220 protein-coding genes, 1 tRNA gene and 1 riboswitch (2 of these 222 cut by a window edge) are annotated in these 226,730 nt (G+C 62.3%); of the genes, 91 read left to right on the forward strand and 130 right to left on the reverse strand.

Annotated features, from left to right (window positions below; genetic code table 11):
- Positions 1-728, reverse strand: partial view of an alpha/beta fold hydrolase gene (locus ACR0NY_RS09435; protein WP_170367946.1) — the 5' portion only. It extends 85 nt beyond the left edge of the window; only the first 728 of its 813 coding nucleotides appear in the window; it begins with the start codon at positions 726-728; its stop codon lies off the left edge, out of view.
- Positions 725-1,327, reverse strand: a complete 603-nt coding sequence (locus tag ACR0NY_RS09440) for a 2-hydroxychromene-2-carboxylate isomerase (protein WP_170340534.1) — start codon at positions 1,325-1,327, stop codon at positions 725-727. Before ACR0NY_RS09440 ends, ACR0NY_RS09435 begins: the two co-directional genes overlap by 4 nt.
- A gap of 107 nt (positions 1,328-1,434) precedes the next feature.
- Between ACR0NY_RS09440 and ACR0NY_RS09445 the strand changes: the two genes are divergently transcribed.
- On the forward strand, positions 1,435-2,454 hold the full coding sequence (locus ACR0NY_RS09445) for a ribose-phosphate pyrophosphokinase (protein ID WP_093964640.1): 1,020 nt from the start codon (positions 1,435-1,437) through the stop codon (positions 2,452-2,454).
- A gap of 21 nt (positions 2,455-2,475) precedes the next feature.
- Positions 2,476-2,916, forward strand: coding sequence for a ribose 5-phosphate isomerase B (gene rpiB, locus ACR0NY_RS09450; protein ID WP_170340531.1), 441 nt, complete (start codon positions 2,476-2,478; stop codon positions 2,914-2,916).
- Between the two features lie 32 nt (positions 2,917-2,948).
- Here rpiB and ACR0NY_RS09455 read toward each other — a convergent pair whose 3' ends face one another.
- The 7 genes from ACR0NY_RS09455 to ACR0NY_RS09485 form a co-directional block, all read right to left on the reverse strand.
- Positions 2,949-3,299 carry an H-type lectin domain-containing protein gene (locus ACR0NY_RS09455; RefSeq protein ID WP_093964638.1) on the reverse strand — a complete coding sequence of 117 codons (351 nt, stop codon included), beginning with the start codon at positions 3,297-3,299 and terminating at the stop codon, positions 2,949-2,951.
- A 115-nt stretch (positions 3,300-3,414) separates the two neighbouring features.
- Positions 3,415-3,825, reverse strand: coding sequence for a F0F1 ATP synthase subunit epsilon (locus ACR0NY_RS09460; protein ID WP_093964637.1), 411 nt, complete (start codon positions 3,823-3,825; stop codon positions 3,415-3,417).
- A 12-nt stretch (positions 3,826-3,837) separates the two neighbouring features.
- Positions 3,838-5,262, reverse strand: coding sequence for a F0F1 ATP synthase subunit beta (gene atpD / locus ACR0NY_RS09465; protein WP_093964636.1), 1,425 nt, complete (start codon positions 5,260-5,262; stop codon positions 3,838-3,840).
- Positions 5,263-5,282: 20 nt separating this feature from the next.
- Positions 5,283-6,158, reverse strand: coding sequence for a F0F1 ATP synthase subunit gamma (locus ACR0NY_RS09470; RefSeq protein ID WP_170339953.1), 876 nt, complete (start codon positions 6,156-6,158; stop codon positions 5,283-5,285).
- Between the two features lie 12 nt (positions 6,159-6,170).
- On the reverse strand, positions 6,171-7,709 hold the full coding sequence (atpA, locus tag ACR0NY_RS09475) for a F0F1 ATP synthase subunit alpha (protein ID WP_170339951.1): 1,539 nt from the start codon (positions 7,707-7,709) through the stop codon (positions 6,171-6,173).
- Positions 7,710-8,270 carry a F0F1 ATP synthase subunit delta gene (locus ACR0NY_RS09480; protein WP_093965027.1) on the reverse strand — a complete coding sequence of 187 codons (561 nt, stop codon included), beginning with the start codon at positions 8,268-8,270 and terminating at the stop codon, positions 7,710-7,712.
- A gap of 312 nt (positions 8,271-8,582) precedes the next feature.
- The gene (locus tag ACR0NY_RS09485) at positions 8,583-9,317 is read right to left on the reverse strand and encodes a class I SAM-dependent methyltransferase (protein ID WP_170339950.1); all 735 of its coding nucleotides are present in this window, start codon (positions 9,315-9,317) and stop codon (positions 8,583-8,585) included.
- 61 nt (positions 9,318-9,378) lie between these two features.
- On the opposite strand from ACR0NY_RS09485, the gene gloB reads away from it, so the two are divergent.
- From gloB to ACR0NY_RS09500, 3 genes are all read left to right on the forward strand, one after another.
- Complete coding sequence (gene gloB / locus ACR0NY_RS09490; RefSeq protein ID WP_170339948.1) at positions 9,379-10,146, forward strand: hydroxyacylglutathione hydrolase; 768 nt, start codon at positions 9,379-9,381, stop codon at positions 10,144-10,146.
- 174 nt (positions 10,147-10,320) lie between these two features.
- Positions 10,321-12,645: an ATP-dependent Clp protease ATP-binding subunit ClpA gene (gene clpA / locus ACR0NY_RS09495; RefSeq protein WP_093964631.1), complete on the forward strand. Its 2,325-nt coding sequence runs from the start codon at positions 10,321-10,323 to the stop codon at positions 12,643-12,645.
- A gap of 169 nt (positions 12,646-12,814) precedes the next feature.
- Positions 12,815-13,705 carry a YHYH protein gene (locus ACR0NY_RS09500; RefSeq protein ID WP_170365415.1) on the forward strand — a complete coding sequence of 297 codons (891 nt, stop codon included), beginning with the start codon at positions 12,815-12,817 and terminating at the stop codon, positions 13,703-13,705.
- A gap of 7 nt (positions 13,706-13,712) precedes the next feature.
- Here ACR0NY_RS09500 and ACR0NY_RS09505 read toward each other — a convergent pair whose 3' ends face one another.
- The 3 genes from ACR0NY_RS09505 to ACR0NY_RS09515 all read right to left on the reverse strand — a co-directional run bounded on the left by ACR0NY_RS09505 (position 13,713) and on the right by ACR0NY_RS09515 (position 17,236).
- On the reverse strand, positions 13,713-15,455 hold the full coding sequence (locus tag ACR0NY_RS09505) for a peptidoglycan -binding protein (protein ID WP_170367944.1): 1,743 nt from the start codon (positions 15,453-15,455) through the stop codon (positions 13,713-13,715).
- Positions 15,456-15,458: 3 nt separating this feature from the next.
- Positions 15,459-16,637, reverse strand: coding sequence for a biopolymer transporter ExbB (locus tag ACR0NY_RS09510; RefSeq protein ID WP_170367942.1), 1,179 nt, complete (start codon positions 16,635-16,637; stop codon positions 15,459-15,461).
- A gap of 68 nt (positions 16,638-16,705) precedes the next feature.
- Complete coding sequence (locus ACR0NY_RS09515) at positions 16,706-17,236, reverse strand: gamma-glutamylcyclotransferase (protein WP_170367940.1); 531 nt, start codon at positions 17,234-17,236, stop codon at positions 16,706-16,708.
- Between the two features lie 67 nt (positions 17,237-17,303).
- Between ACR0NY_RS09515 and ACR0NY_RS09520 the strand changes: the two genes are divergently transcribed.
- Positions 17,304-18,305, forward strand: a complete 1,002-nt coding sequence (locus ACR0NY_RS09520; protein WP_170367938.1) for a DUF2125 domain-containing protein — start codon at positions 17,304-17,306, stop codon at positions 18,303-18,305.
- Here ACR0NY_RS09520 and ACR0NY_RS09525 read toward each other — a convergent pair.
- The 4 genes from ACR0NY_RS09525 to ACR0NY_RS09540 form a co-directional block, all read right to left on the reverse strand.
- Complete coding sequence (locus ACR0NY_RS09525; protein ID WP_170367936.1) at positions 18,302-19,159, reverse strand: extensin-like domain-containing protein; 858 nt, start codon at positions 19,157-19,159, stop codon at positions 18,302-18,304. The two genes, ACR0NY_RS09520 and ACR0NY_RS09525, sit on opposite strands and share 4 nt — an antisense overlap.
- Entirely contained in the window at positions 19,156-20,076 is a 921-nt protein-coding gene (locus ACR0NY_RS09530; protein ID WP_170367934.1) for a prephenate/arogenate dehydrogenase family protein, read from the reverse strand. Before ACR0NY_RS09530 ends, ACR0NY_RS09525 begins: the two co-directional genes overlap by 4 nt.
- Positions 20,073-21,158, reverse strand: coding sequence for a histidinol-phosphate transaminase (gene hisC, locus ACR0NY_RS09535; protein ID WP_170367932.1), 1,086 nt, complete (start codon positions 21,156-21,158; stop codon positions 20,073-20,075). Before hisC ends, ACR0NY_RS09530 begins: the two co-directional genes overlap by 4 nt.
- 64 nt (positions 21,159-21,222) lie before the next feature.
- Complete coding sequence (locus ACR0NY_RS09540) at positions 21,223-22,638, reverse strand: aminotransferase class V-fold PLP-dependent enzyme (RefSeq protein ID WP_170367929.1); 1,416 nt, start codon at positions 22,636-22,638, stop codon at positions 21,223-21,225.
- A 102-nt stretch (positions 22,639-22,740) separates the two neighbouring features.
- Here ACR0NY_RS09540 and ACR0NY_RS09545 point away from each other — a divergent pair, with 102 nt between their 5' ends.
- Entirely contained in the window at positions 22,741-23,202 is a 462-nt protein-coding gene (locus ACR0NY_RS09545) for an Lrp/AsnC family transcriptional regulator (protein WP_170339929.1), read from the forward strand.
- Between the two features lie 67 nt (positions 23,203-23,269).
- Here the strand turns inward: ACR0NY_RS09545 and rpsD are convergent, their stop codons facing one another.
- From rpsD to ACR0NY_RS09560, 3 genes are all read right to left on the reverse strand, one after another.
- Positions 23,270-23,890: a 30S ribosomal protein S4 gene (gene rpsD / locus ACR0NY_RS09550; RefSeq protein WP_093964621.1), complete on the reverse strand. Its 621-nt coding sequence runs from the start codon at positions 23,888-23,890 to the stop codon at positions 23,270-23,272.
- A 196-nt stretch (positions 23,891-24,086) separates the two neighbouring features.
- Complete coding sequence (locus ACR0NY_RS09555) at positions 24,087-24,428, reverse strand: hypothetical protein (protein ID WP_170367927.1); 342 nt, start codon at positions 24,426-24,428, stop codon at positions 24,087-24,089.
- Between the two features lie 331 nt (positions 24,429-24,759).
- Positions 24,760-27,042, reverse strand: coding sequence for an adenosylcobalamin-dependent ribonucleoside-diphosphate reductase (locus tag ACR0NY_RS09560; RefSeq protein ID WP_170367925.1), 2,283 nt, complete (start codon positions 27,040-27,042; stop codon positions 24,760-24,762).
- A gap of 129 nt (positions 27,043-27,171) precedes the next feature.
- Here ACR0NY_RS09560 and ACR0NY_RS09565 point away from each other — a divergent pair, with 129 nt between their 5' ends.
- Positions 27,172-27,603, forward strand: a complete 432-nt coding sequence (locus ACR0NY_RS09565) for a DUF1489 family protein (RefSeq protein ID WP_170367923.1) — start codon at positions 27,172-27,174, stop codon at positions 27,601-27,603.
- 2 nt (positions 27,604-27,605) lie between these two features.
- Here ACR0NY_RS09565 and hisG read toward each other — a convergent pair whose 3' ends face one another.
- Genes hisG through hisS form a run of 3 tightly spaced genes read right to left on the reverse strand, consistent with a single transcriptional unit; the run spans position 27,606 to position 30,871 of the window.
- Entirely contained in the window at positions 27,606-28,295 is a 690-nt protein-coding gene (hisG, locus tag ACR0NY_RS09570) for an ATP phosphoribosyltransferase (RefSeq protein WP_170367921.1), read from the reverse strand.
- Positions 28,292-29,380, reverse strand: coding sequence for an ATP phosphoribosyltransferase regulatory subunit (locus ACR0NY_RS09575; RefSeq protein ID WP_170339923.1), 1,089 nt, complete (start codon positions 29,378-29,380; stop codon positions 28,292-28,294). Before ACR0NY_RS09575 ends, hisG begins: the two co-directional genes overlap by 4 nt.
- Before the next feature lie 3 nt (positions 29,381-29,383).
- Positions 29,384-30,871: a histidine--tRNA ligase gene (gene hisS / locus ACR0NY_RS09580; protein ID WP_170339921.1), complete on the reverse strand. Its 1,488-nt coding sequence runs from the start codon at positions 30,869-30,871 to the stop codon at positions 29,384-29,386.
- 128 nt (positions 30,872-30,999) lie between these two features.
- On the opposite strand from hisS, the gene ACR0NY_RS09585 reads away from it, so the two are divergent.
- Positions 31,000-31,194, forward strand: coding sequence for a SlyX family protein (locus ACR0NY_RS09585; protein ID WP_093964614.1), 195 nt, complete (start codon positions 31,000-31,002; stop codon positions 31,192-31,194).
- 9 nt (positions 31,195-31,203) lie between these two features.
- Here ACR0NY_RS09585 and ACR0NY_RS09590 read toward each other — a convergent pair whose 3' ends face one another.
- The 8 genes from ACR0NY_RS09590 to ychF form a co-directional block, all read right to left on the reverse strand.
- Complete coding sequence (locus ACR0NY_RS09590) at positions 31,204-31,599, reverse strand: hypothetical protein (protein ID WP_254437790.1); 396 nt, start codon at positions 31,597-31,599, stop codon at positions 31,204-31,206.
- Between the two features lie 11 nt (positions 31,600-31,610).
- Positions 31,611-31,826, reverse strand: coding sequence for a YMGG-like glycine zipper-containing protein (locus ACR0NY_RS09595; RefSeq protein WP_170367665.1), 216 nt, complete (start codon positions 31,824-31,826; stop codon positions 31,611-31,613).
- An 85-nt stretch (positions 31,827-31,911) separates the two neighbouring features.
- Positions 31,912-32,433, reverse strand: coding sequence for a thioesterase family protein (locus tag ACR0NY_RS09600; RefSeq protein ID WP_170339919.1), 522 nt, complete (start codon positions 32,431-32,433; stop codon positions 31,912-31,914).
- Positions 32,430-33,218 carry a cyclase family protein gene (locus ACR0NY_RS09605; protein ID WP_170367919.1) on the reverse strand — a complete coding sequence of 263 codons (789 nt, stop codon included), beginning with the start codon at positions 33,216-33,218 and terminating at the stop codon, positions 32,430-32,432. The genes ACR0NY_RS09600 and ACR0NY_RS09605 overlap by 4 nt, the downstream gene beginning before the upstream one ends.
- 117 nt (positions 33,219-33,335) lie before the next feature.
- Positions 33,336-36,119, reverse strand: coding sequence for a formate dehydrogenase subunit alpha (gene fdhF / locus ACR0NY_RS09610; RefSeq protein WP_170367917.1), 2,784 nt, complete (start codon positions 36,117-36,119; stop codon positions 33,336-33,338).
- 11 nt (positions 36,120-36,130) lie between these two features.
- On the reverse strand, positions 36,131-37,834 hold the full coding sequence (locus tag ACR0NY_RS09615; protein WP_170367915.1) for an NAD(P)H-dependent oxidoreductase subunit E: 1,704 nt from the start codon (positions 37,832-37,834) through the stop codon (positions 36,131-36,133).
- 84 nt (positions 37,835-37,918) lie between these two features.
- Entirely contained in the window at positions 37,919-38,800 is an 882-nt protein-coding gene (locus ACR0NY_RS09620) for a LysR family transcriptional regulator (RefSeq protein WP_093964611.1), read from the reverse strand.
- A 73-nt stretch (positions 38,801-38,873) separates the two neighbouring features.
- Complete coding sequence (gene ychF, locus ACR0NY_RS09625; protein WP_170357094.1) at positions 38,874-39,971, reverse strand: redox-regulated ATPase YchF; 1,098 nt, start codon at positions 39,969-39,971, stop codon at positions 38,874-38,876.
- Between the two features lie 196 nt (positions 39,972-40,167).
- Here ychF and ACR0NY_RS09630 point away from each other — a divergent pair, with 196 nt between their 5' ends.
- From ACR0NY_RS09630 to ACR0NY_RS09660, 7 genes are all read left to right on the forward strand, one after another.
- Positions 40,168-40,653 (forward strand): acyloxyacyl hydrolase, encoded by a 486-nt coding sequence (locus tag ACR0NY_RS09630; protein WP_170367913.1) that lies wholly within the window; start codon positions 40,168-40,170, stop codon positions 40,651-40,653.
- Positions 40,654-40,731: 78 nt separating this feature from the next.
- A complete protein-coding gene (gene trpA, locus ACR0NY_RS09635; protein ID WP_170339909.1) occupies positions 40,732-41,523 on the forward strand; it encodes a tryptophan synthase subunit alpha in 792 nt (263 codons plus the stop codon).
- Between the two features lie 157 nt (positions 41,524-41,680).
- Positions 41,681-42,847 (forward strand): alpha-hydroxy acid oxidase, encoded by a 1,167-nt coding sequence (locus ACR0NY_RS09640; protein ID WP_170367911.1) that lies wholly within the window; start codon positions 41,681-41,683, stop codon positions 42,845-42,847.
- Positions 42,848-42,957: 110 nt separating this feature from the next.
- A complete protein-coding gene (locus ACR0NY_RS09645; protein WP_093964607.1) occupies positions 42,958-43,614 on the forward strand; it encodes a 50S ribosomal protein L25/general stress protein Ctc in 657 nt (218 codons plus the stop codon).
- Between the two features lie 132 nt (positions 43,615-43,746).
- Positions 43,747-44,433, forward strand: coding sequence for an aminoacyl-tRNA hydrolase (gene pth / locus ACR0NY_RS09650; RefSeq protein WP_170367909.1), 687 nt, complete (start codon positions 43,747-43,749; stop codon positions 44,431-44,433).
- 78 nt (positions 44,434-44,511) lie between these two features.
- Positions 44,512-45,675, forward strand: coding sequence for a serine hydrolase domain-containing protein (locus tag ACR0NY_RS09655; RefSeq protein WP_170367907.1), 1,164 nt, complete (start codon positions 44,512-44,514; stop codon positions 45,673-45,675).
- A gap of 9 nt (positions 45,676-45,684) precedes the next feature.
- Positions 45,685-46,065 carry a DUF2237 family protein gene (locus tag ACR0NY_RS09660; protein ID WP_093964605.1) on the forward strand — a complete coding sequence of 127 codons (381 nt, stop codon included), beginning with the start codon at positions 45,685-45,687 and terminating at the stop codon, positions 46,063-46,065.
- Positions 46,066-46,125: 60 nt separating this feature from the next.
- Here the strand turns inward: ACR0NY_RS09660 and trpB are convergent, their stop codons facing one another.
- The 9 genes from trpB to ACR0NY_RS09705 form a co-directional block, all read right to left on the reverse strand.
- On the reverse strand, positions 46,126-47,373 hold the full coding sequence (gene trpB, locus ACR0NY_RS09665) for a tryptophan synthase subunit beta (protein WP_170367905.1): 1,248 nt from the start codon (positions 47,371-47,373) through the stop codon (positions 46,126-46,128).
- 67 nt (positions 47,374-47,440) lie between these two features.
- A complete protein-coding gene (locus tag ACR0NY_RS09670) occupies positions 47,441-47,776 on the reverse strand; it encodes a hypothetical protein (RefSeq protein WP_170339900.1) in 336 nt (111 codons plus the stop codon).
- A gap of 48 nt (positions 47,777-47,824) precedes the next feature.
- Entirely contained in the window at positions 47,825-48,469 is a 645-nt protein-coding gene (locus ACR0NY_RS09675) for a phosphoribosylanthranilate isomerase (RefSeq protein ID WP_170367903.1), read from the reverse strand.
- A 6-nt stretch (positions 48,470-48,475) separates the two neighbouring features.
- On the reverse strand, positions 48,476-48,826 hold the full coding sequence (locus ACR0NY_RS09680; RefSeq protein ID WP_170368506.1) for a lipopolysaccharide assembly protein LapA domain-containing protein: 351 nt from the start codon (positions 48,824-48,826) through the stop codon (positions 48,476-48,478).
- Positions 48,827-48,833: 7 nt separating this feature from the next.
- Entirely contained in the window at positions 48,834-49,118 is a 285-nt protein-coding gene (ihfB, locus tag ACR0NY_RS09685) for an integration host factor subunit beta (RefSeq protein WP_050603110.1), read from the reverse strand.
- Between the two features lie 272 nt (positions 49,119-49,390).
- Positions 49,391-51,067 carry a 30S ribosomal protein S1 gene (rpsA, locus tag ACR0NY_RS09690; RefSeq protein WP_093964601.1) on the reverse strand — a complete coding sequence of 559 codons (1,677 nt, stop codon included), beginning with the start codon at positions 51,065-51,067 and terminating at the stop codon, positions 49,391-49,393.
- Between the two features lie 271 nt (positions 51,068-51,338).
- Positions 51,339-51,596 (reverse strand): DUF6525 family protein, encoded by a 258-nt coding sequence (locus ACR0NY_RS09695; RefSeq protein ID WP_254432845.1) that lies wholly within the window; start codon positions 51,594-51,596, stop codon positions 51,339-51,341.
- 204 nt (positions 51,597-51,800) lie between these two features.
- On the reverse strand, positions 51,801-53,486 hold the full coding sequence (locus ACR0NY_RS09700) for a tryptophan halogenase family protein (RefSeq protein ID WP_170339897.1): 1,686 nt from the start codon (positions 53,484-53,486) through the stop codon (positions 51,801-51,803).
- A 239-nt stretch (positions 53,487-53,725) separates the two neighbouring features.
- The gene (locus ACR0NY_RS09705; protein ID WP_170367901.1) at positions 53,726-54,241 is read right to left on the reverse strand and encodes a hypothetical protein; all 516 of its coding nucleotides are present in this window, start codon (positions 54,239-54,241) and stop codon (positions 53,726-53,728) included.
- A 216-nt stretch (positions 54,242-54,457) separates the two neighbouring features.
- On the opposite strand from ACR0NY_RS09705, the gene ACR0NY_RS09710 reads away from it, so the two are divergent.
- Entirely contained in the window at positions 54,458-54,937 is a 480-nt protein-coding gene (locus ACR0NY_RS09710; RefSeq protein ID WP_170339893.1) for a YHS domain-containing (seleno)protein, read from the forward strand.
- A 30-nt stretch (positions 54,938-54,967) separates the two neighbouring features.
- On the opposite strand, the gene ACR0NY_RS09715 is transcribed toward ACR0NY_RS09710, so the two are convergent.
- The 10 genes from ACR0NY_RS09715 to miaB all read right to left on the reverse strand — a co-directional run bounded on the left by ACR0NY_RS09715 (position 54,968) and on the right by miaB (position 65,524).
- A complete protein-coding gene (locus tag ACR0NY_RS09715; RefSeq protein ID WP_170339891.1) occupies positions 54,968-55,585 on the reverse strand; it encodes a (d)CMP kinase in 618 nt (205 codons plus the stop codon).
- Complete coding sequence (gene aroA / locus ACR0NY_RS09720) at positions 55,582-56,928, reverse strand: 3-phosphoshikimate 1-carboxyvinyltransferase (RefSeq protein ID WP_170339889.1); 1,347 nt, start codon at positions 56,926-56,928, stop codon at positions 55,582-55,584. The genes ACR0NY_RS09715 and aroA overlap by 4 nt, the downstream gene beginning before the upstream one ends.
- Positions 56,929-56,996: 68 nt before the next feature.
- A complete protein-coding gene (trmB, locus tag ACR0NY_RS09725; protein ID WP_170367899.1) occupies positions 56,997-57,707 on the reverse strand; it encodes a tRNA (guanosine(46)-N7)-methyltransferase TrmB in 711 nt (236 codons plus the stop codon).
- Positions 57,708-57,833: 126 nt separating this feature from the next.
- Positions 57,834-59,015, reverse strand: a complete 1,182-nt coding sequence (metK, locus tag ACR0NY_RS09730) for a methionine adenosyltransferase (RefSeq protein ID WP_093964594.1) — start codon at positions 59,013-59,015, stop codon at positions 57,834-57,836.
- A 5-nt stretch (positions 59,016-59,020) separates the two neighbouring features.
- A riboswitch (SAM-SAH riboswitch) is annotated at positions 59,021-59,069 on the reverse strand.
- A 42-nt stretch (positions 59,070-59,111) separates the two neighbouring features.
- Positions 59,112-60,617, reverse strand: coding sequence for an apolipoprotein N-acyltransferase (lnt, locus tag ACR0NY_RS09735; protein WP_170367897.1), 1,506 nt, complete (start codon positions 60,615-60,617; stop codon positions 59,112-59,114).
- Positions 60,614-61,498: a hemolysin family protein gene (locus ACR0NY_RS09740; protein ID WP_093964592.1), complete on the reverse strand. Its 885-nt coding sequence runs from the start codon at positions 61,496-61,498 to the stop codon at positions 60,614-60,616. The genes lnt and ACR0NY_RS09740 overlap by 4 nt, the downstream gene beginning before the upstream one ends.
- Before the next feature lie 36 nt (positions 61,499-61,534).
- Positions 61,535-62,029 (reverse strand): rRNA maturation RNase YbeY, encoded by a 495-nt coding sequence (gene ybeY / locus ACR0NY_RS09745; protein ID WP_170339884.1) that lies wholly within the window; start codon positions 62,027-62,029, stop codon positions 61,535-61,537.
- Between the two features lie 40 nt (positions 62,030-62,069).
- Positions 62,070-63,092: a PhoH family protein gene (locus ACR0NY_RS09750; protein ID WP_093964591.1), complete on the reverse strand. Its 1,023-nt coding sequence runs from the start codon at positions 63,090-63,092 to the stop codon at positions 62,070-62,072.
- Positions 63,093-63,256: 164 nt separating this feature from the next.
- Positions 63,257-64,021, reverse strand: a complete 765-nt coding sequence (locus tag ACR0NY_RS09755; protein ID WP_170340437.1) for an outer membrane beta-barrel protein — start codon at positions 64,019-64,021, stop codon at positions 63,257-63,259.
- 183 nt (positions 64,022-64,204) lie between these two features.
- Positions 64,205-65,524 (reverse strand): tRNA (N6-isopentenyl adenosine(37)-C2)-methylthiotransferase MiaB, encoded by a 1,320-nt coding sequence (gene miaB / locus ACR0NY_RS09760; RefSeq protein WP_170367895.1) that lies wholly within the window; start codon positions 65,522-65,524, stop codon positions 64,205-64,207.
- Between the two features lie 122 nt (positions 65,525-65,646).
- On the opposite strand from miaB, the gene ACR0NY_RS09765 reads away from it, so the two are divergent.
- Positions 65,647-66,510 carry a hypothetical protein gene (locus tag ACR0NY_RS09765; protein WP_170367893.1) on the forward strand — a complete coding sequence of 288 codons (864 nt, stop codon included), beginning with the start codon at positions 65,647-65,649 and terminating at the stop codon, positions 66,508-66,510.
- Between the two features lie 15 nt (positions 66,511-66,525).
- Here ACR0NY_RS09765 and ACR0NY_RS09770 read toward each other — a convergent pair whose 3' ends face one another.
- Positions 66,526-67,323, reverse strand: coding sequence for a phytanoyl-CoA dioxygenase family protein (locus tag ACR0NY_RS09770; RefSeq protein ID WP_170367891.1), 798 nt, complete (start codon positions 67,321-67,323; stop codon positions 66,526-66,528).
- Positions 67,324-67,409: 86 nt separating this feature from the next.
- On the opposite strand from ACR0NY_RS09770, the gene ACR0NY_RS09775 reads away from it, so the two are divergent.
- The gene (locus ACR0NY_RS09775; protein ID WP_170367889.1) at positions 67,410-68,306 is read left to right on the forward strand and encodes a LysR family transcriptional regulator; all 897 of its coding nucleotides are present in this window, start codon (positions 67,410-67,412) and stop codon (positions 68,304-68,306) included.
- Here the strand turns inward: ACR0NY_RS09775 and irrA are convergent, their stop codons facing one another.
- On the reverse strand, positions 68,307-68,726 hold the full coding sequence (gene irrA, locus ACR0NY_RS09780; protein WP_170364932.1) for an iron response transcriptional regulator IrrA: 420 nt from the start codon (positions 68,724-68,726) through the stop codon (positions 68,307-68,309).
- A 188-nt stretch (positions 68,727-68,914) separates the two neighbouring features.
- Between irrA and fabA the strand changes: the two genes are divergently transcribed.
- From fabA to ACR0NY_RS09800, 4 genes are read left to right on the forward strand one after another with little or no spacing between them, the layout of a single operon-like run.
- Positions 68,915-69,424: a bifunctional 3-hydroxydecanoyl-ACP dehydratase/trans-2-decenoyl-ACP isomerase gene (fabA, locus tag ACR0NY_RS09785; RefSeq protein ID WP_093964585.1), complete on the forward strand. Its 510-nt coding sequence runs from the start codon at positions 68,915-68,917 to the stop codon at positions 69,422-69,424.
- A 48-nt stretch (positions 69,425-69,472) separates the two neighbouring features.
- The gene (fabB, locus tag ACR0NY_RS09790) at positions 69,473-70,702 is read left to right on the forward strand and encodes a beta-ketoacyl-ACP synthase I (RefSeq protein WP_170357074.1); all 1,230 of its coding nucleotides are present in this window, start codon (positions 69,473-69,475) and stop codon (positions 70,700-70,702) included.
- Positions 70,703-70,707: 5 nt separating this feature from the next.
- Positions 70,708-71,499: an enoyl-ACP reductase FabI gene (locus tag ACR0NY_RS09795; protein ID WP_093965010.1), complete on the forward strand. Its 792-nt coding sequence runs from the start codon at positions 70,708-70,710 to the stop codon at positions 71,497-71,499.
- Positions 71,500-71,557: 58 nt separating this feature from the next.
- On the forward strand, positions 71,558-71,740 hold the full coding sequence (locus tag ACR0NY_RS09800; RefSeq protein ID WP_170357073.1) for a hypothetical protein: 183 nt from the start codon (positions 71,558-71,560) through the stop codon (positions 71,738-71,740).
- 11 nt (positions 71,741-71,751) lie between these two features.
- Here the strand turns inward: ACR0NY_RS09800 and ACR0NY_RS09805 are convergent, their stop codons facing one another.
- Positions 71,752-72,180: an FKBP-type peptidyl-prolyl cis-trans isomerase gene (locus tag ACR0NY_RS09805; protein WP_170367886.1), complete on the reverse strand. Its 429-nt coding sequence runs from the start codon at positions 72,178-72,180 to the stop codon at positions 71,752-71,754.
- Positions 72,181-72,307: 127 nt separating this feature from the next.
- Here ACR0NY_RS09805 and ACR0NY_RS09810 point away from each other — a divergent pair, with 127 nt between their 5' ends.
- From ACR0NY_RS09810 to ACR0NY_RS09850, 9 genes are all read left to right on the forward strand, one after another.
- A complete protein-coding gene (locus ACR0NY_RS09810; RefSeq protein ID WP_170367884.1) occupies positions 72,308-72,994 on the forward strand; it encodes a haloacid dehalogenase type II in 687 nt (228 codons plus the stop codon).
- Complete coding sequence (locus ACR0NY_RS09815; protein WP_170367882.1) at positions 72,994-73,821, forward strand: alpha/beta fold hydrolase; 828 nt, start codon at positions 72,994-72,996, stop codon at positions 73,819-73,821. Before ACR0NY_RS09810 ends, ACR0NY_RS09815 begins: the two co-directional genes overlap by 1 nt.
- Positions 73,818-74,792: a threonine ammonia-lyase gene (locus ACR0NY_RS09820; protein WP_170367880.1), complete on the forward strand. Its 975-nt coding sequence runs from the start codon at positions 73,818-73,820 to the stop codon at positions 74,790-74,792. Before ACR0NY_RS09815 ends, ACR0NY_RS09820 begins: the two co-directional genes overlap by 4 nt.
- Positions 74,793-74,865: 73 nt before the next feature.
- The gene (pcaD, locus tag ACR0NY_RS09825; protein ID WP_170367878.1) at positions 74,866-75,654 is read left to right on the forward strand and encodes a 3-oxoadipate enol-lactonase; all 789 of its coding nucleotides are present in this window, start codon (positions 74,866-74,868) and stop codon (positions 75,652-75,654) included.
- Positions 75,655-75,665: 11 nt separating this feature from the next.
- A complete protein-coding gene (locus ACR0NY_RS09830) occupies positions 75,666-76,379 on the forward strand; it encodes an alpha/beta fold hydrolase (RefSeq protein WP_170339849.1) in 714 nt (237 codons plus the stop codon).
- Between the two features lie 124 nt (positions 76,380-76,503).
- A complete protein-coding gene (locus tag ACR0NY_RS09835) occupies positions 76,504-77,703 on the forward strand; it encodes a TCR/Tet family MFS transporter (protein WP_170339847.1) in 1,200 nt (399 codons plus the stop codon).
- Positions 77,704-77,783: 80 nt separating this feature from the next.
- Positions 77,784-78,878, forward strand: coding sequence for a Zn-dependent alcohol dehydrogenase (locus ACR0NY_RS09840; RefSeq protein ID WP_170367876.1), 1,095 nt, complete (start codon positions 77,784-77,786; stop codon positions 78,876-78,878).
- Positions 78,879-78,909: 31 nt separating this feature from the next.
- On the forward strand, positions 78,910-80,142 hold the full coding sequence (locus ACR0NY_RS09845; protein ID WP_170367873.1) for a mandelate racemase/muconate lactonizing enzyme family protein: 1,233 nt from the start codon (positions 78,910-78,912) through the stop codon (positions 80,140-80,142).
- A 115-nt stretch (positions 80,143-80,257) separates the two neighbouring features.
- Positions 80,258-80,545, forward strand: coding sequence for an ArsR/SmtB family transcription factor (locus ACR0NY_RS09850; RefSeq protein ID WP_170340532.1), 288 nt, complete (start codon positions 80,258-80,260; stop codon positions 80,543-80,545).
- A gap of 5 nt (positions 80,546-80,550) precedes the next feature.
- Here the strand turns inward: ACR0NY_RS09850 and ACR0NY_RS09855 are convergent, their stop codons facing one another.
- The gene (locus ACR0NY_RS09855) at positions 80,551-83,547 is read right to left on the reverse strand and encodes a cyclic nucleotide-binding domain-containing protein (RefSeq protein ID WP_170368504.1); all 2,997 of its coding nucleotides are present in this window, start codon (positions 83,545-83,547) and stop codon (positions 80,551-80,553) included.
- Positions 83,548-83,762: 215 nt separating this feature from the next.
- On the opposite strand from ACR0NY_RS09855, the gene ACR0NY_RS09860 reads away from it, so the two are divergent.
- A complete protein-coding gene (locus ACR0NY_RS09860) occupies positions 83,763-84,155 on the forward strand; it encodes a DUF3307 domain-containing protein (RefSeq protein WP_093964572.1) in 393 nt (130 codons plus the stop codon).
- On the opposite strand, the gene ACR0NY_RS09865 is transcribed toward ACR0NY_RS09860, so the two are convergent.
- Positions 84,156-84,617, reverse strand: a complete 462-nt coding sequence (locus tag ACR0NY_RS09865) for an Lrp/AsnC family transcriptional regulator (protein ID WP_254432876.1) — start codon at positions 84,615-84,617, stop codon at positions 84,156-84,158. It lies immediately after the preceding gene.
- 138 nt (positions 84,618-84,755) lie between these two features.
- Here ACR0NY_RS09865 and ACR0NY_RS09870 point away from each other — a divergent pair, with 138 nt between their 5' ends.
- Positions 84,756-88,184, forward strand: a complete 3,429-nt coding sequence (locus ACR0NY_RS09870; RefSeq protein ID WP_170367871.1) for an indolepyruvate ferredoxin oxidoreductase family protein — start codon at positions 84,756-84,758, stop codon at positions 88,182-88,184.
- Here ACR0NY_RS09870 and ACR0NY_RS09875 read toward each other — a convergent pair.
- From ACR0NY_RS09875 to ACR0NY_RS09905, 7 genes are all read right to left on the reverse strand, one after another.
- Positions 88,172-88,903, reverse strand: a complete 732-nt coding sequence (locus ACR0NY_RS09875; RefSeq protein WP_170367869.1) for a hypothetical protein — start codon at positions 88,901-88,903, stop codon at positions 88,172-88,174. The two genes, ACR0NY_RS09870 and ACR0NY_RS09875, sit on opposite strands and share 13 nt — an antisense overlap.
- Before the next feature lie 54 nt (positions 88,904-88,957).
- Positions 88,958-90,262 carry an NAD(P)/FAD-dependent oxidoreductase gene (locus ACR0NY_RS09880; protein ID WP_170367867.1) on the reverse strand — a complete coding sequence of 435 codons (1,305 nt, stop codon included), beginning with the start codon at positions 90,260-90,262 and terminating at the stop codon, positions 88,958-88,960.
- Positions 90,249-90,935, reverse strand: coding sequence for a TetR/AcrR family transcriptional regulator (locus tag ACR0NY_RS09885; protein ID WP_170339836.1), 687 nt, complete (start codon positions 90,933-90,935; stop codon positions 90,249-90,251). The genes ACR0NY_RS09880 and ACR0NY_RS09885 overlap by 14 nt, the downstream gene beginning before the upstream one ends.
- A gap of 1 nt (position 90,936) precedes the next feature.
- Positions 90,937-92,478 carry a trimethylamine methyltransferase family protein gene (locus tag ACR0NY_RS09890; RefSeq protein WP_170339834.1) on the reverse strand — a complete coding sequence of 514 codons (1,542 nt, stop codon included), beginning with the start codon at positions 92,476-92,478 and terminating at the stop codon, positions 90,937-90,939.
- A 2-nt stretch (positions 92,479-92,480) separates the two neighbouring features.
- Positions 92,481-94,883: a GcvT family protein gene (locus tag ACR0NY_RS09895; protein WP_170339832.1), complete on the reverse strand. Its 2,403-nt coding sequence runs from the start codon at positions 94,881-94,883 to the stop codon at positions 92,481-92,483.
- Positions 94,884-94,961: 78 nt separating this feature from the next.
- Entirely contained in the window at positions 94,962-95,591 is a 630-nt protein-coding gene (locus ACR0NY_RS09900) for a glutathione S-transferase family protein (protein ID WP_170339831.1), read from the reverse strand.
- A 92-nt stretch (positions 95,592-95,683) separates the two neighbouring features.
- Positions 95,684-96,181, reverse strand: coding sequence for a class I SAM-dependent methyltransferase (locus ACR0NY_RS09905; protein WP_170339829.1), 498 nt, complete (start codon positions 96,179-96,181; stop codon positions 95,684-95,686).
- A gap of 230 nt (positions 96,182-96,411) precedes the next feature.
- Between ACR0NY_RS09905 and ACR0NY_RS09910 the strand changes: the two genes are divergently transcribed.
- From ACR0NY_RS09910 to ACR0NY_RS09930, 5 genes are read left to right on the forward strand one after another with little or no spacing between them, the layout of a single operon-like run.
- The gene (locus tag ACR0NY_RS09910) at positions 96,412-98,184 is read left to right on the forward strand and encodes an ABC transporter ATP-binding protein (protein WP_170367865.1); all 1,773 of its coding nucleotides are present in this window, start codon (positions 96,412-96,414) and stop codon (positions 98,182-98,184) included.
- On the forward strand, positions 98,177-100,090 hold the full coding sequence (locus ACR0NY_RS09915) for an ABC transporter substrate-binding protein (protein WP_170339825.1): 1,914 nt from the start codon (positions 98,177-98,179) through the stop codon (positions 100,088-100,090). Before ACR0NY_RS09910 ends, ACR0NY_RS09915 begins: the two co-directional genes overlap by 8 nt.
- A gap of 13 nt (positions 100,091-100,103) precedes the next feature.
- Positions 100,104-101,132 (forward strand): ABC transporter permease, encoded by a 1,029-nt coding sequence (locus ACR0NY_RS09920; protein ID WP_093964561.1) that lies wholly within the window; start codon positions 100,104-100,106, stop codon positions 101,130-101,132.
- Positions 101,129-102,283, forward strand: a complete 1,155-nt coding sequence (locus ACR0NY_RS09925) for an ABC transporter permease (protein WP_170339824.1) — start codon at positions 101,129-101,131, stop codon at positions 102,281-102,283. Before ACR0NY_RS09920 ends, ACR0NY_RS09925 begins: the two co-directional genes overlap by 4 nt.
- Positions 102,280-103,629, forward strand: a complete 1,350-nt coding sequence (locus ACR0NY_RS09930) for a CoA transferase (protein ID WP_170367863.1) — start codon at positions 102,280-102,282, stop codon at positions 103,627-103,629. Before ACR0NY_RS09925 ends, ACR0NY_RS09930 begins: the two co-directional genes overlap by 4 nt.
- Before the next feature lie 93 nt (positions 103,630-103,722).
- Here the strand turns inward: ACR0NY_RS09930 and ACR0NY_RS09935 are convergent, their stop codons facing one another.
- Entirely contained in the window at positions 103,723-106,095 is a 2,373-nt protein-coding gene (locus tag ACR0NY_RS09935) for a mechanosensitive ion channel family protein (RefSeq protein ID WP_093964558.1), read from the reverse strand.
- 373 nt (positions 106,096-106,468) lie between these two features.
- On the opposite strand from ACR0NY_RS09935, the gene ACR0NY_RS09940 reads away from it, so the two are divergent.
- Genes ACR0NY_RS09940 through ACR0NY_RS09970 form a run of 7 tightly spaced genes read left to right on the forward strand, consistent with a single transcriptional unit; the run spans position 106,469 to position 112,967 of the window.
- On the forward strand, positions 106,469-107,683 hold the full coding sequence (locus tag ACR0NY_RS09940) for a glycosyltransferase family protein (protein ID WP_170367861.1): 1,215 nt from the start codon (positions 106,469-106,471) through the stop codon (positions 107,681-107,683).
- Positions 107,680-108,927: a glycosyltransferase family 4 protein gene (locus tag ACR0NY_RS09945; protein ID WP_170367859.1), complete on the forward strand. Its 1,248-nt coding sequence runs from the start codon at positions 107,680-107,682 to the stop codon at positions 108,925-108,927. The genes ACR0NY_RS09940 and ACR0NY_RS09945 overlap by 4 nt, the downstream gene beginning before the upstream one ends.
- Positions 108,927-110,003, forward strand: coding sequence for a glycosyltransferase family 4 protein (locus tag ACR0NY_RS09950; RefSeq protein WP_170367857.1), 1,077 nt, complete (start codon positions 108,927-108,929; stop codon positions 110,001-110,003). Before ACR0NY_RS09945 ends, ACR0NY_RS09950 begins: the two co-directional genes overlap by 1 nt.
- Complete coding sequence (locus tag ACR0NY_RS09955; protein ID WP_170367855.1) at positions 110,000-110,584, forward strand: histidine phosphatase family protein; 585 nt, start codon at positions 110,000-110,002, stop codon at positions 110,582-110,584. The genes ACR0NY_RS09950 and ACR0NY_RS09955 overlap by 4 nt, the downstream gene beginning before the upstream one ends.
- On the forward strand, positions 110,581-111,723 hold the full coding sequence (locus tag ACR0NY_RS09960) for a glycosyltransferase family protein (protein WP_170367853.1): 1,143 nt from the start codon (positions 110,581-110,583) through the stop codon (positions 111,721-111,723). Before ACR0NY_RS09955 ends, ACR0NY_RS09960 begins: the two co-directional genes overlap by 4 nt.
- A complete protein-coding gene (locus ACR0NY_RS09965; protein ID WP_170367852.1) occupies positions 111,720-112,472 on the forward strand; it encodes a polysaccharide deacetylase family protein in 753 nt (250 codons plus the stop codon). The genes ACR0NY_RS09960 and ACR0NY_RS09965 overlap by 4 nt, the downstream gene beginning before the upstream one ends.
- Positions 112,473-112,490: 18 nt before the next feature.
- Complete coding sequence (locus tag ACR0NY_RS09970; RefSeq protein WP_093964551.1) at positions 112,491-112,967, forward strand: class I SAM-dependent methyltransferase; 477 nt, start codon at positions 112,491-112,493, stop codon at positions 112,965-112,967.
- Here ACR0NY_RS09970 and ACR0NY_RS09975 read toward each other — a convergent pair whose 3' ends face one another.
- Entirely contained in the window at positions 112,968-114,110 is a 1,143-nt protein-coding gene (locus ACR0NY_RS09975) for an alpha-D-ribose 1-methylphosphonate 5-triphosphate diphosphatase (RefSeq protein WP_170367850.1), read from the reverse strand. It lies immediately after the preceding gene.
- Positions 114,111-114,162: 52 nt separating this feature from the next.
- On the opposite strand from ACR0NY_RS09975, the gene ACR0NY_RS09980 reads away from it, so the two are divergent.
- Entirely contained in the window at positions 114,163-114,846 is a 684-nt protein-coding gene (locus tag ACR0NY_RS09980) for a DUF1045 domain-containing protein (RefSeq protein WP_170367848.1), read from the forward strand.
- On the opposite strand, the gene phnN is transcribed toward ACR0NY_RS09980, so the two are convergent.
- From phnN to phnG, 7 genes are all read right to left on the reverse strand, one after another.
- On the reverse strand, positions 114,822-115,376 hold the full coding sequence (gene phnN, locus ACR0NY_RS09985; RefSeq protein WP_170367846.1) for a phosphonate metabolism protein/1,5-bisphosphokinase (PRPP-forming) PhnN: 555 nt from the start codon (positions 115,374-115,376) through the stop codon (positions 114,822-114,824). The two genes, ACR0NY_RS09980 and phnN, sit on opposite strands and share 25 nt — an antisense overlap.
- A complete protein-coding gene (phnL, locus tag ACR0NY_RS09990) occupies positions 115,373-116,056 on the reverse strand; it encodes a phosphonate C-P lyase system protein PhnL (RefSeq protein ID WP_170367844.1) in 684 nt (227 codons plus the stop codon). The genes phnN and phnL overlap by 4 nt, the downstream gene beginning before the upstream one ends.
- Positions 116,057-116,080: 24 nt before the next feature.
- A complete protein-coding gene (gene phnK / locus ACR0NY_RS09995; protein ID WP_170367842.1) occupies positions 116,081-116,851 on the reverse strand; it encodes a phosphonate C-P lyase system protein PhnK in 771 nt (256 codons plus the stop codon).
- On the reverse strand, positions 116,848-117,708 hold the full coding sequence (locus ACR0NY_RS10000; protein WP_217354829.1) for an alpha-D-ribose 1-methylphosphonate 5-phosphate C-P-lyase PhnJ: 861 nt from the start codon (positions 117,706-117,708) through the stop codon (positions 116,848-116,850). Before ACR0NY_RS10000 ends, phnK begins: the two co-directional genes overlap by 4 nt.
- Before the next feature lie 238 nt (positions 117,709-117,946).
- Complete coding sequence (locus ACR0NY_RS10005; RefSeq protein WP_170367840.1) at positions 117,947-119,038, reverse strand: carbon-phosphorus lyase complex subunit; 1,092 nt, start codon at positions 119,036-119,038, stop codon at positions 117,947-117,949.
- A 3-nt stretch (positions 119,039-119,041) separates the two neighbouring features.
- Positions 119,042-119,617 (reverse strand): phosphonate C-P lyase system protein PhnH, encoded by a 576-nt coding sequence (gene phnH / locus ACR0NY_RS10010; protein WP_170367838.1) that lies wholly within the window; start codon positions 119,615-119,617, stop codon positions 119,042-119,044.
- A complete protein-coding gene (gene phnG, locus ACR0NY_RS10015) occupies positions 119,614-120,075 on the reverse strand; it encodes a phosphonate C-P lyase system protein PhnG (RefSeq protein WP_170367836.1) in 462 nt (153 codons plus the stop codon). The genes phnH and phnG overlap by 4 nt, the downstream gene beginning before the upstream one ends.
- 102 nt (positions 120,076-120,177) lie before the next feature.
- On the opposite strand from phnG, the gene phnF reads away from it, so the two are divergent.
- On the forward strand, positions 120,178-120,894 hold the full coding sequence (gene phnF, locus ACR0NY_RS10020) for a phosphonate metabolism transcriptional regulator PhnF (RefSeq protein WP_170367834.1): 717 nt from the start codon (positions 120,178-120,180) through the stop codon (positions 120,892-120,894).
- 6 nt (positions 120,895-120,900) lie between these two features.
- Here the strand turns inward: phnF and ACR0NY_RS10025 are convergent, their stop codons facing one another.
- From ACR0NY_RS10025 to phnC, 5 genes are all read right to left on the reverse strand, one after another.
- Positions 120,901-121,518: an LbetaH domain-containing protein gene (locus ACR0NY_RS10025; protein ID WP_170367832.1), complete on the reverse strand. Its 618-nt coding sequence runs from the start codon at positions 121,516-121,518 to the stop codon at positions 120,901-120,903.
- Between the two features lie 24 nt (positions 121,519-121,542).
- Positions 121,543-122,910, reverse strand: a complete 1,368-nt coding sequence (gene phnE, locus ACR0NY_RS10030; RefSeq protein WP_170367830.1) for a phosphonate ABC transporter, permease protein PhnE — start codon at positions 122,908-122,910, stop codon at positions 121,543-121,545.
- Positions 122,907-123,788, reverse strand: coding sequence for a phosphonate ABC transporter, permease protein PhnE (gene phnE, locus ACR0NY_RS10035; RefSeq protein ID WP_170367827.1), 882 nt, complete (start codon positions 123,786-123,788; stop codon positions 122,907-122,909). The genes phnE (ACR0NY_RS10030) and phnE (ACR0NY_RS10035) overlap by 4 nt, the downstream gene beginning before the upstream one ends.
- A gap of 66 nt (positions 123,789-123,854) precedes the next feature.
- Complete coding sequence (gene phnD, locus ACR0NY_RS10040; protein WP_170339782.1) at positions 123,855-124,757, reverse strand: phosphonate ABC transporter substrate-binding protein; 903 nt, start codon at positions 124,755-124,757, stop codon at positions 123,855-123,857.
- A gap of 68 nt (positions 124,758-124,825) precedes the next feature.
- Positions 124,826-125,647 (reverse strand): phosphonate ABC transporter ATP-binding protein, encoded by an 822-nt coding sequence (gene phnC / locus ACR0NY_RS10045; RefSeq protein ID WP_170339781.1) that lies wholly within the window; start codon positions 125,645-125,647, stop codon positions 124,826-124,828.
- Between the two features lie 184 nt (positions 125,648-125,831).
- Here phnC and rpe point away from each other — a divergent pair, with 184 nt between their 5' ends.
- Positions 125,832-126,521: a ribulose-phosphate 3-epimerase gene (rpe, locus tag ACR0NY_RS10050; protein WP_170339779.1), complete on the forward strand. Its 690-nt coding sequence runs from the start codon at positions 125,832-125,834 to the stop codon at positions 126,519-126,521.
- Between the two features lie 152 nt (positions 126,522-126,673).
- Here rpe and ACR0NY_RS10055 read toward each other — a convergent pair whose 3' ends face one another.
- From ACR0NY_RS10055 to ACR0NY_RS10080, 6 genes are all read right to left on the reverse strand, one after another.
- Positions 126,674-128,164, reverse strand: a complete 1,491-nt coding sequence (locus ACR0NY_RS10055) for a class I adenylate-forming enzyme family protein (RefSeq protein ID WP_170367826.1) — start codon at positions 128,162-128,164, stop codon at positions 126,674-126,676.
- Between the two features lie 39 nt (positions 128,165-128,203).
- Positions 128,204-128,623, reverse strand: a complete 420-nt coding sequence (locus ACR0NY_RS10060) for a PaaI family thioesterase (protein ID WP_093964533.1) — start codon at positions 128,621-128,623, stop codon at positions 128,204-128,206.
- On the reverse strand, positions 128,604-129,731 hold the full coding sequence (locus ACR0NY_RS10065; protein ID WP_170367823.1) for an acyl-CoA dehydrogenase family protein: 1,128 nt from the start codon (positions 129,729-129,731) through the stop codon (positions 128,604-128,606). Before ACR0NY_RS10065 ends, ACR0NY_RS10060 begins: the two co-directional genes overlap by 20 nt.
- A gap of 1 nt (position 129,732) precedes the next feature.
- Positions 129,733-130,923 carry an acyl-CoA dehydrogenase family protein gene (locus tag ACR0NY_RS10070; RefSeq protein ID WP_170367821.1) on the reverse strand — a complete coding sequence of 397 codons (1,191 nt, stop codon included), beginning with the start codon at positions 130,921-130,923 and terminating at the stop codon, positions 129,733-129,735.
- A gap of 102 nt (positions 130,924-131,025) precedes the next feature.
- Positions 131,026-132,201, reverse strand: a complete 1,176-nt coding sequence (locus ACR0NY_RS10075) for an acetyl-CoA C-acyltransferase (RefSeq protein WP_170367819.1) — start codon at positions 132,199-132,201, stop codon at positions 131,026-131,028.
- Positions 132,201-134,297 (reverse strand): 3-hydroxyacyl-CoA dehydrogenase NAD-binding domain-containing protein, encoded by a 2,097-nt coding sequence (locus ACR0NY_RS10080; RefSeq protein ID WP_170367817.1) that lies wholly within the window; start codon positions 134,295-134,297, stop codon positions 132,201-132,203. The genes ACR0NY_RS10075 and ACR0NY_RS10080 overlap by 1 nt, the downstream gene beginning before the upstream one ends.
- Before the next feature lie 251 nt (positions 134,298-134,548).
- On the opposite strand from ACR0NY_RS10080, the gene ACR0NY_RS10085 reads away from it, so the two are divergent.
- The 3 genes from ACR0NY_RS10085 to ACR0NY_RS10095 all read left to right on the forward strand — a co-directional run bounded on the left by ACR0NY_RS10085 (position 134,549) and on the right by ACR0NY_RS10095 (position 136,106).
- The gene (locus tag ACR0NY_RS10085; RefSeq protein WP_170357027.1) at positions 134,549-135,367 is read left to right on the forward strand and encodes a cyclase family protein; all 819 of its coding nucleotides are present in this window, start codon (positions 134,549-134,551) and stop codon (positions 135,365-135,367) included.
- Between the two features lie 2 nt (positions 135,368-135,369).
- Entirely contained in the window at positions 135,370-135,765 is a 396-nt protein-coding gene (locus tag ACR0NY_RS10090; protein WP_170367815.1) for a carboxymuconolactone decarboxylase family protein, read from the forward strand.
- A 122-nt stretch (positions 135,766-135,887) separates the two neighbouring features.
- A complete protein-coding gene (locus ACR0NY_RS10095) occupies positions 135,888-136,106 on the forward strand; it encodes a hypothetical protein (protein WP_093964526.1) in 219 nt (72 codons plus the stop codon).
- Here ACR0NY_RS10095 and ACR0NY_RS10100 read toward each other — a convergent pair.
- The 6 genes from ACR0NY_RS10100 to ACR0NY_RS10125 are packed head-to-tail and all read right to left on the reverse strand — an operon-like array spanning position 136,103 to position 143,722.
- Positions 136,103-137,401 (reverse strand): aspartate aminotransferase family protein, encoded by a 1,299-nt coding sequence (locus ACR0NY_RS10100; RefSeq protein ID WP_170367813.1) that lies wholly within the window; start codon positions 137,399-137,401, stop codon positions 136,103-136,105. The genes ACR0NY_RS10095 and ACR0NY_RS10100 overlap by 4 nt on opposite strands.
- Positions 137,402-137,411: 10 nt before the next feature.
- A complete protein-coding gene (locus ACR0NY_RS10105) occupies positions 137,412-138,518 on the reverse strand; it encodes a mandelate racemase/muconate lactonizing enzyme family protein (RefSeq protein ID WP_170367811.1) in 1,107 nt (368 codons plus the stop codon).
- Positions 138,515-139,621 carry a mandelate racemase/muconate lactonizing enzyme family protein gene (locus ACR0NY_RS10110; RefSeq protein WP_170367809.1) on the reverse strand — a complete coding sequence of 369 codons (1,107 nt, stop codon included), beginning with the start codon at positions 139,619-139,621 and terminating at the stop codon, positions 138,515-138,517. The genes ACR0NY_RS10105 and ACR0NY_RS10110 overlap by 4 nt, the downstream gene beginning before the upstream one ends.
- Positions 139,618-140,196 (reverse strand): dimethylsulfonioproprionate lyase family protein, encoded by a 579-nt coding sequence (locus ACR0NY_RS10115; protein WP_170367807.1) that lies wholly within the window; start codon positions 140,194-140,196, stop codon positions 139,618-139,620. The genes ACR0NY_RS10110 and ACR0NY_RS10115 overlap by 4 nt, the downstream gene beginning before the upstream one ends.
- Entirely contained in the window at positions 140,193-141,272 is a 1,080-nt protein-coding gene (locus ACR0NY_RS10120; protein ID WP_217354828.1) for an alcohol dehydrogenase family protein, read from the reverse strand. The genes ACR0NY_RS10115 and ACR0NY_RS10120 overlap by 4 nt, the downstream gene beginning before the upstream one ends.
- Positions 141,269-143,722, reverse strand: coding sequence for an FAD-dependent oxidoreductase (locus ACR0NY_RS10125; RefSeq protein WP_170339757.1), 2,454 nt, complete (start codon positions 143,720-143,722; stop codon positions 141,269-141,271). Before ACR0NY_RS10125 ends, ACR0NY_RS10120 begins: the two co-directional genes overlap by 4 nt.
- 68 nt (positions 143,723-143,790) lie before the next feature.
- On the opposite strand from ACR0NY_RS10125, the gene ACR0NY_RS10130 reads away from it, so the two are divergent.
- The 10 genes from ACR0NY_RS10130 (at position 143,791) to ACR0NY_RS10175 (ending at position 151,971) form a co-directional block, all read left to right on the forward strand.
- Positions 143,791-144,678: a MurR/RpiR family transcriptional regulator gene (locus ACR0NY_RS10130; RefSeq protein ID WP_170367805.1), complete on the forward strand. Its 888-nt coding sequence runs from the start codon at positions 143,791-143,793 to the stop codon at positions 144,676-144,678.
- Positions 144,675-145,799 carry an aromatic ring-hydroxylating oxygenase subunit alpha gene (locus ACR0NY_RS10135; protein ID WP_170339753.1) on the forward strand — a complete coding sequence of 375 codons (1,125 nt, stop codon included), beginning with the start codon at positions 144,675-144,677 and terminating at the stop codon, positions 145,797-145,799. The genes ACR0NY_RS10130 and ACR0NY_RS10135 overlap by 4 nt, the downstream gene beginning before the upstream one ends.
- Complete coding sequence (locus ACR0NY_RS10140; protein ID WP_170339751.1) at positions 145,783-146,175, forward strand: carboxymuconolactone decarboxylase family protein; 393 nt, start codon at positions 145,783-145,785, stop codon at positions 146,173-146,175. Before ACR0NY_RS10135 ends, ACR0NY_RS10140 begins: the two co-directional genes overlap by 17 nt.
- A gap of 192 nt (positions 146,176-146,367) precedes the next feature.
- Entirely contained in the window at positions 146,368-147,570 is a 1,203-nt protein-coding gene (gene pcaF / locus ACR0NY_RS10145) for a 3-oxoadipyl-CoA thiolase (protein ID WP_170367803.1), read from the forward strand.
- Between the two features lie 15 nt (positions 147,571-147,585).
- Positions 147,586-148,578, forward strand: a complete 993-nt coding sequence (gene paaA / locus ACR0NY_RS10150; RefSeq protein ID WP_170339747.1) for a 1,2-phenylacetyl-CoA epoxidase subunit PaaA — start codon at positions 147,586-147,588, stop codon at positions 148,576-148,578.
- A gap of 23 nt (positions 148,579-148,601) precedes the next feature.
- The gene (gene paaB / locus ACR0NY_RS10155; protein WP_005978248.1) at positions 148,602-148,886 is read left to right on the forward strand and encodes a 1,2-phenylacetyl-CoA epoxidase subunit PaaB; all 285 of its coding nucleotides are present in this window, start codon (positions 148,602-148,604) and stop codon (positions 148,884-148,886) included.
- Positions 148,886-149,647, forward strand: coding sequence for a 1,2-phenylacetyl-CoA epoxidase subunit PaaC (paaC, locus tag ACR0NY_RS10160; protein WP_170367801.1), 762 nt, complete (start codon positions 148,886-148,888; stop codon positions 149,645-149,647). The genes paaB and paaC overlap by 1 nt, the downstream gene beginning before the upstream one ends.
- A 6-nt stretch (positions 149,648-149,653) precedes the next feature.
- Entirely contained in the window at positions 149,654-150,115 is a 462-nt protein-coding gene (paaD, locus tag ACR0NY_RS10165; RefSeq protein ID WP_170365046.1) for a 1,2-phenylacetyl-CoA epoxidase subunit PaaD, read from the forward strand.
- 10 nt (positions 150,116-150,125) lie between these two features.
- Positions 150,126-151,199 carry a 2Fe-2S iron-sulfur cluster-binding protein gene (locus ACR0NY_RS10170; protein ID WP_170367799.1) on the forward strand — a complete coding sequence of 358 codons (1,074 nt, stop codon included), beginning with the start codon at positions 150,126-150,128 and terminating at the stop codon, positions 151,197-151,199.
- Between the two features lie 13 nt (positions 151,200-151,212).
- On the forward strand, positions 151,213-151,971 hold the full coding sequence (locus ACR0NY_RS10175) for a Phenylacetic acid catabolic protein (protein ID WP_170367797.1): 759 nt from the start codon (positions 151,213-151,215) through the stop codon (positions 151,969-151,971).
- Here the strand turns inward: ACR0NY_RS10175 and ACR0NY_RS10180 are convergent, their stop codons facing one another.
- The 5 genes from ACR0NY_RS10180 to paaG all read right to left on the reverse strand — a co-directional run bounded on the left by ACR0NY_RS10180 (position 151,972) and on the right by paaG (position 155,401).
- Positions 151,972-152,187: a hypothetical protein gene (locus tag ACR0NY_RS10180; RefSeq protein WP_170367796.1), complete on the reverse strand. Its 216-nt coding sequence runs from the start codon at positions 152,185-152,187 to the stop codon at positions 151,972-151,974.
- Between the two features lie 71 nt (positions 152,188-152,258).
- The gene (locus ACR0NY_RS10185) at positions 152,259-152,855 is read right to left on the reverse strand and encodes a TetR/AcrR family transcriptional regulator (RefSeq protein WP_170340282.1); all 597 of its coding nucleotides are present in this window, start codon (positions 152,853-152,855) and stop codon (positions 152,259-152,261) included.
- Positions 152,856-152,858: 3 nt separating this feature from the next.
- Positions 152,859-154,169, reverse strand: coding sequence for a phenylacetate--CoA ligase PaaK (gene paaK / locus ACR0NY_RS10190; protein ID WP_170367795.1), 1,311 nt, complete (start codon positions 154,167-154,169; stop codon positions 152,859-152,861).
- A 15-nt stretch (positions 154,170-154,184) separates the two neighbouring features.
- The gene (paaI, locus tag ACR0NY_RS10195) at positions 154,185-154,613 is read right to left on the reverse strand and encodes a hydroxyphenylacetyl-CoA thioesterase PaaI (protein ID WP_170367793.1); all 429 of its coding nucleotides are present in this window, start codon (positions 154,611-154,613) and stop codon (positions 154,185-154,187) included.
- A gap of 2 nt (positions 154,614-154,615) precedes the next feature.
- On the reverse strand, positions 154,616-155,401 hold the full coding sequence (gene paaG / locus ACR0NY_RS10200) for a 2-(1,2-epoxy-1,2-dihydrophenyl)acetyl-CoA isomerase PaaG (protein ID WP_170367791.1): 786 nt from the start codon (positions 155,399-155,401) through the stop codon (positions 154,616-154,618).
- A 166-nt stretch (positions 155,402-155,567) separates the two neighbouring features.
- Between paaG and ACR0NY_RS10205 the strand changes: the two genes are divergently transcribed.
- The 12 genes from ACR0NY_RS10205 to ACR0NY_RS10260 all read left to right on the forward strand — a co-directional run bounded on the left by ACR0NY_RS10205 (position 155,568) and on the right by ACR0NY_RS10260 (position 168,996).
- A complete protein-coding gene (locus tag ACR0NY_RS10205) occupies positions 155,568-156,587 on the forward strand; it encodes a TRAP transporter substrate-binding protein (RefSeq protein ID WP_170367789.1) in 1,020 nt (339 codons plus the stop codon).
- 56 nt (positions 156,588-156,643) lie between these two features.
- Complete coding sequence (locus ACR0NY_RS10210; protein WP_170367787.1) at positions 156,644-157,150, forward strand: TRAP transporter small permease; 507 nt, start codon at positions 156,644-156,646, stop codon at positions 157,148-157,150.
- Positions 157,147-158,499 (forward strand): TRAP transporter large permease, encoded by a 1,353-nt coding sequence (locus ACR0NY_RS10215; protein WP_170367785.1) that lies wholly within the window; start codon positions 157,147-157,149, stop codon positions 158,497-158,499. The genes ACR0NY_RS10210 and ACR0NY_RS10215 overlap by 4 nt, the downstream gene beginning before the upstream one ends.
- Positions 158,500-158,542: 43 nt before the next feature.
- Positions 158,543-160,573, forward strand: coding sequence for a phenylacetic acid degradation bifunctional protein PaaZ (gene paaZ, locus ACR0NY_RS10220; RefSeq protein ID WP_170367783.1), 2,031 nt, complete (start codon positions 158,543-158,545; stop codon positions 160,571-160,573).
- A gap of 51 nt (positions 160,574-160,624) precedes the next feature.
- On the forward strand, positions 160,625-161,425 hold the full coding sequence (locus tag ACR0NY_RS10225) for a PaaX family transcriptional regulator C-terminal domain-containing protein (RefSeq protein WP_170367781.1): 801 nt from the start codon (positions 160,625-160,627) through the stop codon (positions 161,423-161,425).
- Between the two features lie 72 nt (positions 161,426-161,497).
- Positions 161,498-162,979: a flavin-containing monooxygenase gene (locus ACR0NY_RS10230; protein WP_170367779.1), complete on the forward strand. Its 1,482-nt coding sequence runs from the start codon at positions 161,498-161,500 to the stop codon at positions 162,977-162,979.
- Complete coding sequence (locus ACR0NY_RS10235) at positions 162,976-163,950, forward strand: alpha/beta fold hydrolase (protein ID WP_170367777.1); 975 nt, start codon at positions 162,976-162,978, stop codon at positions 163,948-163,950. The genes ACR0NY_RS10230 and ACR0NY_RS10235 overlap by 4 nt, the downstream gene beginning before the upstream one ends.
- A gap of 71 nt (positions 163,951-164,021) precedes the next feature.
- A tRNA-Met gene (locus tag ACR0NY_RS10240) sits at positions 164,022-164,098 on the forward strand.
- Between the two features lie 235 nt (positions 164,099-164,333).
- Positions 164,334-165,713 carry an amidohydrolase family protein gene (locus ACR0NY_RS10245; protein WP_170367775.1) on the forward strand — a complete coding sequence of 460 codons (1,380 nt, stop codon included), beginning with the start codon at positions 164,334-164,336 and terminating at the stop codon, positions 165,711-165,713.
- A gap of 7 nt (positions 165,714-165,720) precedes the next feature.
- A complete protein-coding gene (locus tag ACR0NY_RS10250) occupies positions 165,721-166,524 on the forward strand; it encodes a DUF3299 domain-containing protein (RefSeq protein WP_170367773.1) in 804 nt (267 codons plus the stop codon).
- The gene (locus tag ACR0NY_RS10255) at positions 166,521-167,702 is read left to right on the forward strand and encodes a carbohydrate porin (protein WP_170367771.1); all 1,182 of its coding nucleotides are present in this window, start codon (positions 166,521-166,523) and stop codon (positions 167,700-167,702) included. The genes ACR0NY_RS10250 and ACR0NY_RS10255 overlap by 4 nt, the downstream gene beginning before the upstream one ends.
- A 52-nt stretch (positions 167,703-167,754) precedes the next feature.
- Complete coding sequence (locus ACR0NY_RS10260; RefSeq protein ID WP_170367769.1) at positions 167,755-168,996, forward strand: dipeptidase; 1,242 nt, start codon at positions 167,755-167,757, stop codon at positions 168,994-168,996.
- Here ACR0NY_RS10260 and ACR0NY_RS10265 read toward each other — a convergent pair.
- From ACR0NY_RS10265 to ACR0NY_RS10315, 11 genes are all read right to left on the reverse strand, one after another.
- A complete protein-coding gene (locus ACR0NY_RS10265) occupies positions 168,993-170,105 on the reverse strand; it encodes an alpha-hydroxy acid oxidase (protein ID WP_170367767.1) in 1,113 nt (370 codons plus the stop codon). The two genes, ACR0NY_RS10260 and ACR0NY_RS10265, sit on opposite strands and share 4 nt — an antisense overlap.
- Positions 170,105-170,659, reverse strand: a complete 555-nt coding sequence (gene comE, locus ACR0NY_RS10270; RefSeq protein WP_170339641.1) for a sulfopyruvate decarboxylase subunit beta — start codon at positions 170,657-170,659, stop codon at positions 170,105-170,107. Before comE ends, ACR0NY_RS10265 begins: the two co-directional genes overlap by 1 nt.
- Positions 170,656-171,162, reverse strand: a complete 507-nt coding sequence (gene comD, locus ACR0NY_RS10275; RefSeq protein ID WP_170339639.1) for a sulfopyruvate decarboxylase subunit alpha — start codon at positions 171,160-171,162, stop codon at positions 170,656-170,658. The genes comE and comD overlap by 4 nt, the downstream gene beginning before the upstream one ends.
- A gap of 49 nt (positions 171,163-171,211) precedes the next feature.
- Complete coding sequence (locus ACR0NY_RS10280) at positions 171,212-171,622, reverse strand: universal stress protein (RefSeq protein ID WP_093964495.1); 411 nt, start codon at positions 171,620-171,622, stop codon at positions 171,212-171,214.
- A 22-nt stretch (positions 171,623-171,644) separates the two neighbouring features.
- The gene (locus ACR0NY_RS10285) at positions 171,645-172,625 is read right to left on the reverse strand and encodes a zinc-dependent alcohol dehydrogenase (RefSeq protein WP_170367765.1); all 981 of its coding nucleotides are present in this window, start codon (positions 172,623-172,625) and stop codon (positions 171,645-171,647) included.
- On the reverse strand, positions 172,622-173,383 hold the full coding sequence (locus tag ACR0NY_RS10290) for an SDR family NAD(P)-dependent oxidoreductase (protein ID WP_170367762.1): 762 nt from the start codon (positions 173,381-173,383) through the stop codon (positions 172,622-172,624). The genes ACR0NY_RS10285 and ACR0NY_RS10290 overlap by 4 nt, the downstream gene beginning before the upstream one ends.
- A complete protein-coding gene (gene hisD, locus ACR0NY_RS10295; protein ID WP_170367760.1) occupies positions 173,376-174,683 on the reverse strand; it encodes a histidinol dehydrogenase in 1,308 nt (435 codons plus the stop codon). Before hisD ends, ACR0NY_RS10290 begins: the two co-directional genes overlap by 8 nt.
- A gap of 12 nt (positions 174,684-174,695) precedes the next feature.
- The gene (locus tag ACR0NY_RS10300; protein ID WP_170367758.1) at positions 174,696-176,024 is read right to left on the reverse strand and encodes a TRAP transporter large permease; all 1,329 of its coding nucleotides are present in this window, start codon (positions 176,022-176,024) and stop codon (positions 174,696-174,698) included.
- Positions 176,025-176,035: 11 nt separating this feature from the next.
- On the reverse strand, positions 176,036-176,548 hold the full coding sequence (locus ACR0NY_RS10305; protein ID WP_093964490.1) for a TRAP transporter small permease: 513 nt from the start codon (positions 176,546-176,548) through the stop codon (positions 176,036-176,038).
- A gap of 98 nt (positions 176,549-176,646) precedes the next feature.
- Positions 176,647-177,792, reverse strand: coding sequence for a TRAP transporter substrate-binding protein (locus tag ACR0NY_RS10310; RefSeq protein ID WP_170339629.1), 1,146 nt, complete (start codon positions 177,790-177,792; stop codon positions 176,647-176,649).
- Positions 177,793-177,816: 24 nt separating this feature from the next.
- Positions 177,817-177,999: a hypothetical protein gene (locus ACR0NY_RS10315; RefSeq protein WP_170367756.1), complete on the reverse strand. Its 183-nt coding sequence runs from the start codon at positions 177,997-177,999 to the stop codon at positions 177,817-177,819.
- Positions 178,000-178,134: 135 nt separating this feature from the next.
- Between ACR0NY_RS10315 and ACR0NY_RS10320 the strand changes: the two genes are divergently transcribed.
- A complete protein-coding gene (locus tag ACR0NY_RS10320; RefSeq protein ID WP_170367754.1) occupies positions 178,135-179,160 on the forward strand; it encodes a LacI family DNA-binding transcriptional regulator in 1,026 nt (341 codons plus the stop codon).
- Between the two features lie 14 nt (positions 179,161-179,174).
- On the opposite strand, the gene ACR0NY_RS10325 is transcribed toward ACR0NY_RS10320, so the two are convergent.
- Positions 179,175-180,146: a LysR family transcriptional regulator gene (locus tag ACR0NY_RS10325; RefSeq protein WP_170339623.1), complete on the reverse strand. Its 972-nt coding sequence runs from the start codon at positions 180,144-180,146 to the stop codon at positions 179,175-179,177.
- 90 nt (positions 180,147-180,236) lie between these two features.
- The gene (locus ACR0NY_RS10330; protein ID WP_170339621.1) at positions 180,237-182,672 is read right to left on the reverse strand and encodes a GcvT family protein; all 2,436 of its coding nucleotides are present in this window, start codon (positions 182,670-182,672) and stop codon (positions 180,237-180,239) included.
- A gap of 185 nt (positions 182,673-182,857) precedes the next feature.
- Here ACR0NY_RS10330 and ACR0NY_RS10335 point away from each other — a divergent pair, with 185 nt between their 5' ends.
- Positions 182,858-184,375, forward strand: a complete 1,518-nt coding sequence (locus ACR0NY_RS10335; RefSeq protein WP_170367753.1) for a trimethylamine methyltransferase family protein — start codon at positions 182,858-182,860, stop codon at positions 184,373-184,375.
- Between the two features lie 83 nt (positions 184,376-184,458).
- Positions 184,459-185,427 (forward strand): agmatinase, encoded by a 969-nt coding sequence (locus tag ACR0NY_RS10340; protein WP_170367750.1) that lies wholly within the window; start codon positions 184,459-184,461, stop codon positions 185,425-185,427.
- On the opposite strand, the gene ACR0NY_RS10345 is transcribed toward ACR0NY_RS10340, so the two are convergent.
- From ACR0NY_RS10345 to ACR0NY_RS10380, 8 genes are all read right to left on the reverse strand, one after another.
- Complete coding sequence (locus tag ACR0NY_RS10345; RefSeq protein ID WP_170367749.1) at positions 185,424-186,404, reverse strand: arginase family protein; 981 nt, start codon at positions 186,402-186,404, stop codon at positions 185,424-185,426. The two genes, ACR0NY_RS10340 and ACR0NY_RS10345, sit on opposite strands and share 4 nt — an antisense overlap.
- Before the next feature lie 63 nt (positions 186,405-186,467).
- A complete protein-coding gene (locus tag ACR0NY_RS10350; protein WP_170367747.1) occupies positions 186,468-188,057 on the reverse strand; it encodes an ABC transporter permease in 1,590 nt (529 codons plus the stop codon).
- Positions 188,050-189,087, reverse strand: coding sequence for a quaternary amine ABC transporter ATP-binding protein (locus ACR0NY_RS10355; RefSeq protein WP_170367745.1), 1,038 nt, complete (start codon positions 189,085-189,087; stop codon positions 188,050-188,052). The genes ACR0NY_RS10350 and ACR0NY_RS10355 overlap by 8 nt, the downstream gene beginning before the upstream one ends.
- Positions 189,088-189,171: 84 nt before the next feature.
- Positions 189,172-190,122 carry an ABC transporter substrate-binding protein gene (locus ACR0NY_RS10360; RefSeq protein WP_093964480.1) on the reverse strand — a complete coding sequence of 317 codons (951 nt, stop codon included), beginning with the start codon at positions 190,120-190,122 and terminating at the stop codon, positions 189,172-189,174.
- Between the two features lie 347 nt (positions 190,123-190,469).
- A complete protein-coding gene (locus ACR0NY_RS10365) occupies positions 190,470-191,246 on the reverse strand; it encodes a heme ABC transporter ATP-binding protein (RefSeq protein ID WP_170339607.1) in 777 nt (258 codons plus the stop codon).
- Positions 191,247-192,320, reverse strand: coding sequence for a FecCD family ABC transporter permease (locus tag ACR0NY_RS10370; protein ID WP_170367743.1), 1,074 nt, complete (start codon positions 192,318-192,320; stop codon positions 191,247-191,249). It lies immediately after the preceding gene.
- A complete protein-coding gene (locus ACR0NY_RS10375; protein WP_254432844.1) occupies positions 192,317-193,165 on the reverse strand; it encodes a heme/hemin ABC transporter substrate-binding protein in 849 nt (282 codons plus the stop codon). Before ACR0NY_RS10375 ends, ACR0NY_RS10370 begins: the two co-directional genes overlap by 4 nt.
- Positions 193,165-194,217 carry a hemin-degrading factor gene (locus ACR0NY_RS10380; protein ID WP_170367740.1) on the reverse strand — a complete coding sequence of 351 codons (1,053 nt, stop codon included), beginning with the start codon at positions 194,215-194,217 and terminating at the stop codon, positions 193,165-193,167. The genes ACR0NY_RS10375 and ACR0NY_RS10380 overlap by 1 nt, the downstream gene beginning before the upstream one ends.
- A gap of 308 nt (positions 194,218-194,525) precedes the next feature.
- On the opposite strand from ACR0NY_RS10380, the gene ACR0NY_RS10385 reads away from it, so the two are divergent.
- Genes ACR0NY_RS10385 through ACR0NY_RS10410 form a run of 6 tightly spaced genes read left to right on the forward strand, consistent with a single transcriptional unit; the run spans position 194,526 to position 199,120 of the window.
- A complete protein-coding gene (locus ACR0NY_RS10385) occupies positions 194,526-196,490 on the forward strand; it encodes a TonB-dependent receptor domain-containing protein (protein WP_254432843.1) in 1,965 nt (654 codons plus the stop codon).
- Positions 196,491-196,513: 23 nt separating this feature from the next.
- Entirely contained in the window at positions 196,514-196,960 is a 447-nt protein-coding gene (locus ACR0NY_RS10390; RefSeq protein ID WP_217354827.1) for a hypothetical protein, read from the forward strand.
- Positions 196,961-196,964: 4 nt separating this feature from the next.
- Positions 196,965-197,630: a MotA/TolQ/ExbB proton channel family protein gene (locus ACR0NY_RS10395; protein WP_170367736.1), complete on the forward strand. Its 666-nt coding sequence runs from the start codon at positions 196,965-196,967 to the stop codon at positions 197,628-197,630.
- A gap of 31 nt (positions 197,631-197,661) precedes the next feature.
- Complete coding sequence (locus ACR0NY_RS10400; RefSeq protein ID WP_170339593.1) at positions 197,662-197,991, forward strand: biopolymer transporter ExbD; 330 nt, start codon at positions 197,662-197,664, stop codon at positions 197,989-197,991.
- Positions 197,988-198,383 (forward strand): ExbD/TolR family protein, encoded by a 396-nt coding sequence (locus ACR0NY_RS10405; protein ID WP_170340208.1) that lies wholly within the window; start codon positions 197,988-197,990, stop codon positions 198,381-198,383. The genes ACR0NY_RS10400 and ACR0NY_RS10405 overlap by 4 nt, the downstream gene beginning before the upstream one ends.
- A complete protein-coding gene (locus ACR0NY_RS10410; RefSeq protein WP_170367732.1) occupies positions 198,380-199,120 on the forward strand; it encodes an energy transducer TonB in 741 nt (246 codons plus the stop codon). The genes ACR0NY_RS10405 and ACR0NY_RS10410 overlap by 4 nt, the downstream gene beginning before the upstream one ends.
- A 23-nt stretch (positions 199,121-199,143) precedes the next feature.
- Here the strand turns inward: ACR0NY_RS10410 and ACR0NY_RS10415 are convergent, their stop codons facing one another.
- A complete protein-coding gene (locus ACR0NY_RS10415) occupies positions 199,144-200,073 on the reverse strand; it encodes a LysR family transcriptional regulator (protein WP_170367730.1) in 930 nt (309 codons plus the stop codon).
- 111 nt (positions 200,074-200,184) lie between these two features.
- Between ACR0NY_RS10415 and ACR0NY_RS10420 the strand changes: the two genes are divergently transcribed.
- On the forward strand, positions 200,185-200,628 hold the full coding sequence (locus ACR0NY_RS10420; RefSeq protein WP_170367728.1) for a cupin domain-containing protein: 444 nt from the start codon (positions 200,185-200,187) through the stop codon (positions 200,626-200,628).
- A 5-nt stretch (positions 200,629-200,633) separates the two neighbouring features.
- The gene (locus ACR0NY_RS10425) at positions 200,634-201,443 is read left to right on the forward strand and encodes a glutathione S-transferase family protein (protein ID WP_170367726.1); all 810 of its coding nucleotides are present in this window, start codon (positions 200,634-200,636) and stop codon (positions 201,441-201,443) included.
- A gap of 169 nt (positions 201,444-201,612) precedes the next feature.
- Here ACR0NY_RS10425 and xylA read toward each other — a convergent pair whose 3' ends face one another.
- The 4 genes from xylA to xylF form a co-directional block, all read right to left on the reverse strand.
- Positions 201,613-202,920, reverse strand: coding sequence for a xylose isomerase (xylA, locus tag ACR0NY_RS10430; RefSeq protein WP_170367724.1), 1,308 nt, complete (start codon positions 202,918-202,920; stop codon positions 201,613-201,615).
- A 9-nt stretch (positions 202,921-202,929) separates the two neighbouring features.
- Entirely contained in the window at positions 202,930-203,661 is a 732-nt protein-coding gene (locus ACR0NY_RS10435; protein ID WP_093965003.1) for an ATP-binding cassette domain-containing protein, read from the reverse strand.
- A gap of 71 nt (positions 203,662-203,732) precedes the next feature.
- Positions 203,733-205,031, reverse strand: coding sequence for a sugar ABC transporter permease (locus ACR0NY_RS10440; RefSeq protein ID WP_170339578.1), 1,299 nt, complete (start codon positions 205,029-205,031; stop codon positions 203,733-203,735).
- Between the two features lie 63 nt (positions 205,032-205,094).
- A complete protein-coding gene (xylF, locus tag ACR0NY_RS10445; RefSeq protein ID WP_093965002.1) occupies positions 205,095-206,114 on the reverse strand; it encodes a D-xylose ABC transporter substrate-binding protein in 1,020 nt (339 codons plus the stop codon).
- A 151-nt stretch (positions 206,115-206,265) separates the two neighbouring features.
- On the opposite strand from xylF, the gene ACR0NY_RS10450 reads away from it, so the two are divergent.
- Together ACR0NY_RS10450 and ACR0NY_RS10455 are read left to right on the forward strand one after the other, a co-directional pair.
- Complete coding sequence (locus ACR0NY_RS10450) at positions 206,266-207,483, forward strand: ROK family transcriptional regulator (protein WP_170339576.1); 1,218 nt, start codon at positions 206,266-206,268, stop codon at positions 207,481-207,483.
- Positions 207,473-208,984 carry a CRTAC1 family protein gene (locus tag ACR0NY_RS10455; protein ID WP_170339574.1) on the forward strand — a complete coding sequence of 504 codons (1,512 nt, stop codon included), beginning with the start codon at positions 207,473-207,475 and terminating at the stop codon, positions 208,982-208,984. Before ACR0NY_RS10450 ends, ACR0NY_RS10455 begins: the two co-directional genes overlap by 11 nt.
- On the opposite strand, the gene ACR0NY_RS10460 is transcribed toward ACR0NY_RS10455, so the two are convergent.
- From ACR0NY_RS10460 to ACR0NY_RS10475, 4 genes are all read right to left on the reverse strand, one after another.
- On the reverse strand, positions 208,985-210,286 hold the full coding sequence (locus tag ACR0NY_RS10460) for a cytochrome-c peroxidase (RefSeq protein WP_170339572.1): 1,302 nt from the start codon (positions 210,284-210,286) through the stop codon (positions 208,985-208,987). It lies immediately after the preceding gene.
- Complete coding sequence (locus tag ACR0NY_RS10465) at positions 210,283-211,239, reverse strand: aldose epimerase family protein (protein WP_480771283.1); 957 nt, start codon at positions 211,237-211,239, stop codon at positions 210,283-210,285. Before ACR0NY_RS10465 ends, ACR0NY_RS10460 begins: the two co-directional genes overlap by 4 nt.
- On the reverse strand, positions 211,236-212,690 hold the full coding sequence (xylB, locus tag ACR0NY_RS10470; protein ID WP_170367720.1) for a xylulokinase: 1,455 nt from the start codon (positions 212,688-212,690) through the stop codon (positions 211,236-211,238). The genes ACR0NY_RS10465 and xylB overlap by 4 nt, the downstream gene beginning before the upstream one ends.
- Before the next feature lie 474 nt (positions 212,691-213,164).
- Positions 213,165-214,658 carry a BCCT family transporter gene (locus tag ACR0NY_RS10475; protein ID WP_170367718.1) on the reverse strand — a complete coding sequence of 498 codons (1,494 nt, stop codon included), beginning with the start codon at positions 214,656-214,658 and terminating at the stop codon, positions 213,165-213,167.
- A 173-nt stretch (positions 214,659-214,831) separates the two neighbouring features.
- Between ACR0NY_RS10475 and ACR0NY_RS10480 the strand changes: the two genes are divergently transcribed.
- The 3 genes from ACR0NY_RS10480 (at position 214,832) to ACR0NY_RS10490 (ending at position 216,744) form a co-directional block, all read left to right on the forward strand.
- Positions 214,832-215,914, forward strand: coding sequence for an AI-2E family transporter (locus ACR0NY_RS10480; protein WP_170367716.1), 1,083 nt, complete (start codon positions 214,832-214,834; stop codon positions 215,912-215,914).
- 72 nt (positions 215,915-215,986) lie between these two features.
- A complete protein-coding gene (locus ACR0NY_RS10485; RefSeq protein ID WP_170367714.1) occupies positions 215,987-216,262 on the forward strand; it encodes a hypothetical protein in 276 nt (91 codons plus the stop codon).
- Positions 216,263-216,273: 11 nt separating this feature from the next.
- Positions 216,274-216,744: a phage holin family protein gene (locus ACR0NY_RS10490; protein WP_170339560.1), complete on the forward strand. Its 471-nt coding sequence runs from the start codon at positions 216,274-216,276 to the stop codon at positions 216,742-216,744.
- 14 nt (positions 216,745-216,758) lie between these two features.
- On the opposite strand, the gene ACR0NY_RS10495 is transcribed toward ACR0NY_RS10490, so the two are convergent.
- The 8 genes from ACR0NY_RS10495 to napF are packed head-to-tail and all read right to left on the reverse strand — an operon-like array spanning position 216,759 to position 223,256.
- A complete protein-coding gene (locus ACR0NY_RS10495; protein ID WP_093964456.1) occupies positions 216,759-217,016 on the reverse strand; it encodes a hypothetical protein in 258 nt (85 codons plus the stop codon).
- Positions 217,017-217,028: 12 nt separating this feature from the next.
- Entirely contained in the window at positions 217,029-217,724 is a 696-nt protein-coding gene (locus ACR0NY_RS10500) for a NapC/NirT family cytochrome c (protein ID WP_170367712.1), read from the reverse strand.
- A 30-nt stretch (positions 217,725-217,754) separates the two neighbouring features.
- Positions 217,755-218,192: a nitrate reductase cytochrome c-type subunit gene (locus ACR0NY_RS10505; RefSeq protein WP_170339556.1), complete on the reverse strand. Its 438-nt coding sequence runs from the start codon at positions 218,190-218,192 to the stop codon at positions 217,755-217,757.
- Between the two features lie 12 nt (positions 218,193-218,204).
- Entirely contained in the window at positions 218,205-219,122 is a 918-nt protein-coding gene (gene napH, locus ACR0NY_RS10510) for a quinol dehydrogenase ferredoxin subunit NapH (RefSeq protein WP_170367710.1), read from the reverse strand.
- On the reverse strand, positions 219,119-219,937 hold the full coding sequence (napG, locus tag ACR0NY_RS10515; RefSeq protein WP_170339552.1) for a ferredoxin-type protein NapG: 819 nt from the start codon (positions 219,935-219,937) through the stop codon (positions 219,119-219,121). Before napG ends, napH begins: the two co-directional genes overlap by 4 nt.
- Before the next feature lie 27 nt (positions 219,938-219,964).
- A complete protein-coding gene (napA, locus tag ACR0NY_RS10520; protein ID WP_170367708.1) occupies positions 219,965-222,457 on the reverse strand; it encodes a nitrate reductase catalytic subunit NapA in 2,493 nt (830 codons plus the stop codon).
- Positions 222,454-222,747 (reverse strand): chaperone NapD, encoded by a 294-nt coding sequence (locus ACR0NY_RS10525; RefSeq protein ID WP_093964450.1) that lies wholly within the window; start codon positions 222,745-222,747, stop codon positions 222,454-222,456. Before ACR0NY_RS10525 ends, napA begins: the two co-directional genes overlap by 4 nt.
- The gene (napF, locus tag ACR0NY_RS10530) at positions 222,744-223,256 is read right to left on the reverse strand and encodes a ferredoxin-type protein NapF (RefSeq protein WP_170339549.1); all 513 of its coding nucleotides are present in this window, start codon (positions 223,254-223,256) and stop codon (positions 222,744-222,746) included. Before napF ends, ACR0NY_RS10525 begins: the two co-directional genes overlap by 4 nt.
- Before the next feature lie 281 nt (positions 223,257-223,537).
- Between napF and ACR0NY_RS10535 the strand changes: the two genes are divergently transcribed.
- On the forward strand, positions 223,538-226,730 hold the 5' portion of the coding sequence (locus ACR0NY_RS10535) for an adenylate/guanylate cyclase domain-containing protein (RefSeq protein WP_170367706.1). 107 nt of this gene lie beyond the right edge of the window; only the first 3,193 of its 3,300 coding nucleotides appear in the window; it begins with the start codon at positions 223,538-223,540; its stop codon lies beyond the right edge, outside the window.

Here is a 226,730-nt window from a genome sequence, read left to right on the forward strand (position 1 = left end):
CTCTGCCGCGCTTCGGGCAAGCGGGCGCGCAGCCCGGCATTGACCACTGCCATGATCGGGTGCGAGGCCGATCCATGCAGCAGCAGGATCGGCATTTCGGCCCGCGTCATGGCCGTCGGGGCCAGCAGGCCGGTGGTGTCGCGGAACAGCGGCCCCTCGACCGCGCCGACCACGCCAACACCCCGGATCATCGCATTCCGGGTTCGCTCGGGCAGATCCGGCCAGCGCGGGCTGCGGTCGGTCGTGCCCCACATGCGGTTGAACAGACGCGCGGCCCGGGGCGCGTCGCCTTCGGCAAGGGCGACCTTGTAGGGCTGGGATTCGGCCGCGTGCTGCGCCGCAAGCGCTGGCGCGTCTTGGTGGGCGACCGCAAAGAACACCGGCTCGATCAGAACGGCGCTGCGCACAAGGTCCGGGTATTCGATGGCCAGCCGCAGGGCGACCATCGCGCCGAAACTGTGCCCGATCACGTCCATCGGTTCGCTCAACTGCGCCCGCGACAAAGCTGTGGTCAGGTCGAAGAAATCTCCCTGCCCGTCCCATTCCGGGCTGCGTCCGTGCGACAGCATGTCGGGTGCAGTCAGTGTCGCCTGGTCGCCCAAAGCGGCCGCCAGACCGGACCACGCACCAGAATGCGCAATCGTGCAATGCAGCGCCAGCACCTTGCGAGCACCCGCCCCAAGAGTGCGAACGTGTACGGGCGGCAGCACGGCCTTGGCCACGGTCATGCTTTGAGCGTCGCCAGATGCTCGTCCAGATCGTCAAGCCGGTCCTGCCCCCAGAACCGCTGATCGTCCTGCGTGATATAGAAAGGCGCGCCGAACACGCCGCGGTCCACCGCCTCTTCGAGGTTGGCCGCATAGGTCTCGGCCCCGACCAGCAGTCCGCTGTCGGCCAGCGCCGGATCAAAGCCCGCTCCGGCCAGACAGTTACGGATCACGTCGTCCTGTGCGATGTCCTTGTCCTCGGCCCAGCAGGCGCGCAGAAAAGAATGGCAGAGTTTTCCCACATCACCCGACCCATCCTGAATGGCCGCGATGATGGCGTATGAGGACGGCGCCGCGTTGGTCGGCCAATGTGCAGGTTGCAGGTTGAACGGCAGGCCCGTCTTTTTGGCCTGACGCACCAGTTCCTGCGCCCGGTATTCGATGCGCGACGGGTGGCGGTCTTTAGGGGGCACGCCGCCGGTGCGCCCGAACAGCGCAATGATGTCGACCGGCTTGTAGGCGATGGTGGCGCCGTGCTTGGCCGCGATCTCCTCCAGCCGCAGCCCGGCGAGATAGGAATAGGGCGACAGTGTCGCAAAAAAGTAGTCAATGTCGGCCATGTGCACTTTCTCCACCCAGTTACCTTTGCGGAACGGTAAGGCCATGCTAAGCGGTGTCAACATCACGAATCTGTCACATTGCCACTGCTGCCCGGGGACCTCAGCCGATGCCGACACATCACGAACCCAAGCTTATTGCTGGGAACGCAAACCTTCCGCTTGCCGAAACCATCGCGCGCCGCATGAGCCTGCACCGCGGCGTCAACCAGCGTCTGGTCGATGCGCGTGTCGAACGGTTCAACGATGGCGAGATTTTTGTCGAGGTTTTCGAGAACGTCCGGGGCGAGGACATGTTCATCATCCAGCCCACCTCGAACCCGGCCAATGACAACCTGATGGAGCTACTGATCATCGCCGATGCACTGCGCCGATCGTCGGCGGCGCGGATCACCGCGGTTATCCCCTATTTCGGATATGCCCGCCAGGATCGCCGCACCAAGGCACGCACCCCGATCAGCGCCAAGCTGGTGGCCAACATGCTGACCGGTGCCGGGATCGAACGCATCCTGACGATGGACCTGCATGCGGCACAGATCCAAGGGTTCTTCGACATGCCGGTCGACAACCTGTATGCCTCTCCGATCTTTGCGCTGGACGTGAAGGACCAGTTCCGCGACCAGATGGACGACCTGATGGTGGTTTCGCCGGACGTCGGCGGTGTGGCTCGTGCCCGCGAGCTGGCCAAGCGGATCAGCGCTCCTCTGTCGATCGTCGACAAACGGCGTGAAAAAGCCGGGGAAGTGGCCGAGATGACCGTGATCGGCGACGTGAAGGACAAGATCTGCCTGATCGTCGACGACATTTGCGACACGGCCGGTACGCTGTGCAAGGCGGCGCAGGTGCTGATAGACAACGGCGCACGCGAGGTTCACTCGTACATCACCCATGGCGTCATGAGCGGCCCGGCCGTTGAACGCGTCTCGAACTCGGTGATGAAATCGCTTGTTTTGACCGACACGATCATGCCGACCGAAGACATCAAGAAGGCCAAGAATATCCGCACGGTGCCGACGGCCCCGATCTTCACACAGGCCATTCTGAACATCTGGCAGGGCACATCAGTATCGTCGCTGTTCGAAGACAAGACCCTGATCCCGATCTACGAATCCCTGTACCACACCGACTGAAGAAACCGGAAAGCCATTCCCATGACCGCCAACAAACGTCTGGTTCTTTCCAGCGATCACGCTGCCATCGACCTGCGCAAGGAAGTTGCCGCTTTTGCAGCGGCACAAGGCTGGGACGTTCTGGATCTCGGCCCTGACAGCCCCGAAAGCACCGATTACCCCAAGCACGGCAAAGCCGCCGCCGAGGCCGTCGTCTCGGGCGAGTGCCAATTGGGCATTGTCCTGTGCGGCACGGGGCAAGGTATCATGATGGCTGCAAACAAGGTTCCCGGCATCCGCTGCGGCGTCTGTTCGGATACGTTCTCTGCCCGCATGATCCGCCAGCACAATGACGCCAACATGTTGTCGATCGGCGCGCGTGTTGTTGGCACTGGATTGGCGCTGGATATTGTCGATGCCTTTCTGAGCACCGAATTCGAAGGCGGCCGGCACGCGAAACGCGTGGCGATGATCGAACCCTAAATCATTACGGAGCGCCCGCTGGGAACGGCGGGTCAGGAGATATCCCAGTCGTCCTCGTGGGCAACTTCCCCGATCGCGGTCCATGCCACGCGGATCCGGGCGATTCGTGTGTCCGACCATGTCCGGAACACCGCGTCAAAGCCCGTGGTTGTAACATTTTCGGACAGCAGCTCGGCACGCAAGGCCGATGAGGTATCGACATCCCACAAGGACACTCCAATCTGCACGACGGGCGGGGTGCGGAAGGGTTGGCTGAAGGTGACGGGCCGGCGACGTTCCCGCGGCCCCTCGCCCGTCCACATGTCTCCGCCATCTGCGAATTCCGAGAACAGAACCTCTTCACCTCGGTCAATTCCGATGGGGTGGGTCAAAAATTTCTTCATTGCGCATCAATTCCTATGAATTTCCGCAACTTATCCTGACCTTTCGGCGAAATCACGACAAAAAAACGGCCCCGCAGCAGCAGGGCCGTTTCCAATTCTGACAGTGCATCGGCCGTTACAGGCTCATATGCGTTCCCAGCGCTTCCATGTCGGCCAGCAGCTTGGCTGCCTCGTCGACAATGGTCTGTTCGCCGTTTTCCTTCGCCGCCTCGTGCGAGGCGCGGGCCTCGGCAATCAGCTCGTCCAGATGGGAGCGGGTCACTTCGTCAACCGGGATGGCCTTTTCGGCCAGTACCGAAAGGGCATCGCCGTTGATCTGGGCAAACCCGCCGGTGACCAGGTATTCGCTGGACCCTTCGGGCGCTTCGACCTTCAGGATGCCCGGACGCAGCGTGGTGATGGTGGGGGCATGATCGGGCATCGCCGTCATGTCCCCGTCCGCGCCGGGAATCTGGACCGCGCTGGCCTGAAGCGAAGCAAGGCTCCGCTCCGGGCTGACGAGGTCGAATTGCATCGTGTTTGCCATCGGGGATACTCCTTAGGCAGCTGCTGCGGCCATCTTCTCGGCTTTGGCGATCACTTCGTCGATGCCGCCGACCATCAGGAAGGCCGCTTCGGGCAGGTGGTCGAATTCGCCGGCCACGACACGCTCGAACGAGTCGATGGTGACTTCCAGCGGAACCTGAACACCCGGCGAACCGGTGAAGACCTCGGCCACGTCGAACGGCTGCGACAGGAAGCGCTCGATCTTACGGGCACGGGCCACGGTCAGCTTGTCCTCTTCCGACAGTTCGTCCATGCCGAGGATGGCGATGATGTCCTGCAGCGACTTGTAGCGCTGGAGGATCTGCTGAACGTCGGTCGCAACCTTGTAGTGACGCTCGCCGACGATGGCCGGGTCAAGCAGGCGCGAGGTCGAGTCGAGCGGGTCCACGGCCGGATAGATACCCTTTTCCGAGATCGCACGGTTCAGAACGGTGGTTGCGTCGAGGTGCGCGAACGAGGTTGCCGGCGCGGGGTCGGTCAGGTCGTCCGCAGGCACGTAGATCGCCTGCACCGAGGTGATCGAGCCCTTCTTGGTCGAGGTGATGCGTTCCTGCAGAGCGCCCATGTCGGTGGCCAGCGTCGGCTGGTAGCCCACGGCCGAAGGAATACGACCCAGCAGAGCCGACACTTCGGAGCCCGCCTGCGTGAAGCGGAAGATGTTGTCGACGAAGAACAGAACGTCGGTACCGGACTGGTCGCGGAACTGCTCGGCCAGGGTCAGACCGGTCAGAGCAACACGGGCACGCGCCCCCGGAGGTTCGTTCATCTGACCGTAGACCAGGGCCACTTGGCTTTCCGACAGGTTGTCGGGCTTGATGACGTTCGATTCGATCATCTCGTGGTACAGGTCGTTGCCTTCACGGGTCCGTTCACCAACACCGGCGAACACCGAGAAGCCCGAGTGCACTTTCGCGATGTTGTTGATCAGTTCCATGATCAGAACGGTCTTGCCCACGCCGGCGCCGCCGAACAGGCCGATCTTGCCGCCTTTGGCGTAGGGGGCCAGCAGGTCAACCACCTTGATGCCGGTGACCAGGATTTCCGACTCGGTCGACTGTTCGTCGAACTCGGGCGCGGGCTGGTGGATGGCACGGGTTTCAGTCGCTTCGACCGGGCCTTTTTCGTCGATCGGCTCGCCGACAACGTTCAGGATGCGACCCAGGGTGGCGTTGCCAACCGGAACCGAGATCGGTGCGCCGGTGTCGACAACATCCGCGCCACGGACCAGACCTTCGGTCGCGTCCATCGCGATGGTCCGGACGGTGTTTTCACCCAGGTGCTGGGCAACTTCCAGCACCAGGCGCTTGCCGTTGTTTTCAGTTTCAAGTGCGTTCAGAATTTCAGGCAACTGATCTTCGAAGTGCACGTCGACGACGGCCCCGATGATCTGTGTGACTTTGCCTTTTGCATTCGCCATGTTTCGTCTCCGGTTTGTCTCTACAGCGCTTCGGCGCCGGAAATAATTTCAATCAGCTCGTTGGTGATCACGGCCTGACGTGAGCGGTTGAACTGGATCGTCAGCTTGTCGATCATCTCGCCCGCGTTGCGCGTCGCGTTGTCCATCGCGGACATCCGTGCACCCTGTTCCGAGGCCCCGTTTTCAAGCAGAGCCGAGAAGATCGCCGTGGCGACCCCCTTGGGCAGCAATTCGGCCAGGATGGCCTCTTCGCTGGGCTCGTAATCGAACACGGCGCCGCTGTCGTCCCCTTCGGTCTCCTCGAACGAGGCGGGGATGATCTGCTGGGCCGTCGGGATCTGGGTCACGACGTTCTGGAACTTCGCGTAGAAGATCGTTGCAACGTCGAACTCGCCCGCGTCGAAACGCGACAGGATGTCCTTTGCGATGTCCTGCGCGTTGGCATAGCCGATGCGCTTGACCTCGCTCAGGTCGATGTGACCGACGAACAGATCGCCATATTCACGCTTGAGCGCGTCGCGGCCTTTCTTGCCGACGGTCAGGATCTTGACCGTCTTGCCCTTGCCGCGAAGCTCATCCGCCTTGGCGCGAGCCAGCTTGGAGATGTTCGAGTTGAAGCCGCCGCAGAGCCCACGTTCGGCCGTCATGACGACCAGAAGGTGGACATCGTCGCTGCCCGTGCCGCGCAGCAGCTTGGGGGCGCTGTCGCTGCCCCCGACCGATGCTGCCAGCCCTGCCATCACGGCATTGAACCGCTCGGCATAGGGGCGCGAGGCTTCGGCAGATTCTTGGGCGCGGCGCAGTTTTGCAGCCGCGACCATCTGCATGGCCTTGGTGATCTTGCGGGTCGATTTGACCGACTCGATCCTGTTTTTAAGGTCCTTTAGACTTGGCATCGCCGCGTCTCCTTAAGCGAAGGTTGCGGCGTATTCGTCCAGCGCAGCCTTGATCTTGTCGGCAGCCTCGCCCTTGATCTTGGGATCTTCGTCGGTGATCCACTGCAGCAGATCGGCATGCTTGCCGCGCAGATGCGCCAGCAGACCGGCCTCGTAGCGGCCAACGTCCGAAACGTCGATCTTGTCGAGATAGCCGTTGGTGCCGGCGAAGATCACGCATACGATTTCCGCGTTGGTCAGCGGCGAGTACTGCGGCTGCTTCATCAACTCGGTCAGACGCGCACCACGGTTCAGCAGCTGCTGGGTTGCGGCGTCGAGGTCCGAACCGAACTGCGCAAATGCAGCCATTTCACGATACTGGGCCAGTTCCAGTTTCACCGGACCAGCGACCGATTTCATCGCGTTGGTTTGAGCCGACGAGCCCACACGCGAAACCGACAGACCGGTGTTCACGGCGGGGCGGATGCCCTGATAGAACAGCTCGGTTTCCAGAAAGATCTGGCCGTCGGTGATCGAGATCACGTTGGTCGGAATAAAGGCCGACACGTCGCCGCCCTGGGTTTCGATGACCGGCAGAGCGGTCAGCGAACCGGCGCCGAAGTCTTCGTTCAGCTTGGCCGAACGCTCCAGCAGGCGCGAGTGCAGGTAGAAAACGTCACCCGGATAGGCTTCGCGGCCCGGCGGACGGCGCAGCAGCAGCGACATCTGACGATAAGCGACGGCCTGTTTCGACAGGTCATCGTAGATGATCAGAGCGTGGCGGCCGTTGTCGCGGAAGTATTCGGCCATCGCGGTTGCGGCATAGGGTGCCAGGAACTGCATCGGCGCCGGGTCGGACGCGGTTGCGGCTACGACGATCGAGTATTCGATGGCGCCGGATTCTTCCAGTTTCTTCACCAGCTGAGCCACGGTCGAACGCTTCTGGCCGATGGCCACGTAGACGCAGTACAGCTTCTTCGATTCATCGTCGCCAGCGGCTTCGTTGTAGACCTTCTGGTTCAGGATGGTGTCCAGAGCCACGGCGGTCTTGCCGGTCTGACGGTCGCCGATAATCAGCTCACGCTGGCCACGGCCGATCGGGATCATCGCGTCAACCGACTTCAGGCCGGTCGCCATCGGCTCGTGCACCGACTTACGCGGGATGATGCCCGGCGCCTTGACGTCTGCGACGCCGCGCTGCTTGGCATTGATCGGGCCTTTGCCGTCCAGCGGGTTGCCCAGACCGTCAACAACACGGCCCAGCAGTTCGTCACCAACCGGAACGTCCACGATCGAGTTGGTGCGCTTGACGGTGTCACCTTCCTTGATGTCACGGTCCGAGCCGAAGATCACGACACCGACGTTGTCGGCTTCGAGGTTCAGCGCCATGCCCATGATGCCGCCGGGGAACTCGACCATTTCACCCGCCTGCACATTGTCCAGGCCGTAAACACGGGCAATACCGTCACCGACGCTCAGCACGCGGCCGATTTCGGCCACCTCTGCTTCTTGACCAAAATTCTTGATCTGGTCTTTCAGGATTGCAGAAATCTCTGCGGCTTGGATACCCATTTATCCGACCTCTTTCATTGCATTCTGTAGGGAGTTGAGCTTGGAGCGGATCGAACTGTCGATCATCTGCGAGCCCACTTTGACGACAAGACCACCGATGAGGCTTTCATCGACGGTCGCATTGATGGTCACGTCCTTGCCTACGCGCTCGGACAGTGTCTTGGACAGTTTTTCCAGCTGGGTTTTGGTCAGCGCCTTGGCCGAGGCAACTTCGGCAGTCACTTCGCCGCGCTCGTCGGCCAGCATTTCGCGCAGAACCTTGATCAGCTGCGGCAGCACGAACAGACGGCGCTTCTGCGCCATCAGAGCCAGCGTGTTGCGCATGATCGGGTGCAGGCCCATCTTGTCGGCCACGGCGGTGATGGCCGCCTGCTGGTCGGCCCGAGAGATCAGCGGCGAAGAGATCACCTCGCGCAGGTCCGCGCTTTCACTCAATGCAGCCGAAAGGTCATTGATGCCGGTTTCCAGACCTGCAAGGTCCTTGTTCTCTTTTGCGATCTCGAAGATCGCCGTTGCATAGCGCTTGGCTATGCCGGTCGAAATCGAAGCTGGTTCGGACACGTCCACCCTTCCGATATTTTGGGCCCCGATTTCGCGTGCGGCAGCTGAACCGGGGGCGTGAGGAAACCCCGTCCTGAAAGGGCGGGGATCAAAATCACCGGGGATGTAGCAGAGCCTAAGCCACCTAGCAATATGTTATGCCGGGGTCAGCTTTATCCACAAAATCTTTCTTTTCAATTGGTTACGTAAACTGCGACGGTTTGAACCCATTCGCCGGCGTGAAAAATGTTACCAAGTTGCCTGTTTTTGCGATTCCTGTGGCCTTTTTCCCTCATGTTTCCGGGGATCCCGCGCTCGTGGATGCGCGCAGGTTCACGCCGGCTTCAACAATCCGTCCAGCGCTTTGATGGGGCGTTTTTCGGCATCCTTGGTCACGCTGCCGCTTGGTGGCCGCACAAGCTTGCTGGCTTCGACCATCAGAACACCACCGGCCATGATGGTCGGGATCCGTTGCCCTGTCTTTTCGATCAACCCACCCGAGCGCAGCCAGAACCGCCGGAACGAGGGCGGCAGATAAAGCGCGGAACAGTGCATCTCGGGCACGAAATGATGTGCGCGCAGCTGGTTCTCCAATTGCGTTGCCGAATACGGATGTCCGTAGCCAAAGGGTGTTCGGTCCGTTCGGGACCAAAGCCCGGCCCGATTGGGAACGACAAACACCGCCCGACCGCCCGGCCCCAGAACACGCCAGCATTCTTCAAGCAGTTGACTGGGCCGTTCCGAGGTCTCGAGCCCGTGCATGACCACCAGCTTGTCCACATGACCGGTTTCGATCGGCCACCGGGTTTCCTCGGTCAGCACCGATACATTCTGCATACCGGCGGGCCAAGGCATCACCCCTTGCGGTCCGGGCATCAGGCCGATGACACGCCGCGCGTCAGCAAGATAAGGGCGCAACAAAGGCACCGCAAAGCCGAATCCGGCCACCGTCTGGCCCTTGGCCTCGGGCCACAGTTCGATCAGCCGGCCACGAATGGCAGCCTGCGCCGCACGCCCCAGCGTGCTGCGGTAATAGAAGTTCCTAAGATCCTGCACATCAAGATGCATTGCAGATACCCGGTCGATCGGCTTAGCTGAGCGCAGTCTAACAACGAAAGGGCAAAAGGCCATGCCTCTTGAGATCGTCACCATCCCCTGCCTTTCCGACAATTATGCTTTTCTGGCACATGACCCGACAAGCGGACAGACGGCCCTGGTCGACGCCCCGGAGGCCGGGCCCATTCTGGCCGAATTGACCGCACGCGGCTGGCGCCTGAGCCATGTCCTTCTGACCCATCACCACTGGGATCACGTCGATGGCTTGCCGGGCATCCTCGAGCAGCACCCAGCACAGGTGATTGGTGCGGTGGCCGACGCTCACCGACTTCCTCCCCTCGACAAACAGGTGGCTGACGGAGACCAGTTCGAGATTGGGGGCGAACCTGTCGAGGTCCTGGATGTCTCGGGGCATACGGTGGGACATGTGGCCTATTATTTGCCCCAAAGCGCGGTGGTGTTCACGGCCGACAGCCTGATGGCGCTGGGGTGCGGCCGCTTGTTCGAAGGAGACGCGGCACAAATGTGGACCTCGCTTTCGAAACTCGCTGCTTTGCCCGACGAGACGTCGGTCTGCTCGGGTCACGAATATACCCAGTCAAACGCCCGGTTTGCGGTGACCATTGATCCTGACAACACAGCGCTGCTGCAACGAGTGCATGAGATCGATCAGGCACGGGCAGAGGGCCGCGCGACCGTGCCGTCAAATCTGGGCGAGGAAAAGGCGACCAATCCGTTCCTGCGCGCCACTGATCCCAAGATTCAGGCGCAGCTTGGAATGGTGGGGGCTGACCCGGTCGCCGTTTTTGCCGAGATCCGGGGTAGAAAAGACCGGTTCTAATGCCTAATTGGTCTTCTTCACGGCCACGGTCACATTAAATGTGACTGTCAAGTGAAAGAAAACCCTTGAAGCCGCGCCATGATCAACCAAACTCTAAAAGTATGAGGTCATGGTTGGGATGGGGATCCGGCCAATACTCGAACCCCTTCCGGCCCAATACAGAGGAGCACCCGCGTGCCTTCATTCTCGAGCACACTGGAACAAGCCATTCACGCGGCCCTGGCGGCTGCAAACGAACGGCGTCACGAATTCGCAACGCTGGAGCATCTGCTGCTGGCGCTGCTGGAAGAACCCGATGCGGTGCGCGTCATGAAGGCGTGCAGCGTGGATCTGGACGAATTGCGCAGCTCTCTGGTCGAGTTCATCGACGAGGATCTGTCCAATCTGGTGACAGACATCGACGGGTCCGAAGCCGTACCGACAGCCGCGTTCCAGCGTGTTATCCAGCGCGCCGCGATCCATGTGCAAAGCTCGGGCCGGACCGAGGTGACCGGGGCGAATGTTCTGGTGGCCATCTTTGCCGAACGGGAAAGCAACGCGGCATACTTCCTGCAAGAGCAGGACATGACGCGTTATGACGCGGTGAATTTCATCGCCCACGGCGTCGCCAAAGACCCGGCATTTGGTGAAAACCGTCCGGTGACCGGCGCTGATCAGGGTGAAGAGGAAGCGCAGAACGCCTCCGGTGACGCCGACCAGAAGGAAAGCGCGTTGGGCAAGTATTGCGTGGACCTGAACGCCAAGTCCCGCGCCGGCGATGTAGACCCTCTGATCGGTCGCGCCGACGAGGTCGAGCGGTGCATCCAGGTTCTGTGCCGCCGCCGCAAGAACAACCCGCTGCTGGTGGGTGATCCGGGCGTGGGCAAGACGGCGATTGCCGAAGGACTGGCCTACAAGATCGTTCAGGGCGACGCGCCCGAGGTTCTGTCGAACACGACCATCTATTCGCTGGACATGGGCGCATTGCTGGCCGGCACGCGCTATCGCGGCGATTTCGAAGAGCGGCTCAAGGCCGTGGTGACCGAGCTTGAGGATCACCCCGACGCCGTGCTGTTCATCGACGAGATTCACACCGTGATCGGTGCGGGTGCCACTTCGGGCGGCGCCATGGATGCCTCGAACCTGCTGAAACCCGCGTTGCAGGGCGGCAAGCTGCGCACCATGGGCTCGACCACCTACAAGGAGTTCCGCCAGCACTTCGAGAAGGACCGCGCGCTGTCGCGTCGGTTCCAGAAGATCGACGTGAACGAGCCGTCGGTCGAGGACAGCGTGAAGATCCTGCGCGGTCTCAAGCCCTATTTCGAAGAGCATCACGACATCAAATACACCGCCGACGCAATCAAAACCGCGGTCGAGCTGTCTGCGCGTTACATCAACGACCGCAAGCTGCCCGACAAAGCGATCGACGTGATCGACGAGGCCGGTGCCGCACAGCATCTGGTCGCGGAAAGCAAGCGGCGCAAGACCATCGGCGTTAAGGAGATCGAGGCCGTGGTGGCCAAGATCGCGCGCATTCCGCCGAAGAACGTCACCAAGGACGATGCCGAGGTTCTGAAGGACCTTGAGAACTCGTTGAAACGGGTGGTGTTCGGGCAGGACCAGGCAATCGAGGCTCTGTCCAGCGCAATCAAGCTGGCAAGGGCCGGTCTGCGCGAGCCGGAAAAACCGATCGGCAACTACCTGTTCGCCGGCCCGACCGGTGTCGGCAAAACCGAGGTCGCCAAGCAACTGGCCGATACGCTCGGCGTGGAACTGCTGCGCTTCGACATGTCGGAATACATGGAAAAACACGCGGTCAGCCGTCTGATCGGTGCGCCTCCGGGCTATGTCGGGTTTGATCAGGGCGGACTGCTGACCGACGGCGTCGACCAGCACCCGCATTGCGTGCTGCTGCTGGACGAGATCGAGAAGGCCCACCCGGACGTGTTCAACATCCTGCTGCAGGTGATGGACCACGGCGAGCTGACCGATCACAACGGCCGGACGGTGAACTTCCGCAATGTGGTGTTGATCATGACCTCGAACGCAGGCGCGCAAGAACAGGCCAAGGCCGCAATCGGCTTTGCCCGCGACCGGCGTGAGGGTGAAGATACCGCCGCGATCGAACGGATGTTCACGCCTGAATTCCGCAACCGTTTGGACGCAGTAATCTCGTTCGCGCCGCTGCCCAAAGAGGTCATCCTGCAAGTGGTCGAAAAATTCGTCCTGCAGCTTGAGGCGCAACTGCTGGATCGTGGCGTGACCATCGACCTGACTCCGAAAGCCGCCGAGTGGCTGGCCGACAAGGGGTATGACGACAAGATGGGCGCACGGCCGCTGGGCCGGGTCATCCAGGAGCACATCAAGAAACCGTTGGCCGAAGAACTGCTGTTCGGAAAGCTGGCCAAGGGCGGTGTTGTGCGGGTCTCGGTCAAGAAAGGCGATCTGGATCTCGAGATTGTCGGCCCCGACAATCCGCGGATCTCGGGCGACAAGCCGCCGCTGCTGACCGCGGATTAGACCTAGGTCCAATCAAACAAGTCTCGTCGCCCGGCAGCCAGTTCTGCCGGGCGATTTCGTGAGTGGCCGCCCCCCTCTCCTGCCAGTATCCTCCAAAAAGACAGTTCCCAGCGACGGAAACCGCTGCGCGCCACGTTTCAAACCAAAGCCTTTGGAGTGGAGCAGCACAGTGTCCAGAAAAATCGCCGTCATTTGGAGCATCGCCTTCGCGGCCTCGGTCGTCGGCGTAATCGCCTCTGCCCAGCATCGGTTTCGCTTTCATGACGAAACCCGTGCGGAACCGTTGAACCTGGAACCGGCGACCGTCGACCCAGGCGTCAACAGGTCAGAGATCACCGAACAAGGCCGCGCCTTGTCGATTACCGGCAATGGCATCCCCAATCATCTGGTCGGTCGCTTTCCGAACAAAGGCAACCCGCATCAAATCGCCGAGCAGTCGGTCAAGTTGAACCTGCCGGCCGTTCCGAGGGCGAATGCAACCCCGACGCCTCTGCGCATGGGGTGGAATTTTGGCGTGTCCCTGACTGGGGTCGTCTTTGACCCACTGGCCGCTGAATTCTGGCACGGCGATCCCCGATCGGGCTGGTCCTACAATGCCTTGGGCGGCGCGATCGCCCTTGGACTCGATGCCAATTTCGCGCATGTCCAACCAAACGGAAAATATCACTACCACGGGGTTCCGACCGGCCTGATCGAAATGCAGGGCTGGTCACCGAAAAAACACTCTCCGTTGATCGGATATGCAGCGGACGGGTTTCCGATTTACGCCCGAACCGGTTTGGTGGGCGGCAAGGTCACGCAAATGACCTCTTCCTACCGGCTGAAGGCCGGACAGCGCCCGGGCGGCGCCGCTCCTGACGGACGACATGATGGAACGTTCAACGAAGACTACGAGTTCGTGGCGGGGCTTGGAACGCTCGATGAATGCAATGGCGCCATGACCGTTTCGACCGAGTTTCCTTCGGGCACCTACGCGTATTTTCTGACCGATGACTACCCGGTTGTTCCACGCTGTTTTGCGGGCACACCCGATCCCAGCTTCCGCTTCGGGCCGCGCTGACACTGGCTTAGCGTTCGGTCAGCTTCAATTCGATGCGACGGTTCTTTGCCCGCGCTTCCGGAGTGTCCGCCGTATCGACAGGTTGAAACTCTCCAAATCCGTTTGCTGACAGACGTTCCGGCGGAATGCCCAACTGTTCGACCATGTAGCGCACGACCGACAGCGCCCGCCCTTGGCTGAGCTCCCAATTGTCTCGATACCGTCCTGTTCCGTTCAGCGGGATATTGTCCGTGTGACCGTCGACCCGGATGACCCAGTTCAATTCGGGCGGAATGTCCGCCGCAATCCCACTCAGAATGCCCGCCACTTTCGCGACCTCGCGCCGGCCATCCTCGGACAGAACCGCCGAACCGGGTGGGAACAGCACCTCGGACGAGAATACGAAGCGGTCGCCCTCGATCCGAACGCCTTCCTGGTTGCCCAGTACGTCGCGCAGGCGACCAAAGAACTCGGAGCGGTACCGCTGCAGGTCTTCGGCCTGTGCCGTAAGTTCCTGATTCTGGCCGGCCAGTTTCTCGGCCTCGGCCTCCAGGCGGACGCGTTCGGCCTCTTCCAACAAGCGGCGGCGCCGTTCTTCGGAAGCGGCCCGGGCAAGGGCCGCGTTCAGGTCCTGACCAAGGGTCTGAATTTGCACCTCGGCCTCGGCATTCCTGTCCTTGTAGTCATCCAGCAGCGCCTGCAACGACCCCAATTGGCCGCGCAATGCGGCGATCTGCTGGTTCAACAGGGCCGTCTGGCGTTGCGCCTTGGCGGAAAGAGCCTTTTCGGTGGCGATCGTTTCCCGGGCAACGGCAAGCAAGGCGTCACGCTGCTCGGCCAGCGTCCGCTGACTTTCGGCCTCGGCCTCAGCTTCGGTTCGCGCCGCAAGGGCTGCTTCAAGCTGAGCCTTGAGCTCTTCGTCATTCAACTCACCGAATTGCCGCTCAAGCTCGGCTTTGGCCGTCTGAGCGGCGGCCAACAGTGTCAGTGTTTCCTCGGCCTGTTTACGCTGCTCTTCCAGTGCCAGGGTCATGGCCGTCAATTCGGCATCCGCATTCTGCAATCTGTTGCGCAGTGCCTCAGCGGCAGCAGCCTCGGCGACGCGGGCGGCTTCCTCTTCAGTCAGTTGGCTTTGCAATTCCGCGATCTGGGCCGCGCGCGCACTGTCCGCTTGCTCAAGGTCGGCTACCAAGGCCTCCAGCGCTTCGCGGCGTGCAGCCGCCAGCCGTGCGGCCTCGGCCTGGGCATCCACCTCCGCACGGCTTTGTGCCAAGGCAAGGTTCAATGCCTCCTGCTCGGAAAGCAGTTGCTCGCGCTGGGATTCCAGTTCGGCAATATCGCCCTGCGCGCGCGCCTGATCAGCCAAAAGCGCGGCAACTTGCGCTTCGAACCCCGTGATACGAGTCTGCGCCTCTTCCAACTCGGTAGCGCGCTGGTCTCGCTCCGAGGTGAGTGACGAGATCAAGGCCTGCGCCTGGCTCAGATCCTCTTCGGCCTGCGACAGCGTCGTGTTCAGCGCCCCCAACCGGGCCTGCAGACGGCTGTTCTCGCGCTCTTCCAGGCCCAAGGCATCCGCAAGGGCGGCCACTTCGTCCGACAGGGCCGTCAGCTCGTCTTCCTGTCCGGAGATGGTTTCGCGCAGCACGAACTGCACGACCATGAAAATGGTCAGCACAAAGGTCATAACCATCAGCAGCCCCGTGATTGCATCAACGAAGCCGGGCCAAACCGAGCCTTGGAAACGCTGACCGGTTCGACGAGACAGGGCCATGTGTTATTCTCCGCCCGGTGTGTGGCGCGCCGCCCCGCGCGGAAGCGTCAGCGCCTTGACCAGCAGCTCGAAATCCTTGCGCAGTTCGTTCATGCTGTCCTGGCGACCGGCCGAGATTTCTTCGAGAATGCGCAGAAGCTGCACGTCCATCGACCGCAGCCGCATTCGGCTTTCGGCGTCGATCCCCTCGCCCGCACCATGTTCACGCATGTGATCCAGCAGCGCGTCCTGCCCCAACGCGATCCGCTCGAGCGCGGCGGTGACCCCTTCGGTTTCCGCCTGTCGTTGGTTCATGTCCGCGATGACATCGACCAATGCACCCAGCTTGGCCGATACCTCGGCGCGATCCGCCTCCTGGGCCGCGAACAGGTCCTGCAGCGCGTCCATCTGCTCGGACATGGAATCAAGGACCGGGGTCAGCACCGCAAGTTCCGCACCGCCTTCATCTCCGGCGGCAAATCCGACGCGCGTGATCGACGACAGCCATTCCTCAAGCTCACGGTAGAAGCGGTTCTGCCCGTGGCCGGCGAACAATTCGAGCAAACCCACGATAAGCGATCCGGCAAGCCCCAACAGGGAGGACCCGAACGCCACGCCCATGCCTTGCAGCTGGGATTCGAGGCCACTCATCAGACGATTGAATACGGCCAGGCCTTCTTCGCCCTCTTGCGGGTTCAGGCTGCGAATGGTGTCGACAATTGCAGGAACCGTTGTTGCCAAGCCGAAGAACGTACCCAGAAGACCCAGATAGATCAGTACGTTGGTGATGTAGCGGGTGAATTCCCGCTCTTCCTCGACCCGTTCCGCGACCGAATCCAGGATCGACCGGGTCGATGTCGAGCTGATCTGCGATTTCGCCCCGCGTGCGCGAAGCAGCGACGCCAGAGGGGCCAACAGCTGCGGTGTACTAGCGTCTTCGCGCACGACGCCGCCCACGAACGCTTCGATCCAGCGAACCGAACCGATCAACTGGGTCACCTGATAGAAACAGGCCACGACGCCGATGACAAAGACCAGCAGGATGAATCCGTTCAGATAGGGGTTGGCATAAAAAACCGGCAGCACGTAGGGCAGAGCCATGAACACGCCCAGGCCCGACAGCCCGATGGCGATCAGCATCATCACGATTTGACGGATCGGTTGCGAGAAATGCGGTCTCGCGCCCTGCTGTACATGCGCCATGCGCGTCTTTCCCGGTTTTGCCTGCTCTGAGGCGAATCTATCGAAAATCTGGTGGCAAGGCCAAGGGTTTATGCGGTCAGGCTGCGCACCCGTTGCGCCAACCACTCAAGATCCGGGTCGTGCAACCCGATCTCGGACAGGTGTTCAGCGGTATTGTAAAGATACTCGGGGTTGGGGCCGCGGCCGCCCACGGCCTGCGCGATGATTTGCGCCTGCTCCTCCAGCGGCAGACCCCCGCAATACTGCACGTGGTCGGGATCGATCACATAGGTCACTGCCGTCACCGTCTGGCCGCTGTCCAGATGCACATCCAGCATCTTCTCCACGTAGGCGGACGAGATCAGTTCACGCTCGCGCAGTTCCTCGAGGGTGCGGTCCTCATGGCCTGGTTCGACCGCCAGCGCCAAGCCCTTGCAATGGGCATCCGGGTGTTCGTCCAAAGCCAAGACAAGTCCGGGGTTCTCCTCGGTTCCGCGGTGATGGATCGACCGCATGCAGAATGACCGCGCATAGCCGTGAAGTGTAGCCTGCTCGCGCCGGGCCACCGGAAAGCCCGGATTCCACAACAGCGACCCGTATCCGAATACCCACATCGTCATAGTTCTGGTCCTTGCCCGTTTAGGCCTATAAACATCAATTCCAAGGCAGGAAAAAGGGCCATTTGCGATGCGCCGACTGGTACGAGTGTTCATATTTCTGGCCATCCTCTGGGGCGGGTATTGGGCCATAGCCGGGTATGGGCTGCGCAGCGCCATCACCGGTTGGTTCGCGCATCAGCAGGATCTTGGATGGCAGGCCGACTATTCCGACGTGGAAATCGCCGGGTTTCCGCTGCACCACGTGACCCGCTTGAACAGTGTCGCGCTGGCCGATCCGGTGAATGGCACAGCCTGGAGCGCGGATTGGATCGAATTCGAAAGCCCGGCCATCTGGCCCGGACGACAGATCTTGCGCTTTGCGGATACGCCGCAGCGGCTGTCCTATTTCGACCAGACCGCAATCATTCTGGCAGACAGCCTTCAGGCGGAACTGAACCTGCGTCCGGGCGTCGCGTTGGAGTTGGAGAAGATGGCTCTGACATCGGGCAACTGGTCGGTGACCCAGGACGGAACCGACATGGCTGCCGGTCAGTCACTTGCCCTGGTCATGGAACAAGGCACCCAGCCCGAGAGCTATGCGATCGGGGTCAGTTCGGATGCCTTCACGCCCGGTGAAGACCTGCGCGCGCTGATGCGAACGGCTGCTTCGCTGCCCCAAGCCTTCGAGACGCTTGAACTGGACATGAATGTTACCTTCGACAAAACCTGGGACCGCTCCGCGCTGGAAGAACGTCGCCCTCAACCTCGTTTGATCGACTTGCATCTTGCCGAGGTGCAATGGGGCGAATTGCGTCTGTTTGCAACCGGCGAACTGGAGGTTGATGAACAGGGCATTCCGGTTGGAGAGATTGCGGTCAAAGCCGAGAACTGGCGTGACATGATTGCCATGGCCAACGCTGCAGGTGCCTTGTCCGATCAGGCCGTTGATCCGGTCACGCGGGCGTTGAACCTGCTGGCCGGCCTCGGAGGCAACCCCAACGCGCTGGACCTGCAGCTGAATTTCCGCGACGGATTCGTGGCTTTGGGACCGTTGCCGTTGGGGCCGGCCCCGCGTCTGATCCTGCGTTAGCGGCAGTAGGGTCCGCTGCGGTAACGGGCGGTATCAAGGTGGAAATGGTTCTGGTGATAGCGGTCTGAATTCGGGCCCAGCACCGTGCCGAAGGGCCCGCACGCCCCGCGCCAGATCTTGGTCAGCTGCTTCTTCGAGGGGTTTTTACGCCAACCGTCCAGAACAGTCACCACCTCGCCATCGGCCATTTTGAACCCCGAGATATCAATGGCCCGACCCTTGCCGTGTTCCGAGATCCTTGCACCTTTCCGGTTGTTCCGGGTACGGCAAGCGTAATGTGCGGCAACCTGCAGTTCGACTACTGGGCCGCGCCGTTTGAACGTCGGCTTGACGGTCTTGTCGACCCATTTTTTCAAGGCGATCGCCGTACCGCAATCCATCGTGGATGGGCGGCTGAGAACCACGCCCGACACCGATGTGATCTGGACGGCATCCTTGATCCCGCAGGCTTTGATCTTGCCCGGAACCGAGCCCACGGCCTTGCCCTGAATGGCGATATCACCGCACACTGATCCTTTGCGCAGTTTTCGCTTTTTGAACAGGACTTGCTGTTCCAACGCCTCGGGCCGCAGATAGGGTTTGAGCGACGTATCCGGTCCAAGCAGCGGAAGGTCGGCCGGGCGTGCCGCCACGACCAACACCTGAGGAGATACGGGCCGCACCGCGGGTCGCATCTTCGCAGGCACAGCGATCGGCGTCGCCGGACTTGCCGGGACATAAGCGGCCTGCACCAGCTCTGCCGCCGGGGATGGCCGCGCAACCGGAACCAGTGATGTGTCTGGGGCCGATGCAGTGGCTGCGCCGGCCCAAACCATCGCAACCATCGACAGAGCTTTGCCTTTGATCAGTTTCATGACTTGGCCTTCACACGCCCGAAATCAGGAGCGTCGGTGTCCTGACCCGCGTCGATGATGCCGCGCCGGATCGCCCTGGTGTGGGTAAAATAGTCGAACAGGTGCTGACCGTCGCCCGTGCGGATCGCGCGCTGCAGGGCAAACAGCTCTTCGGTGAAACGGCCGAGGATTTCCAGCGTCGCATCCTTGTTGGTCAGGAACACGTCGCGCCACATGGTCGGGTCCGAGGCCGCGATCCGGGTGAAATCGCGGAAACCGGCAGCCGAGTACTTGATGACCTCGGAGTCGGTGACGCGCCGCAGGTCGTCGGCGACGCCCACCATCGTATAGGCGATCAGGTGCGGCGCGTGGCTGGTGACGGCCAGAACCAGATCATGGTGATCGGCATCCATCTCGTCGACATTGGATCCCATCCCTTCCCACAAGGCGCGCAAGCGGACGATGGCCTCGGGATCAGACCCTTCAACCGGAACCAGCAGGCACCAGCGGTTGTCGAACAGCTCGGCAAAACCGGATTCGGGGCCGGAATGCTCGGTCCCGGCCAGCGGGTGGGCGGGCACGAAATGCACGCCTTTAGGAATATGCGGGCCAACGTCTTCAATGACGTGCCGCTTGACCGAACCGACATCCGACACGGTTGCGCCGGGCTTGAGCACCGGCGCGATGTCTTTGGCGACGGCGCCCATTGCGCCCACCGGCACGCAGAGCACGACCAGATCGGCACCCGCGACCGCCTCTTGCGCGGTGTCGCAGACCCGGTCGCACAGACCGATGCGCCGCGCGGTGTCCCGGGTGGCCTCGGACCGGGCATAGCCGGTCACCTCGCCCGCCAGCCCGGCGCGCTTGATCGCCCAGTACATCGACGAGGCGATCAGACCCAACCCGATCAGCGCCACGCGGTCATAGATCTGGCTCATGCGGCGCCCCCTTTGAACGCGGTGATGGCCGCAACCACGCGGCGACAGGCCTTTTCGTCGCCCACGGTGATCCGCAGAGCGTTGGGCAGCTTGTAGCCCGCAACCCGGCGCACGATCAAACCTTTCGATTGCAGATAGGCGTCGCAGGCCTCGGCCTCGGCCTGATCCGCGAACCGCGCGAGGATGAAATTGGTGCAGGACGGATCGGACGGAACGCCGATCTTGGCCAGCTCGGCCGACAGCCATTCGCGCAGGCGCGCGTTTTCAGCCCGGCAGAACTCGACGTATTCCACATCGGCCACGGCGGCCTCGGCCGCGGCGATGGCCGTCAGCGACAGGTTAAAGGGCTGGCGCACGCGGTTCAGCACGTCGATGATTTCGCGATGCGCATAGCCCCAGCCGACCCGCATCCCGCCCAGCCCGTAAATCTTCGAGAAGGTCCGGGTCATGATCACGTTGTCGAACCGGTCCACCAGACCGGCGCCGCCGTCAAAGCCCGCCACGAATTCCGCATAGGCGCCGTCCAGAACCATCAGGCAGGTCTGCGGCAGGCCCTCGGCCAGGCGCGTCAGTTCGGCGTCCGAGATCATGGTAGAGGTCGGATTGCCCGGGTTGGTCACGAAAACGATCCGGGTGCGGTCGGTCACCGCGGCGAGGATCGCATCGACATCGACCTTGCGGTCGCGCTCGGGCACCTCGACCGGGGTCGCGCCGGCCATACGGGCGATGATCGGGTACATCGAGAATCCATGCTCGGTATGGATCACCTCGTCCCCCGGCCCGGCATAGGCCTGGGCCACGAATTGCAGCACTTCGTCACTGCCCACGCCACAAATGATCCGGTCGGGGTCCAGCCCGTGCCGCTCGCCGATCGCGGCGCGCAGGTTGTAGTGATCGGTCACCGGATAGCGATGCAGCAACGTGGCACTGTCGCGCACGGCTTCGATCGCCTTGGGGCTGGGGCCAAAGGGGTTTTCGTTGGAACTCAGCTTGATGACGTTTTCCACGCCCTCGACATGCGACTGACCGCCCTGATACAGCGCGATATCCATGATGCCGGGTTGCGGGGTGATCTTGTTCATGAGGGGCTCCGTTGGTTGCGCCCCTCATACAGGTCTCAAGGCCTTGGGAAAAGCGGCAATTCCGTCACGCCGCCTTGAAGCGGGCGGTTGCCGGATCGGCGGCGTAGAACGGGGCGTATTCCTGCGTGCGGCGCGACAGGTCATTGACGCTGTCGATGATGAACTGAACCGTGTCCTCGGTCATCATGTACGAGAAGTTCAGCCGCACCCAACCCGGTTTCTTCATCTCTTCACCGGCCGACAACGCCGCGTGCAGCGCTTCCGAGGCCGCCTTGTCGATGCCCAGCAGCCGATGCGCATAGGGGCCGGCGCAGGCACACCCGCCGCGCGCCTGAATGCCGTAGATGTCGCTGAGCATCCGGGTGAACAGCTGTTGGTGCACCGGTTGCCCTGCAGTGTCGCGGACCAGGAAGGAAAAGATCGGCAGGCGGTGCGGGTGGTCCACGCCCAGCAGGGTCAGGTGTGGATTGTCACGCCACCCATCCAACGCCATGCGGTTGTACAGCGCCTCGCGCCGGGCGATCTCGTCGGTGCCCACGGCATCCTTGACGATGAAGGCCAGGGCCGCGCGGATGTCGCCGATCACGTTCGGGGTCCCCGCCTCTTCGCGGGTGGCCAGATCAGTACTGTAGTCGTGGCGCCAGGGCGAAACGAAGCTGACCGTGCCCCCGCCCGGCCAGCTGGGACAGGTGCGGCGCACGGCGCTCTGGTTCACGATCAGAACACCCGAAGCCCCCGGCCCGCCCGGAAACTTGTGCGGAGACACGACGATGGCATCCTTGCGCGCATCGTCCGGCCCCATATCCATCGGCAGGTAGGGCCCACCCCCGGCGTAATCCCAGACCGCGCGCGCCCCGTGCCGTTTCAGCAGCCGCGTCACCGGATCGGGGTCAGTGACCACGCCCGTAACGTTCGACGCCGCCGAAAATGACCCAATCACCAGATCCGAGTCCCCATGGTCGATCAGCGTCTGTTTCAACACCGCCATGTCCGGCCCGCCCTCGGGGCCTTCGGGGATCTCGATGACCTGCGCCTTGCTCTCGCGCCAGGGCAGGATGTTCGAATGGTGCTCGTACGGGCCAATCAAGACAACCGGCTGGTCAGCCTCTTGCACTCCCATCAAACTGACCAGCCGGTTGAGTCCCGCAGTGGCACCAGACCCGGTGAAAATCACCGCGTCATCTCCCCTCGCGCCAACGATGCGGGCTATTTCCGCGCGCGCCTCGCGGCGCAGTCGCGTCATGTAGGAACCGCAATAGGAGGCCTCGGTGTGGCTGTTCGCATAGAAAGACAAAACATGCTGGGCCACAAAATCCTCGACCTGCCGCAATGCGCGGCCCGACGCAACGTAGTCCGCGTACACAAGCGGCACGTCCCCATGAAGACCCGGGATCAGAACGTTCTCTCCGATCAGCCCGTCGCGCAGGGTCGAATTGTGAGTGGCGGCTTGGATTTCTGCACGAAAATGGGACAGGGTCATGTCATTGGCTCCATATTGCATTTCCAATATGATCTACTTTAGCCGAGTAATCTTCACCTATCTTTGCTTGATTTGTTAATTTTTTGGGTCATATGATCTGGAATGAATGAAAAGGTAGATCAAATTGACAAGCGCCTTCTGCGCGAACTGCAAAAAGATGCGACCCTTTCCCAGCGCGAACTGGCCGAGCGAGTCGGACTGTCGCAAAACGCCTGCTGGCGGCGGTTGAAGGCGCTGAACGACGCAGGCGTCCTGACAGGGTCGACAGCCCGGATAGCACGCGAAAAACTGGGGTTGAATCTGGTGGTTTTCGTGATGCTGCGGACCCGGCACCACTCGGCCGAGTGGCTGCAGGCCTTTCGCAGCCATGTCCTGACCATTCCAGAAGTCGTGGATTTCCACCGGATCGGCGGCGACTACGACTATCAGCTACGGGTCGTGACGCAGGATATGGCGACCTATGACAAAGTCTATCAGCGCCTGATCGAGAAGGTCGAACTGGACAGCGTGACCTCGTATTTCGCGATGGAGGCCATCGCAGAAGACCGCCCTCTGCCGATCTGAGTGCTGGCCATGAAAAAGGGCCGCACCTTCGCAGGTACGGCCCGTTTTCTGAAACTGTCTGCGAAGATCAGTTCTTCGCGTAGAATTCGACGACCAGGTTCGGTTCCATCATGACCGGGTACGGCACGTCGCCCAGCGACGGGGTGCGCACGAAGGTCGCGGTCATCTTCGAGTGGTCAACTTCCAGGTAATCCGGAACATCACGCTCGGCCAGGCCAACGGCTTCCAGAACGACGGCCAGTTGCTTGGACTTGTCGCGGACCTCGATCACGTCGCCTTCCTTGACGCGGTAGCTGGGGATGTTCACCCGCTTGCCGTTCACCTTGACGTGGCCGTGGTTCACGAACTGACGTGCGGCGAACACGGTCGGCACGAATTTGGCGCGGTAGACAACAGCGTCCAGACGGCGCTCCAGCAGACCGATCAGGTTTTCACCGGTGTCGCCGTTCACACGTACGGCTTCGGCGTAGATGCGGCGGAACTGCTTTTCGGTCAGGTCGCCGTAATAGCCTTTCAGCTTCTGCTTGGCGCGAAGCTGCAGACCGAAGTCCGAAAGTTTGCCTTTGCGGCGCTGACCATGCTGGCCAGGGCCGTATTCACGACGGTTGACCGGGGATTTCGGGCGACCCCAGATGTTTTCGCCCATCCGGCGGTCGATTTTGTGCTTGGCAGACGTGCGTTTGGTCACGGCTGATCTCCTTCTTAAGGTCGAGGCCCTGACAGGCCACTATGAAGGGCGTTGTCCTCTTGAGGTTTCCCCCATGACAGGCATCCCCTTGCGAGGGCCACCAACACCAATGAAGCCGCGCTTATATCTGCGGACAGACCAGAGTCAACACGCTGCGATGCGTGGACGAAGAAATAGTTCCTAGGGAATGGGCCGTTTATTCAGCGGCGGTCGCCGTCATGTGCGGCGCAAGAACCAACGTTTGCTCCGTTGACCTGCGATGCGTGGGGAAGGAAACAACGTTGCCCGCACCCGATTGGCTTGCGTCGGCATATTCTTCGACGGCGCTCACCCAGAAGTCCTGACCCCGCGAGGGGCAGCTATTTTCGAACAGAAGAACCGCGTCCTTCTGACCTTCGACCAACGTCAACTCGGCCTCGTAGGTCTGCGCCCCATTCGTCAATGAGATAACTGCAAGCGTGGCGATCGGCTTCAGCGTTGCGGCTTCGGGGCCATGCCCGGCCAACGCCATCAACGCCTGATCATGTCCAGTCTTCACGGAATATTCCGCGTCACAATCCGGCAAGCGTGTCATGCACCCATGCCACGACCAAGACGCTCCAATGGCCAAATCTGCCACAGGCGCTGCTTCAAGCCCGTCAATTTCCGTCTGGGACCAAAATACTGCTACGCGACCGTTATACCCGGCTGTCATCTGCCCGCCCGACCTTTCAAACTCATCACCCCGTACACTAGCGTGTGTATCAACGATGAATCCGGCGGAAAAGAGACGGAATTGCAGCTTTCACGAGAATGTTGCCGGAGAGTCAAATCAAATTGAGACTCCGGCGAAACACAATACAACTTTAACGACAGTTATGTGGCATTCGTCAACCGCATTTCGAGTGTCCGCAGCTGCGGCAGGTCATGCAGCCCTCGATCATCACCATGTCATACTGGCCGCAAGACGGGCAGGCCTTGCCGCGTGGTGCGTCCATGTTGACCACCTGCGCCTGCGGGTCAGACTTCAGCCCCATGCCTTCGCCTTCGAGAAACCCGATCGCGATCATGTGCTGCTCGATCACGCCTCCGATCGCCGCCAGGATCGAGGGGATGTACTTGCCCTGCACCCAGGCCCCGCCGCGCGGGTCGAATACGGCCTTCAGCTCTTCGACAACAAAGGACACGTCACCACCGCGCCGGAACACGGCCGAGATCATCCGGGTCAGGGCCAGCGTCCAGGCGTAATGCTCCATGTTCTTCGAGTTGATGAACACTTCGAACGGACGCCGCCGACCACCAATGACGATGTCGTTGATCGTCAGATAGATCGCGTGCTCGCTGTCGGGCCATTTCAACTTGTAGGTCGACCCTTCAAGCGATTGCGGACGATCCAGCGGTTCGGACATGTAGATCACGTCACCGCCATCCACCTCGTGCGGGGCATCGGCGCTCTCGCCCGGCACTTTGTCGTCGCTCTCCGAAACGGTCAGGACCGAACCGGTCACGTCGTTCGGGCGATAGGTGGTGCAGCCCTTGCAGCCCATGTCCCAAGCCTGCAAGTACACGTCCTTGAAGGCATCGAATGAGATGTCCTCGGGGCAGTTGATCGTCTTTGAGATCGAGCTGTCGATCCATTTCTGCGCCGCCGCCTGCATCTTGACATGCTCGGCCGGGGTCAGGGTCTGGGCGTTCACGAAATAGTCGGGCAGTTCCACGTCGCCGAACTTGTCGCGCCACATCTGAACGGCATAGTCCACCACCTCTTCCTCGGTGCGCGAGCCGTCCTTCTGCAGCACCTTGCGGGTGTAGGCATAGGCAAAGACCGGCTCGATCCCCGACGACACGTTGCCCGCATAGAGCGAGATCGTCCCAGTGGGTGCGATCGAGGTCAGTAGCGCATTGCGGATCCCATGGTCGCGGATGGCCTGGCGTACATCGTCATCCATCTGCTGCATGGTGCCGCTGGCAAGGTATTTCTCGGCATCGAACAGGGGAAAGGCCCCTTTTTCTTTGGCCAAGTCGACCGACGCCAGATACGCGGCGCGGGCGATCGCGTGCAGCCAGCGCTCGGTCTGACGCGCCGCCTCGTCCGAGCCATAGCGCAGGCCCAGCATCAACAGAGCATCCGCCAACCCGGTCACGCCCAGACCGATGCGGCGCTTGGCCTGCGCCTCGGCAGCCTGCTGTGGCAGCGGGAATTTCGAGGCATCCACCACGTTGTCCATCATGCGAACGGCCGTTGCGACAAGCTCCTGCAACGCGGCCTCGTCCAGTTGGGCCGCGTCTTCGAACGGTGCCGACACCAGCCGTGCCAAGTTGATCGAACCCAACAGACAGGCGCCATAGGGCGGCAGGGGCTGCTCGCCGCACGGGTTGGTGGCGGCGATGGTCTCGGCATAGCTCAGGTTGTTGGCCTGGTTGATCCGGTCGATGAAGATCACGCCCGGCTCGGCATAGTCATAGGTGGCCTGCATGATCTTGTTCCACAGATCACGGGCCTGCACCGTGTGATAGACCTTGCCGTCAAAGACCAGATCCCACGAAGCATCGGCCTTGACCGCCTCCATGAAGGCATCGGTCACCAGCACCGACATGTTGAACATGCGCAGGCGGGCCGGGTCGGATTTCGCGGTGATGAACTGTTCGATGTCCGGGTGGTCACAGCGCATGGTCGCCATCATTGCGCCCCGGCGCGAGCCCGCCGACATGATCGTGCGGCACATGGCGTCCCATACATCCATGAACGACAGCGGCCCCGAGGCATCGGCGGCCACCCCATGCACATCCGCGCCGCGCGGCCGGATGGTCGAGAAATCATAGCCGATCCCCCCACCCTGCTGCATGGTCAGCGCGGCCTCTTTCAGCATGTCGAAGATGCCGCCCATGCTGTCGGGGATCGTGCCCATGACGAAACAGTTGAACAGGGTCACCTGCCGCGCGGTGCCTGCTCCGGCCGTGATGCGCCCGGCGGGCAGGTATTTGAAATCCTCAAGCGCTTCGTAGAACTTCTGCTCCCAATGCGAGGGGTCCTTTTCCACCCGAGCCAGATCGCGCGCAATCCGCCGCCACGTATCTTCAACCGACTTGTCGATCGGCGTGCCATCCGCCTGTTTGAAGCGGTATTTCATGTCCCATATCTGCTCGGCGATGGGGGCGGCAAAGCGGCTCATTGGTGATTCCCTGTCTTGAAAGAGGCATCCAGATTAGACCAAATCCGCGCCGAACCACAACAGCTTGATAGCGCGCAACGGTAAGCTACAATATAAAGATAGTCCGTGGGACGACTCTGTGGGAAAGCTGTGGATAATTACATCAACCTCGTGAAACTCTCGGTCGGGTCCGAGAGCGTGGACAGCCTGATCGCCTGGCAGGACAGCTATCGCCGGCGCTTCGCGGACGGCCTGCCCCGCCACATCACGCGCATGTGGCCCAAGCGCGAGGCCGAGATTCTGAACGGCGGATCGATATTCTGGGTCATCAAGGGTGTCATCCAGTGCCGCCAGCGCATTTTGCGGTTGGACGAGGTGACGGGTGAGGATGGCATCCGCCGCTGCGCCATCGTGCTGGACCCTCAGGTTCACCGCACCCAAGGCGCACAGAAACGACCGTTTCAGGGCTGGCGCTATCTGAAACCCGAGGACAGCCCCGCAGACCTGCCCGAAAGCCGCGCGCAGGACGACGCCCTGCCCGAGGATCTGAACCGCGCGTTGGCCGAGATCGGCGTCCTCTGACCTCAGCCCAGACGGCGCATCACTTCTGCCAGAGCGGCCTTTTCCGCGGCGCCGTACTCCGCAACCCGGCTGCGCCACAGAGTGGCCTGCGATTGCAGGATCAACCCATCTGACAGGATCTTGAGGTGGTTCGCGCGCAGGGTCTCGCCGGTCGTGGTGATGTCGGCAATCGCCTCGGCGGTTTCGTTCATCACCGTGCCCTCGGTCGCTCCCTGGCTGTCGACCAGCGTATAATCGGCAACCCCGGAATCGGTCAGGAACTCGCGCACCAGACGGTGGTACTTCGTGGCGATCCGCAGGCGGTGCCCATGCGTGGCCCGAAAGGCGGCGGCGGCGGCGTCCAGGTCATCCAGCGTCTCGACATCGACCCAGCAGGCCGGAACCGCGATCACCAGATCGGCCTGACCAAAGCCCAGCGGCGCGATTTCTTCGACCTGCTGTTCCCAGCGTGGCAGTTTCTCGTGCACCAGATCGGTGCCGGTCACGCCCAGATGAATACGGCCGGCAGCCAGCTCACGCGGGATCTCTCCGGCCGACAGCAGGATCAGCGAGACATCCTCGATCCCGTCCACCTTGCCCGCATATTCCCGGTCGGACCCGGCCCGCGACAGCTCGATCCCGTGGCGGGCGAACCAGGCAAAGGTTTTCTCCATCAGCCGCCCCTTGGACGGCACGCCCAGCTTCAGGGTCATTGGCCCGCCTCCTCGATTTCCAGCATCAGGTCGGGGCGCAGCACGCCACCCACCGCCGGGATCTCGGCCCCGTTGCCCAGCCGCCGCGTCAGCGCATCATAGCGCCCACCGGTGGCGATGGGCGGCAGGTCGGGGCGGCGCTCGGCGTAGAAGCCGAAAACGAACCCGTCGTAATATTCCATCGAGGTGCGCCCATACGAGGCTTCGAAATCCAGCCTGCCGACATCAACGCCACGCGCCTGCAGGGCGGCGATCCGCGCCTCGAGCCGGTCCAGCGCGGGGATGATCTGAGGTAGATCGACGGCGATATCGCGCAGGTGCTCCAGCGCATAGGGCATGGTCTCGCGCACGCCCAGCAGCGAGTCCAGCCCGGCCATTTCCGTGTCGGAAATCGGCGGCGTGTCGCGGTCGGCGCGCAGGGCGTCGATACGGGCGGCAATCTCGGCCGGTCGGCGCTTACCGATCACCGGCGCGTCGCAGGCCATCGGGTCGGCCGCCGCGAGCAACGCGGCGCGGTGGTCCGGCTCGGGCTTGCGACCCGCGAACCGGTCCAGCAGAGCCCGGAACCGGCGCGGACGCCACAGGTGGCGCATCAGCGCGGCCTTGCGTTGGTCGGAGGTGCGCAGGCCCTGAACGGCTGCGGTCAGAATGCCGATGTCCCCGGTCGCCGCGCGCAACGGCAGACCCCGCAATTGCAGGGCAAATAGCGAGAATACCTCGGCATCGGCCCCTGCCGGATCGTCGCGTTCAAAGACCTCGTAGCCCACCTGGATGTATTCATTGGCGCGGTCGGAGTCATGTTCCTGACGCCGGAAAACCTCGCCCGAATAGGTATAACGCGCCGGTTCGGCCCCGTCGCGCATGTGCATCTGCACCACCGGCAGAGTGAAATCCGGGCGCAGCATCTGTTCGCCGCGCAGCGCGTCCGAGGTGACATAGGCGCGCGCGCGGATATCCTCGCCGTAGAGGTCCAGCAGCGTCTCGGCCGATTGCAGCAGCGGCGGGTCGACGACCTGCGCCCCGGCGGCCTCGAATCGCACGCGCATCATCGCGGCCCGGGCCTGAATCTGGGATCGGTTGGGCATGGCTCAGTCCTGACTGTCCAGAATCTCGCGCACCTTGGCGACCAGATCGCCGCGCGGCACCTCAAACTGGCTGGGGCGTTCCTTCCATTCCTCAAGCGTGGCGCTTTCGGCGATCTTGGCGCCCAGAATCAGGTCCTTGATCTGAACCACGCTGCGGTCCTTCTCGTCCCCGCCCTCGATCACCGCGACGGGCGAGTTGCGCTTGTCTGCGTATTTCAGCTGATTGCCGAAATTCTTGGGGTTACCCAAATAAACCTCGGCGCGGATGCCGGCATTGCGCAACTCGGCCACCATCGCCTGATAGTCGGCCATGCGGTCCCGGTCCATCACGGTCACGACGACCGGCCCGGTGTCATGTGACTTGATCCGACCTTTCTCGCGCAGCGCGGCCAGCAACCGGTCGACCCCGATCGAGATGCCCGTCGCGGGCACTTCCTGCCCGGTGAAGCGCTTGACCAGATCATCATAGCGCCCGCCACCCGAGACCGACCCGAACTGCCGTTTGCGGCCCTTTTCGTCAAAGATCTCGAAGGTCAGCTCGGCCTCGTAAACCGGACCGGTGTAGTATCCCAGCCCACGCACGACCGAGGGGTCGATCTGGATGCGATCGGCACCATAGCCGCCCGCGGCCAGCAGCTCGCCGATCTGTTCCAATTCCGAGATGCCTTCGGCGCCGATCTTGCTGTCGCCCACGGCCGCGCGCAGGTTGGCCAGCGTTCCGGCGGCGTCATCAGCCTTGGATGTCAGGAAGGCGATCACCGGCTCGGCCTGATCGTCGGACAGGCCAACACCCTCGATGAACGCGCCCGAGGCATCCAGCCGGCCCTTGGTCAGCAACTCGCGCACGCCCTGCTCGCCCACTTTGTCGAACTTGTCGATGGTGCGCAGAACGTCATCGCGCGCCGCCGCGTCCGCGCCCAGGCCCATGGCCTCGAGCACGCCGTTGAGGACCTTGCGGTTGTTGACCCGCACCAGATAGTCGCCGCGCGGGATGCCCACGGTTTCCAGCGTATCCGACAGCATGGCGCAGATCTCGGCATCGGCAGCCATGCTGGCCGTGCCCACAGTATCCGCATCACACTGATAGAACTGGCGATACCGCCCCGGCCCCGGCTTTTCGTTGCGCCAGACCGGACCCATCGCATAGCGGCGATAGGGTGTGGGCAGGTCGTTTCGGTGTTGGGCATAGACCCGGGCCAGCGGCGCGGTCAGGTCATAACGCAGCGCCATCCAGTCGCCGTTGCCGCCTTCGTCAAACTCTTGCCAGGCGAACACGCCTTCGTTCGGGCGATCGACATCGGGCAGAAACTTGCCCAGCGCCTCGACCGTTTCCACGGCGCTGCTTTCCAGCGCATCAAACCCATAGCGATGATAGACGTCCGCAATCGTCCGCAGCATCTCGGTGCGCTGCGTGACTTCCTGGCCGAAATAGTCGCGGAACCCTTTCGGCGTGACGGCCTTGGGGCGGGGCTGTTTCTTGGGCTTGGCCATGTGGGGCGTCCTTGGGATTTCATCACTTGCGCGCGCGGTCTATCCCATGGTCTGGGTCGGGGCAAGCCAGCGCTGGCATTGCGCGCGCCACAGCGGTATGACCGCACCAGATCACAGGAGCCCCATCGATGCAGCATCTGGAAGAGAAAATCGCCCACCTGACCCGCACCGTGGATGACCTGAGCATGGTCGTCGCCAAGCAGCAGGACGAGATCGATCGCCTGACCCGCCACGTCGCTATGCTGATGCAGCGCGAAGCCGAACGTGCGCAGGAAGGATCCGGCGGGGTCATTCTGGGCGACGAGCGCCCACCGCACTATTGAGCCCGCCCCCTACAGCCCAAGCGTTGATCTAACGGCATCGTCGACGACACCGCCCAACAGGGCATCCTCATCGCCTGCGCAGCCTTCGGTCAACGCTGAAAGAAAAGCCTCACGTAGCTTGGCCTTTTCTTCGTCCGAGGATGCAAACTCTTCGATATCAACCTGACGGTTGTAGAGCGAAAGAGCGGTCATCTTTCTGACGACGTCGAAAACGTATTCATCATTCCCATCAGCCTCTTCGATGACCGAAGCGCAGGTGTGGTACATCAGCGGAAGCGCGTCTTGCGCCATCTGGTCGGCGGCCTCGTCCGCCGTGCCGATGGACGGGAGAAGGATCAAGCCAGCCAGAACAGGTTTGAAATCAAGCAGTCGCATCAGGGCTCCTTTCTGAAGGCGGTCAGTCATGGACACCCCCGTCACTTGCGGTTTGCCCCAATGATTGCTCCGACAACCGCACCTGCGGCCGCGCCTTTGCCATCTCCGATCAACGCTCCGACGCCGGCGCCGATCAGGGCACCCTTCAGCGCGTCTTCTTCCTTCTTCTCCGCCAAAGCGGCTGACGCAGGCAAGACGATCAGCGATGCCGCCAATATGCAGGCTGGCGCCTGCGCGCATTTCCTTAAGATCCGCATTTGGTTGCCCTCCCGTGACCAAGCCCGAACCGGGTGGTCAGCGTAGCCCGCTCCAGGAATTCTGGCAACAAAGGCCATCCCCGGGCTATTTGCGCCGAATGCCGATTGGTCTGCCGATCTGCGGCTCGGGGGGCAATGTGGCATGGTCGGACACCATTCGCGCCAGCCGCGCCGCGGCCCAGTCCGGATAGGGTTCCGACCGGCCTGTTGTGTGGCTGACATTCATGAACAGGGCCTCTTGGGTGGCACAGACCACGCCATCCTCGGCCGACACCATCTGCGCAAAATAGTGACCACGCTTGTGATCGGCGTCCAGCATCCGAAACCGGAACACCAGCGCCTCACCCTCGCGAACCTCGCGCAGGAAATGCAGATGCGATTGCAGGATGTACGGCCCCTGCCTCAGCGCCGCGACCTGTGGTTCGCCCAGGCCGAGATGATCGACCAGCAGCCGTTCAAAGGCCAGATCGAACACCACGCCGTAATACCCCACATTCATGTGGCTGTTGTAATCGATCCAGTCTGGCCGAACCGTGAAACCGGTGATTTCGACCGGCGCGGGGTACGGTCCGTCATGGCCGCCCAAAGGCTCGGATTGCGGGGTCATTGCGCACTGTCCTCCTCGAAGATCGCCACCGCGCGGACGAACCCGGCCGAGGCGCCCTTAATCTTGAACGGAAAGCAAGAGATCTCGAACCCCGTGGGCGGCAGGCTTTCCAGATTGGTCATCTTCTCCATGTGGCAATAGCCGATCTCCATCGACGCGCGATGCCCCTCCCAGATGATCGAGGGATCATGGGTTTCCGCGTATTCCTGCGCGGTTAGCGGAAAGGGCGCGTCCCAGCTCCAGGCGTCGGTGCCGGTCACCCGTACGCCGCGCTCGGTCAGGTACAGCGTGGCCTCGCGCCCCATTCCGCAGCCTTTCATCAGGTAATCCGGCTGGCCATAGCAGGTGCCGGCGGAGGTGTTGACCACGACGATATCCAGCGGTTGCAGGTCATGCCCGATCCGCTTCAGCTCGGCCTCGACATCGGCGGCGGTGACGACGTAGCCATCCTCGAAATGCCGGAAATCCAACTTCACGCCCGGGTTCATACACCACTCCAGCGGCACCTCGTCGATGGTGATCGCCCGCTCGCCCCGGTTCATGGTCGAGTGGTGGTGGTACGGCGCGTCCAGATGGGTGCCGTTGTGGGTGGCGATCTGCAGCCGTTCGATGGCCCAGCCCTCGCCGCCGGGCAGGTCCTCTTTTTTCAGGCCGGGGAAAAATGCCATCACCTGCTCGGCCGTCTGGTCGTGGCTCATGTATTCGATCTGCGGCAGCATGATCGGTGGGTCCGACACGATGCCGGTTTCCAGCGGGACGGACAGATCGACGAAACGGCGGGCCATGAACTCCTCCGGGATTGCGCGGCTCAAGGGTTGGCTGGCTGCAAGCATCTGTCAAGCCAAGAAAAAGGCGGGCATGTAGGCCCGCCTTTTCAAGGTTTTGGTGAGTGGTGGCAGTCGTTACTCGGCCGCGATGGCGTCCTCGATCTTTTCAACACGGATGGCCGAGAACTTGAACTCGGGGATCTTGCCATAGGGGTCGATGGCCGAGTTCGTCAGGATGTTCGCCGCCGCTTCGACATAGGCGAAGGGGATGAACACCATGTCCTCGGCGATCGCCCGGTCGGCGCGCACCATGATCTCGATCGAGCCGCGCCGGGTGGTCAGACGCACCATCTCGCCGGGTTCGATCCCCATCAGCTTGAGCGTACGCGGATTCATCGAACAGTTCGCCTCGGGCTCGACCGCGTCCAGAACCTTGGCACGACGGGTCATGGACCCGGTGTGCCAGTGTTCCAGCTGCCGTCCTGTGGTGGCAATCATCGGGAATTCCTCGTCCGGGGCCTCATCCGGAGGAATGATGCTGGCAGGGGTGAATTTCGCACGGCCATCCGGGCGCGGGAAGCCGTCTCCGAACACGATCGACTGGCCCGGATCGGTCTCGGACAGCGACGGATAGGTGATGCTCTCGGTCTCGAGCCGCTCCCATGTGATGTTGTCCAGCGAAGCCATGGTCAGCTTCATCTCGTTGAACACCTGCGAAACATCCGTGTAATCCCAGTTCAGCCCGATGCGCTTTGCCAGATCGACGGTGATCGCCCAGTCCTCGCGCGCCTGGCCCGGCGGCGGTACCGCGGGGCGCACGCGCTGCACCTGACGGTTCGTGTTCGATACCGTGCCGTTCTTTTCATACAGCGCCGAGGCCGGCAGGATGATGTCGGCATAGTTCGCCGTCTCGGTCAAAAAGATGTCCTGCACGATCATCAGATCCAGCTTGGCCAGCGCCTCGCGGGCGTGGTGCACGTCGGGGTCGGACATGGCCGGGTTTTCGCCCAGGATGTACATGCCTTTGATCTTGCCCGCATAGGCGTGGTCGATGATCTCGGTCACGGTCAAGCCCTTCTCGTTCGAGAAATCGCCCGAGTTCCAGACCTGGCTGAACTTGGCACGCACGGCGTCGTCGGTGACCGACTGGTAGTCAGGCAGGAACATCGGGATCAGGCCGGCATCCGAGGCCCCCTGCACGTTGTTCTGCCCGCGCAGCGGGTGCAGGCCCGCACCCGGCTTGCCCAAATTGCCCGTCATCAGCGCAAGGCTGATCAGGCAGCGCGAATTGTCGGTGCCGTGGATATGCTGGCTGACGCCCATGCCCCAGAAGATCAGACCCGCATTCGCATTGGCGAAAATCCGGGCCACGCGGCGCAGCTGATCCGGTTCGATGCCGCAGATCGGGGCCATCTTCTCGGGGGTGAACTGGCGCAGGTGCTCCTTCTCGGCCTCCCAGTTCTCGGTCCAGCGGTGGATGTACTGGCTGTCATACAGCTCTTCCTCGACGATCACGTTCATGATCGCGTTCAGCATCGAGACATCGGCACCGGGCCGGAACTGCAGCATCTCGGTCGCGAATTTGCGCATGCCCACGCCGCGCGGGTCCATCACGATCAGCTTGCCGCCGCGCTTGGCGAACTGCTTGAAATAGGTGGCTGCGACGGGGTGGTTCTCGATCGGGTTGGCGCCGATGATGATCGCGACATCGGCGTTCTCGATCTCGTTGAAGGTCGCGGTCACCGCGCCCGAGCCCACGTTCTCGATCAGCGCCGCCACCGACGAGGCGTGGCACAGCCGCGTGCAATGGTCCAAGTTGTTGTGGCCAAAGCCCTGCCGGATGAACTTCTGGAACAGATAGGCCTCTTCGTTGGTGCATTTGGCCGAGCCAAAGCCCGCAACGCTGCGCGGATCCTCACTCCGCAGCTTCATCAGCCCCTTGGCGGCCAGGTCCAGCGCTTCGTCCCAGGTGGCCTCGCGGAAATGGGTGCTCCAGTCGGCAGGATCGACGTTCAACCCCTTGGGCGGCGCATCCTCGCGCCGGATCAGCGGCTTGGTCAGGCGGTGCGGGTGGTGGATGTAGTCGAACCCGAACCGGCCCTTGACGCACAGGCGGCCTTCATTGGCTGGGCCGTTGATGCCCTCGACATATTTGACCTTGCCGTCCTTGACCTTGAGGCTGACCTTGCAGCCCACCCCGCAGAAGGGGCAGACGCTTTCGGTCTCGGAATCGTAATCCTTGCTGTCGCCGCGCTGCTGGTCGTCCAGCACGGTGGCGGGCATCAGCGCGCCGGTGGGGCAAGCCTGAACGCATTCGCCGCAAGCCACGCAGGTTGAGTCACCCATCGGGTCGTTCTGGTCGAACACCACCTGGGCGGTATGCCCGCGGCCGGCCATGCCGATCACGTCATTCACCTGCACGTCGCGGCAGGCACGGACGCAGAGGTTGCAGTTGATGCAGGCATCCAGATTGACCCGCATCGCCACATGGCTGTCATCCAGAAGAGGGATCTTCTCGGGCTCTTTCGCCGGAAAGCGGCTGTCGCTGACATCGTTCAGCTTGGCCATGTCCCAAAAATGGCTCGAGGCATCATGCGGCTGTTCGGGCTGGTCGGCCACCAGCAGTTCCATCACCAGCGCGCGCGATTTCTCGGCGCGGTCGGTGTCGGTTTTCACGACCATTCCTTCAGCCGCCGGACGGATGCACGAGGCGACCAGCGTGCGCTCGCCCTCGACCTCGACCATGCAGGCGCGGCAGTTGCCGTCGGGGCGATAGCCCGGCGCGGGCTTGTGGCACAGATGCGGGATGACCAGACCCTTCCCGTTGGCCGCTTCCCAGATCGTGGTGCCTTCGGGCACGGTCACGTCTTCGCCGTTCAGGTTGAAGGTGACGGTCTTGGTTTCGCTTGCGTCAAGCATGGCTGTCTCCCTCAAATCTCGTCTGCGAAATGTTTCATGACCAGGCGGATCGGGTTCGGGGCCGCCTGCCCCAGACCGCAGATCGAGGCATCGCCCATCACCTGGCACAGGTCCTCCAGCAGGTCGGTGTCCCACTTGTCGGCCTGCATCAGCTTGACTGCCTTCTCGCAGCCCGCCCGGCAGGGCGTACACTGGCCACAGCTTTCGTCTTCGAAGAAGCGCAGCATGTTCAGCGCCGCATCGCGGGCCGTGTCCTGATCGGACAGGACAACCACTGCGGCGGACCCGATGAAGGTGCCGTGCGGTTGCAGAGTGTCGAAGTCCAACGGGATGTCGTCCATCGACGCGGGCAGCAGGCCCGAAGACGGCCCGCCCGGTTGATACGCCTTGAAGACGTGGCCCTCGGCCATGCCCCCGGCGGCATCAATCACGTCCAAAATGGTCGAGCCTGCCGGCAGCAGGTAGACGCCCGGCTTGGCCACCCGGCCCGAAACCGAATAGCTGCGCAGGCCCTTGCGGCCATTCTTTTCGACTGAGCTGAGGATTTCCTGGCCTTCCCGGCAGATCTTCGAGACCCAGTAGAGCGTCTCGACATTGTGCACCAGCGTCGGGCGGCCGAAAACGCCGACCTGCGCCACGAAAGGCGGGCGGTGGCGGGGCAGGCCCTTCTTGCCCTCGATCGACTCGATCATCGCGGATTCTTCACCGCAGATATAGGCACCCGCACCGCGGCGCAGGTCGATATAGCCTTTCTCGACGATCCCGTCCTGTTCCAGCGCCGCGATCTCGCGCCGCAGGATCTCGAGTACCGCCGGGTATTCGTCGCGCATGTAGATGAAGCAGGTCTGTGCCTCGACCGCCCAGGCGGCGATCAGCATGCCTTCGAGGAAAACATGCGGCGTGCGCTCCAGGTAATAGCGGTCCTTGAAGGTGCCGGGCTCGCCCTCATCCCCGTTCACGGCCAGATAGCGCGGGCCGTCATTCATGCGGACAAAACCCCATTTCTTGCCCGACGGGAAACCGGCACCGCCGAGGCCCCGCAGGCCCGAGGCCAGAACCTGTTCCTGAACCTCTTCCCAGTCGCCACCTTCGCGCAGTTCTTTCAGTTTGGCGTAACCGCCGCTTTCGACATAGGTCGCAAAGGTCTCATAGTCGGGCAGATGAGCGTGGGTGTCGCCCGCCGCGACGGCGGCCTGCACCTTTTCGGGGGTCGCGTGGTCGATATGGTTATGCCCGATTTCCAGCACCGGCGCGGTGTCGCAGCGCCCCATGCAGGGCGCGCGCAGAACGCGCACCTCGGACGGGTCCAGCCCATCCTCCAGCGCCTTCTTCAGCTGTTGTGCGCCAGCCATTTCACAGGACAGTGAGTCGCAGACGCGGATCGTCAGAGCCGGGGGAGGAGTTTCACCCTCTTTCACCACGTCGAAATGGGCATAGAAAGTCGCGGTCTCGTAGATCTCGGCCTGACCGATCCGCATCTCGACGGCCAACGCGGCGATGTGGTCGGAACTGATATGGCCGTGCGTGTCCTGGATCAGATGCAGAAACTCGATCAGCAGGTCGCGGCGGCGCGGGCGGTCGCCCAGCAGGCGCTGAATCTCGGCCTGCGCCTCGTCCGTGAACTGACGGCCCTTGGGCGTGTGCCGCCCCTTGCCTTTACCTGACTTCCAGACGCCCTTTGGCGCGCCTGATGGCTTGGTATCCAATGGTGCCATGATGCCCTCCGATCGAGCCTCGTCTCTCATCAGAGTAGCATATCGTCAAATCGCAAAAACCAATCGCACGATAACGACAGTTTATCACCGCAAAGACGTCACGACCTGCCGCAATGCCCCAACGGTGGGCAATTCTGGATCCCGCGCCAGCGTCGCCAGACAGATCGGCTTGCTGACCACAGGATCAACCAGAGGCAGGACACGCGTGCCTTTCAAATCGCCGAGCGCCCGTACCAGAACCCGTGGTACGACCGTCGCCGCCAGCCCCTCACGCGCCATGACCATCGAGGCAGTAAACCCGCTGGTTTCGGCCACCACACGCGGATGCAACCCCTGTTCGGCAAATATCCTGTCGAGGATGCGCCTGTTCTGCATCTGAGGCTCCAGCAAACTGAGCGGAAACTCGGCGACCTGCGCCCACGGGATCGGGCCCTTGCCCTGCGTCATATGCTCGGGGATGAGCAAAACATAGGTTTCCTCGTACAAAGGCTGCACATAGCGCAGGTCAGTGCCGATGCTGTCGCCATAGGTGATGCCGGCATCCAGGCTGCCTTCGTCCAGGCGGTGCTGGATTGCCGTGGCCGACATCGTCTCGATCCGCGACAGGATACGCGGATGCGCCTGCTGCAGCCGCTTAACCAAGCGGCCAGTAAACGCGATGGCGGTCGGGATCACGCCCAGGATCAGTGTACCGGTGATCTCGCCCTTGATCGCCTGCACCTCCTGCTCGAGCGCTTTGGCGTCATCCAGTATGCGGCGAGCGCGGCGGACGATCATCTCGCCCTCTTCGGTCAGGCCCTGAAAGCGGTTCGCACGGCGGACGATGGACACGCCAAGCCGATCCTCGAGGTTGCGGATACGCATCGAGAACGCGGGCTGCGAAATACCGCACTCCTCGGCCGCCTTGGCAAAATGGCGGTGACGCGCCAAGGCGCTGAGCAACTGCAGATCGCGGATTTCGAACACGTGCGGGCCTCGGGCGGACAGGAGCGATACCTCAAGATACCGCCAATGCCGGCCCAGAAAAGCTGTTTCGAGATCAAGTGTTGAAGAGGAAGTGCATCACGTCGCCATCCTTGACGACATAGCTTTTGCCTTCTGCACGCATCTTCCCGGCCTCTTTGGCGCCCTGTTCGCCATTGCACGCCACGAAATCATCATAGGCAATTGTCTCGGCGCGGATGAAGCCCTTTTCAAAGTCGCCGTGGATGACACCGGCCGCCTGAGGTGCCGCAGTGCCCCTGCGAATGGTCCAGGCGCGCGCCTCTTTCGGGCCAACCGTGAAATAGGTTTCCAGCTTGAGCAGGTCGTACCCCGCACGAATCAGTCGATCGAGGCCCGGTTCTTCGAGCCCCATCTCTTCGAGGAACATCTGCGCCTCTTCAGGCTCCAGCAGACTGATCTCTTCTTCGATCTTGGCGCTGATGATGACATGGGCATTGCCCTGCGCCGCGGCCATCTCGGCCACACGCGCGGAATATTCATTGCCTTCGGCCGCGTCTTCTTCCGAGACATTGCAGACATACAAGACCGGCTTGGTAGTCAGCAACTGCAGCATCTTCCAGGCTTTTGCATCCTCGTCGGACACCTCGACCAAACGGGCGGGCTTGCCGCTTTCCAGCATCTCTTGCGCGGTGGCCAGCAACCGGTCTTGCTGCTGCGCCTCCTTGTCGTTGCCCTTGAGCTTGCGTACGAGGTTGGCGCGACGCTTTTCGATGCTTTCCAGATCGGCCAGCATCAGTTCGGTCTCGATGGTCTCGGCATCGGCCACCGGATCGACCTTGCCTTCGACATGGGTCACGTCACCATCTTCGAAACAGCGCAATACATGAGCGATGGCATCGGTTTCGCGAATGTTGGCCAGAAACTGGTTCCCCAGCCCCTCACCTTTCGAAGCGCCTTTGACCAGGCCCGCAATATCCACGAACGTCATACGCGTCGGGATGATCTGCTTCGATTTGGCGATCGCAGCCAACTTGTCCAGACGCGCATCGGGAACGGCCACGTCACCCACATTGGGCTCGATCGTGCAGAACGGGAAATTCGCCGCCTGCGCGGCCGCGGTCTTGGTCAACGCGTTGAACAGGGTCGACTTGCCGACATTCGGCAGACCCACGATACCCATTTTAAAGCCCATGACGGCCTCCTGATGCCATTCGCGGGCTGCTTCTATGCGGGTCCGGTGCGATGCGCAAGGCACCCGTGGCAGCTGGCCCTGAGTCCAATCTGCAACATCACGAAAATGTAGGGAAAACGTGTGCTTGTTGACATTGAACACGAGAGAATAGTGTCAAACTTTAACTTTGTAACGAATATCAACAGCGAACATCCCTATGAAAAACCTCCTTTCAAGCGCCGCTTTTCTGGCCTTTTCAACAGCCGCGCAGGCGCAGTCGGTGATTTTCGGCGCCGGCTACGCCGACTATTCGGACAGCAGCTCGATTGACCAGGCGATCTTTTCCCTCGAATACCAGCACCGGCCATTTCACGACGCCACCCGCTTCAGCGCTGCGCTCGGGGCCGCGCTGTCGGTGGACGAGGATGGAAACACACATATCGGCGCCGGGGTGATCGGGATCTATTCCTTTGCCGACAGATGGTTCGTGGAAGGCAGCGTGATGCCGGGTTTCTACAGCGAAGCCAACGAGTTGAACGACCTGGGCGGGAGCTTCGAAATCCGAAGCCTTTTCGGGCTGGGCTATACGTTGAACAACGGCAATGAAATATCGCTGGCCGTGACCCACAAATCGAACGCCAGCACGCAAGAGGAAAACCCCGGCGTGAACGCGCTGTTGCTGCGGTATCATCTGAACTTCTGACCCCACCGCTCAGGACGGGATTGATTTTCGGCCAAAGTTTCTGCACATCAGGTCCAAATCTGTATGCAAGGATCGTCCATGACCCGTATCGACGCCAAGTTCGCCGCCCTCAAAGCCGAAGGGAAGAAGGCCTTTGTCGCCTATATCATGGCCGGGGATCCCGACTATGACACCTCGCTTGAGATCGTTCGCGGCCTGCCGGGTGCCGGCGTGGACGTGATCGAACTGGGCCTGCCCTTCACCGACCCGATGGCGGACGGCCCCACCATTCAGGCGGCTGGTCAAAGGGCGCTGGACGGTGGCATGACGCTGCAGCGCACGCTGGATCTGGCCAAGGCATTTCGGGCAACCGATGACACCACCCCGATCGTACTAATGGGCTATTACAACCCGATCTACAGCCGCGGTGTGGACAAGTTCCTGGCCGACGCCAAAGAGGCCGGCATCGACGGCCTGATCGTCGTAGACCTGCCGCCCGAGGAAGATGACGAGCTGTGCTTGCCCGCGCAGGCGGCCGGGCTGAACTTCATCCGGCTGGCAACGCCCACCACAGATGACAAGCGCCTGCCGAGAGTGCTGCAGAACACCTCGGGCTTTGTCTATTATGTCTCGATCACCGGCATCACCGGTGCGGCCGAAGCCGAGGCCACCGATGTCGGCCCCGAGGTCGCGCGCATCAAGGCGGCGACCGATCTTCCGGTGATCGTGGGCTTCGGCATCAACACGCCCGAGAAATCACGCGCCATCGCCAGCGTTGCCGACGGGGCGGTGGTCGGCTCAGCCATCGTCAGCCAAATCGCCGCCGGCAAACCCGTGGCCGAGGTTCTGGATTTCGTGAAATCGCTGTCAGACGGCGCCCACAGCGCCTGAAGCCAAAACCCCAATCGGTCTCAACCGCTGCAGGCCGCACGCCTGCGGCGGTTTTTCTTTGCGCCTTCGTCCCACCTGACCACTTGCGCAACTGGCCGTTGCGCCGCGGTGGAAGAATTGGTAAAGAAACCTAACCAATCTGCAGAAAGGCGCGGCCATGCCTGTCATTACCAATATCGACGACCTCAAACGCATCTATGAACGCCGGGTGCCCCGGATGTTTTATGACTATGCCGAAAGCGGCAGCTGGACCGAGCAGACCTTCCGCGACAACAGCTCGGACTTCCACGACATCCGTCTGCGCCAAAAGGTTGCGGTGGACATGTCCGGCCGCTCGACCGCATCGCAGATGATTGGACAGGACGTGGCCATGCCGGTGGCCCTCGCGCCCGTGGGTCTGACCGGGATGCAGCATGCGGATGGTGAAATGAAGGCCGCCAAGGCCGCGCTGGATTTCGGCGTGCCCTTCACGCTGTCGACCATGTCGATCAACTCGATCGAGGATGTGGCCGAACATACCGGCGCGCCGTTCTGGTTCCAGCTGTACACCATGAAGGACGAGGACTATGTCCGCCGCCTGATCCAGCGCGCCAAGGATGCCAAATGCTCGGCCCTGGTTATCACTCTTGATCTGCAAATCCTCGGCCAACGGCACAAGGACCTGAAGAACGGCCTGTCCGCCCCGCCGAAACTGACGGCCAAAACCATCGCAAACCTGATGACGAAATGGGCCTGGGGCATCGAGATGCTGGGCGCCAAGAGGCGCGAGTTCGGCAATATCGTGGGCCATGTTCAGGGCATCTCGGACGCCTCGTCACTGGGCGCGTGGACCGCGGAACAATTCGATCCCAGCCTCGACTGGACGAAGATCGAGAAACTGATGGAGCAATGGGGCGGCAAGGTGATCCTGAAGGGCATCCTTGACCCCGAAGACGCGAAGATGGCGGCCAAGCTGGGCGCCGACGCCATCGTGGTCTCGAACCATGGCGGGCGGCAACTGGACGGCGCGCTCAGCTCGATCCGGATGCTGCCGCGGATCATGGATGCGGTGGGCGGCGAGGTCGAAGTGCATCTCGACAGCGGCATCCGCTCGGGGCAGGACGTGCTCAAGGCGCTGGCGCTGGGGGCCAAGGGCACCTATATCGGGCGCGCTTTCGTCTACGGGCTGGGCGCGATGGGCCAAAAGGGCGTGACCACCGCGCTGGAAGTGATCCAGAAGGAACTGGACACCACCATGGCCCTGTGCGGCGAGCGCAACGTGGCCGATCTGGGGCCGCACAATCTGCTTGTTCCGCAAGATTTCTGCGGCCGCTGGCAGGAATGACGCGGAAATCGTTTTTACCCCTTTCCAAATGGCCGGATTCGGTCTAAGGACGCCGCTTCACGCGGGGTGACAGCCTTGGAGGCACCCCGCCCTAACATTGGAGATTTATCATGGCTGGTGAGATTCCTGATCTCGTAGCTCTGGAACGGACGGGGACGGGCAAGGGCGCCGCTCGTCAGGCACGCCGCGACGGCATGGTTCCGGGCATCGTATTTGGTGGCGAGAAAGACCCGCTGCCGATCCAGATTCCGTTCAACGAACTGTTCAAGCGCCTGAAGGCAGGCCGCTTCAAGTCGACCCTGTGGAACCTGAAGGTCGAAGGCCACGAAGACGTCCGCGTCATCTGCCGCGACGTTCAGCGTGATGTCGTCAAGGACCTGCCGACCCACCTGGACCTGATGCGTCTGCGTCGCACGACCAAGATCGCCCTGTACATCCCCGTCGAGTTCATCAACGAGGAAGAAGCCCCCGGCATCAAGAAGGGCGGCGTTCTGACCGTTGTCCGTCCCGAGGTCGAGCTGGTCTGCACCGCCGGCGACATCCCCGAAAAGATCACCGTCGATCTGACCGGTCTGGAAATCAACGACGTTGTCACCATCTCGTCGGTTGACCTGCCCAACGGCACCAAACCGACCATCGACCGTGATTTCGTGATTGCGAACATCTCGGCACCGACCGGCCTGGCGTCCAGCGACGACGAAGAAGGCGAAGGTGAAGAGGAAGTCGCAGCCGACGAAGTTGAAGTCGTAGGCAAAGACGAAGAATAGTTTCGGATCCTTCGGATTGGAATTTGAAGCGGGGCCTCGTCCAGGGCCCCGTTTTTCTTTGAACGACCGGCTGGCACTGGAAAGGCATCTCGTGCAATTCTGCGCCGGACCGAAACGCACAAGGAATTCGCGATGAAGCTGTTTGTCGGATTGGGCAATCCGGGCGCAAAGTATGCCCGCAACCGGCACAATATCGGTTTCATGGCGGTGGATGCCATCGCCAGGGATCATGGCTTTGGGCCATGGCGTTCGAAATTTCAGGGTGAAATATCCGAAGGAATGCTCGGCCGAGAGAAGGTCCTGCTGCTGAAGCCCATGACCTTCATGAACCGTTCGGGCCAATCGGTCGGCGAGGCCATGCGGTTCTTCAAGCTCGGCTCAACCGATGTGACCGTTTTCCATGACGAATTGGACCTTGCACCCGGGAAGGTTCGCGCCAAGGCAGGTGGCGGCCATGCCGGGCATAACGGCCTGCGGTCGATCCACGACCATATCGGTGCAGCGTATGACCGTGTCCGGCTGGGGATCGGCCATCCCGGACGCAAAGAGCTGGTCTCGCCCCACGTTCTGGGCGATTTCGCCAAGGCCGACACCGACTGGCTGGATGATGTTCTGCAAGGCGTTGCAGACGGAGCGGTTCATCTCGCTGCGGGCGATACGGCCAAGTTCATGAACGCCGTGGCGCTGCGAACAGCGCCGCCGCGCAGTTCCGCCACGACGCCCAAGTCCGAAACCAAGACCTCTCCTGCCCCGAAAGCCGAGACGGCAACGCCCGATGACCGTTCGGCGATGCAGAAGCTGTTGGACAAGTTCCGATAGCGGCAAAGACCTTCCGCAACGTAGCAATTGCGGAATTTCAGTCATCACGATCCAATGCCGCCAAACGGGAGGAATATCATGAAAACAGGTCTGAAATGGCTGCTGCGAATCGTCCTGACGCTGGTCTTGGCCGCTGCAGTTGTCGGTTTCTGGAAGCGCGAGGAAATTCAGCGCCTTCTGGCGGTGAACTCTCTGTTTTCCGAAGAAAAAATCGTTCAGAATTTCTCTCACATGGACGCGGCGTTTCTGACTGTCGACCTCCCTCGCGGGAACGGCCCCTCTTGGGACCTGCCCTATGGCGCTGAATTCGACCTGCCCGCCGAGACGCCGGACTGGATCGAAGAGCGTGCCGTTACATCCCTGCTGGTGATTCAGGACGGGCAGATCCGGTTCGAGGAGTATTTCCTGGGCACATCGCCGGAAGACCGCCGGATCTCGTGGTCGATGGCCAAAAGCTATTTATCCGCTCTGTTCGGCATCCTTCTTGAGGAGGGCGCCATAGCCTCGCTGGATGATCCGGTCATCAAATATGCCCCCAAGTTGCAGGGCAGCGCCTATGAAACAGCAACGATCCGCAACGTGCTGAACATGGCCAGCGGTGTAACCTTTGACGAAGACTATCTGGACCCGAAATCCGACATCAATCGGATGGGTCGGGTCGTCGCCCTTGGGGGCGAGTTGGATGATTTTGCGGCCTCGTTGAAGGACAGTTTCGCGGCACCGGGAGAGACTTGGCAGTATGTTTCCATCGATACCCATGTCATAGGAATGGTGATCCGAGGGGCGACGGGTCAAAGCGTCACCGCGTTGCTGGACGAAAAGATCCTGCAGCACCTCGGTCTTGAGCGGGACGGATACTATATCACCGACGGCGCCGGTGTAGCCTTTGTTCTGGGTGGCTTGAATTTCACGACGCGGGATTACGCCCGCTTTGGCCAAATGATCCTGCAGAACGGCATGCGCGATGGACGCCAGATCGTTCCGGCCGACTGGATCAAGGAATCCACCTTGCCAAGCGCGCCGACCGAGCCCGGCAAGATCGGCTACGGATATCAATGGTGGATCCCCGTCGGTGCCCATGACGGTGAGTTTCTGGCACGCGGCGTTTATGGTCAGTACATGTATTTCGACCAGTCGCGCGGCGTGCTGATCGTAGCCACGGGCGCTGATCGGAAGTTCCGCGAGCCCGGGGTCAATGAGCAGAACATCGAAATGTTCCGCAAGATCGCGCAAAGCCTGTAAGGTAGCTGCATGCAAAAGCAGGACAGCATAAATGTTCTGGGCGGCGTGCTGGCTCCGTGTTCGCGAAAGCCCCTGACCGGCTTTTTCCGCGACGGGGCCTGCAACACCTGCCCTGAGGATCGCGGCAGCCACACGGTCTGCGCGGTGATGACCGCTGAATTTCTGGCCTATTCAAAATATGTCGGCAACGACCTGAGCACGCCACGGCCTGAGTTCGATTTCCCGGGCCTGAAGCCCGGTGACAGCTGGTGCCTGTGTGCCGCGCGGTTCATGCAGGCCCATGACGAGGGCTGTGCGCCAAAGGTTCATCTTGAGGCGACTCACCAGCGCGCATTGGAAATCGTGCCGCTGCACGTTCTGACCAGCCACCGTGCAGACTCTGGACAGTGAACCGGGAATGAAAAACCCGGCACGGTCGAAGCGTGCCGGGTCCGGATCTTTGGGCTGCCCTTAGGTTGCGTCGCGACCCTCGGTATCAGACATGTCGAAGTTCAGATACTTGGCGACCGTTTGAACATCCTTGTCGCCACGTCCGCACATGTTCATGCAGATGATGTGATGCTTTGGCAGCTCCGGCGCGATCTTCATGACATGCGCCAGCGCGTGGCTGGGTTCGAGCGCGGGGATGATGCCCTCGGTCGCGCAGCACAGTTGGAACGCCGCAAGAGCCTCTTTGTCAGTGATCGAGACATATTGCGCGCGCCCGTTATCGTGCAGCCAGGAATGTTCGGGGCCGATGCCCGGATAGTCGAGCCCGGCCGAAATCGAGTACCCCTCGAGGATCTGGCCGTCGTCGTCCTGCAGCAGATAGGTACGGTTGCCATGCAGAACACCAGGCCGGCCGCCCGTGAGCGAGGCGCAATGCTCCATCTTTTCGTTGACGCCCTTGCCGCCCGCTTCGACGCCGATGATGTTGACCGATTTGTCGTCGAGGAAGGGATAGAACAGACCCATGGCGTTCGAGCCGCCACCGATCGCCGCGATGATCGTGTCCGGCAGGCGACCCTCGGCCTTCATCATCTGTTCCTTGGCTTCCTTGCCGATGATCGACTGAAAGTCGCGCACCATCGCCGGGTACGGATGCGGTCCGGCCACAGTACCGATGCAGTAGAACGTGTCGCGCACGTTGGTCACCCAGTCGCGCAGCGCGTCGTTCATCGCGTCCTTCAGGGTGCCGCGGCCCGAGGTCACCGGAATCACCTCGGCCCCCAGCAAGCGCATACGGAACACGTTGGGCGCTTGCCGCTGGACATCATGTGCGCCCATATAGACCACGCATTTCAGGCCGAACTTGGCGCAGACGGTCGCTGTAGCGACGCCGTGCTGCCCGGCCCCGGTTTCGGCGATGATCCGGGTCTTTCCCATGCGGCGCGCCAGGATGATCTGGCCCAGCACGTTGTTGATCTTGTGCGCGCCGGTGTGGTTCAACTCGTCGCGCTTCATATAGATCTTGGCGCCGCCCAGATGCTCGGTCAGGCGCTCGGCGTGATACAGTGGCGACGGACGGCCCACATAGTTGGCCCACAGATCATCCATCTCGGCCCAGAAGCTCGGGTCGGTCTTGGCCTTCTCGTATTCCTCCTCCAGCGACAGGATCAACGGCATCAGAGTCTCGCTGACGAACCGCCCGCCGAAAATACCGAAGCGGCCGTTTTCATCCGGGCCGGACATGAAGGAATTGAACAGATCATTGGCCATGGTGGTCTCCATCGTCGTGCCTGTTGTTATTAGGAGGTGCCGGCGGGATTTGCCATCGCAAATCGCACTATTCCGCCGCGGTACTGCCGTTCATCCAGATAGTCAGCGCCTGATCCCGGGTCGGAATGGCGATGCAGGCAAAGTGACGGAAGTGGTAGGTATTGGCCAAACGGGGGGCGGCTTGCATCACCCCTCGGTGCGGGTTCGACTGGGCAAAGGTCAGCATTGCTTCGACGTCGTGCCAAACGCTCAGCGAGAAATACGCGCCCTCATGCAAAAACACCTCGGCATGGAGGCACAAGGGATCGCCCTTGGCTTGGCGCAAGGCCTTGCCCGCACGCCAGAAAAACTCGGGCCCATGGTACCATCGCTTCAGTGAAACCGCGCCAATTGCAGCCAGCATCCTTCATCCTCCCCTTTGAGAAGGATACGCAAGCGCGTTCTGGTCAGATCACCGTGCCGCTTCAATAAATGAGCGGATCAGGCACGGATCCTTGACTCCCGGGGCGCTTTCCACGCCCGATGCCACATCGACCTGCCTTGCACCGGTCATACGGATCGCCTCGGCTACGTTGCCCGGGTTGAGTCCCCCCGACAGCATCCACGGCGTCCGCCAGTATTTACGACCGGCGAGCAGACGCCAGTCAAAAGGCAATCCGTTGCCGCCGGGCAGCTCAGAGTTCTTCGGCGGCTTGGCGTCAACCAACAACTGATCGGCCACGTCCGAGTAGAGGTCTATTGCGGCCAAATCCTCGGCTTCAGCCACTCCAATCGCCTTGATCACCGGCAAGCCGTAGCGTGATTTGACCTCGGCCACGCGCTCGGGGCTTTCGGCACCATGCAGCTGCAGCATATCCAGTGGAACCCCCGCCACGATCTCATCCAACTGCGCGTCGGTGAAGTTTACCGCCAGGGCCACTTTGGCCACGCCGACCGGCACGTCACTGGCCAGCGCCGCTGCCTGGGCAATCGGTGCATAGCGTGGAGACTTGGGAAAGAAATTGAACCCAATGTATCGCGCACCTGCTTCGACGGCTGCCCGCACATGCTCGGGTGCGGTCAAGCCGCAGATTTTTACGCTGATCTCGGCAGACATCGGCTCTCAGCTGGCCTCGTCCAGAAGGGCAAGCACATCGTCCTGACCTTCGTTCTGCTTCTTCTTGAGCTTCTTGACCTCGCGCTCGAGCTTCTTGACCTCGGTCTTTTTGACTGTGGCGTCCTTGCGGTGCTTGTGCTCGCGCAGCCACTCCCACAGAAAGCCGATGATAAGGCCAGCCACGATCCCGCCAAGAACCACAAGAAACAGCGGCAGCGAGGTGGCCAGATTGAAGCCAAGCAGGTCAGATAAGGCGTCCGGCATCAACTGCAACTGCACCATCTGGCGATTGGCCAGCGAGACCGAGACAAGGACGATCCCCAGGACCGCAAGAAAACCGTATCGAATGTAGCGCATCATGAGATCACGCTTTACCGTTCAAACGATCCCTTAGCAACTTGCCGGTCTTAAAAAACGGCACGCACTTTTCTTCGACCTGAACCGTCTCGCCAGTGCGAGGGTTCCGGCCGACGCGCGCATCACGTTTCTTGACCGAAAAAGCTCCGAAGCCCCGCAGTTCGACACGGTCACCGCGCGCCATCGCGTCTGTGACTTCCTCGAATACGGTATTCACGATCCGCTCGACATCACGTTGGTACAGATGTGGATTTTCGTCGGCGATTTTCTGAATCAGTTCTGAACGGATCATGCGTGCTACCCTCCCAGGTCACCGTGTCATCTCGTCTACTGGTTTGGCCAGTATAGGAAAAAACGGTGCCGGGTGGAATGTAAACTCTGTGTGTCCGGGGTGCATTTTCCAAGAAAGCACCGGAAATTCGCGTGTACAGACGCGAATCCGGCAGTTCATGCCTGCACCTATCGCCGAATAACTCGCAAAACCGGAACACATTGATTCGCAAAAGAAACGGCCCCGCTCGGGATGAGCGGGGCCGTTTGAGTGTTCAAAACTGCAAGTCTGGCTTAGTCGCCGGACTTCAGCGCTGCGCCAAGAATGTCGCCCAGCGATGCGCCCGAGTCCGACGAACCGTACTGTTGAACGGCCTCTTTCTCTTCGGCGATTTCGCGCGCCTTGATCGACAGGCCCAGACGGCGGGTCTTGCTGTCCACGTTGGTGACGCGGACGTCGACCTTGTCACCGACCGAGAAACGCTCGGGGCGCTGTTCGGCACGGTCGCGGCTCAGGTCCGAACGGCGGATGAAGGACTTCATGCCTTCGTACTCCACCTCGATGCCGCCATCTTCGATCGCGGTCACTTCGACGGTGATGACCGAGCCACGCTTCACGCCGCCCACGGCTTCGGCAAACTTGTCACCGCCCAGAGCTTTGATCGACAGCGAAATACGCTCTTTTTCAACATCAACTTCCGAGACGACCGCCTGAACGACGTCGCCCTTGCGGTAGTTCTGGATGGCATCCTCGCCACGCTCGTCCCACGACAGGTCCGACAGGTGAACCATGCCGTCGATGTCGCCTTCCAGACCGATGAACAGACCAAATTCGGTGATGTTCTTGACTTCGCCTTCGACCTGCGTGCCCTCGGGGTGCGTTTCTGCAAACACTTCCCACGGGTTGCGCTGGGTCTGCTTGAGGCCCAGGGACACGCGACGCTTGGCGCCGTCGATTTCCAGAACCATAACGTCGACTTCCTGGCTGGTCGAAACGATCTTGCCGGGGTGGACGTTTTTCTTGGTCCAGGACATCTCGGACACGTGCACCAGACCTTCGACACCGGGCTCCAGCTCGACGAACGCGCCGTAGTCGGTGATGTTGGTGACGCGACCCTTGTGCACCGAACCCAGCGGGTACTTGGCGCCAACCAGATCCCACGGATCTTCCTGCAGCTGCTTCATGCCCAGGCTGATGCGGTGGGTTTCCTTGTTGATCTTGATGACCTGAACCTTGATGGTTTCGCCGATCGTCAGGATCTCGGACGGGTGGTTCACACGGCGCCATGCCATGTCGGTGACGTGCAGCAGGCCGTCAACGCCGCCCAGGTCAACGAATGCACCGTACTCGGTGATGTTCTTGACGACACCCTCGACGGTCTGACCTTCGGACAGGTTGCCGATGACTTCGGCACGCTGTTCGGCACGCGATTCTTCCAGGATTGCACGACGCGAGACAACGATGTTGCCACGGCGGCGGTCCATTTTCAGAATCTGGAACGGCTGCTTCAGACCCATCAGCGGGCCAGCGTCGCGCACGGGACGAACGTCAACCTGGCTGCCGGGCAAGAACGCAACTGCGCCACCCAGATCCACGGTGAAGCCACCTTTGACGCGACCAAAGATAGCACCTTCGACGCGCTGGTCGTCGGCATATGCTTTTTCCAGGCGGTCCCATGCCTCTTCACGGCGGGCCATCTCGCGCGAGATGACTGCTTCGCCACGGGCGTTTTCTGCGGCGCGCAGGTAGACTTCGACCTCGTCGCCAACAGCGATTTCAGGAGCTTCGCCAGGATTTGCGAATTCTTTCAGATCGACACGGCCTTCCATCTTGTAGCCTACGTCGATGATGGCTTGGCCCGCTTCGATCGCGATGACCTTGCCTTTGACAACCGAACCCTCTTCGGGGGTGTCCATTTCGAAGCTTTCGTTCAGGAGGGCTTCGAATTCCTCCATGGATGCGTTAGCCATGTGGCGTTGTTTTCCTTTACATAACGTTTTTGCTGGCCGAGCGGTTGTCTCCGCCGGTCTTGTTTCATGATGTCCTCTGGCGTGACCCGGTGCGCATCTGGCTAAACAAACACAAAGGGCCGAGGAAACCCGGCCCTGCTCAGATACGTCGCCCGGGCGTTGACCGCCCTTGTTCAGACAGCGCGCGTATAGGCGGATTCTAGGCGCAGCGCAAGCAGAAAGGCCCATATTGCAAGCCGACGCAGAATTCCGCTTGCGTTTTCCGGGCCAGCTACTCCTCCCAAATCCGGGCATCCCTCAGCAGCATGGCCTGCTCGATCGCTTTCAAACGCGCCAGAGCGTCGGCCGGGGCCTTTGCCCCACCGGCGGCCTTCCAAATCTTGAGGGCCGAGTTCGGACTCCACGGCAAGCAGGCATTCGCAAGCCACTGACGCAACTCAGGCGGAAGGGTGTCATAGGCCTGCATCGCGGGGCGGTGCCGTCTCCGGCGGTTCAGGCGGCTGCGCAGATTGCGTCTTTGAATGGTCATGGGCATCGACTGTACCAATGCGAATTTTCAGAGCTGGAACTGGACCGAACAGAATGGGTTGGGGAAACGTCCCAACTGGCATGTTATGTTATTACGTAACATACTTTTGTTGCGCAACCCCGGATTGAGGTCAAAAAAGGCAGGGTTCTGCAACCCTGCCCTCAACCATTTCGAAGCTCTCAATATCAGCCGAAGCCGAGAGACCTAGAACAGTTGCAGGTCTTTCTTGCCGCTTTGAATCTCGGCCAGGTTCGGCATGTTCTGGATGACCACCGGTTCGGGCGCGGCACCCGGCATCGGAACGGTCGGCTGTGCCGCCTTGGCCATCGCAAAGGTGGGTTGCTTGAGCTCTCCGCGAATGTCGCGCAGAAGGGTTTTGTGATCCGGCATCGCTTTCAGGATCTGCGCAAGGTCCACTTTCGCGCCCTTCCACCATTGGAACCAAATGTCCTTCCGCAATGGTCGAATGCGATCACGAATTCCAGTGCCATACCCCGTATCATAGACCTGCTTGCCCAGCAGAACCGTCTGATAGACGCGATGGTCAAACAGCGTTGCAAACTCGACATCGTGCTGCATCGGAAGGCGGTTCTTCCAAAGCTCGAGGTTTTCAGCAAGCCTGTCCGGCACCTTCATCTCGGTCCGCGCGTCGATCCAGTATTGATCATCGGTGCGATTGTTCAGCTTGTAATGCAGGCAAATGAAATCCAGCACCTCGTCATAGAGCTTGTTCATCTGACGATTGTACCTGTCCCTCAGTGAGGGTTCGATATCGCGGGTCGGCAAATGCTCGGCGAACCAGCGCACAGCATGGTCGACCATATGGATCGCAGTGCTTTCAAGCGGCTCGATGAACCCACCGGCCAGCCCGATTGCAACGCAGTTCTTCACCCACGCATTGCGAACGCGCCCGATCCGCATGGGGATCACCCGCGGCGTCGCGCCTTTGCCGCTGTCACCCAGCCACTCCAGATATTCGTCCGCCGCTTGATCATCCGTCCGGTGCGCGGATGAATACACGTATCCCGTACCCACACGGTTGTAGAGAGGCACGCGCCATGTCCAACCAGCGCCAAGTGCAGTCGATCGCGTGACGCTTTCGATCTTCCGCGGATTGGGGTGCTCGATCTGCAACGCCATGGCACGGTCGTTCGGCAGATAGTCCGAATAATCCATGAACGGCTCGCCCAGTGCCTGATTGATGATCAGGCCGCGGAAACCGGTGCAGTCCACGACCATTTCAATATCGTGGCGGCCTGCACGCTCAAGCATCAGATGGCTGACATTGCCCTGTTCATTTAACTCGACCGACTGCACCTCGTCGCGGATATGTTCGACGCCACGCTGCGTACAGACCCTTGTCAACATGCCTGCGAATTTTACGGCGTCCAGGTGATAGGCATAGCCAAACCGCTGCTCGAATTCGGGTTGCCCCAGAAGCCGCGCGCCCTTGCACAGCCGAGCCAGGTCATCATGCGGCGAGATGGACTGAGTGAAATCCCGGTCCCCGTTGCCAAACCGAAGGAAGTATTCGGCGGCCTCGAGGCCCTCCAGCATCTGGCCATGGGCAAATGGGTTCACATAGTCGATGCGTTTTCCCTTTGCGTCCTTGTTCCAGTTGCAGAATTTGACGCCCAACTTGAACGACGCATTGGTTTCGCGGAAAAAGTCTCGCTCGGAAATTCCAGCCTGCCGGAGCGTGACCGGCATACGCGGCACGGTCGCTTCACCAACGCCGACCGTGGCGATGTTCGGGCTTTCGATCAGGCAGATCCGCGGACGATCCTTGGGTGCTGAAGTGCGCGAAAACACCATCTCGAGAAGCAGCGCCGTCATCCAGCCGGCCGTACCGCCACCCACGATGGTGATTTTTTGCAAACGATTATTCATGTTGTTCTGTCCCTGTTGGCTGTGAGGATTATGCGGCCGCCTGCCCGTTTTTCCGGGCCTCGGTGGCGACCTCCCCTTATCGCTGAGGGAAACTATAGCAGCTTTCAGGCATCCAGCTAGGGCCAATGGCGGCATCAAGTAGGCCCAAACGGGCGCCTTTGCCAAAGCAACGTATGGTCACGACCTGCTTCCCTTGCACTGAACGGACAGCGATGACGGTTGAGCCTTCCGAGGCAGCCTCAGATGTCCTCGCCTTTCTTCAGAAGATCGTCGATCAGTTCGCGTTGCAGGTCATGGCTGTCGCCACCGCCGAACTCGGCCGCACCCCCGGAATAGAGAGTGCCATAGGTCAGGGCGATATTGACGGTCTGCGCCAGGCCCGAGATCAGTTGATCCTTGTTCAGCCGTGACAGCGGGTGGATGAACACGGCCCACAAGGTACCATTGGCGATCGCATAGCGCGCGTCCAGCGTACTGTCGAAATTGGCCTGCATCATGCGCTGCAAGTCTTCGGCCGAAAGCTCTGAGGTGCCGCTGATCGCAACCATTGCCCGCATCCGGTCGGCATGCACATCACTAACAACCAGCACCGGAACATCCGAAATCGTCATGGTAAAGCCCGGACCCTGCGGCTCGGCATCGGGGTCGAGGGCAAAGATGATCTTGCCCAGTCTCTCGTAGGTCATCGGTGGCTCGGCTTCCTGTGCCAACGCATGGCCGGCCAACAAAATCCAAATCAGGGCAAATCGGATCATCCGTTCTCTCAACCATAGACGCGTTCAGCCTAAGCGGGGACTGATCAACTGGCCAAACACAGCTTGGTGAGCCGGTTTGGCAGACTCCCGGCAAGTGCGAACGATCTGCAAGGTTTTCCGTTCGCCCTGCGATTACGCGTCCGCACGCCCGCATTTATCTGTTCAACACGGGTCGGCGCGCGTGCCGGCCACAACTGAACACGAAAGGAACACACAATGAAATCTGTTGTACTCAGCGCCCTTGTCGCCGTCCTGCCGATGATCGCCGCACCGGCTTTTGCGGCGGATGAGATCAATGTTTCGAACGGGATCTCGGCCGGCGGTGCGCCGCTGGCTGCTCACGGGGTCGATCTGGTTGCGCTGGTCACCGACGGCAACCCGGTCGAAGGGTTCGCCACGCATTCGGCCACCTATGACGGCGCGTCATACTACTTCACCTCGGCCGAGAACCGCGAAGCTTTCGAGGCCAACCCCGAAGCATACCTGCCGCAGCACGGCGGCTTCTGCTCGTATGGTGTTTCCGTGGGCAAGAAGTTCGATGGCGATCCGGATCAGTACCTGCTGGCCGATGGCAAGCTGTTCCTGTTTCTGAACGCGGCAACTCGCGCCAAGTTCCTCGAAGACGTGTCCGGCACCGCCAAGACTGCGGATGACCAGTGGGCGAATATCAAGTCGATTGCGGTCGGCGAACTGTAATCGGACTGTCGCCAAGCGCTGTCCGCGGTCTCACCTTGCCGCGGGCAGCTTTCCTTGAATAACCGCGACCGCCTTTTCCAGCGCGGCCTCGATGCTCAGGTCCGAAGTGTCCAGAATTACGGCATCGTAGGCCGGTTTCATCGGGGCCGTGTTGCGCTCGGCGTCCCGCGCGTCGCGCTCGCGGACATCGGCCAGAACCTGCGCGCGGGTTACATCCGCGCTTTTGTCTGCCAGTTCCAGATAGCGTCGCTCGGCGCGCACTTCGGGGCTGGCGGTGACGAACAGCTTCACCTCGGCCTCGGGGCAGATCACCGTGCCGATGTCCCGCCCGTCCAGCACCGCGCCGCCGGCCCGCCGGGCAAAGCTGCGCTGGAAATCGACCAGAGCTGCGCGCACCTCGGGGATCACCGCCACTTTCGACGCCGCCTGCGCGATTTCGGCGGTGCGCAGGTCGCCCTGCTCCAACTCCTCGGCCGTGAGGGACCGCGCCGCCTCGACCGGGTCGGTGCCGTCCAACGTGCGTCGGCCGACCGCGCGATAGAGAAGCCCCGTATCCAGATGCGCCAGACCGAAATGCGCAGCCACGGCCTTGGAGATCGTGCCCTTGCCCGCAGCGGCCGGGCCGTCGATGGCGACGGTAAAGCTCATGTGCGCTCGACCTTGGCACCCAGGCCCTTCATCAACGGCTCGAAGATCGGGAACGAGGTCGCGATGGGGCTGCCGTCATCGACCGAGACCGCCTGTTGCGCGCCCATGCCCATCACCATGAACGACATGGCGATGCGATGGTCCAGAAAGCTTTCGCAGGTGCCGCCGCCGGGAACGCCGCCGATGCCCAGCCCGTCGACCGACCACCAGTCATCGCCCTCGTCAACCGTGACGCCGTTGGCCCGCAAGCCACGCGCCATGGCGTCGATGCGGTCGCTTTCCTTGACGCGCAGTTCCTTGACGCCGCCCATCATCGTCTTACCGGTGGCGTTGGCCGCAACCACCGACAGCACCGGATATTCGTCGATCATCGAAGCCGCGCGTTCGGGCGGGACGTCGATGCCCTTCATGTCGGGCGAGTAACGCGCGCGCAGGTCGGCGACCGGCTCGCCGCCTTCCTCGCGCATGTTCTCATAGGTCAGATCGGCACCCATCTCACGCAGCGTGGTGAACAGGCCGGCGCGCGTGGGGTTCAGGCCGATGCCCGGCACCAAAACGTCCGATCCCGGCGTGATCAGCGCCGCGCAGACCGGGAAGGCCGCGCTGGAGGGATCGCGCGGCACGGCGATCACCTGCGGTTTCAACTCAGGCCGGCCGGTCAATGTGATGACCCGGCCTTCGTCGGTGTCCTCGACGGTGATTTCGGCGCCGAACCCGGCCAGCATTCGTTCGGAATGGTCACGGGTGGCTTCCTTCTCGATCACCACGGTCTTGCCGGGCGCGTTCAGGCCGGCCAGCAGAACGGCAGATTTCACCTGGGCCGAAGGCACAGGCACTTCGTACCAGACCGGCACCGGATCGGCCGCGCCGACGATGGTCATGGGCAGACGCCCGCCCGAACGGCCCACGGCCTGTGCCCCGAACAGGGCCAACGGATCGGTCACCCGCGCCATCGGGCGTTTGTTCAGGCTGGCGTCGCCGGTGAAGGTCGCGCTGATCGGGCTGGTCGCCATCGCGCCCATGATCAGGCGCACGCCCGTGCCCGAGTTGCCGCAGTCGATCACATGATCCGGCTCGGCAAAACCGCCCACGCCGACGCCATGCACCGTCCATTCGCCATTCCCGTGCGAGATCACCTCGGCCCCGAAGGCGCGCATCGCCTTGGCGGTGTCCAGAACGTCTTCGCCTTCCAGCAGGCCCGAGATCCGGGTCTCGCCCACGGCCATCGCCCCAAGGATCAGAGAGCGGTGCGAAATCGACTTGTCACCCGGCACTTCGGCCGTGCCGGTCAGCGGGCCGCAGGGATGCGAGGTCATCGGGATGGGCGTGCCGTGTCCGGACATGAGGGCTCCTTTTGCGCTATCAGTGCCCCTGCCGATTAGCGAATTGGCGCCGCAGCGTCCAGCCGCAATCACCCGTTGCGGCGGAAGGTCAGGTAGTGCGGCGTGCGGCCTTCACGCAGGGCCTTCTGCTCGTAGCGGGTGGAAATCCAGTCATCCCACGGCTTGCGCCAATCTTCGGGCCCCTCGGCCAGCCATTCGAAACCGGCGCCGGGTACCTCCTCGAGCGTCTGGCGGACGTAGTCCGGGATGTCGGTCGCCACGCGGAAAATCGCGCCGGGTTTCAACACACGTGCCAAGGGTTCCAGGTGCTCGGGCGTCACGAAGCGGCGGCGGTGGTGCCGCTTTTTGGGCCACGGATCGGGATAGAGCAGAAACGCGCGCGAGATGCTGGCATCGGGCAGCACGTCGAACAGGTCGCGCACATCGCCGGGATGCACCGCCAGGTTGGTCACTTCGGCCCGGCGGATCTTGCCCAATAGCATGGCCACGCCGTTGATGAACGGCTCGGCGCCGATGATACCGATATCGGGGTTCTGCTGCGCCTGATGCACCAGATGCTCGCCGCCGCCGAACCCGACCTCGAGCCATACCGGCTTGCCGTCGAACAGCGCGTTCAGGTCGATCGGGGTGCGGTCGGGGTTGCTGTCCCAATCCACCGCGCCGGGCGACAGGGCGGCCAGGTCCTCGGACAGATAGGTCTTTTGGCTGGGCTTCAGGGTCTTGCCCTTGAAGCGGCCATAGAAGTTTCTGCGGGGGCGTTCGGGTGACTGGGTGTTCATGCCGGTGCCCTTACTGCGGCGGCGTTGGCGTTGCAAGGGTCGGGCTGTGTCGGAGAGGCGACCTTCGAAACGGAAAAGGCCCGCCAAATCGGACGCGCCTTGCCGTGTTTGGTTCCCGATGCCGGCTCAGACAGCCTTTTTCAAGGCCTCAACCAGATCGGTCCGCTCCCAACTGAAGCCGCCGTCCGCACCCGGTTCCCGACCGAAATGCCCATAGGCCGCGGTGCGCTGGTAGATCGGCTTGTTCAGTTGCAGGTGTTCGCGGATGCCGCGCGGGGTCAGGTCCATCACCTGTCCGACCGCCTTCTCGATCTCGGCGTCGGCAACCTGTCCTGTGCCATGGGTGTCGGCGTAGATCGACAACGGCTTGGAAACGCCAATCGCATAGCTCAGCTGGATCGTGCAACGCTCGGCCATGCCGGCGGCCACGACGTTCTTGGCCAGATACCGCGCGGCATAGGCCGCCGACCGGTCGACCTTGGTCGGGTCCTTGCCCGAGAACGCCCCGCCGCCGTGCGGAGCCGCGCCGCCATATGTATCGACGATGATCTTGCGCCCGGTCAGGCCAGCATCCCCGTCAGGTCCGCCGATGACGAACTTGCCGGTTGGGTTCACATGCCATTCCGTCTGGTCGCTCAGCCAGCCATCGGGCAGAGACTCGCGGATGTAGGGCTCGACGATCTGGCGAATATCGTCCGAGGTCAGCGCCTCATCCAGATGCTGGGTGGACAGCACGACCGAACTGACACCGACTGGCCGCCCGTCACGGTAGATCACCGACAACTGCGATTTGGCATCGGGACCCAGAGCGGGTTCAGACCCGTTCTTGCGCACTTCCGCCAGACGGCGCAGGATGGCGTGCGCGTATTGGATCGGAGCCGGCATCAGGGCCGGGGTTTCGGTGGTGGCATATCCAAACATGATGCCCTGGTCACCGGCGCCTTCATCCTTGTCAGCAGACGCATCGACCCCTTGGGCGATGTGCGCCGACTGCTCGTGCAGCAGGTTCGTCACCTCGACCGTTTCGTGGTGGAACTTGTCCTGCTCGTAACCGATGTCCTTGATGCAAGCGCGGGCGATCTCTTCGATCTTGCCCATGTAGTCGTGCAGCTTTTCCTGATCCGACAGACCGACCTCGCCGCCGATGACCACCCGATCAGTGGTGGCAAAGGTTTCGCACGCGACGCGCGCTTCGGGCTCTTCATTCAGAAAGGCATCCAGGACCGCATCTGAAATTCGGTCGCACACCTTGTCGGGATGCCCTTCGGAAACGGATTCCGAAGTGAAAATGTAGTTCTGTCGGGACATGAAAGCGCTCCATTAAGATTTCCCCGTCACGCCAGGAAGCCGTTGTGACAGGCATTCGACGGGATACGCCCGAAGAAACAGAGGGTCAATCGGTAATTATGCCCTGCCAAACCGAACGTTGCGCCGAAACAGCAGCAGAAGCATCAACAATAGCCCAAGCGTCAGCCCGTCGCCGGTTCGCGCATACAGTGTTGGCGGCAATGGCGCCGGAAGATGAGCATCCACGAAACCCGCCTGTCCCAAAGGCAGGGACGCGACTACGTTGCCATAAGGATCGACCATCGCCGAAACACCGGTATTTGCCGACCGCGCCAGCGGCAGACCTTGTTCGATGGCCCGCATCCTTGCCTGCGCCAGATGCTGGAATGGTCCTGTACGTGTCCCGAACCAGGCATCATTGGTTATCTGCAGAAGGAAATCCGGACGCTGCGGTGCGGCCGAGACATCCTGCGGAAAGATCGCCTCGTAGCAGATCAGCGGCAGCGCCAGACCCAGCTTGCCGGCGTTCAGCATCGCCGCTCCGGGACCGGCGCTGAAGCCACTTCCGGTGGTCGCGGCCATACCGTGTATTCCGAACTTGCCCATCAGATCGCCAAAGGGGACATACTCGCCAAAGGGCACCAAATGATGCTTGTCGTACAGGCCGGTCTGGCGCCCCTGCTCGTCGAGGTAGATCATCGAGTTGTAGATGCGCGGCCCGTCTCCGCGTTGGATACCGAGGATGACGGGCGTTCCCCGAGCGGCCTCGGCAATCGCTTCCAGATAGGGACCCGCACTGCCCAGCCAAGCCGGAACCGACGTCTCGGGCCATACGATCAAGTCCGGACGCGGATCGGCGGCAGTGAATTCAATCTGTCGAGCAAAAAACAGCGGGGCAAAAGACGGGTCCCATTTCTGCTCTTGCGGCGCGTTGGGTTGGACCAGACGAACGATGTGACCGGTCTCTGCAACCTCTGGGCGGTTGCTGACTTGAACCAGCGCCAAACCGGCAAAGATGACAACTGCCACGACGGGCCAAAGTAACGCCGAACCATTGCGAGGATCGGCGACAGCAGCGCCCAAGGGCAGGGCCAGCAAAAAGGTCGCGGCCCCCAGCCCATAAGGACCAACCCAAGCAAGGAGTTGCCCGGCCGGGGCGTCCACCCAAATCTGCGCCATTCCCGCCCATGGAAATCCGGTCAGAACATAGCCGCGCGCCATTTCAACCAGCGACAGGATCAGGGCCAGAACGATGGCCTGCCGCGGCCCCACCTCTCGGGTTCCGCGCGCGAACCAGAAAGCAAACGCCCAGAACAGGGCCAAGCCAGCAGCCATGAACACCAGCGCAAAAGGGGCCATCCAAGCATAACGCTCAGCGTCGATCTGAAAGGGCTCGATGATCCAGCTCAGGGCATTGGCGAAGTAACCGGTTGCGAAAGCCCAGCCCACCCACGCCGCGCGAGCGCGCGTGGAACTGGCCAGAAACAACGGCGCGACGGATGCAAGCGCAATGCAGGTGATTGTCCAATAGCCAAACGGCGACAAGCCAAAGGCCGCCAGCGCTCCGAACATCGCGGCCAGTACCACGTGCAGCCAATGCGGCCACCGCAAGGCAGGATTCATGCAGCCATATCCGGCAGCATCACCCGCAGGCGCTTGATGCGCCGCGGATCCGCGTCGATAATCTCAAATTCGGGGCCTTCGGGGTGCAAAACCACCTCACCGCGAGCTGGAACCCGCCCCGACAGCATGAAGACCAGCCCGCCCAAGGTCTCGATCTCTTCCTCGTCCACGTCCTCGTGACTGGTCAGCGACCGGCCGATTTCGGCCTCGAATTCTTCAAGTGGGGCCTTGGCCTGAACGATATAGCACCCGGGCTTTTCTTGCACCCACAGCTGATTTTCGTCGGCGTCATGCTCATCGGCGATTTCTCCGACGACCTGTTCGATCAGATCTTCGATCGTGACAAGCCCGTCGACGCCGCCATATTCATCGATCACCAACGCCATGTGGCGGCGCTCGGTCTGCATCTTGGTCAGCAAAACACCGATCGGCATTGAGGGTGGGACGAACAGCAGCGGGCGGAGCATCGAGATCAGATCAAATTCCGCCGACCCACCGTTGAACCCATGCGTCAGCGCAAAATCCTTGAGGTGGACAAAGCCCAGCGGCGTGTCCAGCGTACCCTCATAGACCGGTACTCGCGACAGACCGCTATCCCGGAAGACCTGGGCCAGTTCCTCTTTGGTGATGGTCGAAGGCACAGACACGATATCAGCGGAAGGGATTGCCACATCCTCGACCCGCATGCGCCGCAGATTGATCATGCCGCGTGGCTGAGGGGTCACAACCTCATTCCCGTTCACGACGACTTCGGCGTCATCCTCGGCGGAAGAAAAAGCATCAAGAATACGAGAGAAAAGCCCGCTTTTCTCTTTGGTTTCATCGCTGCTCTGCGAGTGCGCGCTCTGCGCCGCTCCAGAACTGCCGTCAATATCGCCCATTTTCCTGTTCCAATAGATCGGGCACCAAGGCCCACATTACCCATTATATGGGTCATCAATACCCATTTTGCCAAGTATCTCGACCTCGGCACGTTCCATCAAAGTGGCGTCAAGGTCACGAATGTGATCATACCCCAGCAAATGCAACACTCCGTGAACCAGCAAATGGGTCACGTGGTCATCCATGGATTTCCCGGCCTCCTGAGCCTCGCGCCAACAAGTGTCATACGAAATCGCGATGTCACCAAGCGCGATGTCACCCGTGAAATCCGGCTGGGGCACAAGCGGTGTGCCGCCGGGCTGATCCGCAGCAAGGTCCTCAGCTGGCCAGCTCAGCACATTCGTCGGCGAAGGCTTTTCACGAAATTCAGCATTCAACTCGGCAATCCGGTTGTCGTCGCAACCCAGCACGCTGACTTCGCACAAATCGGCATCCACACCGCAATGCGCCAGCGTCGCGGCCACGGCCTTGCGCGCCAATGGCTCAAGACCCTGCCAACGCGGGTCTTCGATCGTGATCTCCAAGTTCATCTCGTGACGCTCCGAGGCCGATTTGCCCAGGTCCGACGGTTCAACCCGTTTCCCGGCCCGAGTCGGCCTCATACGCCTCGATGATCGCTGCGACAAGCGGATGGCGCACCACGTCCTTGGATGTGAAGTAGTTGAAGCTGATATTCGGGATCGTCTTCAGCAACCGCTCGGCATCCGCAAGCCCTGAAGCCACGCCACGCGGCAGATCCACCTGCGACCGGTCGCCGGTGATCACCATCCGGCTACCCTCGCCCAAGCGCGTCAGGAACATCTTCATCTGCATCGTCGTGGCGTTCTGGGCCTCGTCCAATACAACGAAGGCATTGGCCAGAGTCCGCCCGCGCATGAACGCCAGCGGGGCGATTTCGATCCGCTTTTCCTCAATCAGCTTGGCCAGTTGCTTGCCAGGCAGAAAGTCATTCAACGCGTCGTATAGCGGCTGCATATACGGATCGACCTTGTCCTTCATGTCACCGGGCAGGTAACCCAGCTTTTCGCCGGCTTCAACGGCTGGGCGGCTGAGGATGATTCGATCCACATGCCCGCCGATGAACATCGACACACCCACAGCCACGGCAAGGTAGGTCTTGCCCGTTCCCGCCGGGCCGATGCCAAAGGCGAGTTCGTTGTTGAACAGCGACTGCACATAAGCCTTTTGCGCGTCAGTACGGGGTTCAACCAGCTTTTTTCGGGTCTTGATTTCGACAGTTCCGCCCTTGAACATTTCAAGCTGGTCGCCATCACGCGAGCCGGTTCCGGCTTCGGAATTGCCCATCCGCAATTCGCGATCAACGTCGGCAGCTTCGACGTCGCGCCCGCCTTCCAGACGGGTGTAAAGGGCCTGCAAAACCTCGATCGCCTGCTTCTGAAGCTCGTCTTCGCCCATGACGACAAGTTGGTTGCCGCGGCGCACGATCTGAACGGAAAGTTTCCGCTCGATCTCGGCCAGGTTGCGGTCGTATTCGCCGCAAAGATCAATCAACAATCGGTTGTCAGGGAATTCAACAAACGCCTCGTTCGCGGGCATTTCATCTTGCGGTGGGGTAAGGGCACCGATGGCCAATCCGTTCTCCTGTCTTGGCGTTGTCACCCCAAGCGTAGACAACAAGAGTCGGTCGGCGCAAGCCACAGAATCAAAAATCTGAGCAACTGATCGCAAATCGGTCAGGCGGAAGGGAATTCATGGCCTGGCGTGGTGAAATCTCAGGCCGGAATCCGCCGGCGGGATCAGAACTTGTAGTTCAACCCGACGCGAATCCCCTGGTAGCTGGGCGTGGACTTGGTCGAGAAGCCCGAGCCAAAATCGACGACCTTCGACTGGAACTGCACATATTCGAATTCGCCGGTGACGGACCAATTGTCGTTCAACTGATGCTCGGCCCCGATGCTGGCCACGAATCCGTTGCGTCGGTCATCGCTTGCGAAAGACTGAGTGGTGCCGCCGCTGGACAGGCTGTTGGTCGTTTCGATTTCACCCTGAACGAACCCGACGGTAACGAAATACAGAACCGAACCGCTGGGGTTGGTCAGTCCGTTCTTGAACCGCAGCGACAGCACATCCGATATCTCGGAACCTCCCTGAACGGTCGTGGTGCCTATCTGTGTCGTGACACTGTCATCCAGCGAAGCGAAATCGTACCCGATCTCAAACCCGTAGACGTAATCGCGCCCACCACGCGCAGGCAGCACACCGCGCCAACCGCCCCGTATCCCGCCGTAGGCACCACTCAGGTCAAGTTTGCCGATGGGAAAGGTGCCCGCATTGGTAGCCAGCCCGAACTGGTCTGTTCCGCCTGATCCATACCCGGCGCTGAACCCCAGATAGAAGGCGCTGACGTCTTTGGAGTAACGCTCCGGCCCCAACACGACCGGATCGGAAACGGCGCCGTCCAAATCCCCCGCATGAGTGGGAATACCTGCGCTTGCGGCCAGCAATAGGCCGGCCAGAACACGGCCCACCCCTGTTTGTCGAATACCTGCCTGACGTGTCACTCGTACCCTCCATTGCGGTGCCCGGGCGACCCGAAGCCCCGCCGATGTAAAGCCCGAAGGCCACCTGAAACACGGCCCCGAGAATTCTGGCTATTCTCCGACCATAGTTCCAAGCGATAAATCAAGGGTAAATTTTGGAAACAAACGCCACGAGTGCTGCTTGAGCGGTGAAACGCGGCCTTGTCACAGCACCTCGCCGGCCAGTGAATTGGCGCCCGAGGCCGTGATCCGGACGTTGCGAAGATCTCCCGCCGAAAGATCGGCTCCGGAAACGTGGACAGCATGCAGATACTCGGACTTGCCCACCATCTGTCCGGCCAGACGCCCGGGTTTCTCAAACAGAACCTGGACTGTCCGACCAACCATCGCATCCTGGATCTCGCGCTGGTGCCGCGTGATCAGGGCCTGCAAGCGTTGCAGACGGTCGTCCGCCTCCTGCGGATCGACCTGCGGACGCTCGGCCGCAGGCGTGCCCGGCCGGGTCGAATACTTGAACGAATACGCATAGCCATAGCGGACCTGCTCGACCAGATCCAACGTGGCCTGGAAATCCTCTTCGGTTTCTTCGGGGAAGCCCACGATGAAATCGCCCGACATCAGGATATCGGGGCGCGCTTCGCGGATCCGCTCGATCAGACGCAGATAGCTTTCGGCCGTGTGGCTGCGGTTCATCCGCTTGAGGATCTTGTCCGACCCCGACTGCACCGGCAGGTGCAGATAGGGCATCAGTTTTTCGCAGGTGCCGTGCGCCTCGATCAGGTCGTCGGTCATGTCGTTGGGATGCGAGGTGGTGAACCGGATGCGCTCCAGCCCGTCGATCTTGTTCAATTCCCAGATCAGCCCGGACAAAGTCATGTCGCCATCGGGACCGGCCCCGTGATAGGCGTTGACGTTCTGGCCCAGTAGCGTGATCTCACGCACGCCGCGCTCGACCAGGTCCTGCGCCTCGCGCAGGATGCGGTCGGCGGGGCGGCTGACCTCGGCCCCGCGAGTATAGGGCACGACGCAGAAGGCACAGAACTTGTCACAACCTTCCTGCACGGTCAGAAACGCCGTCGGGCCGCGTTTGGCCTTGGGACGGTTCTTGAGTTTCTCGAACTTGTCCTCTTCGGGGAAATCGGTATCCAACGCCTTTTCGCCCGCACGCGCCTTGGCCTCCAACTCGGGCAGGCGGTGGTAGCTTTGCGGGCCGACGACCAGATCGACCAGCGGCTGCCGACGCATGATCTCTTCGCCCTCGGCCTGCGCCACACAACCGGCCACGCCGATCTTCAGATCGGGCTTTTCGGCCTTCAACCCCTTGAACCGGCCCAGTTCGGAATACACCTTCTCGGCCGCCTTTTCGCGGATGTGGCAGGTGTTCAGCAGGATCATGTCCGCATCTTCGGGCGACTGCGTTTCCACATAGCCCTGCCCGCCCAACGCCTCGGACATGCGTTCGCTGTCATAGACGTTCATCTGACAGCCATAGGTCTTGATATACAGCTTTTTCGGTTCGGACATGGGCTGGGCCTTTTGCGTTCGCTGGATCGGCGTCGTCTATACGCATCGAACGCCGCTTGCAATGCTGGCGCAATTACCCGAATTTGACGGGTATTTCCAGCAAGGCAGGCTACAAGCGGGCAATGAAATACGAATCCCTCGACCACTTTCTGAAATCGGGCCGGGCAGCGTTGACCAAGGGGCCGGTCGCATTGGTTTTTGCCGAAGACGATGTCGAGCTTGATGGGACCCTGCGCCATCACTTGGACTTGGGGTTCAAATCCGTGATCGTATTTGCACCGGCCCAGTTTTCGATCCTGCCTGAAATCTTGGACCGGGTGCACCGGGTCACGATGCGCTGTTCGCCCAGAAATTTGGTGTTCGACACCATAAATCGCGTCATTCAGGCGGAGCCAAACATCTGGCTGTACTACTGCTACAACTCGGAATACCTGTTCTTTCCGTTTTGCGAAACGCGCACGGTCGGAGAGATGCTGGCCTTTCACGCCGAGGAGCGGCGCGACGCGATGCTCTGCCACGTGATCGACATCTACGCCGACGACCTGTCGGCCTATCCCAACGGCGTGGCCCCGGATCATGCGATGCTGGACAGCACTGGATACTACGCTCATTCCCGGCACGACCGGTCGGGACAACCGCTGGAGCGTCAGCTGGACATGTCCGGTGGCCTGCGTTGGCGGTTCGAGGATCACATCCCGTACGAACGGCGCCGGATCGATCGGATCGCGCTGTTCAAAAGCTGCAAGGGCCTGACCCTCCAACCCGATCACACCTTTAGTGAGCCCGAGTACAACACCTATGCCTGCCCCTGGCATCACAACCTGACGGCCGCCATCTGTTCGTTCCGTGCCGCCAAAGCTCTGAAAAGCAACGCGGGATCGACCTTTGATATTCCCAGTTTCCGCTGCCCCTCCTCGGTTCCTTTCCAATGGAATTCGCACCAGTTGCTGGACCTTGGCCTGATGGAACCTGGCCAGTGGTTCTGAGCGGGCCGGAACGGCTCAGCGATTGAGCAGAATCGGGAACCAGTCCTCGCGCAGTCGTTGCCCAGCCCGCATTTCATGCCCCGGAAACGGCGGCGACGTCCGGCCCGGACGCTCGACATACCGGGCGTCATCCCCGACCAGCCGCAGCGAGAAGGCGCGGCGCCGGCTGTCCGACTGGTTTCCTCGGGCACCGTGCAGGGTTCGGAAGTTGAAGGCGACCGCATCGCCGGGTTCCATGTCGAACTCAACGATCCGCATCCCTTCGGCCTCGGGGTCTGGCACCGCGATGTACTGGCCCTCGTCAGGAAAGAAATCCTCTTCCGAAACCCAGCGCGTCGGCAACACTTCCTTTTCCCACAGGTGCGACCCGGCCACGCACCGCAGAGTTGCCTGCGTCACCGGGTCGAGCGGCGACCAGAAGCTTATCGTCTGACGCCCTTCCACAAAGTAATAGGGCCCATCCTGATGCCACGGCGTGGCCATCGAGGTGCCGGGCTCCTTTACCAGAACGTGCTCGTGGAACATCTGGACCGAACGGGACTCCATCAGGTCGGCAGCGACCTCGGCAACCGGCGAGGCTTGAATGACCTGCCGAAACTCGGGGATGCGAGACCAGTTGCAGTAGTCGTCAAAGAAACGGCCGGTTTCGCCTTCTTTCTTGTTTTCCGACGCATATGGCCCGGGATCAGCCATGTTGCGTGCCACCCCTTCCCGCAAGGCATCAACGTGATCGGCGAACAGGCCCTTGACCAGAACAACCCCGTCATTGCGATAGGTTTCGATCATCTCCGGGGAAACAAGAGGGTGTGGCATGTTGGTCTCCGTCATTTGCTGAGACCGATTTGCACATGTCCGGCACCCCTGTTCAAATCATATCTTTCAAAATAAGCATTAACTCCATGTTATATATCACCTTGCGCCAATACGAATATGTTTGCGCCATTGGGCGACACGGAAGCCTGTCCGCCGCGGCACAGCACCTGAACGTTTCGCAACCTGCGCTTTCAAACGCGCTGACCCGGGTCGAAGAACACCTGGGCCATCCGCTGTTCTCGCGCCGACGCGGCGCGGCAATGTCGCTGACGCCTCAGGGGCGCAAGTTCATCGACAAGGCCGAAGCCTTGCTGACGAGCGCTGCCCGGATCGAAGAGGCGAAAGCCCCGGTTGCCGGAACAAGCCGTTTGAAGTTGGGCTGCTTTGTGGATCTTGCGCCGTTCCTGCTGGCGCGGGCAATGCAGACGATCAGGGACACTCTTCCCGATATCGTTCTGACCCACGGTGTTGACACTTTCGAAGGCTTGATCAGCGGATTGACCGACGGCCGTTTCGATCTGGCGCTCACCTATGATCTGGGCCTCGATGCCGGTTTCTCACGCCACAAGCTGCTGGACAGTACGCCAAACGCGCTGGTCAGTCCCGCGCACCCTCTGGCCGGGCAAGGCAGCGTTTTACTTGCCGAGCTTGAGCAATACCCGCTCATCCTGTCCAAAGAAGGTCTGTCAGCACAGCATGTCCTGGGTCTGTTCCGACGTCATGGACTGCACCCCAGCGTGTCCTACCGCGCGGAATCGCTCGAGATCCAACGCAGTCTTGCGGCCCATGGTGAAGGGGTGGGCATCAGCTATGCCAGCCCGCAAAACGGCCTCAGCTATGATCGGATGCCGCTGCTGAGCCTGCCGATCACCGACCCCGATGCAACCGAGGCCGTGATTCTGGCTCGTCACGGCATCGGCCCTGCGGACACGACAGTCGCCGCTGCTGAACAGGCTCTGGTTAGGTCGCTTGGGAAACTGTGATCAGCGCTTTTTGCGCAGCCGGATGACAACGTCCACCGACGCGATCTCGACCCCGGCTGGCGCTTCGGGCAGACGCTGGATAACCAGTTGGTCGGACGGCGCATCGCTCAGGCGGCCCTCGTCCTCCCAGAAGAAATGCGGGTGGTCATGGGTGTTGGTGTCGAAATAGCTTTTTGAGCCGTCCACGGTGATTTCCTGCAGAACGCCGGCATCGCAGAAGGCGCGCAGGGTATTGTAGACCGTTGCAAGGGAAACAGCATCGCCCTTGTTCTTGGCCGACTCGAACAGGCTTTCGGCGGTGACATGTCGGTGGCGGCCATCGCCCACCAGCAATTCGGCCAAGGCAACACGCTGGCGCGTCGGGCGCAGCCCGGCGTCAACCAACCAGTTCGTAGCGATGTCCCGGCTTTGAGCTGTCATGAAACCATTACCCAATTTCCCCTGCCCCAATATATAAGTGCCGACCACCACCAATTTCAAATGAAATTCATTCGCAACCAGCGGCTCCGGCGGGCCGGATGTGTTCGGGTGGTCTTGCAGGACCTTGCAAACGGGTGATAGACGAGGCCAGATTGAATAAACAGACCCCTGGCAGGAGACGCGGCAGAATGGCCCAATTCCCAAGCAGCTTTGACAAGGACGACCTGCTGAAATGCGCCCGCGGCGAACTCTTCGGCCCCGGAAATGCTCAGCTTCCGGCTCCCCCGATGCTGATGATGGACCGCATCACCGACATTTCAGGCGACGGCGGCGCGCACGGCAAGGGGCATGTCGTGGCGGAATTCGACATCACACCGGACCTTTGGTTCTTCGATTGCCACTTTCCAGGAAACCCGATCATGCCGGGTTGTCTGGGTCTTGACGGACTGTGGCAGCTGACTGGTTTCAACCTCGGCTGGCGTGGCTGGCAGGGTCGCGGCTATGCGCTGGGTGTGGGCGAAGTGAAACTGACAGGCATGGTGCGCCCCGACCGCAAGATGCTGACCTATTACGTGGACTTCACCAAGGCAGTCCAGACCCGCCGCCTGACCATGGGTGTGGCGGATGGCCGGGTCGAAGCGGATGGCGAAGTCATCTATCAGGTCAAGGACATGAAGGTTGCATTGTCGGAAAGCTGACCCCAGCTGACTGACAGTCAACAGGGAATGGAACACAGGAGAACGCAAATGCGTCGCGTCGTCGTCACCGGTTTGGGGGTTGTCTCTTCCATCGGGAACAATGCCCAAGAGGTTCTGGCCTCGCTCAAGGCGGGTAAGTCCGGCATCGAGGCCAGCGAGCAGATGGTCGAGCACGGCTTCCGCAGCCAGGTTGCAGGGACGCTCAAGATCGATGTGTCGGAACAGGTCGACAAGCGCACTTTGCGGTTCATGGGGCCAGGCGCCGCGTATGCCCATATCGCGATGAGCCAGGCAATCGCTGACGCGGGGCTGAGCGAAGATCAGGTCGTCAATCCGCGTACGGGTCTTGTTGCCGGGTCCGGTGGCCCTTCCACCAGCGCCATGCTGACGGCGCACCAGACCGTTCTGAAAACCGGCGCAACCAAGCGCATCGGACCGTTTGCCGTTCCGAAATGCATGTGCTCGACGATCTCGGCCAACCTTGCGACCGCGTTCAAGATCAAGGGCATCAACTACTCGATCACTTCGGCCTGCTCGACGTCGCTGCATTGCATCGGAAACGCGGCCGAGCAGATCATGCTGGGCAAACAGGACGTGATGTTCGCCGGTGGCGGCGAAGAACTGGACTGGACCCTGTCCTGCCTGTTCGATGCGATGGGCGCGATGTCCTCGAAATACAACGACACGCCCGAAAAAGCCTCGCGCGCGTTTGATCAGAACCGCGACGGGTTCGTGATCTCGGGCGGCGGCGGCATCGTCGTTCTGGAAGAGCTGGAACATGCTCTGGCCCGGGGCGCGAAGATCTATGCCGAGGTGACGGGATATGCCGCAACCTCGGACGGGCACGACATGGTCGCGCCCTCGGGAGAAGGTGGAGAGCGCGCGATGCGCCTCGCCTTGTCCACCCTGCCGGAAGGCCGCAAGGTCGGCTACATCAACGCCCACGGGACCTCGACACCGGTCGGAGATGTGGGCGAAGTCGAAGCCGTCCGCCGGATTTTCGGCGAGGGCAATGTGCCGCCGATCTCCTCGACCAAGTCGATGACCGGCCACGCTCAGGGTGCTGCCGGCGCGCTCGAGGCGATTTTCTGCCTCTTGATGCTGCAGCATGATTTCATTGCGCCGTCGATCAATGTCGACACGCTGGCCGAAGGCATCCAGCCCGGCGAAATCGCAACTGAGGTTGTTGAAAACGCAGGTTTGGACAGTGTCATGACCAATAGCTTCGGCTTTGGTGGCACCAACGGTTCCATGATTCTGTCCAAGTATAACGGGTGATTATGATGTCGGATTCTATGAAGGGTAAGCGCGGGCTGATCATGGGCGTCGCCAATGATCGGTCGATCGCCTGGGGCATTGCCAAGGCCATGCACGAGGCAGGCGCTGAACTGGCATTCACATACCAGGGCGAGGCTTTCGGAAAACGGCTGGAACCGCTTGCACAGAGCCTGGGCAGCGACTTCATGGTCGATGCGGACGTGACCGATGACGCATCGCTGGACCGTGCCTTCGACGAGCTGGCCGCCCGTTGGCCAACGATTGATTTCCTCGTCCACGCCATCGCCTACTCGGACAAGACCGAGCTGACCGGGCGGTTTCTGAACACCACGCGGGCGAATTTCAAGCACTCGCTGGATGTCTCGGCCTATTCATTCATCGAAGTGGCCCGTCGCGCCTATCCGATGATGAAGGAAAACGGCGGGACGCTGCTCACCCTGACCTATCAGGGTTCGAACAAGGTCGTGCCGAACTACAATGTCATGGGTGTTGCAAAGGCTGCACTGGAATCGGCGACGCGCTATCTTGCAAACGATCTGGGCCCCGACGGAATCCGGGTCAACGCCATCTCGCCCGGACCTATGAAAACCCTGGCCGGCGCGGCAATCGGGGGGGCTCGCAAGACCTACAAGTTCTGCGACCAGAACGCCCCGCTGCGATCGAACGCCACGCTCGAAGCGGTTGGCGGCACGGCCGTTTACCTTGCGTCGGACGCGGGGGCCTGCACCACCGGTGAAATCATTCGCGTAGACGGCGGTTTCCACATCTTGGGAATGCCTCAGCCCGACTTCATGTGACGCGATCTTTCCCTGTCGTTGCCAAGATTTTACCAAACTTCCGCGGCAGGGATATCACATGAGCAAACTAGACCGGATAATCGCGACCAATTCGCGTGCATCTCACTCTCGTCGCAAGACCGGAGTGCTCAGCAGCCGCGCGCGAACGCTGCTGCTGACCCTGACGACATTGTTGGTATTGTGGATCTTCTATACCCAACCGCAGCTTCGTGAGGCGGTTGGGTCATTGTTGGGCGGCTGAACGCGCGCTGATCAGTTGATCGAAACGACCTCGATGTCGAAGATCAGATCCTGGCCCGCCAACGGGTGATTTGCGTCCAGGGTCACGGTTTCTTCGTTGGCGTCCACCACCATCACAGGCAGCGCCTGACCATCGGGGGTCTGCATCTGCAGCTGAGTGCCGGGGTCCAGCGGGATGTCGTCCGGGATGCCTTCCCGCGGGACGTCCTGGCGCATAGCGGGATTGATCGGCCCATAGGCGTCCTGACAATCCACTTCGACCCGCTTCTTCTCGCCGATTTCCATACCCGGCAGAGCGGCGTCCAGACCGGGAATGATCTGGCCGGACCCCACGGCGAACTCAAGCGGATCGCGTCCTTCCGAGCTGTCGAAAACGTTGCCGTCCCGCAAAGTTCCAGTGTAGTGAATGCGAACCGTGTCGCCTTGTTTGATTGCGGTCATGACTGTCTCCGACCTGAGTTTGGAATGAGCGGTCCAACCTAGAGACTGACCCGGCAATGTAAACCCTTTTACGCTTTAACCCGCGCATGGCCTGTGCCAACCTGCCCCGGAAGATGGGGAGAGGCAGATGGCGATCACAACCTGCGTTTTCGATGCGTACGGAACCCTTTTCGACGTGGCCGCAGCCGCACGTCAGGCGGCCGCCGAACCGGGCCAGGATGCGCTGCGTGACAAGTGGCCTGAACTGGCCAACCACTGGCGGTTGAAGCAGCTGCAATACACGTGGCTGCGTGCTGTGGCGGACGCACATGCCGATTTCTGGGACGTAACGCAGGATGGCCTGGACTGGGCGCTCGAGGCGACAGGCTTGCAGAGGGACCCAGCGCTGCGGCAGAGACTGCTGGACCTGTATTGGGAACTGCAGGCCTATCCCGAGGTTCCCGCCATGCTGAAGGCGCTCAAGGATGGCGGGATGCAGACCGCGATCCTGTCCAACGGATCGCCGCCCATGCTGGAAGGCGCGGTCAGATCTGCGGGTATCGCCGGCGTATTGGACGACATTCTGTCAGTCGAAAGCGTCGGCGTCTTCAAACCGCATGCACGGGTCTATGATCTTGTGTGCGACCGTTTCGGGTGCGAACGATCGAACGTTCTGTTCGTCAGCTCGAATGGTTGGGACGCCGCCGGAGCCAGCGGGTACGGGTTCGTTACAGCCTGGGTCAACCGCGCCGGCGAACCAATGGACCGATTGCCGTGGACCCCGGCGCATGTCCTGTCCGACCTGACCTCGATTCCGGAACTGGCGGGCGTTTGATGCCGCAATTCACGACGTCTGACGGTCTGCGCCTGACCTACGAAGAAACAGGCAGCGGCAAGCCACTGCTGTGCCTTGCCGGCCTGACCAGAAACAGCCGGGATTTTTCCTTCTTCGCGCCGCACGCCAACGGACTGCGTGTCATTGCGATGGACTATCGGGGGCGCGGCGACTCGGATTTTGATCCGGATTATCGCAACTATTCCGTTCCGCGCGAGGCACAGGACGTGATCGAGTTGCTGGATCACCTCAAGCTAGATCGGGTCAGCATCCTTGGCACCTCGCGTGGCGGGTTGATTGCCATGACCCTCGCCGCAATTCGCCCCGAACGTCTGAGTGCCGTCATTCTGAATGATGTGGGCCCCGAAATCGAACCGTCGGCCATCGGCCGCATTATGGATTATGTCGGCAAGGCTCCTGCCGCAACAACGCTGGAACAGGCCGCTTTTGCGCTGAAACAGGCAATGGACCCGCAGTTTCCGGGCGTATCGATTGAAACCTGGAGAAAGCAGGCCGCATTCCAATACGAAGAAACCGGCACCGGCCTTCGGTTGCGCTATGACCCCGCATTGAGAACCGCGTTGAAAGAACAGATTGCAGCGGGCCCGCCCGCTGATTTGTGGCCATTGTTCGAAGCCCTGAACCCGCTTCCCACCGGAGTGATCCGTGGAGCGAACTCGGACTTGCTGAGCGCCGAGACCCTTACAGAGATGCACCGGCGTCACGCGGGGCTGATTTCGGCTGAAGTGCCCGACCGGGGCCATGTTCCATTTCTGGACGAACCGCAGTCCATTACCGTCATTCGCAAAGTACTGGATTTGATATGAGCACAATTGACCTGATCGAAGCCGCTGCCGTGCGCCTGCAAGGGCACGCGCGCGAAACCCCGATCCTCACATCGCCGTTTCTGGACGACCTTGCCGGGCGGAGCGTTCTGGTCAAGCCCGAGTGTCTTCAACACACTGGAAGCTTCAAGTTTCGCGGCGCGTGGTCTGCGATTTCCGCCCTGGATTCCGAGGCTCGCAAACGCGGGGTGATCGCGTATTCATCAGGCAACCATGCGCAGGGCGTGGCGCATGCCGCTACGCTTCATGGTGTTCAGTCCGTCATCATCATGCCATCCGACGCACCGGCTCTGAAAATCAAAAACACTCGCGCGTTGGGCGCCGAGGTCATCCTATATGATCGCGCCAATGAAAGCCGCGAAGAGATCGGCGAGGCGTTGTCCCGGGAGCGCGGTCTTACGTTGATCCGCCCGTATGACGAACCGCAGGTGATCGCCGGTCAGGGCACCGTCGGCCTCGAGGTGGCGCGGCAGGCGCGCGATCTCGGTGTGACCGACGCCGATGTTCTGGTATGCTGTGGTGGCGGTGGACTGACCTCAGGCGTGGCACTTGCCCTGGAAAAACATGCGCCGGGTCTCAGGGCGCGCCCCTGCGAACCCGAAGGATTCGACGATGTCAAAAGATCCCTGGCCTCGGGGTCCGTTCAGACCAACAACGCAGCCGCAGGCAATATCTGCGACGCGATCCTGACACCGCGGCCCGGTGATATTACCTTTCCGATCCTCCGTCGCCTCTGCGGACCGGGATTGGCGGTATCGGAAGACGAGGCTCTCCGCGCCATGGCCTTTGCGTTCCTGCGCCTCAAGGTCGTTCTGGAACCGGGCGGGGCAGTCTCGTTGGCGTCGGCGTTGTTCCGCAAGGACGATATCCAGGGCGACGCCGTTATCGTCGTGGCATCGGGCGGGAATGTCGATCCACAGGTCTTTGCCCGCGCGTTGGAATTCCTTACCTGACAACGGGTTAGGACAGATGCAATAAATCGCGGCGTAAACTGTCGGAATGATACCAGCAAAAAAGGCTGACCAGATGCACATCGCTGATTTCGGAGATGTTCAGATTCACTATCGCTTGGACGGTGACCCGGATGGCCCACATTTGGTCTTTGCCAATTCGTTGGGCACCGACATGCGCTTGTGGGACCCCGTGCTACCTCTGCTTCCCAAAGGTCTGCGCATCATCCGTTATGACAAGCGCGGGCACGGCCTGTCCTCGCAACCGGATGGCCCCTATTCGATGGGAAGTCTGGTGCGCGATGCCGAGCGGCTTCTGGACTTTCTCGAGGTACGGGATTGCATCTTCGTCGGCCTGTCGATTGGCGGAATGATCGCGCAGGGGCTGGCCGTCAAGCGGATGGATCAGATCCGGGCGATGGTCCTGTCCAACACGGCCGCCAAAATGGGGACGCCCTCTATGTGGGCCGATCGGATGGCAGCCGTTCGTACAGGTGGGATCGAGGCGCTGGCCGAAGCAACCATGGAGCGCTGGTTTTCGAAAGCATTTCGGGAAACCCCCGATGTTGAGCTATGGCGCAATATGATGGTACGCCAACCGGTCCAGGGGTATCTGGGCTGCTGCTCCGCCATCTCGGGCACGGATTTCTATACGCCAACCAGCGGGCTCAGACTGCCGACGTTGGGAATTGCGGGCTCGGAAGATGGCTCGACCCCTCCCGATCTGGTGCGCGAAACCATCGACCTGATCCCCGGCTCCCGGTTCGAGCTGATCCGCAAGGCCGGGCACCTGCCCTGCGTCGAGCGGCCCGAGGTCTACGCAGAGTTGCTGAACGCTTTTCTGCGAGAAACCGGACATATTTGAAGGAGGTCACGGTGGCGGAATTTCTTCTTGTTCACGGGTCTTGCCACGGCGCATGGTGCTGGCGCGATCTGATACCGGTACTTGAGAATCTGGGGCATTCGGTCCGTGCGATCGATCTGCCTAGCCATGGTTCTGACCCGACCCCAGTGTCCGAGGTCACGCTCGAGATGTGCCGAGATGCGGTTTTGAATGCCACGACCCCGCAAACGATCCTTGTCGGCCATTCCTGGGGCGGCTACCCGATCAGTGCGGCCGCTGAATTCGCCCCAGACCGGATGCGGGCCCTGATCTATGTCTGCGCCTACGTGCCGGTCTCCGGGCTGTCGATGATCGAAATGCGCCGGCGTGCACCAAGACAGCTGATTGGCGATGCGGTCGAGAAATCGGCAGACGGACTGTCCTACAGCGTGTTGCCGGACCGGGTGCAATCCCTCTTCTACCACGACTGTCCGGCCGACGTTGTCACCTATGCCCTAGCCCGCCTGTGCCCGCAGGCGATCCGCCCGCAGGACACGCCGTTGGATCTGAGCGAGCGTTTTGACGGAATTCCCAAGGCCTATATCCGCACCATGGATGACCGGACGATTCCAACTGAATACCAGGAAGAGATGAGCCATTGCGCGCCGCCCGAATTGCGCCTGACGATCGACAGCTCCCATTCTCCATTCTTCTCGCATCCCGCGGATCTGGCCCGTCAATTGGACGCAATCGCCACCCGCGTCTGAGATCCGGCCGGGTCAAGGCTGACGTACCGTCGGTCGAGAATTTCGCCTCGATCACAAATGACCGGGTTACAACACGACAGGCGGGCGACTAAGGTCCTGCAAAATAAGTCATTCGTTCGGTTTCATGCGTCTTCCTTTTCTTTTCGTACTGGGCACTGTCATGATCGATGCCATGGGCATCGGACTGGTCATGCCGATCATGCCCCAGCTGATCGTCGAGGTTCAGGGCGGCTCTCTGGCATCGGCAGCCATTTGGGGAGGGATCCTCAGCACGGCCTTTGCCGCGATGCAATTCCTGTTCGGTCCGGTGCTGGGCAACCTGTCGGATGCTTACGGACGCCGCGCGGTCTTGCTGGCTTCTCTGTTTGTCATGAGCTTGGACTACGTGGTCATGGCCATGGCCGGCAGCATCTGGCTGCTGCTGATCGGCCGCATCGTGGGTGGCATCACCGCGGCGACCCACTCTACCGCAGCGGCCTTTATGGCGGACGTTTCGAAACCTCATGAAAAAGCCGCCAATTTCGGTCTCATCGGAGCGGCTTTTGGTGTAGGTTTTGTCCTCGGCCCTTTGATGGGAGGATTGCTGAGCGAATACGGAACCCGCGCCCCGTTCTGGGCGGCCGCCGGATTGTCATTTGCAAATTTCCTGCTGGGCCTCGCGGTCATGCCTGAGACGGTCACGGACAAAAACCGCCGCGGATTCCGCTGGCACCGCGCGCGTCCTGACAGCGCATTGCGTGCCATCGCCGCCCTGCCCGGCATCCGACCGTTGCTGTGGGTATACTTTTTGTACTCGGTATCGATCTACGTCTATCCCGCCATCTGGTCATACTTCACGACCGAGCGTTTCGGTTGGTCGCCGCAGATGATCGGGTTGTCACTTGCGGTCTACGGATTGGGAATGGCTGCGGTTCAGGGCGGCTTGATCCGCCCCGCCACCCGCCACTTGGGAGAGCGGACCACGATCGTTTGGGGCATGATCTTCGAGATCGTCAGCTTTCTGGCTCTGGGTTTTCTCACAAACGGCACGATTGCCTTGATGCTGATTCCGATCACCGCACTGGGCGCCGTCGTGACGCCAGCCCTTCAGGCACAGATGTCACGCGCAACGCCGGATTCGCAGCAGGGAGAGCTTCAGGGGGTTCTGGCCGCTCTCCACGCGCTGTCGATGGTGATCTCCCCGTTGGTTATGACCACCGTTTTCGCCCAATTCGCGCGGGTTGATGCAGCGTTCTACCTTCCAGGGGCCCCGTTCCTGTTGGCATTGCTGCTGATGCTGGCCGGATTCGTCCTGTTTCTGCGCGCACATCGCAGCGAAACGTAACAACGACACGGGAATGACGGTTTCAGCCTTGCGGACCGCAGGTTCCCGCGTCACCGTGGCCCAAACCAAACGAGGGATCCATGCAGACCATCAAAGCCGCCGTATGCCGCGCCTTCAACGAACCGCTTGTCATCGAAGACATCCAGATCGCGCCGCCCGGCATGGGCGAGGTCGAGGTCACGTTGGATGCGGTGGCGATCTGCCATTCCGACATCACCTATGCCAGCGGCGCTTGGGGCGGGTTTCTGCCCGCCGTCTACGGGCACGAGGCTGCCGGTGTGGTCTCGGCCGTCGGAGAAGCCAGCGGAGGGTTCAAGGTTGGCGATGCGGTCGTGGTGACCCTGATCCGCGCTTGCGGATCGTGCCCGTCCTGCGCCAGCGGCAAGCCGGTGATCTGCGAAACGCCCTATGACACCGTCAAGGGTCCGCTGCGCACGGCGGACGGTGGGCCGCTGGAACAGGCGATGGCCTGTGGTGCCTTTGCCGAAAAGGTCGTGGTCAGCCACCGCCAGATCGTCAAGATACCCGACGCGATGCCCAAGGACGTGGCCAGCCTGCTGTCCTGCGGGGTGATCACCGGTGTGGGGGCGGCGGTCAACGCCGCGCAGTTGCGCCCGGGTCAGGATGTCGTGGTCGTCGGCGCCGGCGGTGTGGGCCTGAACGCCATCCAGGGCGCGCGGCTGGCCGGGGCCCGGCGGATCGTGGCCGTCGACATGACCGAGGAAAAGCTGGAAATCGCGAAGGAATTTGGCGCCACGCACGGGGTGCTGGCCACGCTGAAAGAACCGTGGAAAGCAGCCTACAAGGCCCTGGGCGGTCGCGGGGCCGATGCGGTTCTGATCACCGTCGGTGCAATCCCCGCTTATGATCAGGCGCCCCGCTATCTGGGTCGCGGTGGCAAGGCGGTTATGATCGGCATGCCGCATTCCGGTGCGCAATCCAGCTATGAGCCGGTCATTCTGGCGGCCCTCGGTCAGGGCATGGTCGGGTCGAAGATGGGCGACGTGGTGATCCAGCGCGACATTCCGTGGATGATCGATCTGTATGAACAGGGGCGACTGAAGTTGGACGAGCTGATCTCGGGGCGCTGGACGCTGGAACAGATCAACGAGGCCATCGAAGACACCAAGACCGGGTCGGCCAAGCGCAACGTGATCGTATTCGACCGGGGCTGACGGCCCCGGACCACCGGCGGGAGGAGACCGGATGAAACTGCAGGATCTCGACATCATCGTGACCGCCCCGCCCGCGCCGGGCTGGGGTGGGCGCTATTGGATTCTGGTGAAAGTCACCACCGATACCGGCATCACGGGTTGGGGCGAGTGTTATGCCTCCTCGGTCGGTCCCGAGGCGATGAAACACGTCATCCGTGACGTCTTCGACCGCCACATGGCCGGCGAAAACCCCGAGAATATCGAGCTGATGTTCCGCCGCGCCTATTCCAGCGGCTTCACCCAGCGCCCCGACTTGACGGTGATGGGCGCATTCTCGGGGCTGGAAATCGCGTGTTGGGACATTCTGGGCAAGGACCGGGACCGCCCGGTATACGCTTTGATCGGCGGCCGGATGAACGACCGCATCCGCGCCTACACCTATCTGTACCCGCTGCCGCAGCACAATCTGACCGATTTCTGGACCTCGCCCGAACAGGCCGGGGAAAGCGCCGCCGAAATGGTCCGGCGCGGCTTTACCGCAGTCAAGTTCGACCCGGCGGGCCCCTACACGATGCGCGGCGGGCATATGCCGGCCATGTCCGACATCTCGATGTCGGTGGCCTTCTGCAAGGCGATCCGTGACGCCGTAGGCGACAAGGCCGACCTGCTGTTCGGCACCCATGGCCAGTTCAACACTGCCGGCGCCATCCGCCTTGGGCAGGCGATCGAGCCTTTCTCGCCGCTGTGGTTCGAGGAGCCCACCCCCCCGGACATGATCGAGGACATGGCCCGCGTCGCCCGCAATGTCCGCATCCCAGTGGCCACGGGCGAGCGGATGACCACCAAGGCCGAATTCGGCGCGGTTCTGCGCGCCGGCGCGGCCGAAATCCTGCAGCCCGCCTTGGGTCGGGCCGGTGGGATCTGGGAGATGAAGAAGGTCGCCGCCATGGCCGAGGTCTTCAATGCGCAGATGGCGCCGCATCTCTATGCCGGGCCGGTGGAATGGGCCGCCAACATCCATCTCGCGGCCTCGATCCCAAACCTGCTGCTGCTCGAGACCATCGAAACGCCGTTTCATGACCAGCTGATCAAGGGCTCGATCCGGGTCGAGAACGGTTTTGTCGAGCCGCCTTCGGCCCCCGGCCTGGGCATCGAGGTCGACGAGGATCTGGCCCGCGCCCACCCCTTTTCCGGCGACGGTCTGCACCTGCATATGCAGGAAGATCCCTGCGACTATGTCAACGGCAATGCGTTTCAGGGCGGAGCCCCGGCAACCGAGGGATGACAATTTCAGACAAGTTGGTGCATACTGCGTCCACCCCTTATCCCCATCCCCAAGGTTCCACGTGACTTTCACTGACGCCGAATTGACGACCCCACAATCCGAATTGCCCTCGGAAATGGAGGAAAGCGCCGCGCAAGCTGCGGCATTCCTCAAGACGCTGGCGCATCAGGGCCGCTTGATGATCCTGTGCCATCTCGCCGCTGGAGAACGCTCGGTGGGCGAGCTTGAAGCCTTGCTCAAGTTGCGCCAGGCCGCGGTCAGCCAGATGCTGGCGCGCCTGCGAACCGAAGGCCTGGTTTCAACCCGCCGAGAGGGCAAGACGATCTACTATTCGCTGCGCGACGGCAAAGCCAAGCAGGTGATCGAGTTGATGCATTCCCTGTTCTGTAGCCCGCAGGCCTGAACCTGTCAGCGTGATACATAGCCTGCGATCACCTGCAACAGCTTGAACGCGGTCGCAGCATCGTTTTCCACCACGGCCAGGAACTCTTCCTCGCCGATACGCAGGCAGGTCAGATCAGTTTCGGCCACCATGCTGAGTGCACGGGGCTCTTTGCGGATCAGGCCCAGTTCGCCCACCAGGGTGCCGCTGCCGACGCGGGTCACCAGCCGATCCTCCTCGGGCGGCTGCGGCAGGTACAGACCCGCTTCGCCGTCGATGATCATGTAGGCACCATCGGTCGGCTGGTCATCCTTGAGGAACACGACTTCGCCGGCCTTTGCCTCGTACCAGCGCGCACCAAAGGCCAGCAGCCGCAGCTGACGACGATCCAGCCCCGAAAACAGCGGCGTCTGTTCCAAGGCACGCAGCTTTCGCGTGAGGTCCGCCGAGGCTGCACTGTCACCTTCGACATCCGACGGAACCTGATCGGACACTACGCGCCCTTGTCGGATCTCGACGAACATGTCGAAAGCGCCGGGGTTCTTGAACTGTTCGTTCAGGTAGATGATCGTGGCGTCCGGAAGCAGCTCTCGCAGGTTCCTGAACACAGCCACCTGCGTGTCCATGCCATAACTCGCCAGTGCGTTTTCCAGTATCAGGATATCCGGCTTCTTGATCGTCGCGCGGGTAAAGGCCAAAGGCTCGGCCAGCGCGGCCGGCAGGTTCTGCCCGCCCAGCGCGACCGGTACATCGTAGATCAGTTCAACCACCAGCGGACGGGCTCCGTTTTCGGTCAGTACGTCTGCGATCACTTTCCGTACCTCGTCCGACCGCGCGCCCCCGATCTGGCTGACCTTGCCAAAAAGCGCATTCTCCATAACCGTCAATCCCGGCGCAAAGGTGGCCGGGTCCAGCGGCTCGAACACGTCGTTCAGGCGCTCCATCAACTTGTCGGAATGGCTGTGCCGCAGTTCGAGGATGCGGTTCTTGAGCTCTTCGGAAAATGCCGGCCCAATCTGTTCAGCCGAGATCACGAAAGGCACGGCCAGCAGGCTGGCCAACTGGTCATCGTCCACCCCTGACGCGCCGGTTTCCCGGGTCTTTTCCACGAGGTCGACAGCAGCTTCGTAGGTGGCGGCCTCGAGTCCCAGCTTGCGGAACAACGGGTGATCCGTCCCGTCCAGACCAAAGATCTGACGCAGCATTTCGATCACGTCACGAGTCAGGCCGACCAGTGTTTCATCCAGACCCAACTCGCGCAACTGCCCGAGGAAAACGGTCTGCCGGGCCAGCAACTCTTGCGTCACCTGCACGCGTGGCACAGCAAACAGCAGGTTTTCGGCAACGGGCAGTGCAGCGTTGTACGTCATGCGGTCGAAAATCAGGGCTTGCGACTCCAGACCGGCCTTTTTGACGGCGTCCTGCACCAAGGGCCGCAGCTCGATCAGCTTGGCAGCAAGGTCGGGGTGCTTTTCAGGATCGAAACCCAACTCGGCCCCGCGTTGGAACAAGATGGGCCCAGAGCCCAGTCCGTCGATCAGCTTCAACCACCAATCGCGCAGCTGCTCGGCCGTTTCGAACCCGGCCAGTGAAGGGTCCAGCCAAGTGGCCCGGAAGGGATCGGGGCTGTTTCCCGCACGCAGCGTTTCAAGGTGGTCCGCGTCCTCCGGTGGAGCGGTCAGAGGCCTGAGCTGCATCGGCATCATCACATTGCCGCCAACGGTTCCCTGGAACATCACCGGTCGCGATGTGGCATGACCGATCCGGGCCGCCACGACGGCCTGGTGCAGCGAGGACAGGTTAACACCCCCGATTTCGACCCGGCCCGAACTTGGCAGGATCTCCCGGGTCAATAGATCCGCCAGGGCCCGGCGGTCCTCTTCGCTGGGGGCCGCGATCCCTATGGTCTTGCCGGCAGGGAAGGTCAGGTTCAGATCATCCAGAACCTGGTTGCCATCCAGATCACGCACCGAGACCTGCTCCAACTCGATCGGGCCATTCAGGTGCGGTCGGCTGTCGGGCTCGCCTTCGAACAGGCTTTCATCCAGCATGCCGCTTGGGGCGAACCGTTCGATGACCACCTCCCAGCGCAGAGACATGTCCTGTGTCTGGTTGTAATAAGTCAGCAGCTCCTTCCAGGGCGAGCTGAGGTCCTTGTAGGCAGCGAGCGCGGCCACGAGAGCACCGAGTGAAACTGACCCCTGCAAAACCAGCAAACCACCGACCAGGTAGAATAGGAACGGAGTCAATTGAGAGATGAAGTTGTTGATGAACTTCATGAAGAATTTTTTCTGGTAGATCTCGAACCGGATGCTGAACAGCCGGGACAGTTGATCTGAAATCAGCGCTCGGCGATGGCGCCAGCCGCCGTTCTGCCGCAGGGTTGCCGCGCCTGCTGCATTCTCGCCGATCTGAGCCGCCAGTACGCGCACCTCTTGGATCCGGCGCTTGTTCAACAGGTTGATCTGGCGCTGCAATCGCGGGATCAGCCAGGCCTGCAATGGGATCAGCGCGACAGCAGCCAATCCGAACCAGACGCTTTGCAGGAATAGAAAGGACAGGATTGTCAGCATCTGCCCCGCCTGAAGGACAGGCTGGCTGATCGCATCGCCCATCAGCCCGCCCATCGGCTCGCTTTCGGCGGTGATCATCGAGACCAGTTCGCCCTGACTGACGCGCTCGAAATAGGGTTGAGGAAACAACAGTGCGCGATTGATCAACTGGTATCTGAACCGGCGCAGCATTCGTTCGCTGAGAACGCCTTTCATCGTGTTGATGCGCATCTTCATCAAACCATGCGCCAACACCGCCGCCAAAAAGGCGAAGCACAAAATTACCAGAAACGTCGTCTGCGACAGACTGTATCCCCAGACATCCACGATCTCGCTGGAGGCGCCGATTGCGTCGTTGATGATGCGTTTGGGCAATTCAAGCGTCAGGTACAGCAGCGGGAACAAAGTTGCCGTCACGGCCAGCAGAACAAGCTGATCACGCTTGGAATACTTCCAAATAAATCCAAAAATTGAACGTTCTATGGCCCCTGCCCCTACTGGTGACCCGAAACTGTTTTGCAGCGATCCTGCCGCGGTCAAAGCAGCACGACGGTACTGCAATCGCGCTTGGATAGGCAAATGGTTTCCAAGGCGAAAACTATTTCGACTTGTGTGAACTAGTTCATTTGCGATCCTGTCTCATAGCCCTTAGTCTGAAGGTCAGGACGATATCGGGAGGGTAGTTTTTGCCTGCTACACTTGGCACTGTGTTGCTTCTGCTGTGTGCACTGCAGATCAAACACATGTTTGCCGATTTCTACCTCCAAACGCCCAAGATGCTGTCTGGGCGGGGGGAGTACCTGCATGTCGGGCGCGCGCAGCATGCTGCGGTGCATGTTGTGGGTTCAGTCGTGGTTTTCCTGATATTCGGCGCGCCGCTTTCGTTCATTCTGATCATTGGTGCGCTTGAGTGGATTGTGCATTTCAATATCGATTTCGCCAAAGCCAGCTATTCCGACAAGAAACAATTGCAACCTGATCAGGCCGCCTTTTGGCGGGCCGCCGGTTTGGATCAATGCCTGCACAACCTCACTTACATCGCGATGGCCTGGGCCTGGGTTGAATTCGTCGCGCGGTAGTCAGAACTCGACCGAACGATTGCGTTTGACCGCGCGCAGAACCACATTCGTCTGCGCACTTGCCACGGCCGGCAAACGAAACAGAAACCTCTCCAAAAAGACGTTGTAGGCGGCAAGATCGAAACACTGCACTCGCAGGTGATAGTCTGCCTGACCGGTCGTTGCGAAACATTCCTGAACTTCCTTGCAGGTTTCGATTGCCCGGATGAACTCCACGATCTTGTCGGGATCATGCCGCGTCAGATGCACATGTACGATCGCCTCGAACCCCAACCCCAGCGCGACCGAGTTCACAACTGCGCCGTAGCGTTCAATGATGCCGACCTCTTCCAATGCGCGCACCCGTCTCCAAAGGGCCGAGGTCGACATCCCGACCGCATCGGCCAGGTCCGCATTCGACACGCGGCTGTCCCTTTGTAGCAGGGTCAGAATCCGGCGATCCCTGTCGTCCAGCTGCATCATTTGGTAAGCCATTTCGTGTTTTTCGTGTTTTTTGGGTAATTCTATCGGAGTTTTATCAGAACCGCGGATCCATTGGTACAACATTTCGTAAGTACCGAACTACAGTTGTTCATCTCAAAGCCAATCCAGGTCCAAGCCATGAGCCGCCACGACAGCAATCTTCGCACTTATCAACTCGCAGACCGGTACGAACAGACCGAGGGTCGCGTGTTCCTGACCGGGACACAGGCGCTGGCGCGTATCCTGATGGATCAGGCGCGGCGCGATCGCGATGCCGGGCTGAACACGGGCGGGTTCGTCTCGGGCTATCGTGGATCGCCCTTGGGCGGGCTCGACCTGGAGCTGTGGCGCGCGCGCGAACGGCTGAAATCCGACCGCATCACCTTCATGCCCGCCGTGAACGAGGATCTGGGCGCAACCGCCGTTCTGGGCGCGCAGCAGGCGACTCTGGACCCGCAGTGCGAATTCGAGGGCATCTTCTCGATGTGGTACGGCAAGGGGCCGGGCGTCGACCGCTCGGGCGATGCGCTGAAGCACGGCAATGCCTATGGCTCGGCCCCCAAGGGCGGCGTGCTGGTCGTGGCCGGTGACGACCACGGCTGCGTCAGTTCCTCCATGCCGCACCAGTCCGACGTGGCCTTCATGGCATGGTTCATGCCTACGCTGAACCCCGCCTCGGTCGAGGAGTATCTGGAATTCGGCGAATACGGCTTTGCGCTGTCGCGGTTTTCCGGCACCTGGGTCGGGTTCAAGGCGATCTCGGAAACCGTCGAAAGCGCCCGCTCGGTCGAGCTGCGCCCCGACCGACAGTTCATCCTGCCCGAGATCGACCTGCCCCCCGGCGGGTTGCATGTGCGCGCCGCCGACCTGCCCTCGCCCGAGATCGAGACCCGCATCCAGCACAAGCTGCGCGCCGTGCGCGCCTTTGCCGAGGCCAATCCGATCGACCAGCGCATCTATGACATCGACCACGCCAAGTTCGGCTTTGTCACCACCGGAAAGGCGCATCTGGACCTGATGGAGGCGCTGCGCCTGCTGGGACTGGACGAGGCCGCCTGCCGCCGTCTGGGCATCGACATCTACAAGGTCGGCATGGTCTGGCCGCTGGCCCGACGCAACGCGCTGCGCTTCGTGAAGGGCAAAGCCGAGGTTCTGGTGGTCGAGGAAAAGCGCGGCATCATCGAAAGCCAGTTCAAGGAATATTTCTATGACTGGCCCGGCGACAAGCCGCACAAGATGGTGGGCAAATACGACAGCCACGGCGAGCCGCTGATCCCCTGGACGGGTGAACTTAGCCCGCTGATGCTGGTGCCGATCGTGGCCGACCGCCTGCACCGGTTTTTCCCCGAAGAGGACCTGCCCGCCAAGGCCAAGGCGCTGACGGACCAGCCGCCGCAACTGATCAACGTGCCCGGTGCGACCCGCACGCCCTATTTCTGCTCGGGCTGTCCGCACAACACCTCGACCAAGGTGCCCGATGATTCGATCGCGGCCAGTGGCATCGGCTGCCACGTCATGGCCTCGTGGATGGATCGCCACACCGTCGGCTATGCCCAGATGGGCGGCGAAGGCGTGCCGCATGTGGTTGCGTCCAAGTTCAACGGCGGAAAGCACATCTTCCAGAACCTCGGCGAAGGCACCTGGTATCACTCGGGCTCGCTGGCGATCCGACAGGCGGTCGCGGCCGGGACCAACATCACCTACAAGATCCTCTACAACGACGCCGTGGCCATGACCGGCGGCCAGCCGGTGGACGGCCCGGTCAGCGTCGCCGGCATCGCCCAGACCTGCCGCGCCGAGGGCGTGGAGCGGATCGCCATCGTGTCTGACGACATCTCGAAGTTCCACCACGCGGATTTCCCGTCGGAAACCACGTTCCACAACCGGGCGGAGCTGGACACCCTGCAGCGCGAACTGCGCGAGATCCCGGGCGTGACCGTTCTGATCTACGAACAGACCTGCGCCACCGAAAAACGCCGCCGCCGCAAGCGCGGCACGATGGAGGACCCCAAGCGGTTCGTCTGGATCAACGATCTGGTCTGCGAAGGCTGTGGCGACTGCTCGGTCGAATCCAACTGCCTGAGCGTCGAGCCGCGCGAAACCCCGCTGGGCCGCAAGCGCAAGATCAATTTGAGCTCGTGCAACAAGGATTTCTCGTGCCTCAACGGATTCTGCCCCAGCTTCGTGACCATCGAAGGCGGCGAACGCCGCAAACGCATTACAAAGCTGGATCTGGGAACACTCGAGGACGGGCTCCCCGACACTACCCTGCCCCGCCTGGACAAACCGTTCGAGTTGCTGGTAACCGGCGTGGGCGGCACAGGCGTGGTGACGGTTGGTGCGCTGATCACGATGGCGGCCCATCTCGAAGGGAAAGGCGCCTCGGTCCTGGATTTCACAGGCTTTGCTCAGAAATTCGGAACCGTTCTCAGCTATATCCGTTTGGGAGACACTCCAAACGCGCTGAACCAGGTCCGCATTGATCAGGGCGCGGCCGATGCGGTGATTGGTTGCGACGTCGTCGTCAGTTCGGCCCCCAAAGCCTCGGCGCATTACCGCAAGGGTACGCGCGTGGTCCTGAACCGGGCTGAAATGCCGACCGGTGATATCGTTCTGCGCCGCGACGCTCAGTTGCAGGCAAATGCCCGTGAACAGGCCATTCAGAACGTGGTCGGGGCTGAAAACCTGTTCGGTTTCGACGCCAACGCGGTGGCGGAAACCCTGCTGGGTGATGCGGTGTTTGCCAATGTGATAATGCTGGGTTTTGCGTGGCAGCACGGTCTTGTGCCGGTATCGCATGTCGCGCTGGGTCAGGCGATTCTGCTGAATGGCGTCGCTGTCGAGAAGAACCGTCTGGCTTTTGCAATCGGGCGCAACATGGCAGTTCGTCCGGACGTTCTGGCGCTGCCTTCCGACGACGTTGGTTCAGAAGAAACACTGGATCAGATGATTGCGCGCCGTACCGCCTACCTGACCGAGTATCAAAGCGCGAAATACGCGCAGGCCTATGCCGATCGTATCGCCACCTTCCGCTCGGCTCTGCCGCAGGCTGACGAGACCCTGCTGCGCAGCGTCGCTCGCAACCTGTTCCGCTTCATGGCCTACAAGGATGAGTTCGAAGTCGCGCGGCTGATGACTTCGGACCATTTCGCGCAGGATCTGGCCAACCAGTTCGAGGGCGATTTTGCGGTCCGCTTCCATATGGCCCCGCCCCTGCTGAGCCGCAGAACGGACGTCCGGGGCCGACCGCTGAAAAAGGCGTTCGGACCTTGGATGCAGCCGGTTCTGCGGGGCCTGTCAAAGATGCGGGCGCTGCGCGGAACAGCTCTCAATCCGTTCGGCTATCACGCCGAAGCGCGCCTGCACCGCGATCTGCTGAATTGGTACCAAGGGCTATTGGACCTTGTTGCGGCCGAGTACGGCGATCGGGATGCCGAAACGTGGCAAAGCATCCTGGCCTGCGCTGACGAGATCCGCGGTTACGGCCCGGTTCGGATACAAGCGGCCGAGACCGCCAGACGAAAGGTCGATGACTTGTTTCGCGTGCCGCGCGCTCAGGCCGCCTGATCCAGCGCCGAGGCCTTGTAGGCCGCAAGCCAAGCCGCATCCAGCCGGTCGACAACGGCTGGATCGAACCGCTCTTCGACCTCCCAATACCGGCCGGATGGCACCACGTAACCTACCTCACACTCGGCTTGAAGCAGGGCATCGACGTGTTCGGTGCTCGGCAGGGCCTCGGAGGTCATTCCGGTATGCGAGACGGACGGATAGACCAGCCGGCTGGGGCCAGAGGACAACCGCACCATATTGCAATCCTGACGCGCCGCCAGCAGCGCCAGCCGTGCCGATTTCGCCTCGAGCGAGCGCAGGGTGACGTCGGCGCGCAAGGGATCGGCTGTTCCCTGGCCGTAGAAATGTGTGTTGCCCGAGCGCGGATAGACCATGTCGCAGCCAAAGAAGGCCATCACCGATGGTTTGAGAGCACCCAGCGCCCAGTACCCGGCGGTAAAGGCCATGGTGCCACCGGCATAGACGAAGCCGCCATACGCGTTCTGGATCGGAACATAATCCTGCGCCGTCACGATGCGCTGCGTCGCTGTCGAACAGTCGGGGCGGTTCTCAGCCGGAAAATCCTCGGGATGGATCAGGAAATCCCAATCTTCGCGGATGCGCCAGGCGTTGTTGATGGCCACGATATGAGTGAACGACCCACGCGCCCAATCCCGCGCCGCCAGCGCCGCAGGCGCACTTCCCAAGATCAGAACTCTGGTGTCATTCTCCGCCATCGCGCCCGCCCTTTCTCAGTGTTTCCCGAGAGCTAGCGCATTTGTCCGGCATGGCTAGCCAAGGACCGAAAAACTGCTCTCGGCGTTGATCGGGCGCCTGCGGGAGTAAAAGCCCGCGTCGATGGTGCGTTTGATATGGGGCAGCTCGAATTGCAGGGGCTGGGCGTCGTGATCCGCCCCGCCCTCGCAATACTCGACCAACGCGGCCATCATCTTGCCCGCGATCGGCGCGTTCTTGTACTGGTTCCCGCTGGTGCCGCAGGCCATGTAAAACCCTGGCAGGCTGGACTTGTCATAGATCGGGATCCAGTCGGTCGAAGCGTCGTACAGATCGACCACACCTCGCGTTCTGGACGGGATGCCCAGGCTGGGAACGCGCTGCGCGTATCGCATGGCCTGCGTCGTCCACTGGTCGGTGAAGTCGTGGTTGTAGCGGACATCGTCCTCGCACCACTGATGCGGGTCGCAGTCCGGGTCTTCCGAGCCGATCAGGATATGGTTGCCATGTTCCGGCCGGCAGTAGCAGGCGATATCGCCGTCCGATACGATGGTTCCCTGACGCTCGAAATCGAACCCTTCCGGCGCGGGAACGTGGACCACCTCCTGCCGCAGCGGGCGGGTTTCGATGGTCATGTCGTCCAGCACACCCGCCATGCGGTTGATGATCGACGATCCCGGCCCGGCCACGTTGATCACCACCGGCGCGTAAATCTCTTCGCCCGAGGCCAGCCTGACGCCTTTGACTCTGCCACCTTCCTGCAAGATTTCGACGACCTCGGCCCCGGTCCGCACCTGCGCGCCGCGCTGCGTGGCCGCTTGCATCAGGTTCTGCGCCGACAGGGCCGGGTCTGTGACATAGCCGGCCTTGGGCCAGAACACCGCCCCCTGCATCCTGCTGCCATTGGGCTGACCGAAGGCTGGGTCGTCCATCCGTTTGGCCGGGGCAAAACTGTCCAGCGAATAGATCGGCAGGCGGTTGAGTATCTGCTCGGTTGCCCATTCCTCGAACGGGCAATCCAACTCGGCGCTGTATTTCATGTGCTTTGACAGGTGGCCGTTGGCCTCGGTCTTCATGACAAGGCACCCAGTCTCGCGGAACTGCGCCAGATCGGCCCCGTTGGGCAGACCCAGATAGTCGGCCCAGTCGCGCCAGTAATGATAGCCCTCCCAAGCAAAGGCGGTGCCGTCGAAGGTGGAGTAATGCATCCGGATGATCGCGCAGGACCCGGCGGTCGAGCCATGCCCCACCTGCGCGTTGCGGTCCAGCGACAGAGTCTTCCAGCCGGCCTTGACCATCTCGAACGCGATGGCCGCGCCGATCACGCCGGTTCCGATGATGATTGCGTCAGGCTGGCTCATGGTCCGCTCCTCCCTCCCAACAGCGCTTGGCATAGGCGCTGAATTCCTCGATTTCCTCGGGACGCGGTTCGACCCCGGTAAAGACGTACAGGTAATGCGGCACCAGAGACAGGCGCGTGGCCAACGGCTCGTTCAACTGCGCCAGATCATAGCCGATCTGCATGTAGTACAGCACGCGCGCGCGGGTCTCGGCCTCGACCGCCTCATAGCCATGACGGGTGAACATGGCTCGCAGCGCGGCCAGGCGGCGCGCATCGGACTGGTCCAGCATCCGCCGCACCTTGCCCGACCGCCGAGCCCAGTCGCGCACGGCAAAGTCCAGCGCCGTGTCGAACAAGGCGGTGTTGACCACGCAGCGATGCACGTTGCAGACGGCGGCGGTGATGGTCTCGGCCGGCGCTTCGGCCTGCGCGATCAGGGCGGCGGTGTTGGTGGCCTGCCAGCGATCCAGCAGCGCATCCAGCAGGTGCTGCCGGGACTTGAAGTACCAGTAAAACGAGGACCGCGACACCGCCATGCGCTCGGCCAGGTTCAGCACCTTGACCTGCTCGACCCCGTCCGAGATCAGCACGTCCATCGCCACGTTCAGCCAGTCGTCGCGCGTGACCTTGACGTTGCCGACCAGAGGCTCGGCCTTGGGGTCGTCACGATGCAGGATGGGTTTGCTGTTCATCTCAACTCTCCGGCGGCGCGCCGCCCTCAGCGGTTCGAAGGGCGATGAAATCACGCATGGCGTCCAGCCCGGGCTGGCCCTGCGCGGGTGGTTCGAAATTGTTCAGAATGTCCCGCCAGACCGCGGTGGCCCGATGGTTCGCATCGAGCGATCCGCGTTCGGTCCAAGTGCCGAAATTGGCATAGTCATGCAGGTGCGGTTCGTAGAACTCGGTAGTGTAGCGCTCCATCGTCTGGCTGGCGGCGAAGAAATGGCTGCCGGGCTCGACCTCGCGCAACGCAGTGTCAAACCCGATCTCGGCCGAACCCGCCTGAGCCCCTGCGCACAGCTCGGCTACCATGTTCAGCACCTCGGCATCGCAGACCAGCTTTTCGAAGGACACGGTCAGCCCCCCTTCCAGCCACCCGGCCGAATGGATGATCACCGTGGCCCCCGCCATCAGGCAACCCCACAGCCCGAACTGATTTTCATTGGCGGCCTGCACGTCATTGGCGTTCGAGGCCGACCCGGCCGCCGACCGCCACGGCAGGCCCAGATGCCGCGCCAGTTGCCCCGCCGCCAGCGAGGCCTGGAAATGCGAGGGCGTGCCAAAGGCCGGGGCGCCGGATTTCATGTCCACGTTGCTGGTGAAGGTGCCATAGCAGACCGGCGCGCCGGGTTTTGCCAGTTGGGTCAGCGTCAGGGCCGCCAGCGCCTCGGCATGGGAGAGGGTGATCGCGCCCGCGACCGTGATCGGCGCCATCGCCCCCATCAGCGTGAACGGCGTGATGATCGACATCTGCCCGTGACGGGCAAAGTCGATCAGCCCCTGCGCCATCGGAATGTCCAGCGTGCGCGGGCTGTTGGTGTTGATGATCGTGTAGCAATGCGGCCGGGCGCGGAACTCGTTGTCGGACAGGCCTCGCGCGACGGCCAGCATCTGGAAACAGTCCATCACCTGCGGCGTCCCGCGCGAGAAGAAGAACGGGAACTTGTCGGTCAACTCCACCTGCGCCTGCGTGGTGAAATAGTGGCGCAGGTGTGTGGGCACGTCCTGCGGCTCGACCTGCGGCGAGATCATCTGGAACACGTCGAAATGATGGGTGAGCTTCAGGAACTCGAGGTAATCCTGCCCGCTGGCCGGGCGGCGGCCGCGCTCCAGATCGGTGGCATTGGGCGCCCCTGCGCCGGGCTGGAACACAAGACTGCCCAGCTCCAGCGTGAAGTCGCGATGCCGCGCCCCGGCCCGGCAGTCGATGGATTTCGGGGCCGAGGATACCGCGGCCTCGACCAGATCACGACCGATGAACACCATCTCGCTGTTTTCATCCACCCGCGCGCCCGCGGCGGCAAACAGGCGCCGCGCCTCGGGCAGCAGAACGTTGACGCCCAGTTCCTCCAGCGTGCGCATAGCAGTTTCGTGCATGTCGGCGATTTGATCGGCGGGAAAGACCTCCATCACCGGAAACGGGTTGCGCAACTGGCGATAGTTCACATCACGGCTCGCGGGCGCGGCCTCCGCGCCCCGGCCCCGCCGACGGCGATCCCTGCCCCGCGCCGCCATGATCAGCCCCGCATCGCCTTGCCCTCAGGGTCATAGGGCGACGGCGCGATCACCCGCGCGGGCCGCTCCACCCCAACCACGTGCACCGACAGTTCGGTGCCCGGCTGCGCCTTGTCGCGGTCCACCAGCGCCATGGCCAGCGACTTGCCGATGTAATGGCCATACCCGCCCGAGGTCACGAAACCCACGCGCTGGTCGCCCGCCCAGACCGGTTCGTACCCGCTGGAATCCGCATCCAGCGCGTCCACCTCGAGAGTCACCTGAACCTGTGCCGGGCCGTTGCCCTCACGCTCGGCCAGTGCCGCTTCCTTGCCGATGAAATCCTTGCTCCAGTCGATCCAGCGGTCCATGCCGGTCATGCCGGGGGTGTAGGCCTGGGTGAACTCGGCCGACCAGATGCCAAAGCTTTTTTCAAGCCGCGTGGACAGCATCGCGTTGAAGCCGCATTCGCGGATACCTTCGCTGGCCCCGGCCTCGAGCAGCGCGCGGCGCAGGGCGATGTGGTCGCCATAGCGACAGTTGATCTCATAACCTTTCTCGCCGGTGACCGACATGCGGGCCACGCGGGCGCGCACGAGGCCGATGTCATAGTCACCGCAACCCATGAATTTCAGGGTTGAAATGTCCTGCTCGGCCAGCTTCTCGACCACCGCCTGCGATTTCGGGCCGACCACGGCAAAGCCGCAGACCTCCTCGCCCAGGTCGCGTACGGTGACCCCGTCGATCCTGTGATCGTCGAACCAGCGCATGTGCCAGGCCCGCAGGTAATAGCTGCCCATGATCCACCAGGTGCCGTCTCCCCAGTTCAGAACCGTCAGGTCGCCCTTGAGCCGCCCGTTCTCGCCCAGCATCGGCGCCAGTTTCGCGCGGCCCGGTCCCGGCAATTTCGAGGCCATCACCTTGTTAAGCCAGATTTCCGCATTCGGCCCCGAAACTTCGAACCGCGAGAACCCGGTGATGTCCATCAGGCCCACGCCTTCGCGGATGGTGCGGCATTCCTCGGCCACCATGTCGAAGGCGTTCGAGCGTTTCAGGGTCGGCGTTTCCTCGAACCCCTTGGGCGCGAAATAGAGCGGTACCTCGAGATCCCAACTGACGCCCCATTTGCAACCCGCTTCGGTCATCGCGTCATGGGCCGGCGACATTTTCAACGGGCGTCCGGCGGGCAGTTGCTCGTTCGGATAGGTCATCACGAAGCGGCGGGAATAGAACTGGCCGGTGGTTTCGCGGATGTAGCGCTTGTTCCGGGCAAAGTCGCCATAGCGCGCCACGTCCATCGGCCAGGCGTCGGCCTCGGGCTCGCCATGGATCATCCATTCGGCCAGCGTCTTGCCAACGCCGCCGCCTTGCAGAAACCCGGCCATCACCGCGCAGGCGGTCCAATAGCCGAGCTTGCCCGGGACCGGACCGACCAGAGGGTTGCCGTCCGGCGAGAAGGTGAAGGCGCCGTTCACCCATGTCTTGATGCCCACGTTCTGGATCGCCGGATAGCGTTCGAACCCCAGCATCAGTTCGTTCTCGATGCGGTCCAGCTGTTCCTGAAACAGCTCCTCGCCATAGTTCCACGGCGCACCGTCCATGGCCCAGTGCTCGTGATCGACCTCGTAGATGCCGACCAGAACACCTTTCTGGTCCTGCCGCATATAGGTGAAGCCCTCGAGATCCACGGTCATCGGCATCTCGAAATCGGCCGCCGCGACCTCGGGCACCGTGTCGGTGATCAGGTAATGGTGCTTCAGCGGAGAGACCGGCAGTTCGACCCCTGCCATGCGCCCCACCTGCTTGGCCCACAGGCCGGCAGCGTTGACCACATGTTCGCAGGTGATCGTGCCCCGGTCGGTCAACACCTGCCAGCCATCGGCGGTCTGGATCAGTTCCTCAACCTTGGTTTCCTCGTAGTATTCCGCCCCGCGCTTTTTGGCTGCGGTGGCATAAGCCTGCACGGTGCCCGTGGTATCAATATAGCCTTCGCGGTCGGCCCACATCGCGCCCAGAATGCCGTCGGTGGACATGATCGGGCAACGTTTCTGCGCCTCTTCCGGGCTCAGCAATTCGCAATCGTCTATGCCGATGGACTGGAAGATGCGGTAATTCGCCTGCAACCACTCCCACCGTTCGGGGGTTCCGGCCAATGTCAGACCACCGGTCATGTGCAGGCCGATATTCTGACCCGATTCCTTCTCGATCTCGCTCAGAAGGTCGATCGTATAGGCCTGCAGCGCCGCCATGTTCGGATCGGCGTTCAGCGCGTGGATGCCCCCCGCCGCATGCCATGACGACCCCGACGCCAGACGCCGGCGTTCCAGCATGACCACATCCGACCAGCCGAACTTGGCCAGATGATACAGAACCGAGGCGCCGACGACGCCGCCCCCGATGACCACAACGCGATACTGCGACTTCATCCCGACCTCCCCTGGACGATTCCCAAAGGACGCTAGGGGCACTGTTCACTTCTGTCTAGACATTTCTGTACAGTGCTGTCAGGCGCTGGCGCTGGGCCGCGCCTGCACGCTGTCGAACCAGGCTCGGGTTGCCGTGTTGCCCTCGGGGATGCGCATCTTGATGACGCGGGCGAAATCCACGAACACGAAGGTCGAAATATCGGCCAGCGAGAACGCCTCGCCCGCGATGAAGGGGCTGTCTTGCAGGCGCTCTTCGAGCAGGTCGAAAAACGCTCCGACGCGCGCGATGCCACGTTCGGCCAGTTCCGGGATCTGCGCGTGGTTCTGCGGGCCTGGGATGGCGCGGTCCTTGAAGGCCGGATGCGTGTTGCGCAGCGCGTCGGCGATGGGCGCCCCGCCCTGCTGTTCGACGATCGCGTTCCACATCAGCACCAGCCCTTTCTCGTCCGGTGTCCGCCCCATCAACGGGGGCTCGGGGAAGCGCGCCTCGAGATAGGCGGCGATGCCGAGGTTCTCGGTCAGAACGGTCCCCTCGTCGGTGACCAGAACCGGGATGGTGGCGCGGGGGTTCACCTTGCGAAACGCCTCGCTCATTTGCTCGCCCTTGGCTATCGAGATGTCGCGGGTTTCGATCTGCAGCCCCTTTTCGGCGATAAACATGCGGGCGCGGCGCGGGTTCGGGGCGGTCGAGCAATCGTAAAACAGCATGGGCGGTCCTTTGCGTGAGCGTCACGCGAAGGTTAGACCGCCCGCCGTGCCGGGATCGAGTCCCCGCGCAAAGTGACCCTGCGGAACGCCGCTCAGCGCCGATAGATGAAGCAGCGACCCGGAACCGCGTCTTCGGGAAGGGGTTGTTCCGTCAGCATTTCGAAATACATCCGGTCGCTCGAGACCATCAGCCCGCCCTTGGCCAGCAGCGGTTCGATCAGGGGTGACACAAAGCGGGCGAAAGCGTCGTTCTTTTCGCGGTTGTGACCGCCCAGATCGGCATGAATCACGCTGGCAGTTGCGCCGAACCGATCAAGCGCGGCGGGCAGAGTCTCGCGCACGTCGCCCAGGATCAGGCGATCTTCGGGCGGAGTGGAATCGGGGTGCGAGGCCACAGCGCGCTCGAACACATAGACGGGTCGGTTCCGGACCCGGTTCATCATGTGATGATAGGTACGCCCGTTGCCCAGACCCAGTTCGAACACCGGACCGGCCAAGTCTGCCGTGTCGGCGATCGCGAAATCCAGACATGCCCGCTGCGAGACCATGCGATCAATGAACAGATCCAGTCGGCTTTGCGCGTCGGACATTGCGAAATATCTCCCTGATACCTTAACGACCACCAATCATGGTCAATCGCGGCTTTGATGACAAAAACTCAAGACTTTGTGTAGGCACAATGCACTGTTCGTCACGTTTCCGCGACATTTCAGCCCAAGAAGGTATTTGACTAGTCGCCCCCAAGCGCGCGAAACTGCGACAAAAAACCAGGGAGTTCAAAACCAATGTCACGCGGTGGCCACACGGGTGGAAAGCCCGAATGACGGCCTTGTTGTCTGTCCGAGATCTGACCATCGGTTTCGGCGCCGGGGAGCCCGTCGTCAGAGATGTGAATTTCGATGTCGAGGCCGGGCAAACGCTGGCATTGGTCGGGGAATCCGGGTCGGGCAAGACGATCTCTTGCCGGGCGGTGCTGCGCATTCTGCCCAGGACAGCCCAGATCCGCAGCGGCGTAATGCAGCTGAACACTTCCAAGGGCAGCGTCGCGCTGTCCGAAATTTCCGAACGTGAGATGCGTGGCATCCGCGGCAATCGAATTTCGATGATCTTTCAAGAGCCTATGCGGTCGCTTTCTCCGTTGCACAAGATCGGCAACCAAGTCAGCGAGGTTCTGTGGCTCCATCGGGGCGCCTCCGAGTCTGAGGCTCGCAAGGAAGTGCTGTCGCAGTTCGAACGCGTGGGCTTTCCCGATCCGGCTCGTGCCTATGACTCGTATCCCTTCGAACTTTCGGGTGGGATGCGTCAACGCGCGATGATCGCGATGGCGATGGTGTCCAAACCGGAACTGCTGATTGCCGACGAACCAACAACTGCACTGGATGTGACGACCCAGGCTCAGGTGCTGGGCCTTATCAAGGATCTACAGAAAGAAACTGGTATGGCGCTGGTTCTGGTGACGCATGACCTGGGCGTGGTCGCCAATATGGCCGAACAGGTCGTCGTCATGCACAAAGGCCGGGTGATGGAGGCGGGTTCGGCCGAGCTGATCCTGAATGCTCCGGCCCATCCCTATACCCGCCAGCTGTTTGATGCGGCACCCGAGATCCCGGACAAGGAAGCCGTGGGAATCCCGATGCCGAACGAGGATCTGATCCTCGACATGAAGGATGTGTGCAAGACCTACACGATGCGGTCGTCGCGCGGTTGGAAAGCGGACAAGCTGATTTATGCCTGCCGGGGCGTCGACCTGAAACTGGCCCGCGGCAAGACGCTGGCCGTAGTCGGTGAAAGCGGATCGGGCAAAACCACCGCGGCCCGGATTGCGCTGGGGGCCGAGCTGCCAGACCCGGGCGGCGAGGTGCTTTTTCGAGCCGCGCCGGGCGAAAACCCGATCCGCGTCCACCAGATGACCCGCGAGGAGCGCAAGGCGTTTCAGCGCAAGGCTCAGATGGTGTTTCAGGATCCCTACAGTTCTCTGAGCCCGCGCATGCGCATTCAGGATGCGATGACCGAACCGCTGGAGATCCACAATATCGGCACGACGGCCGAACGCCGCGACAAAGCCGCTGAGATGCTTGAACGTGTGGGACTGAACGCCGGGATGCTCAAACGCTACCCGCACGCTTTTTCCGGCGGTCAACGCCAACGCCTGTCAATCGCCCGTGCGATGATGCTGGATCCGTCCCTGATCGTCTGCGACGAGCCGACATCAGCTTTGGATGTTTCGGTCCAGGAACAGATCCTGACCCTTCTGGAGAGACTGCAGGACAGTCTGAACCTTTCCTATCTTTTCATTTCTCACGATCTGGCCGTGGTCGCCCGCATCGCGGACGAGGTCGCGGTCATGCGCCAAGGGCTGGTCGTCGAACAGGCTCCGCCCGAGACCTTGTTCTACAACCCGCGCCACCCCTACACCAAGGCCCTGATTGCCGCACAACCCGAACCCGATATCAATCGTCCCATCGATCTGAAACTGGTCGCCCTTGGCGCCGGCTCCCCGGACAGTTGGGATGACGCCTTTAGATTCTCTGACACCATGATACCTTCACTCGTGGAAATGGAGCCCGGCCATAAGGTACGTTGCCATGTTTAAGACCACTCGATTCAAGTTTCTGGCCGCCGCGCTGACGCTGGGCGCGGCCCTGCCCGCCTGGGCCGACACCCTTCCCGACCTGCAGGAAAGCACCTTCTGGAAAGCCGAGGTGGACATCGGAAACCTGCCCCCGGTGCAAGATCGCATCCCGCAGGAACCGCTGATCGTCGACCTGTCTTCGAAAGGGCGCGAATTCGGCAAACAGGGCGGAACCTTGCGCACGATGGTCACCCGGTCCAAGGATATCCGGCAGATGGTGGTCTATGGCTACGCCCGACTGGTGGGCTTCGATGCCCAGTACAACCTGGTCCCCGATCTGCTGGCGTCTTACGACAACGACGAAAACCGCAAGTACACACTGCACCTGCGCAAGGGGCACAAATGGTCGGACGGCACACCGTTCACCTCGGAAGACTTCCGATACTGGTGGGAAGACGTGGCCAACAACGAGCTTCTCAGCCCGTCCGGCCCCCCTGATTTCCTGCGGGTTGAGGGCAAGCTCCCCACGGTCACGTTCCCGGACGAAACGACGGTGATCTACGAATGGGACGACCCGAACCCAAACTTTCTGGCCTCACTGGCGCAGGCGCGACCGCCATTCATCTACCGCCCTGCTGCGTTCCTGAAGCGTTATCACGAGAAATATGCCGACAAGGAAAAACTGGACTTCGAGGTCAGTGACGCACGTGTCAAAAGCTGGGCTGCCCTGCACAACAAGTTGGACAACCTCTACAAGTACGACAATCACGAACTGCCCACTCTGCAGCCTTGGCTGAACGCCAGCTCGGGCAAGAAGATCCGGCACAATTTCGTCCGCAACCCATATTACCACCGCATCGACTCGAAGGGTTTGCAACTGCCATACATCGACGTAATCGAGATGGAGATCGTGGCTCCCGGCCTGGTGGCGGCCAAGGCCAATGCCGGTGAGACCGACCTGCAGGGTCGTGGGCTTGATTTTCGGGATGCGTCGATCCTGAAAAAGGGCGAAACCAACGGAAATTATAAGACGCTACTCTGGAAAACCGGTGTCGCGTCACAGATCGCGATCTACCCCAACCTGAATTTCGAAGACGAGGTCTGGCGCAATGTGCTGCGCGATGTCCGTGTCCGTCGCGCTCTTTCGCTGGCCATCGACCGGCAGACCATCAACCAGGCGCTGTACTTCAAACTGGCGCATCCGGCCGCCATGTCCGTTCTGCCTGCCTCGCCCTTCTACAGTGAAGAGAACGCGCAGGCCTGGGCGCAATACGACGTCGCACAGGCCAACGCCCTGCTGGACGAGGTCGGGCTGACGCAGCGCGACAAGAACGGCACACGCCTGTTGCCGGACGGCCGCCCCATGGAGCTGGTGATCGAGACGGCCGGGGAACGCCAAGAGGTCGAGAACGCGCTGCAGATCGTGACTGATACCTGGCGGGAAATCGGGGTGAAACTGGTCATGCGACCGCTTGACCGCGACATCCTGCGCAACCGCGTATTCGCCGGCAATACGATGGCTTCGGTCTGGTATGGCTGGGATGATGGCATCCCGCAACTGCATACGTCACCGGTTTACCTGGCCCCGACCGACCAGGTGTTTCTGGCCTGGCCAAAATGGGGGCAGCACTATCAAACCGGCGGCGAAGCCGGCGAGCCGCCCGACCTGCCCGAAGCCCAGCGCTTGCTGGAGTTGAACCACGTCTGGGAACTTGCAAAAACCGAGGATGAACGCCGGGCGGTCTGGGAGGAGATGTTGAAGATACACGCCGACCAGATCTATGGCATCGGAATTCTGAACGGGGCGCCCCAGCCGATCGTGGTTTCAAACCGTCTGCGCAATGTTCCCGAACAGGCCATGTGGGCGTGGGAACCCGGCGCGCATTTCGGAGTGCACCGCCCAGACGAATTCTTTCTCGCCGACTGACAGGAGCGGATAGATGATCATGCTCCGCTACGCGGTGTATCGCTTTTTCACGATGCTGCTGACCCTGTTGGTGGTATCGATGCTGATCTTCGTGATCATCAACCTGCCGCCGGGAGATTATCTCAGCAACCAGATTGCCGAACTGCAAGCTTCGGGGCAGTCGGCCGGTGTGGCCAAGGCGGAATTCCTGCGAAAGGAATACGCTCTGGACCGCCCGATGTGGGAACAATACCTGATCTGGGTCGGCTTCTTTCCCGGCCCTCATGGGTTTGAGGGGTTGCTGCAGGGCAACTACGGCTGGTCCTTTGAATTCGATCGTCCGGTGGCCGACATCGTCGGGGACACGCTGTGGCTGACCGTGGTCGTGAACCTTGCCGCGATCCTGTTCGTCTATGCCGTGGCCTTGCCTCTGGGCGTAATGGCGGCGGCCAAATCGCGGACCTGGGTGGACTATTCGACCGCCTTCGTGGGGTATCTGGGATTGGCGACGCCCAACTTTCTGCTGGCGCTCATCCTGTTCTACTACGGTCACCGTTACCTCGATTTGCCCATCGGCGGGTTGATGGACCCGGTGTACGAGGGGCAACCCATGAGCTGGGACAAGATGAAGTCCATCTTGGTTCATCTGATCGTGCCCACATTCGTGATCGGCACCTCGGGCGCCTCGGCCATGATGCAGCGCCTGCGCGCCAACATGCTGGACGAATTGGGCAAGCCTTATGTTGAAACCGCTATCGCCAAGGGTATGTCGCCGTCGCGGATGCTGACCAAGTACCCGTTGCGTGTGGCCTTCAACCCCTTTGTGGCCGATATTGGCAACCTGCTGCCCTCTATGGTGTCGGGATCGGTTCTGGTTTCGGTGGTGCTGGGTTTGCAGACCATCGGCCCCACGCTGCTGACGGCGCTCAAGACACAGGACCAGTTCCTGTCAGCCTTCATTCTGATGTTCGTGGCACTGCTGACGCTGATCGGCACCATGATCTCCGACATTCTGCTGGTCATGCTTGACCCGCGTATCCGGTACGAGGGGCGCGAAGCATGAGCAAACTTCCCGACGGTCGCTTTGTCGACGACGCTCCCTTCGATCCCGAAGCATCTTTGCAGCAATTGGAGCGCAGGGATCTGGACGCCCCGAATTGGGTTCTGGTCTGGCGCAAGTTCAAGACACACCGGCTGGGTCTGATATCGGGCATTTTCCTGCTGCTGTGCTACCTGATGCTCCCGTTTGCAGGGTTCATCGCGCCTTATGGCCCGAACGAACGAAATGGCGAACATCTCTACGCACCGCCCCAATCGGTGAACTGGTTCCACCAAGGCGAGTTCATCGGGCCGTACGTCTACCCGATCGTGGCCGAGGCCGACCTCGAGACGTTTCAATGGAAATTCGTCCCTGACACCGAGGATCCGCGACCCGTGCGGTTCTTCTGCGAGGCATCCGAGTACAAGCTGGCCGGGCTCATCCGGTCAAACACGCATCTGTTCTGCGCCCCGGAAGGCACGACTCTGTTCCTCTGGGGCTCGGACCGGCTGGGCCGCGATATCTTCAGCCGCATCCTATACGGCGCACAGCTTTCGTTGACCGTTGGCCTGATCGGCATTTCGGTCTCGTTCTTCCTTGGCATCCTCTTCGGGTCGCTGGCCGGCTATTTCGGCGGACGGATCGACTGGGTCATCAACCGCGTGATCGAAATCCTGCGGTCTTTGCCCGAACTCCCCCTGTGGCTGGCACTATCGGCCGCGGTTCCGTCGAACTGGTCGCCTGTTGCGGTGTTCTTCATCATCTCGATCATCCTCGGCATCCTCGACTGGCCCGGGCTGGCCCGATCCGTGCGCGCCAAATTCCTGTCGCTGCGCGAAGAAGAATATGTGCGCGCCGCCGAGATGATGGGTGCCAGTTCCGGCCGGGTAATCCGCAAGCATCTGCTGCCCAACTTCATGTCTCACCTGATTGCCTCGGCCACGCTGTCGATCCCAGCCATGATCCTGGGGGAAACGGCGCTCAGCTTCCTTGGCTTGGGCCTACGGGCACCGGCGGTCAGCTGGGGCGTGATGCTGAACGACGCGCAAAACCTCGCCTCGATCGAGATCTATCCGTGGACGGCCATCCCGATGCTACCGATCATCGTGGTGGTGCTGGCCTTCAATTTCCTGGGTGACGGGCTGCGCGACAGTCTGGACCCTTATCAGCAATGAGCCTGCTGGCTTCGCTTCCACCGTCCGAGGCCTATCAGGTCGCCGGCTCCGGTGCGCTTCCCAGCGCCTTTGCCGTGTCCGAGCTGGCAACAGCCAGCTTTGCAGCCGTGGGCCACGAGCTTGCACGGTTCATGCAGGCCACCAATCTTGTCTCGCTCCCACCAAAGTCATTGGTCGATCACCGCCTCGCGTCGCTGTGGTTCGGGTATTCGTTCAAGCCCGAAGGCTGGGATATGCAAAGCCTCTGGGATCCGATCGCGGGCGACTATCGGGGAGCCGATGGCTGGATCAGGTTGCACACCAACCTCCCCCACCATAGGGAAGCGGCCCTCAAGGTTTTGGCGACCGAGGGGGATCGTGCCGCGGTGACGCAGGCCATCAAGAGCTGGTCGGTCTCGAACCTTGAAACGGATATCGTGGCGCAGGGTGGTGTTGCCGCCGCCATGCGCAGCCGGGCCGAGTGGCTGGACCACCCGCAAGGCCGGGCCGTGACGCGGGATCCGTTGATCGGCTGGCACGGTCCACGCCGGATCACCCTACGCGACAGGCGACAGGCACGCGCGGATCGGCCTTTAGCCGGGCTTCGGGTTCTCGACATGACACGCGTGCTGGCCGGCCCGGTTTCCACCCGAACGCTGGCCGGGTTCGGAGCCGAAGTGCTGCGCATCGACCCACCAGGTTGGGATGAGCCGGGCGTGATCCCCGATATCTCGCTCGGCAAGCGCTGCGCGTATCTGGACCTCAAGACACCCGCCGGCCTGGAAAAGCTGCAAGAGCTGCTGGCGCAAGCGGATGTCTTTGTCCACGGCTACCGTCCCGGTGCGCTGGAGGCCCTGGGCCTGACCAAAGAGGTGCGCGATACGGTCGCTCCAAACCGGGTCGAAGTTACGCTGGATGCCTATGGTTGGCAGGGACCCTGGGCCACCCGTCGCGGATTTGACAGCCTCGTCCAGATGAGCGCAGGAATCGCTGACGCCGGCCGCGTTTGGGCCGGAGCGGACAAGCCCACACCGTTGCCTGTTCAGGCACTTGACCATGCCACCGGCTATTTGATGGCCGCCGCTGTCCTGTCGGCCCTGACAGAAGCGGCTTCGGGGCATTCGATCATGGATGGGCGCCTGTCGCTTGCCCGTACTGCCGAGTTACTGGCCAGCCTCGCGAAATCCGGGACAGGCGACCCGATCACCGCTGCCGAACCCGGGGACTACGCATCCCGATCAGAAGAGTCCGGCTGGGGTCCCGGCAAACGGTTGAACCCCGCGCTCAGCGTCGGTGAGGCAAAGATGCACTGGCCCGTCCCGGCATCCCGGCTCGGCACGTCCGATCCCACGTGGCAAACCACCTGAACAAAGACCAAACCGCCGCGCGGAACGCGCGGCCTTGCCCAACGCTTTGAACGGCGGCGCGGCGGCGCCGCAGGTCAAAGGGGCGGGAGCGCCCTAGCGGTCGTCTCCACCGGGGCCGATATCGTCCAGATACTCCTCGTCAATTGCGGCTTGCACCGCACCGGTGACTGCCTCGCGTTGTTTCGGAGACAGGTCTTCGGGGTCCTTGCCATCGGCCAGTCGTACCGTGACTTCGCGGTGGGCAAACTTGATGCCTTCGCGCGCGAACAACTCGCGGATTTCTTGATACACCTTCTTGCGCACCAGCCACTGGTCGCCCGGCTTGGTCATGAACTTGACCCGGATGATCATCGCGGAATCCTGCATCTCGATAACGCCCTGCGACTTGAGCGGCTGGATGAAGTTGTCCCCGATCACCGGATCCTCCAGCAACTCCTGCCCCAGTTTCTTGATCAGCTTTCGGACCTTCTCGACGTCCGTGTCGTAGGTCACCCGCAGCGGAAGTTTCATGATCACCCAGTCGCGCGAGTAGTTGGTCAGAACCTTGATTTCACCAAACGGGATCGTGTTCAGTGCCCCCAGATGGTGGCGCAGCTGGAAAGACCGGACCGAGATTTTTTCGACCGTACCTTTGACATCTCCGATGTCGATGTATTCCCCCTTGCGGAACGCGTCATCCATCAGGAAGAACGCGCCTGAGAAAATGTCCCGCACCAGTGTTTGCGAGCCAAAGCCCACGGCCAGACCGACAACGCCGGCGCCTGCAAACAGCGGGCTGACATTTATGCCCAGCTCCATCAGAACGATCAGCACGATGGTCACGACCACCACAGCCAGTATGGCGCCCCGAAACAGCGGCAGCAGCGTGGCAAGGCGGCTTTGACCGCCCTCTCCGCCCTCGTCACCCAACTCGGCTTCGGCGGCTCCATCATCGGTTTCTTCAGCGATCTTGGTGTCGATCCAGATCCGGAAGAAGTGGAACAGGATGTAGCCGATGAACAGGATCACCATCACATCCAACGCCCGGCCAATGGGCAAATCCTCGCTCCAGCTGGCTTCGGGATTCCAGATGACGACCAGTGCATAGATGCCGACGACAAAGGCCAGGATACCCGCGACACGCCGCGCAAGATCTTCGTAGGTCACCAATGTGTGCTTGCGCTGCTCCGCCTCAGGCGTCTCCGAGGTGCGAACGGCCTCCTCATCGGAATCGAGTTCGGCATTCAGAGCCTCGATCTGCCGATTGCGATCGAAGTACCGCTCGAGCAGATAGTTCATGGCGCCATAGGCGATGACGACCGACATGAAGATCATGTAGCTGCTTGCGACGATCGGCAGCGAGTCCTCGGTCTCGAGCACCAGATCCACCGCCAGCTTGAACCAGCTGAAGACCAGATAGACGATCAGGGCCGGGGCCCAGCCAAATGACACGAACCGCAGCAGCCAGGACACCTGGTCCGGCTGACGGCCGCCTCGGATCGCGTTCGAAATGGCCCGGGCGTTGAACAGGATCATCAGGATGTTTCCGACCATCCCGATCAGGGTCAGCCCGCCATAAACCATCGCGTAGACGTTGTAGTTCAACCCGAAATCCGCCACCCAGGTGGAAAACAGAACAGCGGTGATGTCATAGGTCGCCAGCGCCGATGCCCAGATGTACAGCCGCTTGGCGTCACGGTCCGAGAATGGCGGCAACCTGTATTGGCTGAGATACGGCGACAGCACCATCCGCCATAAGTCGGATACCGTACGTGACAGAAAAAACGCGGTGAAAATCGCCGTGACGGTGAACTGGATCGAGATATCTTCGGCCTCGCCAAAGAACAGATACCCGACGATCAGAGCCATCAGCATTGCGAACACCGTGGCTCCGATACCCATCAGGAACCGGAACACAAGGAACGGCATCTTTTCCCGATACCCCTGCGGGTTTTCCTTGATCCGGGCGACGACCCACCGTCGGGCAAAGCGCTTGCCGTACAGCTCGATCGACAGCCATCGACCAACCATCAGGAACAGGATGTTCCATCCCAGCACCTCGACATAGGTGAATATCCGGCCATCAGGACTGGTTTGCTCCAGGATGTAGCGCACCTCGAAGATCGAATAGGGCAACGCCTCAAGGCGGGATCGCACGGCTTCGCTGAACTTGGCAAAGCGCTCCTGCGCCTTCATCAACTGCGAACTTTCCGCCATCGGATCGTGGACGACGTCCTCGGGCTGGCCACCAGCCTGCCCAACCGAGGATACGACCTGCCCGGCGCTGTCGATGACGATCACGCTGGCGCCCGCCTCGGTCGCTGCGCGGATCGCGGCCGCAACATCGTTGTCCTGCGGGGCCTCTGTTTCACTGGACGCCCCGGGATACCCCGGGATCAGCGAGGTCTGCGCCGCCGCACCGGTCGCGCAGGCCAGAGCGATTGTCCACGTCAAGAACAGCACACGGACAAGAAAGTTCGGTTTCATAAGGTCTTGCATCCTGATCTCTTGCTGCACGACAGCCTATAGAAGGCACCGGCCTTGATCAAACGATCCACTCGTCGCTTCCCGACATCGTGTAGGACCGTGTTTTTGGCGCAAGCCCAAAGGCAGGATGTTTCCAACCCTCTGGAATTCCTATAAGAGCAGGCAGCATCCGGCAAATCCGGGTTTTGCCAACTTCGGGGAATGTTGCAGGCTTCGCGTTATTGGTGACTTGCGCAATGGCTGTTGCCAAATCGCAATGATTGACGCATTTGCGGCTTTGACACAGACCCTTTGGCAGGCGGCGTCAAAAAATATAAGATAACTGGTGCGAAACGCGCGGAAACTGCACCGTAACAAAGATACGAGCGAGGGCATGAGCCTAGGCATCGACGACAAACAGACCGGTCGCGCTCCGCGCATAATGTTCTACAGTCACGATACGTTCGGACTGGGTCATCTCAGACGCTCCCGAGCGCTGGCTGCGGCAATGACGCGGGCGAACCCGCGGGCCTCGGCCCTGATCCTGACGGGCTCGCCCGTTGCCGGGCGCTTCACTTTTCCGCGGCGCGTGGACCATGTGCGCCTGCCGGGTGTGACCAAGCGGGCTGACGGCTCGTATGCCGCGCGCACGATCGGAATGGGGATTGACGAGGTCACCGAACTGCGTTCGGGACTGATCCAGACCACCATGCGCCAATTCGACCCGGACGTCGTCGTCGTCGACAAGGAGCCAACCGGGTTCCGGGGCGAACTGCTGCCTACCTTGGAACAGCTGCATCAATCCGGGCGCGCCAAACTGGTGCTGGGCCTTCGCGACGTTCTGGACGAACCCGAGGTTCTGGCGGCGGAATGGGCCCGAAAGGATGCCGCCGCCGCGACCGAGAAATACTATCACGAAATCTGGGTCTACGGCCTGCGGTCTGTTTATGACCCGACAGAAGGATTGCCGCTCAGCCCGTCGGCGCAGGCCCGCATTCACTGGACCGGTTATCTGCGCCGCGATCTCGGCCCTGTCGGCGAACCTCCCGAGCAGCCCTATATCCTTATCACGCCCGGAGGCGGTGGCGACGGGAAGGCGATGGTCAACCTTGTCCTGTCTGCATATGAAAAAGACCCTGATCTGTCCCCCCGAGCTGTGCTTGTCTATGGCCCTTTCCTGTCCGGTGAGTTGCGCGAAGAGTTCGAGACCCGCGTGGCGGCCCTGAACGGTCGTGTGACGGCGGTCGGGTTCGAATCCCAGATCGAAACCCTGTTCGCCGGCGCGGCGGGTGTGGTCTGCATGGGCGGATACAACACGTTCTGCGAGGTGCTGTCCTTTGACAAACGCGCGGTGATCGTCCCGCGAACGACCCCGCGGCTGGAACAGTGGATCCGCGCCTCGCGCGCCGAGGAACTGGGCCTTGTGCGGATGCTGGACGAAACCCGCGACGGGTTGACGGCCGATGCGATGATCACGGCCATTCGCAACCTGCCGCAGCAGCCCCTTCCGTCGGAGGCGATCAAGGCAGGTTTGCTGGATGGCTTGGACTATGTCTCTGATCGGGTCGAGGCCCTGCTAAGCGTCGAAAAGGAACGAGCGACCGGATGACCGACGCAGAGCCGAGACTGGCGGTGTTGGTCAAAGGTTGGCCGCGCCTGTCCGAGACGTTCATCGCTCAGGAACTGGTTGCTTTGCAGGATGCCGGCCAGGCTTTCGACATCTGGTCATTGCGCCACCCGACCGACACCAAACGCCACCCCCTGCACAACCGGTTTCAGGGGCGGGTGCATTATCTTCCCGAATATCTGTACCAGGAACCCCAACGCGTATGGGCGGCGAGACGAACCGCACAGGCGCTTCCGGGTTACGCACAGGCCTACCGGGTGTGGCGACAGGATCTGCGTCGTGATCCCACGCACAACCGAATCCGCCGCTTTGGGCAGGCTTGCGTTCTGGCCGCGGAATTGCCCGGCGGTACACGCGCGCTGTATGCCCACTTCCTGCATACCCCGTCCTCGGTTGCCCGTTATGCTGCAATCATGCGCGGCCTGCCGTGGAGCTTTTCGGCTCACGCCAAGGATATCTGGACGTCGCCCGAGTGGGAAAAGCGCGAGAAACTCCATGCCGACACCTTCGGAGCGGCATTTGGCGCAACTTGCACCGATATCGGCGCGCGGCATTTGCGCGATCTGGCCGATGACCCCGCCCGTGTCGATCTGATCTATCACGGGTTGGACCTGACGCGATTTCCTGAGCCGCCCGTACGAAAGCTGCGATCCGTCGATGACCGGTTCCATATGGTGTCCGTCGGACGACTGGTGGAAAAGAAAGGCTTTGATCGCTTGATCCACGCCTTGGCCATGCTCCCCCCAGAGCTTGACTGGCACTGGACCCACATTGGCGGCGGCACCTTGTCGGACAACCTGCGCAGCCTGGCGGAAAACCTGCGCCTACAGGATCGCATCACCTGGAAGGGCGCCTGCGATCAACCCGAGGTCATTGCGGCCATGCGCGAGGCGGATCTGTTCGTGCTTCCCAGCCGCATCGCCGCGGATGGGGACCGGGACGGCCTGCCCAATGTCCTGATGGAAGCCGCGTCGCAAAAACTGCCGATCCTGTCCACTCCGGTCTCGGCCATACCCGAATTCATCCAGACCAACGTGCACGGCATCTTGTCCGATGACGAACCCACAGCGCTTGCAGACGCCATATCCACCCTGTCCGCCGACCCGCAGAAAGCGGCAATCATGGCCGATGCGGCTTATGACCGCTTGCTTGCGAATTTTCGCATGGACCCCGGCATTGCACGCCTGTCCCGCCGCCTGAAAGCCTTGTGCGCGGAGGGTGCCTGATGGTTCGGGTCGCCTTCTATGCGCCGATGAAAGCCCCAGACAGCCCGGTACCATCCGGCGACCGCGAAATGGCTCGTAACCTGATGGCTGCAATCGGGGCCGATGGGCATCGCGTTGATCTGGTCTCGCGGCTGCGCATCTATGACAAGACCGGAGACCTGGACCTCCAGAACCGTCTCTACCGCGAAGCCGCGACCGAGGCCACCCGACTGAGCGCAGAACTACCTGCGGATACAGGCCTCTGGGTGACCTATCACAACTACTACAAAGCTCCGGACCTTTTGGGGCCGGCGGTCTGCCGGGCGCGCGGAATACCCTATGTTCAGCTTGAGAGCACCCGCGCCATGTCGCGCCTTTCCGGGCCCTGGGCCGGCTTTGCCAAAGCTGCGCACGATGCCTGCAACGCCGCACAGATGATCTTCTACCACACAGCAAATGACTTGATCACACTGGAACGCGAGCGGTTCGGTGATCAGTCATTGATTGAACTCCCACCCTTCCTACCCCGATCGGACCTGCCTCGGCCCTCTCGATGCGCCGGGCCGATGCTGACAGTGGGAATGATGCGTTACGGGGACAAGCTGGAGTCCTTCCGCATTCTGGCCGATACACTGGCTTTGCTGAAGGGGGATTGGACGCTGAACATCGCCGGCGACGGGCCAGCCCGCCCGGAAGTCGAGGCTTTGATGTCCTCCTTCGGCACACGTGTCCGTTTTCTGGGCCTGCTGAGCCGCGATGACCTTGAAACGATCTACTCCGATGCTGCTCTGTTGGTTTGGCCGGGCGTCAACGAAGCCTACGGGATGACCTATATCGAGGCGCAGTCCGCGGGCGTCCCTGTTGTCGCCCAGGATCGCCCCGGTGTGCGCGACGTACTGGCGCCTGCCGATCATCCTGCCCCAGAATACGGCGCCGCCGCGCTGGCCGAGCGAGTTGACCGGCTGCTGTCCGATCCCGAACTGCGTCGGAGCGAAGGTCAAAAAGCGCGCGACTACGTGGCCGGCCGTCATTTGATGCCAAACGCAACACGGACGTTCTGGTCGGGTGTTTCTTCGCTGGTAGGGGAAATGTCATGACACGTCTGGCCCTTCTGCGCCACGGTCATACCGCCTGGAACCGCGCAGGACGCATTCAGGGGCGCAGCGACATCAGCCTCGATGATCAGGCAAAGGCCGAACTGGCCGGATATCGCTTGCCCGCCCCTTGGGACCGGGCCGAACTATGGTCAAGCCCCCTGACCCGCGCCAGCGAAACTGCGCAGCTGGTGGCGGGGCGCGAACCCGCAACCTCGGCCGCTTTGGTCGAGATGAATTGGGGCGACTGGGAAGGCCAACGCGGGGAAGACCTGATTGCAGATGCCAACACTGGATACCGGCATATCGAGGATTGGAGCTGGGAATTTCGTCCCCCCAAGGGCGAAAGCCCGGCCGACATTCGCCGCCGCCTTATGCCATGGCTGTCCAGCCTGACTGGTGACAACGTAGCTGTCTGCCATATCGGAATCATGCGGGTCATCCTGGCGCTTGCCTGGGGGTGGGAGTTCACAGGCCCCGCGCCGTTCCGCATCAAACGCAATCGCCTTTATGTGGTCGATTTGGAGCAAATGCGACCGGAGGCAGAGCCCGTCCGGCTTATTCCGCGCGAGGCCGGGTCATGAGGACCATGATCATCGTCACCCATCTGCTGGGGACCGGACATCTCAGCCGCGCATTGACCTTGGGTCGGGCTTTTGCGGATGCCGGGCACGACGTGACCGTCGCATCCGGCGGGATGCCTGCACCACAACTGAACACGGATGGAGTTTCCCTGCTGGCGCTGCCACCGCTGCGTTCGGATGGTACCGATTTCACGCGGTTGCTGACGGCCGACGGAAATATTGCAGACGCGACCTATCTGAACTCCCGCGCTATTGCCCTGACCGAGGCTGTTCGCCGGGTAAACCCCGATGTCCTGATAACGGAACTCTATCCCTTCGGCCGCCGAAGCCTGGCCGACGAATTTCTGGCCTTGTTGTCCACTGTGCGGTCACTGCCGTACAGACCGGTTGTTCTGAGTTCGATCCGGGACATCCTCGCGCCACCGTCGAAACCCGCCAAGGCTGTGCGGACCGAAGAAATCATTACGCGTTTCTATGACGGCGTACTGGTCCATTCCGACCCCGAAATCACGCCGCTGCATTCCAGCTGGCCGGTTACAGACAATTTGGCCGGACGCCTGTTCTATACCGGCTTTGTTGCCCCGCCTGCGACGGGCCCTCATGAACAAGGGGAAGGAGCGAATGAAATCCTGGTTAGCGCTGGCGGCGGATCGGTCGGGCAACCGATCTTTCGCGCGGCCATCGAGGCCGCCCAAAAGATGCCCAACAGGCGCTGGCGCCTGCTGGTCGGCGGTCGGGATTCCGAAGACCGGATTGCCGAACTGAGGCACATGACACATGGCGAAAAAGTCATTCTGGAGCCCGTACGTCCGGATTTCAGACAAATGCTACCGCTGGCCGCGGCCTCGGTCAGCATGTGCGGGTACAACACCGCCATGGACTTGCTGCAATGCGCGACCCCGGCCGTTCTGATCCCATTTGACGATGGCAAGGAAGTGGAACAGACCCTGAGGGCAAACAGCCTGGCGCGCCTGCCTGCCGTCGACGTGCTGCCCAGCGCGAAGCTGACCGGAGAGACATTGGCCCAAGCAGTCGACCGCGTCCTACATCAAGGCCCGCGCAAACCATTGGATGGCGGGTTTGACGGAGCCCGCAAGTCGGTAGAGATTGCCACTTCGCTTTGGGAGGCTCGGCAATGACAACCGATTGGACACCGCTGCGGTCCGAATTGCAGGTGTGGCGAGAGGCTGGGCTTACGCTTCCACTGTGGTGGCGGGACGATGACGCGATCGCGCCCAGCCGGCAATTGGACCGTTTGGTGGACCTGTCATCCCGAACCGGGCTGCCGGTTCATCTGGCCGTCATTCCACGCGATGCCAGTCAGGGTCTGGTCAACCAGGTCGCCGAACAGCCCAGCTTGGTTCCGGTGGTTCACGGCTGGGCGCACCAGAACCACGCACCAAAGGGCGAAAAGAAATCCGAGTTCCGCCTGCATCGTCCGCTCGCCTCAATTGTGTCTGATGCACGCCTTGGCTTCATGAGTCTGCAGGAGTCCTTCGGTGATCGTCTGTGCCCGATGTTCGTCCCCCCTTGGAACCGCATCGCGCCCGAGGTGACGGCAGAGCTTGCGGAAATCGGCTATCAGTTCCTGTCCACGGCCACGCCCAGAACGCGCAGAGACGCCGCACCGGGCCTGACTCAGGTCAATACCCATCTGGATCCGATCGACTGGCGCGGTACGCGTGGGTTGGCCGATCCGAATGCGTTGATCGCCAAAACCGTTTCGATGCTGCAGGGCCGTCGCGAGGGACGTGCCGACCCAACCGAACCTTTTGGCGTGTTGACCCATCATCTTGTCCATGATCAACAGATCTGGGACTTTACCGAGGCGCTGTTGGATTGCCTCATGGCTGGCCCCACACGCGTCTGGTCCGCAGGACCACACTGATTACCCGAGGAGACCTTGATGAGCCGACTGGATTCCATGCTGCGACGCCTGACCGCCCAGCGCGACGGGCTGAACTGGGCTGCGGCGCGGATCAAAGGGCTGAAAGGCGATGTGCTGGACATGGGTTTGGGCAACGGCCGCACCTATGACCACCTACGCGAGATCCTGCCCGACCGGCGTATCTGGGTCATGGACCGGGTTCTGCAATGTCACCCGGACAGCACCCCGCCGGCCGAGGATTTTCTGCAGGGCGAGGCCGAACCGATGCTGAAAAAGCTGGCCGAAGACGGCCCGCGGATCGCATTAGCGCATTATGATTTTGGTCGCGGGATCAAACATGAAGACGTGGCCGAAGCGGCGAGGCTCAGCAAGCTGATTGGCTCGGTCATGGTCCCAGGCGGATTGCTGATTTCCGGCCAACCGCTGGAAGGGTTCGAGCAGATCAACGGCCCGGACTCCATCGCGCCCGACCGCTATCTGTTCTACCTCGCCTGATCAGGCCACGCGCTGTCCGCGCGACCAGACGGCAGTCAGGGCCGGGACGTCACCCCGCATTCGAAAACGGATCAGGTCTGCCCGCAGCCCCGGTTTCAGAGCGCCGCGATCCGCAAGGCCCGCCGCCTGTGCCGGAGCCCGTGTGACAGTGGCGATGCCACGCGCCATGTCATCCCAGATGCGCCCAAGGGTAACGGCTGACAACAGCAAGGCTGACGGCACATAGTCCGACGACAGAATGTCCAAACACCCCAAGTCGGCCAGTTCCCCTGCTGCCACATTCCCAGAATGTGACCCGCCCCGGATCAGGTTTGGCGCGCCCATCATGACCTGAATGTCATGAGCGTGACAGGCCTGTGCGGCCTCGACCGTCGTTGGAAACTCGGCCAGCCGAATGCCATGACGGGCGGATATTGCTACTTGCGCCTCGGTCGTGTCGTCGTGGCTGGCCAGAACCGCTCCGAAGCGACGCGCGGCGTCCACGGCCTCCTGCTCGTGGCGGTCTCCATTGCGGTCCCTCAGCCCCCGCAACTGGTCGACGTGCCGTGCGAACATGTCGTCATCCATTGCGTACTTGCCTTTGAGATAGGCTTCGAACTTGGACAGGTCCCGAAACTGGCGCTGGCCCGGCGTGTGATCCATCAACGAAACGATACCCACCCGGTCTTCTGGACCGAATTCCTGCAGTTCCTCGACCAGCGTCTCAGAACAGACTTCGGCGCGCAGATGCAGAAAGTGGCTGATCTTGAGTGCGTCCTGCTCTCGCAACTCCCACAGCTCGCGCGACAGTCCGCGCGCGTATTTCAGATACCGTCCAGCACCGGACGGGATCGACCCCACGCGCATAGCGTCAAAGACGGTCGTGATCCCGGTGCTGGCCAGTTCCGCGTCATGCGCAAGAATGGCTGCGGCATGGGGCCAGTCCACCCTGGGCCGCGGCTGGATGTGGCGTTCCAGGTTGTCGGTGTGCAACTCGACCAGGCCGGGCGACACATAGTCCCCGTCACAGTCAATCGCGCCTTTCGGAACAGCCGCGCCGGTGTCTATGTCAGCGATCATCTGGCCAACGATACGGACACACCCACGGACAGTCTCATCCGGCAGAACAAGCAACGCATTGGCAAGGGTCAGTTCATCTGTCATCGGAATTTCACGTGGTTTGAGGTAAGGAGAGGCCACGCAACAGGAGGCCATTGTGAATTTTGCGCGATACGCGATCTATTTCGTTCCCCCAGCCCAATCCGACTGGAGCAGGTTTGCAACTTCGTGGCTGGGGTGGGACATCGATGCGGGACGCACCGTCGACCATCCGATCATCGACGGGTTGGACGTCGCCTCGGTAACACAAGTGCCGCGCAAATACGGGCTTCATGCCACGATGAAGCCGCCGTTTCGCCTGCGTGAAGATCAGTCGCTGTCCGCTTTGCAGGATACCTGCGCCCGTCTGGCCGGTAAATTCGCCCCCGTTTTGCTGGACAGGCTCGAAGTTGCCCGCCTTGGTCGGTTTCTTGCTTTGCGGCCCGTGGGCGACACACGGGACCTGAACGCGCTTGCGGCGGCTTGTGTCCGCGACCTGGACCCTTTTCGTGCCCCGGCATCGGAAACCGAGATGAACCGGCGCCGAGCGGCCGGGTTGACCATGGAGCAGGACGCAAATCTGACGAATTGGGGCTACCCATACGTTCTGGAGGCTTTCCGTTTTCACATCACCCTGTCCGGTCGCCTGAGCAAGCCGATGCTGGCAAACGTGCAAACCGTGCTGAACCAACGGCTTGTCCCATTGCTGCCAGCCCCCTTTGACATAAGGGACCTGGCCCTTGTGGGCGAGGCTGAAGACGGGCGGTTCCATATGCTTCAACGGTACGCCCTTTCGGGTTGAAGGCCGGACAAGATGGTTTCAACGGTCGCATCCAGTGACCCGGAATTGTCGACCTCGATCACGTGGTTCAAACCTTCGGGCAGGGCTGCAGTGGCGCGCCCCAAACGCCGGGCTTGATCGGCCGCGCTTTCCCGGTCACGCACTGCCAGACGTTGTGCCAGAACCTTTGGGTCGGCCGTCAGGGATATCACGATCAGCTCACGAAATTCCTTCTGCGCCTCGGGCAACACAGCCCTTGAGAGGTTGACCAGAACGGCGTCGGCCCTTTGGCGTTGTTCCGTGATCGCAACGGGTATGCCGTAGTGCAGCCCGTGCGCGGCCCAGTGCAGAACAAAGCCGCCCTCTTGGACCATTGTTTGAAACGCCCGGTCGGACACGCGGTCAAAATCCTCGCCGCCTTCGCCATGGGGACGGGTGATGACTCTACGCACCCTTTCGAAGTTCGGCGCGCGCGCCAGCAGTGCTTGGATTACGCTGTCTTTTCCAACACCCGAAGGCCCGACAACCGCAATGACCGGGGCCATCTTCATGCCGCGGCCCTTGGCGAAAACTGAGTGACGTCAACCACGCGGTTGCAGACCCGGTCACGGGCCTCTTGGTCGTGGAATATCCCGATGATAGCCGCACCGCGAGCCTTTGCCTCTTGGATCAGGGACAGCACGGTTTCGCGGTTCCGTGCGTCAAGGCTGGCCGTGGGTTCATCTAGCAACAGCGCCGGATAGTCATGCGCAAAACCACGCGCGATATTCACCCGTTGCTGTTCACCGCCCGAAAATGTCGTGGGGCTGAGGCGCCAAAGCGGTTCCGGAATATTCAGGCGCTGAAGGAGGCCCGCTGCCTTGTCCAGTGCGGTCTGCCGCTCGCACCCCTGAACCAGAAGCGGTTCGGCAACGACCTCCAGCGTCGGCACACGCGGTACGACACGGAGAAACTGGCTGACATAGCCCAGAGTTTCCCGGCGCAGTTGCAGTATCTCGCGCGGTTGGGCCCGGGCGACGTCCAGGCCGCCCACCCGCACCTGCCCCGAGGCCGCCAGGTAATTGCCATAGATCACCCGCATCAGCGTGGACTTCCCGGCCCCGCTGGCCCCGGTCAGGGCCACGCATTCTCCGGCCCCGACCTGCAGCGACGCGCCCGCCATCACGGGGATCACGGCGCCGCCCTGATTGTGCAGGGTAAAGCTCTTGCTCACGTCGATCAGTTCAATCATCGGATTTCATCTTTTCTGTAGCATTCAAACCTGCAGCACGCTGGACACGAGCAGTTGCGTATAGGCATGCTGCGGGTCGTCCAGCACCTGATCGGTCAGCCCCGCCTCGACCACCTCGCCATCCTTCATCACCATCAACCGGTCCGCCAACAGCCGCACCACGGCCAGATCATGGGTGACGATGATAGCGCTCAGCCCCATCTCGCGCACAAGGCCGCGCAGCAGGTCCAGCAGCCGCGCCTGCACCGAGACATCCAACCCGCCGGTCGGTTCATCCATGAAGACCAGCCGCGGACCGGTCACCAGGTTGCGCGCGATCTGCAACCGTTGCTGCATGCCGCCCGAAAACGCGCTGGGTCGGTCGTCCACGCGGCTTTCTGCAATCTCGACCCGGCCGAGCCAATCCAGCGCCTGCCCGCGGATCTGACCATAGTCCCGGCTCCCCACGGCCATCAGTCGCTCGCCGATATTGCCGCCGGCGCTGACCGACATGCGCAGCCCGTCGCGGGCATGCTGATGCACAAAGGCCCAGTCGGTGCGCCCCAGCATCCGGCGGGCCGGCTCGGACATCGTGACCGTGTCCACCGGCCCGTCGGCGCGGGTATCAAAGATCACCTGCCCGGCATCCGGCTTAAGATGCCCGGCCAGACAGTTCAGCAGGGTCGACTTGCCCGACCCGCTTTCGCCGACAATCCCCATCACCTCACCGGGGTAGAGGTCGAAACTGACATCCCGGCACCCGATCCGCGCGCCATAGCGTTTCTCGATGCCTTTGACCTGCAACAGCGGGGTCATGCCGCGCCCTCCTGCGTCAAACGCCCTTGGTGTCCGGCGTCGCGGCGGGACCGGCAGTAATCGGTGTCCGAGCACACGAACATCCGGTTGCCTGCATCGTCCGTGATCACCTCGTCCAGATAGCTGTCTTCGGCCCCACACAGATCGCAGGCATGATCGGCCTTGGCGGCCTCGAACGGGTAGTCCTCGAAATCGAGGCTGACCACCCGCGTATGCGGCGGCACCGCATAGATCCGCTGCTCGCGCCCGGCCCCGAACAGCTGGATCGCGTCCATTTCCAGTTTCGGATTGTCGAATTTCGGGATCGGAGACGGGTCCATCACATAGCGCTCAGCCACCCGGACCGGATAGGCATAGGCCGTGGAAATCGCGCCGTGCTGGCTGATGTCTTCGTAGAGTTTCACATGCATCAACCCGTATTCCTGCAGGCTGTGCATCTTGCGTGTCTCGGTTTCGCGCGGTTCCAGAAACCGCAGTGGTTCGGGGATCGGGACCTGATAGACCAGGATCTGATCGGCGCGCAGCCGGGCCTCGGGGATACGGTGGCGGGTCTGGATGATGGTCGCCTTCCCGGTCTCTTCGGTCGTGACCACGCCCGCCGTCTTTTCAAAGAACTTTCGGATCGACACGGCATTGGTCGTGTCATCGGCACCCTGATCGATGACCTTGAACGTATCGTCGGGGGTCAGCGTCGCGGCCGAGACCTGAACCCCGCCCGTGCCCCAGCCATAGGGCATGGGCATCTCGCGGCTTGCAAAAGGCACCTGATAGCCGGGCACCGCCAAAGCCTTGAGAATGGCCCGACGGATCATCCGCTTGGTTTGTTCGTCCAAATATGCGAAGTTATACTCATTCATTTGATGTATCACTTTCGGTTTTTGGTGTTGTTGTGGACGGTTATCTGGTTGCCTCGGCCTTCGCGGTCGTCATGGTGTACTTTCTCTGGCGCAGGATACACTCCCGGCGACGGCGCCGGGCCATGCGACGCGACCAACATGGCGAACGGTCCACGATCGGCTCGGAAACCGCCACTCAGCCATTGGCCGCCGATAAAACAACCCATCAAGCGGACAGGATGCAGGAAGGTCACTGGAGTCATTCAGCCGCCTCCGGTGACGCCAAGCGTCCTTCGGCCTCGCGGCGCAATTTGCGCACCAGTTCCAGTTCGGACTGGAAATCGACGTAATGCGGCAGCTTGATATGCTCCAGAAAGCCGGTCGCCTGAATGTTGTCGGCATGGCTGAGGACGAATTCCTGATCCTGCGCCGGAGCGCCCAGATCGTCTTCGCCCAATTCCTCCCAGCGCAAGGCGCGGTCCACCAGCGCCATCGCGATGGCTTTGCGCTCGGACTGGCCGAAGACCAGCCCATAGCCGCGTGTGAACTGCGGCGGCTCGGTTTTTGATCCCTTGAACTGGTTCACCGTTTCGCATTCGGTCAGGGCGATCTCGCCGATCTCAATCGCGAAACCCAGTTCGGGGATTTCCATCTCGACCCCGACGGTGCCGATGCGCAGCTCACCCACGAAAGCGTGGTTGCGGGCATAGCCGCGCTGGGTCGAATAGGCCATGCCCAGCACGAACCCCTCGTCCCCGCGCGTCAGCGCTTGCAGGCGCAGGGGGCGGTCGGCCGGGAACTCCATCGGTTCGCGCGTCAGGTCACCGGGCGGCTCATCGCTGGCGGGTTCATCCTGGATTAGGCCTTCGTCCTTGAGGAATTCGGTGATGTGTGGGGTCGGCTCGTGACGCGGCGCGGCAGTGGGGGCCGCGGGCACCGCGCCATCGGCCGCCAGTTTGAAATCCAGCAGGCGGTGCGTGTAGTCGAAGGTCGGGCCCAGAACCTGCCCGCCCGGTGCATCCTTGAACGTGGCCGAGATCCGGCGGTCGCAGGTCATGCCGCCGGTATCGACTGGGGACGAACAACCAAACCGCGGCAGGGTGGTGCGGTAGGCGCGGATCAGGAAGATCGCCTCGATCAGATCACCGCGCGCCTGTTTGATCGCAAGTGCGGCCAGATCGGGATCGTACAGAGAGCCCTCGGCCATCACGCGGTTCACCGCAAGGCTGAGTTGTTCGCGGATTTGGGCCAAGGACAATTCAGCCACGCCAAGATCGCCCCGGCGTCCCTCGGCCAGCCAGGCATGGGCGTTTTCGATCGCCTTTTCGCCCCCTTTGACGGCTACGTACATGGCCTAACCCTCAGGCTGGATGCGAGTGCTGCGCGGCAGGGCCGCGACCGTATCCCCGCAGGTGAAGAAGAAATCGCACCCCAACGGGTACAGGTCCGAATTGGCCTGAAGCGCCGCAATGTCGGGCACGGCCAGGCGTGCAGTGTCGCGGATGCCTGGGCCTCGCAGGGTGGCGCCGGATTTGCGCAACACGTCGCACTCCACGATCAGGGTGGCGGATCGGTCGGGATATTCCGGCGTTCCGATCCGGTATTGGTCCAGCGGCACCAGATCCTGCCAGAAACCGACGGCGAAGTCCGCCTGCGCGGCGGGCACGAGGGGCGCACCGGTGTGGAAAGTCAGCCACTGGCGAATGGCCGGGTTGTCGGCCGTGCCCGCCAGATAAACGCCCGTATCCGCGTCACACAGCGTCAGCAGCAGCGTTCCGGCGGCGACCGACAGGCCTTCGGGCGGGGTCGCGCCGACCTGCTGCCGCAACTCGCCCGGCCGCGCCATCACGGTCATGGCCGCACGAAAGGCGTGCGCCGCCTGAACCGGAGCATCGGTGAAACCGCCTGAAAAACGGGTCTGTGGGGTCATTGGTCCTCTCCGCGAACCATCGTGAAAAACTCGACCTTGGTGGCCGCGGCCTTGGCGGCACGGGCCGATCTGGCCGCCTGAACCTGACGGGTCAGCGGCTCCAGGATTTTGGCACGCACCGTGTCCGCATCACCGGTCTGCATCAGCGCGTCGATCAGAGCGGCGGTTTCGGCATGGGTCTTGTCGCGCCCCTGCACATATCCGTGGCCCTCGGTTCCGTCGGCCAAGACCAGAGCGCAGCGCGTGACCGTCATCTCGCCCAGGTTGAACGGTGCGCCGATGCCGCCTGCCCGCCCCCGCACCATGACGCCGCCGATCTCGGGCGTGCGCAACCACTGGAATTCGGGGCGCGCGCCATAGGCGGCCCATAAGGCCGCCAGCGCCTCGGCCGGCGCACGTGCCAGAAGGCCCAACCAGGCCTGTCGATCACCTGTCGCAATTTTTGTCTGATCCGCCATCAAAGCCTCTTGGCCAAGTTGTCTACAACTACTATACAACTAGACAAATCATAGTGGGACAACGGGTGACTCGCAACGAATATGCTGTGAAGTTTTGATGACATGAGCCAAACACGGATCTGGAAGACCATCGCGCTGGCGCTGACCGCCGACATCGCCGAGGGGCGCTTTGCAACCGGCGACCGCCTGCCGACCGAGGCGCAGTTGGCCGCGACCCACGGCGTGAACCGCCACACGGTGCGCCGGGCCCTGGCCGAACTGGCCAGGCAAGGGCTGGTGCATCCCCGCCGCGGGGCAGGCGTGTTTGTTTCGGCGGCTGCAACCGATTACCCGATCGGCAAACGGGTCCGGTACCACCGGAACATCTCGGCCAGCGGCAAGATTCCGGGCAAGCGGGTGCTGTCTCTGATCACCCGCGCCGCCGACAAGACCGAGGCCGAGGCGCTGGCCCTGGCCCCCGGCGACCCGGTGCATGTCTATGACGGGTTGTCGCTGGCCGATGGCCAACCGATCGCGGTGTTCCAAAGCGTCTTTCCCGCCGCGCGCCTGCCCGACCTGCCCGAAGCGCTGGCCCAGAACGGCTCGGTCACGCGGGCGCTGCGGCACTGCGGCGTGGCGGACTATACCCGGATCTCGACCCGCCTGACCGCCCGCGCGGCCGATGCGGTTCAGGCCCGGCACCTGCAACTGATTGAGGGCGCGCCGGTTCTGCATTCGGTCGGCATCAATGCCGATCCGCAGGGGCATCCGGTTGAATACGGCAAGACCGTCTTTGCCGGTGAGCGGGTCACTCTGACGCTGGATGACGATCACGGGTGATGCCGGTCAATCCTCGTATTTCTCCAGAAAGACCTCGGCGGGCAACGCGCGAAAATCCGGCAGCGCCGCGCGCAGGCGGGCATTGTCCCATTCCCACCAGGCCAGAGCCATCATCCGCTCGGCGACCTGCTCGGGGAACCGGCGGCGGATGGGTTGGGCGGTGACACCCCCGACGATTGTATAGGGCGGCACATCCTTGGTCACGATCGCCCCGGAGGCGACGATTGCCCCGTGCCCGATCGTCACCTCGGGCTTGATGATGGCCGCGTGGCCGATCCATGTGTCATGCCCGATATGCGCCAGCCGCCCGGCGCGCCGGGCGAACCAGTCCGCGTCGTCCTCGGCATCGTCCCAATAGTCGGCTGAGCGGTAGTGGAAGTGATGCAGCGACGCTTTCTCGATCGGATGGTCGGTGGCGCCGATCCGGGTGAAACTGGCGATATTGGCGAATTTCCCGATCCGTGCATTGGCGATGTCGCAGGTGCGGTCGCAATAGGTATAGTCCCCAAACACCGAATTCGTCACCCGCGTTCCGGCACCGATTTCGACAAAGGCGCCAAAGCTGCTGCCGGTTATCTGGCAATCCGGGTGAATGAAAGGCTGGTCCGGTCGCAAGCGCGCCATGGTCTGCAAGTCCTCGTATACGGTTCAAGGCAACATCAGGGGCTTGGCCTGCGGGTCGCGCTGTTTGCGCGACTTGGGCGGCCCGCCCTGGATCAGCCGCCTGCGCAGCCAGCCCGAAAACCAGTCCATCAGCATGACCATCAGGATGATCAGCACGATGTAATAGGCGACTTCCTCCCAGTCTTTCTGGGTGATAATCGCCTGTGTCAGCAACAGACCGATCCCGCCCCCGGTTATCGCCCCGATCACGGTTGCGCTGCGGGTGTTGGATTCCAGGAAGTACAGGAGCTGACTGAGCAGAACCGGCGTGATCTGCGGGATCACACCGAAACGATATTTCTGCGGCGCATTGGCCCCGGTAGACTGCACGCCCTCGATTTGCTTCTGATCAACATTTTCCAGCGCCTCGGAGAAGATCTTGCCGAAGGTGCCGGTATCGGTGACCAGGATGGCCAGCGCCCCTGTTAGCGGCCCTGGCCCGAAGGCGCGTGCCAGAACCACCGTCCAGATCAACGCATCAACACCGCGCACGAAGTCAAAGATACGACGAGTGGCAAATCGGACCGTTCTAAACGGATTGAAATTTCGTGTCGCCAGAAATGCGAGGGGCAAAGCGATCATCCCTGCCCCCAATGTGCCCAGAAAAGCCATCAGAAGCGTTTCAAAGATCGCCCACGCAACATCCTGATGGCGCCACATTTTGTTGGTCCAGAAATCGTCAAATATTTCCGCGGCCTCGCCCGATGCGGCACGCCCCATCAACTGGCTGAAAGACTGACCGTGATAGGGGCTGTCCAGTGTGAACCAGAACAGTTCCCACCCGTTGAAATACCGGAACACCTCGGCCCGGTTGCGTGTCACGGTCAGCCGGCCCGCCGGCGTGGTGATCGCCAGGCGGTTCTTTGAAATGTTGATCCAGTCCGGCACCTCGGCAGTCGGCAGCTCGGCCTGCACTCCGGCAGACCGGCTGGGCGTTGCGCGCACGGTTCCGTAACCGGGGATGTCATATTCCACGGTTTCAGGTCCAAAACGAACGATATGGCCATCTTCCAGGTCAATCACCGTGGTTTCGCCCAAAGCGACCCATTCCGGCGCAGTGCCATCCGGGTAAGCACCCTTGCGCTCTCCCCCGATCGCAACGGACACTTCTCCGTTGCGATTGTCCCGGGTCACGTGTGTCTTGTAGCTGTAGCTGTCGGATACAAGCGTCTTGCCGTTTTCCCAGTTGGCCCGCTCGGCCAAGCCGGGCACGTCAAAGGCAAAGAAAACATAGATCAGGTATAGAATGACCAGCCCCGGCAACCCGAAACTCAGCGCCCGTTTGCGCCGAAAGATGTGGTCGGTTTTGGCTTTCAGGTCATTGATCTGCAGATCAGTGGCAAAGGTGCTCATGCTGCGGCTCCTTTGGCGGAACCATGTGTCAGGCGGTCACGCAAAACGCCGGACAGCTGATCCACGGCCACGATGGTGACGAACAGAAGCAGAAAGATGGCCGCCGCCTCGTCGTAACGCCCCTGCCCCCAGGACATGGCGTTGCGCAACTCGTACCCCAAGCCGCCTGCCCCCACGAAACCAAGAATGGCTGAGGCGCGGATGTTGATCTCGAACCGCAGCAGAGCGTAGCTGACGTAGTTTGGCCCGACCTGCGGGATCACGCCCAAATACATCCGCTGCAACCAGTTGGCGCCAACCGACTGCAACCCCTCTACCGGTTTCAGAGAAGCGTTTTCGTTCACTTCGGAAAACAATTTGCCCAGAGCACCGGCAGTGTGAATGGCGATGGCAATCATTGCAGGCACAGGCCCGCCGCCCAGAACAAAGATCAGTACCAACGCGATGACGATTTCCGGAACGGCCCGGCAAATATCAGAAATACGGCGAAAAACGGGGATCAATGACGGCCACAGCGCCATGCCGCGGGTGGACATCAGCGCCATAAAGGTGCCGCCCAGAGTGCCCACCAGCGTGGCCGCGGCGGCGATATTCAGTGTTTCGATCAGCGCGGGAAAGAACTCGACCAAATTTGCGGGCAATTCCCCGATTTTCTCCCAGGCCTCAGTCAGAACCTCGGCAGGGTAATCGAAAATGCGGTTCCACCCATCGGCAAAACTACCGGCGTTTCGCATGTCGGCGGTCCGGAATCCGGCCGCCATAAGAGCCACGAACAGGATCAGGAGTATCCCACCGTAAACCCGTTTGCGACGGGTCATGATGGTGTAATCCTCCCGAATCCGGTCGAGTCCGGCGGTTCCCGCGGTCAGGTCGGTCATGAAAGGCTCCGATGGGGATAGTGGGGTCCGGTTCACCGCCGGACCCCGAACAGAAGTTACGCAGGCTTAGTTTGACTTCAGCTTGCGGGCTTCAATGATGATTTCGTAGGCCTCGTGGGTGATCGGCTCGAATGCTTTGGCTTCACCTGCGGCCACGCCATAGAAACACTCACGGTCTTTGTCGGCCAGCCCGGCCATCAGAGCCGTCATCTTCTCTTTGACATCTGCCGGCAATGCCTTGCGTAGAACCACCGGACCTTCGGGGATCGGCTTCGATTTCCAGATTTCGACCATGTCGTTCATGTCGACCAGTCCGGCATCCACGGCGCGGCGCAGCGCGCCCGAATTGTAGCCGTCTTCCCAGTTGCCCAGACCATCGGCCCAGGTCACGCCACCATCCACGTCACCGTTGTTCACGGCGACGATTGTCTGCTCGTGACCACCGGTGAACTTTACTTCACCGAAGTAGTCACCCGACTCCATCGTCGCACCCGTTGCCTGAGGGATTTCGATCGAGGGGATCAGGTAGCCCGAGGTCGAGTTCGGATCACCAAAGCCAAATACCTTGCCTTTCATGTCATCAAGCGAGGTGATGCCGCTATCCTTGCGGGCGAACCCGACCGAGTAGTAGCCATACCCACCATCTACGTTCACCTTGACCAGAACCGGTTCGACCGCCTCGGGGTCGCTGAGATAGGTCTTGGCATAGGCGGAGGCGCCCAGCCAGGCCATGTCGATCGTGCCGCCCAGCAGGCCCTGGATCACGCCGTTGTAGTCCGCCGGGGCGAACAGCTTGGTTTCGACACCCAGCGCGTCCTCGGTGTATTCACGCAGACATTCGTTGTTGTTCAGACGGTCCTGTGCGTTTTCTCCGCCCAGAATGCCGATACGGAATTCGCTGATCTCCTCTGCCATGGCAGGCGCGCTCAGGGCAGTGGTCGCGACCAGGGCGGCAACAAGTTTCTTCATCTGTCTCTCTCCAGGTTGATTGGCCCACCCCATTCATCGGGCCGGGCGATGAATGAGGTGTTTGGGGCTCAGATCGTGGCCTCGGCTTCCATCAGAGCTTTCCGGTTGGCATCCAGCGTTTCGATCTCGGTCGAGGTCGCGGCCTCGGAGAAGCTGGCATCAGCGCCGTAGATCTCGCGGGCGACGCCGGTGGTCAGCTGCTCGGGCAGGCCGTCGAACACGATGCGACCGTCGCGCATGCCGACCACGCGGTCGCAATAGCGGCGCGCAGTGTCCAAAGTGTGCAGATTGGCGATCACGGTACGGCCGTCCTCTTCGTGGATGCGGCGCAGGGCCTGCATCACGACTTGCGCGTTCATCGGGTCCAGCGAGGCGATGGGTTCATCGGCCAGGATGATCTTGGGGTCCTGCATCAGCGCCCGCGCGATGGCGACACGCTGCTGCTGTCCGCCGGAAAGCGCCTCGGCCCGTTTGGGGGCATGTTCGGCGATGCCAAGACGGTCGAGAATGTCGATGGCGCGATGGATGTCTTCCATCGGGAAAAGGTTGAACATGGTCGCCAGCGTCGAGTGCCGGTTCAGCGTTCCATGCAGCACGTTCGAGACCACGTCCATGCGGGGCACAAGGTTGAATTGCTGGAAGATCATCGCGCAATCGGCCTGCCACGCACGTTTTTCGCGCCCTTTCAACTTGGTCACGTCGCGCCCGTGAAACAGGATCTGCCCTGCGCTGGCATCGGTCAGGCGGTTGATCATACGCAGCAGGGTGGACTTGCCCGCGCCCGACCGCCCGATGATCCCGATCATGCATGGCTTGTCGACGTCCAGCGTTGCGGTATCGACGGCAGTATTGTCGCCGAAGCGCTTGGTCAGTTTTTCGATGCGCAGCACGTGCCACCCCCAATTCGTGATGGAGGTCGTCTACAGCTGGTGCTCAACGGTGATGTGTCGATCCGGTGAAGCTTTTGTAACGGGCTGAAAGCGGATGGCCTATGCAAGGGCTGGGCAATGCCGCTCGTCCCGTCTATACGCGAGCTCAACACCTGAACCGTCAGATCTGTCACATGAGGCCGCCATGAGCTTTGACCGCAAGATCAAGATCGCACCGTCGATCCTGTCCGCCGATTTCGCCAATTTCGGACAGGAAATCCAAGCCATCGAGACCCAGGGCGCCGACTGGGTCCATGTTGACGTGATGGACGGTCATTTCGTGCCAAATCTCACCTTCGGCCCGCCGGCGGTCAAAGCGTTCCGCCCGCATGTCAAGACGGTGATGGATGTGCACCTGATGATCACGCCGGTCGATCCTTACATCCAGGCCTATGCCGATGCCGGCGCGGACTATCTGACGGCCCATGTCGAGGCCGGTCCGCACACGCACCGCACGTTGCAGGCGATCCGCGCGGCCGGAATGAAGGCAGGCGTGGCACTGAACCCGGGTACTCCGGCCGACGCGGTCGAGCACCTGCTGGATCTGGCCGATCTGGTCTGCGTGATGACGGTGAACCCCGGCTTTGGCGGGCAGAAATTCATCGACATGACCACGAAGGTCCGCCGCCTGCGCGAGATGATCGGCGACCGCCCGGTGCATATCCAAATCGACGGGGGAGTCGATCCCTCGACCGCCCCGTTGGTCGCAGCGGCCGGTGCCGACGTTCTTGTTGCCGGTTCAGCGGTCTTCAAGGGCGGGTCGGTTGCGAACCCGGACATCTATGGCCAGAACATCCGTGCCATTCGCGCAGCAGCCGAAGGCCACGCGGTCTGACGGCGGCTCCCGCCCGTCGTCTACGTTTTTGCAAAACGTCTCCTCCTGTTGGGCCCGGCATCGCGCATGGCGCGATGCCGGGCCCAAGGCCGCAAGCGGGATCGGCGCAGCCGATGTCGCGCGGACGCGGGAGCGTTTTGCCGGCCCTGCCCCTAGGCCAGTTGATCCGCGAAATGTGCAAGCAGCCTGTGCTTGAGGATCTTCCCCGTGGGCGCGGCGGGCAGTGACTTGGCCAGCACGATCCGGCTGGGCCGTTTGTAGCCCGCAAGACGTTCCGCCACGAACACCGCCAACTCTGCCTCGGACACAGCGCCGATTTCAGGCACCTGAACAAAGGCCAGCACCTGTTCGTCGCCGCCCACCCGATGCCCGATCACCGCAGACTGGATCACCTGCGGGTGGTCGTTCAGCGCGGCCTCGACCTCGGGCGGATAGACGTTGAAGCCGCCGTGAATGATCAGTTCCTTGGCGCGGCCGACGACGTGCAGATTGCCCTGCGCGTCCAGACGGCCGAGGTCGCCCGTGCGCAACCATCCCTGGGCCAGAACCCGGCCCGTTTCTTCCGCATTGCGATAGTACCCTTTCATCACATGCGGGCCGCGCGTCAGGATCTCGCCCACGCCATCTCCGCCGCCGGGTATGGTTTCGTCAATGCGCAGATCGACCCCCGGCAAGGGCGGGCCGACCGAGATATCCGGATCCCCGATCCGGTTGTGCGAGGCGCAGATCCCCGCCGTGCTTTCGGTCATGCCATAGCCGTTCTGCAGCGCGACGCCATAGAACGCCTCGGCCTTGCGTTTCCACGCCGGATCCAGCGGGGCAGCCCCGGACGAAGTGTAGCGCAGGGCGCCCGAGGGCAACCGCTCCAACCCCTGTTCCTTGGCATATTGCATCAGCAGCGCATGCATCTGCGGCACACCCGAAAACACCGTGACGCCCGCATTCAACGCGGCAAAGGCGCGGTCCGCTGCGAACCGGGCATCCAGCTGGACGAAGGCCCCGGCCAACTCCGACCCAGTGACGATCGAAGCCAGCCCGAAGATGTGCGAAATCGGCAGAACGCCATAGACCACGTCATCCTGCGTCAACCCCCGGAAATTCGCCGAGGTCAGCCCGCCGAACCGCAGGTTTTCGTGGGTCAGCATCACGCCCTTGGGCGTTCCGGTCGTGCCGGTGGTGAAAAGCATCGCCGCGACATCCGCCAGATCGGGGTCGGGCGCGCTCGAGTACGGCGCGGCCAGGTGCATCTGCCCGAAGGCCCCGGAAACGGGCTGGGCCCCGGCCATTCTCGCATGGTCGCGCGCCTCCGGCGACGCCGCCGACGTGAACAGGATTACCGCCGGAGTCACGTGACCCACGATGCGTGCCAATTCAGCCTCGGTCTGGCGGGCGTTCACCGGCACCACGCAAGCGCCGATCCGGGAACAGGCAAACAGCGCGGCTACCGCCGCATTGCAATTCTCAAGCACCAGCATGACCCGATCGCACGGGCGCACCCCCGAGGCCAGCAGGATGTCTGACAGCTCGGCAATCGCGCGGTCGAGGTCAGCAAAGCTCCAATCGGCGCCGAACCCGTCGGCAAAGGCGCGAGCCCGCGGGCGGGCCCGGATCTGGGCATCCGGATAGTCGTGCCATTTGTTCATGTTCCTTCGCCCTCCCCTGCACCGGAACCGGTTTTGCGCTCAGCGTTTCGTGGTGCGCTTGAACACTCCCGCCGCCGTCGCGATCAGGGTTCCGTCGTCGCTGTGCAACTCTCCGGTCACATAGGCCAGCGTGCGCCCGCCACCCGTTGCGCGCCCCGTGGCCGTCACGCGCCCCTGACGCACTGCCGCTACATAGCTTGTGTTCAGCGACAGGGTCAGAACCAGCGGATGGTCGTCCCGGTCGAACCAGGCCGAGGCGGTGTTGCCGCAAGCCACGTCCAGCAGCATGGCGATGATGCCGCCATGCAGGATGCCCTGGCTGTTCAGGTGATCCGCCCGGATGGTCAGATGGCACCGGGCACGGCCGTCGGGGTCGGACAGATCCACCTCGAACCCGATCGCGTTCTGGCAGCCCGACCGCCGGACCTTTGGGTCGTCTTCAGGCCGCGCCGAGTGCAATGAACCGCTCCAAATGATAATCCGCGTCGCCGAACCTGTGATCCGACATGACGATCCGCTTGGCTATATGCGCCAGCTCATATTCCTGCGTCATGGCGATGCCGCCATGCATCTGGATCGTTTCCTCGGCCACCAACCGGCCCACCCGCGACACCAGGTTGCGGGCCGCGGCGATCTGCCGGTCGCGATCGGGTGCTGCAACGTGACCGGCCGCGTTGATCACCGCTGAGCGCGCCTGCTCCAGCTCGATCAGCATGTCCGCGAACCGGTGCTGCAAGGCCTGAAAGGTCCCGATCGGGCGGCCGAACTGCTTGCGCGTCATCAGGTATTGCCGGGTCAGTTCCACCGCGCTTTCCATCGCGCCCAGCACCTCGGCGACCAGCGCGACATTGGCTGCGGCCACAACGTTCATCAGCGGCTCGAACCCCTGCCCCGCGGCACCCAGACGCGCGGTTTCCGGCAGGCGCACATCGTCCAGAGTGACCTCGGCCGCGCGGCCCCCGGCCAGCACCGGATACCCGCGCAAGCCCAGACCCGGTGTGCCAGCAGGCACCAGAAACAGCGAAATGCCGTCCAGATCGAACGGCCCGCCCGTTTCGCGCGCGGATACGATCAACTGCCCGGCGGCCTCGGCATTCACGACCACGGCCTTGCGCCCGTTCAGGATCAGGTCCGTGCCGTCGGTCCGCACGGTGGTCTCGACCCGGCTCAGGTCATACCGGCTGGCAGGCTCACCATGCGCCAGCGCCATATGCAGCTTGCCCGAGATTACCTGATCCAGCAGGGCCCGCTGATCGGGGCTGCCCACCTGCGCGATCAGCCGACCGCCCAGAATGCAGCTGTCCAGAACCGGCTCGACCACCCCGGCCCGGCCCAGTTCCTCGGACACGGTGGCGATGTCAAAGCCCGCCCCGCCGAACCCGCCATCCGCTTCGTCGAACAACGCGCCCAGAACGCCCAGATCGGCCAGTTCGCGCCAGATGTCGGCGCTGAACCCCGCCGCGCTGTCCAGAATGTCGTTGCGCATCGGAGTCGTGTAGCGATCGGCCAGATAGCGCCGCAGCGTGTCCTGCAGCATCTGCCGTTCTTCGATCAGGTTGAAATCCATCTCAGCCCCCCATCTTGACCTTGGCGATGATCCCGCGTTGGATCTCGTTCGACCCGCCGAAGATCGACAGTTTCCGGTTGTTGAAATACTGGGCGGCGACCGGCGCGGCATAGTCCGGCCCGATCGGGTCGTTGTCGCCCGCCACCGCCTCGGAGGCGAAAGGCATCGCATAAGGCCCCACCGCGCGGCGGGCCAGGTCGTTGATCTCCTGGCGGATGATCGTGCCCTTGACCTTCAGCATCGAGCTTTCGACCCCCGGTGCCTGTCCGGCCGCAGCCTTGCTGATGATGCGCATGTTGGTGGTGGCCATGGCCATCAGGTCGATCTCGACCCGCGCCAGCCGGGCGGCGAAATGCGGGTTCTCGATCAGAGGGCGGCCATTCGCGGTTTCGATCCGGGCAATCCGCTTGACCATGTCCAGCCCCGCCTGGCTGAAGCCAACCCCGGCGATGTTGGTGCGTTCATGCGTCAGCAGATACTTGGCATAGGTCCAGCCCTTGTTCTCTTCGCCCACCAGGTTTTCGACCGGGACGCGCACATCGTCAAAGAACACCTCGTTGACCTCGGGCGTTCCGTCCAGCAGGACGATGGGGCGCACCTCGATCCCCGGCGTGTTCATGTCGATCAGCAGGAACGAGATCCCCTCCTGCGCCTTGGCCTCGGGGTCGGTGCGAACCAGGCAGAAGATCCAGTTGGCGTATTGCGCCAGCGTGGTCCAGGTCTTCTGCCCATTGACGACATAGTGGTCGCCGTCCCGCACCGCGCGGGTCTTCAGCGAGGCCAGGTCCGACCCGGCACCCGGCTCGGAATAGCCTTGGCACCACCAGTGTTCACCATTCAGGATGCGCGGCAGGAAATAGTCCTGCTGCGCCTTCGAGCCGAATTTCTGCAGCACCGGGCCCAGCATCGACAGTCCAAACGGCACGATGCGCGGCGCATAGGCGGCGGCGCATTCCTCCTCGAAGATATGGCGCTGAACCGCGTTCCACTCGGCGCCGCCAAACTCCTTCGGCCAGTTGAAATTCAACCAGCCGCGCTCGTTCAGCGTGGCATGCCACCACTCATACCCTTCCTTGCCGATGTTCCGGCCAGCCCGGATCTTGTCCAAGATCTCCTTGGGCAGTTTCTCGGCCAGAAAGGCGCGAACCTCGTCGCGAAAGGCCTTCTCCTCGTCCGTATAATTCAAGTCCACAGCCGCCCTCCTCCTCGACGCGATCGGAACCTTGCCTGCTCGGCCCCACGGGCCGGGCTGCGCCGGGCCGGCCCTCGATGGGCTGGCCCGGCGCCCCTTTCTTCAATAGATCTCGAACAAACCGGCCGCGCCCATGCCGCCGCCGATGCACATGGTCACGACACCCAGCTTGGCCCCGCGCCGCCGCCCTTCGCGCAGCAGATGCCCGACCATCCGCGCGCCGGTCATGCCGAACGGATGCCCGATGGCGATCGATCCGCCGTTCACGTTGCATTTCTCGTCATCGATTCCCAGACGGTTGCGGCAGTACAGCGCTTGCGAGGCGAAGGCCTCGTTCAGTTCCCACAGGTCGATGTCCTCGACCCTCAGACCATGCCGTTCCAGCAGGTGCGGCACCGCAAAGACCGGTCCGATTCCCATCTCGTCGGGCTCGCACCCCGCCACGCAGAATCCCTTGAACGCGCCCATGGGCTCCAGACCCCGACGCTCGGCTTCGGCGCTGTCCATCACGACCACCGCGGCCGCGCCGTCCGACAGCTGGCTGGCATTGCCGGCGGTGATGTAGTTTCCGGGGCCCCGCACCGGCTCCAGCGAGGCCAGACCCTCCAGCGTCGTGTTCGGCCGGTTGCATTCATCCCGGTCCACGGTGACCTGCCGGTGCGAGACCTCGCCGGTCTCTTTGTCCTTGACCGCCATGGTGGTCTGCATCGGTACGATTTCGTCGTCGAACTTGCCCGCCGCCTGCGCCGCCGCGATGCGCTGTTGCGACCGCAGGCCGTAGGCGTCCTGTTCTTCGCGGCTGATGCCATAGCGCTCGGCCACGATGTCGGCGGTCTCGATCATCGGCATGTAGATCGCCGGCTTGTGCTCCTGAATCCACGCCTCGGGCACGGGGCGGGTTTTCGGCTGGACCAGCGAGATGCTTTCGATCCCGCCAGCCACGATGGGGCCCGCGCCGCCCTCGGTGATGGCCTGCGCCGCAAGCGCCACGGTCTGCAGCCCCGACGAGCAGAACCGGTTCACGGTCATCCCCGAAACACTGACCGGCAGACCGGCCCGGATGGCGATCTGGCGGGCGATGTTGCCACCGGTCTCGCCTTCGGGGAAACCACAGCCGATGATGCAATCCTCGATCTCGGCCCCATCCAAGCCCGACCGCGCGACCGCGGCCTGAACCGCGTGGCCGCCCATCGTGGCACCGTGGGTCATGTTGAACGAGCCCCGGAACGACTTGGCCAGCCCGGTGCGCGCGGCGGATACGATTACGGCTTGTTTCATCACTGGGCGTCCTTGTTCAGATCGTCAAAGCTGCGGCCCTCGGCCACCAGTTTTTCCAGCAGCGGCGCGGGCTGCCAGAAATAGTCATCCTCGGCCGACCAGGCGCGGATGTCCTCCAGAATACCCGGCAGGCCCTGCAGATCGGCCCATTTCAGCGGCCCGCCGCGATAACGCGGGAAGCCATAGCCATAGAGCAGCACCACATCCACGTCCAAGGGGCGGCGGGCGATGCCCTCGCCCACCACCTTGGCGGCCTCGTTGACCATCGAGACCATATATCGCCGCACGATCTCGTCATCCGTGAACGTGCGCGGGGTGATGCCCTGCGCCGCGCGGTCGGCCGCGATCAAGTCCAGAACCTCGGGGTTCGGCGTGCCGCCGCGCTTGCCTCTTTCATAGACATAGAAGCCCTTGCCGGTCTTCTGCCCGAAATGCCCGGCCTCGCAGAGTTTGTCGGCATAGCTGCTGTCGCGGGCGCGCGGGTCCAGCCCCTCGGCGCGTTTGCGTTTGCGTACCGCCCAGCCGATATCCAGCCCGGCCAGATCGGACACCGCGAACGGCCCCATGGCAAAGCCGAAATCGGTCAGCGCCTTGTCGATCTGGAACGGGCTTGCCCCGTCCAGAACCATGTGGTCGGCGCAGGTGCGATAGGTACTGAGGATCCGGTTGCCGATGAACCCGTCGCACACCCCTGCGCGCACCGAGACCTTCTTCAGCCGATGCCCCAGCGCAAAGCCGGTTGCGACCACCTCGGGCGCGGTCTTGTCGGCCACCACGATCTCAAGCAGCTTCATCACATGCGCGGGCGAGAAGAAATGCAGCCCGATCACGTCCTGCGGCCGCGTGGTGGTGGCGGCGATCTCGTTGACGTCCAGATACGAGGTGTTGGTCGCCAGAACCGCCCCGGGCTTGCAGACCGCGTCCAGCTGAGAAAAGACCTGCTTCTTGACGTCCATATCCTCGAACACGGCCTCGATCACCAGATCGACGGCGCTCAGCGCGTCATACCCAGTGGCAAGCTGCAATTGGTCCGACAGGATCGCGTCGTGCTGCTGCTGGCTGATCTTGCCGCGCTTCAGGGCCCCTGCCAGGTTTCCGGCGATCCGTTCCTTGGCCGCATGGGCGGCCTCCTGCGTCATCTCCAGCAAAGTCACGGGCAGACCCGCCAACAAGGCGGCGGTGGCGATCCCCGCGCCCATCGTGCCGCCGCCGATGACCCCGATCTGATGCACCGGACGCGGCTCGACACCCTTCAGTTCGGGCAGTTTGCCCACGGCGCGTTCGGCAAAGAAGGCGTGGATCAGGCCCTTGCGCTGATCCGATTCCATCAACTGCATGAACAGTTCCCGCTCGCGCGCCATGCCCTCGGCAAAGCTGGGCGCCTCGCAGGCGGCTTGCACGGCACGCACGGCAACGGCGGGGGACAACTGGCCGCGGCCCTTCTTCAGAACGGCCTCGTAGACCGCATCGAATTCGACGGGGTCCGGCGCAGGCATCTCTCCGACCGCGCGGCGGGGCGCACCCGAGTCAAGCAGCTCCTGCGCATAGGCCAGCCCGATCTCGCGCGGGTCGCCATCCTGCACCTTGTCGATCACGCCCAGCTTCAGCGCCTCGTCGGCGCGGACATGGCGACCGGTTGTGATCATGTCCAGTGCGGCCTCGACCCCGGCCACGCGCGGCAGACGCTGGGTGCCCCCGGCACCGGGCAGGATGCCCAGATTGACCTCGGGCAGGCCGACCTTGGCCGAGGGAACCGCGATGCGGTAGTGGCTGGACAGCGCAACCTCGAGCCCGCCGCCAAGCGCTGTGCCGTGCAGCGCCGAAACCACCAGCAGGGGCGAGGCCTCGATCCGGTCGCACAGGCCCGGCAGCCAGGGCTCTTGCGGGGGTTTGCCGAACTCGCGGATATCGGCCCCCGCGAAATAGGTCCGGCCCTTGCCGTAGATCAGCACCGCCTTTGCGCGCTCGGCCTCGGCCCGTTCGATTCCGGCCAGCAGGCCCCGGCGCACATCCACGCCAAGCGCATTGACCGGCGGGTTGTTCGCCGCCAGCACCGCGATATCGCCAATCCGTTCGTATTCCACCGCCTCGGACATCAGACTTGGTCTCCTCTTGCCAACCCCAGCTTGTTCCGCATTGCGGAACAACATTCCGCAACAGATTGAACCCGTCCGCGCGCGGGTTCAACCCCTTATACCCGACTGCGCCGCCGGGCCGCATTTCTTGCCCGCGAGCAGGCCCCAAACAACTTGTGAACCGGATCGCGGAAAACCGTGCTAGGCTTTGCCCACCCGGCCAATGAATTCGGCCCGGAACGAAAACAGATTGCAGAACAGGGAGTTTTGAAATGTGTGACGTTTGCGTAATGAACGCGGTGAAAGACCGGATGCTGTCGCGTCGATCCTTTTTCAAGGCTGGCGCAGCGATGGCGGCAGGCACGGCGCTTGGGACGGTGGCTGCCCCACCAGCGCTTGCGGCCGGCCATGGCGAGGTGCTGGACATGACCCATGTCTACGATGCCGATTTCCCCACCTATTTCGGCCAGCCGGGGATCGAGGCGACACAGGCCTTCAATTTCAAGGAACATGGCTTCAACCTGTTCAACCTGGCCGTCAACGAACACACCGGCACGCATGTCGATGCCCCGCTGCATTTCTCGGCGGATGGGCAGTCGGTGGACGAAATCCCTGTGTCGAACCTCGTTTGCCCTCTGTGCGTGGTGGACATTGCCGCCCGCGCGGCCGAGGACCCGGATGCGCAGGTGACCCCCGACGATCTGAAGGCGTGGATCGCAGCAAATGGCGACATCCCCGATGGCGCCTGTGTCGCCATGCATTCGGGATGGGCCGGGAAAACCGCGACTCCCGAGTTCCGCAACGCCGACGGCGACGGCAAGATGCATTTCCCTGGCTTCCACGTCGAAGCGGCACAGATGCTGATCGAAGGAACCGGCGCGGTTGCTCTGGCCGTCGACACGCTGTCGCTGGACCACGGGCCATCGGCTGATTTCGTGACGCATTACGCGTGGCTGCCCACCAACCGTTACGGCATCGAGAACCTGGCCAATCTCGACAAGGTGCCCGCCAGCGGAGCGACGCTGGTGGTCGGCGCGCCGGCCCATCGTGGCGGGTCGGGCGGCCCGGCGCGCATCTTTGCGATGGTCTGAGCATGGCAACGGTTCGCCTGTTGACGGACGAAGAGGTCAGCGCCGAGGCGCTGGCCGTCTTCGATGACATCCGCGCCACCCGCAACACCGATTACATCAACAATTTCTGGCGCGCACTGGCCCACGACCCGGCACTGCTGAAAACGACGTGGGAGCGGCTCAAGACCGTCATGGCCCCCGGCGCGCTGGACCCGCTTGTGAAAGAGATGCTTTATGTGGCGGTCTCGGTCGCCAACAATTGCGAATACTGCGTGTACTCCCATTCGGCCGCGGCCCGCGCCAAGGGCATGACCGATCAGATGCAGGCCGAACTGCTGGCGGTGATCGCGATGGCCAGCCAGACCAACGCCCTGGCCACCGCCTTGCAGGTGCCGGTAGACGACCAGTTCAAGGCCTGAGGCTGCGCCTGTCGGGCCAGACTTGCACCAGATGCACAGCGGCTATTCCCTCAAGTGCCTAGCCGCACTGCAGCATCAGGTCTAAATCTCTTTGGTCACATACAGACCAGAGAGGCCCGCTCATGGCACAGACAAGCACGCACCGCCCTGCAATCCTGAACCTGTTCTCGGCCGTCGCCGATGTGTTCAGTGGCATCTATGATGCTTTGATCCGCATGGGCGAAGCAAATGCCAAGGTCATCAAGATCAAGCAACTCAGCGAGTTGACCGACGAAGAACTGGCTGCGCGCGGCCTCAAGCGCGAAGACATCGTGCGCCTGGTGATGGCGGGCGTCTACTAGGACACGCCCGCACTCTGCATTTCGGCCACGGCCTGCGCCGCCTTGGCATAAGCGGCTTTGCACAGGTCAAAGTCCGCTTCGGTCAGCGCCAGGGACGGATAGGTCTTGCCCGGCGACTTGAACATCCCGTTCTGCATCAGAACCGCATTGAACCGGGTTGCCTTGGCCGTGTCCGCGCGGACCACATGGCGATAATCCCGCACCCTTCCTTCCGTGAACACAATTTCGAACAGGGTCGGATCGCCGATGACGCGATGGGCAACCCCCCGCTTGGTCAGCGCGGCCGAGGCCATGTCTATCAGACGCTGACCATTGGCGCGCAGCCGGTCGTACTGACCGGGACGGCGCAGCACCTCCATCGTCTTGAGCCCGGCCACCGCGGCCACCGGATTGCCCGACAGTGTCCCCAGCTGCATCAGCCACTTCTCTGGCCCAACGGCGGATTTGTCGAAATGGGCCATGATCTCGGCCCGCCCGGCGATCGCGGCCAGGGGAAAGCCGCCGCCGATGATCTTGCCCAGCGTGGCGATGTCGGGGGTCACGCCATACAGCTCCTGCGCGCCGCCATAGGCGAAACGAAACCCGGTCACCACCTCGTCGAAGATCAGCACGATGCCGTACTTGTCGGCCTCGTCCCGCAGAAGCTGCAAGAAACCGGGTTCGGGCGGGATGATGCGTTGCAAAGGCTCGACGATGATGCCCGCGACCTGGTTGCCGTGCTCGGCCAGCAGCGAGCGGATGTAGTCCGGGTCATTGAACGGCGCGATTAGCATTTCGGCCTGAACGCTGGCCGGTATGCCCGCGCTGTCGGGAACCGCCTGCGGGAAATTCACCATCCGTGACGGGGCCAGGCTCATCTGCGCCTCGGCGCTCATGCCGTGATAACCGCCTTCGAACTTCACGATCTTGTCGCGGCCGGTAAAGGCGCGGGCCAGCCGGATCGCGTACATGTCAGCCTCACCGCCGGACGAGACATAGCGGATCTGATCGGCGCAGGGCACGGCGGCGCAGATTTCCTCGGCCAGTTCGACTGCGCGCGCGTTGTTGGCGAAGAACGTCATGCCCTTGGGCATCTGTTCGGCGACAGCCTCCAACACCTCGGGGTGGCCGTGGCCCAGCAGCACCGGCCCCGAGCCGATCAGCAGGTCGACATATTCCATCCCGTCTTCGTCCCAGACGCGGCTGCCCCGGCCCTCGCGGATAAAGACCGACGGGTCGAAATTGCCAAAGCCGCTGCCGGGCAGAACCGTGCGGGCGCGTTGGCCCCAATCGGATTGGCTGAGATGTCGCGGCATGGTCGCCTCCCTAATCCAGTATCACGTCCGGCGCGCCCAGGAATTCGCGGTCTGGCGCGATGCCCAGGCCGATCCCGTCGGGCGGCGCGATCCGGCCGCCCTTGCGGGTCGGGCCATCCGGCGCCAGCCGCGGCGCGACATAGCCCGACAGGTCGCACACGTTCATCAGGCGCGCCGGTTCAGTTGCTGCGCCCAGATGCAACAGGGCGGCGGTGGTGATGTCAGACCCCCAGGTGTCTTCGACGCACATCTTCGCCCCCAGATGCAGGCACAGATCACGCGCGCGGCGCGCCGCCGACAGCCCGCCGAATTTCGACAGCTTCACCGCGACCGCATCCATGCAGCCCAGCGCATGCGCAGCCATCAGGTTTGCGGTGTCGTGTGCGCATTCGTCCAGCTTCATCGGCAGGCCGGTGGCGACGCGCACGCGCGCGCAATCCTCGATCGTGGCACAGGGTTGTTCCAGCATCACATCCAGATCCGCGACCGCCCGCCCCACCCGGCTGGCGTCCAACGACGTGGCGCCGCAGTTCCAGTCACCATAGACCAGCGGCCCGTCGCCCACCGCCTCGCGCACCAGACGCAGGCGTTCGACATCGGCCTGCCAATCGGCATCCGCGCCCAGCTTGACCTGGAACTGGGTGATGCCCTGCGCCTGCGCCTCGCGGGCGATGCGGGCCATCTCGGCCGGGGCGATACAGGTGATCGAGTGATAGAGCGGCATCGTCTGCGCCTGCCGCCCCCCCAGCAGCGCGTGCAGGGGCAGCCCTGCCACCTGCCCCGTCAGATCCCACAGCGCGATGTCGATCGCCGATTTGGCATAGACATGCCCCGGCAGGTGCCGGTCCAGCCGCGCCATCAACGCCTCGGGTCCGATCGGGTCGGCGCCCAGCAGAACCGCGGCCATGTCCTGCACCGCCGGGGCCACACCGCGCGCATAGGCGGGCAGGTAATGCGGAATCGGGCAGACCTCGCCCCAGCCGGTCAGATCGTCATCGGTGTCCAGCGCCAGAACCACCGTTTCAACCGTGTCGCAGGCCTTGCCGTCAGCCATGTAATAGGCCTGATGGCTGGTCAGCGGTACATGCCAGAGCGAGATGCGGGTGATGCGGGTCATTGGTACACGGCCTTTGGTTCCCCCAGTGCATCTTCATCCGGGGCTACGCCGAGGCCGGGTGCCTCGGGCAGTTCGAGATGACCCTGACGGTTGCGCGGGCCGCGCCCGCCCGCGACATCCAGCGTCAGCATGTCCTGACAGGCCCAGACGCCCAAACGGTTGTGATCCGGGATGGTGGCGGCCAGATGCAGCGCCTCGGTATCGGCCAGAACCGAGCCGCCGGTGGCCATCACATACATGTCGATACCATGCGCCAGCGCGATGTCCCGCATCCGCGCGGCCTTGGTCAGGCCGCCGACACGGTTGAGCTTGATTCCGAAAACCTCGGCCAGCCCGTCGCGGGCAATGCGCGCGGCGTCCTGCAGGGTGACCAGGCTTTCATCCACGCTGACCGGGGCGGAATGCAGGGTCCGGATGGCGGCGATGTCGTCCAGCGTCTCGCCCGGTTGTTCGAACATCACGCCCAGATCCTCGGTGGCCTTCATCACCCGCAGCGCCTGCTGCCGCGTCCAGGCGCGATTGACGTCATAGAGGATGCGCTCACCCGCCGGGCGGTGCGCCTCGACATCGCGGATGCGTTCTATGTCGCGATCCACGTCGCCACCCACTTTGACCGAATGCACCCAATAGCCGCGGCCGCGATAGCGATCCATCACCGCGCGGGTTTCCTCGACGGTCTTGGCCCCGACCGAGGAGGCGATCGGCGCGGGGCTGCGCGACCCGCCGCCCATCAGATCGGCAATCGGCAACCCCGCCGCCTGTCCGGCAATGTCCCAGCAGGCCATGTCGATCGGCGACTTGGCATAAAGATGCCCGGGCAGCGCGTGGTCCATCGCCCGCTCGACCGCCAAAACCCGACGTGGGTCCAGCCCCAGTACGAAGGGCGCCATGGTCTCGATCCCCGCCCGGATGCCCGGCCCGTGCGCGGGCACATAGGTGTGGCCCCATGGCGTGCCCTCGCCCCAGCCGGTCAGCCCGGCATCGGTTTCGATCTTGACGAAAGTGGCATCCAGCACCTCGAATTTCAGACGTCCGCCGGACAGCCAATAGGGGTGTTCAAGCGGCAGATCGACTTGAAAGACCGAGATGCGGGTGATCTTCATGCGGCGTCCATCCTGGGCAGGTCGTTCAATCCCTCGCCCCGCCACAGTACGAATGTCAGGATCGGCTGATCCCCCGTGGACATGGCATGGCTTTGCCAACTGGCGTGCAACCGCGTGCCCTCAGCGCCAACAAAGGCCCGATCTCCTTCAACCTTGAAGACCGCGCCACCCGCCAGCGTCAGGTAAAGCTCCTCGGCCTGATGGCTGTGCCAGTCATAGTCCAGCCCGGCGCCCCAATAGGCGACATAGCCCCGCAGCTGGGTCGAATGGAAATGACCGGTTGGCCCGAACAGCTCGAAATACCCGTACCGATTGCGGAAATCGGCGCCGACTTCAGCCTCGGTATAGGTGCGTTTCCAATGGGCAAGATGCGCCGCCGACCGGATCGCCTGAACCAACCCCGTTGTCCGGGGCGATCCGGGTTGATCCAGCCCCTGCACCAGTGTCGTGGCGGGGATCGCCCGCGGTTGCAAACCGGTTGCGGTCAGGTCGGTGGGCCAGTTGCCGAATTCGGACAGCGCCGGCATGCTCTGATGCAGGTGCCGCGCGGCTTCGAGAACGTTTTCCAGGGTCATGGGATCACCACGATGTTGCCGGTATGTTGCTTGTCGATGAAGGCCTGCTGGGCCTCTCGCAGCTCAGTCAACGGGTAAGTGGCGGCCAAAGCTGGCTTGATTTGCCCATTTTCTATGTATTTCACGACATCAAAGAAGTTCTTCGGCGTGTTCACGGTCGACCCGGTGAAGGTCAGATCGCGCAGATAGAAGGTGCGCAGGTCGAATTGCACGATCGGACCGGCAATCGCGCCCGAACAGGTATAGCGCCCGCCACGCTCCAGCATGTCGATCAGTTTGGGCCACATCTCTCCGCCCACGACATCAGCGACGACGGTGATCCGTTCGCCTTTCAGCTCGGCCCGCAGGTTCCTGGGGTTGCGCGGCAGGATGCGATCCGGGCCCAGTTTGGCGACCTCCGGGTGCTTGGCCGCGCTGGCCATGGCGATCACGCGTGCGCCGCGCAGCTTGGACAGCTGGATCAGCGCCCCGCCCACACCGCCCGAGGCACCGGGGATCAGAACCGTGTCGCTCTCGCCCACCTGCGCCCTGTCCAACATGCCCTCGGCCGTCACGTAGGAGCAACTGAAGGTCGCCAGCTCGGCATCGCTCAGGTCGGAGTCGATCGCCGCCACGCCGCGGATGTCGGCCTTGGTGTATTCGGCAAAGCCGCCGTCACATTCCGAGCCGAAATATCCCGCCTTGTCGCGGTTCATCGGATCGGACCAGTCGCGCAGCCAGCCCGCCACGATCACCCGCCGGCCGATGATCGCAGGATCGGCCCCCTCGCCCACGGCCACGACCGTGCCGACCGCGTCCGCGCCCTGAATACGCGGGAAGGTCAGGGGCGCGCCGCCCCAGGTGCTGTCGTCGTCGTCCACCTCGGAATAGGCGCCGCCGGTGGTGGCCTCGTCCACCGCCTTGGAATACCAGCCGGTGCGGGTGTTCACATCCGTGTTGTTCAGCCCGCAGGCGCCCACCCTGATCAACACCTCCATCGGGCCGGCTGTGGGGGTGGGCCAGTCCTCGTGCCATTCGTATTTGTCCAGATCGCCATGCCCCGTCAGGACCATGGCCTTCATGGTCTTCGGGATCATTCCGCAGCCTCCATCGCGGCATCGGTGCGGGGCCGGAGGCTTTGCGGGTCATAGGCGGGCGCGCCCAGGATCCGCCCGGGACGCGGCGCGCCGGCGATTACCACCTGCACTTCGGTTCCCGGCACATTGGCCTGCGGTTTGACATAGGCAAAGGCAAGGATCTTGCCGACCGTATGCCCGTAGGCCACCGAGGCGGTGGAACCCACAACCTTGCCGTCCAGCAGGACCGCCTCGCCGCCATGCCCATCGTTCTGGCCATCCGGTTCGATCTCCAGATAAGCGCAGAGCCAGCGCAGATCGGGGTTCAGGGTCCGGTCCTTGCCCAGGTATTCCTTGTCGGTGCGGGCAAAGCGCAGCACGTCGGCCTCGGCCAGGGTGACCTCGTTGGTCAACTCGCCCGCGCCCTTGAAGGCCTTTTCCATCCGCAGCGCGTTCATCGCGAACGACCCGTAATCGGCGATGCCCAGCGGCGCGCCCGCGGCCCAGAGCGTATCGTAGACGGCCAAGGCGCTGTCACGCGGCATGTGCAGTTCCCACCCCAATTCACCGGCATAGGACATGCGGAAAACCCAGAGCCGGTGACCCGCCACGTCGATTTCCTGCGCGGTCAGCCATTTGAAAGCGGCATTGCTCAGGTCGGCATCGGTGCAGGCGGCCAGAACCTCGCGCGCCCTAGGGCCATTGAGGCTGAGCGCGGCCCAGTCGTCGGATCGCAGGATGATATCGACGTTTTCTTCGTCGCGATGCTGGGTCAGGTGATCCAGCATGCGCCGCTCGAAGAAGGCAGCACAGACGAGGTAGTACCGGTCCTCGGCCAGCTTCACGACCGTGGTCTCCAGCTCGATCCGTCCACGGCGGTTGAGCATGTGGGTCAGCGCGATGCCGCCCACCTTTTGCGGCAGGCGGTTGGCGACCAGCCGGTCCAGCAGGACCCGGGCATCCGGGCCGCTTACCTCGACCTTGGTGAAGGCCGAGATATCCATGATGCCGACCGCCTCGCGCACGGCCCTGCATTCGGAGGCGACCATGTCGTGCACCACATTGCGGCGGAAGGAATAATGGTCGCACTGTTCAACGCCATGCTTTGCGAACCAGCGGGGGCGCTCGTGGCCATAGACCTCTTCGAACACCGCCCCCTTGGCTTTCAGCCGGTCATACAGCGGGGACGGCTTGATCGGCCGCCCGGCAAGACGGTTGAAATGCGGAAACGGAATTTCGTGGCGCAGTTTGTAATCCTCATGCGCCTTGGTGACCTGCCAGTCTTTGGTGGCATAGGCCCCGAACCGGCGCGGATCATAGTCGCGCATCGAGATGTCCGCCGCCCCATGCACCATCCACCGCGCCAGTTCGCGCGTCAGCCCCGGGCCCCAGCCGATGCCGATCTGCGTGCCGCAGCAGCACCAATAGTTTCGCACCCCCGGCGCCGGGCCGATCAGCGGATTGCCGTCAGGCGGGTGCGAGATCGCCCCGTGAACCTCGCGCTGGATCCCCAGATCGGCAAAAACCGGCATCCGGTTCAGGCTCTCCTCAAGCCACGGCATAACCCGGTCGTAATCGGCATCGAACAGCCAGTTTTCATAGTCCCACGGGCAATGGTCATGCCAGACCGAATTCGAATTTTCCTTCTCGTAGATCCCGATCAGCCCGCGCTTCTGCTCCATGCGGATATAGCCCGAGACCTTGCGATCATCGCGGATCACCGGCAGCTCGTGATCGAGGTCCTGGAACTGTGGCACCGGTTCGGTCACGAAATAGTGGTGAGTCATCGAGGTCATCGGCAGTTGCAGCCCCGACCATTCGCCCATCTGTCGGGCATAGGTGCCGCCCGCATTCACCACGTGTTCGCAGCGGATCGTGCCCCGTTCGGACTGGACCACCCATTCGCCATTGGCCGCCTGGGTGATGTTGGTGGCCCGGCAGCGGCGGATGATCCGCGCGCCCAGCTGACGCGCCCCCGCCGCCATGGCCATGGTCACGTTCGTCGGGTCCACATGCCCGTCGTCCGGCGTATGCAGCGCGCCCAGAACCCCGTCGAGGTTGTAGAACGGGTGCAGTTCGGCCACGCGGTCGGCACCGACCAGTTCAATGTTGAAGCCCAGCGACCGGCCCACCGACAGGGTATGGCGCAGCCAGTCCATCTCGTCCTCGGTATAGGCCAGCCGAAACGAGCCGCAGCCGTGCCATGTCACCGCCTGCCCGGTCTCGGCCTCAAGCGCACCGGAATAAAGCCCGATGTTGTAGTCCACGCATTTGCCCAGACCAAAGGAACTTGTCGAATGGGTGATCTGCCCGGCCGCATGCCAGGTGCTGCCGCTGGTCAGCTCGGCCTTTTCCAGCAGAACGACATCCGTCCAGCCCTCATGCGCCAGGTGATAGGCCAGACCGACGCCCATGACACCCCCGCCCACGATCACCACGCGGGCCTGTGACGGCAGTTCCTTCCCGGACATGATTTTTCCTCTCACCGAGTCGCATTTCTACTCGACAGGCTAAGGTCACATTTGTACCATCGTCAATCATGAATGACACAAATGTATCAAAAACCGTTCTTGACCGGCTGACCCGTGAATGGGATGCCCTGACGCCCGAGGCGCAGAAGGCCGCCCGCTATGTGCTGGAGAACCCGGCGGATGTGGGCGTTTCGACCGTGCGCGAGATCGCCGAGGCCGCAAACGTGAAACCCAACACCTTCGTCCGCATGGCACGGCAGGTGGGGTTTGAGGGCTACGAGGATTTCCGCGCGCCGTTCCGCGACGCCATCCGGCGTGGCACCGTGTCGTTCCCCGACCGCGCCCGCTGGCTGCAGGAGATCGGCAAATCCGGCGAGTTGGGCGGGCTCTATGCCGATATGGTCGGGGCTGCGATCCGAAATATCGAGGAAACCTTCGCCGGGATCGACGCCACCCGGATGCAGGCCGCGGCCGAGGCGATCTGGACATCGCGGCAGGTTTTCACGCTGGGCGTCGGCGTCAACAACGCGAACGCGCGTAACTTTACCTACCTCGCCTCGACCGGGATGAAGCAGTTCCACGCCATTCCCCGCCCCGGCTCGACCCCGGTGGACGATCTGGCCTGGGCCGATGAACAGGACGTGCTGATCGCGATGACCTGCCACCCCTACCGGACCGAGGTGATCGAGGCGGTGAAGCTGGCCCGCGAACAGGGCATGACTGTGGTCGGCATTTCCGACAGCCCCGCCAGCCCGGTCGTTCTGAACGCGCAACATGGGTTTGTCGTCGCCGCCGACACGCCCCAGTTCTTTCCGTCATCGGTTTCGACCATCGCGCTGCTGGAGACACTTCTGTCCTTCGTGGTCGCCCTGTCCAGCGATGAAATCGTCGAGCGTGTGGAGCGGTTTCACCGCCGCCGGCACCAACTTGGCCTCTATGCGGAGGAGCCTGAATGACCGCACCGCTGACCCGCTCCTTGGAAGCCCGCTACTACACCAACCCGGCGATATTCGAGCAGGAGAAACAGGGCCTTCTGGCCCGCACTTGGCAATTTGCCGGCCATGTGGCGCAGGTGCGCGAGCCGGGCGACTATTTCGCCTTTGAAATCGCGGGCCAGAACCTGTTCTGCATCCGCGGGCGCGACGGCGAAATCCGCACCTTCTACAACGTCTGCCAACACCGCGCGCATGAGATGGTGACCGGGGCCGGCAACACCCGCGTCGTCGTCTGCCCCTATCACGCCTGGACCTATGAACTCACCGGGCAACTGCGCGCCGGGCCGAACATCAAATCGGTTCCGGGCTTCGACCGCAGCGCGATCTGCCTGACGCCGGTGCGGACCGAGCTGTTCAACGGCTTCATCTTCGTCAACCTCGACGACGATGCAGCGCCAATGGACGACTGGTACCCCGGCGTGCGCGCGGAAATCCGCGCCTTTGTCCCGCACATTGACGATCTTGAGCCGCTGGAGTGGGTCGAGATCCCCGAAAACTGCAACTGGAAGGTCAGTATCGAGAACTACTCGGAATGCTATCACTGCCCGACCAATCACCCGACTTTTGCCACCGGTGTGGTCAAACCCGAAACCTATGACATTCAACCCGATGCAGGCGGCGGATACGTCCTGCGCCATACCACCGAGTGTCAGAGCCTCGACAAGATGACCTATCCCATCGACCTTTCGGTGCCACATGCGGGCGACTATCAGTCATGGTTTCTGTGGCCGATGTTCTCGTTCCAGTGCTATCCCGGTAATGTGCTGAACACCTATCACTGGCGCGCGCAGGATGCCGATCACTGCACCGTCTGGCGCGGATGGTACACCGAGGGCGGGTCCGAAAGCGCGGTGATCCGCCAACTGGCGGTGCAGGACCGGGAAACCACCGTCGAAGAAGACATCCGGCTGGTTGAAAGCGTGCATCGCGGCCTGAAATCGCGCGGCTATCGCCCCGGCCCTCTGGTGCTGGACCCGGCTTGCGGCGTAATGTCGGAACATTCGATCGCCCGCTTGCAGCAATGGATGCGCGAGGCGGTAGATACAAATGCAAGCGGAGTAGACGATGGCCGACATCTTTGACGAAGACCTTTTCCTGAAAGGACTGGCACAGCGCAAGGCGACGCTGGGCGACGAATACGTGGAACGGAACCTGGCCGCGGCGGACGAATTTACCCGCCCGTTTCAGGAGGCCATGACAGCCTGGTGCTGGGGCTTTGGCTGGGGGGACGAGGTGATCGACCCCAAGACCCGCTCGATGATGAACCTGTCGATGATCGGTGCCTTGGGCAAGATGCACGAGTGGGAGATCCACTGTCGCGGAGCCCTGAACAACGGCGTCAGCAAGGAGGAAATCCGGGCGATCATCCATGTCGTCGGCATCTATTGCGGCGTCCCGCAGGCGCTGGAGTGCTTTCGCGTGGCGCGCAAGGTTCTGACCGAGGCCGGTCAGCTTTAGCCGGTTCCTGTCCCGAAGATCGAGATCGCCCGCCCCCGTGCGGGTTTTCTCATGTCAGCACAAATACGTTACTGAATTTCGATTTGATGCCCAATTGCGTTACATTTTTCTTGCCGCGAATCGCTTCCGGGCGTATTACCCGACCAAACGGTCACTTATTGACCCCGGACGCAAGACACGAGGTTCTGACGCATGGACGCATTCATCTGCGACGCACAGCGCACCCCGATCGGACGCTATGGCGGGGCCCTGTCCCAGGTTCGCACCGACGATCTGGCCGCGATCCCGCTGGTTGCGCTGAAAGAGCGGAACCCGCAAGTGGACTGGGCCAGCCTGGATGACGTGATCCTGGGCGATGCCAACCAGGCCGGCGAAAGCAACCGGAACGTGGCGCGCATGGCCGCCCTGCTGGCCGGCTTCCCGGTTCAAGTGCCCGGCACCACGATCAACCGCCTGTGCGCCAGCGGCATGGATGCGGTCGGCATGGCCGCTCGAGCCATCAAGGCGGGCGACTATGACATGGCGATTGCCGGTGGCGTCGAAAGCATGTCGCGCGCGCCCTTCGTGATGCCCAAGGCCGCCAGCGCCTTTTCCCGCGCCAACGCGGTCTATGACACCACGATCGGCTGGCGTTTCGTGAACCCGAAGATGCAGCAGATGTACGGCACGGATTCGATGCCGCAAACCGCCGACAACGTGGCCGAGGACTATGACATCAGCCGCGCCGATCAGGATGCCTTTGCAGCGCGCAGCCAGGCCCGCTGGGCGGCGGCGCATCAGACCGGGGTGTTCTCCGAGGAAATTACCCCCGTCACCATCCCCCAGCGCAAGGGCGACCCGCTGGTGGTGGACACCGACGAACATCCCCGCCCCGGCACCACGGCCGAAAAGCTGGCAGGCCTGAAGGGCGTCAACGGGCCGGACAAGACGGTGACGGCAGGCAATGCCTCGGGCGTCAATGACGGCGCCGCGGCCATTCTGCTGGCCAACGAAGCTGCCGCGCAGAAGAACGGCCTGACCCCGATGGCCCGTGTCGTGGGCATGGCGGTCGCGGGGGTCGAGCCTCGGGTCATGGGAATCGGCCCGGTCCCGGCCACCCGCAAAGTGCTGGCCCGCACGGGGCTGAGCATCGAGCAGATGGATGTGATAGAATTGAACGAAGCTTTCGCGGCCCAGGGTCTCGCCACCCTGCGTGAACTTGGCGTGGCCGATGATGCACCCCATGTGAATCCCAATGGTGGTGCCATCGCCATCGGCCATCCGCTGGGCATGTCCGGCGCGCGGCTGGTCATGACGGCGGCCTATCAGCTGCGCCGCACCGGCGGGCGCTATGCCTTGTGCACCATGTGCGTGGGCGTAGGCCAAGGCGCCGCGCTTATTCTCGAACGCGTGTAAGGGAGGAGACCCGACATGTACGCTCAGATGATCAAGACGGCAGGAACAGGCGTCAAATCCCGCGAGGAAATGACCGAGCAGGAACGCGCCTTTCAGGACAAGATCGACGCCGACATCAAGATCGAGCCCAAGGACTGGATGCCCGACGACTATCGCGCGACGCTGATCCGCCAGATCGGCCAGCACGCCCATTCCGAGATCGTCGGACAGCTGCCCGAAGGCAACTGGATCACCCGCGCGCCCACGCTGGAACGCAAGGCGATCCTGCTGGCCAAGGTGCAGGACGAGGCCGGGCATGGCCTGTACCTGTACTGCGCCGCCGAAACCCTGGGCGTCAGCCGCGACGAACTGACCGAGATGCTGCTGGACGGGCGGATGAAATACAGCTCGATCTTCAACTATCCCACGCTGAACTGGGCCGATATCGGCGCGGTGGGCTGGCTGGTCGACGGGGCGGCGATCATGAACCAGGTGCCGCTGCAGCGCACCTCGTTCGGGCCGTATTCGCGCGCGATGATCCGCATCTGCAAGGAAGAAAGCTTTCACCAGCGCCAGGGCTATGACGCGATCCGCAAGATGGCCGAGGGCACGCCTGAACAGCGCAAGATGGCGCAGGACGCGCTGAACCGGTTCTGGTACCCGTCGCTGATGATGTTCGGCCCGTCCGACAAGGACTCGGTGCATTCGGCCCAGTCGATGGCGTGGAAGATCAAGATCAACACCAATGACGAGCTGCGCCAGAAATTCGTGGATCAGACTGTGCCGCAGGCCGAGTATCTGGGCCTGACCATCCCTGACCCGGACCTGAAGTGGAACGAAGAGCGCGGGCATTACGATTTCACTCAGCCCGACTGGTCGGAATTCTTTGACGTGATCAAGGGCAACGGCCCCTGCAACACCGACCGCCTGGCCGCCCGCAACAAGGCCTGGGACGAGGGCAAATGGGTGCGTGACGGTCTGCTGGAACATGCCCGCAAGAAACGCGCCCGCAAGGTCGCAGCCGAATAACCCACCCGATAGGAGGACACCTGATGAAAAACGAATGGCCCCTGTGGGAAATCTTCATCCGCGGCCAGCACGGCATGAGCCACCGCCATGTCGGCTCGCTGCACGCGCCCGATGCCGAAATGGCGATCAAGAACGCCCGCGACGTCTATACCCGCCGCAACGAGGGCGTATCGATCTGGGTGGTCGAGGCCAACAACATCACCGCCAGTTCGCCCAGCGACAAGGGCCCGCTGTACGAGCCCAGCGAGAGCAAGGTCTATCGTCATCCGACCTTTTTCGACATCCCCGAAGAAGTGGGGGCGATGTGATGACCCGCGACGAGGCATTCCTGCAATTCCTGCTGCGGATGGGTGACAACACGCTGATCCTGGGCCATCGCGTCAGCGAGTGGTGCGGCCACGCGCCGGTTCTGGAGGAGGACATCGCGCTGGCCAACACCGCGCTGGACCTGATCGGCCAGACGCAGATGTGGCTGGGCCTGGCCGGAGAGGTTCAGGGCGAAGGCAAGTCCGCCGACGATCTGGCCTTTCTGCGCGACGCCTGGGATTTCCGCAACGTGCTGCTGGTTGAGGTGCCCAACGGTGATTTCGGCCGCACCCTGATGCGCCAGTTCCTGTTTGATGCGTGGCACTCGATCATGCTGGGCCGGCTGATGAAATCGTCCGACGACCGGGTCGCGGCGATTGCCGAGAAAGCCAGCAAAGAGGTCGCCTATCACCTGGAACGGTCCAGCGACACGGTTGTAGGCCTGGGCGACGGCACCGAGGAAAGCCACAGGCGCATGCAAGAGGCGCTGGATTACCTCTGGCCCTATGTGGGCGAGATGTTCGCCAGCGACGAGGTCGATGCCGAGATGGCCGCCGCGGGCATCGCCCCCGATCCGGCCAGCCTGCGCGAGGAATACGACGTGCTGGTTCAGCGCGTACTGACCGAAGCCACCCTGACCATTCCCGACAGCCGCTTTGCCCACAAGGGCGGCCGCGACGGGCGCATGCATACCGAACATCTGGGCCACCTGTTGACCCAGATGCAATGGCTGCAGCGGGCCTATCCGGGCGCAACCTGGTAAAGGCCGATGAACCGTGCAACCGTAGAGCAGGTCTGGGAATGGCTCGACGCCGTGCCCGACCCCGAGATCCCCGTGATCTCGGTCGTCGATCTGGGCATCGTGCGTGATGTGACATGGGAGGGCGACACGCTGAAGGTTGCCGTGACGCCCACCTATTCCGGCTGCCCGGCGACCTCGGTCATCGCGATGGACATCGAAACCGCCCTGCGCGACCACGGCATCGACAAGATCAAGCTGGAGACCCGCATCTCTCCGGCCTGGACGACCGATTGGCTCAGCGACAAGGGCCGAGCGAAGCTTGAGGAATACGGCATTGCACCGCCCCAGCCCGCAGGCGGACCCGACCGCTGCCCGCATTGCGGCAGCACGGCAGTTGAAAAGGTCAGCCAGTTCGGCTCGACCCCGTGCAAGGCGCATTGGCGCTGCACCGACTGCCTGGAACCCTTCGACTATTTTAAGTGCATCTGAGGAGGACCGGATGGCACGTTTTCACGATCTGGAAGTCACCGACATCCACAAGACCATCCGCGACGCGGTCGTGGTCACGCTGAAGCCGGTGAACGGCGCGGCCGAGGAATTCGACTTTGTCCAGGGCCAGTACCTGACCTTCCGCCGCGAATTTGACGGGGAAGAGCTGCGCCGATCCTACTCGATCTGCGCGGGCAAGGATGACGGCGTTCTGCAGGTGGGCATCAAGCGGGTCGAGGGCGGCGCCTTTTCGACCTGGGCCAATACCGAGCTGAAAGTGGGCGACAGGCTGCAGGCGATGCCGCCGATGGGGGCCTTCCACACGCCGCTGGATCCGGCCGCGCACCGGCAGTACCTGGGCTTTGCCGGCGGGTCGGGCATCACGCCGGTGCTGTCGATCCTCAAGACCACGCTGGCACGCGAACCGCATTCGCGCTTCACGCTGGTCTATGCCAACAAGGGTGTGAACACGATCATGTTCCGCGAAGAGTTGGAAGACCTGAAAAACCAGTACATGGGCCGACTGAACGTGATCCATATCCTGGAAACCGACGCGCAGGAGATCGACCTGTTCACCGGGCTGGTGACCAAGGAAAAATGCGCCGAACTTTTCCAGCATTGGATCGACGTCGAAAACACCGACACCGCCTTCATCTGCGGCCCCGAGCCGATGATGCTGGGCATTGCCGAGGCGCTGCGCGAACACGGGCTGGACGACAGCCAGATCAAGTTCGAGCTGTTCGCGAGCGCCCAACCGGGCCGCGCCAAACGCAAGCAGGGCGATACCGCCAGCGCCGCGCAGGCCAACCAGACCCAGGCGCGGGTCACGCTGGATGGCGCCACGCAGACCATCACCATGCCCAAGGACCAGACCATTCTGGACGCGGCGCTGGAAAACGCGATGGACGCCCCCTTTGCCTGCAAGGCCGGTGTCTGTTCGACCTGTCGCTGCAAGGTGATCGAAGGCGAGATCGAAATGGTCGCCAACCATGCGCTCGAGGATTACGAGGTCGAAAAAGGCTATGTGCTCAGCTGCCAGGCCTACCCGCTGACCGACAATGTCGTCGTCGATTACGACCAGTAAAGGGAGAGGGACCATGGCCGAAGACATGAGCATCGAAAGCTACCTGGCCGCAGGCGGCGTTCTGACCAACCCGACCAACGTGCCGCCCCGATACCGGGCCGAGCTGATGAAGCTGATGGCGACCTTCGTCGACAGCGAACTGGCCGGTGCGGCGGGCTTTGCCGACATCATCAACCAGGGTCCGGGCATCAAGGAACGCATCGCGGCGGCGAAGATCGTTCTGGAAAAGACCGACAATGCCGACCGCGTTCTGAAGATCATGGGCGAGTTCGGCGCGGATACCGACCGCTACGCCACGCATCACCCGTGGACCGCGCGGCTGGACCGTTCCGCCGATATCGGGGCCACGCGCAGCGAACATGACATGCGCCTTGCGGTCTTCAACTATCCGATCGAAGGCTGGACCGATGCGGTGGTGATGAACCTGCTGATGAGCCGGGCCGTGGGCGTGCAACTGGCCGAGTTCGCGCTGGTGTCCTATCAGCCGCTGGCCGAGGCGTTCCGCGCTATCGCCCCGATCGAGGCGCATCACGGTGAATTGGCCCTAGAAGGCGCGGTCAAGCTGTTGGAACAGGGCGCGGCGCCGGCGATGCAGGAATCGGTCGATTACTGGTGGCCCCGGGTGGCCGCAGGTTTCGGAGCGGGCAACCCCGAGCGGATGGAAAAGCTGCGCCAGATAGGCCTGCGCCGGGCCTCGGGGGTCGAACTGAAAAACCGCTGGCTGGCCGAGGCCGCCGAGGTCGTCACAAGGCTGGGCCTGCGCACCCCGTGATCACCGCCCGCTGGGGCGGCTGATCAGGCCGTATTTCAGGGCAAGCGATCGCAGGCCGCGACGCCGTGGCCTGGCCACCTTGCCCGTGCCCGCGTCACGCGCACCGGACTTGCGGTTGAATTCATAGACGTCGATGATGCGCTCGGCGCAGCCGCAGGCCTCGCCCATCCCGACCTTGGCGAAATAGAATTTGTCGAAACGTTCCGGGTTTTGCATGGCACCCTCCGACCGCAAGTAAACGCCGGGACACCCACAAAAGCCAAATCACAATGCCGGCAGGGCCGGAGCTACAGCGCCTTGACGCCCGACAGGGTCAGGTTGCTGACCAGCGCGGCATAGTCCCGGCGTGCCTGTGCATCGGCACCGGAATTCCACATGTAATACCAGTTCAGCATGCCGAAGACCGACATCGTGGCCGACCGCAGCTTTGCTCCGTCGCCCTGGAACACGTCGGGTGCGACCTCGGACAGGATCCCGCTGAGGAAATTCACCATGTCGCGCTGATATCCGCGCAACAGGCGCTGCTGATCCTCGGGCAGAGCCGACATGCCGCTGGTCTGGACCCGGTGTTCGTCATCCACACCCTGATAGGCCAGCAGGATCTCGGCCACCACGCGGTGCAGTTTTTCGGGCGGGCTGAGGCCGTCCATCTCGAGCCCGCAGATCAGGTCGCGCAGTTCCCGCAGATAGGTCTCGAGAATGTCGAACAGGATCGCGTCTTTGCTGTCGTAGTAGTGATAGATGTTGGCCTTCGAGATCCCGCATTCGCGCGCAAGCTGGGTCATCGAGGCGCGGTCGAAGCCTTCGCGGGCAAAGACCCGCGCCGCCGATTTCAGGATCTGGGCGCGTTTCTGGTCGTGATCTTTTGCAATCGTACGGGCCAAACCTCACTCCTTGTCTCGGTTGTCGACGACACGCTTGGCCTTGCCCTGGCTGCGCTCGACTTCGCCGGGGTCCCCTACAACGATCTCGGTGGAAACGCCAACGATGTCCTTGATCCGCTTGGTCAGCATCCGCGCGGCGGCGGTCTTGCTGAGTTCATCGGCCGCGTCGGGCATCGCCTCGACATAGACGCGCATCGCGTCCATGCGGCCGGATTTGTACAGCTCGATCTGGTAATGCGCGGCGATGCCGCCGGTGGCCATGACCTGCTCCTCGATCTGGCTGGGGAAGACGTTGACCCCGCGCAGGATGATCATGTCGTCGCTGCGGCCGGTGATCTTCTCCATCCGCCGCATCGAACGCGCGGTGCCCGGCAGCAGCCGCGTCAGGTCGCGGGTGCGGTAGCGGATCATCGGCAGGCCTTCCTTGGTCAGCGTGGTAAAGACCAACTCGCCCATTTCGCCGTCGGGCAGAACCTGGCCGGTCTGCGGGTCAATGATCTCGGGGTAGAAGTGATCCTCCCAGATGACCGGGCCATCTTTGGTTTCCACGCATTCGTTGGCGACGCCCGGCCCCATGATCTCGGACAGGCCGTAGATGTCGACGGCGTGCATGTCAAAGGCCTGCTCGACCTCTTTGCGCATCGCATCCGTCCAGGGTTCGGCCCCGAACACGCCCACCGACAGAGAGCTTTCGCGCGGGTCCATGCCGACCTTGTGATACTGCTCGAGGATGTTGAGCATGTAGGACGGCGTGACCATGATGCCGTCGGGTTTGAAATCGGTGATCAGGGCCACCTGTTTCTCGGTCTGACCACCGGACATGGGAACGACCGTGGCGCCCAGACGCTCGATTCCGTAATGCGCGCCCAGACCGCCCGTGAACAGGCCATAGCCGTAGGCGTTGTGGATCATGTCGCCCTTGCGCAGACCGCTGGCGCGCAGGCTGCGGGCCACCAGATCGGCCCAGTTGTCGATGTCGTTCCTGGTGTACCCCACCACGGTCGGCTTGCCCGTGGTGCCGGACGAGGCATGCAGGCGGATGATCTGTTCGCGCGGCACGGCAAACAGGCCGAACGGATAGTGGTCGCGCAGGTCATTCTTGTAGGTGAAGGGAAACTTGGCCAGATCGGTCAGGGTTTTCAGATCGTCGGGATGCACCCCGGCCTCGTCGAACCGCTGCTTGTACATCGGCACGTTCTCATAGGCATGGCGCAGCGACCATTTCAGGCGGTCCAACTGCAAGCTGCGGATTTCATCGATCGACGCAATCTCGATCGGGTCAAGATCCGCTTTGTTCGGGGTCAGATCCTTCATGATGTCCTCCTCACCTCAAGATTCTGGAAACAGGGTGCCGTTGATCGCGCGGGAAAAGCCCCGGAACTCGGCGATCTTGCGGCCGTCCTGGTTGGTCACTGTAACGTCATAGATGCCGCTGCGGCCGGTCAGGCTCTGCTCAGTCGCGCGGGCGGTCAGCCGGTCGCCCAGCCGGCCCGGCGCGACATAGCTGATCACGTTGTGCTGGGCCACGGTCGACTGGTTGCGGCTGTTGCAGGCAAAGGCAAAGGCGCTGTCGGCCAGCATGAAGGTCACGCCGCCATGGCAGATCCCGTGCCCGTTGCAATGGTGCTGCTGCACGGTCAGCGCCAGCGTCGCCGTGCCCTCGTCGACCTCGATCAGTTCCATCCCCACCCATTTCGAGGCATGGTCCTGCGCCCACATCGCGGCGGCGGCTTTTTCGGCGCGTTCTTTCGGCGTCATGCTCATTTGCCCCGAAACTCCGGGCTGCGCTTTTCCAGAAAGGCTGCGACACCCTCGGCATAGTCAGCGGATTCACCGCAGGTCTTCATGGCGTCGGCCTCGATCTCCAGATGATCGGTCAGGCTGTTGGTCGCGGCGGCCTGGATGGTCTGCTTGGTCAGGCCGAGGCCCAGCGTGGGGCCGTTCGACAGGCGTTCGGCCAGCGCGCGCGCCTCGGTCATCAGATCGGCATCGGGCAGGGCTTTCCAGATCAGGCCCCAGTCTTCAGCCGCTTTCGCCGCCAAGGGCTCGCCGGTCAGCGCCAGCCCCTTGGCACGCGCCTCGCCCAGAAGATGCGGCAGGTGCCAGCTGCCTCCGGTATCGGGGATCAGCCCGACCTTGGCGAAAGATTGGATGAATTTCGCGGACTCGGCGGCCAGCACGATATCGCAGGCCAGCGCCAGATTGGCGCCCGCGCCTGCGGCCACGCCGTTGACCGCGCAGATCACCGGAAAGTTCAGCGACCGGATCAACCGCACCAGCGGCGCATAGAAGGTGCGCACCGTGTGGCCCAGATCCGGTGGGCCGTCCATTTTCGACGGATCGCGATCAGCCAGATCCTGCCCCGCGCAGAACCCGCGCCCGGCTCCGGTCAGCAGGATCGCCCGCGCGCCCTCATCGCGCGCGCCTTCGATGGCGCGGCGCAGGGCGTGGTGCATTTCCTCGGTGAAACTGTTCAGGCGATCAGGGCGGTTGAGAGTGATTTCCACATAATTTCCACGCCGCTGCGCAAGAATCGTATCGCTCATGGGCCGCTCGCTTTGCATTCGTTTCGATATTCTTCTTGCATTAACCGAACGGTTGGTCAATAAATTTCTCCGACGAAGCGCCGAATCCGGGCTTTCGGCCGGTTGATGGTTACAAAAAGGACCATTAACGCATTTATGACTCATGTTTTGGAGGAGGAAACCAGTCATGAAACTCAACGGGATCAAAACGCTGTTGGCGACGGCTGCCTTGGCAGTGTCGGGCAGCGTGGCATTTGCGGCGGATTACACCCTGACGATTTCCAGCTGGGCGCCGCCCACCCACGGGATCAACGCCAAGATGTGGCCCAAATTCGTCGAGATGGTCGAAGAGGCCACCGACGGCAAGGTGACCGCCGAGCTGAAGCTGGGCATCGCCCCGCCCCCGGCCCAGATGGACCTGATCATGGATGGTGCGGCGGATGCGTCGATCATCTTCCACGGCTATCAGCCGGGCCGCTTCGTGACGACCAAGCTGATCGAGCTGCCGGGCTATGAAGGCTCGGCCGAGGCCGCCTCGGTTGCTTATTGGCGCGCCTATGACAAGTATCTGAAGGCCGCCGACGAACATCGCGGCGTCAAGGTCATCGCCCTGCACACCCACGGCCCGGCCCAGCTGCACACTAGCAGCCCGGTGACCTCGATGGACCAAATCTCGGGCCTCAAGGTGCGGATCCCCGGTGGCGTCGGTGGCGACGTGGGCACCGCGCTGGGTGCGACCGGCATCCAGGTTCCGGCGCCGAAGGTCTATGAGACGCTGGCCTCGAAGGCCGCCGACGGCGTGGTCATGCCCCTCGAATCGCGCAAGGGCTTCAAGCTGACCGAGGTTGCCCCGAACGTCTATGAGATGCCGGGCGGCCTGTATCGCGGGTCGTTTGCCTTCATCATGAACGAAGACACGTTTGCCGACCTGCCGGAAGACATCCAGCAAGCGCTGGAGGAAAACGTGTTCGGCGAACCGCTGAGCCGCGAAATCGGCAAGATCTGGGACGAGATTGACACCATCGGCCGTGAAGCGACCCAAAGCACCGAAGGCAATGCGATCCACGAAGCCGCTGCCGAGGACATGGAGAAATTCTCGACGATCGCCGAGGACGTGCGCGCCAAGGTTATTGCCGAAGTCAACGAAGCCGGCGTCGATGCGCAAGCCGCCTACGACATGATCAAGTCGGAAATGTCCTCGAACTGATCCCTGATGCGGGGCGGCACAGGCCGCCCCCACCCAGCCCCATTCGGAGCCACCCGATGACCCCTCTCATCCAGCTTGTACGGCGCGCCAGCGTCCTGCCGGTGATCGTCGCCTGCACGGCCCTGTTCATCCTGATGGTGATGACCTTCTGCGACGTGATCCTGCGGTCGGCCTTCAACGCGCCGATCGAGGCCGCCACTGAACTGACGCGCATCCTGATGGCGATTCTGGTGTTCTCGGTGCTGCCCATCATCTCGGTCACCAACGGGCATATCGCCGTGGACCTGACCGACGGTATCTTTCACCGCCTGCGCCTCAGCCGCCTGCGTGACGCGGTGATCTATATCCTCAGCGGCGCCATGCTATATTGGCCGGTCCAGCGCGTGTGGATTCTGGCCGAACGCGCCCGCGACTATGGTGATGTCACCGAATACCTCAGCATCCCGACATACCTCGTCGGCTGGTTCATCACTGCGTCGGTGGCGATCACCGCCGTGGTGATGATCATCACCGGACTGCTGCACCTGTTTGCCCCCAAGACCCTGACGGAATCCACTCAATGACCGCTGCCCTCATCGGATTTGCCCTTGTCCTGATCCTGGTGCTGATGCGCCTGCCCATCGTCTTTGCCATGGGGCTGGTCGGCACGTTGGGCTTTGCCTATGAACGCGGCGGCTCGATCTTTGACGAGCGCGGGCTGAAGGCCGCGATGTCGATGGTTGGCCGCCAGATCACCGATACCGCGCAGGATTACGGCCTGTCGGTCGTGCCGCTGTTCATCCTGATGGGCCTGTTCGTCAACAAGGGCGGCATGGCGCGCGAGCTTTATGCCGTTTCCAACGCCTTTCTGGGCCATATGCGCGGCGGTATCGCCATGGCGACCGTCGCGGCCTGCGGCGGGTTTTCGGCCATCTGCGGATCGTCGCTGGCCACCGCCGCGACCATGTCCAAGGTGGCGATGCCGCAGATGCGCCGTTATGGGTATTCCGACGAACTGTCGACCGCCTCGATCGCGGCCGGCGGCACGCTGGGCATCCTGATCCCGCCCTCTGTCATCCTGGTCATCTACGGGCTGCTGACCGAAACCTCGATCGGCAAGCTGTTCATGGCCGGCATCATCCCCGGCATTCTGGGCATCCTGTTCTACCTTTTTGCGGTGCGCTGGACCGTGTGGCGCAACCCGGAGGCCGGCCCGGCCGGTGAACGCGCCAGCTGGGGCGAGCGCATCAGCGCGCTGGGGTCCGTTTGGGCGGTGCTGCTGCTGTTCTTCCTGGTGATCGGCGGGCTGTATGGCGTGTTCGATTTCGAACCACTGAACCTGACCTTTTCGCCGACCGAGGCCGCAGGCATGGGCGCCGCCGGGGCTTTTCTGATCGCGCTGTTCCGCGGCGGGCTGACCGTGGGATCGACCTTTGAGGTGCTGAAGGAAACCTGCTTTACGGCCGCCGCGCTGTTCGCGGTGCTGATCGGCGCGCAGATCTTTTCGAATTTCATCAACCTGGCCGGCCTGCCCGAGGCGCTGATCGCCATGGTCACTGCCTATGACGTGGCACCCTTCGTTGTGATCCTGATGATCCTCGGTATCTACATCATCCTAGGCTGCGTATTCGAATCCCTGTCGATGCTGCTGCTGACGGTTCCGATCTTCTTCCCGCTGGTGACCTCGCTGGGCTATGACCCGATCTGGTTCGGCATCGTCGTGGTGGTGGTGACCGAGATTTCGCTGATCACCCCGCCGGTGGGCTTGAACGTGTTCATCCTGAAGGGCGTGGTGGGCGACGTCTCGACTGGCACGATCTTTCGCGGCGTGACCCCGTTCTGGGTGGCCGACATCTTCCGCCTGGCGCTGATCGTCCTAGTTCCCGTCATCGTTCTGTACCTGCCGCAACAGATGGGCGCGCTGGGTCACTGAGCTCATTTCGCCGCGCAAGGCGGCCCCAATACAGGAGCATCTCATGTCTCTGAAACAGATTTCCAGTTTCGCCGCGGGCCAGTGGGTTGCGCCCGGCGCCGGGGCCCGCACCATCGCCTCGGCCATCACCGGCGCGCCCTTCGCCACCGCCGGCAATGACACGCTGGACGTGCAGGCGATGCTGGCCCATGCCCGCGACGTGGGCGGGCCTGCCCTGCGCCGGCTGACTTTCCATGAACGCGCCAAGATGCTCAAGGCGCTGGCGCAGGCGCTGTCGGAACGCAAACAGGCGCTCTATGACCTGAGTTTTGAAACCGGCGCCACGCAGAAGGATCACCTGATCGACATCGATGGCGGTATCGGCACCATGTTTGTCTTTGCCTCGAAAGGGCGGCGCGAGATGCCCGACGGCCATGTCTATTTGGATGGCGATGTCGAGCAACTGTCGCGGAACGGCACCTTCCTGGGCCAGCATGTCTGCACCCCGCTGCAGGGTGTCGCGGTGCATATCAACGCCTTCAACTTCCCGGTCTGGGGGATGCTTGAGAAACTGGCCCCCACCCTGCTGGCCGGGGTTCCGGCGATCGTGAAACCGGCCACAAACAGCTGCTATGTCACCGAACTGGCCGTGCGGATCATGCTGGACAGCGGCATCCTGCCCGACGGCGCACTGCAGCTGGTCTCGGGCGGGCTGGGCGACATGCTGGATCACCTGACCTGTCAGGACGTGGTCAGCTTTACCGGATCGGCCGACACCGCGATGAAGCTGCGGCAGAACCCGGTGATCGTGACCAACTCGGTGCGGTTCGTGGCCGAGCAGGACAGCCTCAACGCGTCGATCCTTGGCCCCGACGCGGCACCCGACACGCCCGAATTTGACCTGTTCGTCAAGGAAGTCGTGCGCGAGATGACGACGAAGGCCGGGCAGAAATGCACCGCTATCCGCCGCATCATCGCTCCGCAGGCGCAGGTCCAGCCGCTGATCGCGGCGATCTCGGCCAAGCTGGCGCAGACCACGATCGGCGATCCGCGGCTGGACGGCACGCGCATGGGCGCGCTGGTCTCGAACGGGCAGAAGGCCGACGTTCTGGCCAAGGCCCGCCTCATCGGGCAAGAGGCCGAACGCGTGTTCGGCGACCCGGATGCCTTCGAGGTGGTCGGCGCCGATGCCGAAAAGGGCGCCTTCGTCCCGCCGATGCTGTTTCACTGCGCCGATCCCGACGCCGCCCGGCACGTGCATGACACCGAGGCGTTCGGCCCGGTCTCGACCATCATGGGCTATCGCGATCTGGACCACGCCATCGCGCTGGCCAATCGCGGCCAGGGGTCGCTGGTCACCTCGCTGATCACCCATGACCCCGAGGTCGCGCGTCAGCTGGTGATGGGTGCTGCCGCCTTCAACGGGCGGATCTACATCAACGACCGCGACTCGATGCAGGAATCCACCGGCCATGGCTCGCCTCTGCCGCACATGGTCCATGGCGGCCCCGGTCGCGCCGGCGGCGGCGAGGAAATGGGCGGCGTACGCGGCGTGAAACACTACATGCAGCGCACGGCCCTGCAGGGCTCGCCCCGGATGCTGGCGACGATCGGCCGGAAATGGATTCCCGGCGCGCCCGAGATCCAAGGCCCCGCGCATCCCTTCACCCGCAAGTTCACGGACCTGCAGATCGGCGAGACGCTGCACACGGCGCCCCGAACCATCACGCTGGACGACATCGAACACTTCGCCCATTTCACCGGCGACACATTCTATGCCCACATGGACGAGGACGCGGCGGCCAGAAACCCGTTCTTTCCGGGCCGGGTGGCGCATGGCTATCTGCTGCTGAGTTTTGCCGCCGGCCTGTTCGTCGAGCCGAACGAAGGGCCGGTGCTGGCCAATACCGGGCTGGACGGTCTGCGCTTCATGAAGCCGGTCGTGGCCGGCGACAGCATCAAGGTCCGGCTGACGGTCAAGCAAAAGACCCGCCGCACCGACGACTATGGCGAGGTGCGCTGGCATGTGACCCTGACCAATCAGGATGACGAGAAGGTCGCCGAATACGAACTGCTGACCATGAACGCCTACTGAGCGCAGAGCAAAGTGTTTTTCTTGCACCGTCGGGCCGGATAGACTGGGCGCATGACCAACGCCCATCCGTGGTTCACCCAGGCCGTGGCCGAACTGGCCGACCCGCAAAATCAGCGGGTCTGGTCGATCATCGTGTCGCTGTTCGGCGACATGGCGCAGGAGCGCGGCGCCAAGATATCGGGCGGGGCGCTGGGCCGCATCATCGAACCGATGGGCATCAAGCCCGAGGCGATCCGCGTCGCCCTGCACCGTCTGCGCAAGGATGGCTGGATCGAAAGCGACCGGGTCGGGCGCGTTTCGATGCATTTCCTGACCGAATATGGCCGCACGCAATCGGCCCGGGTCACGCCGCGCATCTATGCGCGTGACCCTGCGCCGGATACGCCGCTGCACCTGCTGATCGCCGAGGATGGCACTGGCACCCGGCTGCTGGAAGACATCCTGCTCAGCCACGATTACACGCCGATCGGCCGCAACGCCGCGTTGGGATCGGGGGCACCACCCGTGGACCAGGACGAGTTGCTGATCCTTGAGGTCACCGCCCGCTCGGTCCCGCAATGGGTGCATGAAAAGCTGTTTCCGCCCGAATTGCGGACGGCTTGCCGGTCCCTGCACGAGGCCGTACGCCACGTGTCCCAAGGCCGCCCGGCCAGTTGGGAGCCCACGCCCTGTCAGATCGCGACACTGCGCACGTTGATCGTGCATCGGTGGCGGCGCGTCGTTCTGCGTCTGCCCGACCTGCCCGACAGTTTCTGCCCGCCGGACTGGACCGGCCCGGCCTGTCGCGCGCAGGTGTTCCGCCTGCTGGACCAACTGCCGCGCCCCCTGCCCGAGGATCTGAACCAAGACTGACCCCACGGCAGGTTTTCCTGAAACGCGGTTTGACCCTATCCTGACCTTGTACCTTTGGGAGGAGGTGCAGGCATGACCCACGACATCGACATGCTGATTGTAGGGGCCGGGTTCTCGGGGCTGATCATGGCGATCGAAGCCCGCAAACGCGGCATCCACAACATCGCGATCCTTGAAAAAGCCGACGACATCGGCGGCACATGGCGAGAGAACACCTATCCCGGCGTGGCCTGCGATGTGCCCTCGCACCTGTATTCGATGGCCACCCATCCGAACCCGGACTGGACCCGAGCCTATGCAGGCGGGGCCGAAATCTGGGACTACATGCGCCGCGTTGCGCGTGACGAAGGGCTGTACGAACTGTGCCATTTCCACACCGAACTGAAGTCGGCCCGCTGGGACGGCACGCATTGGCAGGTCGAGACGACCGGCGGCGCGCAGTGGACGGCACGGTTCCTGGTGTCGGCCATCGGCGCCCTGCACATCCCCAGCATTCCCGAGATCCCGGGAGCAGCGGGCTTTCAGAGTCCGGCATTCCACTCGGCCCAATGGGACCACACGGTGCCGCTGCAGGGCAAACGCATAGCAGTTGTCGGCACCGGCGCGTCCGCCGTTCAGTTCGTGCCGGCAATCGCCAAAACCGCCGCCCATGTCACCATCTTCCAACGCAGCGCGCCTTACGTTCTGCCGCGTCCCGACGGGCCGATTGCGCCCTGGGTCCGGCACCTCTATCGCCGCATTCCGCTGCTGCCGCGCATCCGCAGGCAGTGCATCTATTGGCTGTTCGAATTCCGCCACCGCGTGTTTCGCGGCGAAAAACGCGCGGTCGACTTTGCCATGAAGATGTGGCGCAAAGGGCTGGAGGAGGCCATATCCGACCCCGAGATGCGCCGCATTCTGACACCGGACTACCGGATCGGCTGCAAGCGCGTCCTCAGCTCGAACGACTGGTACCCGGCACTGGCCCGCGACAATGTCAGCGTGATCCCGCATGGGGTCGAGCGGATCGAAGGATCCGAGATCATCGCGACCGACGGCAGTCGGACGTCGGCCGACATTCTGATCTGGGGCACCGGTTTCCATGTGACGGACGCGGTCCAAAGGCTGGACATCCGCGGCGCGGACGGGCTGAGCCTGCAAGACGCCTGGGCCGACGGCATGCAGGCCAATCTGGGCACCGCCATTGCCGGGTTTCCCAACTTTTTCTTCCTGCTGGGTCCGCATACCGGGTTGGGTCACAATTCGGTCGTTCTGATGATCGAAGCGCAAGTTGCCCATATCGGAAGGGTGCTGGAGGCGATGCGGCGCGCGGGTCTGCCCGCGATTGCTCCAAACGCTGACCGGCAGGCCGACTTCACCCGCGAAATGCAGGAGCGTCATGCCGACAGTGTGTGGCAGGCCGGCGGATGCACTTCGTGGTATCAGGACGCACAGGGGCGCAATACGACGCTGTGGCCCGGCACAGTTTCGGAATTCCGCAAACGTCTGGCGAAGGCCGGGCTCGAGCATTACCATCCCGTTGATCCCGCCCAGACCAAAGGACCTCCGACATGACCACCCTGCTGACCATTGCGCTGATCATCGGCGTCGCGTTGATCCTGATGCATCTGTGGACCCGGCGCCTGACGCGGATGGGAGTCCAATCCGTGCCTCAGCCCGGGCAGATCCTGCCGGTGAACGGCGGTACGATCCATTATGTCGAACAGGGCGATCCAGAGAAGCCGACGGTGGTGATGATCCACGGATTGACCGGCCAGTTGCAGCACTTCACCTATGCCATGACCGACCTTCTGGCCGACGACTTTCACGTCATCGCGGTTGACCGGCCTGGGTGCGGTTATTCGACCCGCGACCACGCGCGACTGGCTACCCCGCCGGAACAGGCGCGGATGATCCACGAATTCCTCGAAGCCAAGGGCGTATCGCAGGCCATTCTGGTCGGACACTCGCTCGGGGGCGCGGTGTCGCTCGCCATGGCGCTGGACAATCCTGAACGGGTTCGGGCACTGGCCCTGCTGGCTCCGCTGACGCATCGGGTACCCAGCACACCCGCCATCTTCAAGGCGCTGGAGATCCGAACCGAATGGCTGCGCAGCCTGATCGCCAACACAATCGCTGTTCCCCTGGCAAAAACCACGGCTCCGCATGTGATCGATGAGGCGTTTGCCCCGGAACCGGCCCCGAGTGATTTCCTGGACCGCGCCGGTGGCGCCTTGGGGCTGCGCCCGTCAGCCTATATCACCGGATCGCAGGATCTGGCGGGCGTGGATGCCAGCATCGACGCCCAGTCCCAGCGTTACCACGAACTGCAGGTTGGGGGTGGCATCCTGTACGGGGCCGAGGATCCGATCCTGTCACCCAGCCAGCAAGGCGCACCTATGGTGGACTACGGGCTGAGCTTTGAAGAGCTCGAGAACCGCGGCCACATGATCCCCCTGACGGCGCCCGAGGCCTGCGCAGAGTTCGTCCGCCGCATGGCCAGCGCTTCGCAATCGCCGTCGAAACCCGCCAACACGGCCGGATGAAGAATCCCGCATTTTCGTAGCATTTCCCTCTTGACCCTCTCCGGCCCCTCCCTTAAATCGCCTCTCACCGTGGCGGAGTAGCTCAGTTGGTTAGAGCAGCGGAATCATAATCCGCGTGTCGGGGGTTCAAGTCCCTCCTCCGCTACCACTTCCCTGAAATCCTCGAGTTTGGCCTTGGGCAGCGTCCTCTGAGCCAGTCGCCGTTGATATCGACTGCCGCCTATGCCCTCATGCCACCCGTCTGCATTTAGCGGTTTGCCCAAACGGGCTGTTTCCCCCTCCTCCAATTATCGACGCCGCAGGTTTGACTTTGGATGGCCGGCCCTATCATATTCAAATTTAGGATAATGATAGCCAAACAGGCACAAGCGGGAGGAACAGTGATGCAACGTCTATACCTTGGAGTGGTCTGTGCCCTCAGTTTCGCTTGGCCGGCGGCGGCCCAGGATGAAAAGCCAGCTCAAACACTGTTCACCAACGTGCATGTCTTCGACGGCACAAGCGAACAACGCATCGAAAACGCCAGTGTTCTGGTCGAAGGGAATCTGATCAAAACGGTTTCGACCGAAGCGATCGACGCCCCAGACGCCACGGTGATCGACGGCGAGGGGCGCACACTGACACCTGGGTTCATCGAGAACCACGCGCATCTCATGTTGATGGGGCCAAGTCTCAGCGCCATGGAAGCCAATTCGACATGGGAGGATTTCGGAATCCATGCCACAAGGATGGCCGAAATGTATCTGATGCAGGGTTTCACAACGGTCAGGGATGCAGGCGGGGCCAACGGTGGACTTCGCCGGGCTATCGACTCGGGTCAGATTCCAGGGCCACGCTATTATCCGTCGGGCGCTTTTCTAAGCACTCGTGGAGGCCACGCCGACTTTGGCAACTTCACTGCACCTCCGGGGACGGACACCAATTTCAGCCGCCTGAACATGGCACAGGAAATCAGCGGCGTTGACGACGTTTACAAATTCGGACGCAACAACTTCCGGATGGGCGCGACCCAGCTCAAATTCATGCAATCGGGCGGTGTCGTTTCGGCCTTCGACCCTTGGCAGTTGCTGGCCGGATCGCCAGAAGAGATCAAAGCCGCCGTGCAGGTCGCGAATGAATATGGTAGCTATGTCATGGCTCATTCCTATCGGAAGGAAGCAATTCTGGGTGCGCTCGACGCGGGAGTGATGTCCATCGAACACGGATTTTCGTTCGACTGCGAAATCGCTGAAAAGATGAACGAAATGGGCGCGTATATCACGACCAATCTAACAGCGTTCGATCCGGGCCTTCTAGATATACCGGCGGTCAAGAACCAACCATCGAGCCTTGCCAAGGCAATCTCGGCTTCGGCGACCTTCGAGAACTACATCCCGAACATGAAGGAATGCCCGGTCAAGCGCGGGTTCCAGACCGATTGCGTAGGCACAGTCGAAGCCTGCAACATCCAGATCGCGTATGAAAAACACCTGAACAACGAATTCTTCGGTCCCTATCAATCAATGGTCACACTGACCTCGATCGGAGGCGAGATCGCCCAGTTGTCCGGCGATTTCACCAATCCCTACACCGCCGGTAAGCTTGGAGTGATTGAGGAAGGCGCTTATGCAGACATTCTGCTGATCGACGGCAACCCGCTCGAAGATTTCTCGGTCGTGGGTACAGGTGACCAGTGGTTCGGTGCGGACCCGCGGCCTGACAGCCCCGAGACCATCCGCCTGATCATGAAGGATGGCGTGATCTACAAAAATACGCTCAACTAGGGCCATGATGAGGATTCGCGGACGGGACCGCCATGACAAGCCCGCTTTTCTGAACTCCGTCCGAACTCTGCTGATTGCGGCGACGCTCAGCTTGGGTGCGGGCGCGCCGTCCTGGGCTGGCCTCTCGGTTGGTTGGGACGATCTGCCCGACCCGACCGTTCAGACCTTCGAAGACCCCTATCGCGATCTCAGCCCCGAACAGTTCGACGACGTCCTGTTCGTCGTGCGACTGCGTGGCCGGCTGCAGCAGGATGTCGGAACGGACGAGGACCGCCAGAAGTGGCAGGAGCTTCTGCACGAGACCGAGGACGCGCTGGCCGCGGGCGGTGTCGACGTGGACTGGCTGTTGGGTCAACGCGAGGTCGTGAGCGAACGCAGGGAAAAAGCAGCCACGCTTGGCAACCCCTTGTATGACGGGCAAGAGGTCACGCTGTCCGGTTTCGCCGTTCCGGCTCCTGCGGACGCAGACGGGCGGTCCGTTGTCTATCTGGTGCCCGAACGGGGCATGTGCAGTCATATGCCGCCGCCGCCGCCGAACCAGATGATCCGTGTGATGCTGGATGCCGACTGGGTTCCCAGCTATGTCCACGAACCCGTCCGCCTGACGGGGCGTCTGACGATTTCGCCGACCGATCACCAGATGGTGGTGGTGGACGGGCTGATGCCGATGCGCGCCACATTCCAATTGGAGGCAGACAAGGTCGAGACGCTCCAGAACCGCACCGACGGGCTGGAGTGGAGCGAGGATGCGACAGATCTTCTTCGGGCCGCGGGGCGGCGCAAAACCGGTGGTCAGGCGGCCTCGGAATGATCCGGCAGATTGCGCTGGTGCTGGCGGCCTTTGTCTGGGCCTCGGGTGCGGTCGCTCAGGGATTGTCAGGTCCCTCGTCGGTGAATGCCGAGCTTGGACCCGGAGACGGCTTGACCGATCCGCAATTCCGGTCGGATTTTCCACGCAATATCGCGCCTGGATGGTTTGCCTGGAAGGATCGTCTGGCCGAAGACGGGTTCCGTTTCAACATTGACTATCTGGCCCTTGGGCAAACGACGGATGCCGATCTGGGCGCCGGAGAAGCCGCCAGCGGAATTGCCCGTTTCTATGGCAGCTGGCAGGCGACCGAACAGGGTTCGGTGACGTTCAAGGTCGAACACCGGCACAGCTTTACCGATGTCGCGCCACAGTTTCTGGGCCTGGACGGAGGCGCGCTTTCGATCACAGGAACCGCCTTTAACGACACGGGTTTGCTGCTGACGAACCTGTTCTGGTCACAGCGGGCCGCGGACGGGTCATGGACGCTGCAATTCGGTCAGATCGACGTGACCGACTTCGTCGACATCTATGGCCTTGTCAGTCCCTATAGCGGTTTCCAGAATCTGTCGTTCAACACCAACCCTACGATAAACGCCCCGAACCCCGGACTGGGTCTTGCCGGGGGCGTGCGGCTGGGCAGCAATTTCTATGCTGTGGCCAGTGTCGCTGACGCTAACGCCGATCCGTCCGATCCGAACTTCGACGTTTTCAGCGACGGCAACCTCTTCAAATCGCTCGAGCTGGGCTACACGTCGGGCTTCGATCGGATCTATTTCGACAACATCCATCTGACACTTTGGCACGCGGACGCAGCCGATGACGGAAGCCGGGCCGAAGATTATGGCGCGGCCTTCTCCGCCGCGTGGTTCGTGGGCAACCAATGGATGCCGTTCCTGCGCGCCGGCGCGGCAAAGGGAACGGCGGCGCTGTATGATCGGTCCCTGTCAGCCGGCATCGGGCACTACGGCCGGAACACCGATCTGGCTGGGCTGGGGCTGAACTGGGCCGAAGCCCGTGGCATCGACGGCGATCAGTTCACCCTCGAGGCTTTCTACCGTTTTTCGATTTCGCCCGGCCTGCAGATCACGCCGTCTGTGCAGTTCATCTCGAACCCACTGCTGAACCCCGGCCAGGACAACGTGGCCCTGTTCGGCCTGCGGACAAGGCTCGTGTTCTGACGCTGGCCGGGTCTGCCCGCTTGAGGCAATGCAACCCATGGAAGGACACTCGATGAAGCCACTGATGACTGCAGCCGCAACTGTCCTGGCAATCGCCGCCCCCCTTCACGCCAGCGAAGAAAGCAAGACCTGGGACGCATCGGACGAAGCCAGGCAGTTCGTGCAGGACACGATCGTACTGGGCATGCTGGCCAGCCCCTACGGAACCGGCTGGACCGAAGACGAGCAACTGCACACCTACTTCCAACGCGCCCGGGACAACGGCATCACCGGCCATGAAATGACATTGGCCGCCGCTGACATGTCGTTCGATGTGTTGCTTGAACAGCACTATCATTTCCGCGCAGCCATGGCGCAGCAGCCCGAGAATTATCTGATCGTGAATGAAACACGCGATATCGAGGCCGCGCATGCTCAGGGCAAGACGGCTGTGATCTGGAACAGCCAAACGGCAACGGTTCTGGATGGAGACCTCAAGAAGATGGCCATGCTCAAGGACATGGGCATCAAAAGCATGATCCTGGCGTACAACGACATTTTCCGAACCGGATCAGGGCAGTTGGCAGCTTACAACGGTCGGGACATCGGTCTGACCCCATGGGGCAAATCCGTGATCGATGAGATGGTGCGCTTTGGCATCCTGCTGGACCTTAGCCACACCGGGTCGAAAACGGCCAACGACGCGATGGACTACATGGATGAGAACTATCCCGGCGTGCCCTATGTCTACACCCACTCGGTTCCGGCGGGGCTCTACGCGAATGAGCCCAACGCCACGACCAAGGGCTGTTACCGAGCCATCCCGGACGACGAGGCACTGCGGGCAGCCAAGTCCGGAGGATACATATCGCCCACATTCACAGAATGGATGATGGACGGGGTATGGCCCGAAGATATCTCACCCAAACAAGCCGCCGATATGATCGACTATTATGTCCAACTTGTCGGCGTCGACCATGTCGGGATCGCGACGGACGACATGTTTTCAACCGAGCTTGTCGTTCAGTTCGCGACCGCGAATGCCAGCATGTATGACGACGGCGGCTACATGATTGATGCGTTCAACAAAGGCGCAACCGGGAATGGTGAATTGGCCAAGATCCTTGCCGCGATAACCGACGATCTATGGGCGCGGGGCTATTCAAACGAGGACCTCGCCAAAATCTACGGTGGCAACAAAATGCGCGTCTACGTCCAGGTCTGGGAGGGCAAGCCGCCCGAACGGTTTTTGCAGGAATACCCAGAACGCCTGCGGATGAGGCAGGAGTTCCAGAACCTGTTCCACTCGCGCTAGTCTCCGTCCGGTCGTTGAATCTCTGACAAGGTGCTGACACCGATCTGGGCCATGGCGATGTCCATCTCCTCGGACAGCACCGCCCACAACCTGTGCAAACCGGCCTCGCCGCCCGCCGCGATGGCGAACTGCAGGATCCGCCCGAAGAACAGGAAATCGGCGCCGGCCATCAGAGCCTTGAGCGCATCTTCTCCGGACCGCAGGCCGCTGTCGTAGAACAGCGGATAGTCGTCGCCGACCGCTGCGCGGATCTGCGGCAAGACCGAGATCGGTGCGGGTGCGCTTTCCAACTGGCGGGCGCCGTGGCTAGAGACCTGGATAGCGTCGACACCGGCCGCCTTCAGCGCAACCGCGTCTTCGACGTCCAGCACGCCCTTGACCACCAGCTTGCCCGGCCACCGGTCGCGCAACCTTGCCAGCGTGTCCCAATCGGCCTTTGCACGGCTTTCGGTGCGGTCGAACTCGAACCCCTCCATCAGGAAATTCGCCATCTGCGGTTTGCCCTTCAGCAAGGTCGAGATCGACCAGCGCGGATGCAGCGCGAAATCCAGAAACTGCCGCGGCCCGATCCGGAACGGCATGCGGAAGCCGCGGCGCAGTTCGCGCGGGCGGCGGCCAACTTCGGGCACGTCAACCGTCAGGATCAGGGTCTTGTAGCCCGCGGCCTTTGCCCGATCGACCAGCTTGAACGTGCCGCTGCCATCGCCGCTGAAATACAGCTGAAACCAGGCATGGCCCCGGGCCTCTTCGATCAGCGCCTCCATCGGTGTCGAGGCCACCGTGGAAACGCCCAGCGGCACCCCGTATTGCGCCGCCAGCCGCGCCAGCATCAGGTCGGCGCCCGGTGCGGACAGGTTGCACATGCCCATGGGCGCGATGCCGAAGGGCCTGTCGGCCGGTTGCCCGAACACGCGGGTTGCCAGTGACCGGCTACTGACATCGCGCAGGATCCGGGGCCACAGGGTCATCGCGTCCAGCGCCGCGCGGGTGCGCCGGGCCCCGGCCTCGGACCCGGCGGCCCCGTCGATATAGTCAAACACCATCCATGGCAGACGCCGCCGGGCCAGCCGGCGGGCGTCTTCGGCGCTGTGGATGGCGCTTGCGCCCATCAGGCCTGAACGGCCTTCATGAAGCGGTCGCGGATGACGACCGGGTCCATCGTGATCGGCGGCATCTTGGCGTTTCCGCTTTCACATTTGCTGACGATGATGGTCATCTGGCGGGCGTCCAGCGCCTCTTGCAGCACGCGGCCGGTCTCTTCGGCCCGGCATTCGATCACGCGCTCGCATCCCGCCGCCTCGGCCATCTTGGCCAGCGAGGTCTTCTGCCCCGCATAGGTCGGCTGATCGCCGGTCGAGCCGTAGGAGCCGTTGTCGATGATCAGCAGGATATAGTTGTCGGCCACGTTGTTGGCGATGGTCGGCAGCGTCCCCAGGTTGGTCAGGATCGAGCCGTCGCCGTCGATCACGATCACCGGTTTCGGCTGGGCCAGCGCCAGCCCCAAACCGATGCTCGAGGCCAGCCCCATCGTGCCCAGCATATAGAAATTGGTGGGCTGATCGTCGATGGCATGCAGTTCCTGGCTGGGGATGCCGATGTTGCACACCACCAGTTGGTCGCGCAGGATCGGGGCGATTTCCTTCAGGATTTCAGAACGGATCATTGGTCGCCATAGCCTCCCCAGAAATTGGCGTCGGTCAGGATCGCGACGGGCTTGTTGCACATGAAGGTGTATTTCAGGATCGCGTCCAGTTCGGCCACGTCTTCCTGATGATGGAAATGGTAGGTCGGAATGTGCATCTGCGCCAGCAGGGCCTTGGTGTGAACGGCCATCTCGACCTGGCAGGCGATGGGCTCGCGCAGTTCGCCCCGGTACGAGATCAGCATCGGCAGCGGCATTCGGTAATACTGAATCAGCGTCGCCAGCGTGTTGATCGTGACCCCGATCGCGGTGTTCTGCATGATGATCGCGGGGCGCTTGCCGCCCATCCAGGCCCCGGCGCACAGGCCCATGCCTTCGTCCTCTTTGTTCGAGGGGATGTGGTAGATGGAGTCGTGGGCGTCGATCTCGGCGATGACGCCGGCCAATTGCTTGCATGGCACCGTGGTGACGAACGAGATGTCGTTGGCCACCAGATCTTCGGTGATCTTCTTGTCTATGTTCATGTCGAAACTTCTGTTCCTGGGTTGGGGCGCCGAGGGCGCGATGGACGGGTCAGGCCCTGCGGTGGACGTGGACGGCACATTTTGCATGCCGCACCACGCGCGACGCGGTGGAGCCAAGGAAATAATCAGTCAGTCCGGGACGGTGCGAGCCAATGACGACGCAATCGAACCCGTGGTCGTTGGCATAGTCGATGATCGTGCGCGCGGTGTGGCCCTTGACCAGTTCGGGCTTTACATCCGGCAGGCCTTTCAGCTTTTCCATCAGGACTTCGCGGGCCCGGGCAAAGCCATCGGCCACGGCATCCTTGTCCAGATAGACGCTGACCGATCCCTGAGGCATCTCATAGACATGCAGAGCCACGATCTCGGCGGATCCGCCGCCCAAGGCACGGGCGATCTCGAGCGTTTGCGGTGAAATGCCGTGGTCAAGCGCCATGGGGACAAGAATTTTCTTATACATGGTTACCTCCAGTTCCGGGCGGTCAGGCCCACGGGGACAGCACGATTTTCGGAACCGCGACCTCGCCCGAGCGTAGCTGGGCAAAGGCCCGGGCGCCATCGGCCAGATCGCGTTCTTCGATCCAGTCCAGAGGCCCCAGCGCGCCGTCAAAGATGGCTTGGGCGGTCTGACGGAAATCCTGCGCGGTATAAGTGTAGGTTCCGATGAAGGTGATCTCTTGCAGGGTCATGCGCCGTACGTCCAGCCCGCCGGCGTCCTCGCCCAGGCCCACATGCGCGATCACCCCGCCGGGTTGGGCCCGTTCCGAGGCCACCGCACGGGTGGCGGCAAAGCCCACGGCATCGACCACGATCGGGAAGTCGCCCTGCGCTTCAGCTACGACCTTGGCGCAATTCAGCCTTTGCAGGAACGTCCGCCGCAGGTCGTTGGGTTCGACCACGGTCACATCCACGACATCCATCGCCCGCAGCGCCAGCGCCGCCGCAAGGCCAATCGCCCCACCCCCGATCACCAGCGCACGACGCTCCATCGCCGGGTGCAGCGCCTCGAGCGCGAGGCGTGCGGCGTGCCAGCTGACGGCCAGCGGCTCGGCCAAGGCGGCTTTGGCGAAGGGTACATGGTCCGGCACCTCGACCAGATTGTCCCAGGGCATCGAAACATATTGGGCAAAGGCACCTTCGCGCGGGGGCATCGAGATGATCTGACGGTCGGGGCACAGGTTTTCCCGTCCCGCTTGGCAGGCCGGACACTGCCCGCAGTTTACAAGCGGATTGATCGTGACCCGCGTTCCGTCCTTGGGGCCGCCGATCACTGTGCCCGCCGCCTCGTGCCCCAGGATCAAGGGCGCCGGGCGGCGTGCATCATGACCCAAGTAGGCATGCATGTCGGACCCGCAGATCCCAGCGGCCTCGACCCGGATCAGGTGCTCGCCAGGTTGCGGCGCGGCGTCCGGTACGTCGCGATAGACCAACTGTTCGACACCTTCATAAACCAGAGCTTTCATTTCGCCGTGAACCCCCCGTCAACCATCAGGATCTGCCCGGTGACATAGTCGGATGCCTGCGAGCACAGAAAAAGGATCGGCCCGTCGATGTCGTCCATGCGGCCATTGCGACCGATGCAGGTCTGCGCCGCGTTGCGGGCCGCGCGGGCCGGGTCATCAAACACTGCCTGCGTCAGCTCGGTCGGAAAGAAGCCCGGGCCGATGGCGTTGGCGGTGATCCCGTGGGACGACCAGGCCTCGGCCATGGCGCGGGTCAACTGTGCGATCCCGCCCTTGCTGGCCCCATAGGCGATCCCGCCGGGAAAGGCCCGCGTCGTCTGCAGCGAGGCGAAATTCACGATCCGGCCCCAACCACGCGCCTTCATCGCAGGCACCATGGCCTGGCTGAGGAAGAACGGCGCACCGAGATTCAGGCCCAGCGTCGCGTCCCAGCCTTCGGGCGTGACGTCATCGGCGGCCTGTCGCGTGTTCACCCCGGCGGCATGAACCACGATATCCGGCGCGCCGAACGGGGCCGCGATTTGTTCGACCAGCCTTGGCAGGCCGTCCCGGTCGGCCACGTCACCTGCGACCACCGCAGCGCTTAAACCGATCTCGGCCTGCAACTCGGCCAGTGCCTCGGCCCGTCGGGCAACGCCCACCACCTTCGCGCCTGCAGCCGCCAGCACCTGCGCAACGCGCCGGCCCAGCCCCGAACTGGCGCCCGTGACGCAGGCCACCCGGCCGGTCAGATCGAACAGGTCGAGGGGGTCATTCATCTGCGGTCAGGTCAAAATTTTCGTCCGGGAAATACTTGGCCAGACGCACATCGGCCGCGCGGGCGTGGCCCTCCATCCCTTCCAGCCGCGAAATCCGCGCGGTCGCCTCGGCGATGGGTTTCGAACCCTCGCGCGTGGCCCGCTGCCAGGTGACGATCTTCATGTATTTGTGCACGCTCAACCCGCCGGTATAGCTGGCCGCGCCCGAGGTGGGCAGGACGTGGTTCGTTCCGGTGGCCTTGTCGCCATAGGACACGGTCGTTTCTTCGCCCAGGAACAACGAGCCATAGCAGGTCAGCCGATCCAGCCACCAATCCAGATCCGCGGCCTGCACGGTCAGATGCTCGGGGGCGTAGTCGTCGGAACACGCGGCCATCTCTTCGCGGTCCGCGCACAGGATCACCTCGGCATAGTCGCGCCAGGCGGCGGCGGCATTGTCGCGGTTCAGCTCAGGCAGATCGGCGATCAGGGTCGGAACCATCTCCATCACCCGGGTCGCCAAATCGCGGTCATCGGTCACCAGCCAGACGGGCGAGTTGTAGCCATGCTCGGCCTGACTCACCAGGTCGGTGGCCACGACGAAGGGGTCGGCCGTGGCATCCGCCAGGATCAGGCTGTCGGTCGGGCCGGCGATCATGTCGATGCCGACCTTACCGTACAGAATGCGCTTGGCCTCGGCCACGAACTGGTTGCCCGGCCCCACAAGGATGTTGGCGCGCGGCAGCCCGAACAAGCCATAGGTCATGGCGGCCACGCCTTGCACGCCCCCCATGGCCAGGATGCTGTCAGCGCCGCTGATATGGGCGGCGTAGACGATCGCCGGGGCCACGCCCTCGCCCGGGCGGGGCGGCGAACAGGCGGTGATGTGACGGCACCCCGCCACTTTGGCGGTGGTCACGGTCATGATGGCGCTGGCGATGTGGCTATACCGCCCGCCGGGCACGTAGCAGCCCGCCGCATCGACCGGGATGGCCTTCTGCCCCGCGATGAAGCCCGGCACGATTTCCAGCTGCACATCCGACACGGTGGCCTTCTGCGCCTCGGCAAAGCGGCGCACGTTGTCCTGGGCAAAGCGGATGTCGGCCTTGAGCTTTTCCGGCACCCGCGCGCAGGCGGCGTCGATTTCCGCGGGGGTCATCAGTACGTTGCCCTCGAACTTGTCGAACTTGGCCGCGTATTCCATCGCCTTGGCGTCGCCGCCGGCCTCGATGTCGGCCAGAATGGTCTTGACCGTGTCATGCACCTCGGACGCGTGGGATTGTGCGGTCAGGGTGGCCTTCTTGAGGTATTCACGCGACATATTCAGAAGATCCTATTGGTAGATTTCAGGAAGCAAAGTGGTCGACAGCGCCGGAACGTAGGCGATCAGGATGACGACGATCAGCATGGTCAGCACGAAGGGCACGGCGCGGGCCGCGATCTTGAGGATGGATTCACCCGTGATCCCCGACACCACGAACAGGTTCAGCCCCAGTGGCGGCGTAATGAAGCCCACCCCCAAGGCGGTGATCATCATGATGCAGAACTGGATCTCGTTCATGCCGATATTGTCCGCCAGCGGTTTCAGGATCGGGGCTAGGATGACGATATTCGGTGTCGTCTCCATGACGCAACCGGCCGCGATCAGAATGCCGATCATCAGCAGGATCAGCAGGAACGGATCCTCGGTCAGCGAGGTCACCGAGGCCACGAAGCCCTGCGGCACGCCCATGATCGCCAGCGCCTCGGCCAGCGGGGCCGAGAAGGCGATGATCGGCAGGATAACCCCGTTCACCTTGGCCGAGCTGACCAGCATCGACGGGAAGTCCGCCAGCGTCAGCGTGCGCAGGATGAACCCCATGATGATGGTGACGACGACGGCGGTCGCGCCGGCCTCGGTCGGGGTCAGGCGACCCGAAAAGATGCCATAGAAGATGATGCCCGGCACGATGAAGGCGTACCAGCCCGACTTCAGCGCCTTGCCCAGGTTGGCCAGCCATTCGCCCATGGTCATCATCCCGCCGCCCTCATAGGCGTAGAGACGGTTCATGATGATATTGGTCACGAGGATCGAGATCAGGATCGCCAACCCCGGGATCAGAGCAGCCAGAAACAGGGTCGAGGCCGAGATGCCCAGCACGAGCCCGATGATGATATAGGCGATCGAAGGCGGGATCAGGATGCCGGTACAGGCCCCCGCCGCCACCAGCGCACAGGCATAGGGGCGCGGATAGCCGCTTTCGACCAGTCGGTTGATCGTCATCCGACCCACCGCCGCCGCCCCCGCCGCGTCAGAGCCTGAGATGGCCGCGAACATGCCGCAGACCAGAACCGTGGCTGAACCGAACCCGCCCTTGGCAAAACAAGTCAGCGCCTCGGCCACGTCCAGAAACTTGCGCGACAGCCCGGTGCGCACCAGCACGTCGCCGGTCAGGATGAACAGCGGCACCGCTGTCAGGGCAAAGGCGTCGATGCCGGTGAACAGGCTTTCGCCCACAAGGCTCAGCGGCAGGTCGCCCGACATGACCAGCATCACGATCGCGGCCGAGCCGATCGCGGCCCAGACCGGTACCGCCAGCGCGATCAGGCCGACGAACAGGATCACGGGCAGGTAGAAATCCCAGCCCAGTTCAACCGTTTGATTGAGAGAACTCCAAAGCATCCGGTTTCTCCTCAGTCAAACAGCTTGTCGCCTTCGAAGACGGGCGTGCCGTCACGAAGACTTTTGATGTCATTCATCAACGATTGGATCAGGCGCCAGATCATCAGAGCAAAGCCCGTGGGCACCGCCATCAGGAACCACACCTTCGAGACCCGCAACCCGTCAGTGACCGAACCGAACTTGGCCGAGACATGCACCGCCTCGTAGGACCAGTAGAGCGCGATGACCGCCACCGCGAACATCACCAGATCACCGAAGATATACAGCACCGCCTTGGGCCGGGGGCCGAGGTAATGCATGATCACGTCGATCCGGATATGGGCGCGTTCCTTGACCGCCGCCGCTGCGCCGATCCAGGCCAGATAGATGAAGGAATAGCGGACGATCTCCTCGCCCCAGATCGAGGAATAGGCGAAGATCTCGCGCCGCAGCACCTCGATTGCCATCGTGATGACGAGCATCACGTAGAACACCAGAAGCAGCCAGCGTTCGGCATTGCGGTCTATGGTTTTGAGTAAGGACATCGCTTCCCTCGGCAAGGCTGGGGGGATGGGCCTGAAAGCTCAGGCCCTGCAGGTCTGACGAAAAGGCGGGCGCGCGTCCGGCGCCCGCCCGGTTCGCATCAGGCGTCGTGGACGTAGTATTTGCCTTGGGTACCGGCCGCCTCGACCAGCTTTTCGAAGGCATCCATCGACCCGGCCAGCTCGGTCTTGAATGGGTCCCATTCCGAGCGCTGATAACCGCCGGCCTCCTGCCACTCGGCCAGTTGGTCGTCGGTCAGCGAGTGGAACTGAACCCCGGCCTTGTTCAGTTCGGCCATTGCATAGGCGCGAGCCGAGGGAACCTTGGCGAGGTTCTGGTGTCCGGTCATCTCCGCGCCCCACATGATGCCCTCTTGCACGTCGGCCGGCATCGAGTTGAACCATTCCAGGTTGCAGGAATAGACTTGGCTGTCCGGCACCGCCTGAGTGAAGGTGACGTGAGACAGAATGTCCTTGAAGCCAAACACATACAGCGCGCCGACCGACGGGTCGAGCGCATCCGCCACGCCCTGCTTGATGGCCGAGGGGGTCTCACCCCAAGCAACCGGGGTCGGGTTGGCGCCGACCATGCGGTAGTATTGCTGCAGCATCTTGGACCCGGGCACGCGGAATTTGATCCCGCTCATGTCCGAGGGGGTGATAATGGCATTTCCGCCCTGGCGCACGGCCACGACGCGCGGGTCGATCACGACATAGAACAGCGCCTTGAAGCCTGCGGCCTCGACCTTGGGATGCACTTCGTTCTTCCAGGTGTCGGAATGCACCAGGTTGGTGAACCGCTGGTTCGAGCCGCACAGATACGGCATGTTGATCAGGTCCACGGTCGAGGCAAAGGGTGCGAAGTTCGACAGCGAATGCTGCGCGGCCTGGATGGTTCCGCCCTGAACCTTCTGCACCAACGCGCCGCCCGCGCCCAGCTGCCCGCCCGGGGCCAGCTTGACATAGACCTTGCCGTTGGTTGCGTTCTGGATGTTCTCCTTCAGGTCCAGCTGCATGATCGGATAGCTGCGCGAGGCGCCCAGCACATAGGCTGTAGCGACCGTCATCACATGCTCGGCAGCTTGTTCGCGTTCCTTTTCCTCCTTCGCGGTCTGCGCTGCGGCCTCGGATGACCACAAAACGCCGCTTGCGCCCGCCACCAGTGCGGCCGTGAACGCGCCACTGGCACTGAGTTTGAGGAAATTGCGGCGTTCAGCTGACGCCAGTTCCATTTGATCTTTGTTCATTGATTGCCCTCCCATTGGAAAAATTCAGCCGCCGTTCTCCTCGCGCGCGGCCTCTTTTTTCAGAATTGCGACAACGAACAGGATCGACGCCGCGAACAGAACCAGCATCTCGCCCACATCCCCAAGAAACGCGCGGCCTGCAAACGCACCCAGCGCCACGTTCGCGAAATAGACGACGAAGACGATGACGGATGCGGCAAGGAACATGTTCGGGACTCCGGGTAGAATCGGCACTGATGCCATTTGTAAGCGCTTACATAGAAAATGCAAGCGCTTACATTTCACCTTTCATTGCCAATCCGATCCGGTTAGAATTGAAGAGAACAAAGATTAGGTTTGGAAATGTCGAAGCTGAAGCCCGCCCCGACACTGGATGACGTTGCCAGAAGGGCAGGCGTTTCCACGGCTACGGTCTCGCGTTGCATCAACACCCCGGACAGGGTGGTCGAAGCGACCCGAAAACGCGTGCAATCGGCGATCGAGGCCTTGGGCTATACACCGAATTTCGCGGCTCGGGTCATGGCGGCCAAGCGCACGTTTACCATTGGCGCGATCATCCCGACGATGGAAAACGCCATCTTTGCGCGCGGCTTGCAGGCCTTTCAGGAAGAGCTGCACCAACATGGCTATACGCTACTGGTATCCAGTTCGGCCTACAAACCGGCAACCGAAGAAGAGCAGATCCGAACTTTAGTCGCCCGCGGCGCCGATGGCCTGCTGCTGATCGGTCACGACCGGGCGCCGCGCATCTACGAATTTCTTGAACACCGCGAAATTCCGGCGCTGGTTGCGTGGTCGTTTTCCCCGGACGGGCGTCTGCCCTCCATCGGATTCGACAACCGGGCGGCCATGTACGAGCTGGCGAAATGGGTCCTCGACCTCGGACACAGACGGCTTGCGGTGATATCCGGCATTACCCACGGCAACGACCGCGCGCGCCTTCGACTGGACGGCGTGCGCGACGCTGTTCGGCAGCACGGGCTTGACCCGCAGGTGCTTCAGGTCATCGAGACCCCGTATGAAATCGAAAACGGCGCCGAAGCGTTCGCGCGTTTCATGTCGCAGGACACGCCGCCGACGGCTGTCATGTGCGGCAACGATGTGTTGGCCGCTGGCGCTTTGCTCAGGGCTCAGGACATGGGGCTGAAAGTGCCGCAGGATGTCTCGATCACCGGGTTCGATGACATCGAACTGGCCCGGATCCTGCGCCCGGCTTTGACAACTGTGCATGTGCCGCATCGGGAAATGGGCGGAAAAGCCGCGAAGGCATTGATCGAAATGGTTGAAAAAAGGACCCCGGCGGCCGGTGAACACCTGTACACGCATATCGTCGAACGGCAGTCCCTGGGTCCTGCCAACTCGCGGTAATCCGCGTGCCCGGGTCAGGCGGCCTGATCTTCCATCGTCCGGAAATCACCCTTCAGCCACAAATGCCGTTTGCACATCGGCTCGGTGAAATACTGCCGGATCAAGCTGCTGAGGGCCTTGTGGATCAGTTTAGAAGTGGTGTCAGGATAGACCTCGGTCGTGAACAGGGAAACGATCCTGACAAAGTTCCGCCCCGGAAAAGGCGTTGCCCGAACCGAGTCATGATAGCGATGCGCCCGGTGGAAACACCCGGCAGTAGTGATCGCCCATCCGCTGCCTTCGGCCACCAACCCCATGATCGACTGGTTGCATTCCAGCTCGAACCGGTTGGGCAGGTTGTACTTGTTGCGCGTCAGCTGGATCTCGATCTGCTTGCCGATCGTGTAGTCTCGCGAATACCGCAGCAGCGGCAGGTCGGAATGGGGCGAGAACAGGTCCTGCACCTCGCCCTTGAACTTTTCGGGCACGATCACGATGAACGGATCGCGCATCAAAGGATATTCGATCAGCCCCTGTGTGCCGCCGGGCGGTCGGGTCGCCACACCTGCGTCCAGCTTGTGCTCCTGCAATTTCTCGATGATTTCGTGGCTGGGCCGCGTGAAATGCCGGAAATTGCAGCGCGGCAGCGCATGGGCCAGGAACCGGATCAGTTCGGGCGCGATCTGGTTGTCGAAATCGTCCACCAGGGCCAGCCGCAGATCGGTGGCGTGGCGCCAGTTGCCAGACCGGATCTCGGCCTCGCCCCGCTTCAACACGGTCAGGCCATCCCGTACATAACGCGAAAATACTTCGCCAGCCGGTGTCAGGCTCATCGGACGACGGCCGTGATCCACCAATGCGATGCCAAGGGCGTCTTCCAGACTGCGAAGATGGTTGGACACGGTGCTGATCGACAAACCCGTTTCCGAGGCCACCTGTTGAATCGAACCGGACTTGGCGATCAGGCGAAATACTTCCAACCAGCGCAAGCTCAGTGTTTTGGACACGGGGCAAAACCCTCCCGCAATTTCGATTTCATCGAAACTAGCGAAACAGAGTTTTGGCTTTCGGGCAATGGTGAATGTTGGTCACCCCAATTAGCTGCGCATGTGGATGAAGTCGGGATCGTAGGGGCAGGCAGGAATCACCCGCGCCGGAACCCTGTCACCGCACAGGTCCAGCATCATCTCGCTGCCCTCGGGCGACTGGTGTGGCTCGACAAAGGCATGCGCAAGGTTCAGCCCGGTACGATGCCCCCAGTCGCCCGAGGTCACCGTTCCCACCACCCGATCCCCTGCCATCAGCGACGCACCGGGATGCGCGGGCGCGTGCGCGGCCTGCACCTGCAGGGCAACCAACTTGCGTGACGGCCCCTTGGCCTGCCGTTCGATCAGCGCCGCGCGCCCGATGAACTCCGGTTTGTCCAGCCGAACAAAGCGGCCCAACCCGGTTTCGAACGGGTCGAACTCGGTGATCAGGTCCGCCTTCCAATGCAGGAAGGTTTTCTCCATCCGCATCGACTCGACTGCCCGCGCGCCGAACAGTTGCAGGCCAAAGGCCTGTCCGGCCTGCCGCAGCGCAAGATAGGCCGCATGGAGCGAGGCGTTGGGCACATGGATCTCATAGGCCAACTCGCCCGAGAAACTGACGCCCATCACGGTAGCGGGCGCGATCCCGACAAAGCACTCGCGTGCGCTGAGCCATGGGAAGGCGTCCCGCGACCAATCCCCGCGCGAGCAGGCCGACAACACGTCACGCGCCCGTGGTCCGGCCAGAACCAGGATGGTCTGGTCGTTGGTCAGGCTGCGCAATTGCACGTCCTCGTCGGGAGCGATGTATCGGGACAGCCAATCCATGTCGTGCAGCTCGGCCGCGGCGGCCGAGCCGTACCAGACGCGATCCGGCCCCCGGTCGCTGGCGGGCAGATTGGCGATGGTCGCCTCGGCCTTGACCATGCCCTGATGGTTCAGCAGATAGGCCAACCCCACCCGACCCGGGCGACGGGGCAGCGCGCCGCAGATCATCCGGTCAAGGAACGCATGCCGGTCGGCGCCGGTGATCTCGATCCGGTTGAACCCGTTGACCTCGGCCAGCCCGACATTCTGCTGCACGTTGGCGACCTCGGCGGCGATCACGTCGAAGGTTTCGTCAAAATCGAAACTGAGCGTCGGCGTGAAATCGGGCGTGGGCTTGATGTACTCGACCCGCTCCCACCCATTCACCACGGTAAACTCCGCGCCCTCGGCGGCCAGAACCGGGGTCAGCGGCGTGGTCTTGGCGGGCCGCCCGGCGGGGCGGTGCTCGTGCGGAAAATGAAAGCGGAACTCGTTCTGATAATCCTCGATCGCCTTCAGCGCGGTCAGCTCGACATTGGCGTGCCCGGCGAACCGGCGCGGGTCGAGGCACCAAGTGTCATAACAGGCCTCGCCATGCACGATCTGCTGGGCCAGCAGCCAGCCGTGGCCGCCCCCCTCGCCCAGCCCGGCCCGCAGCCCGATGATGCAGAATGCGTTGCGCTTGCCGGGGATCGGCCCGACCAGAGGCGCGCCGTCGATCGTGTAGGTGATCGGGCCGTTGACGACCGTGTGGATCCCTGCCTCCATCAGCGCGGGCATGCGGGCAAACGCGCCTTCCAGCACATCGGTCACCCGATCCAGATCGTCGGGACACAGCGCGTTGACGAAGTTCGGGTCGATCCCGTCCATGCCCCAGGTCTTGCAGTCCTGTTCGTAGAAGCCCAACAGCAGGCCGTTCTTTTCCTGCCGGCAGTAATAATCGCTGATCGGGCAGCGCAGCAGCGGCATGCGGTGGCCAGCGTCGCGGATCGCGGGGATTTCCTCGGTCAGGAAATACTGGTGCTCCATCGAGGCCACCGGATGGTGCACGCCCATCATCGCGCCCACCTCGTTCACGCGGTAGCCACAGGCATTCACCACGATGTCGCAGTCGATGTCGCCGTGCTCGGTATGAACGGTCCAAGTGTCGTCCCCATGCTGGCTCAGAGCAATGACCGGCGTGTTGCGATAGACCTCGGCCCCGGCCTTGCGCGCCCGCCGCGCCAGCGCCTGGCACAGCTGTGCCGGGTCGATGTCCCCGTCCAGCGGATCCCACAGGCCACCCAGCAGGCTCTCGGTGGAAATCAGCGGGTGGCGGCGGGCGCATTCCTGCGCGTCGATCACCTCGAAATGCACGTCCATCCCTCGCGCCATCGACGCGAAATGGCGATAGCCCTGCATCTGCGCTTCGGTATTGGCCAACCGGATGCCGCCGTCGCCATGATGGTAGTTGATCGGATAGTCCGGGTCCTCGGCCAGTTCCTTATACAGGCGGATCGAATGCGACTTGAGCCCCACCATCGTCTGGTTCATTCCGAAATTCGTCACCTGCGCGGCCGAATGCCATGTGGTGCCGGATGTCAGCTCGTTGCGCTCTACCAGAACCACGTCGCTCCAGCCTTCCTGCGTCAGGTGATACAGGGTTGAACAGCCGGCGATTCCGCCGCCGATCACCACGACTTTGGTGCGCGATTTCATGGGTGTGCTCCTTCTGAGGTTCTCCGAACCCTGCCGAACGGCGCAGCGGGCGGGCAATGGCGCAGTGGCCGGTCCCGAAAAATCGAAACGGGAATTGAGATTTCTCAAAACGGCATTTCCGCTTTGGCTGCACCCCGCGTTGCCGCATACCCTGCAGGGCAGGATCGGATCAGGAGCCTTCGGAGATGCCAGAACAGGGCAAACGCGGCGGGCGGCGGGCCAGGCTGGCGCAACGGGCGGCCAAACCGGCATTTGACCCCTGCCCGCCCGGCCAGATCGGCGGGCAGTACAAACCCCTGACCTTGCCCGAGATCGCGGCGATCCACGACACCGCCCTGCGCCTGCTGGAAACGCTGGGCATGGGCGAGGTGCCCGACCGCCTGGCACAAGACCTGATCGCCGCAGGTGCGCGGCCAGGCCCGCCGGGACGGCTGGTCTTTCCACGAGCGATGGTCGAAGGCGCGGTCCGGCGGGCCGCCAAGCGGTTTACCCTGCACGGGCGCGACCCGGCCCGGTCAATCGAAGTGGGCGGCGACCGCGTGCATTTCGGCACCGGCGGAGCAGCGGTCCAGACGCTGGACCTGGACAGCGGGCTCTATCGCCCGTCGACCCTGGCCGATCTGCATGATTTCACCCGCCTTCAGGACACGCTGGCCAATGTCAGCTGGTTCACCCGATGCTGCGTCGCCACCGACGTGCCGGACAATTTCGATCTGGACGTGAATACCGCCTATGCGCTGATCCGGAATACCACCAAACCGGTGGCGACCTCGTTCACGCTGGCCGAACATGTCGCGCCCATCGTGCGGATGCTGGATATCGCCGCCGGAGGCCAAGGCGCCTTTGCGGAACGCCCGTTCCTGAAGGCGCATATCAGCCCGGTGATCTCGCCCTTGCGGTACGGCGAAGATGCGGTGGACGTGGTCTATGAATGCATCGCGCACAACATCCCGATGTCCTGCATCACAGCAGCCCAGGCCGGGGCGACCGCGCCCGCCACCATGGCCGGGTTTCTGACCCAGTCTCTGGCCGAAACTCTGGCCAGCCTGGTCATGGTCAACGCGATCCGGCCGGGCTTTTCCATGGTGTTTTCCAACTGGCCCTTCATCATCGATCTGCGCACCGGCGCGTTTTCGGGCGGCAGTGGCGAAACCGCCGTGCTGAACGCGGCCTCGGCCCAGATCACCAACTGGCTGGGGCTGCCCTCGGGCGTGGCCTGTTCGATGACCGATGCCAAGGCCATCGACGCGCAATACGGCGCCGAAAAAGGCATCACCTCGCTGGCCGCCGCGCTGGCCGGGGGCAACCTGATCTATGAAAGCTCGGGCATGACGGCCTCGCTGCTGGGGGTCAGCTTCGAGGGGTTCGTGCTGGATGACGAAATGCACTCGCACACCTATCGCGCCCTGCGCGGGATCGAGGTGACCGAAGAAAACCTGGGTTTTGACGCGATCTGCCAATCAGTTCTGGGCGAGGGCCATTTTCTGGGCAGCGCCCACACCCATGCGGCGATGGAGCGTGACTATTTCTACCCCGCCCTTGCCGACCGGGCCGAGCCGCGCAGCTGGCAGGACAGCGGCGCCCGCGATGCCTGGTCCACCGCCCGCGACCGCGCGCGTGAAATCCTGCGCACGCATCACCCGCAATACCTCAGCCCCGAACAGGAGGCCGAGATCCGCGCCATTTTCCGGATTCTGTCCTGATCCGACGTTGCTGTGTCGCGGACTGGGTGTTTTTGACGCGGGCTTGGCGCTAGGCTCGGGCAAATGACGACACAGGGGGCCTCATGGCAAATGCGTTCTTTCAACCCGTCTCGGCGATGGAGCTGGCGCGCTTCGCCGGTGTCCCTACCTTCATGCGTCTGCCGGCCCTGACCGCGGACGACGACCGGATGGATCTGGTCGAGCTTGGGCTGGTCGGCATCCCCTGGGACGGGGGCACCACCAACCGGCCCGGCGCGCGGCATGGGCCGCGGCAGTTGCGCGACCAATCCACCATGATCCGCGCCATGAACCCGGTGACCGGGGTTGCCCCGTTCGAGTTGGTCAACTGTGCCGACCTGGGCGACGTGCCGCCCAACCCGGTGGATATCGAGGATACGCTGGACCGCGTCACCCGCTTCTACACCGACCTGACGCTGCGCGGCATCGTGCCCCTGACGGCGGGCGGCGATCACCTGACCACCCTTCCCGTCCTGCGGGCGCTGGCCAGCGACGGCCCGCTGGGGCTGATCCAGTTCGACAGCCATACCGACCTGTTCGACAGCTATTTCGGCGGGCACAAATACACCCATGGCACCCCGTTCCGCCGCGCGGTCGAGGAAGGATTGGTCGATCCCGAACGCTTCGTGCAGGTGGGCATTCGCGGCACCGCCTACAACACCGAGGATATCGAATGGGGCGAGGCGCAGGGCATCCGCATCATTCGCATCGAAGAGTTGTTCGACCGCGGCATCGACGATGTCATGGCCGAGGTCCGCTCCATCGTCGGCGACGCGCCCTGCTATTGCACCTATGACATCGATTTCGTGGACCCAACCCATGCCCCCGGCACCGGAACGCCCGAGATTGGCGGCCCCAACAGCTTTCAGGCCCAGCAGGTCATTCGCAAGCTGGAAGGTCTGAACCTTGTGGGCGCGGATCTGGTCGAGGTCTCGCCGCCCTTTGACCCGGCGGGCGGCACCGCGTGGCTGGGCATTTCGCTGATGTTCGAACTGCTGTGCGTGCTGGCCCAGGCGATCGACGCGCGGCGCTAGGCCCGCGCGACGTTCTCGGCGATCATCGAGATCATCTCGAACATCACCGCCGCCGCCGTCAGCGCGGTGATGTTGTTGGGGCTGTCCTTGGTCGGCATCATGCAGACCACATCGCCCCCGACGATGTTGAGCCCCCGCGCGGCATGCAGAATGCCTACGGCTTCGTCGATGTCAAAACCCTTCTCGCCGGGTTCCAGGTTCGACACGCCCGGCGCGATGGTCGGATCAAGGCAGTCGAGATCGAAGGTGATGTAGACCGGCCGGTCGCCCAGAACATCGCGCGTTTGGGCCACCACATCGGCCAAGCCACGCTGGCGGAACTCGCGCATGGTGACGATGTTGTAGCCATAGTCATATGAAGGCTGCAGCCAGTCCAGGCTGCGCGGATGCCCCCGCAACCCGATCTGCATCGACCGGGTCGGGTCCACCTGCCCCTGATCGGCCAAGTAAGCCCCCCAATGCGCGGCGGACTTCTTGGCCCCCAGGAAATGATCGACCTTGGTGAACACATCCGTATGCGCATCCAGATGCAGAAAGCTGACCGGTTGCCCGCCCGCCAGTTCGCCTCGGCCCAACGCCTGCACGATCCCGCCCGTGATCGAGTGATCGCCACCGATCGACACGGGCCGCGCACCGGCCGCGTCTATGTCACGGTAGAAGGCGGTGATACGCTCGATGCAGTCTTCGTTGTCGTTGGCGCGCGGAAACGGTACGTCGCCCACATCGGCGATGCGCGCGCTCGACCACGGGTCGATCTGGAACAGCGAATGCACCCGGCGCTGCACGGCCGAGACATGACGCAGCGCACGCGGGCCCAGATGCTGGTCGCGCTCGGTGGTGCCGTTGCCGGCGGAATGCGGCACGCCCACAAGGGCGATATCCTGGTCCTGCGGCCCCACATGGGGGCACCGGAACAGCGTGGGCACGCCCCACCAGTAAAGGTTGTCCATCATGGATTGTTCGTAGCGGTCCGCCATCGTGTCTCCCCGCTCTGAAATGAAACCGCCCCCACTGGTATTCCAGGGGGGGCGGCTGTCGCGTCAGATCTTTTCGTCTTCGCGTCGGAAGGCGCCCTGAACGATGCGGTCCATGACCATGGCCAGGAACAGGATCGCAAAACCGCCCAGCAGGCCCGGCCCCTTGGCCGCGTATTGCAGCGCCTCAAGGATTTCCTTGCCCAGGCCCCCGCCGCCGATCAGCGAGATGATCACGACCATCGACAGACACATCAGGATGGTCTGGTTCACGCCGGTCATGATCGACGGCAGCGCCAGCGGGATTTCCACGTCCTTCAGCAACTGCCATTTCGAGGCACCAAAGGCCACGGCGGCCTCTTTGATGCTTTCAGGCACCCCGCGCATGCCCAGCGCCGTCAGGCGGATCACCGGCGGCATGCCGAAGATGATCGTGGCCAGGATGCCCGGCGGGTTGCCGGTGCCAAAGAAGGCAATGATCGGGATCAGGTAAACGAAGGCCGGCAGAGTCTGCATCAGGTCCAGCACCGGCTCGGCCGCGCGATAGGCGCGTTTGGATTTGCCGAACCAGATGCCCAGCGGAATGCCGAAGGTGACGCACAGCAGCACGGCCGCGCCCACCAGTGCCACCGTCTCCATCGCAACGTCCCAATAGCCCAGCAGCGCGATATAGGCCAGCGACGCGGCGGTGAAGATCGCCACGCGCGGACCCGCTGCGCGCCACGCGGTCACGCAGATCACCAGCATGACCACGGGCCAGGGCGACCCGATCAGGGCCACGGTCAGCCCGTCCAGAACCGAGCGTACACCGGCAACGATCCCGTCGAAAATGTCTCCGCCCGCGGCGGCGGCGGCGTCGATCCGGGCCTCCATCCAGCTGGCCACGACCGAGAACAATGTTCCCTGATCAGGCCCGAGTATCATCTCGGACACTTGTTTTTCGGGGAAGGCATCCAGCAGCGGAAGCGAGGCATTCACTGTGAACTTGTAAACGATCAGCGGTCCGATCGCAGCGATCAGAACCGCCCCCAGAACCGTGTTCCGCGCCGAGCGGCCGCTTTCGGTGTTGTCGGGGTTGATCCGCCAGTTCGAGTACTGCTTTTCGTACACCCGGTCAGCGTAGAACCCCTGAACCAGCTTGAATACCAGCAGCATCAGTAGACCGGTGACCATGATCCCAAGGGCTTCGGACTGTGCCAGCTGCGCTTTCTCAAGGCTGCTGTCTGCCGCTTTCTGGATATTCGCGGCCAGTTTGTTGAACCGGTCTATGTCTGCCTTCTCGGTTGCATCCGCCGCGCGGGCCAGCAGCTCGTTTGCGCGTTCCTGCTGACGGGCCGCGCGTTCGGCCAGATCGGCCCCCGGGTTGCCCCAGGCTCCCCGCCCGATCTGCACCCAAGCGATGATCTCAAGGATCAGGAAGGTCCAGAACATCCCCCAGATCGCCCGCGAGGCGGACCAGAACGGCCCCAGCACCGCCGCCCACAGGTTGAACGTGTTCGGGATCGGGCTGGTTGCATCGTGGATCTTGTGAAAGGCGTTGACGTAATAATCACCATTGGGGCCTGCGAATTCGTGGATCGACCGATCCAGCGCCTCGCGGTCCACTTCGATGTCGGAGGCGGCCGTGACTTTCAATTCCGTGGTTGCATCAGTCATTTTTGCCCCCCTGAATTCCGCGCAACAGGCGTGGTTTGGTCACGACGCCGACATCCTGACCGCCATCGGTAATCACCACCGGAAGCTCGGTGTTCACGGCCAGATCGATCAGCTGGTCGAGGTCTGCGCCCTCATCGGCACGCGGCGCGCCATCCAGCGGGCCGGTATAACTCTCCAACGGCTCCATGATCGAATGTGCCTTGACCAGTTTGAGTTTGGATATGCCCTGCACGAACTCGCGCACATAGTCGTCGGCCGGGTTCATCACGATGTCCTCGGGCGTGCCGATCTGGACGATCACACCGTCCTTCATGATGGCGATGCGGTGGCCGATGCGGATCGCCTCGTCCAGGTCATGGGTGATGAACAGCGTGGTCTTTTTCAGCTGCGCAACCAGAGCCTTGAACTGATCCTGCAACTGTAGCCGGATCAGCGGGTCCAGCGCCGAGAATGGTTCGTCCATCAACAGGATTTCCGGGTCCGAAGCCAGCGCGCGCGCAATGCCCACGCGCTGCTGCATCCCGCCCGACAGTTCCTTGGGCAACCGGTCCTCGTAGCCGGTCAGGTCCACCAGGCCCAGCGCATGATCGGAGACCGCCCAGCGCTTGGATTTCGAGACTTTGCGGATCTCAAGCGGATAGGCCACGTTGTCGCGCACGGAACGGTGCGGCATCAGCGCCATGTGCTGGAATACCATTCCGATCTGCTGCGCGCGGATGCGGCGCAGCTCGGACTCGGAGATCTTGGACACGTCCTGCCCCATGATCTCGATCTTTCCGGCCGTGGGCTCGATCAGGCGATTGACATGGCGCACAAGGGTCGACTTGCCTGAACCCGACAGGCCCATTATGCAAAAAATCTCGCCACGCGGCACTTCGAACGTGGCGCCTTGAACACCCACCACGCAATTGAATCTTTCAAGAACTTCAGGTTTTCCAATACCTTCATTCCGGACCGCAGCCATGGCTTCTTCGGCCCGTGCGCCGAAAATTTTCCAGACATTTTCTAGTTTTACGACAGGTTCGTCCATTTGCCCCTCATCTACGGGGTTGCATCCCGGCAAACAGGCAAAGGGCCGCCGCGATCAGTCGCGACGGCCCCATGCGTTTGTGATTTAGTTCGTCAGCCAGCCGATAACGGTGTCTTCGTTTTCAGCCACCCACTGGCGGGCGAAATCGGCTGCTTCGATGTTGTCCACAGCCAGCGCCTTGCCCATCGCGCTCAGATCATCACCCTGCATCTGGTAGTTGCGGAACAGGGCCGCGACCTCGGGATGGTTTTCCTCAAGCTCTTTGGCGTAGTGCAGGTGCAGAGTTGCCCCGTTCCACGCGGTCGAGGCCTCGGATTTGTCCAGCCAGTCCGGGTCATCGGTGGGCTGAACGATCGTCCAAGTGGCCGGATCATGCGGCGGCTCTTCCAGCACGGTCAGTTCTTGGGTCACGAAGATGTAGTGCGGGCTGTAGCAGAACCCGATCCACGGATCGCCGGCCTTGGTCGCGTTTGCCAAATTGGCGTAGGCGATGGTTTCTTCGTACTCGGTCAGCTCGAAGATCTGGTCATAGCCATAGGACTTGGCGCGGATCTTCTCGACCACGGTCGACGCCCAGCCGGGTGCGCCGATCCAAACCTCGGGGGTACCGTTTCCGTCAGTGTCGAAGATGGCCATCTTGTCCGGATCGCTCAGGTCGTCGATGGATTTGATGTCATATTCCTCGGCAATGTAGGTCGGAACGCACATACCCTGCTCGGCCTGAACCGGGTTCTCGTTCATCACGACTGTGCCGTTCTGTTTGACATAGGTGTCGTGCAGGTTCTGCTGGTTCGGCATCCAGACTTCCGGGTGGACGTGCATCGCGCCGGAATCCATCGCTTCGAACACGATGGGGTTGGTCCCGTTCTGCAATTCGACATCAAGGCCCAGGTTTTCTTCGATAACGACTTCAAGAATGTGCGCGGTGGCGTTCACCGACGCCCAGTTCGGGACACCGATCACGATATCGGCAGCAAAAACCGGGGCAGCGACCGCCATCGATGCGCCCCCCAGTAACGTAGCAAGTTTGTTCATGTTGCATCTCTCCATGTTGGTCGTCTTCGGCGCTGATTCTCGTTGATCGAAAGCGATCAGGCGGACGGGCCTGATCGTCGAGATCGGGTCAGCGTCTCGGGTGTATTGAGCGCGTTTCGCATGTGAACACGCCCCGCACTGAAAAAAGTGAAGCACCTGCCGTTTGACCCATCAAGCGCAACTTCGAACCGGGGTCACGGTTTCGAAATTCTCGCAGAGTGGTTTCGCTAAATTCCGAATAGCGGTCCCACGCGTCATGGTGAAACCCGTGAGACCGTGCGTTGGATTGGTACGCCTGCTGCATGAAATCTGGCTGCCATGCAGTTTGGCTCAGTGGGGATTGGGCCTCAAACCAGAGCCTGCGGCAAGACAAACGGAACGTCAGTTGCCGGCAGCGTGCTGACCGGCAGATCGATGCCGTAGACCTGCCGCATCACCTCGTCGGTCATGACGTCCGAAACCGCCCCGGTGCGCCAGACCTCTCCGTTCGACAGAACGCAGACCTTGTCGGCGAACAACGCGGTCAGGTTCAGGTCATGCATCACGACCACGACGCCCCCGCCCTGATCGGCGAATTCGCGCGCGATGCGCAGAACCGTGAACTGATGCGCGATGTCCAGGCTGGCGACGGGCTCGTCCAGTAACAGCCAGCGCGGCCGGTCGCGCCGCACCGAGCTCCAGACCTGGGTCAGAACGCGCGCAAGCTGCACGCGTTGCTGCTCGCCGCCGGACAGGTTCTGGTACGAGCGCGGCTCGAACCCCGCAAGATCGACATGCGCCATCGCGCGCGACGGCAGGGCGTCGTCGCCGTTGGCCAGGCCGCCGGGCAGGCCCAGGCGTACGACTTCCAGCGCGGTGAAGGGAAAGGCGACGGCCGAGGATTGCGGAAGAACGCCCCGCATCGCCGCCAGTTCCCAGGGCTGCAGAGCCGCGATGTCCTGGCCGTTCAAGGTGATACGGCCGGTGTACAGGATGTCGCCCGACAGCGCCCTAAGCAAGGTGGATTTGCCCGAGCCGTTGGGCCCGATGATCGCGGTGACCTGTCCGGGTTCGGCCAGGAAATCCACATCGCGCAGGATCTGCTTGCGCCCGATGCGGACGCTGACATTTTCAGCTTTCATCATTCACATACCCATCGATCCGTGGCGGCGCAGCAGGATCCAGAAGAACACCGGCGCGCCCAGAATGGCCGTGACGATGCCGATCGGCAGCTCGGCCGGGGCCACGATCACCCGGCTGATCATGTCGGCGGCCAGCAGCAGGGCGGCGCCCAGCAAGGCCGCATTCACCAGCAACCGGTGGTGATCGGGGCCGGTGCCCAGCCGCAGCAGATGCGGCACGACGATGCCGATGAACCCGATCCCACCCGACACGGCCACGGCCGCGCCGGTGGCGGCGGCCACAGTCAGGATCGCGATGCTCTTGCTGCGTTGCACCGGAATACCGATGTGATGCGCCACCGCTTCGCCCATGGCCAGGCCATTCAAGGCGCGGGCCAGACGCTGCGCGCACAGGATCGACGCCAGTATCAGAGGCGCGGCGGTCGCCACCTTGGTCCAGGTCGCGCCGGCCAGAGACCCCATGCCCCAGAATGTCAGATCGCGCAGCTGCTGATCGTCGGCGATGTACACCATGACCCCCGACACCGCGCCCGACAGGGCCGCCAGGGCGATTCCGGCCAGCAGCATCGTGGCCACCGAGGTCTGCCCTTGACGCGTCGAAACGCGATAGAGGATCAGGACCGACGCCCAGCCGCCCAGAAAGGCGGCAACCGCGACCAGGCCACTGCTGACCCAGGCCAGAACGGCGGCGGGCAGAAGGTTGCCGAAGACGATGGCGGTGATCGCGCCCAGCCCTGCCCCCGCGCTGACGCCGACAATGCCCGGATCCGCCAGCGGGTTGCGGAACAGCCCCTGCATCACCACGCCCGACACCGCCAGCGCCGCGCCGACCAGGATGCCCATCGCCAGCCGCGGCAGGCGGATGTCCCACAGCACGATCCGGTTCAGATCCGACAGGCCCCGGCCATGCAGCAGATCTGAAACGGCCATCTTCAACGAGGCCTCGGACGCGCCGACCGAGATGCTGGCCACGCTGGTCACGGCCAGAAGGCCGATCAAGGCCAGCGTCACCCATGCAGCCCGCGACCTGCGGGCCGCGGCGGTCGGGGGCGCGCCGTTGTCCAGTGGCAGCGTCATGAGCCCCTGACGCTCCGCAATGCGGCCGACAGATCCATAACCGCGTCGGCGGTGCGCGGGCCGAAGCCCAGCAGATAGGCGCCGGGCATCCGGATCAGCGCCCGGTTCCGCCCCGCCGGAGTCAGCCGGACCGCGGGCAGCGCGAACAGCTCTTCATCCGAGATGGTCGGCTCGCCTTGGCGCTCCATCATCAGGATCACGTCCGGCGCGGTGGCGGCCATGGCTTCGGGCGTCATCGTCTTGAAACCCGTCACATCCGCGGCCCCGTTTTTGCCTCCGGCCATCCGGATGATGGTGTCTGCCTGGGTCTCGGCCCCGCCGACGACAAATTCGCTGCCCCGAGCCGAAAGCAGGAACAGCACGTTCACCGGCGCGTCCTGCGCGTCGGGCGCCTGGGCCAGCGCCCGGTCCAGCCGGCGTGCGGTTTCGGCCGCCAGGGCTTCGGCCTCGGCCTCGACCCCCAGCGCGACACCCACGGCGCGGATCTTGTCGATGACGCCATCACGCGAGAATTCGTCGGCAATGGTGACGTAATCCACGCCGGCCTCTTGCAGCACCACGATGGTCTCGGGCGGGCCCGACCCTTCGAGCGCCAGGATCAGGTCGGGGGCAACCGACAGCACGCCCTCGGGCGACAGGGCCCGGCGATACCCGACATCGGGCAGATCCGCCGCCTCGGGCGGATAGATCGAACTGCGGTCACGGCCGACCAGCCGGTGCTGCTGGCCCAGGGCATGGACGATCTCGGTCAGCGAGCTGCCGATGGCGATCACGCGTTTGCTCTCGGCCTGCGCGGCCGCGGCCGAAACCAGCAATGCCGCACAGAGTGTCACCAGGCCCCGCATCATGCCGCTCCGGTATCGGCCGGGCCGGGCAGCGCGGCCACCAGCGCATCCCAGGCGGGGCGATGATCGGCCTCGCCGGTGCGGCGCCCGAAGATCTGCAGGATCAGGGCGCCGTCCGCGTCGAAGGCTTCGACCGAGATTGCCGGGCCGCGCTGGGTCGGCTTGTCGACGGCCCAGACCTCGGCGATGTGATCGCTGCGCAGATGCAGGTTGAAGCCCGGATCCAGCACGTTGAACCACGGCCCCATCTGCTGAAGATTCCGCACCCGCCCGCCGTGGATCTCGATGCAGCCGCGGTTGCCGACGAAGATCATCACCTCGATCTGCTGATCCCTCACCTGTTCGAACAGGCCGGTGACCGCCGCGGGATCAACCGCGCGGGCCAGCGGTTCGCCCGCGATGCGATAGGCGCCCAGCCGGTTCATTTTGAGCTTGGAGGTCAGGCGCAGGAACTGGTGCGTGTCCGTCATCTTTGCCCATTCGTGGCGCAGGGCGTCGGCCTTGTCGGCATTGGCCTTGGGTCCTTCGGCCGGTTTGCGCGGCGCGACCGCCATCGTCTGGCCTTGATCCTCGGCGGCCAGTGTCCGGACCAAGCTGCCCCAGTGGCCTAGGTCCGAGCCATCGCGCAGGATGATCTTGTGAACCGCGTCCCCGGCCGCATCGAACACCTGGATCGAGCGGCGCAGACCGGCCTCGGTTTCCCGCTCGACGGCAAAGACATGGTGCCATTGCGCGGGGAACATGCGCAGGTCGATCTCTTCGGTCAGCACCATCGCGGCATGCTGGCCGCTGTGGTAATTGTCGTATCGCCCGATCTTTTCGATCACGCAGGACGGGTTGCGCGTCAGCGCCATGACCTCGCCCAAACCAGCCAACTGGCCGAACAGCCCGTCAAGGCCGGGGTTCAGCCGCGTTACGCCCTGCCCGGCAAAGGCCGCGACCAGCTGGCCCTCGCTCAACCCCAGCGATTCCGCGAAATCGCGGTCTCGCTGGCCTGTCTTCTGCGCATAGGCGGCACGAATATCCTGAGGAGCCATAAGCACCTGTTCCATAGCGGGTTTCCCGTCTTCTTCGTGGTTCCAAGGGGGTGCTGGCCCGGGCGCTGATCGCAATCAGAGACCTGCTGGCAGTGCCGAAATTACAGGCACGAAATTATGTTGACTGTTTTAGTCACCTTTATTAACGAGCACAAGTCGCCGCGAACAGGCGATTCCAAAAAACAGAAAAAAAAACTGACCAGCGCCAGCGAACTGCAAGCATCTCCGGTCCTCACACTTGTTTCGAAGGGACAGAAATGCGTGCGCGTACTCATATTGCAGGCCTGCTTGGGACTGCCTCTTGCCTTGGTTTGATGGCGTCCATGGTTTGGGCGCAGGAACAGGATGACGGGTTCCTCGGGACCCTGGAACTGGGCGAAAGCAAACGCGAGATCCAGACCGGCACCGCGGTTCCGGTCACGAATATCGACCAGGAAGAGATCAACGACCGTCAGGCCAACACGGTGGCCGAGCTGATCGATTCGGTTCCCGGCGTCACCTTGGTGAACGGCTCGACCCCGCAAGGATCGGGCATCAACATCCGCGGATACGGGGCCAACGGCACCTTCGGCACCGACCAGAAGGTTCTGATCCTGGTCGACGGCGCCACCACCGGCGCGGAAGAGCTGTACCGGATCGGCAACCAGCTGTTCACCGATCCGCAGCTGTACAAAAGCGTCTCGGTCATCCGCGGCACGGTCGGGTCCTTCGAATACGGCTCGGGCGTCGTCGGCGGCGTGGTTCAGCTGGAAACCAAGGACGCGTCGGACTTCACCGGCGGCGAGCCGGGGTTCCGCTTCCGCCAGACGCTCGAGGGGTATTCCAACGGCAACGGCTTTGCCTCGTCGTCGATCCTGGCGTGGCAACCCAACCGGCAGACCGAATTCCTGTTCAACTATACCTATCGCGACCAAAGCGATCAGAAGGACGGGAACGGCGACACGATCGGCAACAGCGCCTTTACCCTGCCGTCGCTGCTGGCCAAAGGGAAATACAGCTTTGGCGACAACCTTGAACATTCGATCACCGCGTCCTGGAACCAGTCCACCTCGGAAGAGCGCGACGTGCCCTATGATTCCTTCGGCACGACGGCGGACGCCTTCGGCAACGTGGACCGCGACATCGAAACCCGGATCGCCGTTCTGCGCTATCAGTACCGGCCGGCCAGCAACGATCTGGTCGATCTGGACGTCAATCTCAGCTATTCCGAGCAGGCCATCGACAGCAGCTATGTGCCCGGTTCGTCCAGTTTGGAGGGAACGCCCTTCTTCCCCGGCATCCGGGCGCTGGCCGATGCCACGCACAATTACGAAACCACCAAGCTTACGATCAAGAACAGTTCGTATTTCCAGACCGGGGCCGCGTCGCATGATCTGCGGTTCGGGGTGGAATTCATCGACCGCGAGCGGCTGGATGCCCCATCGGCGCCGGGCGGCACCGACCGCCGCATCGCGCTGTTTGCGGTTGACGACGTCCAGTTCAACGACCGGCTGACCGTCACGCCCGCGCTGCGGTACGAAACGCAGGACATCAAGGGCAACGGCGACGCGGCCGCGCCCTTCAACGGCAGCTATGACAACGACGCGCTGATGGGCGGCCTGTCGGCCCGTTATGAATTCGCCAGCGGCTTCGCGGTATTCGCGGGCGGGGCCTATACCGAAAGCCTGCCGATCATCGACGATCTGGGCACACCGCTCTACATGACCAAGCCCGAGAAATCCCGCACCTGGGAGGCCGGCATTTCCTATGACAGCGGCGACATCTTCGCCACCGGCGACGTCCTGCGCGCCAAGGTCAATGTATACAGCACCGATCTGTGGGACATCACCTCGTACGTGTCGGGCACTCCGTCCCAGCCCCTGTCCAAGGTCGAAACCGAGGGCGTCGAGATTGAAGCCTCCTATGCCCATGCCACGGGCTTCTACTTCGATTTCAACGCCAACATCGTCAGCGCCACCGAGTTCAGCGCGGCGGGCATCGGATCGCCGTGGCGCAACGAACCCACGGATTCGGCGCGGATAACCCTGGGCAAGCGGTTTGGCGAAACCCTGGATGTCAGCTGGGAGATCTTCGGCGCCAAGTCGGGGCTCAATACCTCGGGCGATCCAGTAGCCGGATACGGGGTGAACACCCTGCGCGCGACCTATCTGCCGCAAGAGGGCGCGCTGGCCGGGTTCGAGCTGCGCGCGGGGATCGAGAACATCTTTGACAAGGCCTATCAGCCGAACCTGTCGACCCGCAATTCGCCGGGCCGGAATTTCAAGCTGACCGTGGCCAAGACCTTCTGAACCCCTCAGGGAAAGGACCCGTCATGACAAAAGCTGTGCAAAATCTTGTTCGGGCGGTCCTGCTGGCCCTGCCCCCCATCGCGGCGGCGGGGTTGGCCAGTGCCGAAGACACGCAGGGCGCGGGCGGCGTCACGATCGAGCTCAGCTCGGCCGTGGACCAGGATCAGGGCTGCCTGCTGAGCTTCGTGGTCGAAAACGCCCACCCCGCCGATATCGGCGGCGCCGTCTATGAAACGGTGCTGTTCGGCGCGCAAGGCGAAGTGGCCCTGCTGACACTGCTGGATTTCCAGGACCTGCCCGCCGGGCGGCCCCGCGTGCGCCAGTTCAAATTCGCCGGCCTGGCCTGCAATCAGATCAGCCGGATCCTGATCAACGGGGTGCAGGACTGCGCCTATCCCGGCGATCTGGCCGATGCCTGCCTGTCCGGTCTGACGCTGCGCAGCCGCCTTGAGACCGAATTGATTGGATGATCCGATGGATGCGTTTCTGCAAAGACTGACCGCAATTCTGGACCTGGGCGGCCCGGTCGTGGCGGTGTTGATCGCGACCTCGGTCGCGACAATGGCGCTGATCCTCTACAAGCTGTGGCAATACAAGGCCGCCGGGGTCGGGAGGCATGTCGAGCTGTCGCTGGCCATCGAAGCCTGGGACCGCAGCGACCGGGCAACCGCGCGCGCGCATCTGGACCGAAGCCGCAGCTATCTGGCGCCGGTGGTCGCCATGGCGCTGGACGGGCACGGCCCGGAACTGATGGACCGCGCCGATGCCGAGGCCGAGGCGCGCTTTGCCGGGCTGGAACGCGGGCTGAACGTGCTGGACATAATCTCGCAGCTTGCGCCGCTGCTGGGGCTGTTCGGCACCGTGCTGGGCATGATCGAGGCCTTCCGCACCCTTCAGGAGGCCGGCAACGCGGTGGATCCGGCGCTGCTGGCCGGCGGCATCTGGGTTGCGTTGATGACGACCGCCGCAGGGCTGGCCGTGGCCATGCCCACCTCGCTGGTCCTGACCTGGTTCGAGGCGCGCATGACCCGCGAACGGGTCTTTGCCAACCGCGCCCTGCGCACGGTGTTTGCCCCCGGCCACGCCGCCGCGCCACGCCCGGCCATCCCGCCATCCGAGGCGCTGGCCCATGGCGCTTGAACCCCGCACGAGGCGGCGCCGGCGCCTGTCGATGACATCCCTGATCGATGTCATCTTTCTGCTGCTGCTGTTCTTCATGCTCACCTCGACCTTCTCGAAATATGCCGAGATCGAACTGACCACCGCCGCGGCGGGCGGGTCGCAGGCCCAGCGGTCCATCCGCTTCATCAAGCTGGAACGCGACCGCATCCTGATCGACGGCACCGAAGTCGCGCCCGACGCCGTCGCCGCCCGGTTCGACGGCCGAACCGACCAGCTGGCCTTGATCAGCCTGGGCGGCGGGGCGACCTCGCAGCAGTTGATCGACTTGTTGACCGCCCTTGAACCCGTGTCCCGCCTCAGCACGCAGGTCATCGGATGATCCGGCTGACCCCCAAAACGAAACCCGGCCGCGAACCGACGATCGCCCTGATCAACGTGGTCTTTCTGATGCTGGTCTTCTTCATGATCGCGGGCACGCTGGCGCCGCCCCTGGGCAAGTCGGTGCAACTGGTGCGGACGGCGGATCTTGAAGGGCGCGAGCCCCCGGATGCGCTGGTCATCCGCGCCGACGGCGTGCTGGAATATCGCGGAGCCGAGCTGACGGATGTGGCGGCCTATGTCGAGCGCGCCTCGATTGACCTGCCATTGGATGCCGTGCGGCTGGTGCCCGACCGGGCCTTGCCGGCGGTGCGGCTGAAACAGGTCAGCGACGCCCTGCGGGCCCTGGGCGCCAATAGGGTCTTCGTCGTGACCGAACGGGGCCTGCCATGATCCCGCAATCCCGCACTATGGCCACCGTGCTGGTCGTGCTGGCCGCCGCGACCCACGCCGCCGCCCTGTTCGAATTCGACACGGACGAGGCAGTTCTCATCGAAGGCGGTGGCGCAGTTGCCCCTGTGGCGCTGGGGTCCTCGTTCCGGGACTATGCGGCCGGAACCGTGTCCCCGCCCCCCGCCACCACCCGTCACTCACCCGTTGCCCCAGCACAGACCTCGCCAGAGGCCCCGGCGGACCGTGCGCGCGCGCAGCCGGCCACCAGGTTACAGGCGCAGGCCCTGGCCCAGCGGCAGAACTCCCATACGCCGACCCTGCAAAAACCCGAGCCGCAGCAGGCCCGGCCTCCAAAACCACCCACCCCGACCGGCAATGCCGCGGTCAGCCGTAAAAAGGGCAGCGCCACCGGCAACGCGGCGACCGGGGCGGCCTCGGCGAAACGGACGAACCGCGCCGCGCAGGAGCAGGGCAATGCCGAGGCCAGCACGTATTCTGGTCTGGTCAAGCGCAAGATTCTGCGAGCCCAGCGCAAAAGCGTGAAAATCCAAGGCTCGGTTCTGGTGGCCTTTCGCATCGCCGACAACGGCGCGCTGGCTTCGGTCAGCGTTGCCCGCAGTTCGGGCTCGTCCCGGCTGGATCAGGTCGCACTGGCACAGGTCCGGGCTGCCGCGCCCTTCCCGCCGCCGCCGGCCTCGGCCCGCCGCGCCTATTCAATGGAAATCGTCAGCAAATAGAAACTCAAACCATGCTAATCCGACTACCTGGTGTCCAGCGGCTTCAGCAGATCGAACACCTGTTGCCGCATCCATTTTGCCATCGGATTTGCATCCGATCGTCTGTGCCAGATAGCTATGATGTTGACGGGTTCGATTTCGAACGGCGGGGCAAGGACCTTCAGGCCGAACTCCGGCGCAAACTTCCTGGCCAGCTGAGAAGGCACCAAGGCCACAAGATCGCTTGCACTGACTACTCGGCACACCCCTGAAAACACCGGAAGCGTCATCGCGACGTGCCTTTTCCGACCAACTTTCGCCAGAGCCGCATCACCCATCGCCGCCAGTTTGCCCTCGGGTGAGAACAGCACATGCGACAAGGCGCAGAACGTTTCCATCGGGAGTTCAGCACCGTCTTCGATCTGTACAAAGAATGGGTTGTCAACGCGGCCGACTACCATGAAGGACGACCGAAACAGCACCTCTCGGCTGATCCAATCCGGTGCATCTGTATCCGGGATCAACGCGAGATCAGCATTGTAGCGCTCAAGACTCTCGACATAGTTCTCGGGAACAAGATCCACCAATTGCGCGACCATCTTCGGAGCCTTGCGGTTCAGAACACCCCCCAGGCCGGGCATCAGCAGCTCGGCGAAAAAGTCGCTGGCCGCGATCTTGAAGGTTTCGGATGCTTGCCTGGGATCGAAATCGTCATTGCGGCTCAGCAGACTTTCCAGTCGATTGAGTTCCTCACGCAGCCCGTCCTTGATCGAAACCGCAAAATCCGTTGGGACAAGCTGATTTCCCCGCCGCACAAACAGATCGTCACCCAAGGCGTGCCGCAGGCGGTTCAACGCATTCGACACTGCCGATTGCGAAACCCCAAGTCTTTCCCCTGCCTTGGTGGTGGACCCCGCCGTCAGAATCGCATCAAGAACACGGAGCAGGTTCAGATCAAGCGTTGCGAAATTCATGTCGGTAATACCGCGTATTATGAACTTTCGTTAGATTGATACCGTTTTTTTCGCCTACAAGTAAGGTACCGAAAGCGCTTTCGTTTCATGTCGGATCAGAGGACAGAAGCGATGCATGATCATCTGGTTGATGACGCCACGCTTGAATGGCAGGGCGTTCGTTACAAAACAATTCTGGACCCCGCCGAAACCGGGGGCGCCATGTCGATTGTAGACAGCCTTTCGCCGGTCGGAAGCGGTCCACCACGGCACATCCATCACGCTGAAGACGAAGTCTTCGTGATTTTGACCGGTGTCTGCAAAGTCTGGGTCGAAGGTGTCGAAACGCGTGTCGGCCCGGGCGAAAGCATCTTCATACCCCGCGGAAAGGAGCACACGTTCAAGGTCATCAGTGATGAGCCCAGCCGTCACCTTGTCATTCTCACACCGGGAGGTTTCGAGGGCTTTTTCCACGCCATGGCAACGGCCCAGCACAAAATTCCGGAAGACATGCCGGACATCGAGGCCGTAGCCGCCAAGTATAACCTGTCATTTACTGGCCCTCCATTGGATTGAACGTCATGACCCAGCACATCGTCTATCATATTCCCGTGTGTCCCTTTTCACAGCGGCTTGAAATTCTGCTGGCGTTGCGGGGGATGAGGGACCGGGTGGAGTTCCGCGTCGTGGACATCACCAAACCCCGCGATCCAGAGCTGCTGAAGAAAACGCGCGGAACGACCGCTCTGCCGGTTCTCGAGACTCCGGACGGGCAGATCATCAAGGAAAGCCTCGTGATCCTGCGCTATCTCGATGAAATGCTCGAAGGGCCAAAGCTGCGGCGCAGCGACCCGGCCGAGCATGCGGTCGAGTCGATGCTGATTGCCAAAGAGGGCGCCTTCACGATGACCGGCTACGTCTATGTGATGAACCAGGACCCCGCGCAGAAAGATGCCCACAACGAAAAACTGCTCGCGCTTTATCGTGACCTCAATGACTTTCTTCTGACCCACAACCCGAACGGTGTTTTTCTGTTCGATCAGTTCGGGTTGGCCGAGGCGGTATTAACACCGATGTTCCAACGCTTCTGGTTTCTGGAATACTACGAAGACTTTGAACTCCCGCAAAACGGCGAGTACGACAGAGTCCGAAACTGGAAAGCCGCCTGCATGGCCCATGAGGCCACGGGGCAGGTGACACAAGAAGAAATCGTGAAACTCTACTACGACTATGCCTTGGGTGCCGGAAACGGAGCGTTGGTGGGCGGCCGCAAAGTGTCGAGCTTTGCGTTCGAGCCACATTGGAAGTTGAGGCCAATGCCGCCGCGGGACAAATACGCCGGGACGGCATCGGACAAAGAACTTGGGCTGGTAGTCCCGGCATCTGATTGAATCCAGAAGGCCCCCGGGTCAATTGTCCCCCCTCCGCGGGGTCCGACGCCCACAACACGCATTCGGATATGGCCCGGTGGTGCACCGCCGGTCTTACGTCGCGAGTACCGGCTGATGAAACCGGACCAATCCGAGGCTTCTGGGCGCGGAACCGTTGAACCTTTAGCCGTCAGACAAACCTGTTGACGTAGTTCTCCAAGCGCTCCTGCCTTCCGGATCGAGGCTCGGGATTGATACCTTCGGCCAACACACGGGCTGCGATTTCATCCAGCGATGAAGCAAGCATCGATTGCGCCTTCGGGCTATCCCATCCGGAATATCTGTCGGTCAACGCGGCATCAAGCCCGCCATCCTCGATCATCGCGGCCGCGGCCTTCAACCCGCGGGCACAGACGTCCATGCTGCCCACATGCGCCGCGACAAGATCCTCGGGGTCGATTGACTGGCGGCGGATCTTGGCGTCGAAATTCGTGCCCCCGGTCGAAAACCCTCCGGCCTTGAGGATGTAGTAGTAGGCCAACGCGACTTCGGGCACGTTGTTGGGAAACTGGTCGGTGTCCCATCCAGATTGATAATCGTTCCGGTTCATGTCGATCGAACCCAGCATACCCTCGGCCGCCGCTACGGCGATCTCATGTTCAAAGCTGTGGCCAGCCAGGATCGCGTGGCCTTGTTCCAGGTTCAGCTTCACTTCGTTTTCCAGCCCGTATTTCCTGAGAAACCCGATGCAGGTTGCGGCGTCATAGTCGTACTGGTGCTTGGAGGGTTCCTGTGGCTTCGGCTCGACCAGGATGGTGCCCTTGAACCCGATCTTGTGCTTGTAGTCGACCACCATGTTCAGGAACCGTCCCATATGGTCCAGTTCCAGCCCCAGATCGGTGTTCAGCAACGTCTCGTAGCCTTCGCGCCCGCCCCACAACACATAGTTCTCGCCGCCCAGCTTGTGGGTCGCGTCCATACAGGATTTCACAGTTGCTGCGGCAAAAGCAAAGACGTCCGGATCAGGGTTCGTGCTGGCACCCCCCATCCAGCGGCGATGGCTGAACATGTTGGCGGTGCCCCAAAGCAGCTTGGTTCCCGACGCCTGCATCTTTTCACCGATATAGTCGGTGATTTCCTCGAGCGTGCGCAAGTTTTCGGCAAAGTTGCCCTGTTCGGGGCGAATATCCGCGTCGTGCCAGCAGAAATAGGGCTGTCCCAGTATTTCAAACATCTCAAAGGCGACATCGGCCTTCATCCGGGCGCGTCCCATGTCGTCTTGCGGGTGCCACGGGCGAACAAGGGTCGGACCGCCGAACGGGTCTCCGCCCTCCCATGCGAAAGAGTGCCACCAGGCGACGGCAAAGCGCAGATGGTCCTCCATGCGCTTGCCCAACACCACTTCGTCCGGGTCATAGTGACGGAACGCCAGCGGGTTCCGACTGTCTACGCCTTCGTACCGGACCTTTTCGATACCCTCGAAGAAACCGCTTGTCATACCTGCCCCCTATTCCGAGTTTTGCCCGGGCTGCTTACCCAGAATGATCATCGACAGCAGATCGTCGTCGGTCACGTCCGCGATATCGACCGTGCCGACCAGCTTGCCGTTCTTCATGACCGAGGCCCGATCACACAAATCCATGACTGCGTGTACGTCGTGGTCGATCAGGAAAATTCCGATCCCCTGCGCCTTGAGCTGGTGAATCAGATCGGCCACCATCTGCGTCTCGTGCGGACCCAAGGCGGCCGTCGGTTCGTCCATGATCAGGATGCGGGCGTTGAAATAGACAGCCCGCGCGATGGCCACCGACTGTCTCTGGCCACCGGACAGAGCCGAAACCGGATCGTTGAACTTCTGAAAGTTGGGGTTCAGCTGCGCCATGATTTTACGGCATTCGGCCTCCATCGCCGCGTCGTTGACCAGACCGAAAGGCGTCGTCATTTCGCGTCCCAGGAACAGGTTCGAGGTGGCGTCCAGATTGTCGGCCAGGGCCAAGGTCTGGTAGATCGTCTCGATATTGTTGGCCCGCGCGTCGCGCGGGTTGTTGATCTCGACCGGTTTGCCATCGATCAGGATCTGCCCGTGGTCCATCTGATAGGCTCCGGACAGGACCTTGATCAGCGTCGATTTGCCAGCCCCGTTGTGCCCCAGCAGTCCCACCACCTCGCCGGGATACAGGTCGACCGAGACTTGGTCGACGGCCTTGATCCCGCCGAACGAGATCGAAATGTCTCGCATCTCGACCAGAGGTGGTTGCCCGGATCCGCGACCGGATGCCGGCGGCGTTTTCTTAGTTCCCTGCGCTTGCGTCATTTTCCACCCAATCGCTTGCGGTAGACGATGTCGATATAGACGGCCAGAACCAGCACACTGCCGACGACGATGTTCTGGAACGGCGCATCCACGCCGACCATGGCCATGCCCGATTGCAGTGCCTGCATGATCAGCGCACCAAGGATCGCGCCATAGATGGTGCCGATGCCACCAGACAGGGCGGTTCCGCCAATGACCGCTGCCGCGATCACCCGCAGTTCGTCCAGTGTTCCGATGTCGTTGGAATGGTTGGCCAGCCGCGCCGAGGCGACCACCGCCGAAACCGCGCAAAGGAAGCCCATCAGCGCAAAGATCTTGACGGTCAGCAGGCGGGTATTTATGCCGGACAGCTCGGCTGCGTCCGGGTTGCCGCCGGTCGCGAAGATGTAGCGCCCAAACCGGGTTTTGCGGGCCACGACCGTCAGGGTCACGGCGACAATGATCAGGATCAGGACCGAGATCGGGATGCCGTACCCGACGATCAGGCCCTCGGGCATCGTCTCGCCACGGGCTTCGAACATACGCTGCAACCGGCGCGTCGGAATGGCATAGCTGTTCAGGATGTACACATATCCCAGGATGCTCGCCGCAATGATACCGGCGAGCGTTGCCTCGGCCCAGACGGGTTTGACCGGGAAGCCATGCGCCGCCTTGGCCCGGCGACTGCCCCACAGCGCCCAGATCGCAATGGCCGCCGCAAACAACCCGAACAGCCAGCTTGCCGTTGTTCCCAAGGTTCCGTTCGTTCCCCCGAACATCAAGAAATTGCTGTCCAGCGGCCCGATTGTCTGCCCGCTGGTCAGATACCAGGCGACGTTGCGCCAGACCAGAAAGCCTCCCAAAGTCACGATGAACGCCGGAATGGTCAGGTAGCCGACCATCCAGCCGTGAAACGCTCCGATCAGCGTTCCGATGGCAAGACCGACCAGGATGGTGATGATCCAGGTGGCGGGATGGTCCAGCCCCATCCCCAACACGCGCGGCAACAACTCGGTCTGCGTCATGGCCATCACCGCCGAGGTGGTCGCCAGCAACGCGCCAACGGACAGGTCGATGTGCCGGGTTACGATGATGAACACCATACCACAGGCCATGATCGCCACCGAAACCGATTGGATCGACAGGTTGAACAGGTTGCGGGGCGTCAGGAACCGTCCGTCAGTGACGATATTGAACCCGATGCACAGGATCACGAATGCGCCGATCATGCCCAAAAGCCGCATGTCCAGTTCCAGCTGTTGGAACAGGCTTGGCTTGGTTTTCTGAGGTATCGGCTGAGACGAAGTTTCGGTCATTTCCGATCTTTCAAATTCAGCAAGGGTCCCCGGCCCGCCCATGCAGGCCGGGGACTTTGGAGTTTAGTTGCAGGGTGCGGGGCCGTTCTCGACGCCTTGGCACAGATCTTCCAGCGCGATCCATCCGGCATCCACAACAACCGACAGATTGTCCTTGGTGATCGGAACCGGAGCCAGGAAGACAGAATTCATCGTCGTTCCACCCGGCGAGGTCCAGCTGACCACTCCGTCGATTTCCGACGGGTCGGTGCCACTGCTGAGTGCGACGGCAATCTCGCCGGCGGCCTTGCCCAGCTCGCGTGCGTCCTTCCAGACGGAAACGGTCTGCGTACCCAAGGCCACGCGGTTCAGCGCGGCGTGATCGCCATCCTGACCCGACACTGGGATACCTTCCATGCCCTGCGCGGTCAGCGCCGCGACAACGCCACCTGCGGTCCCGTCATTCGACGCGACAACCGCATCGACCTTGTTTTCATTGGCGGTCAGGATCTGTTCCATGTTCCGCTGCGCATTGGCGGGCAACCAGCCATCGGTATAGGCTTCACCGACGATCACGATGTCACCACTGTCCAGCGCCGCCTGAAGGATTTCCTGCTGGCCACCGCGCAGGAAGTCCGCGTTCGGATCCGTAGGCGAACCCTTGATCATGACGTAGTTTCCCTTGGGCATCGCCTCGTACACGGCGCGCGCCTGCATGCGCCCCACTTCGACATTGTCGAAGGTCAGGTAGAAGGCGCGATCGTCCTCGATCAGGCGGTCGTAGGCGATGACGGGAATGCCCTCATCCGCGGCGGCCTGTACGGCCGGACCGATGGCCTGCGCGTCCTGCGCCAGAATGATCAGGGCGTCCACACCCTGTGCGATCAGGCTTTCGATGTCGGACAGCTGCTTGGCCGAGGACGACTGGGCGTCCGCCGAGATATATTCGGCCCCACCGGCCTCAAGCGCAGACTTGATTGCCGCTTCGTCCGTTTTCCAGCGCTCTTCCTGAAAGTTGGACCAGCTTACGCCGACGACCGGCTCGGCAAAGACAGCCGAGCCAACCATGGCAACAGCAGCTGAAAAGCTGAGAATTCGTTTCATGATTTCCTCCCGTTGATGGGGCCATCGCGTCATGATTCGCGGCCCTCGTGTTTCTGCGTATCATATTTATTTCAGCGGGTAAAATATTTACTCTGTTCGCAGGCTCCAAATCCCAATAGATTGAGGCCAACAGAAGATTCGCGGAGACAAGATGCTGAAAAGCAAGGCTTCTCAAAACTCGCTGGACCAACGGAATGCCACGCGCCTGCGGGTGTTGGAGCATATCCGAACCAAGGGGTCGATTTCGCGGATCGATATCGCATCGGCCCTGCAGACCAGCCCGGCCACCGTCACCGCCGCAACCGCTGACCTGATTTCCGCCGGCCTGGTGCGAGAGACCGAGGGCGAGGCGCATTCCAGATCGGCCAAACGCGGGCGGCCGCGGGTTCTTCTGCAACTGGACGGGCCCTCCTATCTTGTGGCGGGCCTCAAGGTCGCGCGTCAGGTCATCTCGGTCATTCTGGTCGATTTCGAAGGCAACGAAGTCACCTCGCACATGTACGCCCTGCAAGATGCCAGGATGTCCCCGCGCGATTTCGTCCGCACCGTGCGCCTTGCGCTTGAGGAGACCTGCGCAAAGATCGACCGTACGATCGACGGGCTTTCAGGTGTTTCCATAGGCATCGCCGGATTGGTCGATGCCGAAAGGAATTTCGTGCACTGGTCATCTTCGATCACCGAGCGCAATGTGAACTTCGCCGCGTTTCTGGACGAAGGCCTGCCCTGCCCGGCCTTCATTGAAAACGATGCAAACCTGGTGGCCAAGGCCGAACAGCTCTTCGGCTTGGGCAAGGGCCTGTCGAACTTTCTTGTCGTCACGATCGAACACGGTGTCGGACTGGGCATCGTTCTGGACGGCAAGCTGTTCCGGGGCAACCATGGCTGCGGGGCCGAATTCGGGCACGCCAAGGTCCAGTTGGACGGGGCGCTGTGCCAATGCGGGCAACGGGGATGCCTCGAGGCCTATGTCGGCGACTATGCATTGATCCGAGAAATGACGGTCGCCGGGCAAAGCAGCGCGCTGGAAACCGTTTCCGACATTCACGACCGCGCGCACGCCGGGGACCAACGGGCGATTTCCGTTCTGGCCCGCGCGGGCCAGATGTTCGGCTTGGGCCTGTCCAACCTGATCAATCTGTTTGCCCCCGATTGCATCATTCTGTCCGGAGCCCGGGTCAGCTTTGAGCACCTGTGTTCGGACGACGTGATGGCGCGCATTCGAAACGGAGTGGTGAATGTCGACACCGCCCTGCCCGAGATCAAGGTACATCATTGGGGCGACCTCATGTGGGCCAAGGGCGCGGCGGCCTACGGGATCGAACAAGTGTCGATCCTAAAGGTGCAAGAGATCGCAGCCCATGCGAGCTGAACTCGCCTTGGTGGCGGCCTTCGCCACGACCGCCAGTGCCGATCCTGCCATCCCCCGGTATCAACCGATCGACATTCCCTCTCATGTCTACGACGGCGGCTGGGAGCATTTTGTGGGTGGCGGCGTCGCGGTTTTCGACTGCAGCGGGGACGGCTTGCCGGAACTCTTCCTTGCTGGTGGGGCGAACCCATCGCAGCTGTTCCGAAACACCTCTCAGGCGCAAATCTCCTTTCAGGCAAACACGCCGGAGCCGCTGTCACTGACAGGTGTGACCGGCGCCTACCCGATGGACATCGACGGCGACGCCATCCTGGACCTTGTGGTTCTGCGCGTTGGGGCGGACCTGTTGCTCAAAGGTGGGCCCGATTGCCGGTTCAGCCCATTCGCGGGGCTTGGTTTTAACTCCGATGACCATTGGACCACGGCCTTCTCGGCAACATGGGAACCCGGGCAGACACTGCCCACTCTGGCCTTCGGAACCTATGTGGACCGCGATAATCCGAATGGCCCATTCGAGGCATGCGGCCCCACTCTGCTGTACCGCCCCCTTGGCGAAACCTATGGCCCGCCCGTTCGGCTGGAACCCGGATACTGTGCGCTGTCGGCTTTGTTCTCGGATTGGGGCCGGACCGGGCGCGCGGATCTGCGGATCAGCAACGATCGGCACTACTATGTCCGAGACGGACAGGAACAGATGTGGGCGATGGAAGATACTCCGCGCCTGTATGATCAAGCCGAAGGCTGGCTGCCCTATTCGATCTGGGGCATGGGCATCGCGTCGCGCGATCTGACGGGGGATGGCTATCCCGATGTCTACCTGACCTCGATGGGAGATCAAAAGTTCCAGATTTTCGACCCCGAAGCCGGCGGTCCCACATGGCGTGATGCGACCTATGACAAGGGCACGACCGCACACCGGCCGCACATCGGCGCGGACGGGCGACCATCGACCGGTTGGCACGCGCAATTCGCGGATGTGAACAACGATGGGCGTGACGACATTTTCGTCGCCAAGGGCAATGTCGAGCAGATGCCGGATGCGGCGCAGGACGACCCCAACAGCCTGTTGCTGCAGCTGGAATCCGGTCAGTTTTTCGAATCCGCGGCTGAGGCCGGTGTGGCATCGATGGCAAAATCTCGCGGCGCCGCACTGCATGATCTGAACAATGACGGCTGGCTGGACCTGGTTGTGGTCAATCGCGGATCACCGGCCGAAATCTATCAGAACCAGCCCGCCGCGGGGAACTGGATCATGGTGGATCTGGGCCAGCATGACGTCAATTCGCAGGCCATCGGTGCCTTTGTCGAAGTCCGGACCGCTGCCGGAATTCAGACCCGCGAGATCACGATCGGCGGCGGCCATGCCAGCGGGATGGCCGGGCCGCAGCATTTCGGTCTGGGCAATGCCAAGACCGTGGACACTCGTGTTGTCTGGCCCGGCGGAGACCCCTCGGACTGGGAGACATACGACACCAACCGGATCATCCGACTGCGGCGCTGATCACTTGTCGACTGGCAGCCCACTGGGCACCCGCTCTGGTACACCCAGCCGTTCGGCGGGATCCTCCAGCGCGGCCAGAAAACTCAGGATGTCGTTGATCTCTGCGTCTGACAGAGCAATCGGTTGCAACTCGTTGGCCGCGGCGATGGCATCGACCAAGGCCGGATCCTGTAGCGGCCGTTGATCATCGGCTCCGGGAAAGGCGGGCAGCTCTGCCATTTCGATCGAGTAGCGCCGCAACGCGCCTTCGGGGTCAAGGTGGTGCCTAACCACGTCCTCGAGCCGAGCATAGGCGCCATCGTGGCCATAGGGCGCAGTCAGCGTGACATTGCGCAGCGACGGCGTTCGGAACGCAAACGCATCTTCGGCTGCACCGGTTACGCGCAGTCGGCCATCATCTCGGAAGTGGTTTTCAAACCGAGCAGCCTTTCCCGGGCCGATCTGCGGCATCGCGATCGCATGAAACCCGTGGTCGGTCTGAAACCACCCCGAATGGCACGATCCGCAGCCGGCCTTGCCGTAAAACAGCTGCATACCGCGCGCCGCGTCGGGCGGCAGTGGTTCCTCTCCGCGCATCGCGCGATCAAAGGGGCTGTTGTCGGCACGCCATTCAAAGGCGATGAAATCGGCAATCGCGTTGGCGATGGCTGCGAACGAGACCTCCTTTTCGGGGGTCACGTCGCGGAACATCCGTTGATACTCCGTAACCGCAACCACCCGCCCGGCGATCAGGTCCCATGCACCACCCTGTTGCGTCAGAAGGCCCAGGCGCACCGCCTTGCTGATCGGGTTTTCCGAGTAATGTCCGGCCATCTCATCCGGCGACAGAACCGGGAACATGGCCTGAGCCGCCAATGCCGAGCGGAACCCCGGCCGCATATGCTGCCCCAACGGTGTTCTGATGCCGAAAGGTTGCTCTGGATCATCCTCGAGCCTGCCATCGTGGAAGAACGTCGTGAACTCGGTCGCGCCAAGGTTCCAGAGGGCCGGGGAGTTGCGCGGGATGCGCTGTTCGGGCAGGTTGTCGGACCCAAGCCCGCGGGCGCTGCCCAGCCCCACCCCGCCTTCTCCGACGCCCAGCGACATCCCGTCCGAGGTCCCAAACCTTGGGTGGTGGCAGGTGGCGCAACTGATGTTTTCGTTTCCCGACAGGATCGGGTCGTAGAACAGCATTTGACCCAGTTCCACGATGGCAAGGTCGGGCTCGATGAACTCGGGAGGCGGGCCCAGGTTCTGGGCCGCTGTCCCGGTGGCAAAGCTGGCGAGAACAGCCAAGGCCGATAAGGAACGGATCACGCTCATGCCCCTGCCTCGGAGATCTCAAGTATCAGCGTCTGGTGATACGGCTTGTCGGGCGTGCATATGATCGAAGGGAACGCGGCGACGTTCGGCGCATTCGGATAGCCTGATGGTTCGATACAGACCCCGGCATGCGGCGCAAATGGCGCGGACAGATGGGCGGCAGAGTAGATCTGCGCCCCGGGCTGATCGGAATGGACCGTCATCGTCAGACCCGACGGCGCCGCAAGGGTGGCCACCGGTTGGGCCACCATACCGCGGGTGCGGGACAGAAAGAAATGATCGAGGTCCATGGCGGCCTGCCCGATCGGTTGGGGGGCGGCGAAATCCAGCCCGACCGATGCAGAGTCGACGATCCCGCCATGCGGTATCCCCTGATCGTCCAGCTCCAAGTGACGATCCGACGCCAACTGCAATCGGTGCTCGGAGATGCCTTGAGCAGACCCCAACGTATAGTAGTTGTGTTGCGCGATGCTGATCGGGGTCGGCCTGTCCGGCCAGGCGGAGATCGAATATGTCAGGCGAGGGAATTCCAACCGGACCCCGACCTCGAACCGAACAGCCCCCGGAAATCCGCCCACGCCGTGACGTGAGACATGGACCAGCACCGCCTCGCGCGGCGAGAGCTGCTCGACCTGCCAAAACTGGCGCGAGAGCCCTTCATGCCCCCCATGCAGCGTATTCGACCCTTCGTTCGCAATCAGCGCATGATGGGTGCCGTCCAAATCGAACCCTGCGCCGCCGATCCGGTTGGCGACCCGCCCGACGAGCGCGCCCAGATAGAACGGGTCGTTCAGGTATTCGGTCGGGTCGTCATAGCCAAGGATCAGCGGTTGGTCCTTGTACCACCACCCTTGCGTGATCGCCCCATAGCCCAGCAATGACACCCGCATGTCCCCATCTCGCAGGTCGGCAACCGGGATATCAGTGCAATCATTGCGACTTTTGTTCATCATCCAGCCAATGGCGCCAGGGCCTTGTAATACGCTCTGTATCGTCTGTAGGCGCTGTCATAGGCTTCGGTCAAATCACTCTGCGGCTCGATGACGGCGTCGATCTCTGGTGGGGTCATGACCTGTTCGGGTGTTGCGTCCCCGGCAGCGCACATGGCCAGCCGCGCGGCACCAGTCGCAGCCCCGAACGCGCTCCCCTTGGGCAGGGCCAGCGGCACATTCAGCGTGGTGGCGATGGTCTGAAGCCAATACCGGGACCGCGCACCGCCGCCTACGGCAATCAACTGCGACGGTTCGGTGCCTGTGCTCCTCAGGGCCTCAAGGCAATCCCGCATTGCGAAACCGACGCCCTCCATCACCGCCTGCACCAGATCCGCCGACCCCGAGGCGATGTCGAGGCCCAGAAAAGCCCCTCGGATGGCGCTGTCATTGTGCGGCGTCCGCTCGCCGGACAGGTAGGGCAGAAAGGTCAACGACGACGGCCCGTTTGGCTGGGCGGGCAGCGCCCCTGCCAGCGCCTCGACCGACTGGCCGAGGTTGCGTGACAGCCAGTTCAGGCTGTTGGTCGCCGACAGGATGACGCCCATCTGTATCCAACGCCGGGGGACCGCATGGCAAAAGCAATGAACCGCCGTCTCGGGGGCAGGTGCATAGCTATTCCGGGCCATCAGCAGCACACCCGAGGTGCCAAGGGACAAAAACCCGGACCCTTCGTCGATGCTGCCGATACCGCAAGCGGCCGCGGCGTTGTCGCCAGCGCTGCCAGCGACCACAACCGGGCCGGACAGCCCCCACTCCCGGAGCAGTTCCTCCCGCAGCTCGCCACCGGGGTCGGCGCCCTCGACCAGCCGCGGCATCTGATCGGGCCTCATGTGACCCAACTCCAGCGCCCTGTCCGACCAGTCTCGCGCGCCGACATCCAGCCACGACGTTCCCGCGCTGTCGGACATGTCACTGACATACTCCCCGGTCAGCCAGAACCGCAGATAATCCTTCGGCAACAACACCATGGCCGTACGGGCGAACAGGTCGGGCTCATGGGCACGGACCCATTCCAGCTTGGGCGCGGTGAACCCGGGAAACACGATATTGCCCGTGATCTCGCGCATCCCTGGGGTCTGGTCCAATTCTTTGGCCTCTTGCGCGGATCTGGTGTCATTCCACAGAACGCACGGCCGCAGGACGGCGCCGTCCCGATCCAACAGCGTTGCGCCGTGCATATGGCCGCTCAGTCCGATCGCCCGCAGTTGCGCCAGCGCATCGCCGTTCGTCTCATGCAGTCGGCCCATTACGGTTACACAGGCGTCGATCCAGTCCTGCGGGGCTTGTTCGGACCAGCCCGGTTGCGGGTTCGACGTGGCGATCTCAGCCTCGGCCTCGGCCAGAACCTGCCCGGCCTCGTCCACAAGAATTCCCCTGAGACCCGAGGTCCCCAGATCCAAACCCAGATACACGAGACGCGCCCTCACCCACATTATTTTAGTTGGTAAAATTATTAACCGAGATCAGAAAATGTCAACACCGGAATCCGGCGCGCATATTCATATGACGCAAATAGGGCGGAATGCCAGGTCCTCACCCGGTTTCCTTGATCGGCAGCAGATCAAAAGGTTCTCCGCCAAAACGCTGTTTGGGCGCTCAAGACTTAGTTCGCTGTTGGTTGTCTACTCTTGCGCATGCTGCCCTATATCTCGGAGATCGAGGCGGGTGTCTCGTTGCATGACGACCGCAGCATGGGGCATGGCTGCAATTCAACCTGCAGGGAAAACGCGCGCGTTCTTTGGGTTACGTCCATCAGGTTTGACGGATGGTGACATCCCCTTTCCCGGCAAACGGGCCTCAAGGATCCGGGCGCAGGCACAGCCAGATCAGAAAGCCCAAGTAAAGAAAGACGGTGACGTTCAGAACGGTATCCAGAAACTCGCCTGTCATGGCCCTTCCTCCAGCGCCAGCACCCGGAACAGACAGACCACCAGAACCGGAACGATGAAAACAAAGGCGATCGCCGAAATTGCGATGACAGATCGCACCAGCCCGATATCTCCGACAAAGACCATGGCAAGCCCCAACGCACCCAGAATTGCCCCCCACACCGTGCGGATCCGGGGAGACGGGTTTTCATCACCACCGGTTCCGATCATCGCAAGGGTAAATCCGGCGCTGACAACGCTGGTGACCACAAACAGAAACGCCGCGACGATGGTCGCTGTCTGCGTTAGCCCCGACAGTGGAAACCGCTGAAGCAACGCGAATGTGGTCGCATCCAGGTTCTGCTGATTGACCACGGACAGGGAGCCTTGCTGCCGCAGCGCATCAAAAAACCCAAGCCCGCCAAACACGCCAAACCAAAGGATCGAGAACAAGGTTGGTGCGACGATCACACCCAGAAGAAACGCCCGGATCGTTCTGCCCCGGGAAATCCGGGCGATGAAGATACCGACGAACGGCGACCAGGCCAGCCACCAGATCATATAGTTCAGAGTCCAATCCTGGAACCAGTTGACGAGATCGTCACCAAAGAACTCGGCTGTGGCAAACCCGGCGGGCAGAACGTGGAACACGTATCTCCCGAAGCCGCTCACGATACCGTTCATCAGGTATGAGGTGGGGCCAAGGATCAACAGATAGATCATCATTGCCACGGCAATCAGCATCGCAGCATTGGACAGTTTGGCCATGCCGTCCCCCAAATCCCGGCGCAGAGGGATGACAAAGGCCACACACATGGCGAAAAAGACCGGAAGCGTCAGAGCCGCCGAATCCGCTACGCCAAGCAATCCGGCCAACCCGGTTTGCACCTGAAACACCCCCATGGCCAGCGAGCCAGCCAAACCCACGGCAATGGCAACGATTGACAGAAGGTCAAAGCCCCAGCCCATCGCCCGAACCCACGGGGCCGACCCCAGAGCGTCGTTCAACGGCGCGCTCAGCAGCAGAGTGCCCCCACGGCGGAAGGCGAAATAGGCAATGATCAGACCGACCACCCCGTAGATTGCCCAAGCATGAAAGCCCCAGTTCAGGTAAGTTACGAACAGCGCGTTCCCGGCGGCCCTCGGATCGGGCTCGTATTTTCTGAGCGCTTCGAAATGGGTCAGCGGCTCGGCTGCACCATAAAACAGCAGCCCAACCCCCATCCCGGCCGCAAACAGCATGGCGATCCATGCGGGGGTCGAAAACTCGGGCTCGGCACCATCCGGCCCCAACCGGATGCGCCCAAAGCGCGAAAAGGCCAGAAACAGCGCAACGAACAACAGGCCGCTGGCCTCGAGCATGATGAACCAGCCCCGGCTTTCGAACTGCGTCGCAACCGCGGCAGACGCCAACCGGCCCAGCCCCGCCGGGTCGACAAGACCCCAAATCGCGATGCCTGCGCTGATCGCAAGTGCGATGACAAGCAGCGAGTTGGTCGATGTGCGGCGCATGGGCTTTGGTCCTTGGATTTGATCCAAGGCCGAGCGTAGAGACCCGTTTGCAACCTGTCCAGAAATCAACTCTTTCGAGAATTTTGTTTGAGAACAGCCGAATATCTGTGCCTAATGGCGGAACCGACCAACGGTGGCGGGCCGCAATGGTGCTGAGCCCGCAGGAGACGTGCATGGCAACTCAACCCAAGGCCGACAACCAGCGCGTGGGCAAGCCTGGGCTGACCTTCTGGTATCAGCTGGTTGTTCTGCTGTTTCTGACCATCGCGTCATTGGTGCTGGCGTCCTCGGTTCTAATACCGCTTTCCTTCGCCATACTGTTGTTTGTGCTGCTTACTGCAACATCTGACCGGATCCACCGGATCGTCATTCTGGGCCATTCCGTACCGAAATGGATGGCGCATCTTGGGGCCTTGTGCCTGATCCTGTTTGGATTGCTGATCATCCTGTCGATCCTGTCCAGCCAGGCCAGTCTGGTGTCCGAGGCTTTCCCGAAATACGAAGAGCGCTTGTCCGGTATTCTGGCAAAACTTGTCGCCCTCGTCGGCAACGAGAACTATGCCGCGGCCCAGAAGGCGCTGAGCCAGATCAACCTGTCGGGTTTTGCCGGCAGCATCATCGGGTCCGCCGGCGCCTTTCTCAGCGCCTTCTTCCTTGTACTGCTCTATGTGCCGTTCATGCTGGTTGAACGCGTGCCGATGCAAACCAAGATTGACCTCGCGATCTCGGATCCAATGCTTGCCAACAAAGTTCGCAACGTGCTGCACAGCACGTCCGCCAGCATCCAGCGCTATGTCGGGATTAAGACTTTCGTCAGCGCGCTAACCGGGTTCGGCAGCTTTCTTGTCATGTGGGCGGTCGGGTTGGATTTCGCCGAGACCTGGGCGGTTCTGGCCTTTCTGTTGAATTTCATCCCCACGGTCGGCTCGATCATCGGTGTCGCCCTGCCCTCTCTGGTCGCTCTTGTCCAGTTCGAGGAACTGAGCCCGTTCCTGATGGTGCTGTTGGGATGCGGGGCCGTGCAATTCTCGGTCGGAAATATTCTTGAGCCGACCTTGCTGGGCAAAAGCCTGAACTTGTCCCCCCTCATGGTCATACTGGCCCTGACATTCTGGACCGCGATCTGGGGCATTCCCGGTGCGCTGATGAGCGTGCCGATCACTGTCTGCATCATGATCATTCTGACCCACATTCCGGCTACGCGCCCCATCGCCATACTGATGTCGGGCGATGGCCGTGTGGGCCCCAAAGACTGATCTCGATGCCGCCAAACCGAATTTTCGGCCCATCGCCCGCGCGACTGGCCGCTCCACGAAAGGACAACGCCAATGGTTACCAAAGCGGAACTTGAACAGCAGGTCGCTGAGTTGAAGCGGCAGCTTGAAGAGCAGGCCGAGGAGAAAAAAACGGGCGCGCGCAAGGCGGGCGAAAAGGTGAAAGAGGCCGTCCAGGACATTCCCGATAAGCTGTCGGCCGAGTTCGAAGACTGGTCCGGTGAGATCGAGACCGCGCTGGCCGAGTTGGATGCCATGCCACACAAGAAAGCCATCCTGTTCGCCCTGGGCGTTTTTGCTCTGGGCTACGTGATCGGTCGGTCCAGGTAGGAGACAGTCAGATGAGCCGCATTTCCCGAAACATTTCCATCATCCTGCGCACCGAACGGCTGATCGCTCAGCGGAACATGACCGTCTTGGCCAAACGCGCAGGTTTTTTCGCCGCGGCCGGATTGGCGGGCGGGTTGGCCATCATCATGCTGAATGTCGCGGGCTATCTTGCTCTGGCGTCAGTGATGTCCAAACCGTTGGCTGCACTGGTCATCGCCCTGATCAACCTGATCGTGGCGCTGATACTCGCGGCTATCGCCAACTCGGTCAGCGCCGAGGCCGACACTGCGCCAGTAGCAGAACTGCGCGACATGGCGATCGGCGATATCGAGGCCGAGGTTCAGGACATGATGTCAGAGGCTCGCGAGACGGTCCGCGACCTTAGAACCGTCTCACGCGACCCTCTGGGAACGCTTGCCCCCGGGTTGGTGACCATGATCGCAAGCGCCGTTCTGAAACACCTGAAGAACCGCAAAGAGTAAGCGGCGACTGTCGCCTAGACGGTCGCCCCTTTCTGGCGGATCAGACAACCAATGCTGCTGGCGCAAACACCGACCAGAACGCCGATGATCAGCTCCATGGGCTCGACCTTGGCAAAGGTCCAATGCGCGAAAGCCAGGGTTTCCAGTATGCCGATCACCGCGCCCATCGTCGCGGCCAACCACAGTTGGCGGGTCATCATGCCCACCGCAAGGCCCAGAATGCCGGGCAGGCTCAGGATGTTGCCGCCGATTGTTCCAAGAATCTCAAGCATGTCGTGCCACTCCTAGTCGGATGCGCTGTTCAGGAATGATCGGATCTCGGCCGCGCCGGTACTCTGCGCAATTTCAGTGCCGGTCACCGGATCCAGCGAGGCGACCACTTTCTGATACTCCTCCAGATAGCCCGGCGGCAGGCTGTGCGCGATGCCCTGGTGGCAGTCGATGCAGGTCATGTTCTCGTCGATCGCACGCTGATGTTCGTTGGCGGCTCGCGTTTCCTGAATGGTGAAGTCCATGTATTCGAAATTGTGGCAGTTGCGGCATTCGCGGCTGTCCGACGCCTTCATCTTTTTCCACACGGCCGAGGCCATCTGCAGGCGGTGATCCTCGTATTTCTCGGGCGTGCTGATGGTGCCGACCAGCTCGTGATAGACGTCTTTCACCGCCATGATCTTGGCTTCGATCTTGAAGCTCCATTCCTTGGGCACGTGGCAATCGGAACAGATGGCCCGTACGCCGGAATGGTTGTTGTAGTGGATGGTTTCCCGGTATTCGCCAAGGTTGGTTTCCATCGTGTGGCACGAGACGCAGAATTCTTCGGTATTCGTCATCTCAAGCGTCCAGTGGAACCCACCCCAGAACAGGATGCCGGCCAGAAAGCCCGCCAGAACCAGAAAGCCTGCGCTGAACGCGGCGGCCGGTGTCCAGATCCACGCCCAGATGCGACCGATCAAGCCGCGCTTTTCAGGAGAGTCTGCCATATTCGGTGCTCCTTTCAGTCCAAAGCTGGATCAGTTTCCGGCCGAGGGCTGGAACAGGTTGTCGACCAGGGCCGGCGCATCCGCCTGCGGCACATGGCACTGGTTGCAGAAATACCGGGTGCCCGCGATCTGATCGAGCTCGTTGCCTTCGCGATCCAGATAGTGGGTCATCGACAGGGTCGGCGCGTTGCGCTCACCGGCCTTGGTCCAGTCGTGGCAGGACAGGCACTGATTGGTGCGGATGTCGATTTGGTACTGGTCGATCTTGTGCGGAATCAGCGGCGGCTGCTGGCGATAGTTGCGCTGCATGCGCCCTTCGATGTTGCGGTGCACATCATCTAGGATGGCCGGATCATCGATGTCCACGCCTCGCAACGTGGTCACGGACGCGGATTGCGCAAAGGCAAGCCCGGTCACAAGAAGAACAGGGATCAGGGCTATTGCGCCTGTCGCTATTGATTTTTTCATCTTGGCACTCCCTTAGGCAGGTCTGGCGGCGCGCGGTTCTGGCGCGGCGGCTGGATCGGGTGGCGCGACGACGGCGTCATCGAACCGGTGGGTAAGTTTGAAGACATCGACCGAGCACACATCGATGCAGCGGCCGCACGTGGTGCAATCGGGCGATAGGATCAGCGGGCTGGATCCCGGCTTGCCCTTCAGTGCGGGCGAAATAACCTGGCTCTCCGGACAGACCGCATAGCAATCCATGCAGTCGTCACAGGCGGCACGGTTGCTGGCGCTGACCCGCAGCAGGCTTTTGGCGCCAATCAGGCCGTAGAAGGCCCCGACCGGGCAGATATGGCCACACCATCCATGCCGGGCCACGAAAAGGTCAAAGACAAAGATCGCCACGACCATCGCCCAGACAAAACCCATGCCAAAGACCAGCCCGCGGTGCAGCATGGTGATGGGGTTCACCAGTTCCCATGCGATTACGCCGGTCAGCGCCGACACGACCAAAACGGTCGCCAATATCCACAGCCGGGTGCTGCGTTTGGGCTGCCAGCCCTTGGGCAGGTCCAGCCGACGGTGCAGCCAATGCGCGGCATCCGTAACCGGGTTGATCGGGCACACCCACGAGCAATAGACCCGCCCGCCGATCAGCGCATAGGCCACCAGAACGATCAGCCCGCCGACCAGCGCGGTCATTTCCGGCCAATGGCCGGCCACCAGCCCCTGCAGCAGGATGAACGGATCGGTCAGCGGCAGCACGTCCAGCGTCAGCGATCCGGCCAGCGTGCCCTTGACGATCCAGATGCCGAACCACGGCCCCAGCAGGAACAGGACCAGAAAGAACACCTGACTGAACCGCCGCAGCAGCAGGAACCGATGGGCGCCGAACCATCCCTTGACCTCGCGGGCCTCGTGCCCGACGGGCATATGTGTCCGCGCCGTCATTGGCCTGCCCCCGGAAGGTTGTAGCCCGGTTCGTATCCGCCCGGCGCGGCAAGGTTGTCCGCGCCCGGTCCGGGCAGGCGATCGGGCAGATCGATGATGCCTTCGACCAGCGGTCCGCCCTTTTCGGCCTTTTCTTCCCATCCCTTGCGGTAATGTTCGGCCGAACTGCCGCGCGCCAGGCGGGCGGGCAAAACCTTGATCGCGGCCTCGGGCAAAACGCAGCTTTTCTCGCAGACGCCACAGCCGGTGCAGCGGTCGGCATGAACCGTCGGCGCAAAGATCGCATGGTGGCCGGACCGGTCATTGTGCGACAGCTCCAGCGTGATCGCCTCGTCGATGACAGGGCAGACCCGATAGCACACGTCGCAGCGCAGCCCCAGGAAGTTCAGGCAGTTCTCCTGGTCCACAAGAACCGCAACACCCATCTTGGCGTCGTCAATGTCCTGCAACCCCTTGTCCAGCGCCCCGGTCGGGCAGGCCGCAACACAGGGGATGTCTTCGCACATTTCGCAGGGCACGTCGCGGGCGATGAAGTACGGCGTACCTGTCGCAACCGCATCGATGCCCAACTCGGCCAGCTTCAGCGTGTCATAGGGACAATCACGGACGCACAGCCCGCAGCGAACGCAGGCGCCCAGAAAGCCATCTTCGGGCAACGCCCCCGGTGGGCGCAAGGCCTCGGCCGGCAGGGCGCGGGCGTCGCGGGCCAGATAGGCCAGCAAAGACCCGGCGACCAAACAGCCACCCGCCGCGCGCGCCGAATCCTGCAGGAACCGGCGCCGTTGCGGCGAAAGAGGTTTGCCGACCAGAGACATCACACCCGTCCTCTGCGATTCCTGCCCTTACGCCCGCTCGACCTTGCAGGCGCATTTCTTGAAGTCCGTCTCTTTGGACAGCGGGCAGGTCGCATCCAGCGTCAGCTTGTTGGTAAGCTGGCCCTCGTCGAACCACGGCATGAACACGAGGCCACGCGGCACCTTGTTGCGCCCGCGGGTCTCGACCCGGCTGATCACCTCGCCGCGGCGCGTGGACAGCACGATCTCCTGCCCGCGGCGCACACCGCGTTCCTTGGCGTCCTCGGGGTGCATGAACACCACGGCGGCGGGGAAGGCGCGGTGAAGCTCGGGTACGCGGCGGGTCATCGACCCGGAATGCCAGTGCTCCAGCACCCGGCCGGTGCACAGCCACAGATCGAACTCTTCGTCCGGCTCCTCTGCTGCCGGTTCGTAGGGCGCAAAGATGATTTTGGCCTTGCCGTCTTTGTGACCATAGAATTTGACGCCGGCACCCTCAGGCACATAGGAATCGTAGCCCTCGCGGAAGCGATAGAGCGTCTCTTTCCCGTCCACGACCGGCCAGCGCAGCCCGCGAGCCTGATGATAGGTTTCGAAGGGCGCCAGATCGTGCCCGTGGCCGCGGCCAAAGCTGGCATATTCCTCGAACAGGCCCTTCTGGACGTAGAAGCCGAAATGCTCGGACTCATCGTTGTGGAACCCTTCGGCGGTTTCCGACAGCGGATACTGGTCGATCTTGCCGTTGGCAAACAGTACGTCGAACAGGGTCTTGCCGCGATGCTCGGGCATCTTGGCCAGCAGCTCTTCGTCCCAAACCTCCTCGACGGTGAAGCGTTTCGAGAACTCCATCAGCTGCCACAGGTCCGACTTGGCCTCGCCCGGGGCCTTGACCTGCTGACGCCAGAACTGGGTGCGGCGTTCGGCGTTGCCATAGGCGCCTTCTTTCTCGACCCACATGGCGGTGGGCAGGATCAGGTCGGCCGCAACGGCAGTCACCGTTGGGTACGGATCCGATACGACGATGAAGTTTTCTGGGTTGCGATAGCCGGGATAGCCTTCCTCGTTGATATTGGGCGCGGCCTGCATGTTGTTGTTGCACTGCACCCAATAGACGTTCAGGTCACCATCCTTCAGCTTGCGGTTCTGCAGAACCGCGTGGAAACCCGGCTTGGGCGGAATGGTGCCTGCGGGAATGTTCCACTTGGTCTCGGTGATCTTGCGGTGTTCATCATTGGTCACCACCATGTCGGCGGGCAGACGGTGCGCAAAAGTGCCAACCTCGCGCGCGGTGCCACAGGCCGAAGGCTGACCGGTCAGCGAGAACGGCGAGTTGCCCGGCTCGGAGATTTTGCCCACCAGCAGGTGCACGTTGTACATCAACGAGTTCACCCAGGACCCTCGTGTGTGCTGATTGAAGCCCATGGTCCACAGGCTCATGACCTTGCGGTTCGGGTCGGCATATTCCTTGGCCAGTTGCTCAAGCTGGTTCGCCGGCACGCCCGACAACTCGGAGACGTACTCCAGCGTGTAGTCGGCAACCGAGGCGGCGTATTCCTCGAACGAGATCGGCTCCAGCTTGCCCGAGTCCGGGTTCGCAGCGGCCTGTTGCAGCGGGTTGGTCTCGCGCAGGCCGTAACCGATGTCGGTAGCGGTCTTGGTGATGTTGACGTGGTTCTTGACGAACTCCTCGTTCACCGCGCCGGTCTGGATGATGTGGTTTGCGATGTAGTTCAGGATCGCCAGATCGGTCTGCGGCTTGAAGATGATACCGTTGTCGGCCAGCTCGAACGAGCGGTGCTCGAAGGTCGACAGCACATGTACCTGCGCGCCCGGCTTGGTCAGGCGCGTGTCGGTCAGGCGCGACCACAGGATCGGGTGCATCTCGGCCATGTTCGAACCCCACAGCACGAACGTGTCGGCATGTTCGAGGTCGTCATAGCAGCCCATCGGTTCATCAATGCCGAAGGTACGCATGAAGCCCACCACGGCCGAGGCCATGCAGTGCCGCGCGTTCGGGTCGATGTTGTTCGTGCGGAACCCGGCCTTCATCACTTTGGCCGCAGCGTAGCCCTCCCACACGGTCCACTGTCCCGAGCCGAACATGCCCACGCTGGTCGGGCCTTTCTTGGCCAGCGCCTCTTTCCACTTCTCGGCCATCACGTCGAAGGCTTCGTCCCAGCTGACAGGTTCGAAGTCACCGTTCTTGTCATAGACGCCGTTAGATTTGCGCAGCAACGGGGTGGTCAGACGGTCCTTGCCGTACATGATCTTGGAGAGGAAATAGCCCTTGATGCAGTTCAGCCCCCGGTTCACCGGAGCGTCCGGGTCGCCTTGCGTGGCAACCACGCGGTCTTCCTTGGTGCCCACCAAAACCGAGCAGCCCGTGCCGCAGAACCGGCAAGGTGCCTTGTCCCAGCGGATGTCGGCATTGGCGACTTGGGCGGCAGCTTGGCCAGTCGCCAGCGGGATACCGGCCGCGGACGCTGTCGCTGCGGCGGCGGTTGCTTTCAGAAACGTACGGCGAGATTCGGAAATGGTCATGACAAGGGCCTCCGGCTGGAATCTTGGCTGGGAGTTTCAGGACGCGGACGGGTCTCCGCGAGATCTTCGAAATGGTGATATGTCAGGGTCAGTGAAACGACCCCGGGGATCTGGTGCAGGTCCATGATGATCTCGGACGCCAACCGTGTCGGCGTGTCCTCGACGACGACAACGAACCGGCTGTCGTCGGATTCGGCATGGATTTCGACCCCGTCGAACGCGGTCATCGCCGACCGTGCCGCTGAGGTCTGGTCCGGCGCGACATGCACGAGGCATCCACAGATATTCATTCACGCACCTCCACTGTGGCGGGCTGGTATCTCTCGAGGGAAACGGCACCGGTCGGGCATGCGGCCGAGCAGGCCCCGCAACCGACACATGATGCCAGGTCCAGGTTCACTTCGGCGCGGCCTCCGGTTTTCAGGCGGAATCGGATGGCCCCTTGATCGCAGCTGTCCTGGCACACCCGGCAACTGACTCCATTTGCCGAAAGGCAGGTGTCGGACACTTTCGCGCGCCACGGCCACTCGGCGAACCGGTCCAGGCTCAATGCGTCGGTCTTGCAGGCATCCGCGCAGCCTCCGCAAAAGGTGCAGCCACCCTGCTGCGGCTGAAACACCGGCAAGCCCGCGTCGTCCATCGCCAGGACATCCTCGGGGCAAACCGAGACACAGTCGCCGCATCGAGTGCAGAGATCGTGGAAGTTTTCGCGCGCCGCTCCTGGCGGCCGCTTCACGCTGTCGTCTTCGCGAGGCAGGCGTCCTGTCAGGAACGCGCGCCTGCTGGCTACTGCAGACATGTGCCGCCCACCTGTTCTAGAAACATTTGTGGTACTCCGTTCATGCTGCGTGGATAGCGGATACGAGTCAACTCTGACTTGATCTTGATCAGATTTGCTCATGGATTGAGCAAACGAATCCTTCCTGAAATCCAACTCTGGAAAGGCGCGGCACAAAGCTGATCCGAAAAACCGGAAACGGCGGATTGCGCAGTCATAATCGAATATTACTATAAAAAATGCAGACTCGACCCGGTGGTCTGTACTAGGCTGCCTGCGGGTGGATACTTCTGAGGGCACCAATGTCTGGCGACCTAAGGGAATGGCTGAGCGCCCTTGGGTTGTCCGATTACACCCAAGCGTTCGCGGAAAACAAAATCGACTTTGCAATTCTTCCTGAACTTACGGGCGAGGATTTGCGCGAGATCGGGGTGACCGCCGTCGGCGACCGTCGCCGGTTGCTGCGCGCGATATCCGAGCTGGACGTCCCGGAAACCGTCGGCGCGTTTGAACCCGAGGTCGAACTGGAGCCGGCAAAACGTCAGGTCACGGTTCTGTTCGCGGACCTGACCGGCTTTACCAAATTGTCCAGCGAACACGACGCCGAAGACATGCACGCGCTGCTGAATGCGTTCTTTGGCAAGGTCGACCGCGCCGTCGAGAAATTTGGAGGCCGGATCGACAAGCATATCGGAGACGCCGTAATGGCGGTGTTCGGGGCGCCGATCTCGCACACCAACGACACCGAACGGGCGGCCCGGGCTGCGTTGGAGATTCACGCCGCGCTGCCCACACTTGACCCGCCCCTGTCGTGCCATATCGGCATCGCCTCGGGGCAGGTCATCGCCAGCACCACCGGAAGCGAGGCCCATACCGAATACACCGTGACCGGGGACGGCGTGAATCTTGCGTCCCGCCTGACCGACATCTCTGCGCCGGGTCAAACGCTGGTGTCGGATGACATCCAGCGCGCGCTTGGCCCTCTGTTCGTGGGCGAGGCGATCGGCACCAAGGCAATCAAAGGCCTGAACAAGGATGTCGAAATCTGGCGTCTGGACCGCCTGGCCCGGAACATCCGCACGCGGCGCCACAAATTCATCGGGCGGGAACGCGAGATGTCGTTGTTCTCGGCGACATTCGACCGGTGCCAGCGCCATGGAAAAGGTGAGGTTCACATCATTCTTGGCGAACCCGGTATCGGCAAGACCCACTTTTCGGAACAGGTGGCCGAGCTGGCCGCAAACCGGTCCTATTCGATCCACGGGGGCGTGGTGATGGATTTCGGCACACGCGAGGGACATTCGGCCATCCAGTCCATCGCCCGCAGCCTTCTGGGACTCGACCCGACCGACGACTCCGATGCCAGCACCGCGGCCGCTAATGACGCGATCAGCCGGGGGTGGATCAACCCCGCCAGTTCAGCCCATCTGAGCGCTTTGCTCGAGCTTGAACAGGATCCCGGATTGGCCGAAGTTTATGCCGCAATGGACAACGCCGCACGCATGCGGGGTCGGCGACAGGTTATCGACGAACTGCTGCAGGCCCGCAGCCGCGAGGCCCCCCTTCTGCTCCAGGTCGAGGACATACATTGGGCGCCACCGGACATTCTGACAATGTGTTCGTACATGGCTGCCGCGACGCGGGACCTGCCTTGCGTTCTGATGATGACCAGCCGGGTCGAAGGCGACCCGGTCGATCGGGAATGGCAGATGGGAACGGACGGTGCGCTGGTGTCCAAGCTTGAGCTTTCGCCGATGGGCGACGAACAGGCGCGGAAACTGGTCGAAGAATTCACCGCCATCGACCCCGAACTGTTGGAAACCTGCGTGCAACGTGCCGGAGGCAATCCGCTGTTTCTCGAGCAACTGCTGCGCAATATCGACGGCCTGACCCGCGACACCGTCCCCGGCAGCATCCAAGGCATCGTGCAATCCCGTCTGGACGGGTTGGATCGTCGAAGCAGAACGGCGATTCAAGCAGCATCGGTTCTGGGGCAGCGGTTCTCGCCCGAAGTTCTGAATTATCTGCTGGGTGAAGGCCATCTGGACACGTCCGACCTGATCCGCTCGGCCCTGATCCGCGAGGCCGGGGCAGATCTGATGTTTGCGCATGCTCTGATCCGCGACGGATCCTATGCTACGCTGGTCAAGTCCGAGCGCGCCCGACTGCACCGGCAGGCAGCAAGCTGGTACGAAGGCAAGGACGCCACATTGCGCGCCCAACACCTGGACCGTGCCGACGCCTCCAATGCAGCCGAAGCCTATCTGGAGGCCGCTGAAAACCTGATCCAGGCCTTCCAGTTTGACGAGGCCAGCCCGCTGATCGAACGCGCGCTCGAGCTTTCGGCTCCGCCGGGTATCCGGTTTGACCTGATGTGTGCCCGGGCGGAAACCCATCGCCTTCAGGGCCTGTCGGACAAGGCCCTGAGCGAGTTCAACGAAGCCGCCGCCCTGGCCGAGACTGACGCGCAGATCTGCCGCGTTCATATCGGTCTGGCACAGGCCGCGCGCCAGGCCAGCCTGTACGAGGATGCGCTGCACAGCCTCGACATCGCCGAGGCCGCCGCTGACCGTATAGGATCGGAACGGGATCTGGCCCAGATCAGCTATGTCCGCGGAAACATCTATTTCCCGCTGGGACGGGTCTCGGATGCTCTGCAAAGCAACGAAACAGCGCTGACGCTGGCGCGCAAGCTGGAATCCGTTCGGCTTGAGGTCGGCGCGCTCAGCGGCTTTGGCGATGCAAATTTCATGAATGCCGCAATGCGCACCGCCGCAGGGTTCTACACTCAGGCCGTCGAAAGAGCGCGGGACAAAGGATTGGTCCGGGACTTGGCCGCCAACCTTCACAATCTCAGTGTTGCCCGCAGTTACTCAGGTGACGTGGCGCAGGGCCGGGCCGATGCGCAGGAAGCCATCGAAATCTCGCAGAAGTACTTTGCCTTCGTGCCGGAATGTGTCGCGCAGACCTGCTTGGGCGTCGCGTGCACCTTTCAGGATGACATGGACGGTGCGCTGCAGGCCTTCATCCGATCCGCCGATATCGCCCAGCGCGTCGGTGCCAAGCGACTCGAGGCTCAGGCGCTGGAACATCTGGCCCGGGCGCAGGTTTATGCCGGGCAAAGGCACGAGGCTGAACAGGTGGGGCGGCGCGCCGTGGAAATCGCGTTGGAACATGGCCGCAACTTTGTCGGCCCCAAGGCACTGTCGGCATTGGCCTTGGCTTTGGACGATCCGGATGCCCAGGATGATTTGTTGGATCAGGGCGTCAGGATACTGAGTGAAGGCTGCGTTGGGCATAGCCACTTGCATTTCTACGCAGATGCCTGCGCCGTGATGCTGGCCCGCCAGGATTGGGACCGCGCGATCCGCTTTGCCGACGCCTTGTCCGAGTTCACCGCCCCAGAACCGCTGCCGATGGCCGATCTGTCCATCCGTCACACGCGCCTTCTGGCTGCGACCGGGCAACAGGGCCTCGCCCTGTCTGACCACGCCG

Source organism: Ruegeria sp. BJ5 (assembly GCF_056537865.1).

Coding starts and splice junctions, on each gene's coding strand:
- ACR0NY_RS09700 (WP_170339897.1), bottom strand. CDS start 53,486: ATGAATAATCGTTTGCAAAAAATCACCATCGTGGGTGGCGGTACGGCC.
- ACR0NY_RS09660 (WP_093964605.1), top strand. CDS start 45,685: ATGCAAAAGCAGGACAGCATAAATGTTCTGGGCGGCGTGCTGGCTCCG.
- ACR0NY_RS09670 (WP_170339900.1), bottom strand. CDS start 47,776: ATGCTGGCTGCAATTGGCGCGGTTTCACTGAAGCGATGGTACCATGGG.
- ACR0NY_RS10480 (WP_170367716.1), top strand. CDS start 214,832: ATGGCAACTCAACCCAAGGCCGACAACCAGCGCGTGGGCAAGCCTGGG.
- atpA (WP_170339951.1), bottom strand. CDS start 7,709: ATGGGTATCCAAGCCGCAGAGATTTCTGCAATCCTGAAAGACCAGATC.
- ihfB (WP_050603110.1), bottom strand. CDS start 49,118: ATGATCCGTTCAGAACTGATTCAGAAAATCGCCGACGAAAATCCACAT.
- ACR0NY_RS10000 (WP_217354829.1), bottom strand. CDS start 117,708: ATGAATGAGTATAACTTCGCATATTTGGACGAACAAACCAAGCGGATG.
- paaD (WP_170365046.1), top strand. CDS start 149,654: ATGAACCGTGCAACCGTAGAGCAGGTCTGGGAATGGCTCGACGCCGTG.
- ACR0NY_RS10310 (WP_170339629.1), bottom strand. CDS start 177,792: ATGAACAAAGATCAAATGGAACTGGCGTCAGCTGAACGCCGCAATTTC.
- ACR0NY_RS10320 (WP_170367754.1), top strand. CDS start 178,135: ATGTCGAAGCTGAAGCCCGCCCCGACACTGGATGACGTTGCCAGAAGG.
- ACR0NY_RS09440 (WP_170340534.1), bottom strand. CDS start 1,327: ATGGCCGACATTGACTACTTTTTTGCGACACTGTCGCCCTATTCCTAT.
- fabA (WP_093964585.1), top strand. CDS start 68,915: ATGGCCCAATTCCCAAGCAGCTTTGACAAGGACGACCTGCTGAAATGC.
- ACR0NY_RS09895 (WP_170339832.1), bottom strand. CDS start 94,883: ATGAAGTCGCAGTATCGCGTTGTGGTCATCGGGGGCGGCGTCGTCGGC.
- ACR0NY_RS10245 (WP_170367775.1), top strand. CDS start 164,334: ATGCAACGTCTATACCTTGGAGTGGTCTGTGCCCTCAGTTTCGCTTGG.
- ACR0NY_RS10415 (WP_170367730.1), bottom strand. CDS start 200,073: ATGAATTTCGCAACGCTTGATCTGAACCTGCTCCGTGTTCTTGATGCG.
- ACR0NY_RS09590 (WP_254437790.1), bottom strand. CDS start 31,599: ATGACTGACCGCCTTCAGAAAGGAGCCCTGATGCGACTGCTTGATTTC.
- ACR0NY_RS09540 (WP_170367929.1), bottom strand. CDS start 22,638: ATGACCCTGTCCCATTTTCGTGCAGAAATCCAAGCCGCCACTCACAAT.
- ACR0NY_RS10420 (WP_170367728.1), top strand. CDS start 200,185: ATGCATGATCATCTGGTTGATGACGCCACGCTTGAATGGCAGGGCGTT.
- ACR0NY_RS10230 (WP_170367779.1), top strand. CDS start 161,498: ATGACCCACGACATCGACATGCTGATTGTAGGGGCCGGGTTCTCGGGG.
- hisS (WP_170339921.1), bottom strand. CDS start 30,871: ATGGCCAAGCCCAAGAAACAGCCCCGCCCCAAGGCCGTCACGCCGAAA.
- phnF (WP_170367834.1), top strand. CDS start 120,178: ATGAGCCAAACACGGATCTGGAAGACCATCGCGCTGGCGCTGACCGCC.
- ACR0NY_RS09775 (WP_170367889.1), top strand. CDS start 67,410: ATGTTATATATCACCTTGCGCCAATACGAATATGTTTGCGCCATTGGG.
- napA (WP_170367708.1), bottom strand. CDS start 222,457: ATGACCATTTCCGAATCTCGCCGTACGTTTCTGAAAGCAACCGCCGCC.
- ACR0NY_RS09520 (WP_170367938.1), top strand. CDS start 17,304: ATGCGCCGACTGGTACGAGTGTTCATATTTCTGGCCATCCTCTGGGGC.
- ACR0NY_RS10435 (WP_093965003.1), bottom strand. CDS start 203,661: ATGCGAGACATTTCGATCTCGTTCGGCGGGATCAAGGCCGTCGACCAA.
- ACR0NY_RS09875 (WP_170367869.1), bottom strand. CDS start 88,903: ATGGCGGAGAATGACACCAGAGTTCTGATCTTGGGAAGTGCGCCTGCG.
- ACR0NY_RS09675 (WP_170367903.1), bottom strand. CDS start 48,469: ATGTCTGCCGAGATCAGCGTAAAAATCTGCGGCTTGACCGCACCCGAG.
- miaB (WP_170367895.1), bottom strand. CDS start 65,524: ATGTCCGAACCGAAAAAGCTGTATATCAAGACCTATGGCTGTCAGATG.
- ACR0NY_RS10305 (WP_093964490.1), bottom strand. CDS start 176,548: ATGTCCTTACTCAAAACCATAGACCGCAATGCCGAACGCTGGCTGCTT.
- ACR0NY_RS09960 (WP_170367853.1), top strand. CDS start 110,581: ATGAGGACCATGATCATCGTCACCCATCTGCTGGGGACCGGACATCTC.
- ACR0NY_RS10400 (WP_170339593.1), top strand. CDS start 197,662: ATGACATCCCTGATCGATGTCATCTTTCTGCTGCTGCTGTTCTTCATG.
- aroA (WP_170339889.1), bottom strand. CDS start 56,928: ATGTCCGGACACGGCACGCCCATCCCGATGACCTCGCATCCCTGCGGC.
- ACR0NY_RS10120 (WP_217354828.1), bottom strand. CDS start 141,272: ATGATCCCGAAGACCATGAAGGCCATGGTCCTGACGGGGCATGGCGAT.
- phnD (WP_170339782.1), bottom strand. CDS start 124,757: ATGAAGAAACTTGTTGCCGCCCTGGTCGCGACCACTGCCCTGAGCGCG.
- ACR0NY_RS09900 (WP_170339831.1), bottom strand. CDS start 95,591: ATGCTGTTTTACGATTGCTCGACCGCCCCGAACCCGCGCCGCGCCCGC.
- ACR0NY_RS10130 (WP_170367805.1), top strand. CDS start 143,791: ATGAATGACACAAATGTATCAAAAACCGTTCTTGACCGGCTGACCCGT.
- ACR0NY_RS10365 (WP_170339607.1), bottom strand. CDS start 191,246: ATGATGAAAGCTGAAAATGTCAGCGTCCGCATCGGGCGCAAGCAGATC.
- ACR0NY_RS09560 (WP_170367925.1), bottom strand. CDS start 27,042: ATGAGCCGCTTTGCCGCCCCCATCGCCGAGCAGATATGGGACATGAAA.
- comD (WP_170339639.1), bottom strand. CDS start 171,162: ATGAACATAGACAAGAAGATCACCGAAGATCTGGTGGCCAACGACATC.
- ACR0NY_RS10090 (WP_170367815.1), top strand. CDS start 135,370: ATGGCAACGGTTCGCCTGTTGACGGACGAAGAGGTCAGCGCCGAGGCG.
- gloB (WP_170339948.1), top strand. CDS start 9,379: ATGCCTCTTGAGATCGTCACCATCCCCTGCCTTTCCGACAATTATGCT.
- ACR0NY_RS10460 (WP_170339572.1), bottom strand. CDS start 210,286: ATGAGCGTGATCCGTTCCTTATCGGCCTTGGCTGTTCTCGCCAGCTTT.
- comE (WP_170339641.1), bottom strand. CDS start 170,659: ATGATCCGTTCTGAAATCCTGAAGGAAATCGCCCCGATCCTGCGCGAC.
- ACR0NY_RS09575 (WP_170339923.1), bottom strand. CDS start 29,380: ATGCCCAACCGATCCCAGATTCAGGCCCGGGCCGCGATGATGCGCGTG.
- ACR0NY_RS09710 (WP_170339893.1), top strand. CDS start 54,458: ATGAAATCTGTTGTACTCAGCGCCCTTGTCGCCGTCCTGCCGATGATC.
- ACR0NY_RS10440 (WP_170339578.1), bottom strand. CDS start 205,031: ATGACCGAAACTTCGTCTCAGCCGATACCTCAGAAAACCAAGCCAAGC.
- paaC (WP_170367801.1), top strand. CDS start 148,886: ATGACCCGCGACGAGGCATTCCTGCAATTCCTGCTGCGGATGGGTGAC.
- ACR0NY_RS10105 (WP_170367811.1), bottom strand. CDS start 138,518: ATGACCCGCATCACCCGCATCTCGCTCTGGCATGTACCGCTGACCAGC.
- ACR0NY_RS10465 (WP_480771283.1), bottom strand. CDS start 211,239: ATGATGAACAAAAGTCGCAATGATTGCACTGATATCCCGGTTGCCGAC.
- phnG (WP_170367836.1), bottom strand. CDS start 120,075: ATGGCGGATCAGACAAAAATTGCGACAGGTGATCGACAGGCCTGGTTG.
- ACR0NY_RS09925 (WP_170339824.1), top strand. CDS start 101,129: ATGAGCAAACTTCCCGACGGTCGCTTTGTCGACGACGCTCCCTTCGAT.
- phnL (WP_170367844.1), bottom strand. CDS start 116,056: ATGATTGAACTGATCGACGTGAGCAAGAGCTTTACCCTGCACAATCAG.
- ACR0NY_RS10115 (WP_170367807.1), bottom strand. CDS start 140,196: ATGACCCTGGAAAACGTTCTCGAAGCCGCGCGGCACCTGCATCAGAGC.
- ACR0NY_RS10265 (WP_170367767.1), bottom strand. CDS start 170,105: ATGGGCGCAAGCGCCATCCACAGCGCCGAAGACGCCCGCCGGCTGGCC.
- hisD (WP_170367760.1), bottom strand. CDS start 174,683: ATGTCGCGTGAATACCTCAAGAAGGCCACCCTGACCGCACAATCCCAC.
- ACR0NY_RS10525 (WP_093964450.1), bottom strand. CDS start 222,747: ATGAATATCTGTGGATGCCTCGTGCATGTCGCGCCGGACCAGACCTCA.
- ACR0NY_RS09505 (WP_170367944.1), bottom strand. CDS start 15,455: ATGGCCCTGTCTCGTCGAACCGGTCAGCGTTTCCAAGGCTCGGTTTGG.
- ACR0NY_RS09975 (WP_170367850.1), bottom strand. CDS start 114,110: ATGACAGATGAACTGACCCTTGCCAATGCGTTGCTTGTTCTGCCGGAT.
- paaG (WP_170367791.1), bottom strand. CDS start 155,401: ATGAGCGATACGATTCTTGCGCAGCGGCGTGGAAATTATGTGGAAATC.
- ACR0NY_RS09525 (WP_170367936.1), bottom strand. CDS start 19,159: ATGAAACTGATCAAAGGCAAAGCTCTGTCGATGGTTGCGATGGTTTGG.
- ACR0NY_RS09905 (WP_170339829.1), bottom strand. CDS start 96,181: ATGTCCGACGCGCAAAGCCGACTGGATCTGTTCATTGATCGCATGGTC.
- ACR0NY_RS09800 (WP_170357073.1), top strand. CDS start 71,558: ATGAGCAAACTAGACCGGATAATCGCGACCAATTCGCGTGCATCTCAC.
- ACR0NY_RS09820 (WP_170367880.1), top strand. CDS start 73,818: ATGAGCACAATTGACCTGATCGAAGCCGCTGCCGTGCGCCTGCAAGGG.
- ACR0NY_RS09840 (WP_170367876.1), top strand. CDS start 77,784: ATGCAGACCATCAAAGCCGCCGTATGCCGCGCCTTCAACGAACCGCTT.
- ACR0NY_RS10255 (WP_170367771.1), top strand. CDS start 166,521: ATGATCCGGCAGATTGCGCTGGTGCTGGCGGCCTTTGTCTGGGCCTCG.
- ACR0NY_RS10140 (WP_170339751.1), top strand. CDS start 145,783: ATGGCCGACATCTTTGACGAAGACCTTTTCCTGAAAGGACTGGCACAG.
- lnt (WP_170367897.1), bottom strand. CDS start 60,617: ATGAATCCTGCCTTGCGGTGGCCGCATTGGCTGCACGTGGTACTGGCC.
- ACR0NY_RS09815 (WP_170367882.1), top strand. CDS start 72,994: ATGCCGCAATTCACGACGTCTGACGGTCTGCGCCTGACCTACGAAGAA.
- ACR0NY_RS09655 (WP_170367907.1), top strand. CDS start 44,512: ATGAAAACAGGTCTGAAATGGCTGCTGCGAATCGTCCTGACGCTGGTC.
- paaB (WP_005978248.1), top strand. CDS start 148,602: ATGAAAAACGAATGGCCCCTGTGGGAAATCTTCATCCGCGGCCAGCAC.
- rpe (WP_170339779.1), top strand. CDS start 125,832: ATGAGCTTTGACCGCAAGATCAAGATCGCACCGTCGATCCTGTCCGCC.
- ACR0NY_RS09810 (WP_170367884.1), top strand. CDS start 72,308: ATGGCGATCACAACCTGCGTTTTCGATGCGTACGGAACCCTTTTCGAC.
- ACR0NY_RS10175 (WP_170367797.1), top strand. CDS start 151,213: ATGGCCGAAGACATGAGCATCGAAAGCTACCTGGCCGCAGGCGGCGTT.
- ACR0NY_RS10065 (WP_170367823.1), bottom strand. CDS start 129,731: ATGGATTTCAACCTGATCGAAGAACGGCAGATGCTGCAGGACACGCTG.
- trpB (WP_170367905.1), bottom strand. CDS start 47,373: ATGGCCAATGATCTGTTCAATTCCTTCATGTCCGGCCCGGATGAAAAC.
- ACR0NY_RS09845 (WP_170367873.1), top strand. CDS start 78,910: ATGAAACTGCAGGATCTCGACATCATCGTGACCGCCCCGCCCGCGCCG.
- ACR0NY_RS10055 (WP_170367826.1), bottom strand. CDS start 128,164: ATGAACAAATGGCACGACTATCCGGATGCCCAGATCCGGGCCCGCCCG.
- irrA (WP_170364932.1), bottom strand. CDS start 68,726: ATGACAGCTCAAAGCCGGGACATCGCTACGAACTGGTTGGTTGACGCC.
- xylA (WP_170367724.1), bottom strand. CDS start 202,920: ATGACAAGCGGTTTCTTCGAGGGTATCGAAAAGGTCCGGTACGAAGGC.
- napH (WP_170367710.1), bottom strand. CDS start 219,122: ATGACGGCGCGGACACATATGCCCGTCGGGCACGAGGCCCGCGAGGTC.
- ACR0NY_RS09485 (WP_170339950.1), bottom strand. CDS start 9,317: ATGCATCTTGATGTGCAGGATCTTAGGAACTTCTATTACCGCAGCACG.
- ACR0NY_RS10085 (WP_170357027.1), top strand. CDS start 134,549: ATGTGTGACGTTTGCGTAATGAACGCGGTGAAAGACCGGATGCTGTCG.
- hisC (WP_170367932.1), bottom strand. CDS start 21,158: ATGAACAAGATCACCCCGCAACCCGGCATCATGGATATCGCGCTGTAT.
- ACR0NY_RS09890 (WP_170339834.1), bottom strand. CDS start 92,478: ATGGCGGCGCGGGGCAGGGATCGCCGTCGGCGGGGCCGGGGCGCGGAG.
- ACR0NY_RS09680 (WP_170368506.1), bottom strand. CDS start 48,826: ATGCGCTACATTCGATACGGTTTTCTTGCGGTCCTGGGGATCGTCCTT.
- ACR0NY_RS09545 (WP_170339929.1), top strand. CDS start 22,741: ATGAATGAAAAGGTAGATCAAATTGACAAGCGCCTTCTGCGCGAACTG.
- rpiB (WP_170340531.1), top strand. CDS start 2,476: ATGACCGCCAACAAACGTCTGGTTCTTTCCAGCGATCACGCTGCCATC.
- ACR0NY_RS10235 (WP_170367777.1), top strand. CDS start 162,976: ATGACCACCCTGCTGACCATTGCGCTGATCATCGGCGTCGCGTTGATC.
- trmB (WP_170367899.1), bottom strand. CDS start 57,707: ATGAACACCCAGTCACCCGAACGCCCCCGCAGAAACTTCTATGGCCGC.
- ACR0NY_RS10225 (WP_170367781.1), top strand. CDS start 160,625: ATGACCAACGCCCATCCGTGGTTCACCCAGGCCGTGGCCGAACTGGCC.
- ACR0NY_RS10350 (WP_170367747.1), bottom strand. CDS start 188,057: ATGACTGATGCAACCACGGAATTGAAAGTCACGGCCGCCTCCGACATC.
- ACR0NY_RS09930 (WP_170367863.1), top strand. CDS start 102,280: ATGAGCCTGCTGGCTTCGCTTCCACCGTCCGAGGCCTATCAGGTCGCC.
- paaI (WP_170367793.1), bottom strand. CDS start 154,613: ATGACGCCGAAAGAACGCGCCGAAAAAGCCGCCGCCGCGATGTGGGCG.
- rpsA (WP_093964601.1), bottom strand. CDS start 51,067: ATGGCTAACGCATCCATGGAGGAATTCGAAGCCCTCCTGAACGAAAGC.
- ACR0NY_RS10355 (WP_170367745.1), bottom strand. CDS start 189,087: ATGGACGAACCTGTCGTAAAACTAGAAAATGTCTGGAAAATTTTCGGC.
- napG (WP_170339552.1), bottom strand. CDS start 219,937: ATGTCTCTGGTCGGCAAACCTCTTTCGCCGCAACGGCGCCGGTTCCTG.
- ACR0NY_RS10370 (WP_170367743.1), bottom strand. CDS start 192,320: ATGACGCTGCCACTGGACAACGGCGCGCCCCCGACCGCCGCGGCCCGC.
- ACR0NY_RS10080 (WP_170367817.1), bottom strand. CDS start 134,297: ATGTCCGAGGCGGTGGAATACGAACGGATTGGCGATATCGCGGTGCTG.
- xylF (WP_093965002.1), bottom strand. CDS start 206,114: ATGAAACGAATTCTCAGCTTTTCAGCTGCTGTTGCCATGGTTGGCTCG.
- ACR0NY_RS10215 (WP_170367785.1), top strand. CDS start 157,147: ATGACCGCTGCCCTCATCGGATTTGCCCTTGTCCTGATCCTGGTGCTG.
- ACR0NY_RS09640 (WP_170367911.1), top strand. CDS start 41,681: ATGCCTGTCATTACCAATATCGACGACCTCAAACGCATCTATGAACGC.
- ACR0NY_RS09600 (WP_170339919.1), bottom strand. CDS start 32,433: ATGACCCCGCAATCCGAGCCTTTGGGCGGCCATGACGGACCGTACCCC.
- ACR0NY_RS09795 (WP_093965010.1), top strand. CDS start 70,708: ATGTCGGATTCTATGAAGGGTAAGCGCGGGCTGATCATGGGCGTCGCC.
- ACR0NY_RS09740 (WP_093964592.1), bottom strand. CDS start 61,498: ATGGGCGATATTGACGGCAGTTCTGGAGCGGCGCAGAGCGCGCACTCG.
- ACR0NY_RS10505 (WP_170339556.1), bottom strand. CDS start 218,192: ATGAAAAAATCAATAGCGACAGGCGCAATAGCCCTGATCCCTGTTCTT.
- ACR0NY_RS10475 (WP_170367718.1), bottom strand. CDS start 214,658: ATGCGCCGCACATCGACCAACTCGCTGCTTGTCATCGCACTTGCGATC.
- ACR0NY_RS09605 (WP_170367919.1), bottom strand. CDS start 33,218: ATGGCCCGCCGTTTCGTCGATCTGTCCGTCCCGCTGGAAACCGGCATC.
- ACR0NY_RS10095 (WP_093964526.1), top strand. CDS start 135,888: ATGGCACAGACAAGCACGCACCGCCCTGCAATCCTGAACCTGTTCTCG.
- ACR0NY_RS09645 (WP_093964607.1), top strand. CDS start 42,958: ATGGCTGGTGAGATTCCTGATCTCGTAGCTCTGGAACGGACGGGGACG.
- ACR0NY_RS10180 (WP_170367796.1), bottom strand. CDS start 152,187: ATGCAAAACCCGGAACGTTTCGACAAATTCTATTTCGCCAAGGTCGGG.
- ACR0NY_RS09950 (WP_170367857.1), top strand. CDS start 108,927: ATGGTTCGGGTCGCCTTCTATGCGCCGATGAAAGCCCCAGACAGCCCG.
- phnE (WP_170367827.1), bottom strand. CDS start 123,788: ATGACCGACCTGACCGCGGGAACCGCCGGACTCGACCGGATTCGGGAG.
- phnH (WP_170367838.1), bottom strand. CDS start 119,617: ATGACCCCACAGACCCGTTTTTCAGGCGGTTTCACCGATGCTCCGGTT.
- ACR0NY_RS09460 (WP_093964637.1), bottom strand. CDS start 3,825: ATGGCAAACACGATGCAATTCGACCTCGTCAGCCCGGAGCGGAGCCTT.
- ACR0NY_RS09935 (WP_093964558.1), bottom strand. CDS start 106,095: ATGAAACCGAACTTTCTTGTCCGTGTGCTGTTCTTGACGTGGACAATC.
- ACR0NY_RS09770 (WP_170367891.1), bottom strand. CDS start 67,323: ATGCCACACCCTCTTGTTTCCCCGGAGATGATCGAAACCTATCGCAAT.
- ACR0NY_RS10345 (WP_170367749.1), bottom strand. CDS start 186,404: ATGGCGGACCGCTACGAACAATCCATGATGGACAACCTTTACTGGTGG.
- ACR0NY_RS09945 (WP_170367859.1), top strand. CDS start 107,680: ATGACCGACGCAGAGCCGAGACTGGCGGTGTTGGTCAAAGGTTGGCCG.
- ACR0NY_RS09885 (WP_170339836.1), bottom strand. CDS start 90,935: ATGAACAGCAAACCCATCCTGCATCGTGACGACCCCAAGGCCGAGCCT.
- ACR0NY_RS09970 (WP_093964551.1), top strand. CDS start 112,491: ATGAGCCGACTGGATTCCATGCTGCGACGCCTGACCGCCCAGCGCGAC.
- ACR0NY_RS09615 (WP_170367915.1), bottom strand. CDS start 37,834: ATGGCACCATTGGATACCAAGCCATCAGGCGCGCCAAAGGGCGTCTGG.
- pth (WP_170367909.1), top strand. CDS start 43,747: ATGAAGCTGTTTGTCGGATTGGGCAATCCGGGCGCAAAGTATGCCCGC.
- ACR0NY_RS10490 (WP_170339560.1), top strand. CDS start 216,274: ATGAGCCGCATTTCCCGAAACATTTCCATCATCCTGCGCACCGAACGG.
- ACR0NY_RS10455 (WP_170339574.1), top strand. CDS start 207,473: ATGCGAGCTGAACTCGCCTTGGTGGCGGCCTTCGCCACGACCGCCAGT.
- ACR0NY_RS09715 (WP_170339891.1), bottom strand. CDS start 55,585: ATGAGCTTTACCGTCGCCATCGACGGCCCGGCCGCTGCGGGCAAGGGC.
- ACR0NY_RS10405 (WP_170340208.1), top strand. CDS start 197,988: ATGATCCGGCTGACCCCCAAAACGAAACCCGGCCGCGAACCGACGATC.
- ACR0NY_RS10395 (WP_170367736.1), top strand. CDS start 196,965: ATGGATGCGTTTCTGCAAAGACTGACCGCAATTCTGGACCTGGGCGGC.
- ACR0NY_RS10385 (WP_254432843.1), top strand. CDS start 194,526: ATGGTTTGGGCGCAGGAACAGGATGACGGGTTCCTCGGGACCCTGGAA.
- phnK (WP_170367842.1), bottom strand. CDS start 116,851: ATGACCCCGCTGTTGCAGGTCAAAGGCATCGAGAAACGCTATGGCGCG.
- ACR0NY_RS10425 (WP_170367726.1), top strand. CDS start 200,634: ATGACCCAGCACATCGTCTATCATATTCCCGTGTGTCCCTTTTCACAG.
- pcaD (WP_170367878.1), top strand. CDS start 74,866: ATGCACATCGCTGATTTCGGAGATGTTCAGATTCACTATCGCTTGGAC.
- ACR0NY_RS10390 (WP_217354827.1), top strand. CDS start 196,514: ATGACAAAAGCTGTGCAAAATCTTGTTCGGGCGGTCCTGCTGGCCCTG.
- ACR0NY_RS10290 (WP_170367762.1), bottom strand. CDS start 173,383: ATGAATGACCCCCTCGACCTGTTCGATCTGACCGGCCGGGTGGCCTGC.
- ACR0NY_RS09910 (WP_170367865.1), top strand. CDS start 96,412: ATGACGGCCTTGTTGTCTGTCCGAGATCTGACCATCGGTTTCGGCGCC.
- ACR0NY_RS10360 (WP_093964480.1), bottom strand. CDS start 190,122: ATGAACAAACTTGCTACGTTACTGGGGGGCGCATCGATGGCGGTCGCT.
- napF (WP_170339549.1), bottom strand. CDS start 223,256: ATGTCTGCAGTAGCCAGCAGGCGCGCGTTCCTGACAGGACGCCTGCCT.
- ACR0NY_RS09805 (WP_170367886.1), bottom strand. CDS start 72,180: ATGACCGCAATCAAACAAGGCGACACGGTTCGCATTCACTACACTGGA.
- ACR0NY_RS09865 (WP_254432876.1), bottom strand. CDS start 84,617: ATGATGCAGCTGGACGACAGGGATCGCCGGATTCTGACCCTGCTACAA.
- ybeY (WP_170339884.1), bottom strand. CDS start 62,029: ATGAACTTGGAGATCACGATCGAAGACCCGCGTTGGCAGGGTCTTGAG.
- ACR0NY_RS09515 (WP_170367940.1), bottom strand. CDS start 17,236: ATGACGATGTGGGTATTCGGATACGGGTCGCTGTTGTGGAATCCGGGC.
- fdhF (WP_170367917.1), bottom strand. CDS start 36,119: ATGCTTGACGCAAGCGAAACCAAGACCGTCACCTTCAACCTGAACGGC.
- ACR0NY_RS09630 (WP_170367913.1), top strand. CDS start 40,168: ATGAAAAACCTCCTTTCAAGCGCCGCTTTTCTGGCCTTTTCAACAGCC.
- hisG (WP_170367921.1), bottom strand. CDS start 28,295: ATGACCCTGAAGCTGGGCGTGCCGTCCAAGGGGCGGCTGATGGAGAAA.
- ACR0NY_RS09955 (WP_170367855.1), top strand. CDS start 110,000: ATGACACGTCTGGCCCTTCTGCGCCACGGTCATACCGCCTGGAACCGC.
- ACR0NY_RS10100 (WP_170367813.1), bottom strand. CDS start 137,401: ATGCCGCGACATCTCAGCCAATCCGATTGGGGCCAACGCGCCCGCACG.
- ACR0NY_RS10380 (WP_170367740.1), bottom strand. CDS start 194,217: ATGGAACAGGTGCTTATGGCTCCTCAGGATATTCGTGCCGCCTATGCG.
- ACR0NY_RS09965 (WP_170367852.1), top strand. CDS start 111,720: ATGACAACCGATTGGACACCGCTGCGGTCCGAATTGCAGGTGTGGCGA.
- ACR0NY_RS09470 (WP_170339953.1), bottom strand. CDS start 6,158: ATGCCAAGTCTAAAGGACCTTAAAAACAGGATCGAGTCGGTCAAATCG.
- ACR0NY_RS09695 (WP_254432845.1), bottom strand. CDS start 51,596: ATGACCATTCAAAGACGCAATCTGCGCAGCCGCCTGAACCGCCGGAGA.
- ACR0NY_RS09920 (WP_093964561.1), top strand. CDS start 100,104: ATGATCATGCTCCGCTACGCGGTGTATCGCTTTTTCACGATGCTGCTG.
- phnN (WP_170367846.1), bottom strand. CDS start 115,376: ATGAAGATGGCCCCGGTCATTGCGGTTGTCGGGCCTTCGGGTGTTGGA.
- ACR0NY_RS09835 (WP_170339847.1), top strand. CDS start 76,504: ATGCGTCTTCCTTTTCTTTTCGTACTGGGCACTGTCATGATCGATGCC.
- ACR0NY_RS09915 (WP_170339825.1), top strand. CDS start 98,177: ATGTTTAAGACCACTCGATTCAAGTTTCTGGCCGCCGCGCTGACGCTG.
- phnE (WP_170367830.1), bottom strand. CDS start 122,910: ATGAGCACCTTTGCCACTGATCTGCAGATCAATGACCTGAAAGCCAAA.
- ACR0NY_RS10485 (WP_170367714.1), top strand. CDS start 215,987: ATGGTTACCAAAGCGGAACTTGAACAGCAGGTCGCTGAGTTGAAGCGG.
- ACR0NY_RS10075 (WP_170367819.1), bottom strand. CDS start 132,201: ATGAAACAAGCCGTAATCGTATCCGCCGCGCGCACCGGGCTGGCCAAG.
- ACR0NY_RS10110 (WP_170367809.1), bottom strand. CDS start 139,621: ATGAAGATCACCCGCATCTCGGTCTTTCAAGTCGATCTGCCGCTTGAA.
- fabB (WP_170357074.1), top strand. CDS start 69,473: ATGCGTCGCGTCGTCGTCACCGGTTTGGGGGTTGTCTCTTCCATCGGG.
- ACR0NY_RS10280 (WP_093964495.1), bottom strand. CDS start 171,622: ATGTATAAGAAAATTCTTGTCCCCATGGCGCTTGACCACGGCATTTCA.
- paaZ (WP_170367783.1), top strand. CDS start 158,543: ATGTCTCTGAAACAGATTTCCAGTTTCGCCGCGGGCCAGTGGGTTGCG.
- ACR0NY_RS09445 (WP_093964640.1), top strand. CDS start 1,435: ATGCCGACACATCACGAACCCAAGCTTATTGCTGGGAACGCAAACCTT.
- ACR0NY_RS09870 (WP_170367871.1), top strand. CDS start 84,756: ATGAGCCGCCACGACAGCAATCTTCGCACTTATCAACTCGCAGACCGG.
- ACR0NY_RS09510 (WP_170367942.1), bottom strand. CDS start 16,637: ATGGCGCATGTACAGCAGGGCGCGAGACCGCATTTCTCGCAACCGATC.
- ACR0NY_RS10250 (WP_170367773.1), top strand. CDS start 165,721: ATGAGGATTCGCGGACGGGACCGCCATGACAAGCCCGCTTTTCTGAAC.
- paaK (WP_170367795.1), bottom strand. CDS start 154,169: ATGAAGGATCTGACCCCGAACAAAGCGGATCTTGACCCGATCGAGATT.
- ACR0NY_RS10340 (WP_170367750.1), top strand. CDS start 184,459: ATGGCAAATGCGTTCTTTCAACCCGTCTCGGCGATGGAGCTGGCGCGC.
- ACR0NY_RS09705 (WP_170367901.1), bottom strand. CDS start 54,241: ATGATCCGATTTGCCCTGATTTGGATTTTGTTGGCCGGCCATGCGTTG.
- ACR0NY_RS10135 (WP_170339753.1), top strand. CDS start 144,675: ATGACCGCACCGCTGACCCGCTCCTTGGAAGCCCGCTACTACACCAAC.
- atpD (WP_093964636.1), bottom strand. CDS start 5,262: ATGGCGAATGCAAAAGGCAAAGTCACACAGATCATCGGGGCCGTCGTC.
- ACR0NY_RS09940 (WP_170367861.1), top strand. CDS start 106,469: ATGAGCCTAGGCATCGACGACAAACAGACCGGTCGCGCTCCGCGCATA.
- ACR0NY_RS09765 (WP_170367893.1), top strand. CDS start 65,647: ATGAAATACGAATCCCTCGACCACTTTCTGAAATCGGGCCGGGCAGCG.
- ACR0NY_RS09595 (WP_170367665.1), bottom strand. CDS start 31,826: ATGCGGATCTTAAGGAAATGCGCGCAGGCGCCAGCCTGCATATTGGCG.
- ACR0NY_RS10375 (WP_254432844.1), bottom strand. CDS start 193,165: ATGCGGGGCCTGGTGACACTCTGTGCGGCATTGCTGGTTTCGGCCGCG.
- ACR0NY_RS10125 (WP_170339757.1), bottom strand. CDS start 143,722: ATGTCCGGGAAGGAACTGCCGTCACAGGCCCGCGTGGTGATCGTGGGC.
- pcaF (WP_170367803.1), top strand. CDS start 146,368: ATGGACGCATTCATCTGCGACGCACAGCGCACCCCGATCGGACGCTAT.
- ACR0NY_RS10335 (WP_170367753.1), top strand. CDS start 182,858: ATGCCAGAACAGGGCAAACGCGGCGGGCGGCGGGCCAGGCTGGCGCAA.
- ACR0NY_RS10260 (WP_170367769.1), top strand. CDS start 167,755: ATGAAGCCACTGATGACTGCAGCCGCAACTGTCCTGGCAATCGCCGCC.
- paaA (WP_170339747.1), top strand. CDS start 147,586: ATGTACGCTCAGATGATCAAGACGGCAGGAACAGGCGTCAAATCCCGC.
- ACR0NY_RS10005 (WP_170367840.1), bottom strand. CDS start 119,038: ATGTACGTAGCCGTCAAAGGGGGCGAAAAGGCGATCGAAAACGCCCAT.
- ACR0NY_RS10315 (WP_170367756.1), bottom strand. CDS start 177,999: ATGTTCCTTGCCGCATCCGTCATCGTCTTCGTCGTCTATTTCGCGAAC.
- metK (WP_093964594.1), bottom strand. CDS start 59,015: ATGTCCCGACAGAACTACATTTTCACTTCGGAATCCGTTTCCGAAGGG.
- trpA (WP_170339909.1), top strand. CDS start 40,732: ATGACCCGTATCGACGCCAAGTTCGCCGCCCTCAAAGCCGAAGGGAAG.
- ACR0NY_RS10285 (WP_170367765.1), bottom strand. CDS start 172,625: ATGAAAGCTCTGGTTTATGAAGGTGTCGAACAGTTGGTCTATCGCGAC.
- ACR0NY_RS09850 (WP_170340532.1), top strand. CDS start 80,258: ATGGAGGAAAGCGCCGCGCAAGCTGCGGCATTCCTCAAGACGCTGGCG.
- ACR0NY_RS10205 (WP_170367789.1), top strand. CDS start 155,568: ATGAAACTCAACGGGATCAAAACGCTGTTGGCGACGGCTGCCTTGGCA.
- ACR0NY_RS09880 (WP_170367867.1), bottom strand. CDS start 90,262: ATGAGCCAGCCTGACGCAATCATCATCGGAACCGGCGTGATCGGCGCG.
- ACR0NY_RS10495 (WP_093964456.1), bottom strand. CDS start 217,016: ATGCTTGAGATTCTTGGAACAATCGGCGGCAACATCCTGAGCCTGCCC.
- ACR0NY_RS09585 (WP_093964614.1), top strand. CDS start 31,000: ATGCAGCATCTGGAAGAGAAAATCGCCCACCTGACCCGCACCGTGGAT.
- ACR0NY_RS10210 (WP_170367787.1), top strand. CDS start 156,644: ATGACCCCTCTCATCCAGCTTGTACGGCGCGCCAGCGTCCTGCCGGTG.
- ychF (WP_170357094.1), bottom strand. CDS start 39,971: ATGGGCTTTAAAATGGGTATCGTGGGTCTGCCGAATGTCGGCAAGTCG.
- ACR0NY_RS10410 (WP_170367732.1), top strand. CDS start 198,380: ATGATCCCGCAATCCCGCACTATGGCCACCGTGCTGGTCGTGCTGGCC.
- ACR0NY_RS10450 (WP_170339576.1), top strand. CDS start 206,266: ATGCTGAAAAGCAAGGCTTCTCAAAACTCGCTGGACCAACGGAATGCC.
- ACR0NY_RS09455 (WP_093964638.1), bottom strand. CDS start 3,299: ATGAAGAAATTTTTGACCCACCCCATCGGAATTGACCGAGGTGAAGAG.
- ACR0NY_RS10330 (WP_170339621.1), bottom strand. CDS start 182,672: ATGAAATCGCGCACCAAAGTCGTGGTGATCGGCGGCGGAATCGCCGGC.
- ACR0NY_RS09530 (WP_170367934.1), bottom strand. CDS start 20,076: ATGAGCCAGATCTATGACCGCGTGGCGCTGATCGGGTTGGGTCTGATC.
- ACR0NY_RS10170 (WP_170367799.1), top strand. CDS start 150,126: ATGGCACGTTTTCACGATCTGGAAGTCACCGACATCCACAAGACCATC.
- ACR0NY_RS10300 (WP_170367758.1), bottom strand. CDS start 176,024: ATGCTTTGGAGTTCTCTCAATCAAACGGTTGAACTGGGCTGGGATTTC.
- ACR0NY_RS10500 (WP_170367712.1), bottom strand. CDS start 217,724: ATGGCAGACTCTCCTGAAAAGCGCGGCTTGATCGGTCGCATCTGGGCG.
- ACR0NY_RS10025 (WP_170367832.1), bottom strand. CDS start 121,518: ATGGCGCGCTTGCGACCGGACCAGCCTTTCATTCACCCGGATTGCCAG.